The sequence below is a fragment of the Ruegeria sp. CDSB114 genome (assembly GCF_059611025.1).
Map to the genome: position 1 here is coordinate 56,888 of NZ_JBXWOT010000002.1, position 224,614 is coordinate 281,501.

A 224,614-nucleotide genomic window follows, 5' to 3' on the forward strand; every position below is an offset into this window, starting at 1 on the left:
CATTCAGGATCGACTGAGCCCGCGCCTGGCTGAGTTGCTGGTTCATCTCTTCGCGGCCCTGACTATCTGTATGGCCCTGAATTTCAATCCGGATGGGGCCGCATTCGCGCAGAATCTCGGCGATGTGATTGACGGTATCGCGTGAATCCGCGGCAACCGTTGCCGATCCCGGTTCGAATGCGATTTTGCTGCTGGCCTGAACCTCAGCAAGCTGGTCTTCGCACAGCTCTGGGTCGGGCAGGCTGTCTGCGGGTTTCGGCGGGTCCTGATAAGTTATCGAAAGAGTGAAACCTTTGGCATCCCCAAGCTTTTCCGACAGCAATCCGGCGATACGGGCTTTGGCGTCCGGGTCGTAGCTGACCCCGCTGAGAGAAACGTCGTCAGGGGTAACAGTCAGAGCGCCGTTATGCAGCAGAGACAACGCTTCCAGCCCCGCCAGAACACGCACCGGCCAGTCTGCGGGTAAGTCGGAGGCGATGCGGGTGGCGGTATAAACCTGTTCCGATCCAAATGCCGCGCGGGCAAAACTGTCGGCCATGTCGCGCGATGTCTCATTGCTCAGACGACCGCGCATTTGGACCAGCCCTTCGGGGCTGCGCGTGGTCGAGAACTCGGGGGGGCCGGTGGAGTCGTCGGTTTCGGGTTCGGGCAGGACGGCGTGCAAGGCGAAAACCTCGGGCAGCGCATTTTCCAGCTCGCCCACCACACGGTCAAAGACCCCAGCCTCTGTTCCCTGCGCCGCCACCAGCGTGATATCCGCATCCGAAATCGTGACCGAACCCTGACCAATCTTGGACAGGGCACGAATGCTGAGCGTTGCCGCTTCGGGCCAACGGGGTGAGGGCACGCCCAAACCGATTGTACAGTTAAACGGGCCAGCAAGGCCTGCTTCTTTGGCAGCAGCGACGATGGCATCCCGCGCTTTTTCATTCTGGGCCGAGCAGGCATCGAACTGGCCGCCGTTGGCATCAATCAGGTAGCGCAGTGTAAAGGGGGTGATTACGGGGCGCGGAGCCGAGATCGACAACCCGATTCGCAAACTGGGAGGTGCTGCGCGGGTCAGGCTCTGTTCCAGTCGTTCTTTTTCCCGCAGGCTATCTGCAATGGCGGTGATTTTCACCAAACCGGGGCTGGCCGATATTTTGGCGCGCGGCAGGCGGGTCAACGCTTCGAGCGCATAGTTCAACGCGTCGTCCCAGCCTTCGGGTATAGGGTAATCCGCAGTTTCCATCAGATCCGAAACGGTGTCGCCGTCCATCCGGCGCAACCTTTCGATCAGCTCGCTGCGGTCTTGGCTTGCGGGTATCAGACCAATAATCGAAATACCGCTGTCGTTTCGCAAAATTTCAGCGGAAAAGCGCGGTGCTGCCAGTTGCCGGGTGGGGGCGACCTGCATGTCGTCAATAACGCGTGAGGTATCAACCTCGGTCCCGGCTGCGGTCAGCGCATTGAATCGCGTTGCTTCGTCAATGGCTGTGCCGGTCAGGACAACGCGCAGGCCATCGGATTCGACTTCGGCCCAGTCATGCCCTTTTAGGTCAAGCGCACGCCGCACGGCGAGTTCCGACGCTTCTTCGACTTTGGTTACCGCATATCCTGCGGCCACAAGCGAAAGGCTGGCCGAAACGAGGAATATCAGGGAGGCAGCTAGGAAATAGGGCAGGCGCATGTGCGGGCAGACGACTCCTGAAGTTATTGAGCAGGACTCTTACAGAGGCCCGCGCCGAGGTGCAATCAGAGCAGCACAGCAATGCAAAGGAAGATCAGCGGAATAAGGCCGGTGTCACGATTGGCGCGGAAAAGTTGCAGTAATTTGGCGTTGTCTTCAGTGTCCAGCCCACGCAGTTGCCACGTCATGTGCCATCCCATCGCCCAAGGTCCGGCAAGTGCCACGAACATGGCTGTAATCGGCTCCTGCCCTGTCATGGCGTCGATAATGGCCAGCGCCATTAGGGATACAGTGGCGACCAGGAAATACTTTAACCAATGCGCAGTATTTGTCCCGAACAGGCGGGCGGTGGATTTGATACCGATCAGCTCGTCATCCTCGGCGTCCTGATGCGCATAGATCGTGTCGTAGAACAGCGTCCAGGCGATGCCGGCCAGGTACAGAGTGATAGCCGGGCCGCCGACCGTTCCAGTATGCGCGGCCCAGGTCAGCAGGATGCCCCAGTTGAAGGCCAGTCCCAGAAATACCTGTGGCCACCAGGTGAACCTTTTGGCGAAGGGGTAGACAGCGACGGGCAACAGGGACAGCACGCCCATGGCGATGGCGGCCTGGTTGAAGCTCAGCAGAACCAACAGTGCCAGCAGGCATTGCAGCACCATCCAGATCGCGGCCTGCCGAACACTGACCTGCCCAGAAGGGATCGGGCGCGACCGGGTCCGTTCCACTTTTGCATCAAAGTCGCGGTCCGAAATGTCATTCCATGTGCAGCCCGCGCCGCGCATCAAAAAGGCACCGATGGCACAACCGATGGCGATCCAGAGGTCCTCCCACCGCGGGGTGCCGTCGCTGAGGATGGCCAGCGTCAGTCCCCACCAGCAGGGGATCAGCAGCAGCCATGTGCCGATAGGCCGATCAGCCCGGCTCAGCCGCAGGTAAGGGCGCGAGAATTCCGGCGCATAGGTGTCGACCCAGTTGCCGCTGACCGCATCAGCGACCTGACCGTCTGGTGTTGGCGCATTGCCTTGCATATGTAAGGTCTCATGAGTGCAAAGATCAGACTGTATGTAGAGCACCCTTTGGGTCCGGGGCAATCGGTAGAATTGACGCGCGAGCAGGCACATTACCTGTTCGGTGTCATGCGCCTGGCTGTAGGGGGGCAGGTTGCCTTGTTTAACGGACAGGACGGAGAATGGCAGGCCGAAGTGGCCGAAGCGGGAAAGCGTGGCGGTGTACTGACCTGTGTCGAACAGACCAAACCGCTGCAACGGCCACCCGACCTGTGGTTCCTGTTCGCCCCGATCAAAAAGGCACGCACCGATTTCATCGTTGAAAAGGCGGCGGAAATGGGTGCGGCGCGGATCATGCCGGTGCAGACAGAATTCACCAATTCCGAACGTATCCGCCAGGACCGCTTGCAAGCCCACGCGGTCGAGGCCGCCGAGCAATGCGGAGGTACCTTTGTGCCCGAGGTCGCCGATCTGCAGCGGCTGGACCGAGTTCTGGATAGCTGGCCCGAGGGGCGTCAACTGATGTTCTGTAACGAGGCCGAGGTCGGCTCGGCCCTGCGCCTGGCGGCGCATGAAAAGGGGTTGCCATGGGCGATCCTTATCGGACCCGAGGGCGGCTTTTCCCAACGTGAACGCGCCCGGCTGACCGCCTTACCCTATGCCCATGTCGTCAGTCTTGGCCCGCGTATCCTGCGCGCGGATACAGCAGCCGTTGCGGCTCTGACCATGTGGCAGCAGGCGCTGGGGGACTGGTCATGATTTGGCATCTCGCGCAGGAGGCGGATGTACCGAAGATCGACCAGTTTCTAATGCGCCACATTCAGACGTCGATGTTCCCCTTGGCCAATCTGCGTGATTTTGGATTGCGGGGCACGGACCGACGTGCCGTTAATATCTGGGTGTTGGGCGACGATCCCCGTGCGGCGTTCTCCATCACGAATGAGGGCATGGTTTTACCGCAATGTCCCGATTGCACAGATGAAGAACTGGCCGCTGCGATTGATCTGATCCGGGGGCGTGCCTTGTTTGGAATGGCGGCTGAGGCAACACAGGCCCGCCGGATCATGCGTCTTGCGGGGTGGGAGGATCGGCCGGCAACGCTGAACAGCGATGAACCGGGTTTCACGCTGGATTTGGAACAGCTTGCTATTCCGGATGCTACAAGCGCAAAATTGGTGCCTTTGGGTGCGTTTGATCGTGAAATCGTCGAAAGGTGGCGGTCTGACTACCTGATCGAAGCAATGGAATTCAATTCGTCACGAGCGCAAAAACAGGCTGGCTTGGATTGCGACGCCTATACCGCACGTGATTCTCATCGTGTGTTGCTGGTCGACGATTGGCCTGTCGCCATGACTGGTTTTAACGCGCGCTTGCACGAAGTTGTGCAGATTGGTGGGGTCTTTACACCTCGTGAAATGCGCGGCCGTGGATATGCGCGTCTGGCCGTCGCGCTGCATCTGGAGGAGGCGCGCCGTACGGGTGCGAAACGCGCGGTTTTGTTTGCGGCTTCCGATTCCGCTGCGCGTGCTTATATCGGTATCGGTTTTCAATCCGCGGGGCAGTACTCGCTCATCCTGTTCATAAACCCAGAGGATACCGCATGAGTTTCATCCGACCCGAAGCGAAACTGGCCCTGTGGCGCTGGCGCGAAGTGCTGGTTGCCGGTGTCATTCTGTTGGTTGGCCTCAGCTGGATCAGCGGCCCGGGTGGGTTGCTGGGCTGGTTGGGCTGGGTTTTGGTGGCGGTGTCGCTTGCATTGGCCGTTATCGGGGTTCAGCGCGCCAGGTTTCGCACCGGCGTTGGTGGCCCCGGAGTTGTGACCATCGACGAAGGCCAGATATCCTATTTTGGCCCGCTGGACGGTGGCATGGTCGCGACGCGGGAAATCGAACGGTTGGCGTTGGACCCATCCTCGAATCCGGCGCATTGGGTGTTGGAGCAGCCTGGCCAGCCGACACTTCACATTCCTGTGAATGCCGAAGGGGCCGAAGCGCTGTTTGACGTGTTCTCGGCGCTGCCGGGGTTGAAAACAGAACATATGTTGTCGGAATTGAACGGTGGGGCCGTCCATCCCGTAGTAATTTGGGAGCGTCAGCCGATGCGCCCTGCGCATATGCGGTTGCATTGACACCGCCGTCGTTTGCGACCACGACTGACCAACAAGACAGACACATCAGGATCGGAGCACGGTTCATGTCCATCCCCCAGTCCGGCGGCGGACCGATCGAACGCCACGAGCAACTTGCCGAATATCTGGAATCGGGCTGCAAGCCCAAAGCCGATTGGCGCATCGGAACCGAACATGAAAAGTTCGGCTATTGTAAAGACTCACTGAAACCGCTGCCATTCGAAGGCACGCGGTCGATTGTGGCGGTGATTGAAGGGCTGCGCGACCGGCACGGCTGGGCCGAGGTGCGCGAAGCGGGCCACCTGATCGGTCTGGAAAAAGACGGCGCCAATGTCAGCCTTGAACCGGGCGGCGCACTAGAGCTGTCGGGCGCGCCGTTGGAGACGATCCACGAGACCTGCGACGAGGTGAACACCCACCTGCGCGAGGTTAAGGATATCGCGGATGAAATCGGCGTGGGCTTTATCGGTCTGGGCGCGGCTCCGATCTGGACCCATGAGCAGATGCCTCTGATGCCCAAAGGCCGTTATCGGCTGATGAACGATTACATGGAAAAAGTAGGCTCCATGGGCCGCGCCATGATGCGGCGCACTTGCACGGTTCAGGTCAATATCGACTTTGGGTCCGAGGCCGACATGGTGCAGAAACTGCGCGTGGCGCTGGCTTTGCAGCCTGTGGCGACGGCGCTGTTTGCCAATTCACCCTTCTTCGAAGGACAGGTCAACGGCCAGAAAAGCTGGCGCAGCCATATCTGGCGGCATCTGGACGATGCACGCACCGGTATGTTGCCCTTTGTGTTCGAAGAAGGCTTTGGGTTCGAGCGCTACGTGCAATACGCGTTGGATGTGCCGATGTACTTTGTCTATCGCGATGGCCAGTATATCAACGCGCTGGGCATGTCCTTCCGCGATTTCCTGCAGGGCAAACTGCCCGCGCTGCCGGGTGAAACACCTACTCTGTCCGATTGGGCCGATCACCTGACCACCGCCTTCCCCGAGGCGCGGATCAAGAAATTCATGGAGATGCGCGGCGCGGATGGTGGCCCGTGGCGGCGTCTGTGTGCGCTGCCTGCCTTCTGGGTTGGCCTGACCTATGATCAGGGCGCGCTGGATGCGGCCTGGGATCTGGTCAAGGGCTGGGATGCCGAAACGCGCGAGGAACTGCGCGTTCAGGCGGCCGTCAATGGCCTGCAGGCGCAGGTTGGCGACATCAACATGCATGATCTTGCCCGCGAAGTGGTTGCGATCTCGGAAAGTGGTCTCAAGGCCCGGGCCTATCCCGGCGCAGGTGGTCTGGTTCCCGATGAGACACATTTCCTGAACGCGCTGAAGGAGAGTCTCGATACCGGCAAGGTTCCGGCGGATGAGTTGCTGGAACACTACAATGGCGACTGGAACGGCGATCTGACTCGAATTTATCCCGAATACAGCTATTGACCCACCGCGTCCCGCTTGCATTCGCGGGGCGGGGCCGATAGCAGGTTGGCGACCAAATTCAGAGGGCGTCATGGACGATCTTAAGGCAAAATATCTGGGGCAGATCGCCGAGGCGGGCGATGAGAACGCGCTTGAGGCGATCCGCGTCGCCGCCGTGGGCAAAAAGGGCGAGGTCGCGCTGAAGATGCGCGAGCTGGGCAAGATGACCCCCGAGGAACGTCAGGTCGCAGGCCCCGCGCTGAACGCCCTGAAGGATGAGATCAACTCGGCGCTGGCCGCCAAGAAAGCCGGTCTTGCCGATGCCGCGCTGGACGAACGTCTACGGACCGAATGGCTGGACGTTACCCTGCCGACCCGCGCGCGCCGCCAAGGCTCGATCCACCCGGTCAGTCAGGCGACCGAGGAGCTGACCGCGATCTTTGCCGAACTGGGTTTCTCGGTGGCTGAAGGGCCGCGGATCGAGACCGATTGGCACAATTTCGACGCGCTGAACATCCCCGGCCACCACCCCGCGCGGGCCGAGATGGACACGTTTTATATGCACCGTGCCGAGGGCGACGAGCGCCCGCCGCATGTGCTGCGCACCCATACTTCGCCGGTCCAGATCCGCTCGATGGAGCTGCAGGGTGCGCCGATCCGCATCATTTGTCCGGGCGGCGTTTATCGCGCTGATTATGATCAGACCCACACGCCGATGTTCCATCAGGTCGAAGGTCTTGCCATCGACAAGGACATCTCGATGGCGAACCTGAAATGGGTTCTGGAAGAGTTCGTGAAGGCGTTCTTCGAAGTCGACGATGTCGAACTTCGTTTCCGCGCCTCGCACTTCCCCTTTACCGAACCGTCGGCAGAGGTCGATATCCGCTGTTCCTGGGATAACGGCCAGCTGAAGATCGGCGAGGGCGACGACTGGATGGAGATCCTTGGCTCCGGCATGGTTCACCCCAAGGTGATCGCCGCCGGTGGCATTGATCCCGAGGTCTATCAGGGCTTTGCCTTTGGTATCGGCATCGACCGTCTGGCGATGTTGAAATACGGCATTCCGGATTTGCGGGCGTTCTTTGATAGCGATCTTCGGTGGTTGCGGCACTACGGGTTTGCAGCGCTGGATATGCCGAACCTGCATGGTGGTTTGTCTCGGTGATTGAAACAGGCTCGGCAGGTTTTGTCATCGACCAAGCCGTCGCGTTTTTTGGCATAGCTGTTGCCGCGGTTTCCTATCTGCTCAAGCAATGGTGGGAAGAGGCAAAACGTATCTCCTTGCGTAGAGAAGACGTGTATCTTCGCTTTGGTGAAAAAATAGGGCGATTAGAGGCTGCACTCACCCTGGGAGATGACGAGCAAATTCAGGCTTCATTCTCAGATTTATCGTCGATGGTTCTTGAGTTTCAGATATTCGCTTCCGCCATAGTAAACAAAAGTGCAGGCCTCTATATGGGTAACGCGGCGGCTTTGATTGCCGGAGCGGCCAGCGCACCGGACGGTGAGCCGATCTCCATCGCCGCACTTTCCGAAAGCCGGACAAGACTCATAGAAGTCATGCACCATGATGTGACTTGGCTAGGTAAACCGCGACCATTTAAGCGCCGGAAAGTGCGAGAAGACTAAAACGGTCGGGAGATCTCGTTTGAAAATCCGGCGCGGAGCAAAGGCCGATAGGCCGCCGCGCTATCGCCAGACCGCCCACACGGGCTGGCGATTTGTCTCCGTCAGTGCAGCGCTCGAACAGCGCACGGATTTGGCCAGCATAAACTTCCCTCCACAGCCCAAGGATCGCCACCCCGCGGTCTGGCGATAGCGCGGCTTGTTTCAGCCTCCCACGGGGTTGTGACGTGACTTCGTGCACGGGGCGGGTAGGCTCCGAGTTATGTTTCGGATTCTGACCTGCCTGTTTCTTCTTCTCCCGCTCCAAGCTGCAGCAAATGGTTGCCATGGCGACGCGGCCTGCCCGCTCGGTGACCGCTCATACCATGTGCTGGAACCGGACGGCTGGGACGGCGAAAGCCCTCTGCCGGTATTGCTGCACTTCCACGGCTGGGCGCGGCAGGGGGATGTGGTGGTCAACCACGAAAGGATCGCAGGGGCCACCAAACTGCGCGGCGTGCTGCTGGTGGCCCCGAACGGGCGCGGCAAAAGCTGGGATTTCTGGACGTCCGACACTGATGACGTCCCCTTTGCGGATCGGGTGCTAGAGGATGTCGCGGCGCGCTATCCCATCGACCCGGATCGCATCTATGTCTCGGGCTATTCCTATGGCGGCGCGATGGCGTGGCGCTATGTCTGTCAGTCCGGCGATGACGTTGCGGCCCTGCTGGCTGTCGCTGGCAGCATTCGCCAGACCGAGGACTGCCCGCAGGCCCCGCGTCAGGTGCGCCATGTGCATGGGCTGGACGACACGGTGATGGATTTCCCCGTGGGTCCGGGCGGGGACACGACCTATCCGGTGGCGTTGTGGAAAGCGAAGTTCGACTGCAACGGTGCAACCCCGCGTGGCGATTGGAGCGTGAAGCCTTTCCTGACCCTCAGCCGTGTGGAATGGACCGATTGCGCGCAGGGGCAGGTTACGTTGGACACGCATCCGGGCGGGCATTTCATCCCGCATGGCTGGATCGGCTGGCAGTTGGATGAGCTGGCCGGACGAGCGCCGGTCTATCCCTGACCCGTTTGACAGCCCTTTGCATCCTAGGTCATCTGCGCAGGCCATCTGACCAAGGAGCCTTGCCCGATGAAACCCCTGCTGGTGACCGCCGCGATCCTGACCGCAACCTCTGCCCTGGCGCGCGACGCCTATCCGCCTGTTGATGTTTTGGTGCAAACGGACAAGTCCGTGATCGGAGAGCCACTGGAATACCCGGACGGCACACCGCAGATCACCATGGCCATCATTACCATGCAGCCGGGTCAGGTGACCGGTAGTCACCGACATAATGCTCCGCTGGTGGCCTATGTGCTGGAAGGGGAAATCACTGTCGATTACGGCGCGGCGGGGACAAAGACCTACAAAACCGGCGATGCCTTTGTCGAAGCGTTCCGATCCCCACACGTGGGGGCGAATACGGGCGAAGACATCGCGCGGATTTTGGCGGTGTTTGCCGGATCGGATAGCGTCGTCAACACAGTTGCCGAACAGTAGGTGGTCATGTGGCACACGGCCTCTTTCCCCTTGTCTGAATATCCGTTACACGCGGGCTGACCCAAGATTATGCGGAATACGACCGATGAAATTCACCCTTTCCTGGCTCAAGGATCACCTGGACACTGACGCGTCGGTCGATGAGATCGCCGAAACGCTGACCGATCTGGGGCTCGAAGTCGAAGAGATCGTCAATCCGGCGGACCGACTGGCGGGCTTTATGCTGGGAAAAGTGACCCATGCCGAACAGCACCCTGATGCCGACAAGCTGCGGGTCTGTACGGTTGCGACGGATGAGGGTGATCTGCAGATCATCTGCGGCGCGCCCAATGCGCGCGAAGGTATCACTGTCGTGGTCTGCAAACCGGGCATGTATATTCCGGGCCTGGACATCACCATCAGCGTCGGCAAGATCCGCGGTGTCGAAAGCTTTGGCATGATGGCCTCGGAGCGCGAGCTGGAGCTGTCGGAAGAGCATGACGGCATCATCGAGTTGCCCTCGGGTGAGGTCGGCGATCAGTTCGTTGACTGGCTGGCCGAGAATGATCCCGCAAAGGTCGATCCGATGATCGAGATTGCGATCACCCCGAACCGCCCCGATGCGTTGGGCGTCGCCGGGATCGCGCGCGATCTGGCGGCACGCGGGGTCGGCACGCTGAAAGAGCGCGACTATGTGCCGGTGCCGGGCGATTTCGTCAGCCCGATCAAGGTGACGATTGATGATGACACGCTGGACGGAGCACCGCATTTCACCGGGCGTCTGATCAAGGGTGTCAAGAACGGCCCCAGCCCGCAGTGGCTGCAGGATCAGTTGAAGGCGATCGGCCTGCGTCCGATCTCGGCCTTGGTGGATATCACCAACTATATGACCTTCGACCAGAACCGTCCGCTGCATGTCTTTGATGCGGACAAGGTTCAGGGCAACCTGCGCGTACATAGGGCCAAGGGTGGCGAAAAGCTGATGGCGTTGGACGAAAAGGAATACACGCTGCAACCGGGCATGATGGTGATTTCGGACGACAACGGCCCGGAATCCATTGCAGGGATCATGGGCGGCGAAGAAACCGGCTGTACCGAGGATACCGTGAACGTCTTCCTCGAAAGCGCGTTCTGGGATCATGTGCAAATTGCACTGACAGGCCGGGCGTTGAAAATCAACTCGGATGCGCGGTACCGATTCGAGCGCGGCGTCGACCCGGAATACACGCTGGAAGGATTGGAACATGCAACGCAGATGATCCTGGATATCTGCGGTGGCGAGGTCTCTAAAGTGGTTGAGGCAGGCAAAGCACCAAACCATGCGCGGTCCTACAAGTTGGACTCGGCCCGGGTGCAATCGCTGGTCGGGATGGTCATTCCCGAAAGCGAGCAGCGCCAGACCCTGACCCGTCTGGGTTTCCGCCTTGAAGGCGAGATGGCCCATGTCCCCAGCTGGCGCCCCGATGTCATGGGCGAGGCTGATCTGGTGGAAGAGGTCGCACGAATTGCCTCCCTGACCAAGCTTCAGGGCAAGCCGCTGCCGAGGGTCACTGATGGCATTCCGAAACCGGTTATGACAGCCACTCAGCGCCGCCAGTCGATGGCGCGCCGCACCTGTGCCGCATTGGGTTATAACGAATGCGTCAGCTATACATTCATTGATCAGACATCCGCAGCGCTGTTTGGCGGTGGCGACGAAGCGACGCAGTTGGAAAACCCGATTTCGTCCGAGATGAGCCATATGCGCCCCGATCTGCTGCCGGGGCTGTTGCAAGCGGCGGCCCGCAATCAGGCGCGCGGCTATGCGGATGTGGCGCTGTTTGAAGTTGGCCCAGTTTTTCACGACGGCGAGCCAGGCGATCAGAAAATCCAGATTACCGGCCTGCTGGTCGGTCGCGACGGCCCCAAGGATGTGCATAGCGCCACACGCCCGGCGGATGTGTTCGACGCCAAGGCAGATGCCGAGGCCGTTTTGGCCGCCATCGGCGCACCCGCCAAGGTTCAGATCCTACGCGAGGGCGACGCCTGGTGGCATCCGGGTCGGCACGGCAAAATTTGTCTGGGTCCGAAAAAGGTACTGGGCGTTTTCGGCGAGTTGCATCCGCGTGTGTTGCAGGCGATGGACATCAAGGGCCCGGTGGTGGCTTTCACTATCTGGCCGGATGAGGTGCCTCTTCCGCGTAAATCCGGGGCGACCCGCGCGGCGCTGGAGCTGCGCGATCTGCAGGCGGTCGAGCGTGACTTTGCCTTTGTCGTCGATGAAGGCGTCGAGGCACTGACGCTGGTGAATGCCGCTGCCGGTGCCGACAAGGCGCTGATCGAGGATGTGCGCGTCTTTGATGAGTTTATTGGCGGCAGCCTGGGTGAGGGCAAGAAATCTCTGGCCATCACCGTTCGGCTGCAGCCAACAGATGCGACGCTGAAGGAAAAAGATATCGAAGCGGTGGCTGAAAAGATCATCGCCAAGGTTTCCAAGGCAACGGGCGGCGTTCTGCGCGGCTAACGCGACCGTAATCCAAATGCAAAGCGCGCCAATCGGCGCGCTTTTCTCGTTTCTCAGACGCCAGTGTTGCCGTGCTGCAACGTCCCTGCGTCCTGAAAATCCAGGGGTTGAGTGGAATCACCCCCTGGCCGTAAGTCCAGCCCCCTAATGCAATCACAATCCGGAGTCGGCCCAATGCCAGATCCCAGCCTCGCAAAAGCAATGCCCAAACCCTGATTGCCCGCCAACTGACCGGCGGGCCTGTTTCCCGTTGGAGAGTTGTCATGAAACGCCAAGACATCTCGATGATCCGGCAGATTCTGCCGGAAGAGATGCCATTCTACTATTATACCGACCGGCAAAGCCCCTGGTTGCTGTGCCAGTCGATGGAGGCCGAAATGTCGGTTTCGGATCTAAAGCAATCGGGGCTGTCCCGTTTGCTGGCGCGTCCTTTGCTGAAACCCATGATCGCGCGGTGCGGTGGGGTTTTGCGGAGGCACGATGTGCTGGCCGTGGCCCATGCGGATCGCGCCGTGCGTCTGAAGGGGCTAAGCCCTGCGGCGTTCCATGGTTTAGAAGCGGTCTATCAGTCCGAATGGCTGGATTTCTGCCTGAGCTTTGAGCGCTGGTCTGGTGAACAAACCACGCGCAAGGCGCATAACATTGTGGTGCAGTTGGGCTTCCCGACCGAGCACGCCGAGCTGTTGTGGAAATTCGAACAGCGCGCGGCGGTGGGTGCGTTCCAAAGCTGTTGGCACCCGGTACGCACGCATGGCCGTCCGACTCTGGCCTGGTGCCGCTTGGATATAGATTTAACAAGTGGCTATTGTCTGATTGAAGAAATTCAGTCCGACTGGTTGCGCTTTGTCGGCCATGCCCGGCGTCGACTGCAATGCCGGGCGCCCCGGTCGCGTGAGTTGCGTTTGACGCGTGAATACGAGCAGGCGCTGCAGCAGAAATACGCGAAAATATGGGCCGAGGTCATGATGTTGGCAGTGTTGGTGCTGCTGCGCGACGAATTCGCCATTCGCGAAGTCTGGATGCACCAGCCAGAACCGGGCGCGCAGCTGAAAGGGATCTCCTGGGGACGGTTGCCGCCGCGGTCGATCTATACCCGTTTGCCCCGCAGTTTCGGGTTCGAGCCAACATCCGAGATGCCGGGGTTTCTGGGAAGCAAGCAGCGCAGCGCGGCCCGTAGGGCAGTTCCCAACGGGCAGCCGGTGTTTTGGAGGCTGGCTTTCTGAGCCCCCCTTGGGTCAGGTCCATTTTGTCTTTAGGGTCGCCAATAAAATCAAAGGAGAAATCAATGGGCCTGAACGTCTACCTGTCCGGAGAGATACACACCGACTGGCGCGAGCAGATCATTGACGGGGCGAAAGGGTTGGACATTTCGTTCAACAGTCCTGTCACGATTCACGAAGCCAGCGACGATTGCGGCGTTGCAATTTTGGGGTCCGAGCCAAACAAGTATTGGCATGACCACAAGGGTGCGATGGTCAATGCGATCCGAACCCGCAAGGGCATTTCAGACGCGGATGTCGTGGTCGTCCGCTTTGGCGATCAATACAAGCAATGGAACGCAGCCTTTGACGCGGGATATGCGGCGGCTTTGGGCAAGTCGATCATCGTAGTGCACGGGCCAGATCATCAGCACGCGTTGAAAGAGGTTGATGCAGCCGCCCTGGCTGTTGCTGAACATCCCTCGCAGGTGGTGGATGTGCTGCGGTATGTTCTGACGGGTAAGCTTCCAAGCTAAATGGATGGGGTGAGGTATTGCCTCACCCCACACGTGTTAACCTGGGGAAGGAATCTGCAGCCCGCGCTGAACGGCGGGACGCGCAAGAAACCGATCAAGATAAGGTTGGAGATTTGCGTACTCATCCCAGCCAACAATGTCTCGGGCACCATAAAAATCCAACCCGCGCAGCCAGGGGACGATTGCAATGTCGGCGATCGAGTAGTCCCCGGAGATCCATTCCTGACCATCAAGTTGATTGTTCACGACATTCAACAGCCGCTTTGCCTCGTTGAGATAACGCTCACGTGGGCGCGGATCTTCGATCTCTTTCCCGGCGAATTTGTGGAAAAAGCCAAGTTGCCCAAGCATGGGACCAATTCCACCCATCTGGAACATGAGCCATTGGGTAATGCGATGTCTGTCGCTTTGTGTCTGGCCCATGAATTTCCCTGACTTCTCGGCCAGATACAACAGGATCGCACCGCTTTCAAACAGGCCCAGGGGATGTCCATCAGGACCGTTCGGGTCAATGATTGCAGGGATTTTGTTGTTTGGGTTCAGCGACAGGAACTCGGAGCTTTTGACATCCGCATCCGCAAGCGTGACCAGATGCGCCTCGTAGGGCAGGCCGGTTTCCTCAAGCATGATCGAGGCCTTGACGCCATTAGGCGTCGGATAAGAATAGAGCTGAATGACCGAAGGGTTTTTGGCGGGCCATTTGTCTGTAATGGAATAAGACGCAAAATGTGTCATGGGGTCTCCTGAATAAGCCGATTGGGGAAAAATAGTCACGATTTCCCATAAAAACATACATTTTATAGTGCAATTAGCGCACAGTTGCCGTGCGTTTAGGCGCATAAAAATGACAACAGGGAAAGAGGGAAGTTATGTTCCAGGAGTTCAAGACATTCATTGCCAAAGGCAATGTCATGGATATGGCGGTGGGTATCATCATTGGAGCCGCATTTACCGCAATTGTTACGTCGCTTGTTGGCGATCTGATCAATCCATTGATTGGCCTGGTCACGGGTGGGGTTGATTTCACCAACAACTACTCCGTTCTGGCCGGTGATGTCGCCGAAGGGGCGAGCCTGGAAGCGGCGCGGGAAACCGGTGCTTCTGTTTTTGCATATGGTGCGTTCATCATGGCGATCATCAACTTTCTGATCATCGCCTGGGTGGTTTTCATGCTGGTCAAAATGGTGAACCGTGTGAAAGAGGCGGCAGAAGAGGAAGCACCGGCGGAAGAAGAAGCGCCAGCCGGGCCAAGCGAGCTGGACATCCTGATGGAAATCCGCGACGCACTGAAAAAGTGACTCCTGCAGTTACGGCAGAAGAGGACCCCACCAGATAGGTGGGATTCAATTAACGATCTGAAAGCAGAAGGAAACCCGAATTGGAGCAGACGATGGAAATGGCAAATCAAGCCATGGATATGGCAAACGGCTATGTGCCAATCTTGATGAGTGCGGGCAAGGCTCTGATTGTTCTGATATTGGGCTGGATTGCGGCAGGTATGATCGCTGGGGTTGTTCGCCGCCGTATCAACAAAACGCCCCATATTGATCCGACGCTGGGCAATTTTGCCGCCAGCATGATCAAATGGGCCATTCTGGCCATGGTAATTGTGGCTGTTCTGGGCATCTTCGGGATCGAAGCAACCAGTATCGTTGCCATTTTGGGCGCTGCTTCGCTGGCCATAGGCCTGGCGCTGCAGGGTACACTTAGTGATCTGGCGGCAGGCGTGATGTTGGTTGTCTTCCGGCCGTATAAGCTTGGCCAATATGTCGACATCGGCGGAACAGCCGGAACTGTCAAAGATCTGAATCTGTTCACGACCGAACTCGTGACCCCCGACAATGTGCAGATCATTGTACCCAATGGCCAGGCTTGGGGGTCAGTTATCACCAACTACTCGGCACACGAGACGCGTCGTGTAGATTTGGTGTTTGGTATCGACTATGGCGATAGCGCGGATGAGGCGATGAAAATCATTTTGGACCTCGCAATGGCTGACGGGCGCATCCACGGCGATCCCGAGCCCTGGGTGCGGGTCACAAATCTGGGGGACAGCTCGGTCGATCTGACGGCGCGCTTGTGGTGTGCCGCTGTCGATTATTGGGATGTCAAATTTGAAATGACCAAAGCAGTCAAAGAAGCGTTTGATGCAAAAGGCGTTTCGATTCCATACCCGCATTCGGTCGAGATCCAGAAACAGGGATGATGCTCCCGCCCGTCGCTCGGGCATTAAAATACCCTCCTCCGGTTGGGCCCGGCGCCGCGCTAATCGCGCGGCGTCGTTGTTTTTGGTGCCCCGTTCAACGCTGTGAACAGGTTACGCCGCTTCGAAGAGGCGGCGCTATGCCCAACGCTGCAAACGCCCTCGGGAGAGGGCGCTTCAGGGGCTGGAGGGTTTCGTCAGGATTTGATGACAACGTTGGGGGATACCACGTCAATCCCAAGCGCTTTGCCAACCGCATAATAGGTGAGTTGGCCGGCGTGAACGTTCAAGCCAGCCAGCAGGTGCGGATCATCCTGACAGGCCTGTTTCCATCCTTTATCCGCCAGTGCCAGCATGAACGGCATTGTGGCGTTGCCCAGTGCTATTGTTGACGTTCTTGCAACCGCGCCGGGCATGTTGGCCACGCAGTAATGCATGACGCCGTCAACTTCATAGATCGGGTCCGCATGGGTTGTGGCCTTTGAGGTTTCAAAACAGCCGCCCTGGTCGATGGCAACATCCACAAGAACCGCGCCGGGTTTCATGGTGGACAGCTGCGCGCGCGTCACCAGTTTCGGCGCTGCAGCACCCGGAATCAGCACAGCGCCAATCACCATGTCGGCTGTCTGGATCAGCTCCGCGGTCGCACCTGCAGTTGAATACTGGTTCTTGAACTGACCGCCGAACACGTCGTCCAGATAACGCAGCCGGGGCAGGGACCGGTCCAGTACCGTCACATCCGCGCCCATACCTGCGGCGATCTTGGCGGCATGGGTGCCGACGACGCCCCCACCGATAACCACAACTTTTGCTGGACCAACGCCGGGGACGCCACCCATCAGCACTCCGCGGCCGCCATTGGCCTTTTGCAGCGTCCAGGATCCGACCTGCGGTGCCAGACGGCCCGCAACCTCGGACATGGGTGCAAGCAGGGGCAGACCTCCATTTGCATCGGTCACTGTCTCATAGGCGATAGCCGTACAGCCCGATTCCAGCAGGTCATGGGTCTGATCCGGATCCGGGGCCAGATGCAGGTAGGTGAACAAAAGCTGCCCTTCACGCAGCATCTTGCGTTCGCCCGCCTGGGGTTCTTTGACTTTGACAATCATCTCTGCGGTGGCAAAAACTTCTTCTGCACTGTCCACGATGCGGGCACCTGCGGCGACGTAATCATCGTTATCAAACCCGGCGCCAATGCCAGCTCCGTTTTCGATTATCACGTCATGGCCACGAGACACCGCCTCTTGTGCGGCGTTGGGCGTCATGCCGACACGGAATTCCTGCGGCTTGATTTCTTTGGGGCAACCGATTTTCATTAGGTCTCTCCGTTCCTAAACTGCCTAAATACTGGGCGGTTTCGGGTGCAATTTCTGTGAAACTCTGCCCGCATTCCGGCTTTTCTTCGGGAAAATCTTCGCTACAATGGGTAAAACCCGCAAAGGAATTGCGTGGATGAGCCTTGATACGACAGATAGAAAGATTCTGGCTGCCTTGCAGCGGAATGGTCGAATGTCGAATGCCGAATTGTCCGAGCAGGTGAATTTGTCGCCTTCGGCCTGCCACAGGCGGGTACAGAGGCTTGAGGCCGACGGCTATATCCGCAACTACGTTGCCTTGTTGGACGCGCGCAAGATGAATGTGCCAACAACGGTGTTTGTCGAGATCACCTTGCAGGGCCAGGCCGAGGAAGTACTGGAGGCCTTCGAAAAAGCTGTTGCGCGGATCCCGGATGTTTTGGAATGCCACCTGATGGCAGGAACTGCGGACTACATACTGAAGGTCGTTGCCGAAAACACCGAGGATTTCGCCCGCATCCATCGCCAATATCTGTCTCGACTTCCAGGCGTGGCGCAGATGCAAAGCTCATTCGCGCTTCGGACTGTGTTCAAGACGACGGCGTTGCCGGTTTAACCTAGGCTGGGCCGGGATAGGTGAAAATCACCAGATGCGCCGCGTTAAAGGCGAAATGCATCAGAACCGGAACCCAAAGACGTCCTGTCGCGTAATATCCCAGGCCACATGCCGCGCCAAGAAGGGCTGCAAAGAAAACCAATGCAGGTCCACCTGCAAAATGTGCAAGCCCGAAAAGCAGGCTGGCCGCAGCAATCCCTGCAGCAGCCCCCATGCGTTTGGAAAGTGCTGATTGCAGATAGCCACGGAAAAAGGCCTCTTCCGTGAGGCAGGTCAGAAACAGGTTGGAAAGTGCAAAGATCATCCACCAATGGGGAAGGGTGAACTCTGGCCGGATGGCACCAACTGAGAGGCCCAGTAGAAACAGGGCCGGCAATGCGACCAGCCCGACCGCCAGCGGCGATTTGCGTATATACGCCAACCCATCATTCATGCGTGGCCAGGCCAGAAGGACGGCGAACAGGATCAGAGGCTTGTCCAGGTTCAGGTACATCGTGAAATCGGTGCTGCCCGGTCCAGCTTGAACCCGGTCCAGTACCAGAAGGTTATGAAAGCCCGGAACCAGATGTGCACCCATGGCCAAGCACCACAGGATCAAGGCGATATGTCCAACAAAGGAAAACGCACCGTTCAAACCGCGTAGCATCAACGCTCCGGCAAGACCTGCTGACGCAATAGCTGCGGCAAAGGGCGTGACCAGACCCAAGGTCAGAGCAATCAGGCCAAAACAGGTCAGCAGAACGAACCCCAAAGACCATTTCCCCGAAACAGCGCATATCTGTGCGGCGATCAGGATAAACCAGGGCCAAACAACCGGCAGAACAGATATGAAATGCGCCACGGCCCCTCTCTGAAATGACCTGTGCTTTGATGCCCTCAGAACACTCGGGCTGGCAAGTCGTGTTAACAGGCTTCATACAAACTGAAGTAGGGGTGGCTCTGGCGATTGAATGATCCAGCCGAGCGGAAATGCCAAGTTTCCGAATTCCTGGGGCAGTGATCTTGCTGACCCCGGCAGATAAGCTTAGAAAAAGGCTTTCATCTACCTCTGTGATGACATCAGGCGGTTACACGCGCCTGATAGGGTCCTGACCCGTTAATTGATAAGGAGCAGACCTTGACCGACGAATTTAACCATGCACCAAAAGACTGGCTCGAAGCCGAGTTGGAAGACGCGCTGGACGAAGATTTTGAGATCGAATTCAGCGAGCCCATGCTGTCGGTGGAAGTGCGGAAGATCTACAAGGATCAGCATCCCGACATGCTGGATCGCAAGGTCTATTTCCGTAACTTGCTGCGACTTCAGGCTGAACTGATCAAGGTGCAGGACTGGGTGCAACATACCGGTGCCAAGGTCTGTATCCTGTTTGAAGGCCGGGACAGTGCTGGCAAGGGTGGGGTGATTAAGCGGATTACGCAGCGTCTGAATCCGCGTGTTGCCCGGGTGGTTGCTCTGCCGGCGCCCAGCCGTCGTGAGCAGAGCCAGTGGTATTTCCAGCGTTACGTCCCGCATCTGCCCGCCGCCGGTGAGATCGTTCTGTTCGATCGGTCCTGGTATAACCGTGCCGGGGTCGAAAGGGTGATGGGGTTTGCCAGCAAAGATCAGGTTGATCAGTTCTTTCAGGACGTTCCCGAATTCGAACGGATGTTGGTTCGATCCGGGATCATCTTGCTGAAATACTGGTTCTCGATCACGGATGAGGAACAGCAGCTGCGATTCCTTATGCGGATTCACGATCCTATGAAACAGTGGAAACTGTCCCCCATGGATCTGGAATCCCGTATCCGCTGGGAGGCCTATACCAAAGCCAAAGAGGACATGCTGTTCCGTACCAACATCCGCGAGGCGCCCTGGTACATCGTCGAAGGCAACGACAAAAAGCGTGAGCGCCTGAACTGTATTGAGCATCTTCTGACCAAGATCCCCTATACGGATGTACCGCAGGAAAAAGTCGACCTCCCGGATCGCAAGTATAATCCGGAATACGAACGGCGTGTTTTGCTGGACGAGCTGTACGTGCCCAAGATTTACTGATCACGATAAACGCCCCCGGATTCCGGGGGCGTGGCTTTAGTTTTCGCTTGTCCGGCCTTCAGAACACAAAGTCGTCTCTGGCCAGGTCTGATAACAAGGTATCTTCTAGTGTCAGGGTGTGGCCGTTACCGGCATCGATGATGACGTCATTTCCGGATTGCGAAATGTGGTTCTTCATCAGATCGTTATACCCAACGATAGACTTGGCCTGCCGGAGGTTGACGATATCCTCGTCAGTGAAATCCGTTACAGTATCCGCGCCCTTGGTGAAGTAGAATTGATCCACTCCGGTGCCACCGGTCATGACATCTGCGCCATTGCCGCCAATCAGTTTGTCGTTGCCCGCGCCGCCGACAAGAATGTCGTTGCCCCCTCCGCCTTTAAGCACATCTTTTCCGCCGCCACCGTCCAGCTGGTCAATGCCATAGCCGCCTTTCAGAAGGTCTTTGCCATCCCCCCCATTCAGGTCGTCATTATCAGCACCGCCAACCAGAGTGTCATTTCCGCCTTCGCCGTTCAGGGTGTCGTCGCCGGAGCGGCCAAGCAGCTTATCTCGGCCGCCGCCGCCAACCAGGATATCATCACCGCCGCGCCCATCCAAAAGGCCAGCCTGTCCGGATTTCAAAACGAACCAGTCATCCGCAGCAGTGCCGATCTTGCCAGCCCTGACGTCCAACTGCCCCGAGGGCGGTGGAGGTGTGGAACCACCGGAACCGCCCGAACTGCTGGTATCAAGCTGCAAAGGCGCAGAGGTCCGTGCAAAGTTCTGGGTCACCATGATGGCGTTCCAGCCGTCATAGTTTCCGACCTCAATCCCAATTCCGATAACGGTCACGTTGGCGTCCAGAATATTCGCGCGATGGCCGGAACTGTTCATCAGGCTGTTGTGCAGATCCTGAACGTCATCCGACAGCCCCGGCGCACCGCGGACACTCTGCCATGCGATGTTTTCAGTCGCACGCCAGCTTCCGGAGAATTCGAAGCCCGCATCTTCCATTCTGTCCGATGGTCGCGAACCTCCGGCGCCGGTATGGCTGAACTTATCGACGTTCAGCATCCACTCGCTGTGATCTTCCGCCGCTGCGTTCAGCCGAAGCTCAAGCTTGACCGGTTGTAAGCCCGCCTTTGCCCGCTCTGCATTGATCAATGCGAGCATCTGCCGTTCTAGATCGCTGGCCGTTGACATGATTCTGCCTCCAATAGATTGCGTTATTTTGGCGGGACATTAGTGGCGAGAACTTGGCGGCGAGAAGACACAATCGTGCCGCTCGCGGTTGGTGGGCAGATCGCCACCGGAAGTTGAATCTGAGTTCGCGGTTTATCGCGCATTGACGCTGGGTTGCGTCAGCCAGTCGCGAAAAAGCGCGCAACGTCACCCTGAAAACGACAAACCCCCGGGCGATGCCTCGGGGGTCGTCAAATAGTGTCATCCAAAACTGGACGAGGAAGGTGCTTAGAGCAAACCTTCGCGCTGTGCTTTCTTACGTGCCAGTTTACGGGCACGGCGGATCGCTTCAGCTTTCTCGCGCGCTTTTTTCTCGGACGGTTTCTCGAAATGTTGCTTAAGCTTCATTTCGCGGAACACGCCTTCGCGCTGCAGCTTTTTCTTCAGGGCACGAAGCGCCTGATCGACGTTATTGTCGCGAACACTAACCTGCATGTGGTTGTCACCACCTTTCTAGATAGAGTTGCAAGGAAATTGCAGGAATTGGCCGTATAGCAAAGCGCCTCTATCTTGTCTAGTACTGGTCCTGATAACCGGAGAACCGCCATGACAACCACCTATGAAGACGCCAAGCAGCAGCTTTTGGATGCGATGCTGACACATGTTCCCTTCGATGGCTGGTCGGAAACCAGCTTTCGCGCGGCGATTGAAGAATGTGGAATGGATGACGTTCTGGTGCGGGCGATTTGTCCGCGTGGTGCCGTTGACCTGGCGTTGGCATTTCATGCGCGCGGGGACGCTGTGATGGCAGATCGCCTTAAAACTGAGGATTTGGGCGATATCAAATTCCGTGACCGGATCGCCGCTGCCGTCCGGTTCCGGCTGCAGGCCGTGCCGGATAAGGAACTCGTGCGCCGGGGTATGACCATGTTTTCGCTGCCAAGCCACGCGGCTGATGGCGCAAGGGCAGTATGGCAAACCTGTGATCTGATCTGGGACACGTTGGGAGATACGTCGGACGACGTGAACTGGTACACCAAGCGGGCGACATTGTCGGGGGTCTATTCCTCGACCCTGTTGTTCTGGTTGGGGGACGATTCGCCCGGGAACCAGAAAACGTGGGAGTTTCTGGACCGTCGTATCGACAATGTTATGCAGTTCGAAAAGCTTAAGGGGCAGGTGAGGGACAATCCTCTGTTCAGACCGTTTCTTGCTGTTCCGAATTGGCTGGCCGGGCAGGTGAAGGCTCCGACTAAAACCCACGGCACGCTTCCCGGATTCCTGACACCGCGCAAGTAGTCCTCTTGCTACTGGGCCTTGACGTTTCAGCCTGCTAGGCATTGGCCAAAGGAGATCTACCCATGACTCAGATGATGCGCGCCGTTGAAATCACCGAACCCGGCGGTCCGGATGTTCTGCAACTGACAGAACGCCCGATGCCCCAAGCTTTGGCCGGTCAAGTGATCCTCAAAGTCGCCTATGCGGGGGTGAACCGCCCGGATGCTCTGCAGCGCGCCGGTGCCTATAATCCACCTCCGGGTGCCAGTGATCTGCCGGGTCTTGAGGCCGCGGGTGAGGTCGTGGCCGTCGGGGCGGGGGTGGACGACCTATCCGTTGGCGATCAGGTCTGTGCCTTGCTGCCGGGCGGTGGCTATGCCGAATATGTGGCCACACCTGCGGCGCATTGTTTGCCGGTGCCAGCGGGGATGGGCCTGAAAGAAGCCGCCTGCCTGCCCGAGACCTTCTTTACCGTCTGGTCCAACGTCTTTATGCGCGGCAGCCTGAAGGCCGGTGAGCGGTTTCTGGTGCATGGTGGTTCCAGTGGTATCGGCACAACGGCGATTCAGCTGGCGAACGCCTTTGGAGCGCGGGTTTTTACGACTGCAGGCTCGGCTGAAAAATGTGAGGCCTGTGAAAAGCTGGGTGCCGAACAGGCGATCAACTACCGTGACGCGGATTTCGTAGCCGCGATGCGGGCCGAGGGCGGGGCGAACCTGATACTGGACATGGTGGGCGGCGACTATATCCCACGCAACGTTAAGGCGCTGGCCGAGGATGGACGGCTGGTGCAGATAGCCTTCCTTCAGGGGCCCGTGGTCGAGCTGAATTTTGCGCTTATGATGGTCAAACGCCTGACCTTGACTGGCAGTACTCTGCGCCCGCAAAGCGATCTGGCCAAGGCAAAAATCGCTTCGGATCTGCACGAAGCGGTCTGGCCATTGCTCGAGGCGGGAAAAGTTGCCCCTGTTATGGATAGTGAGTTTGATCTGGCTGATGCGGCGGCGGCCCATGCCTGCATGGAAAGCTCTGGCCATATTGGCAAGATTGTTCTGAAAGTTGCGGGATAAAGCTGTGTTTCAGGCCACAGCGCGCCGATAGAGATGCCAGGTGGCGTGGCCCAGTACCGGCATCACGACGATCAGGCCCAGCAACATCGGGATCGCTCCGATGACCAGCAGCGCGGCAACGATGAATCCCCAGCTCAGGATGACGCCCGGATTGTGACGCAACACCCGCACGGATGTCACCACGGCGACCGGAACGCCCACTTTGCGGTCCAGCAGCAGCGGAAAGCTGACGACGCTGATTGCCAGGGCGACGAGGGCACACAGAAACCCAACAGCGTTCCCGAACAAGATCATGGTCCATCCAGCGGCGGTGGTGAACACTTGGGTTAGAAAGGCACCCAGCGACGCGGGCAGGTCAGGGCCGAGTGTCTGAACATAGATGCTCTGCGCGACCATCAGCCAAACCAGAAACAGCATGACCATGTAAAACGCCAAAGCCAGAATTGCACCTAGGGAAGGGGACCGGAACACGCCAAACGCATCCAGCCATCCAGCCTCGCCACCTTGTTCTCGTTTGCGGCTGATTTCGTACAGGCCAAGGGCGGCCACCGGACCCACAAGCGCAAAACCACCAACCAGCGGTGCCAGCAGTGGAACCATGTTTGTGTTCAGCCCAATTCCGAACATCAGAAAACCTGCGATCGGATAGATGAGCACCACGAATATCGCATCGGCCCTTGTATCCAGAAAATCGCTGTATCCTGCCCTCAGGCAGGCCCAAAGATCATCCATCGTCAGCGTACGAACCACTGGCAGGTGTCGTGTATCCGCGCTGCCGATATGGCTGATATTTTCAGCTAGGTGATCCCCGGTTGCACCTATGTTCCGTGCCGCCCAGGTGATCGGATTGCCAATCGTTTTGTCCATTGCCGTCCCCTCCTGCATTGCGATGTTGCGCAGCGGGGTCAATCCGGCGACTTGTTGCTTTTGGCCGGACCAGCCAGCAACGCCTTGGGCATAGTATAGCACAAATTTTCGCGTTTGGGTTGCGCCTCGCGTAATCGTGTCGATTGCCCTGCGTCACAGGCATGTTAGCTTGGCCTGAGGCTAGAGGAGGACAACATGCAGAAAACGGCACGAACCGTCGTCATCCATGAACACGGCGGCCCCGTGGTTCTGAAGATCGAAGATCGCCCACTTGGTGAACCCGGCCCCGGTGAGGTTCGTATTCGTCATCATGCCTGCGGGCTGAATTTCATTGATGTATATCAGCGCACTGGGCTGTATCCGCTGGATATGCCTCAGGCTTTGGGCATGGAGGCCGCTGGCGTGATCGAAGCCGTCGGGGAAGGTGTAACGCATCTGGAACCCGGGCAGCGCGCGGCCTATGCTGCCTCTCCGCCCGGTGCCTATTGCGAGGCACGGGTCATGCCCGCCGCACAGGTGTGCCCGCTTCCGGATGGAATTTCTTTTGATGCGGCGGCGGCGATGATGCTCAAGGGGATGACAGTCGAATATCTGTTTCATCGAACCACACCGCTGAAACGCGGGGATACCGTGTTGTTTCATGCAGCTGCCGGGGGTGTTGGCTTGATTGCCTGTCAATGGGCCAAATCCGAGGGGATCGCGTTGATCGGTACTGCCGGAACCGATGAAAAATGCAGTTTGGCGCAGTTCAATGGTGCCGCGCATTGCATCAATTACCGGACCGAGAACTTTGCCGAGCGCGTCGCGCAGATCACCAAGGGCAAAGGCGTAGACGCGGTGATGGATTCCATCGGGTCGGACACGTTTGACGGATCGCTCGACAGCCTGAAACCGCTTGGCATGATGATCTCGTTCGGCAATGCCTCTGGCCCGGTGCCTCTGATCGACATTGGCATTCTGGCCAAGAAAGGATCGCTCAAGATAACGCGGCCAACGCTCTTCACACATATTTCGGACCACGCGGTCTGTCAGGCCATGGCGCGGCGCCTGTTCAACAAGGTCGAAGGCGGCGAGGTCAAAATCCACATTGATCAGAGGTTCCCGCTGGATCAGGTGGCCGAGGCCCATCGCGCACTTGAGGCGCGCCAAACCACAGGCAGCACAGTTCTTGAACTGTAAATGAAAGGAACCCGGCGTTTGTGCCGGGTTCCGTCACTGTTTCCTTAGAACCGGTAGGTTGCACGGGCCTGGATTGTGGTCGCGTCCACATCAATTCCGGTCGAATCGAAATCGTTGAATTCGTGATACAGGATTTCGCCTCCAACGCTGACATTGGGGGCGACAATCTGTTCATACCCAGCGCCGATGAACCAACCATCGTCACTGCCAAGATTGTCCGTGCTCGCCTCGGCATAGCCCCCGATACCATATAGCAGCCCCACCGGAGTCACTTTGTATCCGGCGCGTGCTTTCAGGCGCCAAACGTCTTCGACCTCGACGCCGGGGGTCAGTTCAATGCTGGTCCAGTCATAGTCAAAGCCGCCACCGACAACCCAATCCCCCAGATCATAATCATATCCCAACACGATACCGCCAATCGCGCCATCACCGTCGACGCCCGAAACATTGGTGTCGATATCGGCATAGCCGACCTGAAGGCCGCCGTAAAAGCCCGTCCAGTTGCCCGAGGATTGCGCCGAGGCGCCTCCGGCCGCAATAGAGGCGATAAAGGCCGCAATAAAAAATCTACCTGTCATTCTGTTAACCTTTCTTTCGAATTGGTCTTCAGCAAACCTGTGCTGCTCATTTGTACGTGGTATTGCCAGGGCCCGGTCTGACGACCGGATCGCTGTTTTTTGGCTGTTTCCGTACCTGATCTCTGTGCCGCCGCTTCGGGGCACTGGCCCACGTTTTTTGGGCTCGTTCCTGCTTGAACAACTAGGGTGAAAAATGGCGGTTTCAAATGGTAATCGGCGGCAGGGTGAACTGCCGCCGATCCGGTGTTTTTCTTGGGCGGATTATTGCGCCTGCAATTCCGAAGGGCTCTTGTCGGCGATATCTTTCCAGTTGGTGTCGGCGCGCTCGTTAAAGCCGGGGATGTCGCCTTCCCAACGTTCCTGAATATCTGCGGACAGATTCAGGTACAGCTTGTTGTCGACGATTCTCCAGTAGTTCGGGTCGCCGTCAAACTTGAAGCCCATCGCGGTGCCGAATGCGCAATAGCCACCATATGCGGGCAGGTAGGCTTCGGGGTTTTCTTCAAACGCGACTTTGTTTTCTTCCGAGGCGAAGCGGTACAAGGCTTCGTTGTGCAGCGCAGTGATGCGGTAATCGCCCTTGGTGGCTTCGCCAGCGGTGAAGTAAGCGACCGGGTCATAGCCCTGCAGCGCCAGACCGGTCGAACTTGCATTCAGTTCGACGCCTGCAGCCAGGGTCGAGCTTGCGATGGCAACAGACAGCGCGACGCCGCCGATAAGGGATTTGATCTTGTTCATTGTTTTCACCTTTCGTGAATCGGACTGCCGGGGGATTCCGTAATTGAGTCTGGGCAACCCTGATTGTTTTGTTCCGTGCGGTCGGTAATTGGCCGCCACGACCCCGAAGTGGGCAGCGTATTGATCACGTTCAAAACAACTAAAGGTGATTGTGTGCTGGCAAACGGATCCTGTGCGTTTCCGCTCAGGATCCTTGGGTGCGCGTATCAGCAAGGATTAGGGTTCAACCCGGAACCGGCGGGGTTCCAGCCAGCCGATGACCGGCTTGCGACTTGCGGCATATCCCGCAACCGAACGTTCCAGCCGATCCGCAAGAACGGGCAACCGGCTGACAGGAACCTTCGGGAACAGATGATGCTCGCGGTGGTAGAACATCAGATAAGCCAGCCGCGCCAGCACCCCGCGCTGACTGCGCGCGGCAACGCCACTGTCATGCGTGCCCTGATGGGTTATCCAGACCGCAAACAGGGCGGCAAGGCATTGGGCTGTGCTCATCGCAGCCACGTGCAGCAGCAAGGTTTGCGATCCGCTCAGCACAGCAGCGGCGATCACGGCAAGCACCAGCCCCCAGTCGATCAGGATGCGGCGACGGGCCTTGACGTTGGCGACCCGCCAGGCCGCACGGTTGATGTCGAAGGGAAACCGGGGTCCGTATACCAAGACCTGCGCCAGGGTCATGTGCCCGCAATTCCCCTCGCAATCGCCCGGACCCATGGCGTGTTTGTGATGCAGCAGGTGGCATTGGCAGAAAGCGTGATTAGAACCCAACATAAGCGCGCTGAGCACATGCATCACCAAGGAATCCTGCCGCCGCGACAGCCCGAGATTGCCATGGATCGCTTCGTGGTTCAGGCGCAGGGCGCACAGAAAGAACAGAAAGCTGGCCATAGCACCAAGTGGCCAGAGGGCAGTGCTGTAGAGCGTCAGAGACAGCAGCAGCCAAGGCAGCGGTAGCATCAGTTCCTTGATCTTGTCCCAGCGGTTCAGGGGAACCAGGTCGGCCCATTGGATGCCTTTCGGGGCGCGTTCGGGCGGGCGTTTGGGCTGGATCATGTCATGCTCCTTCTTACATCATATTCTGAGATTTCTGTATTGAGAGAAATTTGAGGGTAAAATTTTTAGGGCGACTTGTCCCCTTGTCCCTTGGGCAGCAGCCGGGCGATGCGTCCGCCAAGTTTGACGATTGCCAGTTGAACGCGGCGAGGTAGACGGTTCACATCGACATACCAGTCGTCGAACATCTGCATGGTTTCTAGCGTCTCATCAATCCGCTGGCGCACTTTGGGCGAGGTGCCGTCATTCTGAGCCTCTTGGGCAACGATACGCAGCGCGGCCAGAGTGGGCGCATATTCACGTTCGCGGCGGCCTTCAACCACAGCTTTGGTCAGGTCAAACATGTCCCGGATCGAATGAAATTGATCGCGCCGGTCACCCAGGTTTCGGCTGGCTTTGATCAGCTTCCAGCCTTGCAGTTCCTTCAGCCCGGTCGAGACGTTCGAGCGGGCCAGCCCGAGCGTTTCACAGATCTCATCTGCAGTCATCGGTTCGGGCGAGATGTGCAATAGCGCGTGGATTTGCGCGACCGAGCGGTTCACACCCCACTTGGTACCCATTTCCCCCCAATGGAGGATAAAGTCGCGCATGGATTCAGTAAGGTGCATGATTGCATCCAGTAATTTCTGTAATGACAGAAATTACAGATAGAAATGATTCGATCAAGAACCAATTAACTCAGGCGGATATCAGGTCTTGGACCCGATCCTGGGTTCGGTGCCAGCTTTGATGCGCGAGATATTGGCGGCATGGCGCCAGTACACAAGCAATGTCAGGACGATTCCCAGAATAAACGTCGACCCGTCACTCAAAACCATGACCCAGGTTGTAGACAGGGACGCTGCTGCAAGGGCCCCAAGCGACGAAATCCGCCAGATGGCAGCGGCCACCAGCCAAGTTATGCAGCAGGCAATGCCCACGCCCCAGTCAAGCGCTAGCCAGAGGCCCAGAAAGGTCGCGACACCCTTGCCACCTTTGAAGCCCAACCAGACTGGAAAACAGTGGCCCAGAAACGCGGCCAATGCGGCGACCTGTACGGCGTCTTCCCCGGCCATGGCACGGGCGAGCAAGACGGCAGCGGCCCCTTTCCCGGCGTCAAAGATCAGAGTCAGCGCGGCGGCGGCCTTGTTGCCGGTGCGAAGTACATTGGTCGCCCCAATATTGCCCGACCCGATATCGCGCAGATTTCCCAGTCCCATCACCTTGGCGATGATCATGCCAAAGGGGATCGACCCCATCAGGTATCCAATCGCGGCCCAGAGGATCAGCTGGGTCATCGTACTGTCGATCAGGGGCATCAGGGTCTCCGGTATACTTCTTGGCCTGCCACAAAGGTTGCGGTGACCTTACCTTGCATCCTCTGGCCGTCAAATGGCGTATTCTGCGATTTGGATCTAAGCGTGAACCGGTCCAGCACAAAGGGCACATCCGGGTCGAACAGAACCAGGTCGGCCGGCGCGCCCTCAGACAGGCGACCGCTGTCCAGACCCAGTCGTTTAGCTGGGTTCAGAGCCATCGCGCGGAACAGAGTCGGCAAGTCCAGTTGATCAGAATGGTACAGGCGCAAAGCCGCAGGCAGCAACGTCTCCAGCGCCACCGCGCCCGAGGCCGCCTCTTCAAACGGGAGGCGTTTGCTTTCTTCGTCCTGTGGCGTGTGCATGGAACTGATCGTGTCGATCAGACCTGCCCGCACCGCTTCGATGACAGCCCGCCGGTCATCTTCCGACCGCAGCGGAGGTTTGACCTTGAAGAAGGTGCGATAGTCGGCCACGTCCAGCTCGTTCAGCGTCAGATGGTGGATCGAGGTTCCAGCAGTGATGTCCAGCCCGTTCCGCTTGGCCCGTTCCAGCGCGGGCAGGGCGCGGGCGGTGGTAATCTGATCGGCGTGATAGGCCGCACCGGTCATTTCCAGCAACGCAATGTCGCGGTCCAGCCCCATACGCTCGGCCATTGGGGAAACGGCGGGCAATCCGCGCAAGGCGGCGAATTTGCCGCTGGTGGCGGCGGCGCCAGCGCTCAGCCCCGGTTCCTGAGGGTGGGCGATCACCAGCGCACCGCAGGATTTCGCATAGGTCAGCGCGCGCGTGAACACTTTGGTATCTGCAATGACATGATCACAGTCGGTAAAGGCGACGGCACCGGCATCCAGCAGAAATCCGATCTCGGTCATCTCGCGCCCTTCGCGCCCTTTGGTCAGGGCCGCCATGGGCAGCACATTGACCGGGGCATCCGCCTGTGCGCGCCGGGTCGCAAATTCCAGCGTTTCCGGCGTGTCCACGGCAGGTAAGGTATCGGGGCGCGTCACGATCGTGGTCACACCCCCCGCCGCCGCTGCCAGTCCTGCGGATTTATAGCTTTCCTTGTGCCGCTCGCCCGGCTCGCAAACCTTGACGCCGAGATCGACGATGCCCGGTGCCAGGCAATGCCCGCCGCAGTCGATGACCTGCGCGTCAATTGACGGGGCCGCACCTTCGCCGTTGGCCACGATACGGCCATCAGCCACATGCACCCATCCCAGTGCGTCTGCGCCAGTTTCGGGGTCGATCAGGCGGGCGTTGGTGAAGATCAGATTGCTCATGCCATGGCCCTTTCAATAGCGGTTTTGGTAGCGGCAGGATCTGCCTGATACTTGATCAGGTGCTTGTCCCCGCCTTTTGTGACGATTTGAACAAAGCTACCCATGGTTTTGACAGCCTCGATCTGGTTCAGCGCCACTTTGCGCGGGCCAGGACCGGTCAGAGTAGTGTCGGTCATTTCCCATGCGGCCGCCAGCTCTTCTGAGGCCAGATACCACGCACGAATGCCGATTGCAGCAAGGCCCGCTGGCGCGCCGGTCCAGACATAGGGATTACCGATCAGCCAAAGGATGACCATGGCCCCTGCCATAGCCGCGGCTGCCATCCACGTGTTGGTGCGGATATAGGCCCCTTTGTCGGGCGGGAAAGTCACAGGATCAGCCATAGGGCACCTCCGATAACCAGAAGGATCAACAGCGCCAGAACCGCAGAGCCCATGCGACGCGGTTTGTCATTTTGCGGTGCGGATTGCGACGCCGAATACGGTTTCGCGCTTTCCGTCTCAATCCGGCCACCTGCCCAGCTTGTTGCTTCTTCAGTATAGAGCCCGATCAGGCGCAGCCTGCGGTCGGGGCGCAAAGCGGCTGTACGACCGCGAAATGCGGCGCTGCGGACTACCAGAACCCAGCCGTCAATCGCATCCAGCGCTGTGCGGTCCAGCTGATCTGCGGACACGTCGCAGCCCTCGGTCAGATAGCCATAGAGGCCAAGGTCTTCGAGGTCCGAGACCGGAAAGACGTCGACCTGCTCGGGATCCAGCCCCGCTACCCCTAGAATCTGATCGGCGGCTCCGGGTTCGCGCAGAAACTTGGCCTCTTCCGGGCGCATGTCGAGTGCGAACAGGCGGATAACGCCGTGTTCATGGGATGCGACGGCCAGATCGCTCATGCGGCCTCGCGCAGATTGCGGGCCAGCAGTTCCATCGCAGCCATGCGGACGGCGACACCCATCTCAACCTGCTCCTGAATGACCGAGCGGTTGATATCATCGGCTAGCGTTCCGTCAATCTCGACCCCGCGGTTCATTGGGCCGGGATGCATTACAATGGCATTGGGTTTGGCCTGCGCCAGTTTGGCGGCATCCAGCCCGTAGCGATGATAGTATTCACGTTCCGAGGGGATGAACCCGCCATCCATCCGCTCTCTCTGAAGGCGCAGCATCATCACGACATCGACGTCTTGAAGGCCTTCATTCATATCGTCATAGATCTCGGCTCCAAACTCGGCAAATTGGCTGGGGACCAGCGTTGGCGGGCCGATCAGGCGAATGCGGTTTTCCATCTTGCCGAGAAGGATCAAGTTCGACCGCGCCACGCGGGAATGGGCGACGTCGCCGCAGATCGCGATGTTCAACCGGTGCAGGCGACCCTTGGCGCGGCGAATGGTCAACGCATCCAGCAGCGCCTGTGTCGGGTGCTCATGCCGCCCGTCGCCTGCGTTCAGTACGGCGCAATTCACCTTCTGCGCCAACAGATCAACCGCGCCGGAATGCGGGTGCCGCACCACCAGAAGGTCGGGATGCATTGCGTTCAGCGTCATCGCCGTGTCGATCAGCGTCTCACCCTTTTTGATCGAGCTGGCCTGCATTGCCATATTCATCACATCCGCACCCAGCCGCTTGCCGGCCAGTTCGAAACTGGCCTGAGTACGGGTCGAGTTCTCAAAGAACATGTTGATTTGCGTCAGCCCGGCCAGCACATCTGAGTGCTTGTTCGGTTGCCGGTTCATCTCGACATAGGTCTCGGCCAGATCAAGAATGGCGGTAATATCGGATTGGGACAGGTGCTCGATGCCAAGAAGGTGACGATGGGCGAAACGCATGGGCGGACTCCTGTCTGACAATCGGCCCGCTTATAGAAAGCCGCGCCGCGCAAGGCAACCTTGGGATCAAGGCGTTAGGGCAGTTTCTCGCACCCGCCTTCGGGCAAGCACAGTTCGCCGGGTTTGCACCATTTGCCATAGCCGCAGTCGATCGCCTTAACCGGCACACATCCTTGATGGTTCGAACATTTGAATCCGGGGCGGCATTGTGATCCGGTTTTCTCGCACAAGAACCAACCGGGCTGCGCGCATCCTCCGCCTGGCAGGCAGGATGATCCGGCCGCACAGGTCAAGCCGTCGTCACAGGTGATGGGGCTGCCGCTGGTGGCTGAATCCGGGTCGAATTCGGGGGTGTTTCGCTGGCATTCCCCGCGCGCGTTGCAAAAGCTGTCGCCGGGGCAGTCCAGACGCGTGGTGCATGCGTTGGCCCCTTTGGGTGCGCAGCGCAACCCGCCTGCCACGCAGCGCTCGAACGGCCCGCAGCTGCGGCCGCCGCCGCAATAGGTGCCGCCCAGCGGGATGCAATGATTGTCGAAACTGCATCTTTGCCCACCGGAACAGCACCGACTGCCACAGGCGAACTGCCCCGCGCGGCACTGGTCGTTACGGTCAAACAGCTGCGCCGAAACAGGCCCGCTGGCCATGGCCAACAGCGCCCAAATTGAGAGGATTCGAAACAGGATCAGCATGATTGCCCCAATGGTCGGTGCGACCGAGCGCGCAATCAAGGCCAATTCGCTTTCCCTCGGTCAAAAGGAGGTTAGATTGAGGTCTATGGAATCGGCTTTGGATTATCACACAGCGCGGGCTCTGCTGGATTGGCAGATTGAACTCGGCGCGACGGATGCGATCGGGGATGCCCCGGTGGACCGCTATGCGTTGCCCGACACTGCGCCCAAATCCAAAAAGCCCACAGCGGTACAAACGGCGCCGGAAAAGCCCAAGCCGGTCGATGCGTTGGCGATTGCCGATTCAGTCGCCAAGACTGCTGGATCGCTGGACCAGTTGCGCGCTGCGATGGATGCGTTTGATCATTGCGATTTGAAACGTGGTGCGCGCCAGTTGGTGTTTGCCGACGGGACGCCGGGTGCTCGGGTGATGATTATAGGCGAGGCTCCGGGCCGGGATGAAGATCGCGAGGGCAAGCCCTTTGTTGGTCGGGCCGGGCAGTTGCTGGACAGGATGTTGTCCGCGATTGAGCTGAACCGTGCCGAAAACGTCTATATCACCAATGTTCTGCCCTGGCGGCCCCCGCAGAACCGGGATCCCAAGCCCGAAGAGATCGGCATGATGAAGCCGTTTCTGGAGCGCCACGTCGCATTGGCCAAGCCCGAGGTTCTGGTCGTGATGGGCAATATCAGCTGTCAGGCGGTGCTGGGCAAACGCGGTATAACTCGGTTGCGCGGCCAGTGGGATCAGGCTTGGGGGCTGCCGGTCATCCCGATGTTTCACCCTGCTTACTTGCTGCGGCAACCGCCAATGAAACGGCAGGCCTGGGCAGATCTGTTGGAGTTGAAGGCCCGGCTGGAGGGCAAGTGATGCGCATCCTGGCCTTTTCCGACCTGCATATGGCGCGCAGTCGGGCGGTAGAATTGGTTGCCGCCAGCGCCGAGGCGGATCTGGTGATCGGTGCTGGTGATTTCTGCAATATGCGGCAAGGGCTGGATCAGGCGATGGAGATGCTTGCGGGCATTTCGGCCCCTCTGGTCCTAACCCCCGGCAATGCCGAAAGCGTCCAAGAGCTGACAGCGGCTGTGCCCGAAGGTGTCCACGTGCTGCACGGTACCGGGATGACTGTGGACGGGGTGCGCCTGTTTGGTCTGGGATATGGTGTGCCCGTGACGCCTTTTGGCGGTTGGTCCTGCGATCTGACCGAGGCCGAGGCCGCCGAGTTGCTGGATCGGTGCGACGCTGCCGATATTCTGATTACGCATTCTCCGCCCAAAGGGCATGGCGATGTCACGTCGATGGGCGGCGCCGTCGGTTCGGTCGCGGTGCGCGACGCGATCGAGCGGGTGCAGCCGCAGCTTTCTCTGCATGGCCATATCCATGACAGCTGGGGGTATCGCGGGGCAATCGGGCGCACCCAGGTGGCCAATCTGGGGCCCAGACCAAATTGGTTTGAGCTGCATTGATGATCGAAACTGTAACCCTTCTGGCGTTTATCCCGGCTGCGCTCGCTCTGAACCTTACCCCGGGCGCTGATATGATGTTCTGCTTTGGGCAGGGCCTGCGCAAAGGTGCTAGACCCGCGCTTGCAGCCAGCGCGGGTATTTCTGCGGGCTCGATGGTGCATGTGCTGCTGGCAGGGCTTGGGTTTGGCGCGGCGGTATCGACGCTGCCCTGGCTGTTTGATGTGATCCGTTGGTTGGGGGTGGCCTATCTGCTGTATCTGGCCTGGCGTTCGATCAAAAACGGTGCTGCGCCGACCGAGGCACCGGCACATAGCGGGAAACTTGCGTTTCGTGATGGGCTGCTGGTCAATCTCACCAATCCAAAGGTCATCCTGTTCGTGCTGGCCTTCATCCCGCAATTTGTGGACCCGGCCTTGGGGCCAATCTTGCCGCAGTTCCTGACCCTTGGCCTTATCATCGCGCTGGGCGGCTTTGTGGTGAACGGGATGGTCGGCATGTTTGCCGGTGGCACGGGCCGAGTCTTGGTCTCGAACCCGCGTGCGTCGCGTTTCATGGGCTGGGTGACCGGAGGGATTTTTACGGCGCTCGCCATTCGGCTTGCGATTATGGAAAGGGCCTGACGTCATATGTCACGCATCGACGAAAGCAAAGAATTCATTCCAGTTCGGATCGCCGTCCTCACTGTCTCGGATACGCGGACGCTGCCCGAGGACAGATCGGGACAGACTTTGGTGGATCGGATTCAGGCGGCGGGCCATTTGGTCGCGGACCGCAAGATCCTTCCGGATGAGCGCGCCCAGATTGCAGAACAGCTGCGCGTGTGGATCGCAGATCCTGAAATAGATGCCGTCATCTCGACCGGGGGTACCGGCCTGACAGGGCGCGACGTTACAGTCGAGGCGCATCGGGATGTCTACGAGAAGGAAATCGACGCATTCGGCACGGTTTTTACAATCCTGTCGATGCAAAAGATCGGCACCTCTGCCGTCCAGTCGCGCGCCACAGGTGGCGTCGCCGGGGGCACCTATCTGTTTGCATTGCCCGGCAGCCCCGGTGCCTGCAAGGATGCCTGGGATGGAATATTGCTAAAACAGTTCGATTATCGTCACCGGCCCTGCAATTTCGTGGAAATTATGCCCAGATTGGACGAACATCTGCGACGGAAGTAAGCTGGTTACACGTTCAAATGTGTATTACCGCTTTGTGGCTTGGCATTTTTCGGGGCAAAGCTACCTTCTGAAATGCCAGCCTGATGCGAACGGGGTGATAGTAAATGCGCTTTCTGAGGCAGAGCCTTGCCGGAGTTTTCCTGACGTCCTTGACGTTGGCACTCTTGTTTGTGGCGGTTCAGATGATCGCGGGTGCAGTGCAGGATGTTCTGACGCGCGAGGATGCCGCTCCGCAGGCGCGGGAGCGCATTTTTGCGGTTACTGTCCGGAATGCCGAAGTGGAAACCGTAACGCCTTATCTTGAAGCATTTGGCGAGGTGCAAAGCCGCCGCCGCCTGGAACTGCGTGCAGCGCTTGGTGGCCGTGTGATAACCTTGTCCGAAGATTTCGAAGATGGCGGTGCCGTCACTGCAGGAGAGGTTCTGGTCGAGCTTGATCCGGCGGATGCACAATCGGCGCTGGATCGCGCCAAGTCGGACCTGCTGGATGCTCAGTTTGAGGAACGCGATGCCGAACGGTCGCTGCTGCTGGCGCAGGATGAGCTGAACTCGGCCGAGGCGCAGGCCGAATTGCGGGGCCGTGCCCTGCAGCGTCAAAAAGACTTGAAAAGCCGGGGAGTGGGCGCGGCGGCATCCGTGGAAGAGGCGGAACTGGCCGAGGCATCGGCACAGCAATCTGTTTTGGCCCGGAGGATCGCGCTGGCACAGGCGGAATCGCGCGTCGATCAGGCGACGACGTTGCTGTCGCGTGCCCGTATCGCACTGGCCGCCGCCGAACGTGATTTGGAAGACATGACCATCCATGCCCGGTTCGGGGGCACATTGACCGACGTAACTTTGGTCGAGGGTCGCCTGGTCTCGGCCAACGAAAAACTAGCCGAATTGGTTGATCCTAAAGCACTTGAGGTGGCCTTTCGCGTCTCGACCGCGCAATTCGTCCGCCTGCTGGATGCTGAAGGGGATCTGATCAACTCCCCGGTCACTGTATCGCTAGAGGTTACAGGAGCAGATCTTGCGGCGCAGGGCCGCATAAGCCGCGATAGCGGCTCGGCCGGAGAAGGGCAAACCGGTCGCCTGCTTTATGCCTTGCTCGAGGATACTTCGGGATTCAAGCCCGGTGATTTCGTGACAGTCTCGGTTCAGGAACAGCCGCTTGAGAACGTGGTGCGCCTGCCGTCTTCGGTTCTGGATTCAGCAGGGACGGTTCTGATTCTGGGCAAGGATGACCGGCTTGAGGTTCTACCAGTGCAGTTGATCCGCCGTCAGGGTGATGAGGTGCTGCTGCGCGGGCGGGGGTTGGAAAGTCGCGAGGTTGTCATTGGTCGAACGCCTCTGCTTGGGGCCGGTGTCCGGGTCAGGCCGCTGCGGGATGAGGCCAACGCAGGGGGCCAGACGGATATGGTCGAGCTGTCCGAGGAACAGCGTGCCCAGCTGGTGGCGCAGGTCGAAGCCAGTGATGCATTGCCTCAAGATGTCAAAGCCCGCGTGCTGGGCCAACTGGGCGAAGCCAAGGTTCCCGCGTCGTTGGTGCGCAGCATCGAAAACCGAGCCGGAGGTTAGGCGCGATGATGCGCGAAATTCCCGGCGCGGCTGGGGGGATACTCAGCTATTTCACGCGCCACAGGACGGTCGCCAACCTGCTGCTGCTAGTTATGCTGGTGCTGGGCGCGGCGGCCATCCCGAATATGCGGGCGCAGTTCTTTCCCGATGTGATCCTTGAACGGGTGGATGTCAGCGTTAGCTGGGATGGAGCTGGCCCTGAAGATGTTGATAATGGCATCGTTCAGTTGTTGGAGCCGGCCCTTCTGGCCGTTGAAGGCGTGTCCAGCACCTCTTCGACTTCGCGCGAGGGCACAGCCCAGATCCGGATGGAGTTCGAGCCGAACTGGGATATGTCTCGCGCGGTCGAAGAGGTCAGAACAGCGGTCGACAGTGTCACCAACCTGCCAGACGACGCTGATGAGCCGACCATCCGACGCGGCGCCTGGCGCGATCGCGTCACGGATGTTGTCGTCACTGGCCCTGTCGATCCTGAACAGCTGGCCAAGTTCACCGATGAGCTGATCAACCGTTTGTTCGCTGTTGGCGTGACCCGCACCACGATCCGGGGCCTCGCCGCGCCGCGCGTTGTAGTCGAGGTGCCCACAGCACAGCTGATCGCCAACGACATCACCCTATCCGAGATCGCCTTAGCCATCGCTGCCGAGGTCAACGCCAATCCGGCAGGGGATGTAACAGGGGCCAATGCGCGCATTCGCACCGGCACCGAAAAGCGCAGCCCGGAAGAGATCGAAGGGATTACGCTGCGCAATTTCACCGATGGCTCAAAGCTGTTGATAGGTGATGTGGCGCAGATCCGGATCGAGGGGGTTACCCGAAACCGCAGCTATTTTGTTGGCAAGAACCCGGCAATGTCCGTCCGTGTGGACCGGTCAAATCTGGGCGACGCGATAGAAATTCAACACACGGTCGAAGATGTCGTCTCGCAGATGCAAGCCAGCCTGCCCGAGGGCGTAAAGGCCGAGCTGATCCGGACACGGGCGCAAGCGATCACCGACCGGCTGGATATTCTGGTCGATAACGGGCTGGTTGGGCTGGGTCTTGTGGTCTGCCTTCTGTTTCTGTTTCTGAATGCGCGGATTGCCTTTTGGGTTGCCGCGGGTATCCCGGTGGCAATGTCGGCGGCGATTGCGTTCATGTATATTGGTGGCCTGTCGATCAACATGGTGTCGTTGTTCGGCTTGATTATCACTCTGGGTATCGTCGTGGATGACGCCATCGTTGTGGGTGAACATGCCGATTTTCGCGCGCGACGGCTGGGTGAGCCACCAATGGTGGCCGCCGAACGCGCCGCACGTCGCATGGCGATGCCGGTCTTTGCTGCGACGCTGACCACGGTTATTGCCTTTTTTGGCCTGACTGCGATTGGTGGACGTTTCGGAGAGTTAATCCGCGATATCCCCTTCACGGTGATAGCGGTATTGATCGCCTCGCTGATCGAATGCTTTCTGATCCTGCCCAACCATATGGCCCACGCGATTGCGCACTCTGCCAAGGAACATTGGTATGATCTGCCGAACCGTGTGGTTAACAAGGGGTTTCGCTGGGTGCGCGATACGCTGTTCCGACCGCTGATCGCCTGGGTAATCTGGGCACGCTATGTGGTGGTGTCGGCGATGATCGTCATTCTGGCCAGCCAGATTTCCCTGTTCATCCGCGGGGACGTGAACTGGCGGTTCTTCAATGCGCCCGAGCGTGGATCAGTTACAGGCAATTTCATCATGGCCGAGGGCGCAGGCCGCGCGGATACCTTGGCCATGATGCACCAACTACAGGCCTCGGTAGAGGCGCTTGGCCAACGCTATGAAGAGCGGCACGGGCGCAACCCCATTGATTACGTGCTGGCCGAGATTGGGGGATCCGCGGGCCGTGCACTTTCGGCAGCGGATGGCAAGGACACGGATTTGCTGGGCGGGATTTCGATCGAGTTGATAGATGCCGACCTGCGCCCCTATTCGAGCTTCGAGTTTGTCGGAGAGTTGCAGGAAATGGCGCCAAGCCATCCCAAACTTGAGCTGCTCAGCTTCAGGGGCTGGCGGTCTGGTCCGGGAGGAGATGCGATTGACGTGCAGCTCTACGGCGCCGATGTGAACACGCTTAAAACGGCTTCCGAGGACTTGCAGGTCGCGCTTTCGAAATACCCTGAGGTTTCAGCGCTGGAAGACAATCTGGCCTATGACAAGGAAGAATACATTTTGGATCTGACCGCGCAGGGACAGGCGCTGGGCTTTCGGATCGAAACATTGGGCCGGGTGCTGCGTGACCGTCTAAACGGGATCGAGGCCGCGACCTTCCCGGATGGCCCGCGCAGTGCCGAGATCCGGGTTGAATTGCCTGAAGGGGAATTGACCGCCGATTTCCTGGAGCGCACACTGATGCGCACGCCCGATGGGGTCTATGTCCCGTTGGCCGATATCGTTTCGGTTCAGCGCAAATCCGGATTCTCGACCGTGCGGCGGGAAAACGGACTGCGGGTGATTTCGGTCTATGGCGATATCTCCGAGGACGATCCAACGCGCGCGGCCGAGATCGCCCGTGCGATGAGCGAGGAAATTCTGCCCAATATCGCAGCCACACGTCAGGTCGAGTGGACCATGGCAGGTCTGAGCGAGCAGGAAGAAGAGTTTCTGTCCGAAGCCCGTACCGGTCTGATCCTGTGCCTGACAGGCATCTATCTGGTGCTCGCCTGGGTCTTTGCCAGTTGGACCCGACCATTGGTAGTGATGGCGATCATTCCGTTTGGTTTGGTCGGAACCATTTGGGGTCATTATATCTGGGAGGTTCCGCTCAGCATGTTCACGGTTGTTGGCCTGCTGGGGATGACCGGGATCATCATCAACGACTCGATTGTTCTGGTGACGACGATTGACGAGTATCAGCAGACTCGTGGGCTGGTGCCGTCCATCATCGAGGGGACATCGGACAGATTGCGGCCAGTAATGCTGACGACGCTGACCACGGTTCTGGGCCTGACCCCACTGTTGTACGAAGGATCGCAGCAGGCACAGTTCCTCAAACCGACCGTGATCACGCTGGTCTATGGGTTGGCGTTTGGGATGGTGCTGGTATTGCTGCTCGTTCCTGCCCTGCTGGGGATCCTGAACGATCTGTCGCGGCCAATGACGGCCATGCGTCGCGCAATTCGGGCGCCGGATCGTGTGGTGCAGGGGGCGCTTGTTGTCACCGGGTTTGCCTTGATGCTCTGGTTTGCGTTGACGATGATCTGGCCTGCGGTGACCGGGTCTCCACCGGGCCTTGTTTCGGGGCTTTATGCCGGGCCAGAGGGCCCCTCAATCCTGCGGATGGGGTTAGGAGCTTTTACTGCCGGCGCCACGGTGATTCTGGTGGTGAGCATTGTTTTGTCGGGCCTGTTGTACGCCCGTCTCAAAGGACGCACTGCCTAGCCCTGACGCAGGGCGGTTTCCAACAGGTTTGAGACCCGGTCGCTCATGGGCAGTGCGCCTTGCCGGATCAACTCCAGTGGAAACCAGCGCGCATCCATCGCGTCGTCCCCCGCAACCGGCTGCCCGGTCTGATAGCGGCAGGCCACGCCGACCAACAGGTAATGAGACAGAACCGCGCCCTGAGCGTCGCGGCGCAACAGGTCCAGATTGTCCAGATACCGCAATGGCTCGGCAATGACCGAGGTTTCTTCGCGCAGTTCCCGCTGTGCTGCCTGCAGGACGGTTTCACCCCATTCCACATGGCCGCCGGGAAAGCCCCACAGCCCCTTATCGGGTTGTTTGCTGCGCTGAACCAGAAGGACGTGCCCGTCATGAATGACGACCGCAAGCGCACCGATTTTCGGAGTTTGCATCATGGGATCAGCCAGCGCTGCACCCCAGAATGTCCACCGCGTGATTGGCCCCCAGAACAGTGATCCGGATCTTTGAGCGATCCAGCGCAAACGGACCGCCCGAGGCGTTGATCACCTCGGATGTGGCGACCAGAGTACCGCCCTGCCGTTTGGCGTCGGTTTGCGAGGCCCACAGCTCGGGGTTGCCGGGCTCGATCACGGCAACCTCGCGGCCACCGGCGGAAGGCATGGTGACGCGCGCCTCGATCTGCATTCCGTCAGACGTCGGGGTCAGGTGGCACCGCGCGTTGGCGACCCGGGCTTCTTTGGCGGAATAGGGACGCTTGGCCAGTGCCGCCGCGATCGTCGGGTTGCGCTCTGCTTCGGCGTTCAGGGTATGATCGAAGCCCAAACGTTCCGGGATGCAGACGTCTTTGCAGACCCCCAGATCCACCGTGCCTTTCAGCCGCACGGGTTTGGCCGGGTTCTTCGGCAAAATTTCGACAGGGAGGACCATTTGATTTTGGTATCCAATCGACTGCAGGCCATTCTGATCAAAGACATCCGGCGCGGGCCATGTGATCGACACGCTGCCGACATTGGTTGATCTATTCCAGTCGAACTGTGGCGGAATACCTGCATCGCCCGGCGCCCGCCAATAGGTCTTCCAGCCGTCCTGCAGGGTCACCCGCAGCGCCCCAAGATAGGCTCCATTTGCTGTGCGCCCGCCATCCAGGATATCCAATTCGGCGACTGAGCCGACCACTTGTGCAGATGCCGGTCCAATCGCGCCAACGGTCACGGCAAGGGCGGCTGCCAGAAATGTCTTGTGAATGTTCATACCCTATAAATGCGTGGTCTCGAGGCGAATTCCAAGTCACGTTCGGGTCACTCGAATGAAATCTAGCGAAATCGCCGCTCGTCCCTTGCCAATACCGGGACTGCGGGGGCATTGTTGATGGGAGCTCAGCAAGAGATGTCGTCTTATGGATCTGACCGGTAAACTGTTGATTGCGATGCCTGGGATGGGCGATCCGCGTTTCGATCATTCGGTTGTCTATGTTTGCAGCCATGGCGACGATGGCGCGATGGGTTTGATCATCAACAAACCTTCGGATTTACGCATAAAGACGCTGCTGGGTCAGTTGAACATCGCTTGCCGTATCCCGATCGTGGGTGAGCGTCTGGTGCATTTCGGCGGCCCGGTCGAGATGTCGCGCGGATTCGTCCTGCACAGCGCCGATTATGACGCGAACCTCCATTCCCTGCAGATTTCGGACGATTTCAGCATGACAGCAACGTTGGACGTGCTTGAAGACCTGGCCTCGGGGCAAGGGCCGCTGAACTCTATGCTGACGCTAGGGTATTCAGGCTGGGGACCCGGGCAGCTTGAGGATGAGATCGCGATGAACGGATGGCTCACAACCGAGGCGGATTCGAAGCTGGTGTTCGATGTTCCCGATGATCAGAAATGGGAGGCGGCGCTGGCAACGCTGGGCGTCGATCCTCTGACTTTGTCGGCCAGCGCAGGGCGCGCCTAATCAACTGTCACGTGGCGCTGCGGCCCGGCGCAACCGGTCGTTGATAGCGGCACCCAATCCGTGGTCCGGAATAGGGGACACGGCAATCGGGCGTCCGGTGCTGTTGAGCTTGTGCAAAGCCGCAAACAGATTGGCCGCCGCCTCGGTCAGGTTGCCATCAGCGGACAGGTTCAGGTCGCATTCGACCGGCCCAAATCCCAAGAGAATCTCGTCACCATATGTAGTCTGCGCGTGCAACCGGACCGCCACGTCCGGCGCGTAATGCGACAGCATCTGTCCGGGTGCTGTTAGCGTGTCGCCGGATTGGTGTAGATGCAATGCCGAGCCGAGAGCTGCCTCGATCTGGTCCAAAGCCACCCCGCCGGGGCGTAGCAGAGCAGGTTCTCCAGCGAGGCCGACAATGGTGGATTCCAGCCCGACACCACAGGGACCATCATCCAGAATGGCAGCGATGCGCCCGTCCAGACCGGCGCGGACATGCGCGGCTGTTGTCGGGCTGATCTGTCCCGAAGGGTTGGCCGAGGGCGCAGCGACCGGCCCGTCGAACATCTCGAGAATAGCCCGGGCCGAAGGATGCGCAGGCACCCGAACCGCCAATGTATCCAGCCCGGCAGTGACAAGCGACGATACACCGTGCCCTTCCCGCAGCGGCAGAACCAGAGTCAGCGGGCCGGGCCAGAACGCATGTGCCAAAGCCTCGGCCTGATCTGACCATTCAACAAACCTGCGCGCGGACTCTACCGATGCGACATGCGCAATCAGAGGGTTGAAACTGGGCCGGCCCTTGGCGGCATAGATGCTGGCGACAGCCTCTCCGTTGCGAGCATCCCCACCCAGCCCATAGACCGTTTCAGTCGGGAAAGCGACCAGCTGTCCCTGCCTCAAAAGATCCGCAGCCTGAGCAATTCCCGCCTGGTCGGCTGACAGTTCGAGTGTACCGTTAGAGATCATTGTGAGTGACGCCGCGTTTTGATTGCTTGTAGCATAAGGATGGGTACGTAATCGTTCAAACCCAGATGAATAACGGCGAGTCAGCGGATTTCCAACCCCGGCGTCGCGGACCGTTCAAGACAGCCCCGAGGTAATATTATGCCCTATCGCGCACCAGTTGCAGATTACGAATTTCTGTTCCGCCATGCGGTTGATTTTGATCGTATCGCAGCAACCGACAAGTTCGCGGAAGCAAGCGAAGACGTCGTCAGCGCCATCCTGACCGAGGCTGGAAAACTCTGCGAAGAAGTCATGGCGCCGCTTCAGCGGAACGGAGACCTAGAGCCCGCGCGTCTGGAAAACGGCGTGTTGCGTACCTCGCCAGGATTTAGCGACGGTTGGAACGCTATTGCCGAGGGGGGCTGGATCGGCATGAGCGCTGATCCCGAATATGGCGGTATGGGGCTGCCGATGACCTTGACCACTGCCGTCAACGAGATGATGTCTGCGGCCTGCCTGTCACTGCAACTGGCGCCGCTGATGACGCAGGGCCAGATCGAAGCACTGGAGCACCACGCAAGTGATGAGCTGAAGAACCTATACCTGCCCAAAATGATCGCTGGTGAATGGTCGGGCACGATGAACCTGACCGAGCCTCAGGCCGGATCGGATGTGGGTGCGCTGACGTCGAAGGCAGAATCGAATGGAGATGGCACCTATTCGGTGTCTGGTCAGAAGATCTTCATTTCCTGGGGTGACAACGATTTTGCTGAAAACGTGTGCCATCTGGTGTTGGCACGCCTGCCCGATGCTGTTCCCGGAACCAAGGGAATATCGCTGTTTCTGGTGCCCAAATACCTGCCGGACGAGAATGGCAATCCGGGTGTGGCAAATGACCTGAAAGTGGTTTCGCTCGAGCACAAGATGGGTCTGCATGGTTCGCCAACTTGCGTGATGCAGTATGATGGCGCCAAAGGTTGGCTTGTGGGTAAGGAACATGGCGGAATGGCTGCGATGTTCACCATGATGAACAACGCGCGACTGGGCGTCGGCGGACAGGGTATCGGTGCCGCCGAAGGCGCCTATCAGCAGGCCCTAGAATATGCGCTTGAGCGGAAGCAAGGCAAGACACCTTCGGGCACAATCCTCGATCACGCCGATGTACGCCGGATGCTGATGAGTATGCGTGCGGATACTTTTGCTGCGCGTGCGATCATGCTTGCAAACGCAGCCGCGATCGATATGGCCAATGCAACAGGCGACGCGGACTGGGTTTCGCGCGCGGCCTTGTTGACGCCGATAAACAAGGCCTTCGGTACCGAAACCGGTATGCGGGTTTCGGAAGAAGGCGTGCAGGTCCATGGCGGTATGGGCTTTATCGAGGAGACCGGCGCGGCACAGTTCTATCGCGACGTCCGTGTGACCGCGATTTACGAGGGCACCAACGGCATTCAGGCCATGGACCTTGTCGCACGCAAGATGATGGATGGCGGCGAAGCGGCGTCCCGTTTGCTGGACGAAATCGAGGATCACGCCGAACGTGCGCGTGGGTCGATGCCGGAACTGGCGGGTCCTGTCTGGGAGGCCACGGAAAGCCTGCGTGAAACGACCGAGTGGCTGATATCGCAGTCCGACATGAACACGCGATTTGCTGGCGCCGTGCCCTATCTGAAGGCATTCGCCCGCGTTCTGGGCGGTCACTATCACCTCAAGGCGGCCCTGGCCGAGCCAAACGGCACCCGTTTCAAGCTGGCACGCTTTTATATCAATGCGCTGTTACCTGAGTTTTCGGGGCTTTTGGTTCAGGCGCAGAACGGTGCAGATGACGTCTTTGCTCTCAGCGCCGAGGAAATGGTAGCTGCCTGATGGACGGTGATACACATTTGACGATCCGCTATCCTTGGCCCGAGGCTCCGGCCCTGGGCGAGGCCGTTGAAATTGCCGAAGGCGTACTTTGGATGCGGTTGCCGCTGCCTATGGCGCTGGATCACGTCAATATCTATGCGCTGGATGATGGCGACGGATGGACGGTGATCGACACTGGCATGTCCTCGAACAAGACGCGCCGTATTTGGGCGGACCTGATGGCGGGACCGCTGGGAGGCAAACCCGTGACGCGCGTGGTGGTGACCCATCACCATCCCGATCACGTTGGCAATGCTGGTTGGTTTCAATCTGAACACGGGGCCGAGCTGGTCACGTCGCGTACTGCATGGCTGTTTGCACGGATGCTGACGCTGGATGTGCAGGAAAACTGGCCGCAGGAAACGCTGGATTACTACCGAAGCGCCGGGATGGATGCCGATTTCCTTGCCAAAAGGATGACAGAACGGCCCTTCAATTTCTGCGACACGGTCTATCCGATGCCGCTGGGCTTTACCCGGATCAAACAGGGCAGCGTCATTCGTATGGGCGGGCGCGACTGGGATGTTCATATGGGCAATGGCCACGCTCCCGAACATGCAACTTTTTGGAGCCGTGACGATAATCTGGTGATCACGGGCGACCAGGTTCTCAGCTCGATCAGCCCCAATCTGGGCGTCTATGTTACCGAGCCCATGGCGGATCCCGTGGCGGAGTGGATGGAAGCCTGCGAGCGCCTGCAAGACCTGGCGCGCCCGGATCATATGGCGCTGGGCGGGCACAAACTGCCCTTTACCGGCCTGCCGGTCAGGATGAGGCAGTTGATCGACAACCACCACAGCGCGCTGGACCGTCTGCAGAATTATCTGGACCAGCCCAAAACCGCTGCTGAGTGCTTTGTGCCCTTGTTCAAACGCCAGATCGGTGAAGGAGAGTATGGGCTTGCTCTGGTCGAAGCAGTTGCACATCTGAACCATCTCTACCACATTGGTGCTGTTACCCGAACGCGGCGCGCGGACGGGGCGTGGGAGTTTCAGCGCAAAGGGTAGAAGGTATGGACAAGATCGAAACCTCAGCCGAGGCAGCGGAATCAGCAGCATTGCCCCGATGTTACGAGGTGCATGCCAACCCGGATGCGAAATCCGGCACCAAGGACCTGCCCGGCCAGTTGCAAAAGCCCGTAGCCACCAAAAGCTCGGCGCAATGGGCCTATGAACGGTTGATCCTGTATATCCAGAATTTCGAGAATACGCTGGATGCGGATCATGAGGTCGCCATGGGATTTACTGGCGGTGATGCCGGGGTAATGCGGATCGAAGGGATGGGCTATTTCGACCCTGATATCATCACTTTTTACGGTGCAGATGGGTCCGGGGCGCGAACCCAGCTCGTGCAGCATGTCAGCCAGTTGAATGTGATGCTGCGAGCGCTGCCCAAATCGGTCGAGGATAAGCCCGCCAATCGCATCGGATTCCGGCTGGCGGCTGATCTCGAAGAAAACTGATAGCCTGACTTGCAATTCACGTCTGCGCAGCCTTGAATGAATCAATCATTTGGGGGGCGCAACGTGGCCACTTTCTCTGCCGTTACAAAAGCATACAAGGGCGCTTGGGCACGCCGCCGGGTCTTTGTGCCGATCTATGTCGCCGTGCGCCTGTTGCTGATTGCGCTGATTGCGCCGGGCGTGGCGATTGCGGTGAACCTAGCAGTTTCGCTCTCCAGCCAGACCGCCCTGACGGATCAGGATATTGCCGCGTTCATCCTGTCTCCGCTGGGGTTTGCGGTCGCAATCGCAATGCTCAGCCTGTTCCTGCTGGCCGAGGTCTTTGTCTTCTCGGTCATGGCCGGGTCGCTGAGGATGGGCGAAAGCGATCCGTGGCGCGCGGGGAGCGCGGCGATCAAGTTGATCCTGTCGCGCCTGCCTGCGCTGTTTGGATTTGCTGCACGCCTGGTTCTGCGGATCATCCTGTTGATCCTGCCTTTCGCCGCTGTCGCTGCTCTGATCGCCTGGTGGACGCTGACCGAGTATGACATCAACTATTACCTGACCTTCCATCCGCCGTCTTTCTGGATCGCCGTTGCGCTGATCGGAGTTGTGGTGCTGGTCATGGCATGGGTGCTGATCCGCAAGCTGTCCGCATGGGCGCTGGGACTGCATCTGGTTCTGTTCGAAAACCTGCCACCGGCTGGTGCTTTCCAGGTCAGCGCGGATCGGATGGAGGGCAAGCGCGGGCGGCTCAAGATCGCACTGGTGTTTTGGCTGGGGCTGAGGGCAGTTCTTGCCGCGCTGATCGCTTGGGGCGCGGGATCATTATTCGCGTTGGTGCCCCTGCAGGGGGCAGAGCATCTGCGGCTGGCGCTAGTCTACAGCCTTCTGGTCGCCGGGCTCTGGTCGTTGGCTGGGCTGGTTTTGGCAGCCACCGCGCTGGGAGCACTGGCGGTTTTGCTGGACGGTTTTTTCGAGATCCGGACCTCTGAACCACCACATCCCGCGCCAGGCAATTTGCGCATTGGTCTGCTGAGTGCTGTTGGCATTGCGGCGGTGGCGGTATTGGTCGGGCTCTGGTTTGGTCAATCCCTGCTGGAACGCGTTCAGGCCCCTGACAGGGCCGAGGTGATCGGCCACCGTGGTGCCGCTGCTTTGCGGCCGGAAAACACCATGGCCTCGGTTCTGAAGGCGATTGAGGACGGGGCGGACTGGGTTGAAATCGACGTGCAGGAAACGGCGGATGATGAGATAATCGTCGCCCATGATAGCGATTTCATGAAGCTGGCCGGGGTGAACCTGAAGGTCTGGGATGCCACGATGGAAGACGTGGCCGAGATCGATATCGGCAGTTGGTATGGCCCGGAATACGCAGATGAACGCACGCCAACACTGCGCGACGTACTGGCTGCGGCCAAAGACAGGGCCAAGGTGATCATCGAGTTGAAATATTACGGTCATGACGTCGATCTGGAAAACCGCGTGGTAGCCTTGGTCGAGGAATTCGGCATGCAGGATGACATCGCTACCATGTCGCTGAAATACCCCGCCGTGCAAAAGATGAAGGCACTGCGCCCTGAATGGCGCGCGGGGGTTTTGGCGGCAACCGCTGTGGGCGATCTGTCGGGTCTCGAAGGGGATTTTGTGGCTGTCAACGCCGCCATGGCCACGCCGGGGCTGGTACGTTCGGTGCAGGCCGCGGGCAAGGATATCTATGTCTGGACGGTGAATGACCCGTTGCAAATGTCGGCCATGGCCTCGATGGGGGTGGATGGGCTGATCACGGACCGACCGGCAATGGCCAAAGAAGTCTTGCGTATCCGCGCTGAAATGGGGCCGGCTGAACGTCTGATGCTGTGGCTGGCAACGGTGCTCGGCATGGCCGTTGATACCGATGCGATGCGCGATGAAAGCCCGTAATCTGGCCGTTTCTCTGGCGCTGATCGCGGCGCCAGTCGGCGCGCAGGACTTTATGCGCAGTCTTGAGATGCCCGCCCATCGCGCGCTGATCGCACAGCGGAGCGCTGCGGAATTGACACCGTTTGAAACGGATGGCTGCTCGGGCGGGTTGTCAGCCAGCTGGCGCTTTGTGGCCGACACATTTCCCAGCTTTCAAGCCCTGTTCGAGGCGCATCCCCCATGGGAGAGTTGCTGTGTCAGCCATGATCGGGCCTATCACCACGCGGGCGGAGGCCTGCGCCCCGAAGACAGTTATGACGCGCGCCTGTCAGCCGATGACAGCCTGAGAGCCTGCGTGCGGCAACACGGGGATGAGAACGCCGAAATTTACGCCGAACGCTATGACATGACTTCGGATCAGATACGATCCGCCCATGCCATAACCGCCGAGGCCATGTATGGCGCGGTGCGATTGGGCGGGGCGCCCTGTTCGGGCCTGCCCTGGCGGTGGGGGTTCGGATATCGCGGGTGTTCGGTCTTTGATTCCGTGTCACCTGCGCCCGAATGACGTGGTGACAGGCCCGGGATTTTCGATTATCCAACGTATCAAACACGCGAATTAGGATTCTGAAAATCATGGCTGAACATAAGCACGGCGAAATGGACATCACCGTTCAAACCAAAACCTTCAACGGTTTCGTAAAAGCGACCACATGGTGCGTGGTGGCGATTGCTTTCCTTTGCCTGTTTCTGGCGGTTTTCGCCGCTTAATCCCGGGCGAGGCTGACCGCCGTGATCAGATTTGTGATTGCCTGCCTGCTGGCAGCAACAGTGGCTGGCTGTGCCGGTTCGCAGCGTCCGCAGGCCGATCAGACCGAAGTTGTGGCCCGTTCCTATCGTGATCCGGGACCATCAACACTGACGCTCTATACCATGATCAGCACCCGGACCGGTTCGGGGGCGCATACCTCGCTGATGATAAGCGGCAGCGAGAGGGTGATCTTTGACCCCGCCGGATCGTTTCGCGCCGATGTAGTGCCGATCCGAAACGATGTTCTGTATGGCATCACGCCGAATGTCGAACGCGCTTATCGCAGCAGCCACGCGCGCGAAACGCATTATGCGCGTATCCAGACGATTCAGGTGACACCACAGCAGGCCGAAATTGCCCTGCAACTGGCCAAGCAGTTGGGCCCTGTATCCGAAGCGTTTTGCGCCAACTCAACCTCGCAGCTATTGCAGCAGGTGCCGGGTTTCGGGCAGATCAATACGACCTTCTACCCGGTCAAGCTGTCCGATCAGTTCGGTGAACTCCCCGGCGTCGTGACCACCGAATACCGCGAGAATGACGATGCTGACCTGCAGGCCGGTTTGGCCTCGAACAATGCGCGCCTGAACCAGTTGGAAGCGGCTTCAACCCAATAGGTACAGCAAGCCATAGAGCGTGCCCGCCCCGGCAAAGATGGCAATGACCACGTTTTTTGTGATGACACCAACCGCCAAAGCAACCGCTGCGGCGGCCATGCGCGGCACGTCGGGCTGACCATCCGTTGCGGTTGGCCAGACCACCAGCGGCGCAATCAGGGCCGGAACGATGGCTACGGCGGTATAGCGCAGGTGGCGTAACAACCAGGGTGGCATCGGGCGGTCTCCGACGATGCCGATAAAGGTAAAGCGTAGGGCAAAGCTGCCGATCGCCAAGCCAACGATAATGCTCCACATGGTCACCGGATCAATCTGTGTCATGACCTATTCCGCTCTAACATCAATTCGGCCTGCGCCCCTGCGATCATCCCGGCGGTCCCGGCGATCAGCAGGCCCAGGTTGAAAGGCACGCCTACGGTCAACAGAGCAACGGTTATGGCGACTAAGGCGGCGATGACATGGGCAAGCGTCCTCATCATCGGCCCGATCATTGCCAGGAATGTGATCGGAAGTGCAAAATCCAGCGCCCAGCTTTCTGGAATCTGTGCGCCCAAAACTGCGCCCAGATAAGTTGCCAGAATCCAAAGCGGCGTGATCGGCGTGACCGAGCCAAAGAAATAGGCCATGCGCTGCGGCACGGTCATATCGGGCTCTTTTTCGAACTGTACAATGGAGCAGGCATAGGACTGATCGACCGTCAGATAAGCGGCGCAGGCCCGCTGCCACAGGGGGCCCGCCCCAAGATAAGGTGTCAGTGAGGCCGAATACATTGCCACGCGTAGGTTAACCGCCAGGGCCGATGCCAGAACGATCAGGCTGGGTGTGTTATCCTGCAAAAGCTGCAGGGCGGTGAACTGGGCCGCCCCGGCAAAGACCGCCGCCGAAAAGGCGATTGTCTGAACAATATCCAGCCCAGCCTCGGTCGCAAATACGCCGAAAAGGGTGCCGAACGGAATTGCCACAAAGATAAACGGCGCTCCATCACGAAAACCCTTCCAGAAGTATGACTTGGATGTGGTGTAAGCCATGGCAAATTCCTATGGTATCGCCAACAGCAGTAGCGATCTTGGGAAAGGGTTGCAATTGGCCACGAAACCGGATGCCACCGACTACATCATCGCCCCTGATCCTGGCGCGGTCCGCTTGACCCGTGCGGTCGAAGGCATCGACCAGAATGGCGCGGTCAGCCGGATCTCGGTTGTCGAAGAACGCCCCCTGACAATTTTCCTCAACGCGCAGGAAATCGTGACTGCAATGACAATCGGCGATTACCCTGAATATCTGGCGCTGGGGTTCCTGCGCAATCAGGGGATGCTGTTGGCCGATGATGACATTACCGGCGTGGATTACGATGACGATCTGGAAACCGTGGTGGTGCGCACCGCGCGCGAAACCTCATATGAGGATAAGCTGAAGAAAAAGACCCGGACCAGCGGTTGTGCGGTAGGCACTGTGTTTGGTGACATGATGGAGGGGCTGGAGGGCGTGCGCCTGCCGCAGGTTCAGGTCCGCACATCGTGGCTGTATGATCTTGCGGCCAAGATCAACCGAACCCCTTCATTGTATCTTGAGGCTGGTGCAATTCACGGCACGGTCCTGTGTCGGGAAAACCGGCCGTTGGTCTATATGGAGGACGTGGGCCGCCACAACGCGGTCGACAAGATTGCAGGCTGGATGCTGTCCGAAAGTGTAGGGGCCGAAGATAAGATCCTCTACACCACAGGTCGTTTGACCTCGGAAATGGTGATCAAGACCGCGATGATGGGCATCCCGGTGCTGGCGTCACGGTCAGGCTTCACCGCCTGGGGTGTCGAAATCGCGCGTGAGGTTGGCCTGACCCTGATCGGCCGCATGCGGGGGCAGCGGTTCGTGTGTCTTGCGGGCGAGGACCGGTTGGTGCGCGACGTCGACCCGTCGACAGTGGCGGTCGAAGATAAAAAGCATAGACGGAAGAGTGCGGAATGATTTTGGAAGTCTTTGGTTTATCTATTTTATTCGTCGCGACATTGGGCTTGCTGCCAATGATGGTCTATGTGTTCTGGCTCCTTGAGCGGTCGAAACGCGCGATCATTGAGGGTATGGCGCAATTGGACGTCAACCTGCGTAACCGTCTGGGGTGGGCGCCAGAGGAATACATCAGCATTTGGAACATCGCTGCCCCCTTTCGGCTTGGTTGGCAGGCATGGGGGGAGTTGTCTCAAAAACAAGCACTCGTGCTTCAGCGGGTTTTGATGCACGGTCTGCCAGAGTTTGCCGGGATACCAGATGAGGTCAGAAAGGCGGTGCGCACGTATCGGTGCTGTTTTGGTCTTATCTTTGCTGTTGGGGCCGTCTTAGTGTTTTTGCCAGCCCACTATAGCCTGAGTTACAAGGCGGCCGAATTGACGGGGTGGCCTGCAATTATTTGGTTTACAGCATTCGGATTGGCCGTCTGTCCATTGCTTTTCCTGCCCACCCAGAAATTCAGGAAATGGCCCGCGCTTGAGGAGATCAAATGACCCGCCCTCTCGGCATCATCCTCGCAGGAGGCCTTGCCACTCGGATGGGTGGTGGCGACAAAGGCTTGCTGACAGTCGGTGGGCAGAGCCTGCTGTCTCATGTCATTGACCGGTTTGGCCCGCAGGTGGTCGGTCTGGCGCTGAATGCCAATGGTGATCCCGAACGGTTCGCCGAACTGAACCTACCTGTTCTGCCCGACACGATTGAAGGTTTCGCCGGGCCTCTGGCGGGTGTGCTGGCGGGGCTCGATTGGGCAGCAGAACAGGGCGCCGACAGTATCGTCACCGCCGCTGCCGACACGCCGTTTTTTCCGCGCGATCTTGTGGCGCGCCTAACGGATGCTGCTCAAGGGCAAACCCATCCGCTGGTGCTGGCGACTACGCCTCGAACCGGGAATGAAGCACTGAAATCCGGCGGCGGCAAACTGGTCGACCGGCATCCGACATTTGGCCTCTGGCCTGTCGCGTTGCGAGATGATTTGCGAGATGCCTTGAATGACGGGCTGCGCAAGGTTGTGCTGTGGACAGATAAACATGATGGGCGTGAGGCGTTGTTTCCGGCGGAGCCGTTTGATCCCTTCTTCAATGTCAACACGCCCGACGATCTGGCGCGGGCGCAAAAGCTGCTGGAGCAGGCATGAAGGTCTATGGCGTCACCGGCTGGAAAAACGCGGGCAAGACCGGCCTGATGGAGCGTTTGGTGGCCGAGATCACCGCGCGCGGCTTTTCGGTTTCGACCGTCAAACATGCCCATCACGCCGCCGATGTCGACCAGCCCGGCACGGACAGTTTCCGCCATCGAGAAGCCGGTGCGTCCGAGGTGCTGTTGGCGTCCGGCAAGCGCATTGCAATGATGCAGGAACTGCGCGGCGCACCCGAGCCGCCTCTCTCTGATCTGCTGGCACGCTTGGCTCCGGTTGATCTTGTGCTGATCGAGGGGTTCAAACGCGAAGCCCACCCCAAGGTCGAGGCGTATCGGGTGGCCGCTGGAAATCCGTTGATTGCGGCCGAGAACGAAACTGTGCGCGCGGTTGCCAGTGACACAGAGCTGAACTTCGACCGTCCGGTTTTTGATCTGGACGACACCGCAGCCATCGCAGGGTTCATTCTGCAAGAGGTAGGATTATGAGCAAACCGGACATTGCCCCACCGCCCTTGCGCAACGATTGTTTTGCCTTGCCTGCGGGCGTGAGCTGGACGCCGGTTGACGAAGCGTTGGCCCTGCTGCGCGACCGCCTTTCGGTCGTGATGGGGGCTGAAACCGTTCCGTTGGCACAAGCCGCAGGTCGGATTTTGGCCGCCGATGTATATGCCCAACGTTCGAACCCGCCGCAGGCAAATACGGCGGTAGATGGCTATGGCTTTGCCGGTCCGGTTCCGGATGGGCCTCAGGTGATGCCGCTGCAAGACGGGCGTGCTGCGGCTGGTGTTCCCTTTGATGGTCAGCTTGCGCCCGGCCACGCCATACGGATTCTGACTGGTGCGGCCCTGCCCGATGGGGTGGACACCGTTATTCTGGAAGAGGACGTGACAGTTCAGGACGGGCATATCGCCTTTCGCGGCCCCCTGAAACAGGGTGCCAATACCCGCAATGCGGGCGAAGATGTGGTTGGAGGTGATCTGGCTTTGCCCGCTGGACGCCGGTTGACACCTGCCGATCTGGCCCTTCTCTCCGCGACGGGTGCTGGTGATCTGCTGGTTCGCAAAGCTCTGCGGGTGGCCGTCCTGTCAACGGGGGATGAGCTAGTCGAGGCCGGTGAGGTTGCTGAGCCAGGGCAAATCTACGATGCCAATCGCCCAATGTTGCTGGCTCTGATCCAGCGGATGGGATTCCAGCCACTGGATATGGGCCGCGTTGCCGATGATCGTGAAACCCTGCGCGAGCGGCTGAACGAAGCTGCGAAAGAGGCGGATGTTGTTCTGACTAGCGGCGGCGCGTCGGCAGGGGACGAAGACCATGTCTCCGCGCTGTTGCGGCAGGCCGGAGCGATGCAGGAATGGCGTATTGCCCTGAAACCGGGGCGACCTCTGGCTTTGGGGATTTGGGACGGAGTGCCGGTTTTCGGACTGCCCGGCAATCCAGTAGCGGCATTGGTCTGCACCCTAATCTTTGCCCGCCCGGCGCTGGGCCTGATGGCTGGCGAGGGCTGGCGGGACCCGCAGGGGTTCGATCTGCCAGCCGCCTTTGATAAGCGCAAGAAGCCCGGGCGGCGGGAATATCTGCGGGCCCGTATCCGAGACGGAAAAGCCGAAGTTTTCAACTCGGAAGGGTCCGGGCGGATCAGCGGGCTAAGCTGGGCCGAAGGGCTGGTCGAGATCGAAGACGGCGCGCGCCACATCCAACCGGGTGATCTTGTTCGGTTCATCCCCTATGGAAGTTTCGGAATCTAGTCGAAGGTTCCGGCCACGCGCCCCAGCAACATGAAGGCCCGAGCGGTTCTTGTATCCCCCAAAGCGGTCAACTCTGCATCGCTGGCACGGGGTTCAAACTCGATGATCATGTGATCGAACCGGCGCAGAAAGTGATGGGCGGCGTCCCGGAAAATGGGATCCTGCTTCATCCGGGCCGAAGTCAGCGCCAGCGAGGAGCGGTCGCGAATGCCGCCCAAGGCCGCGACAGCCCGTCCGCGCCCACCATGCGCAAATTGCCGCCAGATCTCGGGGCGGGCCATGTCAGGGCGCAGGTCATCCATATAGATGCCCTCTTGGCTAAGCAGAGTCAGCACGTCCTGAGAGGCCTGTACAAGCTTGGCTGTCTTGCGGTCCTTGAGCGCCAGCCGTAGGGCATCAAAGCCTTCGGTATCTTCCTGTGTTTCCGGAAAATTCAGCGCACGGATAAAGATGTCGGTGCCAAGCGGGGGCACGATATCCCCAGCTTGTGTACCCAGTTCCAGCGAAGTCTGATCGCCGTTCCCCACGGCTGTCGGTTGCTGTGCGGGTTCCCTGCGCTTGGTTGAAAACGTGGCCAGCGCGCTTTCGGCTTTCTTGGCCGTTTCCGCGATCTGATCCAGCTTTTTGGATACGGCTGGCTCATAGGTGCTGGAAGATCGCTGTTGCTGAGCGATATATGCGTTTCGGATGGCGTCAATCGAGGTTTGTAGTCGCGCGCTTTCCTCGCGCATGATCCGGCTGGCGCGCATGGCCATTGCCGCGACCCAGATCATCGCCACCGGCATAAAGACCGCCAGCAAGGTCACGACAAAGCCTCCGCCGTCGACCTCGTCGGGCAGCACCAGAAAAACAACCGAGACGATCAGCCAGATCATGCTGAGGGCGACGGCTGCAATTTCGATCTCGGTTATCGAAGGCTTGGTTGGCCTATCATATATGCCCAGTGAGGTTGGCCGATTGGCTTCCTGCTCTGGCGTGGGCTCGGACATTGGGAACGCTCCGGAACTCAGGCGTAGGTGATACTCAGGACTTCATAAGAACGTACGCCGCCAGGTGTGCGTACCTCGACACTGTCGCCTTCGTCCTTTCCAATCAGGGCGCGGGCAATAGGGGATTTGATGTTCAGTAGGCCGGCTTCGATATTGGCCTCATATTCCCCTACAATCTGCCAGGTCTTTTCCTCGTCAGTGTCTTCGTCAACAAGCGTGACCTTGGCGCCAAATTTGATAGCACCGGACAGTTTGGCAGGGTCGATCACATCGGTCAGTGAAAGGATGCCTTCCAACTCTTTGATGCGGCCTTCGATAAAACCCTGCTTTTCCCGGGCCGAATGATATTCGGCGTTTTCTTTCAGGTCACCCAGTTCCCTGGCCGAGGCGATGGCTTCGATAATAGCTGGCCGCTCGACGGATTTTAGGTTCTTGAGTTCGGCCTGAAGCGCAGCATTGCCCGCAGGCGTCATGGGAATTTTTTCCATATTCTTGTCGTCCACGCTGAAATTGTAACGCCCCGCCGCATGGAACCAGCGTCGGGGCGATTTGATGGGTTGGCAAATACCTGACCCAAATGATGCGTGAAATGCAAGAGGTCAAAGAAGACAGCAAGCTGGATTTGCGACTTAACGCCGTTGGATTGGGCGCCGTGGGCACCTGTTACGCTGTCCAAACAGCTGACCGCGCTGCCATTTCCAGGTGGTTGAGGCCATCCAGAGTGTTTCAAGCATATTGCACCACCTCAAACTCGATGCCGTTCTCATCATCGAAATAGAACCGCCTGCCGGGCTCGTAATCTGCATGCGACTTGGGGGTGAAACCTGCTTTGACCACCTTGTCTTCGGTTGCGTCGATGTCTTCGACCAGAACGCCGACATGATTCAACCCCCCGATGATATCATAGCTGCTTTCACCCGAGAGTTTGGGATCGCTGGGTGCATAAAGCGCCAAGTAGGTATGTGCGCTACCGACATGCACGGTATAGCCACCCGCGATTGCAGGGCCTTCCCAGCGGGTTTTCCAACCGAAGACGTCCTGCATCCATTTGGCTGAAGCCTGCGGGTCGCGGACGGTGAAATTGGTGTGTTCAAGTGTCGCCATCATGGGATCTCCTATTCAATTTGAGGCTTGTCCCGACTCACCGTAATTTCTAAACCTAACTTTAGGTCAAGGAACTTTTTGAGGGCGAGATGGCGATTTCAGAGGGGCTGGCAATAGGCGCTTTGGCCCAGCGCACCGGGCTGGCGGTTTCAGCGATCCGATATTACGAGGCGCAGGGTCTGATTGCCCCCTGGCGCAATGCGGGTGGGCAGCGGCGATATCAGCGCGCCGACATAAGACGGTTGAGTTTTGTGATGATAGCGCAGCAATTCGGACTAACCCTGCCCGAAATCCGAGAAGTCCTGTCCGGCTTGCCCGGAAATCGTACACCAACGCCGCAGGATTGGAAAAACATCAGCAAGGATCTGCGGTCGCATCTGGATCAGCGAATCGATACGTTGATGCGCCTGCGTGACAATCTGGACGGATGCATTGGCTGTGGGTGCCTTAGTTTGCCCAAATGTGCTCTTTACAATCCTGATGACCGTGCCAAATCCAAGGGAAGTGGCCCCAGATACCTGATGGGTGACACTCCGGACACGTGATCTGCCGCATAGCGGCATAGTTACGCCGTGTTTCGATTGACCTGTGGCTTTCCCAGCATGTAATCAGCCGTGAAACAAAATTGCGCCGACCGTGCGTTAGATGCGCCAATTCGGAAAGTTAGCGAAGGAGCCCGCAATGGCCGAGATTGAACGCGAAGCGATGGAATATGACGTGGTGATCGTGGGCGCTGGCCCCGCAGGACTGTCGGCGGCCATCCGTCTGAAACAGCTGGATGCCGATCTGAACGTCGTCGTTCTGGAAAAGGGCTCAGAGGTGGGTGCGCATATCTTGTCAGGTGCGGTGCTGGACCCGTGCGGCCTGGATGCGCTGATACCGGACTGGAAGGAAAAAGGTGCGCCGCTGAACACGCCGGTTACCGAAGATAACTTCTATATGCTGGGTGAGGCCGGAAAAATCCGCATTCCGAACTTCCCGATGCCGCCGCTGATGAACAACCACGGCAACTATATCGTGTCGATGGGCAATGTCTGCCGCTGGATGGCTGAACAGGCCGAAGAGCTGGGCGTGGAAATCTTCCCCGGCATGGCCTGTTCCGAGCTGGTCTATGGCGACAATGGCGAAGTCAAAGGCGTTGTTGCCGGTGTCTTCGGCCTTGAGGCCGATGGCTCCTACGGCCCGAACACCGAGCCGGGCATGGAGCTGCACGGCAAATATGTCTTCTTGTCCGAAGGTGTGCGCGGGTCGCTGTCCAAGGAAGTGATCGCGAAATACGATCTGCAAGCCGGAAAAGAAGTCCAGAAATACGGCGTCGGCATGAAAGAGATCTGGGAGATCGACCCGGCCAAGCACAAGGAAGGCACCGTCACCCATACGATGGGCTGGCCCCTGGGCAGCAACGCGGGCGGCGGGTCTTTCATCTATCACCTGGAAAACAATCAGGTCTATGTCGGGTTTGTGGTTCACCTGAATTACAAGAACCCGCATCTGTACCCCTATATGGAATTCCAGCGCTTTAAGCATCATCCGATGGTGGCCGAGCTGCTGAAAGGCGGCAAGCGCGTGGCTTATGGCGCTCGTGCGATTACTGAGGGTGGATATCAATCGATGCCCAAGCTGGTCGCGCCAGGCGTGGCGCTGCTGGGCTGTTCGGCGGGCATGGTCAATGTGCCGCGCATCAAGGGCAACCACAACGCGATGCTGTCCGGCAAAGCTGCGGCCGAGGCGGCATTTGATGCCATCAAAGCCGAGCGTTCGGGCGATGAATTGACTGTCTATGAAGCAGATGTTCGCGAAGGTGCCATCGGAAAAGACCTCAAGAAAGTGCGCAATGTCAAACCGATGTGGTCAAAGTGGGGTCTGATGCCCTCGCTGGCGCTGGGCGGTTTGGACATGTGGACAAACACTCTGGGCTTTTCGCTGTTTGGCACTCTGGGCCACGGCAAGAACGACGCGGAATCGACTGAAGAAGCCAGTAAACATAAACCGATCGACTATCCAAAGCCGGATGGCACGCTGTCCTTCGACCGCCTGACCAACGTCTCGTTCGCGATGACGAACCACGAGGAAAGTCAGCCTTGCCATCTAAAACTCTCGGACCCGGCGATTCCGGTCAGTGTCAATCTGCCCGAATTCGACGAACCGGCGCAGCGCTATTGCCCGGCGGGGGTGTATGAGATGGTTGAGGATGAAAATGGTCCGCGATTCGTGATCAACTTTCAGAACTGCGTTCACTGCAAGACCTGCGACATCAAAGATCCCAGCCAGAATATCACCTGGACCACGCCGCAGGGAGGGGATGGTCCGAACTATCCCAATATGTAAGCGAAAAATGGGCAATGGCGGCGTCGTGAAGGCTCTGCCATTGCCTCTTTCTGGTCAAAGCCCTAGCTTATTGCGCAACCGACAATCGCAAGGCAGGAATTTGGTGACTTTTCTCATTCGTCGCACAGCGCTGGCTGTGCTGTTTACCACGTCATTCGCCATTCCGGCTTATGCCGACACTGGGTTCGGTGCGTATCTTGCCGGGCGTCAGGCGATTTTTCAGGACGACTATACGGCGGCTGAGAAATATTTTGCGCAAGCATTGCGCGCAGATCCTCAAAACGACCGGTTGCTGGAGAATGTCGTCGTTGCGCGCTTGTCGCTGGGTGAGGTTAAGCGCGCTTTGCCGATTGCCCAAACCATCGAAGAGTTAGGCCTGCCCAACCAGCCCGCGAAAATGGCGATTGCCGCTAATCTGGTGGCTGAAGGCAAGCTGGATGAACTGCTTGCCCGCGACCCCGAAACGCAAGGCGTCGGGCCGCTGGTTGACGGGTTAATATTGGGCTGGGCCCATATGGGCCAGGGTGCGATGACCAGCGCGCTGGAGCAGTTTGACCAAGTTGCAGCGCAGGAAGGTCTGCGCGAGTTCGCGCTTTACCACAAAGCTTTGGCACTGGCCTCGGTCGGAGACTTTGAAGGTGCCGAGGCAGTCTTTGCGGCCGATAATGGTGTTGTGGCGCGATTTACCCGCCGCGCAGCGCTGGCACGGACCGAGGTTCTGTCGCAGCTGGACCGCAATGAGGATGCGCTGCAGTTTCTGGATGACGTGTTCGAGTCGGGCTCTGATCCCTCGATTGAAGGGTACGAATCGCGTCTGAGCGCTGGCGAAACGCTGCCCTTTACTCATGTCCGCACATCGCAGGACGGTATCGCAGAAGTGTTCTTTTCCGTGGGAGCCGCGCTCAGCAGTGAGGCGGCTGAGAATTACGTCCTGCTTTATGCGCAGGTCGCAGCCTTTCTGCGCCCGGATCACGTGGACGCAATCTTGTTGAGTGCCGAACTTTTGGACGAGTTGGAGCAATACGATCTTGCCGTCGAAGCCTATCGCAAAGTGCCCGCGAGCAGCAGTGACTATCACGCTGCTGAACTGGGCCGGGCCGAGGTGCTTGTCACGGCAGGCAAAACCGATGCGGCGGAAGAAGTCTTGCAGACCCTTGCGACGCAGAGACCGGATCTGCCAAGTGTTCACGTGGCGCTGGCTGATTTGCAAAGACGTGAAGAAAACTATGCTGCGGCTGTCGAAACCTATAGCACAGCGATTGAATTGATTGATGCTGATGGTGGCGGCAACTGGTTCCTGCACTACGCCCGTGGTATCTCGTACGAGCGACTAAAGCAGTGGGACAATGCTGAGGCCGATTTTCGCCGTGCGCTAGAACTTAACCCCGACCAACCGCAGGTCCTGAATTATCTGGGTTATTCGCTTGTAGAACGGCGCGAAAATCTGGACGAAGCGCTTGGCATGATCGAACGCGCCGTTGCCGCACGCCCTGGTAGCGGCTATATCGTTGACAGCTTGGGATGGGTTCTGTTTCGACTGGGCCGCTATGAAGAGGCGGTCGAGCATATGGAGCGTGCCGTCGAGCTGATGCCGGTAGACCCAGTGGTGAATGATCACCTGGGTGACGTTTACTGGGCTGTGGGCCGCGCACGCGAAGCCGAGTTCCAGTGGAAGCGGGCATTGTCTTTCATTGACCTCGAAGACGCCGATGGTGAGGCCGACCCCGAGCGTATTCGCCGCAAGATCGAGGTCGGGCTAGACGAGGTTCTGATCGAAGAAGGTGCCGCGCCGCTGAAGGTCGCCAATGAAGGCTAAGGCTTTCGCGCCCGCCAAGATCAACCTTACCTTGCACGTCACCGGCCAGCGCGTGGACGGCTATCACCTGTTGGATTCGCTCGTGGTGTTTGCCGATCTGGGCGATACGCTGCATTTCACCGCAGGTGAGGCGCTGTCGATCTCTGTCACCGGCGAACATGCGGCGGGTGTGCCAAGCGATAGTCGCAATCTGGTGTGGAAAGCCGCCGAGGCTGCAGGCTGGACTGGGCATATTGACCTGAACAAAGTGCTGCCGCATGGGGGCGGGATCGGTGGCGGTTCTTCCGATGCCGCCGCAACTTTGCGGATGATAGAAGATGAGGGTGGAGCTATTCCGCCGGGAACTGCGCTGCGCCTAGGGGCGGATGTTCCTGTTTGCACGTCGGCCAGTCCCAACCGTATGCGCGGCATCGGAGAACGTTTGGACCCAGTCACGCTCCCGCATCTACCGGCCTTGTTGGTCAACCCGGGCGTAGAGGTTCCAACGCCTGCGATATTCGCGGCTTTGGAATGCAGGGAAAACCCGCCCATGGCAGAGGATATCCCGGTATTTGAGGGGCCTCAGGATTGTGCCGAATGGCTGGGGAAACAGCGAAACGACCTGGAAGGTCCAACCACATCGCTGGCCCCCGAAGTCGCGCAGGTGCTGGACGCGCTGAGCGATACAAAAGCGGCGCTGTTGGCGCGCATGTCAGGGTCAGGATCGACCTGTTTCGCGCTGTATCCGACCATGAAAGCTGCCCATTTCGCCGCCTATGAGATCGGCGCAGCCCACCCCGACTGGTGGTGCCGTGCGGTTCAGCTTAACTAAGGCGCGCGACAACGAAGTCTGCCAAATCGCTCAGCAGGGTGCGGACCTCATGGTCGGGCAGGATGCCTAGCGACGCCTTAGCCTTGTTGGCCCAGCCAAGCGCATCTTTTCGCGTCGCCGCAAGCGTGCCGTATTTACCCATGAGACCAAGAGCGGTTTCGAGGTCACCGCTCTCTTGACGGCCCCGGCCTATGGTGCGCTGCCAGAAGGCTCGTTCTTCGGGGGTGGCCTGCGCCACCGCCTTGATCACAGGCAGCGTCAGCTTACGCTCGCGGAAGTCGTCGCCGACATTCTTGCCGGTCGCTTTGCTGTCACCCTGATAATCCAGCAGGTCATCAGCGATCTGGAAGGCAATCCCCAGCGCATCGCCATAATCGAAGAGCGCCTTGACCTGGGCCTCTGACGCTTGGGCGATGACCCCGCCCACCTCGGTTGCGGCTGAGAACAAGGCTGCGGTCTTGCCGCGCACAACCTGAAGATAGATGGCCTCATCCGTGCCCAGATCGGTTGCAGCAGTCATCTGTAGCACTTCGCCCTCGGCGATTGTGGCAGACGCATTGGCAAGGATGTCCAGAACCCTAAGAGACCCGGTCTCGACCATTAGCTGGAAGCTGCGTGAGAACAGGTAATCCCCAACCAGAACGCTGGATTTGTTGTCCCAAAGCAGATTCGCTGTTGGCCGTCCGCGCCTTTGTGCGCTTTCGTCGACAACATCGTCATGCAACAGGGTCGCGGTGTGGATGAACTCAACCGTTGCCGCCAGACGCAAATGATGGTCCCCGGCATAGTCGAACAGCCGCGCCGCGGCCAGTGTCAGCATCGGACGCAGGCGCTTGCCACCCGCTTCGACCAAATGTGCGGTGACTTCGGGAATGCGGGGCGCGTGTTCTGAGGCCATGCGCGTGCGTATCAGGTCATTGACCGCGTCCATTTCACCCGAAAGAATCTCGGCCAGCCGCTCATGCGGTTTTGAGACTGTGCTGATGTTCATCACACTCCTGATACAAGGCTCGACTTCCGCCTCACCTTGCCCTTACATCCATCCCCATGAAAGAACTTTTGCGCAGCACTGATCCGACGATCCTGGCCTTTGCATCCGCCCTACTTCAGGGCGAGGATATAGACTGCTTTCAGATGGACGTAAATATGAGCATCCTAGAAGGCGGCATTGGTATTTTCCCCCGGCGCCTTATGGTGCGGACCGATGATTTGACCCGCGCGGAACGGGTGATGCGCGACAATGAGATCCCGCTGGGCCGATGACGCAATTCACTGACCCAGAGCTAAGTTTGAACGACTTTCTGAATGGGCGCGTTCGGCTTTGGCAGCCCTTGTCCGGCTATCGCGCCGGGGTCGATCCTGTGTTGCTGGCGGCAGCGGTACCGGCCAAGGCTGGGCAATCCGTGCTTGAGCTGGGATGCGGCGCTGGTGCCGCCATCTTGTGCCTGATGGCGCGCGTGCCGGGATTGAACGCCACGGGTGTTGAGCTGCAATCGCCCTATGCCGATCTGGCCACCCGCAACGCGGATCAGAATGCGCAGGCGCTGACAGTGGTGCAGGCCGATCTGAGCAAACTGCCCGCTGAACTGAAACAACAGCAGTTCGATCATGTGATTGCGAATCCGCCCTATTACTTGGCCGGTGCCCACAGCCCTGCGGCGGACTCGGGTCGCGGAATTGCCTTGGGCGAGGATACACCGTTGCGCGATTGGTTCGATTGTGCGGCAAAGCGCCTTGCACCGCGGGGCTATCTGCACATGATCCAAAAGGCCGATCGGTTGCCAGACATGCTGTCAGCCTGTGCGGGGCGGCTTGGCTCAGTCGAGGTTCTGCCTCTGGCCGCGCGGGCTGGTCGGAAGGCTGAATTGATGATCCTTAGGGCCAGAAAAGGCGGTCGGGCAGCGTTCCAACTGCATGCCCCGCTGATTTTGCACAAGGGTGTGCGCCACGAAAAAGACGGCGAAAGCTATACCTCTCAGATATCGTCCGTTTTGCGCGACGGTGCTGCGCTGAACGGGTTTTCGGATCAATAGGCGCCAACCAGCCGAATTTGTCAGATTTATTATAGAATCTGTGCGTCTGCAGCGTGACAGGCTGGAAACGATGTGCTCAACTTCCTACGTTATTCAGAGACACCAATGAAGGAGTATCGCCATGAGCGTGAGCGCACATCTGACGGAACTGAAGAAGAAGCACGAAACTCTCGGTCTCGAAGTAGAACAAGCCCAGCGCGCGCCAGGCATCGACGATCTCCATATCGCTCAACTCAAGAAACAGAAGCTAAGGCTTAAGGAAGAGATAGAGCGACTTTCCAGTTAACTTTTAAGGCTGGCGCGCGCGGCTATGGCCGCGCCGCCGGTGACCAGGATGGCTGCGATTGCCAGACCCCAGGATGGGGCTGCGATCCCGGCAACCACCAAAACGACGGTAGACAACAGGGGCGCTGCATAAGAGGCGGTGCCAAGAATCTGAATGTCGCCTTGTTTGACCCCGATATCCCAGACATAGAACGCCAGACCGACAGGCCCCAGCCCAAGTGCCGCGATCGAGGCCCAGCCAAAGGCCGTGTCCGGCCAAACGGTTTCTTCGATGGCTAGATGCAGACCACCCGAGGCGATGGCGGTAAAGATGCAGAACACAGCGACAGAGCTTGTGGGGGTATCCCCAAGACGACGGGACATAACGGAATAGCCCGACCAGGTCAGAGCACACAGCAGCGCCAGCCCGTAACCGGGTAGGTGGCTGGCCTGAAATCCTGCGCCACCACCCCCGGCGATGATCACAGCGGCCCCAGCAAAGCCCAGGCAGGCTCCGATCAGGTGCCCTGCACGCAGATGCTCGCCCGGTAGCAAACCTGAGAACAGCACAATCAACAGGGGCCAGAGATAGGCAATCAGCCCGGCCTCGGCTGCAGGGGCCATGCGCAGGGCCGAGAAGTAGAGTGCGTGATAGCCAAACAACCCGATGGTGCCAAACAGATAGGTGGTCCAACGCACGGACCGCAACTGCCCCAGCCCGCCATTGGCCCAGGCCCAGACCAGCCCCAGCGTACCCCCGATCGAGAAGCAGATCGTATTCAGCAACAGCGCAGGAACCGGTGCTGAACCGACGGTGAACAGGGCTAGAAGGGACCAAAGCAAAACAGCGACAAAACCGATTGCTGTCGCGGTCATTTTACTCATTCAACGGTCACCTCTTTGACAGGGATAATTTTGAACTCACCCCAGATATTTGAGGTTCTTTCGATCTCTGCCAAATACCAGTCCCGAAAGGCAGCAATCTGCGCAAGGTTTTCCCGACCGGGCAGGCAAACAAACGAAAATCGGGCATCGGTTTCGATCGCAATCTTGAACGGGGTTACAAGCCTGCCCTCAAGCACATCTTTGATGAGCAGCGGTCGTCGACCAAGGAGAACACCGATCCCGGCGCAGGCCGCATCGATCGAATGCTCTACATTCGAAAATTGCATGCCATGTGGCTCAAACCCATTGATTCCGACAGCTTTGAACCAAGCGGGCCAATCACAAGGTGGTTGAAGAAAACTGTCATATTCATTGATAACCAGCGGGGCATCGACAAGGCTCTCAGGAGTGGGAAACTGCTCGGCAAGGGCGGGGGTCATTGCAGGGGTCAACCATTCCTTGCGAGCATGAACAGCATAAAGATCACCATATTCCCCATAACCGAAACGGATCGCGACGTCGGCTTCATTACGGTGCAGATCAACCATCTGGAGCGATGTTGAGATGCGCAGATTAATCTCAGGATAAGCCTTGGCGAAATCATAGAGTCTCGGGGCAAGCCATTTCGCTGTCAGGGCCGGCCCCGCCGCAACGGTAAGCGTGGTTTCATCCTGAAGTCTGCGTGTCGCACTCCATGCAGCTAGCAAAGTGCTAAACCCTTCGGCGGCTCCTGGTGCGAGCTTTCGCCCAGCTTCGGTTAGCTCCACCGCTCGATTAAGGCGGTGAAACAGGGGGCGACCCAGATGTTCCTCAAGAGATTTGATCTGAAACGACAGCGCCGCGGGTGTTACATGCAGCTCTGCTGCGGCCTTGGCGAAAGACATGTGCCGGGCGGCTGCATCAAAGGCGCGCAAAGCGGTCAATGGGGGCAGGTAATCGCTCATAGTATAGAAATTCTTAACTGACCCTTCAAAACAGCTCGTTTGTAGCTTTTTCAGGTAGGGATCATATTGGCTGCAAGTCAAGTAAAACTGTTTTGAGTTGAGAGGCTGCCATGATTGAGATGACAACAAATCCAGCTGCACAATCGGCGATTCTGCGCGCGCATGAGGCGCGGGGCAAAGCGGTTCTGAATGTGTTGAAGTGGATTTTCGGTTCCCGCTGATCGCAGCGCGCGCGGTCTTACGGGATAAAAGAAGGGCCGGTTCTGCTTAGAACCGGCCCGCTTGCATTTTGACAGCCAACTTAGGCGAAGAACTGAGCACCATTGGCCGAGATGGTCGATCCGTTGATGAATTGCGAGTCTTCAGAGGCCAAGAAAGCAACGCAGCGTGCGATCTCTTCCGGTTCGCCCAGTCGGCCCGCTGGAATCTGGCTGATGATGGAATCACGAACCTTCTCGGGGACAGCCATGACCATTTCGGTTGCGATATAGCCGGGGCAGATAGCGTTGGCGGTGATGCCCGCGCGCGCGCCTTCCTGCGCCAGCGACTTCACGATTCCCAGGTCACCCGCCTTGGTTGCGGCATAGTTCACCTGAGCGAACTGACCCTTTTGACCGTTGATCGAGCTGATGACGATGACACGGCCAAACTTGCGCTCACGCATGCCGGGCCAAACCGGGTGAACGGTGTTGAATACGCCGGTTAGGTTGGTGTCGATCACCTGATGCCACTGCTCGGGTGTCATTTTGTGGAATGGGGCGTCCTTGGTGATGCCGGCATTGGCAACAACGATGTCGATCGGGCCAATCTCGGCTTCGACCTTTTCGATGCCCGCTTTGGATTCGTCATAATCCGCAACGTTCCATTTGTAGGTGGCGATTCCGGTCTCGTCGGTGAAATTCGCGGCGGCTTCGTCGTTCCCCGCGTAGGTGGCTGCAACATTGTACCCTTCGGCCTTAAGCGCCTTGGAAATTGCTGCGCCAATGCCGCGGGAACCGCCGGTGACGAGTGCTGTTCGTGCCATTTAGGAATCCTCCAATTTAAGTCGTCTTGGTAATGCTGTTACTATTCCGAACCAAACAGCGCAACAATATTGCGCAGGCAAGTTGCCGCAGCGCTGAGGTTTTTGGTTTCGCCTCAGGGTAGTGTGAGGCCACGATCTTTACCCAATGCACGGCAATAGTCGATCCAGTCATTATTTTCGTTCAGCAGAGCCAATTTGCCAAAGCGATCCTGCCATGTCTCGGACAATCGAACCTGCGCGGACTGGATGTGTTTGTAGGGGTTCTTAATGCCTTCCTTTGCGGCCTGATCACGAGCTTCCACAACGAATAACGCCGCGCTGGCAAGCGCGGCGTCTGTGGTTGTTTGGTTGTTGTTCCGGCGTGCTCTCAGCTCGGCCAGCTCTGTAAAGATGACGCTGCACTCCGTCAGGCTGGTCGAAAGCGGTTGACGGTTCTGTGCGTCTGCGGCCCCTGCAAAGCAAATCACAAGGGCCGAAATAAGAGTGGGCCGAGAAGGCATTGTTAGATCAGTCGCGCTCGACACATAGGGCAACGCCCATGCCGCCACCGATGCACAGAGTCGCCAGACCTTTTTTCGCGTCCCGCCGCTTCATTTCGAACAACAGAGTGTTCAGAACGCGGCAGCCCGAAGCGCCGATCGGGTGACCGATGGCAATGGCGCCGCCATTGACGTTCACGATGGACGGGTCCCAGCCCATGTCTTTGTTCACGGCACAAGCTTGTGCGGCAAAGGCTTCGTTGGCTTCGATCAGATCCAGATCGTCAACCGACCAGCCCGCCTTTTCCAGCGCCTTGCGCGAGGCATAGATCGGGCCGACGCCCATAATCGACGGGTCCAGACCAGCGGTAGCATAAGATGCAATCCGCGCCAGAGGTTCAATCCCGCGCTTTTCGGCATTTGCCGCCGACATCAGCAGGGTCGCAGCCGCGCCGTCGTTCAGGCCCGAGGCATTGGCGGCGGTGACCGATCCGTCCTTAGCAAAAGCCGGGCGCAGTTTGGCCATGGCTTCCATGGTTGCGCCGTGGCGGATGTATTCGTCTTTGTCCATCACGATGTCACCCTTGCGGGTCTTGATGGTAAAGGGGGTGATCTCATCGGCGAATTTGCCTGCCTTCTGCGCAGCTTCGGCCTTGTTCTGGCTTGCGACGGCGAATTCATCCTGCATATCGCGGCTGATCTGCCACTTTTCAGCAACGTTTTCGGCGGTTTGACCCATGTGATACCCGTTGAACGCATCCCACAGTCCATCGCGGATCATTGTGTCGATATACTTCATGTCGCCCATCTTTTGGCCGGCGCGCAGAGCGGCGGCATGGGGCGACAGGGTCATGTTCTCTTGCCCGCCAGCAGCGACGATATCAGCATCGCCCAGTTGGATATGCTGTGCGCCCAGTGCCACGGCGCGCAGGCCGGATCCGCAGACCTGGTTGATGCCCCAGGCCGCGCTTTCCTGCGGCAGACCGGCGTTGATATGCGCCTGACGCGCCGGGTTCTGACCCTGGGCTGCGGTCAGAACCTGACCCAAAATTGTCTCGCTGACTTCGCCTTTTTCGATTCCGGCGCGTTCGACTACGGCTTCAAGAACGGCTGTGCCCAAATCATGGGCTGCGGTGTTCGCAAACGAACCACCAAAGCTGCCGACGCCTGTACGTGCGGCGGATGCGATAACTACATTGGTCATTATGATCAGTCCTTTACCGACATGGTCCGGCGGAATGTCTGACGGCGCAGGTCGAGAGGTTCCCCCCGCAACAAGAGCGCCCCGTAATCCCCCGCTCAAGTATCACTGCAATAGCGCAATGCTGCATTTGCAGCAACGGGCAGCTTGTCTCAGGACCCAAGGTCCCTGGTTTTTTGGGGTTAACCCGCCGATTTCTGTTCGTTTTCCGTTTTCCAGGGCGCAGAAACCGTAGGTGCGCCGAACAGAAATCCTTGCAGACAATCGACACCATTGGCCACCAAAAACTCAGCATCCGCTTTGGTTTCGACCGATTCGGCCGTGACCAGAATCTCAAATTCCCTTGCAACTGCGATCAGGGCACGAACCAGCGCCTGATTATCCGGGTTTTCACTGATGCCGCGGATGAACTGGCCATCAATCTTGGCGGCATCAAAAAGAAACTCGCGGAAATGGCGGAAGCAGAAATTGCTGGCACCAAAATCATCCAGCGCAAATGCAACGCCACGTGGTTGCAACCGGTCCATGAAATCGACCACGAGTTCCGGCACGGTCATGGCCGAACTTTCGGATATTTCAAGGATCAGCCTTTCACCGATACTGGCATCTTTTTTCATGAACCGGTCAAGAACACGCGACCAACGTCCATATCCGATCGACCGTGCGGACATATTGATCGACATGCGGATGTCCGGGGTGCGCGCCAATGTGCGCAGGCCCATTTCAAGCGCGATGCAGTCCAATTCGCGGCCAATCGGGGTGTTTTCAAGCTGAGGCATAAATTCGCGTGCCGGGATGACACGACCGGTTTCATCCAGCACCCGGATGAAGCCTTCGTAGAAGGCGATACCATGTGGCGCGTTAGCCTGCATGACCGGTTGAAAGGCCAGTTTGCACTGTTTGTGTTTGACAGCATCCGTAGCCATCTGGATCGTTGAGTTGTCGCGCGACAACACAGCCGCGTTTAACGGGCTGTCTGATCCTTCGGGTAAATCTGCCAGTTTCCTGTCCCGCATGATCGAAATCGCTTCCCTACCGTCGTCGGTCAGGATCCAATTTCAGGGCAAAGATGTGAATCTGCGGTTAATGGAAATGAAAATGTCAGCGGGCTGCGTCCAGAACACGTCCCAGAGATCTAGCGGCACCAATAACTGCGCCCGTAAATCCCAGCACCATCATGGCCAGTCCAAACGCGATCAGCGTTGCGGTCCCGGCGGCCAGCGCTGTCAGCATTGCGAGAAGCAGGCCTATCAGTCCTAAAACTGTGGAAAATGTTGTCCAACGGGTCATGATAATCTCCGGTCACTCGTAATGCACATCGTTTGGATATGTGCAGGCTGAGCTAATTTTCAAGAAAATCAGCACGTGACCGGCGGATTCAAGCTTGTTTTGCTTCGGATTTGTGCGTTTCGGTCTCAAAATGCTCAAATCCGGGCGTCCCTCGATCCCTGGGGTTGCGCGAGATATGCTTGGCTTTGATCTGCTCCGAGCTATCCCGGCTGCCGTCATGGCTGTAACCGGGTGGGGCAAAGCAATAGGCCAACCGCTGGCGCAAAGTTAGCCCCGATTGCGTGGCATCCTGCCAGATTCCGACCCATTCGTGAAAGGCGACGCGCAACGGGTTGAAGGTTCCGATATTGTGAACCAACCCATAGTCGACTTTGTCATCGATCTGCTCTGGCACAAAGGTGCCGAACATCTTGTCCCAGATGATGAACACGCCGGCATAGTTGCAATCCAGATAGCGCGCGTTGCGGCCATGATGGGCGCGGTGGTGGCTGGGGGTGTTCATAACCGCCTCGAACCAGCGGGGCATCTTGCCGATGGCCTCGGTGTGAATCCAGAACTGATAGATCAGGTTCAGACCGCCGACAAACAGAACCATTGCCGGATGAAACCCCAGCAGGATCAGCGGCGCGCGCACGACCATCATGAAGGTGAATGTATAAGTCCAGGTCTGACGCAACGCCGTGGTCAGGTTGTAATGCTGAGAGCTATGATGGTTCACATGGCTGGCCCAGACCCAACGGATGCGATGCCCGAACCGATGCACCCAATAGTAACGCAAATCGTCCAGCAAAAAGCACAGGATAATCACCGGGATCGAGGTGCCCAGGTTCAGCGGAGTAATCTGCCACAACCACATAAAGAACCCGTAGGCGATGAAACCGAGCAGAAACCCCGAGGCAATATTGCCCGCGCCCATGATCAGCGAGGTGACCGCATCCCGCGTTTCATAGCGCCCGCCCCGGCCTTTGAAAGCGATCCAGACGAACTCGGCCAGAATTGCGGCGATAAAGAACGGGACTGCCCATTGCACGGCATCGGGAAAGGAAATCTGGTCGGTCATGCGGGCTCCATCAGGTGTCGCCAGTGGGCGCGTTCGATGTCATCGAGGTGGATGCGGGTTGAGGGGGTTCCGAAATCATGAAACTGAACTTCGAATCCGTCCGGATGCTCGATCCAGTCATAATCCTGCAGGTGGCGGGCCACGGTATCCGCGCCGAACGACCACAAAAGGCCCGAACCGGTTGTGGTTCGGATCAGCGCGGAACGTTGGTCATGCGCTACGGTTACATCTGCGATCACGTCATCTGGGAAATGGCGCGACCATTGCGCGCGCGCCAGATCAGGCGTCAGGGCGAACTGCCGCGAACGGCCCGTCAGATGCAGCAGAATAGTAATTCCGCCGATCCCCCCAACGACCAGAACCAACAATATCTCCAGCGGCATGACATCCTCCTGACCGACAAACTGCAAAGCAGATGCGCGGCTGTCAAAGGTGGCGTCGCGTAAGCTGGAATTGGACCTGTGGCACCGGTTGGGAATCACGGCGCCCTTGTAAAGAGGTCAGTTGGTAATCGTATAGGTCCCCCCGGAATCACCCTTGCCCTTGTTGCGGGTAAAGGTCACCTGGTTCCCTTCTATCGTTACTTTCTGGCAATCCTGCGGGATCTGATTTCCGCCAACAACAAGCGTTCGGCACCAAAAACGTTTGTTCCAGATCCACGCGCCCGAGAATTTGACCTTGTCGCTGGTTTGCCCGGAAATCTTCCCGTCGAGTGAAATAAGCACCCAGGTGCCGCCATCCACCAGTTTCTTACCGGTGACAGCATTCAGAAAATCTTGTTCTTTCTTGATGTCTTTGGCCTCGGCAACCAATGCCGAGCCCAAAACCAGACAGACAGCAATGGCCAGAGTGAATACGTTCTTCATAAAGAAAGCCTCCTCGCTACAACGACGGGGAGGCTATCATAAATTCAGGACTTCAGGAAAACGACCTTAGCTTTCTTCCGCGACCAGTGCCGCAATAATCGCCTTGGCACTGTCTGAATTCCACTCGGCATCCCCGATCAGGCGGGCGACTTCATTGCCATCGGGGTCAAGAATGACCGTGATTGGCAGGGCAATGACACCGAACTCACGTGCCACAGCCGAGCCTGGATCTTGATGGCGCGGCAGGTTCTCGATGTTGTTTTCCTCGAAAAACTTCTTGATCCCCGCGGGTGAGTTGCGCCCGGTGGCCAATGTCAGGACTTCGAATTTGTCACCCCCGAATTCCGCCTGCAACTCGGCGATCTGAGGCATTTCCTTGCGGCACGGTGCGCACCATGTGGCCCAAAAGTTCAGCAGAACGTATTTGCCCTGATAGTCGGCAAGCGTTGCGGTGCCACCGTCATCTTCCAACTGAAATTCGACCAAGGTGTGCGGTTTGGGCTCTTTGTGCAGGATCAACCGCTTCAGGGTGCCTTCGCGCAGCGGACCCAGAGTTTCCGCATCTGTGGCCAAAGCCGCGTTTGCACCTAGCGCAAGGGCCATATAAAGGGGGATCAGACGAAATAGGCGCATATCAACTCCGGGTTTTCTTACATGACCGATCAATCTTCGAACCAGATGTGGGGCGGCCGCTTTGCCGCCGGTCCAGACGCGATCATGGAGGCAATCAATGTCTCGATCGGGTTCGATCAGCGGATGGCAGCCCAGGACATTGCAGGCTCGCGCGCCCATGCCGCCATGTTGGCTGCCACAGGCGTTATAACTGATAGTGATGCTGAAGCTATTCGGGAAGGGCTGCTCACCGTATTGTCAGAAATTCAGAGCGGGGCGTTCCAGTTCTCGACCGCGCTGGAAGACATCCACATGAATGTCGAGGCACGGCTGAAAGAGGTCATTGGCGAACCTGCAGGCCGTTTGCACACAGGCCGGTCGCGCAATGACCAGGTGGCGACCGATTTCAAACTTTGGGTCCGCGATCAGTTTGATGCGGCTGAATCCGGCCTGCTGGCCCTGATCCGCGCGCTTTTGGCGCAGGCTGAGGCTGGCGCTGATTGGGTTATGCCCGGCTTTACGCATCTGCAAACCGCCCAGCCTGTGACCTGGGGTCATCACATGATGGCTTATGTCGAAATGTTCGGGCGTGATCTGTCCCGCGTCCGCGATGCCCGCGCGCGGATGAACGAATCCCCACTGGGGGCTGCCGCGCTGGCTGGAACCTCGTTCCCTATTGATCGGGTCATGACCGCCGAGGCGCTGGGCTTTGACCGTCCCGCTGCCAATTCGCTGGACGCCGTCAGTGACCGCGATTTTGCGCTGGAATTTCTGTCAACTGCTTCGATCTGTGCAATGCACCTGTCGCGCTTTGCCGAAGAACTGGTGATCTGGTCTTCTGCCCAGTTCCGCTTTGTCACCCTGTCTGACCGTTTTTCGACAGGCTCGTCTATCATGCCGCAAAAGAAGAACCCGGATGCGGCAGAACTGATCCGAGCCAAGGTTGGGCGCATCTATGGCGCCAATACCGCGCTGATGATGGTGATGAAGGGTCTGCCACTGGCCTATTCCAAGGACATGCAGGAAGACAAGGAACAGGTCTTTGACGCCGCCGATAACTGGATGCTGGCGCTGGCTGCAATGGAAGGCATGGTCAAGGACATGACCGCCAACCGCGATAGTCTGGCGGCTGCTGCGGGGTCGGGTTTTTCAACCGCGACCGATCTGGCCGACTGGCTGGTGCGCGTTCTGGGCCTGCCGTTCCGCGATGCCCATCACGTCACCGGATCGCTGGTTGCGATGGCCGAGAGCAAGGGCTGCGATCTGCCGGACCTGACGCTTGCGGATATCCAAACAGTGCATGCGGAGATCACCGATGACGTCTTTTCTGTCCTTACGGTGCAAAATTCGGTAAACTCGCGCCAGTCTTACGGCGGCACGGCACCGGATCAGGTGCGGGCTCAGGTCAAGCGATGGAAGGCGTTGGTGTAATGCGAATTCTGACTGCGGCTCTGTTGATGCTGGCAGGGGTAACCTTGGCCGGATGCGGTGCGGATGGCGAACCGATCCAACCAACGATGAGCGCCAATATCGGCGTCGGCACCAGCGGCGCCTATGTCGGGGGCGGCGTTGGCCTGCAACGCGGCCCCCTGAGCGTTTTTCTCGGGCGGTAGTGTTTCCCGAGTTGCAGTTTCAGCACTCAGTTCCCATTTCAGACCGATCAATGGCGCTCGGCCGTAAACCTTGGAAAAAGAAATGAATATGAAGATTTTAGGCCTGTTCTTTGGCCTCGCCATTCTTGCGGCTTGCGACCCATCCTATAAACCGCGACCCGATCCCGAACCCCAATCCGGCGGATCTGGAATTTCGATATCCGGTTATGGGCGGGTCGGCGTTTCGCATATTGAATGACGCGACACCCCTGTTTGCGTAGAATCCATTGATCCGCCGGGGCATTTTGGTCTAAGCGCGTCTTTATGGATCACTTTCTTTACCGCGACGGCGCGCTTTACGCCGAGGATGTCCCGATCTCCGAAATCGCAACTGCGGTTGGGACACCCTTTTACGTCTATTCGACGGCGACGCTGCTGCGTCATTTCCAGCTGTTCGATGAGGCGTTGGACGGGACCGACCACCTCGTATGTTATGCGATGAAGGCCGCCAGCAATCAGGCGATCCTGAAGACGCTGGCCGAGGCAGGCGCGGGGATGGACGTTGTTTCGGGTGGGGAATACTTGCGGGCCAAAGCTGCCGGAGTGCCCGGCGATAAGATCGTGTTTTCGGGCGTTGGCAAAACAGCCGAAGAAATTCGCACCGCTCTGACCGGTGGCATTCGTCAGTTCAACGTGGAATCCGAACCCGAGATGGAGGTGATCAACGCCGTAGCGCTTGATTTGGGCGTCGTTGCTCCGATCACCGTTAGGGTAAATCCGGATGTGGACGCCAAGACCCATGCCAAAATCGCCACCGGAAAATCCGAGAATAAATTCGGCATTCCGATCGCCCGTGCGTCAGAAGTCTATGCCCACGCTGCCAGCCTGCCCGGGCTGGAGGTCATTGGCATCGACGTCCATATCGGCTCGCAACTGACCGAGCTGGAGCCTTTTGCATTGGCCTATCAAAAGGTTGCTGAGCTGACTGAGACGCTGCGCAATGAGGGTCACAATATTCGCCGCCTTGATCTGGGTGGGGGGTTGGGCATTCCTTATGCGCGTTCGAACGACGCGCCGCCGCTGCCTTTGGAATACGGTGCGCTGATCAAAGACACTCTGGGTCATCTGGGATGCGAAATCGAAATAGAGCCGGGCCGCCTGATTGCCGGTAATGCTGGTTTGATGGTCAGCAAAGTGATTTATGTGAAATCCGGCGAGGGCCGGGATTTCCTGATCCTCGACGGTGCCATGAACGACCTGATCCGCCCGGCCATGTACGAAGCCTATCACGATATCGTACCGGTGATCGAACCCGTGCCGGGCACGGAACAGCAACCCTATGATATCGTCGGTCCGGTTTGCGAAAGCGGCGATACATTTGCCAAGCAACGGCAGATGCCGCCACTGGGTGCCGGTGATCTGGTCGCCTTTCGCAGCGCAGGGGCCTATGGCGCGGTCATGTCCAGCGAATACAACACACGGCCCCTGATACCCGAAGTTCTGGTGCACGGAGATCAATTTGCCGTAATTCGTGAACGTCCGAGCTTTGACGAAATCATAAACCGCGATACCATACCCGAGTGGCTCTGACGCAATAGACGCGCGGGCCGGTGAACGGAGGCCCGACTTGACCGCAAGAGAAACCTTGCCGATCCCCAGATTGTCTTTGCTGCTAACGCAGGTGGGGATGCTAAGCGAGCAGGTTTGGCGGTCTTTCTGGCCGTTTTTCTCAATTTCCATGGCGCTGTTGGCTGCGCTGATGCTCGGACTGCAGGACCATGTCGGGGTGGAAACCGTTTGGGTCGCGGGGTCGGCGGCGTTGTTTGGGCTGTTGGTTGCACTGATCCACGGCGCGCGGCGGTTCCGTATCCCGACACGAAACGAAGCGTTGATCCGGATGGATGAGACCCTGCCAGGGCGTCCTATCCAGGCTCTGATGGATGAACAGGCCATCGGCGCGATGGATGCTGATTCTGTGGCCCTGTGGCGGGCTCATCAGGCGCGTATGGCGGAACGTGCCGCACAGGCTGCGCCGGTAAAGCCCGATCTCCGACTGGCCGACCGCGACCCCTATGCTCTGCGGTTCATAGCTTTGCTGGCGCTGGTGATTGCCGTGCTTTTCGGCTCATTTTGGCGCATAGGATCCGTGACAGAGATGACACCGGGTGCAGCTGTTGCCGGGCAGGGACCAAGTTGGGAAGGCTGGGTCGAGCCGCCACGCTATACCGGCTTGCCAACGCTCTATCTGGCGGATCAATCCGACCCGACACTTTCGGTCCCGCAAGGCAGCCGCATCACATTGCGATTCTACGGCGAGGTCGGTGCGCACAGCTTGACCGAAACCTCGACACCGCTGGGCACGGAAGCGGTCACCGACCCTGAACAGGAATTTGTCGTCGAACGTTCGGGCCGAATGACGATAGACGGGCCTTCCGGACGCGATTGGGCGTTGGAAGTGATCGCAGATACGTCTCCACAGATCACCGTGTCGGACGTTGCCAAATCCGAAGCAGGCGGCCAGATGAAACTGCCCTTTGCGGCCAAAGATGATTACGGTGTGATAGCAGGCTCTGCCCTGATCGAACTGGATCTGGATGCAATTGATCGCCGCTATGGTCTGATGGCGATTCCAGAACCGCGTGAGGTGATCGAGGTTGAGTTACCGATGCCCATTACAGGCGACCGGGCCGATTTCACCGAGAATCTGATCGAGGATTTCTCACAACATCCCTGGGCGCATCTGCCAGTAAAGATCACTTTGATGGCGCGTGATGCTGCCGATCAGCAAGGGCAGTCTGAACCCTATACAACAGCACTTCCGGCGCGTCGGTTCTTTGATCCGCTGGCGGCTGCGATCGTTGAACAGCGGCGCGATCTGCTGTGGTCACGGGACAACGCGAAACGGGTATCTCAGATTCTGCGGGCGGTATCGTATCTGCCCGAGGACCTGTTCCGCTCGGATACGGCCTATTTACGCCTGCGGGTGACACTTCGGCGGCTTGAGACATTTACCGAATACGGGTTGAAGCCGACGCAGCAGGAAGAAATCGCGGCCTCACTATGGAAGCTGGCCGTATTGATCGAGGACGGTACGCTTGCCGACGCTCTTGAGCGGATGCGCCGGGCGCAGGAGCGCCTGACGGAGGCGATGCAGAACGGGGCAAGCGACGAAGAGATCGCTGAGCTGATGCAAGAGCTGCGCGAGGCCACCCAGGACTATCTGCAACAGTTACAGCGGTTGGCAGAGCAGAACGGCGAAGAAGGTCAGCAGGGGCAAGACGGTGAATCCTTGCAAATGACGCAGGATGATCTGCAACGGATGATGGATCGAATTCAGGATCTGATGGAGCAGGGCCGTATGGCCGAGGCGCAGCAGGCGCTGGAGGAATTCCAGCAGATGATGGAGAACATGCGCGTCACGCAAGGTCAGGGTCAAGGTCAGCAATCCGAAGGCCAACAGGCGATGGAGGGTTTGGCAGAGACATTGCGCGATCAACAGGGGCTGAGCGATCAGGCTTTCCGCGATCTGCAAGAGCAGTTCAATCCCGGTGCGCAGACTGGTGAAAACCAGGGCAATCAGGGCCGCAATGGCGGTCAGGGCCGTGGTCAGAGCCACGAAGGCCAGGGCGGACAGGGGCAGGGTTCGGACCAGGCTGATGAAGGTCAGCAGGGTCAGGGTTCGCTGGCCGATCGTCAACAGGCCCTGCGCGATGAGCTGGGCCGCCAGCAACAAAACCTGCCCGGTGCCGGTACTCCGGAAGGCGAAGCCGCCCGTGATGCGCTTGGGCGCGCTGGCCGCGCCATGGATGAGGCTGAGCAGGCTCTGCGGAATGACGAGCTGGCCGATGCTATCGACAACCAGTCCGAAGCGATGGATGCGCTGCGGGAAGGGATGCGCTCGTTAGGTGAGGCCTTGGCCCAGAACCAGCAGAATCAACCAGGTCAAGGCAGCCAGGAAGGCGACATGCAGGCCAACAACCGCGATCCACTGGGCCGCAACCCTGGGGCAAACGGGTCGATGTCAACCGATGAGAGCCTGCTGCAGGGTGAGGACGTTTATCGCCGTGCGCGCGAGTTGCTGGACGAAATTCGCCGCCGGACCGGTGAATCCGAACGCCCCGAGATTGAATTGGAATATCTCAAGCGCCTGCTTGAACGGTTCTGATCAGTTCTGAGAAGCGCCAGCCTGGGTATCCAGCCAAAGCCGGGCTTGATCCACCAAAGACACATAAGGTTTGAGAACTGCATCCGCCTGAGGAACAGCCTCACTGATTTGCGGAGCATTGCCGTAGATCAGGAACAGGATCACACCAAGTATCAAGATCAGAGCGAACCCACGCAGAAAGCCGCCGGATTTGGGGGGCGCAGGCGCTGATGCCTCAGGCGCATCTGCAGAGGCGTCGCCGCGGAATCCGGAATTGATCGTTTCGACATCGGGCAGGGCGTCACCTTGCCCGGAATCTTTAGCGGTTTCTGTAGCTGTCAGTTCCTTGACCGCCTGTTCGGGGTCTGGTTCCGGCTCGGAAGGTGGATCAAGGGCAAGATCAGGCTGGCTTTCAAGATTGCTGCCTTCCTGGGCCCGCAATTCGGCTTCGCGTGCGGCTTCTTCCTTCAGAATATCGGCGACCGAAGGATCCACATTGCTGACCGGCGCACCATCCTTTGGTAGGGCTTCGGGCTCGGGCTCGGTCTGGTCGGCGGTTTCTGACTCCGCCGGTGGAACAGCCTTATCCTCGGCAGACGTTTCATCTGAAGGTTGCTCAACGGCTGGATCCGCCGGATGTTTGGCCTGGAACCACGTTTTCTCGCAATTCGAACACTGAACATCGCGGCCTTCCTCTGGAATGACCTCGTCTGGCACCTCGTATTGGGCACTGCAGTTGGGACAAGTAAGACGCATGCTGCCTCCGGGCCGGGGGTTGGCCTGATAATAGTTTTTTTAAGAATGATATTCCGTTAGAACCAAACAGCAAAGCGCGTTTTCGGTTTCGCGGGCCAAGTGTCACCATTTGGACCCGGTACGGGCATTGAAACCTGAACCGCGCTGGGGCAAGAAGAGCGGCACAAAAATTGGGGGCCCCCGTGATCGAGCTGGACCATGTCAGCTACACCTATGGTGGAGGTGAATTGCTGAGCGACGTATCGCTTAAGCTTCAACCGGGGTCGTTTCATTTCCTGACCGGGCCGTCCGGTGCTGGCAAAACAACCCTGTTAAAGCTCTGCTATGGCGCATTGCTGCCCACATCGGGAAGGCTGAGCGTGTTCGATCAGGATATCGCCCGCCTTAACCGCGATCAGATGGCCCTGATGCGCCGCCGGATAGGTGTGGTGCATCAGGATTGCCGGTTTCTGGATCACATGACTTTGGCCGAGAATGTCGCTTTGCCGTTGATGGTATCCGGTAAGGCAGAAATTGCCGAGCAAACAGATCTGTCAGATCTGTTAAACTGGGTCGGGCTGGGTGCGCGTCTTGAGGCGCTGCCACCAGAGCTGTCAGGCGGTGAACGCCAGCGTGCGGCGCTGGCCCGTGCGGTGATGCTGTCGCCGGATGTCGTGCTGGCCGATGAGCCGACGGGCAATGTGGATTGGGAAATGTCTCAGCGCCTTTTGCGCCTGCTGGTCGAGTTGAACAAGATGGGTAAGACAGTCTTGATTGCGACCCATGATCTTAGCCTGATCCGTGCGGCGAAAAGCCAGGTGCAGGCGCGTGTTTTGCGCATCTCGCAGCGCCAAATTCAACTGGCGGGGGCGGATCTATGAACATGGAAACCTTCCGCAACCTGTTGAAGCGCGACGGTCGCGCCGACCGGGTTGTTCCGCCCACTGGCTATACTGCACATCTCACACTGTTCGTGTCCGGTGCGATGGGCTTTCTTGCGGTGTTCGCGCTGGCTCTGTCATTGGCGTCGGGGCGAGTTGCAGACCGCTGGGCAAGCGAACTTGCCGGCGCTGCCACGGTGCGGATCAATGCCCCGGCCGACCAGATGGCCGCCCAGACTGAAACCGCGCTGACGGTGTTGTCGCAAACACCCGGTGTCGCCTCTGCCCGGGCGTTGACCATCGAGGATCAGATTGCGCTGTTGTCGCCCTGGTTTGGCCCGGATTTGCCACTGGACACGCTGCCCGTGCCGCAGCTGATCGAAATTGTCGAAGGTGAGCCAGGTCTGGATGCAGCAGGATTGCGCCTGCGTCTTGGGGCCGAGGTGCCCGGAGCCGTTCTGGACGACCACTCGCGCTGGCGCGAACCTTTGGTTGATGCGGCCCGCTCGCTCCGGAGGCTTGGCTGGGTCTCAATCCTTCTGATTGGTGGGGCGACCGCCGCCATGATCACATTGGCGGCCAATGCGTCGCTGGCAGCCAACGCGCAGATTATCGAGGTGCTGCGTCTTGTCGGGGCCCGGGATCGATTTATTGCCAATGCGTTTGTTCGCCGCTTCACCTACCGCGCATTTTTTGGCGCGATGGTTGGTGTGCTGTTCGGAATGACAGGTGTGTTGTTGCTGCCCGAGGCATCGTCGGACGAGGGCGGCTTTCTGACGGGCCTGGGCTTTCAGGGGGCAGGGTGGCTGTTGCCAGCCCTCATCCCGGTACTGGGTGCTGCGGTGGCCTTTCTAGCCACATGGACTGCGGCAAACCGCAAATTGAAGGAGCTTTCGTAATGGCCACTCCAATTCAATGGATCCGCTCACTGGTCTTCATGATCGTGATCTACATGTGGATGCTGGTCCTTGGCCTCGTGTTTGCTCCTTACGCCATGTTTGCAAAGCGCGGAGCGCTGCATGCATGCAAGACCTATGCGCGCACAACCATGTGGCTGGCGCGTTGGATGGTTGGTATTCGATGCGAAATTCGCGGGACTGTGCCAGTGGACGAGGTGGTCATCGGGGCCAAACACCAGTCTTTCCTCGATATCATCATGATCTTTAGCGCGATTCCTCATGGCAAGTTCATTATGAAGCGCGAATTGCTGTGGACGCCAATCATTGGGCTTTACGCAAGCCGCCTAGGGTGCATCCCGGTCAATCGCGGCAAGAAGGGCGCCGCTGTGGCCAAGATGGTCCAGGATGTGGCGAAGGAATTTACAGAATCTGGCCAGTTGGTGATCTATCCGCAGGGCACCCGTGTCGCGCCAGGCGTTCACAAACCGTATAAGGTTGGAACTGCCGTCCTGTACGAAGGCTTGGGAATCCCTTGCGTACCTGTTGCAACAAATGCCGGAGTGTTCTGGCCCCGCAGCGGCGTGATGCGCAAACCCGGCCTTGCGATCGTCGACTTCCTTGATCCGATAGAACCCGGCGTCGAACGTGCGCGCTTTCTGGACCGATTGGAAGATGTGATCGAGACGCGCTCGAACGCTTTGATGACAGAAGTGGGGTTTGATCCTGATGCAGTTCATTGACGATATCGAAACGCTCGAGGGACATTACGGCGCACCGGGCGCCCCATCATTGCGTAAAGTAGCGCACCGGTTGACGCCTCTGTACCGGCAATGGGTTATGGCTTCGCGGCTATGCGTACTCAGTACGGTTGGGCCCGAAGGGGTCGATGGCAGCCCACGTGGCGATGATGGTTCGGTGGTTCTGGAACTGGATCCAAAGACATTGGCGATGCCCGACTGGCGCGGAAACAACCGGCTGGACAGCTTGCGCAATATCGTGCGCGATCCGCGTGTGTCCTTGATGTTCATGGTCCCAGGGTCGAACAATGTTGTGCGCGTCAACGGGTCGGCCCGACTGACAGCGGACCAAGACCTTCGAACTCGGTTCGAAAAACAAGGCAGGCTTCCGGCCACCGTGATCGTCATCGACATTACCGAGGTCTACACACAGTGCGCCCGTGCGCTGATGCGTGCGCGGACTTGGAGCAGCGGGGACGAAGCCGCCATATTGCCGACAATGGGTGAAATCCTGGCCGAAGCGTCAGACGGCGAGGAAGGTGGCACGCAATATGATGAGGCCTGGGGGCAACGCGCCGCAAAAACGATGTGGTAGCCTATTTACTTATCAAGGTTTGGTCAAAGAATCGTCACACGGGTAGGTAAGTAGAGAACCGTGAGGCAAATACAGGTTACAGGAGCCGTCAATGGAGCAGCTTAGTTCAGTTTGGGATTCTTTCCTGAACCACGCCCGCTATGTGTTTACGTCTCCTTTGGATCCCACGAACCGGATTTTCTATGTCTATGTTGGCAGTTCTCTGCTGATTGCCTTCGCCATCTATGCCGTGAAGCGCAGAAATGCGTCACATGTAGACGGAGAGAGCAGCTTTCTGGGGTTTCTGTTTCCCCGCAAGGTCTGGGACCACCCTTCGGCATGGCTCGATATCCGCTATTTCTTTTTCCACAAACTGATCGGGCATTTCCTGATATTGGGTCTGCTGGCCGGATCAGCCGCCTTGTCCTATCAATGGGCAAGCGGTGGGCTTGACCCCAATAACTCACCCCGGGCAGAGCCCTTGGTTGGCTGGTTGGGGGCTTTGGCTACCTTCACCTACATGCTCATTCTATTCCTGATTATGGATTTCATCGGCTACGCAGCCCATTACCTGCAGCACAAGGTCCCGCTGTTGTGGCAATTTCACAAAGTTCATCACAGCGCCGAGGTGATGCACCCGTTGTCGAATTTTCGCGAACATCCGATAGACAATATCCTCTACAATGCTGCGATTGGGTTTGGTGCCGGCGCAGTAACCGGGTTTGCGTTTCGACTGTTAGGGTACCAGCCGAACATGCCGGCATTGCTGGGCGTGCCGGTGCTGATGTTCTTGTTCAATGTCGGAGGCTATAATCTGCGACATTCCCATATCTGGTTGCGTTGGCCGGGTGTGTGGTCGAAAGTTTTTCCCTCGCCTGCGCATCACCACGTGCATCACAGTTGCCACCCGGACCATCTGGACAAAAACTTCGCCTTCATGTTTCCGTTCTGGGATGTGTTGTTCGGCACCTACATCATGCCCGAGGATAACAGGGACGTGAAATTCGGCGTGACCGAGAAGGACAAGGGTCACGAGATGGACACCTGCATGAAGCTCTATTTCCTGCCGTTCAGAGATGCGTGGCGTATTCTGAACAAGAAACGGCGGCCATCGTCTTACCAAGCGCCCGATGCAAATGCCGCCAGTCGCCATTCGGTCAAATAGCGAGCATCTGAGGTGGTTGCCGGCCTGACGTGATCCGCTGATCGCCTGTGCCCGGCAACGCCTTGGCGGTGGTTTCGGCTGGGCATAGTGACGCAAACGCCCTCAAGCCGCGGCGGCTCCGATCTTGGCGATCTTGCTGACCCAGCGGTCCACGTGGCCCGGTTTGGGATAACTTGCCCCGGCAAAATAGGTGAACCGGGTCGGCTTGAAGCCAACAAATCCCAATATCTGATCGCGTACCTGGCGGATCAGGGCCTGGCGATAGATCAGGCGCATGAACCAACCCGGCGTATCTGATGTCAGAATGACGCGCGCGGTGCGTCCGCTCAGCATCGGGGCGGGCAATCCAATCTTGGTGGTGTTTCGCGTGTCAAAGGTGCGTCCGGGGATGAACATCCGGTCGATCAGACCTTTGAGCTTTGCGGGCAATCCGCCCCACCACATTGGCGTGGTCAAGACCAGGTGCTCGCTCCATTCGAAATCTTGCAATACCTGCTCAAGAACCGGTTCTAGCGGTTTGAAATCGTGATAGTTGCCCTGACCAAAATCAAAGTCGAACTGCATCTCGCTTAGATGGACCAGACGCACGTCATGTCCCTTGCCTCGGGCGGCGTCGGCATAAGTTTCGGCAAAGGTCCGCGACAGGCTGCTATCGGCGGGGTGTCCGTCGAGGACGAGTATTTTCTTCGGTTGCATGGGGCTCTCCTGAAAATGACCGTGGTCACTTATAGAATCGGAAAGTGACCGCGGTCAATAAAAATTTGACCATGGTCAAAAAACATGCGAGCTAACCATATGCAAAAACCACCCCAGAAACGAACTCTCAAAACTCGGGCCCGGCTTTTGGCGGCTGCCGAGGCGCTCATTGAAAACAGCGGATACGAGGCGCTGAGGGTAGAAGAGGTCGTCCAGAGCGCTGGCGTCGCCAAAGGGACGTTCTTCGCGCATTTTCGCGACAAGGATGCCTTGATGGAGCTTCTGATCGCAGATCGGCTGAATGCCTGCCTCGATCAGGCCGAGGCTGGGACCGCGCCCAAATCGGTGAATGATATCATGACCGCCCTGCAGCCGGTTCACAGCTTCATGACATCCGAACGGTATGTCTTTGACTTGTTGATAAGATATTCGGGGGCGACGGCTATCGCCGATATCGGACCGATCGCATTTTGCTTTGAGCGCTACTTTCGTGTGGTGATGATGTGGCTTGACGCTGCGGATGTCCGACAGGACATTCCGACCGAGCTGTTGGCCGAAGGTGTTCAGGCCTTTGCCATTCAGGCCATGTCCCTGAAGTTCTGCGCCTTGCACGCCTCGACCGGTTTTACCGACCGGTTGAGGGTCTATCTGGATGCATGGTTGACCCCGGCGACCTAGTCACCGGGGTCCTTTTGTTAGCTGTGAATTGGCCCGTCACCGCAGGCCAGGGCCGCCTCACGCACCGCTTCGGAATATGTCGGATGCGCGTGACAGGTCAGCGCCAGATCTTCGGCCGAGGCGCCGAATTCCATCGCCACGCAGACCTCGTGAATCAAATCACCCGCAGCCGGGCCAATGATATGCGCGCCCAGAATGCGGTCGGTTTCCTTGTCTGCCAGAATCTTGACGAAACCATCCGAGGCAAAGTTCGCCTTGGCGCGGCCATTGCCCATGAACATGAACTTTCCGACCTTATAGGCACGGCCCTGTTCCATGAGCGTCGCCTCGGTCTCGCCGACATTGGCGACCTCGGGCCAGGTGTAGATCACGCCCGGAATGACGCCATAGTTCACATGCCCATGCTTGCCCGCAACCTGTTCGGCGGCGGCCATGCCCTCGTCTTCGGCCTTATGCGCTAGCATCGGGCCTTCAGTCACGTCGCCGATGGCATAGACGCCCGGCACGTTAGTCTGCCAATCGGCGCCTACCTTGATCTGACCGCGGGGTGTCATTTCAACACCCAAAGCGTCCAGCCCCAAACCATCCGAGAACGGTTTGCGCCCAGTAGCGACAAGGACGGTATCGGCGTCAATCACATGCTCGCTGTCATCCTTCAGCAGCTTATAGGTCACCTTGGCCTTGGTCTTGGTGGCTTCGGTCTTTTGCACCGCAGCACCCATGACAAAACTCAGGCCCTGTTTCTTAAGGATACGCTGGAAGGTTTTCTGAACCTCAGGGTCCATCCCCGGGGTGATTTCCTTGAGGAATTCGATCACCGTGACTTCGGAACCCAGACGGCTGTAGACCGAGCCCAGTTCCAGCCCGATCACGCCTGCGCCGATGACAACCATCTTCTTCGGAATCTTGCCCAGCGCCAGCGCGCCGGTTGAGGTCACGACGACCTTTTCATCCACCTCAACACCAGGCAGCGCGGAAGGCTCGGACCCGGACGCGATGATGATGTTCTTGGCCTCGTGAACCTCATCACCGACCTTGACCTGACCGGCAGCAGGGATCGAGCCCCAGCCTTTCAGCCAATCGATCTTGTTCTTCTTGAACAGAAACTCGATGCCCTTGGTGTTGCCGTCGATGACCTCATCCTTATAGGCCTGCATCTGCTTCCAGTCGACCGACGGGCTTTTGCCCTTGAGGCCCATCTTGGCAAAGTTATGTTCGGCCTCGTGCAGCTGATGGCTGGCATGCAGCAGGGCCTTCGACGGGATGCAGCCCACGTTCAGGCAGGTGCCGCCCAGCGTCTCGCGCCCTTCGACCACGGCGGTTTTCAACCCCAGCTGCGCGCAGCGGATGGCGCAGACATAGCCGCCGGGGCCTGCTCCGATTACGATGACGTCATAGTTTGCCATTTGTCCGGTCCTTGTATTTGGTGGGGTCGGATACGCTTGTCTGCGCAATGCACCCCCATTGAATAATCTATGCGGCAGCTCGAATCAAAACACAGCTGCCAACAGCATTGCAGTGGTCGCCAGCAGCCCGATCATCCAGATCACCGTACGCCATGGTGTCCAGCCAAATGCATAGGCCGGAACATAGGAAGCGCGTGCGATCAGGTAGACCCAACTACAGGCGGCAGTAAAAGCGCTGGATTGCCCCGAGGCCGTAATGACCAAAGATGCGATAGCGAACAAAACCAACCCTTCGGAATGGTTGCTAAGCGCCCGGTGCAGTCGTCCCATTGCAGCAGGTTTGTCAAACGGAGTATCACGTGGCCCCAACGCGTGCAGCACATCGACCTTGCCGTGGCCAGAGATCAAATAGGCGACAAATTGAGCGACCCAAAGAAGGGCTGCCAGCGACAAGACGGTCAATTCCGTGGTCATTCAGCTTGTTTCCTCGCACTAGGAACGGATGCGATAAATCGGTTTAAACTGGCGTCAGAAGCTTCACCTGAATATGCGCGATCCCGCCGCGTTCGTGATGCATGGCCAATTCCTCGGAATCAAAGAAACTCAGGGCCTTTTCAAGATCAACCACCTCAAACATTGCAACCGCATGATCACGCTGATCGGGGTCTTTCCAGATGTGGAGGTCGCGGATACCCGCGGCCTCTCGCATTGGCTTGTCTTCGCGAAACACTTTCAGCCAGACATCAAAATCAGCAACGTCAGCCTGCCAGAGTACATGAGTTGCCATGGTCATAGATCCATCAGCAGGCGGCGTGGGTCTTCCAGTGCCTCTTTCACGCGCACTAGGAAGGTCACAGCACCTTTGCCGTCCACGATCCGGTGGTCATAGGACAGAGCCAGATACATCATCGGGCGGATCTTGACCTCACCGTTGATGGCCATCGGACGGTCCTGAATCTTGTGCATACCAAGAATACCCGACTGCGGCGGGTTCAGAATCGGCGAGGACATCAGCGAGCCATAGACGCCGCCGTTCGAGATGGTGAAGGTGCCGCCCTGCATCTCTTCCATGCTCAGCTTGCCGTCACGGGCGCGCCTGCCCTTTTCGGCGATGGCCTTTTCGATCGCGGCAAATGACATCGAATCTGCATCACGGATGACCGGAACAACAAGACCGGTCGGCGTGCCTGCGGCGACACCCATATGCACAAAGTTCTTATAGACAATGTCGGTGCCATCAATCTCGGCATTCACTTCGGGCACTTCTTTCAGTGCATGACAGCAGGCCTTGGTGAAGAAGGACATAAAGCCCAGACGGACGCCGTGCTTCTTCTCGAACTGGTCTTTGTACTGGTTGCGCAGGGCCATCACCTCGGTCATGTCCACCTCATTATAGGTGGTCAGCATGGCGGCGGTGTTCTGGCTGTCTTTCAGGCGTTTGGCGATGGTCTGGCGCAGGCGTGTCATGCGCACACGTTCCTCGCGGCTGGCATCCTGTGCGGCAACGGGTGCGCGTGGTGCCTGGGTCGCAGGTGCGGGTGCCGCAACAGCGGGCGCTGGGGCCGCGACTGCCTTGGCCACATCTTCCTTCATGATACGTCCGTCGCGTCCGGTTCCCGTGACCTGATCGGCGGACAGGCCAGCCTGGGCCATGGCTTTCTCAGCCGAAGGCGCGTTGGCTATGTCTTTGCCACCACCATCGCTGCTGCCCGCTGCAGGTGCTGCCGCTGCCGGAGTGGCTACTGCCCCTGCTGCTGAACCCGAGATCACCGCCAGCTTGGCTGCGGCATCTACAGTTGCGCCTTCAGGGGCAACGATTTCTGCCAGAACACCCGCCACAGGGGCGGGAACCTCAACCGAGACCTTGTCGGTCTCCAGCTCACACAGCATCTCGTCCTGAGCGACGCTGTCGCCGACCTGTTTGAACCAGGTCGAGACCGTCGCTTCGGTCACGGATTCGCCCAGCGTGGGCACCATCACATCAACGCTGCCGCCCGAGGCTGCCGGAGCGGCAGCAGGCGCAGGTGCGGCGGCTGGGGCCGGGGCGGCACCTTCTCCGGCGACGATTGTTGCCAACAGGGCATTGACGCCTACGGTTTCGCCTTCGGCGGTGACAACCTCACCCATCACACCAGCGGCGGGCGAGGGGACCTCGACCGTGACCTTGTCGGTTTCAAGCTCGCACAGCATTTCATCGACCGCGACTGCATCACCGGGTTTCTTGAACCAGGTGGCGACGGTGGCTTCGGTAACGGATTCGCCCAGCGTGGGAACACGAACTTCAATGGACATCATTACTTTCCTTCAATGCTCAGCGCTTCGTTCACCAGCGCTTCTTGTTGGGCTTTATGTTGGCTGGCCAGACCTGTCGCAGGTGAGGCCGAGGTGGCGCGGCCGACATAGACCGGGCGGGTATGTTTGGCGCCGATCCGGGTCAGGACCCATTCGATATTGGGTTCGATAAAAGACCATGCACCCTGGTTCTTGGGCTCTTCCTGACACCAGATGATTTCGGCTCCCTTGAACCGTTCCAGTTCATTGATCAGCGAATGCGCGGGGAACGGATAGTACTGTTCGATCCGCATCAGATAGACATCGTCGATGCCGCGCGCGTCACGCTCTTCCAGCAGGTCGAAATAGACCTTGCCGGAACACATCACGACCCGCTTGATTTTGTCATCCTCGACCAGGGTTGTGTCCGAGTTACCCTTTTGCGCGTCGTCCCACAGCACCCGGTGGAAGCTGGAGCCGGTGGTGAAATCCTCGGCCGTGCTGATCGCCAGCTTGTGGCGCAGCAGCGATTTCGGTGTCACCAGGATCAGAGGCTTGCGGAAGGTTCTGTGCAGCTGACGGCGCAGGATGTGGAAGTAGTTCGCAGGCGTCGTGCAGTTGGCTACGATCCAGTTGTCCTGACCACACATCTGCAGAAAGCGTTCCAGACGCGAGGACGAGTGTTCAGGCCCTTGCCCTTCGAACCCGTGCGGCAGCAGGGTCACCAGACCGGACATGCGCAGCCATTTGCTTTCGCCCGAGCTGATGAACTGATCGAACATGATCTGCGCACCGTTGGCGAAATCGCCGAATTGCGCCTCCCACAGGGTTAGAGCGTTGGGTTCAGCCAGGGAAAAGCCGTATTCAAAGCCCAGAACCGCGTATTCCGACAGCATCGAGTCGATCACCTCATATTGTGATTGACCAGCCCGGATGTTGTTCAGTGGATAGTACCGCTCTTCAGTTTCCTGATTGATAAAGCCGGAATGGCGCTGGCTGAACGTACCGCGCGTCGCGTCCTGTCCCGACAGGCGAACTGGATAGCCTTCGGTCAGCAATGATCCAAAGGCAAGCGCCTCACCCGTGGCCCAGTCAAAGCCTTTGCCGGTTTCGAACATTTGCTTTTTGTGGTCCAGCAGGCGGCCGACAGTTTTATGGAGTGCAAATCCCTCGGGGGCCCGGGTTAGCGATGCGCCAACCTCGGCCAGGGTTTCTGGTGCAATCGCAGTATCGCCGCGAACATATTCGTCTTTGTTCTTATCCAGATGCGCCCAACGCCCGTCCAGCCAGTCGGCCTTGTTGGGCTTATAGTCTTTGCCGGCTTCGAACTCATCATTCAGATGGGCCTGGAAGGCGGCTTTCATATCTTCGATCTCGCCTTCGGGGATCAACCCGTCCTTGACCAGCCGCTCCGTGTACAGTGACAGCGTGGTCTTATGGGTCTTGATCTTCTTGTACATGATCGGGTTGGTGAACATGGGCTCGTCGCCCTCGTTATGCCCGAACCGGCGATAGCAGAATATATCCAGAACAACGTCCTTGTGGAACTTCTGGCGAAACTCGGTCGCAACCTTGGCTGCGTGTACCACCGCCTCGGGGTCGTCGCCATTCACGTGGAAGATCGGGGCTTCAACCATCAGTGCGATATCCGTGGGATAAGGGCTGGAGCGCGAGAAATGCGGTGCAGTGGTAAAGCCGATCTGGTTGTTCACCACGATATGCATGGTGCCGCCGGTCCTGTGACCGCGCAGGCCGGACAGGCCGAATCCTTCGGCAACGACACCCTGACCGGCAAAGGCCGCATCGCCATGCAGTAGAATGGCCATGACTCTGGTCCGGTCGGTGTCGTTCAACTGATCTTGCTTGGCGCGGACCTTGCCCAGAACAACAGGGTTCACCGCCTCAAGGTGGCTTGGGTTAGCGGTCAATGACAGGTGTACGCTGTTGCCGTCAAATTCGCGGTCGCTTGAGGCGCCCAGGTGGTATTTTACATCGCCCGAGCCATCCACGTCCTCAGGCTTGAAGCTGCCCCCCTGGAATTCGTTAAAGATGGCGCGGTATGGCTTGGCCATTACATTCGCTAGAATGTTCAGACGTCCGCGGTGTGGCATGCCGATGACAATATCGCTTAGGCCTAGGGCCCCGCCGCGTTTGATGATCTGTTCCATCGCGGGGATCAGTGCTTCGCCGCCGTCCAGACCAAAGCGCTTGGTGCCCATGTATTTCACGTGCAGGAACTTTTCGAACCCTTCGGCCTCGACCATCTTGTTCAGGATGGCCTTGCGGCCCTCTTTGGTGAACGCGATTTCCTTGCCATAGCCTTCGATCCGTTCCTTCAGCCAGGCAGCCTCTTCCGGGTTCGAAATATGCATGTATTGCAGCGCGAAGGTGCCGCAATAGGTGCGTTTCACGATCTCGACGATCTGGCGCATACTGGCCATCTGCAGGCCCAGCACGTTGTCGATAAAGATCGGGCGATCCATATCGGCATCGGTAAACCCATAAGTCTTGGGGTCCAATTCCGGATGCGTGCTGGCAGCCCGCATGCCCAAGGGGTCCAGATCGGCGGCCAGATGACCCCGAATACGATAGGCCCGGATCAGCATCAGCGCCCGCAGACTGTCCAGAACTGCGCGCTTAATCTGGTCTTCGCTGACGGCAACACCTTTGTCGGCGGCTTTTTCCTTGATCTTCTTGCCCGCCGCCTTGGCGTCGATCTCGGCCCATTCGCCAGTCAACGCACCGGTCAGATCATCCGTCGGCATCGGCGGCCAGTCGGACCGCGCCCACGAAGGCCCCTCGGCCTCGCGCTGGACATCAGGCGAGGCGTCGCCCATGGCCTTGAAGAACTCGGCCCAGGCGGCATCCACCGCGCCGGGGTTCTTGGAATACTGGGCGTAGAGCTGCTCCAGATATTCGGCATTATGCCCCTGCATAAAGCTTGAGGCGTGGAAGGCAGAGTTGGGCGAATGTTCGGTCATTGTAGGACCTCAAATGCGATTTCGGGTTTGGTATGGTTTAGTCTTGCGGATCTTCGGGGTAGTTTCCGGCCTCGAATACCCAGGTCATTCTTCGTCGAACGATATCTATCGTATCTGCGTCGAAATAATCGGGCACCGGAATGCCTTTTCGTCGTTCGGCCATCGACTTCTCGTGCGGCAATTCAAAGCTGTCTTCCGGCAGCCCAAAGGAGCGATAAATCTCGTTCAGGTCTGACTGAAGACATTCCATACGGACTAACCTGTCCACAATCAGCTTGTTGTCAATCGAGACTATGCCCCAGTCATTGCTCCAGGCCTTTGACTGAATGAACTCTTTGAACTGAGCAATTTCAGTCTGCTGGTCTTCCGAGGGCAATCCTTGCTGATGTTTCCGAAAGTGGTAATCGGATACAGCGCGATCGAAAGGATTTCGTACATTGGCGATTTTCGTATAGGTATCAAAGGTCTTTGCCCCAAGATTGGCCTTAACCTCTTTCGCAGGCATGTGGTTGCGCCATGCGTATTTGCGCCAGAACTGCCATTTTGGTCGGGCCAAATTTGCAGTTTTCCCACGTGCGCCGACAATACCGTATTTCGACACACAGGTTTGTCCACTTTCAAGCCGAGGAAGTCCGGGTTCTTCGCACAAGGGCTGAAGCGCCTTCTCGGTTGATGTTCCCGCTGTCTTTGTCGTCTTGAGGTAGACAAACTTATGCTCATGGCAAACCAAAACCATGTCAGATGGCCCCTCTGGCCGCCGGAACCACTTTTAGAGAGTTTCTGCTCAGCAGGTTCATAGGGTGACCTCTGAAGGGTTAGGGCCGTATTGATTGGTGCCGGGTTGGCTGGGGCGGGCCAGCAACCACAGAACCAGGATGGGCGACACAAACAGAACGATAAATGTCGGAATGACGATCAGCAGCGTGGCGCGGGTGAACAGGATGTCCAGATTGCCGCCATGCTGGAAATGCGAGGCGAGGCCGATGCCAAAGACCAGTACGGCCCCGGCACCAAAGAACAGCAGGATCGGCAGCAGCGCATACAGCCCGCTGCGCCCGGTATCATGCATCCGCCGCCATGCGACGGCCAGATGCGGGAAGAACACGATTAGACCAACAATACCCTGCACAGGCTGCGAAGACGTGACGGACACGGATCTGGACGTCTCGGTTTCAGTCACAGCGACTTGCGTGAAGAACTGCGCGTCGATGATCCCGGCGATGATGCTCCAGATCATGATGAATAGGAAAAAGAACCAGTATTCGGGCCGAGAGGCGCGCCCCGAGAAGGTGAAAAACTTGGAGAAACAGGTGCGGATGGCGTCGGAGAAGGTCATGGCGCGACCTTACTATCTTCGATTTGAGGATCATTCTGGTCGTGTTTTGGTGCTGATTGACGTGCTAGCCGAACAATCACCCAAATAATGCTGATAACACCGACGAGCCATGCAACCAAAAACATCGCTCCACTTTGTGGCATCATCATGGTTTCCGGCATTTCAATTTCTGCGGGAATTGAACTTTGATCAATTGCCACAGGCTCCGATGTCAAGAAGACAAGAAAAAACGAAAGAGTGATTGCGGGAATCGGCAAAAGCACGTGCCACCCAGGGCTACCTATGTCATGCATTCGACGCCAAGCTGCAGAAAACAGCGGTATTGCCGTTACGAGTTGCAAAGCAAGCCCGATCCATCCGCCGTCATAAGAGTGATGGGTCACAAGATTCTGAGTCTGCTCACCGCTAGAGTTTATCGAAACCTGAAAGCTCTGGGTGATTGTTGGTCCGAAAAGTGCGGAGTTCAGAATTGTCGCCACAACCGATGCAAGCAGCAAAAACAACACAAACTTCCAGAATTCGGGTCGAGAGGCTCTTCCTGAGAAGGTAATGTATTTTGAAAAACAGATGCGTGCCGCTTCAATAATCGTCATAGGATTTCCTTGGGCGCGTCTCAAATTTAAGCAGGGCGGACGTTGGCCGTCCACCCTGGAATCTGAGCGCTACTCTCAGAGAATATGCCCGGGGATTGGACACTTACCCAATCGCTTCCAGCACAGCCTCACCCAGCTGCGCCGGGCTTTCGGCCACGACGATACCGGCGGCGCGCATGGCTTCGATCTTGTCCTCAGCACCGCCTTTGCCGCCGGCGACAATCGCGCCCGCGTGGCCCATGCGGCGGCCCGGAGGGGCCGTGCGGCCTGCGATGAAACCCGCCGTGGGCTTCGAGCGGCCCTTCTTGGCCTCATCCGCCAGGAACTGCGCGGCTTCTTCCTCGGCCGAGCCACCGATCTCACCGATCATGATGATCGATTCGGTTTCGTCATCGGCCAGGAACCATTCCAGCACGTCGATATGCTCGGTCCCTTTGATCGGGTCGCCGCCGATGCCCACACAGGTGGACTGGCCCAGGCCTACGTCTGTTGTCTGTTTCACAGCTTCATAAGTAAGCGTACCCGAGCGGGAAACGACACCCACGCTCCCGCGTTTGTGAATGTGGCCGGGCATGATGCCGATCTTGCAGGCGTCGGGCGTGATCACACCGGGGCAGTTCGGACCGATCAGGCGCGAGCTTGAGCCTTCCAGCGCGCGTTTGACCTTCATCATATCCAGAACCGGGATGCCCTCGGTGATGCAGACGATCACCTCCATCTCGGCATCAATCGCTTCGAGGATCGAGTCCGCCGCGAAGGGCGGCGGCACATAGATCACGCTGGCATTGGCCTCTGTCACATGCTTGGCCTCGTGGACCGAGTTGAACACGGGCAGGTCAAGATGGGTCATCCCGCCTTTGCCGGGGGTCACGCCGCCGACCATCTTGGTGCCATAAGCGATGGCCTGTTCAGAGTGGAATGTGCCCTGCGAGCCGGTAAAGCCCTGACAGATCACTTTGGTATTTTCGTCGATGAGGACTGCCATTTGGCGTTCTCCTTATGTATGCGAATGAGATCGCTGAAATCCGTTTCAAAAGGCAAAGACTGCAATGCCTCTTTGTTGGCCCTAGTCGTAGATGTAAGCCGCAACCTCCTCTCGAGGTACGGGTTTGGATATCAGAACGATATGCCGAAACTGGCCACTTTTTTCTTTGGCTTCGTAGACCATCACGCTGCCGTTTTTGAGCTGATAAGCGTAATTAAACCGACCGCTTGGGAAGCGATCTTTTGGGGCTCCACCCGTGCGTCGGCTTGCTGCGTCTAGGAACAATCCGCCGACTTCTTCACTATTATTGGCGCCCAAGAAAGCGACGGCGCATGCCGCTTTGCCGTCCTCTTGGAACACAGTGGCGGTCATGAATTTTTCACCGGGTGCTATGTAAGCAGTATTTTCGCCTCGCTTAACTGAGCCTGTCAAACCACGTTTTTCTACAACCTTTAGGAACCCGTCGAAGTTGGGTAGCGTCTTCAAACAAGCCTCCGAAAACAATTGAACGGGCTGGTTCGTTTCGGCTTCGCTGAATGAGACGGCGGCGATTTTTTCTGCAGAAGGTGCGCCACAAGCTGTCAGAGTCGCGACACACGCCAATAAGGCTGCTTTGTTAGTAATCTTCACAGCTTAACCCTTAACCGCCTTCACGATCTTCTCGGCACCGTCTTTCAGGTTGTCCGCTGCGATCACGTCCAGGCCAGAGGTGTTGATGATCTCTTTGCCTTTCTCGACATTGGTGCCTTCCAGACGCACGACCAGCGGAACTTGCAGGCCGACCTCTTTCACCGCGGCCACAACGCCCTCAGCAATCACGTCACAGCGCATGATGCCGCCGAAGATGTTGACCAGAATGCCTTTGACCTGCGGGTCCGAGGTGATGATCTTGAACGCTTCGGTCACTTTCTCTTTGGTCGCACCGCCGCCCACGTCGAGGAAGTTGGCAGGTTCGGCCCCATACAGCTTGATGATGTCCATCGTCGCCATCGCCAGACCGGCGCCGTTGACCATGCAGCCGATCTCACCATCCAGTGCGATATAGTTCAGGTCGTATTTGCTGGCTTCCAGTTCCTTGGGGTCTTCCTCGGTCGTGTCGCGCAGTTCTGAAACATCCGGGTGGCGATACATCGCGTTGCCGTCAAAACTGACCTTGGCATCCAGCACCTTGAGGTCGCCGCTGTCGGAGACGATCAGCGGGTTGATCTCCAGCATTTCCATGTCCTTCTCGACGAAGGCGGCATAGAGCTGGCTCATCAGTTTGACGCATTGTTTGACCTGTGCGCCCTGCAGGCCCAGCGAGAATGCGATGCGGCGGCCGTGATAGGCCTGATAACCGGTGGCTGGGTCAACCGAGAAGGACAAGATTTTCTCAGGCGTGGCTGCGGCCACCTCTTCGATATCCATGCCGCCTTCGGTCGAGCAGACGAATGAGATGCGGCTGGTCTGGCGGTCTACCAGCAGGGCCAGGTACAGTTCGCGTTCGATGCCGGATCCGGCCTCGATATAGATGCGGTTGACCTGTTTGCCTGCGGGGCCGGTTTGATGGGTGACCAACGTGCGCCCCAGCATCTTCTTGGCTTCCTCGGCGGCCTCTTCAACCGATTTGGTCAGACGGACGCCGCCTTTTTCCCCGGCATCGGATTCCTTGAAAGACCCCTTGCCACGGCCGCCCGCGTGGATCTGCGCTTTGACGACCCAAAGAGGTCCGTCCAACTCACCGGCTGCGGTTTTAGCTTCCTCGGCGCGCAGGACCGCGCGACCGTCGGAAACCGGGGCGCCATAGCTGCGAAGAAGCGCTTTGGCCTGATATTCGTGAATGTTCATCGAAACTGTCCCGTCTGACTACGATTGACCGATATAGGCGTGTCTAAGGGGTAAGTTTAAAGGCTTTTTTGAAGTTGAGTAGGTTTTTCACGAAGATTTTCATTATTTGTGATCACAGCATTTCAGGGTGTGATCACAAAACTTGAGTCGGTATTGAGCGTTGATTCGTCGGGAAATTCACCCAATAGAATATGACGTTTTCAAGCTAGCGCTAACCTATCCGCGTCTGAGGCGGACGATACCCTTTTTCACAGACATCACCAGTTTGCGCAGTTTGCCCAACAAGCCTTTGTCGACCAGTGGTCGGACTTTTTTCGACGCGCCGGGCGTGAGCTGTGCGTCGGCTTCGATAAGGCTGTTGATATGACGTTCGAGATCGGGCCCTACCAAACCGGCGACAGTTCTAGCGCTGTCCAGCCGCTTGTCATGACGGCTGTGAAATTTGTAGTGATGCAGCAGGCGCGGGGCGCTGTGCAGAAAACCGAACATCTCGGCCTGACGATAATCGAGGAAGTTGTACTCGGGTGGCAGAACTGCCAGTCGCAACGCGCTGGCAAACAGCTTTTCGCGGATCAGCGCCTGATCTGAGGTCAGGTTTTCCGAGATGATAGTCTCTTGTACATCTCGCAGGAAATCCAGCACTGCGTCCGAAGTGCGAATGCCAACCAGCCCACCATTGAGATGGGGAAATGCGTTGGGCAGCGGAGTTTTCCAAATACGTTGCGCATGGGCCGAGTTGCGCAAAGGGTCATGGACCATCGCGATATCAAACTGCTCCAGGACGGTGAAGATATCCGACATATCTGCCAGACAGCGCACATCGGCATCCAAATAGACCGTCTTTTCGAACCGGGACCGCACAAGGCTTTCGAACTTGGGTCGGAACCAGCTTTTGTCCAGCATGTGGATTTGGTCAAACACTTCTGTTCCCGGGATGTTTTCGAGGTCGGTGAACAGATCGACCGGTACATCCGGCATGGCGACCTTTAACGACCGAGCCGCTGCCACCGCTGTTTCGATGTAATCCTTACCGCTTGCGGCAATCACAAATCCCTGGGGCGACATGGCAATCTTCCAAAAAATGACCCGGCCCACCAAAGGTGAGCCGGGCACTGTTTAACGGTATTAGGCGGATCAGGCCAGAGAGCTGTCGATGCCTTTACATGCTTCGATCAAACCCTTCACGGCGTTGACCGAGTTGTCGAAACCGGCTTGCTCTTCTTCGTTGAGCTTGATGTTGACGATACGCTCGATACCGCCTGCGCCGATCACGGTGGGTACGCCGACATACATGCCTTCGACACCCAGCTCTCCGTCGCAATAAGCGGCGCAGGGCAGAACACGTTTCTGGTCTTTCAGATAGGCTTCGGCCATTTCGATTGCCGATGTGGCAGGCGCATAGAAAGCCGAACCTGTTTTCAACAGGCCAACGATTTCAGCCCCGCCGTCTCGGGTACGCTGCACGATTTCGTCCAGTTTCTCTTGTGTGGTCCAGCCCATCTCGACCAGATCGGGAAGCGGGATGCCCGCAACGGTAGAATAACGAACCGAAGGAACCATGGTGTCGCCGTGGCCACCCAGAACAAAGGCAGTGACGTCGCGCATGGACACGTTGAATTCTTCCGACAGGAAATGGGCAAAACGGCCCGAGTCCAGAACGCCCGCCATGCCGCAGACCTTGTTGTGCGGCATGCCCGAGAATTCACGTAGAGCCCAGACCATCGCGTCCAGCGGGTTGGTGATGCAGATGACAAAAGCATCGGGCGCGTTGGCGGCGATGCCTTCACCGACCGACTTCATGACTTTCAGGTTGATGCCCAGCAGGTCATCACGGCTCATGCCTGGCTTGCGTGGGACACCTGCGGTGACGATGCAAACGTCGGCGCCTGCGATGTCCTCATAGGACTGGGTGCCTTTCAGCTTGGCGTCGAACCCTTCGGAAGGGCCGGATTCTGCGATATCCAGCGCCTTGCCTTCCGGAGTGCCTTCGGCGATGTCGAACAGCACGACGTCACCGAGTTCCTTCATTGCTGCGAGGTGGGCGAGCGTGCCGCCGATCTGACCTGCGCCGATCAGCGCGATCTTGGGTCTGGCCATTTGGAAAATCTCCGGTCGGTATTGAAATCGCGGTTTTGCTAGTCCTAAAACCGGCGCTGCGCAAGCCTTCTGCGGCGCGGCATGCCACCGCATACCGTTTGCATGTCTCCTACCGATTGCGCTAAACCGCCTGTGACTCATGCATATTTACGGGACACCGCATGTTCGAGATGGACCTGATGTTTTTTGCCGTGGCGATCCCTGCTGTGATCTTCGCCGGCATCTCGAAGGGTGGGTTCGGCTCGGGGGTGGCGTTTGCCGCATCATCGATTCTGGCACTGATCCTGACACCGGGACAGGCGCTTGCACTGATGTTGCCAATTCTGATGGTAATCGACGTCGCTACGCTGGGCCCCTATTGGAAACGCTGGAGCTGGTCGGATTCACGCCTGCTGATCGTGGGGGCAGTGCCGGGTGTGGCAGTGGGCGCCTGGCTGTATCGCGCCACGAATGACGACCTTCTGCGCCTGCTGATCGGAGGAATTTCAGTGGGGTTCGTGATCTGGCATGTGGCCCAGAGAAAGGGCTGGATCCGCGGCTTTGCCAATCGTCTGCCGCCACTTGCGGGAATTTTTGCGGGGTTGGTCGCCGGGTTCACCAGCTTTGTCAGTCATGCGGGCGGCCCACCCGCCGCCGTCTATCTGATCTCGCAGCGTCTGTCGAAAACCGAGTTTCAGGCGAGCACTGTGCTGGTCTTCTGGGTCATCAATGTCGCTAAATTCATTCCGTATGCCTATCTGGGTCTGTTCACATGGCACACTGCGCTGGCCGACTTGTTGCTGGCTCCATTTGCCGTGCTTGGTGCATGGCTGGGTGTGCGCGCGCATTTCATGATATCCGAACGCCTGTTCTTCGGTATTGCCTACGTTTTGCTGATGCTGACCGGAACAAAGCTGATCTGGGAGGCCCTGAGCTAGACATTGGGCGGCAGTGCTTCGGCCATATCTTCGTAGGACTGGCCCGAAGCCACAAGGCAGGTCATTCCATCTGGTAATGTCACCGTAATAGTCCAGCTTCCGCTTTGATCAGAGGCAAAGACTTCCATCACCGCACCTTGTCGGGCGATGCCAATGCTCTTACGCGTTTCGCCATAAGTCTCGGCCAGTCGAGTTAGGACCTCGTCGCGGGGGGCGCAGCTTTGGGCCTGCACCTGCTGGGCGGCCAAAACCATGATACCCAGCCCCATTGTCATCTTGAACAGCGTCTTGCTCATCGGTGAACCCTTTTGATTGCGATCTGCCAAGACGGTGACCGTTGCAGACCGAAATACGGTTAAAGGAACGCACGTTGCGTCGTTAATGCTGCGGTGCGGCAAGTTTGCGCTTGAACTTTCCTGCAGAAAATGCCCCATTCTGCGCAACATTATTTCAAGAGGCCGAAGCCAATGGACTCCCGTCAGCGACCCTACCGTTCTGTATTGTACATTCCCGGTTCCAAGGACCGCGCGTTGGACAAGGCCCGCAACCTGCCTGTTGATGCGGTTATTTTTGACCTCGAAGATGCGGTCGCGGCGGACGAAAAAAACAACGCGCGCGAAACGCTGGGGGCTGCCTTGGCTGCTGGCGGTTATGGGGCGCGGGTCAAGATCGTACGAATCAATGGCCTAGATACCGAATGGGGCCGGGCCGATGCCCAAGCCGTGCGGGACATGGACGTGGATGTGGTTCTGCTGCCCAAAGTGAATTCTGCCGCAGATGTGGATGCATTGGCCGCAATAACCGGTGATCTGCCGATATGGGCCATGATGGAGACGCCGCGCGGGATGCTGAACGCCGCCGAAATTGCCGCGCATCCGCAGATGGCGGGCTTCGTCATGGGCACCAACGATCTGGCCAAGGAATTGCAGACACGGTTCCGCCGAGACCGCCTGCCGTTGCAGGCGTCGCTGGGCCTGTGCCTGTTAGCCGCAAAAGCCGAGGGGCTGATCATCGTCGATGGCGTCTATAACGCCTTCAAGGACAGCGAAGGCCTGGCGGCCGAATGCGCGCAGGGCCGCGATATGGGCTTTGACGGCAAGACCCTGATCCATCCCGCACAGGTCGATGTCACCAACGACGCCTTCGCCCCATCGGATGAGGAAATCGATCTGGCCCGCCGCCAGATCACCGCCTTTGAAGAGACCGAAGCACAAGGGCAGGGCGTCGCGGTCGTCGATGGCAAGATCGTGGAAAACCTGCACGTTGCAACCGCCCGTGAAATTCTGGCAAAAGCAGAGGCGATTTCAGCTTTGCAAGCGGGGTAAGCCAGCATGGGCTTTGTTCTTCTGATTCTTGGTGTGGCGCTCTGGTGGGCCGCACATCTGTTCAAACGCGTGATGCCGGACCAGCGCGCGGCGATGGGCAAAGGCGGTGCGGGCGCGGTGGCGCTGGCACTGCTGGCGTCAATCCTGTTGATGATCTTCGGTTATCGCATGACCGATTTCATCCCAATCTGGTCGCCGCCGACCTTTCTGATCCACGTCAACAACCTGCTGGTGCTGATCGCTATCTATATGATGAGCCCTGCAGGCCAAAAGGGTCGTCTGCTGAACAAGCTGCGTCACCCGATGCTGGGCGGCATGAAGCTCTGGGCCTTTGCGCATTTGCTGGTCAATGGTGATCTGGCCTCAATCGTCCTGTTCGGCGGCTTGCTGGCCTGGGCGGTGGTCGAAGTGATCGTGATCAACAAATCCGAGCCGGACTGGACACCGGGCGAACCGGGCACTTACGGCAAGGATGCGATGTTCTTTGTCGCGTCGATCGTTCTGCTGGGCATTATCGGCTATATTCACGGGTTGGTCGGCCCGTCGCCGTTTGGTTCATAAAGGTTTGACAACATGGCAACACTCTATCGTCTGCTGACCGAGGAAGACACCGCAGCCTTCTGTCACAAAGTGTCGGACGCGCTGGCAAAAGGGTGGGAGCTGTATGGCGACCCGTCCTATGCCTTTGACACTGCAAACAACGTGATGCGTTGTGCGCAGGCCGTGACCAAAGAGGTTGCGACCGACTATTCCCCTGAAATGAAACTGGGACAGCAATAATGGCAAAGACCAATCCGGGCCGTTTCTTCGAGGATTATTCTGTAGGGCAAGTGCTGCACCACGCGGTGCCTCGCACCGTGACCGATGGCGAACGGGCGTTGTATCATGCGCTCTATCCGGCACGTCATGCTCTGTATTCCTCGGATGAGTTCGCCCGGAATTGTGGCCTGCCGCAAAGCCCGATCGATGATCTAGCGGCGTTTCACGTGGTGTTTGGCAAGACTGTCCCTGATGTATCGCTGAATGCTGTGGCTAATCTGGGCTATGCTGAGGGGCGTTGGCTGAAGCCGGTTTATCCCGGCGATACGCTGCGGTCGGAATCCGAAGTGATTGGGGTCAAGCAGAACTCGAACGGAAAAACCGGTGTGGTGTGGGTGCGAACCCGTGGCCTGAACCAGCGCGATGAGGTGGTTATTGAGTATGTCCGCTGGGTGATGGTGCGCAAATCGAACCCTGACGCGCCCGCCCCGGACACGGTGGTGCCCGAGTTGAAACAGGTGCTGGAGCCACAGGATCTGGTAGTGCCACAAGGGCTGAACTTTTCCTCCTATGAATTTGTTCAGGCCGGTGAGGCGCATCGGTGGGGCGATTACGCGATTGGTGAAAAGATTGATCATGTGGACGGCGTCACCGTGGAAGAAGCCGAGCATATGCTGGCCACGCGGCTTTGGCAGAACACCGCCAAGGTTCATTTCGATCTGACCTTCCGCCCCGAAGGCCGTCTGATCTATGGCGGGCACGTGATCTCGATGGCGCGGACCCTGTCGTTCAACGGATTGGCAAATGCGCAGATGATCGTCGGGTTGAACGGTGGCGCCCATGCCAACCCTTGCTTCTCAGGTGATACGATTAAGGCCTGGTCAGAGGTGCTGGACAAAGCCGAAACCGGCATCCCCGGCGTTGGGGTGGTCCGGTTGCGGCTGGTTGCCACGAAGGGCGGAGAGCCATTCGAGTTGAAAAATGACGATGGCCGATATCTGCCCAACGTTCTGTTGGACCTCGACTACTGGGCTTTGATGCCAGTCTGACCCCACATTCATTTGAACGCAGCCTGCAATATTCGTGCTAGGCTGCGACCATGTCTCTGCTTCGCTCTTTCGTCGCCTGTTTCTTTCTGGCCCCGACCGCCGAGGCGTGTGATCTTGCTTTGGCTCTGGCCGTTGATGTCTCGGGATCGGTGGATTCGAACGAATACCGCATACAAATGGACGGCCTGGCCGCTGGATTGCGTGACCCCATCGTCTCCGAGGCGCTCGTGCGCGGGAATGCGCGGTTGATGCTGGTCCAATGGACCGGAGCCTCTCGTCAGAAGGTGACGATCCCCTGGACACATATGGATAGCTTTGAAGCCATAGATAGTTTCGCCAGACAGGTGGCTGCGGATGCTAGAGTCTGGCGCAATTTTTCGACTGCAATCGGTGAGGCGCTTGAGACCACAATGTCCAGTTTCAGCGAGGTAACCGAATGCAAACGGCACCTGATTGATATCTCGGGTGATGGGGTTTCCAACGAAGGGGTTGAACCGTCCGAGATTCACGATGTGTTGCGTGGGAAAGGTGTCACGGTAAATGCCATCGCCATCGAGGAAAGCGAACCCGACTTGACGGCCTATTTCTTTGAGAACGTCATTGTAGGTGAGGGAGCGTTTGTCGTTTCGGCGGCCGGGTTCGAGGATTATCCGGCCCGCATCCGAAAGAAACTGTTGCGGGAAGTGACCCAGCAAACGGCCGGTCTGAAATAAGTGTGGCAGGGATTCGGAGCTGCAGGCGCTAACATCTGTTTCGTCTTATTTGATTTGTGATCACAAGAATATTTTGTGTGATCACTTTATCGCTTAATCTGTCATTTTGCGCGAATTCTGAGCTTTTTTGCAGCTGCAGCACGTGACAGTGTCGCAAAAACCAGTAAAACCTTCGGAAGCCAACCGAAAAGGAGCCGCCATGAGCGATGTAAATCGGGGCAACCGCCCGCTCTCACCGCATATCCGCATCTACCGCCCACAGATGACGTCTCTGTCGTCGATCATGGTTCGGATGACTGGATTGGCCGTGTTCGCAATCGCAGCACTTGTGGTGTGGTGGCTGTTGGCGGCGGCAACCTCTGAGGCGGCCTTTGCAGGCATAGACGGGTTTCTGCGCAGCTGGTTCGGTGATCTTGTCATGACCGGAGCGGCCTGGGGTTTGTGGTACCACACATTGGGCCGGTTGCGTCATGTCTTTTGGGATTTCGGCTACTGTCTGGATGTCGATCTATCTGAAAAGCTGGGATGGGGCATGTTCGTTGGTGCCACGATCCTGACCATCATCACCGTTCTTGTGGTTTAAGGAGACGTTCGATGCGATACCTGACTGACCGTAAACGCGCCGAGGGTCTGGGAGCGGGCAAATCCGGAACCCAAACACATTGGAACACAATGGTCCGGGCCATGATCCTGACTGTTCTGATTCCTCTCTTCATCTTCACATTTGGTGCGGGTCTGGGCGGAACCTACGAAGAGGTTCTGGCTTATTTCAGTCGCCCCTTCCCGGCGATCGTATGCGCGCTGACACTGATCGTTGCCCTGTTGCAGCTGATGTACGAAGCGCAGGAGGCCATCGAAGACTATATCCATGGTGTCGCCGAAAAAGTGACGCTGGTTGCGATGTGGGCGTTTGGCTACACGCTGATGGTTGCAGGGCTGTTCGCCCTGGTGAAACTCGCCCTGTGATGATGCGCGGTAAGGAATAAGAACAATGACAGCAGCATATGAATACGAAACCCACGAATACGACGTCGTTGTCGTAGGCGCAGGTGGTGCAGGTCTTCGCGCAACGCTGGGTATGGCGGAACAGGGTCTGCGTACGGCATGCGTGACCAAGGTGTTCCCGACCCGCTCGCACACGGTTGCCGCACAGGGCGGCATCGCGGCGTCGCTGTCGAATATGGGTCCTGACCACTGGCAGTGGCATATGTACGACACGGTCAAGGGCTCGGACTGGCTGGGCGACACCGACGCGATGGAATACCTCGCACGTGAGGCACCCAAGGCGGTCTATGAGCTAGAGCATTACGGTGTGCCCTTCAGCCGGACCGAGGAAGGCAAGATTTATCAGCGTCCCTTTGGTGGCCACACCACCGAATTTGGCGAAGGCCCCGCCGTGCAGCGGACCTGTGCCGCCGCTGACCGGACCGGCCACGCGATCCTGCACACGCTCTATGGTCAGTCGTTGAAAAACAATGCTGAGTTCTACATCGAATATTTTGCCATCGATCTGATCATGTCCGACGACGGACAGTGTCAGGGCGTTGTCTGCTGGAAGCTGGACGATGGCACCATGCATGTGTTCAACGCCAAGATGGTGGTGCTGGCGACCGGCGGCTATGGCCGGGCGTATTTCAGCGCCACTTCGGCCCATACCTGTACCGGTGACGGTGGCGGTATGGTGGCCCGCGCGGGTCTGGCGCTGCAGGATATGGAGTTCGTTCAATTTCACCCGACCGGCATCTACGGCTCGGGCTGTCTGATCACCGAAGGTGCGCGGGGTGAGGGCGGGTACCTGACCAATTCCGAAGGCGAACGGTTCATGGAGCGCTATGCGCCTCAGTACAAAGACCTGGCACCGCGCGACTATGTCTCGCGCTCGATGACCATGGAAATCCGCGAAGGACGTGGTGTGGGTGCAGAGGGCGACCACATCCACCTGAACCTCAGCCACTTGCCTGCCGAGGCATTGGCCGAACGTCTGCCCGGTATTTCCGAAAGCGCCAAGATCTTTGCCGGTGTGGACGTGACCAAAGAGCCGATCCCGGTTCTGCCGACCGTGCATTACAACATGGGCGGTATCCCGACCAACTATTGGGGTGAAGTTCTGAACCCCACCGCCGATGATCCAACCGCTGTCGTGCCCGGCCTGATGGCTGTGGGTGAGGCGGGTTGTGCCTCGGTCCATGGGGCGAACCGTTTGGGCTCAAACTCGCTGATCGATCTGGTGGTCTTTGGCCGCGCGGCGGCGATCCGGGCCGGCAAGGTTGTGGATGCCGATAGCGCCAACCCGGTTCTGAACCAGGGGTCGGTCGACAAAGCCTTTGATCGCTTTGACACCGTCCGTAACGCCAGCGGAGCGATCCCGACCGCCGATCTGCGGCTTGAGATGCAAAAGACCATGCAGGCTGACGCGGCCGTATTCCGCACCGCCAAAACCATGGCTGAAGGCGTTGAAAAGATGACGGCGATTGCCGCCAAGATGGACGACCTGAAAGTCACCGACCGCTCGCTGGTCTGGAACAGCGATCTGATGGAAACGCTGGAACTGACCAACCTGATGCCAAGTGCGTTGGCCACCATCGTCGGTGCCGAAGCGCGCAAGGAAAGCCGTGGTGCCCATGCGCATGAGGATTTCAGCGAACGCGACGACAAAAACTGGCGCGTTCACACGGTGTCCCGCGTGGACGGCAACAAGGTCGATCTCAGCTATCGCCCGGTGATCGTCGATCCGCTGAGCACCGAAGCAGAAGGCGGAATCAGCCTGAAGAAAATCGCGCCCAAGGCGCGGACTTTCTGATGTGATTGGGCAGTCCGCGACCAACCACCGGACTGCTCAAGTTCTATGGGTAAGTAATATCTGTACTTAGCCAATCGGCTATGGCGAGATGAATGTTTCAATGTACTCATTCACATCGGCTTCAGAGATTTCCTGACGCTGTGCCAATATGTCGAGAATTTTCAGGCTGACATCTGTGAACCCAAAAACACCTTCGGTTAGAATTGCCAGTCGCTTTAGCATCTGGCTATTCAGCTCTGCAGGATCAGACAAGTCCCTGAGATAGATAATGTCCCCGTCCAGCATTTGTGTCGATTCAAAGTCCGAAAGAGCTCCCGACCATTTCGATATGACCAGCCTGTTCTCGATATGCGCAAAACTATGGGGCAAAAACCCCAATTTTCTGAGAAATGTGTCAACCTCGCCAAAACCTGGCTGATTCTCGTACAATGGAAAAAACGATACTTCGGTCTGTATGGCGGCGACATTTTTCAGCGTGTTTTCCGCCGAGGTAAACACCGAAAGTTCGGCGCCCTGAATATCGATTTTCAGAAAATCCACTGGACCCAAACCTGCGATATCATCCAGCCGCTGGGTTTGCATCTCCATACTGCCAATTTGCCTTGCAGCTTTGCGTAGGCCGCGTAGGTAAAGAAGTGTTTTTTCCCTTATTTTCAGCAAGGATGTCAAACCCGAACCCTTGTAGATATTCAACAAGGCCGGTTTGCCGTCTCCGACTGCAAAGTTGAAATACTCTTCATTTGCACCTTTATTGCGGACGACCTCTTTCATCGTATTTTCCTGAGGTTCGAAACCGACGACATTGCAAAATTTGCTCTTTAGTAGTTCACGGTAAGGGGCGTCATGGCGCATTGGATTGGCGCCAATATCGGCAATGCGTACAAAACTGGTCAAATCCAGAAGATCGTACAAAGCAGAAATGCGGGCGCTGAAAAGATTATCCATTTCTTAGAACCGTAAGCGCTTCGGCCAACTTGCGGCTGATCCGCTCTGGCGCGCGTTCCTGAGCGAATTCGAAGCACGCCCTACGTTTTTCAGCGAGTTCTGAATCGGACATTTCCATCACCTTCATCATCATGCGGATCAGTCCTCGAGGGTTTTGTGCCGGATACAGTAGATCATGACAGGATTCCGGGGTCGTCTGGCGGTGGGGTTCAATGTCCGGGGCGACAACTGGCAAGCCGAAGGTCATGGCAAGCATTGCGGTTCCTGAGGTGAAGGTTTGTGTAGATGGCAAAACATAGGCGTGAGCTTGGGAAAAAACACTCGGAATAGCCTCATCTTCTACGCGTTCGCCTATCACGGTTACGTTTGAAATGGCGTCCAGCCGTCGTACCAATCGCCGACTGGGCCGAAAGACTCGGCCTACCACTGACATATGAAAGTCGAAACCCCTGTTGGTTAGCTTCCGGATGGCGAAATGAAGCCGGTCCAACTCGCGGTTTCCGCGCATCGCGCCAAATGTCAAAAAATGGGTCTGATCGCGTGGTTGCATCAGGCGTGCAAGCGTGATTTCGGCGCTTTCATAAACGCCTAGATAGCTTGGGTGAGGGATCAGGCAAATCTTATTCGGTTCCGCGTCATATTGGGCGATCATATGTTGTCGCGCATTTGGGGTATGGACATGGATCATATCGACCAGCTCTGCCAACTTGCGTCGCGCTGCGTGAAATCCATCGTTGCCCTCACGCGCTGAATGCGCGGTGCGATTGTGAATGGTCCAGATGACGCGACCACCGTTTGATTTATACAGCTCAAGTCCCGACACGGCATCTTGAAACAGAGCGTTGTTCGCGGGATCTTCACCATCCTTGATCGGAAACAGCCTGTCATCCCATTGGATATGCAGGATTCCGTGTTCGGTCTGAAATTCTGGTTTCGCAATCTCTGCAAAGTTCAGCTGTTTCATTGCAGCTAGAGAAAACTCTGGCTCGCATGCGCTGTACATCATGTTTTGATAGGGGTTTTTGGTGCCGTAGGGAATATTCAATACTCGTGTCTGCATACGGCACTCAGCTTTTGCTTTCTCGGGTGCAGACTCCATGCACATAAGCTCAATGTAAAGGTGAAATCACCCATCTTTATTGACTGTTTTCAAGGCTAAATGGTTGGCTTTCGCACTTGCAGCGTGTATCTATACACGGGAATTTAACGAGGTCGGAAATGGTACAACTCACCCTGCCAAAAAATTCTCGGATTACCACCGGAAAGACATGGCCCAAGCCAGAGGGCGCGACGAATGTGCGCAAGTTCCAGATCTATCGCTGGAATCCTGACGACGGTCAAAATCCCCGGGTGGATACCTATTTCGTCGATATGGACAGCTGCGGTCCGATGATTTTGGATGCGCTGATCAAGATCAAGAATGAGGTCGACCCAACCTTGACCTTCCGCCGGTCTTGTCGCGAAGGCATTTGTGGGTCCTGTGCGATGAATATCGACGGGATCAACACGCTGGCCTGTATCTATGGCATGGATGAGATCAAGGGCGATGTGAAAATCTATCCTTTGCCCCATATGCCTGTGGTCAAGGACCTGATTCCGGACCTGACCCATTTCTATGCCCAGCACGCCAGCATCATGCCCTGGCTAGAAACCAAGACCAACCGGCCTGCGAAAGAGTGGAAGCAATCCATTGAAGACCGCAAAAAGCTGGATGGTCTTTATGAATGTGTGATGTGCGCCAGCTGCTCGACCTCGTGCCCAAGTTATTGGTGGAATGGCGACCGCTATCTTGGCCCGGCGGCTCTGCTGCATGCATATCGTTGGATCATTGACAGTCGAGATGAGGCAACGGGTGAGCGCCTGGATGAGTTGGAAGATCCGTTCAAGCTATATCGTTGCCACACGATCATGAACTGCGCCAAAACCTGCCCGAAGGGTCTGAACCCTGCAAAGGCAATCGCCGAGATCAAAAAGATGATGGTCGAACGCACGGTGTGAGGCGGACTTGATCCATGTGCCTGCTGTGTTGCGGCAGGTGCAATTCCCATTTGCAAGAATATGTGGTGTGAACGCCTGCAGCCTGTCCTATGTTTGGTTCAGGGAGGAGTGATTATGTCACAATGGGATCACTCCGATGAGAACCAAAACCAACTCCGCTGATGCCGCCGAAGCCCTGGAATTGCTGGAACAGGCATGGGCCTATTATACGCCAGAAACGGTAATCCCCACTTCAGAGCGGATGCCAGAGCTGTTCGAATACGCAAATGCTGCCTGATCTGCGATTGCAGGGCTTGAAAACAACCGACTGATCAGCAAAGCAGGAGAATGCCTGTTTTTCTTCTGCTTCTTGCTGCCGCCGTATTCGCCTATTTTCTGTGGCGCGCCCGTACTTCGTCACTGACGCGTGAATGCCGCTGGCGCCAGCACCGAAAAGAAGGGCAATGGGTCTGTTCGTTTTGCGGTGCTCAGACCGATGGGGCGGAAAGCCCCAAGCAGTGTTTAAAGGGATCGACCGGTAGATAGCCAATGCGGGACAGGGTCGACCCTGCCCCAACCCGTTTGCTAAGCCTTTGGAAACGCCGCCTGAAGTGCGATCTCAACCATGTCGCCAAAGCTGCTTTCACGTTCGGACGATGGCAGAGCTTCTCCTGTCAGCAAGTGGTCGGAAACGGTCAGCACGGCAAGGGCCCGGCACTTGTGGCGCGCGGCCAGGATGTAAAGTTCGGCGGCCTCCATTTCGACGCCCAGAATGCCGTGACGCACCATCTGTTCGTTCAGATCGGGACGTTCATCGTAGAACACATCCGAGGAATAAATCCCGCCAACATGAGTTGGTGTTCCTTTGTTTGCCGCAGCCTGAAAGGCGGCCTGCAACAGGCTCCAATCTGCGCAAGGTGCAAAGTTGAGCTCTTTCATGATCCCCCGAGACGGCGTGCTGAGCGTGGTCGAAGTCATCGCCAAAATGACATCACGAATGTTCACACTGTCCTGCATCCCGCCACATGACCCTATACGGATCAAAGTTCTGGCGCCAAAATCGCGGATCAATTCATTCACGTAAATTGACAGCGAGGGCATTCCCATACCGCTGCCTTGAATCGTGACCGGATTACCTTTCCAGGTTCCGGTGAAGCCCAACATGCCACGCACGTCATTCACCAGTTTGGCGTCATCCAGAAAAGTTTCTGCAGCCCATTTTGCCCGGTAAGGATCACCGGGTAAAAGAACTGTTTCAGCGATTTCGCCTTTTTCGGCGCCTATATGAATCGTCATTTCGTTATCAATTCCATTCAGATTTCCATATCCGAAATATCCGCTCCGGCTTTCAAAGCTTCGTGTACCCAATGCGGCTTGCGACCGCGTCCCGACCAGGTTTGATCGTGGTTGGATGGATTTCGGTATTTTGCTTTTGTTTTCGGTACCTTAAGAGATTTCGAGGACCCATCAGAAAGTTCGGAAAGGGAAAACCCAAATTCCGCTGCGGCTTTCTGAGCGGCTTTCAAAGCCTCTTTCCTATCACGTCTTTCGGCTGCTTTCAGCGCCACATCTACATTGGCACGCAATTCCAACAGTTCATTGCGCGTCATCTTTTCGAGATTCATTCCCATTTACATTCCCCTGATGTTACCGAATTACAATGTCCCCGAAGAGTCACCGTAGTTCTAAAAGCATCCATTATCTATCCCTTTCGCGAAGGCGATAGATACGGGGAAAATGGGTGGCAAATCGGCGGTTATTCAGCGGCCAGGTTTTGCGGATCAACCAAGGAAACTATGTCGCCCATGATTGCATTCAACTCGAAGTTTTTTGGCGTGTAGATTTTGGCCACACCCATCGCTTTGAGTTTTTCAGCATCGTCATCAGGGATAATGCCACCGACAACAACAGGAACATCGTTCAGGCCCGCCTCGCGCAGACGGTTCAGAACGTCCTGAACCAACGGTATGTGACTGCCGGACAGAATCGACAGGCCGATCACATGGGCTTTGTCCTCGATTGCGGCGGCCACAATTTCCTCGGGTGTCAGACGGATGCCGTCATAGCTGATGTCCATGCCGCAATCGCGGGCGCGGAAGGCGATCTGTTCAGCGCCATTTGAATGGCCGTCCAGACCGGGTTTCCCGACCAGGAATTTCAGGCGACGCCCCAGCTTGTCACTGACCGCGTCAACGGCCGAGCGCAAGTCCTCCAGCCCTTCGGTTTTGTTTGAGACCGAGCCGGAAACGCCGGTCGGGCCGCGATATGTGCCATAGACTTTGCGCATCTCTTCGGCCCATTCGCCGGTGGTGACGCCAGCCTTGGCGGCGACGATTGACGGCTCCATTACATTCGCACCGGATTGTGCGGCCTCGCGCAAAGCGGCCAGCGCTGCTGCAACTGCCGCGCCATCCCGTTCGGTGCGCCATTCGTTCAGGCGGTTGATCTGTTCCTGCTCTACTGCCGGATCAACGACCATGATGCCGCCGTCTTCGGTTTCCAGGGGTGAGGGCTCGCCCTCGGTCCATTTGTTCACGCCGACCACAATGGTCTCGTTGCGCTCGATCCGGTTGAGGCGCTCTGCGTTGGAATCGACCAAACGGGACTTCATGTATTCGATCGAAGCGACAGCACCCCCCATCGAATCCAGGTTCGCCAGTTCGGCCCGCGCGCCCTCTTTCAATTCTTCGACTTTGGCGTCTACGGCCGGGTTGCCGTCGAACAGATCGCCATATTCCAGCAGGTCGGTTTCATAGGCCAGAATCTGTTGCATCCGCATCGACCACTGCTGATCCCACGGGCGGGGCAGGCCAAGGGCCTCGTTCCATGCTGGCAGTTGTACCGCGCGGGCACGGGCCTTTTTCGACAAGGTCACCGCCAGCATTTCGATCAGGATACGGTAGACGTTGTTTTCCGGCTGCTGCTCGGTCAGTCCCAGTGAGTTCACCTGCACACCATAGCGGAAGCGGCGGAATTTCGGGTTTTCAACGTCATAACGTTGTTGCAGGATTTCATCCCAAAGATCCACAAAGGCGCGCATTTTGCACATCTCGGTGACAAAGCGGATGCCGGCATTCACAAAGAACGAAATCCGTCCGCACAATGCTGGGAAATCCTCGGCCGGGACGCGCGGGCGCAACTCGTCAAGAACGGCTATGGCGGTGGCCAGCGCATAGGCCAGTTCCTGTTCGGGCGTCGCGCCAGCCTCTTGCAGGTGATAGGAACACACATTCATCGGGTTCCATTTCGGCACATTGGAATAGCAATACTCGGCCACATCCGCGATCATCTTGAGCGACGGTTTCGGCGGACAGACATAAGTGCCGCGGCTCAGGTATTCCTTGATCAGATCGTTCTGAACCGTGCCCTGCAGTTTCGAGACATCGGCGCCCTGTTCCTCGGCAACCGCTATATAGAGCGCCAGCAACCAAGGAGCCGTGGCGTTTATCGTCATCGACGTGTTCATCTGTTCCAACGGGATCTGGTCGAACAAAACCCGCATGTCGCCCAGATGGCTGATCGGTACACCCACTTTACCAACCTCGCCGCGTGCCAGCGTGTGATCGCTGTCATAGCCGGTTTGCGTCGGCAGATCGAAGGCCACTGACAGACCCGTCTGACCCTTGGCCAGATTCCCGCGATACAGCGCGTTGGACGCTTTGGCGGTGGAATGACCGGCATAGGTTCGGATGAGCCAGGGGCGATCTTTCTGCGTCTGCGTCATAACTGGGCCTCGTATTGCGGGTGGGCAAGAAAATTACGTTCATGGGTTCTAAAGCGCAATTTTCGGGACATGTCAATTCGCTGCGTCGCGGCATTTCCGGTTGTGCCGATTGTGGGATGCAGCGATTGGTGGCAGGGTGCATTTATGACACAGACCGTGGAACTTCCGCTTTGGCTGTTTTTGTTGATCCTGGTATTCGCCGCGGTCACACTGGCCTCGCATTTTCTGTTTCCGTCTGTGCGGTGGTTTTTTCGCCGTCGGTTGGAGCGCGCGGTCAAACGCCTGAACACGCGCCTGCAGCGCCCGATACAGCCGTTCAAGCTGGCCCGACGCCACGATATGATTCAACGTCTGATCTATGATCCTCAGGTAGGGCAGGCCGTGCAGCAGCGCGCACGTGAAGAAGGCATCCCCGAAGCGGTCGCCTTTGAACAGGCCCAGCGGTATGCGCGCGAGATCGTGCCTTCTTTTTCCGCCGTTGCCTATTTCAGTATCGCCATCCGGTTGGCGCGGATTCTGAGCAACGCCTTTTATGATGTACGGCTTAGTTATCAGGATGAAGATGCCCTGAAAGATATTGATCCAAATGCGACAGTTGTTTTTGTGATGAACCACCGCAGCAACATGGATTATGTGCTGGTCACCTATCTGGCGGCCCAGCAATCGGCTTTGTCTTATGCTGTTGGCGAATGGGCGCGTGTTTGGCCGCTCAGTCGGTTGATTCGTGCAATGGGGGCCTATTTTATTCGCCGCAAGTCCGGCAGCGAACTCTATCGTCAGGTATTGGCCTGCTATGTCCGGCATGCCACCGATGCCGGTGTCACACAGGCTATGTTCCCCGAAGGCGGGCTGAGCCTGACGGGGGCTATGGCACGCCCCAAGCTGGGGCTTTTGAAATACATAATCGATGGTGCCAGCGCGGATGGGGCGGATGTGGTGTTTGTTCCCGTTGCGCTAAACTATGACCGGGTTCTTGAAGATACGATCCTGACCAAGGCCGCACTTGGCAATCAAAGGCAATTTCGTGCCCGGATCGGGGTCATAACTGGGTGGATATTGAAACAAATAGGTAGGCGCCTAACCGGTCGCTACCAGCGGTTTGGATTTGCTGGGGTGCGATATGGTCACCCTATCTCATTGAAGGAATTTCGCACCGCCCATGACGATGTGATGACTGATCTCGCGCGCGAACTCATGCAACGGATCAAAGAAGCGATTCCGCAGGCGCCTGTTCCTGCAGCGTGCTGGCTGGTTCGCACCAAAGGAGAAATGCCCGAAGACGAGCTTAAAAGCTTGATCACCGGGTTTTTGCAACGTGACGGAACTTTGGGTGATCAGGATGAGTCTGCGGTTTCAGCTGCCTTGGATCAGCTGGTCGAACGCAGAATTCTGAAACGAGAAGGTGGGAAAATATCTCAATCCGGGCAAAGGGTTGATCTGCTCGATTACTATGCAGCCTCAGCCCCGATTGGCGACGGCTGGCCTGATGCTGCGGCAGCGAAAGAAGTTTCTGCAGGCGCTGGGTCATAAAATTACAAAAATGATGCAAAATCTATTGCATTATTTCCTTCAGGCCAATATCTCATCATCCAACGCAAGCGCTTCTGCATCGCGGCAAACAGGAATGAGAAATAAGGAGGCCAACATGGCTCTGGACACCGACAGCGGTATCGCAACTTACGACGCGCCGGAAAAAGACCTCTATGAAATGGGTGAAATCCCTCCGATGGGGTTTGTGCCTAAGAAAATGTATGCATGGGCAATCCGTAAGGAACGCCACGGGGAACCGGATACTGCGATGGTCCAGGAAGTCGTGGACGTACCAGAGCTGGACAGCCACGAGGTGTTGGTTCTGGTGATGGCGGCGGGCGTTAACTATAACGGCGTCTGGGCATCCCTGGGCAAGCCGATCTCGCCCTTTGACGGCCACAAGGCCCCGTATCATATCGCCGGTTCTGACGCTTCGGGGATCGTATGGGCCGTGGGTTCGAAAGTAACGCGCTGGAAAGTGGGCGACGAGGTTGTCATTCACTGCAACCAGGACGATGGCGACGACGAACATTGTAATGGTGGCGATCCGATGTATTCGGACAGCCAGCGGATCTGGGGTTATGAAACGCCGGATGGGTCTTTTGCACAGTTCACCAATGTTCAAGCCCAGCAGTTGATGCCGCGCCCCAAGCACCTGACCTGGGAAGAAAGCGCTTGCTATACTCTGACGCTGGCGACCGCGTATCGGATGCTGTTCGGGCACGAGCCGCATGATCTGAAGCCGGGCCAGAACGTTCTGGTCTGGGGTGCCTCGGGCGGCCTGGGCTCTTATGCGATCCAGCTGATCAATACCGCAGGCGCCAACGCAATCGGCGTGATCTCGGACGAAAGCAAGCGTGACTTTGTTATGGGGCTGGGCGCCAAGGGCGTGCTGAATCGCAAAGACTTTAACTGCTGGGGTCAGTTGCCCACAGTAAACACACCGGAATATGCGGACTGGTTCAAAGAGGCGCGCAAATTCGGCAAGGCGATCTGGGAAATCACCGGGAAAGGCAAAAATGTCGACATGGTGTTTGAACATCCCGGCGAAAGCACATTTCCGGTGTCGACCTTTGTCGTGAAAAAAGGTGGTATGGTTGTGATCTGCGCCGGTACCACCGGCTATAACCTGACTTTCGACGTTCGCTATATGTGGATGCATCAGAAACGCCTGCAAGGTTCGCATTTTGCGCATCTCAAGCAGGCTGCTGCCGCGAACCAACTGATGGTCGAACGCCGCCTGGATCCCTGCATGTCCGAAGTGTTCGCCTGGGGTGAATTGCCCGACGCGCATATGAAGATGATGCGGAATGAGCATAAACCAGGCAACATGTCGGTTCTGGTTCAGGCGCCGCAGACGGGCTTGCGCACGCTTGAAGAGGTTCTAGACGCAAAAGGCTGAGCCCCCAAAAAAAAGAATATTAGCACCCGCGAATCGCATCGAGCGAGCGCGGGTGTATCTATTTCTAGGCGTTAGGCAATAATTACAGTGAGTTGCGAAATCGTGACCCGCTAGTTTTGGGGAGTAGAAACCAGTGAATAGGCTTAAAAGCATCTCACATGTTATGGTTGTGTTAACCCTTCGTTAACCGTTTCGGAGAGACTTTAGATGGCGCATAATGAGTGGATACTGGACGTTTTGTCGGACCTCAACGCCTTCGCTGTTGAAAACGGTTTGACCGCACTTGCCGAGCAGCTTGATGATACCAAGTTGATCGCAGCGGCCGAGATTGCGTCCATGCAGGATAAGGCACAGGCGCCCGCGAATGGGAACACAACTCGACATGAGTCAGGTCCTAGAGGACTTGGAAAGCACCAACACGCTTGACGAGTTGGGCGATGTAGCCGTTCGATTGCGCGACCGGCTGCAGGTTGAACATCTTATCTATCATTGGGTTGATGGTGCCGGGGATCAATACGGCTATACAACTTACCCGGACGCTTGGGCCGAGCGATACCGTGAGCGGAATTATCACCGCATAGATCCGGTGATCCTGGGGTGTTTCCAACGGTTCCACCCGGTTGACTGGAAATTGCTGGACTGGTCTGGAAAAGTGGCGAAAGCCTTTTTGCAAGATGCCCTTGAACATGGAGTTGGCAATCAGGGTTATTCGATCCCCATCCGGGGGCCGAACGGCCAGTTTGCCTTATTCACAGTGAATCACTCATGTGATGATGAGAAATGGAAGTCCTTCATCGAGGCCCATGGCCGCGAGCTGATTTTGATCGCGCATTACTTTAACCGAAAGGCTCTGGAGTTCGAAACCGACAGGCAGCCGGATACGACCCGGGGCCTGTCGCCTCGTGAGACGGATGCCATGACCTTGCTGGCGCTTGGATACAGCCGGGCACAAGTCGCGCACTCACTGTCAATCTCGGAACATACGCTGCGTGTCTATATTGAAAGTGCGCGTGCCAAGCTTGGGGCGCAGAACACAACCCATGCCATCGCAACAGCACTCAGCCGTGGATTAATAGTGGTTTAACAAGCGCGCGCGCGAAAAACGGGAAATTAACCACGACTTTGTACCCCCTTCGTTCCTGCACAGGACGACAAGGGGAAAAGTCATGTTGCGCTATTTGTTTGCCGACGAACTACATAAGTTTCCGAATTTGGCCCAAGGGATGTTCCGGGATCGAGCGGATCAGTTCAAAACACGGCTGGGCTGGGATGTTCACGTGGACGAAAAAGGAGAAGAGCGGGATCAGTATGATGACCTGAATCCGCTCTATGTCATCTGGGAAGAAGAGGATGGCAGCCATGGGGGGTCGATGCGGGTTTTGCCGACGACAGGACCTGTCATGGTGAATGAGGTGTTTGGGCATCTGACAGGAGGTAAGCCTGTCCACAGCCCGCTGATCTGGGAGGTGACGCGGTTCTGCCTGTCACGAACGGCCAGTGCCCATACTGCCGGTGCCATCATGCTGAGTGGCGGCGAAATCATGGAAGGGTTCGGGCTGACCCATATTGCTGGCGTCTTTGATGCGCGCATGATTCGGATCTACCGTCTGATCGGATCGTCTCCAGTCGTTCTGGGGTCGCAAGGGAAAGGGCGTGATCAGATTTCGGTTGGGCTCTGGCCCTATTCGGCCGAGGATTGCAATCGGGTGGCTGAACGGGCGGGCATCCCACGTGAGCTGTCCAGGATGTGGTTCAAAGCCGCGTTTGGCACTGTCCGGCAACACCGGTTTGCCCTGTCCGCCTGACGGGGTCTGAAAGCCAATTCCATATCTGGCGATAGCTGGCGTGGCCCTGTAGGGTCGCGCCATGTCTATACCCACAGTAACCTTTTCTGACGATCAAGCCGCCGCCTATGACAGCATTTCCGAGATGCTGAAATCTGCTGGTGTGGACTTGGATGATGATGCTCTGCTGAAAATGCCCGGCAATGGCGAATCCGGGGTGATGGCCGTGATCGGCAAGGCGGGTTCAGGGAAAACGCTACTGCTGGCAGAGCTTTACAAAGCATTGGCCGACGCGGGTCTTCAGATTGTTTCCGGTGATTTCGAAAGCCGCAAAGCGCGCGAGAAACGCAGCTTGGCCATTCTTGCGCCAACGAACAAGGCCGCCAGTGTTTTGCGCCTGCGGGGTGTGCCTGCGACCACGATCCACCGCATCCTCTATACGCCGGTATATGACCCGGAATATGAACGCATTGCCGAATGGCTGGCGGGCAACGATGAACGCCCCGAGGTTGAAGGGTTGACTGACGAAGCCCTGGACCGGGCGGCCGCTTTTTATCAGAACAACAAGTCGATCCCCGGCGCGCTGGCCGCTGCGGGCCTTCGTGGGTCCGACTTTATCACCGGCTGGAAGCGTCGGGAGGAGCCGCTGGACATAGGTTTTGTAGATGAGGCCTCGATGCTGGATGACCGGCAGTTCGAAGACCTGAAAGAGATCTTTCCGACCCTGTTGCTTTTTGGCGATCCGGCGCAGCTCGCCCCGGTCAATCAGTCCGGCAGCATGGTATTCGAGACGCTGCCCGAGCCGCGAAAGCAGGTATTGCACAGGGTCCACAGGCAGACGGCAGACAACCCGATCCTGGACCTCGCGCATGCGCTGGCCGACCCTCAGATGGGGTTTGAGGATTTTGAACGGCTTGTCGAACAGACCGCCCGACAGGATGACCGTGTTGTTTGGGGGCAGCGTGTTGAAGTTGACCTAATGGCCCGCAGCCCGGTTCTGGTCTGGCGAAATGCCACCCGAATTCGCTTGATTCAGGCCTTCCGCAATGTTCACGCTGCACCCGACACCGAGCTTCTGGCGGGAGAGCCGCTGATTTGCGATGGAATCGAACTGCCGCTGAAGCACCGCAAGAAAAGACTGGATCTTGAGGCGCGCGGGCTAATCAAGGGTGCTCAGGTCATCTATCTGGGGCCAGGACGAAAACCGGGGTTTTCGCGCCTGCATGTGATGGGGGCCGAGGATCCTCAGGTCAGTGCAGCGTCGATTGTCAAAATCGAAATGCCTGATGAGGAAGAACCGTTTATTCCATTTGCAGCGCGTATGGGGGCAACCTTTTTGCATGGCGCAGCAGTGACCATTCACAAGGCGCAGGGGTCGCAGTGGGACACGGTACAGGTGTTTGCGCCGGATATATATGCGGCTGCCCGGATGGGGCGAACCGAGGCTGGGCAACCTTTGTGGAAACGTCTGGCTTATGTTGCGATCACGCGGGCGCAAGAAAGGTTGATTTGGGTGGTGCGCAACAGGCTGGCCAAGCCCACTTATCCGCTGCGCGTGGATGATTTGCGCGCGGCTCCGGCGGCGGCGCTGACCCTAGAGGCCGAAGAGATATGAAATCCATCATAATCACAGGCGCCAGTTCAGGTATCGGACGGGCAACTGCCGAGCTGTTTTTGGCCGAGGGCTGGGCGGTCGGGCTGCTGGCGCGCAGCGCGGATGTGCTGAACGAATTGGCTGAAAGGCACAAGAATGCGATCCCCTTGGTGACCGATGTTACCGACCCCACCGCTGTTTCGGGTGCTTTCGAGACATTCCAGAATGAGGCGGGACGTCTTGACGTATTATTCAATAATGCCGGAATCTTTGCCCCCGGCGGCACGATAGACGAAATCCAGTTGGAGGATTGGTACCAGAGCGTCAGCGTGAACCTGAACGGGATGTTCCTGAGCGCGCGCGAAGCCTTCCGCATCATGCGGCATCAGGCCCCGCAAGGGGGGAGGATCATCAATAACGGTTCGATCGCCGCGCATGTACCGCGTCCGAATTCGGTCCATTACACCGCTACGAAACACGCGATAACAGGCCTGACACGCAGCCTATCACTGGACGGGCGCGCCTTTGGTATCGCATGTGGTCAAATCGATATTGGCAACGCGCGAACACAGATGGTGCAAAACCTGGTTGAAAACGCCATCGCGGGAGGGCAGCAGCCCGACCCGACGATGGCTGTTGATGATGCCGCACGTTCTGTACTGCACATGGCGTCTTTGCCTGCAGAGGCAAACGTCCAGTTCATGACCGTTATGGCCACTACGATGCCCTATATCGGGCGTGGATAGGGCGTTAGTTCTCGCGCAATAGTCGGAAGGCTGTGGACGCTCCCCAACCCGCCGCGATGGCGATGACCAAAGACATCAGGCCATACCAGACCGGCTGCTGACGGGACATGTTGTAGAGGAACCGTTCCAGCCCGACCTTCCGCACGTCGATTGTGGTCTCGAACTGGGAAACAACTTCTCGGCCGCGGGTCAGGTATATGCGCGCGAAATAGGCGCCTTCGGTCAAATCGGCTGGCATGTCGATTGAGGTTCGGAACAATGTCTGCTCGTCCACCGCAACCGTATTTTCGCGGATAGAATACAGGCCCTCATCCTCACGGATGCGAACGACGGCCTCGGCAAAATTCTGCGCGCCCCGGATATTCATCGCGGCACCCACTGACCGAATGGCCCGTTCAATCGAGATCCTGTACCGCAGGTCTTCTGTATCTGACAGGATTTCTGTAAGCGGAGCGCTGGTGGCAACCGCATAAAAACTGGGCGCAAGGTCGACCAGGACGCTGTCGGTGTTGACCCAGATACCCAGCCTGCGTTCTTTTCGCCGGACCGTCACCGGGCTAGAGGGGCCTGCAACGGCCACGATAACTTGAAGCGGTGGGCCGGAAGGGATCGGTGTTTCACGTTTTACGGCACCGAAAATAAGAATTTCCGAGCCATCGAAGTTCGCCGTGATTGCAACCCGGTCCTGACTTAGACCAAGTACAACCTGCTCTTCCTCGGCCATAGCCGGGGTGACACAAAACGCAAGCAGCAGGATCAACCGTCGGAGCATGATCAGTGCCCTCCTGCGACGCCAAGCGAATACAGCTCGGAGGGTTCCAGAAGCAGATCCAGCGCCAGTTTGCCACAAACCACCAAGACCAGTGCAGCCAGCAATACGCGCAGCTGCTCGGCAGGCATTCGTGCGCCGATCACCGTTCCGATCTGCGCCCCGATCACGCCGCCGACCAGCAACAACACAGCCAGAACAATGTCGACTGTGTAGTTGGTTGTCGCGTGCAGCATCGTGGTGAACGCTGTTACGAAAATAATCTGGAACAGGGAGGTGCCGACAACGACTTTGGTGGGCATTCCCAGCAGGTAAATCATGGCAGGAACCATGATAAAGCCGCCTCCGACACCCATGATCGCAGAAAGGATACCTACGCTAAGCCCGACCAGGACGGGGGGGATGACCGAGATATAGAGGCCCGATGTACGGAACCGCATTTTGAACGGCATCGCGTGAATCCAGCCGCGCTGACGACGTGCAACAGGGGCGGCGGTGCCCTTTTTGGATTTACGCAGCGCGTTCAGGCTTTCGATGAACATCAAGCTGCCGACGACGCCCAGAAAGACCACGTAACACAGGGTTACGAGCAAATCGACTTGTCCGAGGCTTTTGAGATAGTTGAAGATCACCACCCCGAACGCAGCACCGATCAGTCCCCCGACCAGCAATACCGTGCCCATCTTCAGGTCGACCGTCTTTCGGCGGAAATGGGCCAGAACCCCAGAAAAGGACGAGGCGACAATCTGGTTCGCTTCGGTGGCTACGGCAACTGCTGGTGGGATGCCAATGAAAAACAACAGCGGGGTCATCAGAAACCCGCCGCCGACCCCGAACATCCCTGACAGGATGCCGACCATGCCGCCCAACCCAAGCAGCAGAAAGGCGTTTACGGAAACTTCAGCGATAGGAAGGTAAATTTGCATGAGGTACTAGTAATTAGGGCCAGCTGCGTCGCGCAATGTGACACATTCGACTTCTGGAATTTGTGAAAGGGTTCGTATCTGACGCGCAGAATCACGCCCTTGGCGAGGCAGGGTAGAGCAGGGCTGGCGGCTTGGACCAGTCTGAAACTGTGCATCCGCAGAAGGCGTTTTGACAGGGAGTATCCCCTTAGACCAAGCGCAAGACCTAGCATCCGGCACCCCGGCGAGAAACTCTCTCAAATCAGCTGTCACTGGAAACACATCCATGCCCCTTTAGAGCCGTTGCGGCATGTAAAATCAACTCTACATGCCGCCATGCAGCGAACAGGACTGACGTGTGTTTCAAACTGGACCTATTACCGCTCTTTTACATAGGGTTCGCCACCGGCTTTCGGTGGAACGGCCTTGCCGACAAAGCCGGCCAAAATGACGACGGTCAGGATATATGGCAGCGCATCCATGACTTGCACAGGAATCACCACGCCACCTAGGTCAATATTCTGGAACCGCAACGCAACGGCTTGCAACAGTCCGAACAGCAGGCAAGCCCACATCGCGTGCCATGGCCGCCATTTTGCAAAGATCAGCGCCGCCAGCGCGATGAACCCGCGACCGGCAGTCATTTCCTTGACGAATCCAGCTTGCAGGGCCGTGGCCAGATAGGCACCCGCAATGCCGCACAGCACGCCACAGATCGCGACAGCCGCAAATCTCAGCCCAACGACAGAAACCCCGGCCGTATCCACAGCGGCTGGGTTTTCACCCACCGCGCGCAGGCGCAGGCCAAAGCGGGTGCGGTACAAAACCCACCAGGTTGTCGGGACCAGGAGGAATGACACATAGACAAGGATTGAATGGCCGGACAGCAGCTCGGAATAGATTGGCCCAAGGAAAGGGACATCGCTCACGGCATCCGCAAAAGGGAAAGTGATCGGTTCAAAGCGCCCTCCGCCAAACAGCGAGGGGGTACGCCCGCCCTGCTTGAACCAGCTTTGCGCGATCAGGACCGTCAGCCCCGAGGCCAGAAAGTTGATGGCGACGCCCGAAATCAGCTGGTTGCCCCGAAAGGTGATCGAGGCCACCCCATGCAATGCGGACAGAACAAGCGAGGCCGCGATTCCGGCCAGCAATCCCAGCCAGACCGATCCGGTCACGGCGGCGACGGCGGCAGAAAAGAACGCCGCGATCAGCATCTTGCCCTCAAGCCCGATGTCGAAAATACCGGCGCGTTCGGAATACAGACCGGCCAGACATGCCAGCAACAGCGGCGTGGCCAAGCGGACGGTCGAATCGAGGACCTGGATGAGGGTAACGAAAGTATCCATCGCTTAGCCCTCCTTCCGCATGGCAAGGAACAGTTTCTCAAGCGGCATGCGGACCATGTTGTCCAAGGCGCCGGTGAACAGGATCACCAGGGCCTGTATGACTACGATCAGCTCTCGGGGGATAGACGTCCATAGCGCCAGCTCGGCCCCGCCCTGATAGAGGAAACCAAACAGCAGCGCCGCAAGGAACACGCCAAACGGATGGGACCGGCCCATCAGCGCCACGGCGATACCGATAAAGCCAGCGCCCTCGGTCGAGTTCAGAACCAGCCGCTCTGCCTCACCCATCACGTTGTTCGTGGCCATCAGACCAGCCAGCGCGCCCGAGATCAGCATGGCGATGATGGTGATCCGAACCGGAGAAATACCGGCATAGACGGCACCGGTTTCCGAATGCCCATAGGCGCGGATCTCATAACCCAGCCGGGTGCGCCAGATCAGCGCCCAAACGATCACACAGGCCAGGACTGCAACAAAGAATGAGATATTGGCAGGTGCGCCACGGAAGACGACGTTTTCAGCGGTCGAGAACATCGACTGGAACGTCGGCAGGTGTACCGCCTCGGGGAAACGCGCAGTCGCCGGGTCTTGCGAGCCCTGCGGGCGCATGACGTTGACCAGCATATAGTTCAGCAAGGCAGCAGCGATGAAGTTGAACATGATCGTGGTGATCACGATATGGCTGCCGCGTTTGGCCTGCAGATAGGCCGGAATGGCCGCCCAAGCGGCCCCGAACACCATCGATGCGGCACAGGCGGCCAGCAAGGCGATGCTCCAATGCGGCCAGTCGATGTAAAGGCACACCACGGCCACGCCAAGCCCGCCCAGCATCGCCTGACCTTCGCCACCGATGTTGAACAGCCGTGCATGAAAGGCGACCGCCACAGCGAGTCCGGTGAACATGAAATTCGTGGCGTAATACAGCGTATAGCCCCAGCCATAGGTCGATCCCAGCGCGCCGGTGACCATCAGGTTCACCGCTTCGATCGGGTTTTCACCAATGGCGAGGATCACCAGCGCCGACAGGATTGCGGCCAGAAGCAGACTGATCACCGGGATCAGAACGACATCGGCCCATTTGGGCATTTTTTCCATGTTACGCTGCCTCTCCCGCAACACCGGCCATCAACAGGCCAAGTTCTTTTTCATCAGTTTCATGGGGCAGGCGTTCGCCCATGATATGTCCGTCAAACATGACCGCGATTCGATCCGACAGCGAGAATATCTCTTCCAGCTCGACCGAGACCAGCAGGATCGCCTTGCCCTGGTCGCGCAGATCGACGATCTGTTTGTGAATGAATTCGATCGCCCCGATATCCACGCCTCGGGTCGGCTGACCGACCAACAGCAGGTCTGGGTTACGTTCGATTTCACGCGCGACGACGATCTTCTGCTGATTGCCGCCCGAAAAGCTTTTAGCCGACAGCCAGGGGTTCGGCGGGCGCACATCGAATTTTTCGATCTTGGCTTCGGTATCGGCGCGCAGGGCGGCGTTATCCATGAAGAGGCCACGCTTATAGACCGGGTCGCGGTGATAGCCGAAGGCCACGTTCTCCCAGGCGTGGAAATCCATGATCAGGCCTTCGCGCTGGCGGTCTTCGGGCACATGCGCAATGTGCTGCGCGCGCCGCGCCTGGCCATCTGACCCCACCCCGCTGAGCGCAAGCGGCGTGCCGTTCAGTTTGATCTGGCCCTGGCCCGGGCGCATCCCGCCCAGAACCTCTAGCAGTTCGGATTGGCCATTGCCGGCGACGCCTGCGATGCCCACGATCTCACCAGCGCGCACGTTCAAGTCGATGCCTTTGACACGCTCGACGCCCGCGCTGTCGAAAACACGCAGGTTTTCAATCTCGAGGATGGGCTTACCGGGCTGCGCCGGAACCTTGTCGACCTGCAGCAGAACCTTGCGGCCCACCATCAGCTCGGCCAGTTCTTCGGGGCTGGTCTCGGCGGTTTTCACGGTGGCCGTCATTTGCCCGCGGCGCATGACCGACACGGTGTCGGTGTTTTCCATGATCTCGCGCAGCTTGTGGGTGATCACGATGATCGTCTTCCCCTCGGCCCGCAGCCGGTCGAGGATGCGGAATAGCTGATCCGCCTCGGAGGGGGTTAGAACACCCGTCGGTTCGTCCAGAATCAGGATCTCGGCCTTGCGATACAGCGCCTTGAGGATCTCGACCCGCTGCTGCATCCCCACACCGATCTCGTCGATCCGTTTGTCGGGATCCACGAACAGCTCGTATTCTTCTTCCAGCTCTTTCAACTCTTTGCGGGCCTTGGTCAGGGACGGGGCCAATAGCCCGCCATCCTCGGCGCCCAGCACGATGTTTTCCAGAACGGTGAAATTCTCGACCAGTTTGAAATGCTGAAACACCATCCCGATGCCCGAGGCGATCGCGGCCTGGCTGTCAGGGATTTCGGTCTTTTGACCGTTGATCCAAATCTCACCTTTGTCGGCTTTGTAAAAGCCGTAGAGAATGCTCATCAGCGTGGATTTGCCCGCACCGTTTTCACCGATGATCCCATGGATCGTACCGGGGGCGACGCTGATGGAAATGTCTTTGTTGGCCTGAACCGGCCCAAAGGATTTGGATATCCCTTTGAGCTCAATGGCGGGGACGGTCATGTCTTGTCCTCAGTTGCCGAAAGGACTGCCCGGTCATCCCGGTGCAGCAAAGTGGAATCGGGCCGGGAGCATCACCCCCGACCCGCGTGATATCAGAACTGCAGTGCGGGGCAGCTGTCGTTCTCGTAATAGCTGACTACCGAAACATTGCCGTCGATGATGTCCTGACGGGCTTTGTCGACTGCTGCTTTCATATCATCCGAAACCAGCGGAGCGTTGTTGTCGTCGATCGCATAGCCAACGCCGTCTTCGGCCAGACCCATGATATATACGCCGGTCTCAACGTTCTCGCCTGCGCTCATCGCCTCATAAACAGCGACGTCCACGCGCTTCAGCATCGAGGTCAGAACTTTGCCCGGGTGCAGGTGGTTCTGGTTGCTGTCGACACCGATTGACAGAATGCCTTCGTCAGCAGCGGTTTGCAGAACACCAACACCGGTGCCGCCAGCGGCGGCATAGACCACGTCGGCACCCTGGCTGATTTGTGCCTTTGTCAGTTCCGAGCCCTTAACCGGGTCGTTCCATGCCGCAGGCGTTGTGCCGGTCATGTTGGCAACCACGTTGATATCGGGGTTCACCGCCTTGGCACCCTGAGCATAGCCGCAGCCAAAGTGACGGATCAGCGGAACATCCATGCCGCCGATGAAGCCAACGGTTCCGGATTCGGACGCCATCGCAGCCATCATACCAACCAGATACGAGCCTTCGTGTTCAGCGAAACCAACCTGACGCAGGTTGGGCGCGTCCAGCCAGGTTACGTCGACAACAACGAATTTCGTGTCCGGATAGTCGGCAACAACCGCGCTGAGCGGGTCAGCCATACCGAAACCCATGGTGATGATCGGGTTCGAGCCTGCTTCGGCAAAGCGGCGCAGGGCCTGTTCGCGTTGCGCTTCGGACTGCATTTCGATCTCGCGGTAGGTGCCGCCCGTTTCTTCCGCCCAGCGTGAGGCGCCGTTATGCGCGGCTTCGTTGAACGATTTGTCGAACTTGCCGCCCAGATCAAAGATCAGTGCCGGTTCGGCCAGTGCGGCACCCGCTGTCAGTGCAACCGCCGCTGCGGCGCCCATCAAGGATTTCATCAGGGTCATTTGTTACTCCCGTTTGTTTTTTTCGGTCGGAGCCAAGATAGCCCCGTTTACCCACTGTTAGCGAGCATAACCGTTGTGATGGCGGGAATTAAGGCCGTTTGCAACCGCCGCGGTCAACAGATTTTTGACCATTTGGTCCAAGAAAATTCGCGGCCTGTCTCAGGTTAAATTGCATTCCATGACGATGGCATCAATTTTCTGATTATTTTCAACCGTATAGTAATTCTTGCGCGTGCCGCACACACGATACCCGCAATGCTTGTAAAGTGTAATCGCGGGCTGGTTGGCGATGGAAACATCCAGAATCGCCCGGATAGCGCCCAGTTTTTTGGCAGCCGTGTGCCATTCGACCATACGTTTCCTAGCCAGTCCCTGACGCTGAACTGTGGGATGGGTGGCAATCGTCAGCAGTTCGGCTTCGTCTGCAATTACCTGGAAAAGGGCAAAGGACTGGGCATCACCTACGATATGGGTAAAGCGATTCTGCAGCAGCTCTGCAAACTCTGTGGCGGTCCAGGGGCGCGATTGTGTGAATGCTGCGGCGTGAGTATTTGCCAGTTCTTCGGGAGTCATCCGTCCAGCAACATCGGCGGTTGGTCCTTGGAGGGCGCCGCATCAGCGGGGCGTATGTAAAGAGGGGCGGGAGCCTCGGCCTTGGTCAGCCTTCTTTGTGCAGCCACTCGGGCAATAGCGCAGACCTGAGCGCTGGGGTTGTCGTTGAACATCAGTGTGCCCAGCGATTTTGCCTGATCAAGCTGGATCAGTGCTGGTTCCATATCAGGCTGCGAAACATAGACCTGATCTCTCGGCGCGCGAATTGCGGGCAACGCCTCGCCGTCCAGGGTGGCAAGCGCGTCAAAGCCCGACACACCGATGGCCGGTATCCCCAGACCTAAGGCCAGACCCCGCGCGGCCGAGACCGAGATGCGGATGCCGGTGAAATTGCCTGGGCCAATTCCAACGCCGATTGCCGACAGGTCGCGCCATGAGCATTGTTCTGATGACAGCACCTCTTCGAGCAGCGGCATCAGACGTTCGGCTTGTCCCCGCGACATGGGCTCGACACAAGACGCCACAATCCGGTCACCGCGCAACAAAGCGGCCGCGCAATGCGCGGCCGATGTGTCAAACGCCAGAATGAGTGGTTCAGACGGCAACAGGGCGCACCTCGGTCACTTCGGGAATGTAGTGACGCAGCAGGTTTTCGATCCCCATCTTCAACGTCAGGGTCGAGGATGGGCAGCCTGCGCAGGCCCCTTGCATGTGCAGGTAGACAACGCCGCGGTCAAAGCCGTGGAACGTGATGTCGCCGCCGTCCTGCGCGACTGCCGGGCGCACACGGCTGTCCAGCAGGTCTTTGATCTGGTTGACCACCTCGGCGTCTTCGCCGCTGTGTTCAGCGTGGCCCGAGGCCGTATTGGCATCCGCTCCCATGATCGGCTGGCCGGATTGATAATGCTCCATCACCGCGCCCAGAATGGCGGGTTTGATGTGGTCCCACTGAACGTCGTCCGCTTTGGTCACGGTCACGAAGTCATTGCCGAAAAATACCCCGGTCACGCCACTCACAGCGAAAATGCGGTTGGCCAGCGGCGACTTTTCCGCAGCCTCAGCCGATGGGAAATCTGCAGTGCCCGCTTCCAGCACGGTCTGGCCGGGCAGGAATTTCAGGGTTGCAGGGTTCGGTGTGGATTCGGTCTGGATGAACATGGCGCGGCTCCGTATCTGTTGTCTCTGATATGCGGGTCCACGAGCTGGAAGTCAAGAATTGGAACGATTCTAAATTTAGGCAGCCAAGCTTATCGCGTCGTCCAACCGATCATCGCCCCAGAACAGCTCATCCCCGCCCAGAAAGCTGGGCGCGCCAAAAATCCCTTTGGCCTGTGCGGTTTTTGTCTGCGCGATAAGCGCTGCTTTGATCGCCGGATTCTGGGTCTGGGAAAGTAAATCAGCGGCAAGCCCGGCTGAGCTGAGGCATCCGGCCAAAACAGCCTCATCCGCGATGTTCTGTCTTTGGGCAAATTCGGCAGAATAGACGGCGCGCACAAAGGCAGCTTTTTGCCCCTGATCTTCAATCGCCAATGTTAACCTAGCCGCTTTCAGGCCGTTCTGCGGAAAAGGATCGGGCCGGACAAATGGCAAGCCGCGCTGGGCGGTCAGGCGTTCCATATCCCGCCACATGTACCGGCCTTTTGCCGGGTACAGATTGAACGGAGAATTATCCCACCCTTGGGCTGCAAAGATCGGCCCCAGCAGAAAAGGCTGCCATTCGACCGACACCCCATGGCGGGCGGCGACCTCTTCGATACGCATCGCGCTGAGATAGGAATAGGTCGAGGCGAATTCGAACCAGAATTGAATGCTGCGCTGCATCGCTCTGGCCTCAGGTGATCGCTTCGAGCTTTTCTTTGCTCAGGTCACCGGGAACAATGGTGATTGGGATTGGCAGGCTGCCTGAGTTCTTGGTCAACTGCGTGACCAATGGGCCAGGCCCCTTCTTGTCAGTGCCCGCGCCCAGAACCAGGACACCGATATCCGTGTCGGATTGCACATGCTCGATGATCTGGGCAACCGGCTCACCCTCGCGGATGGCCAGTTCAGGATCAACGTCCTGCTTGTCGCGCATCCATTTTGCGAAAACCTCAAAATGTGCATGGATACGCTCGCGCGCTTCTTCACGCATGACTGTGGCAACGCCGATCCAATGGTTGAACTCATCCGGAGGGATGACCGACAGGATCGTTACGCCGCCGCCGGTATGGGCCGCGCGCATAGCCGCGAATCGCATCGCATTCAGGCATTCGCGACTGTCATCCAGAACCACTAGGAACTTGCGCATGGGTGTCCTCATTCATTTCCGGGGATCATGCCCGACTAGGTGCGTGCTGGCAACCAGAGCCTAACGCCCACTGGCGGCCCAGTCCCAATACAGGTCGCGTGCACGCCGGGCGATGGGACCGACCTGAAACCGGGTGTCCTCCAGCGCGGTCACCGGGGTGATCTTGCTCATGTTGCCAGTCATGAATACCTCGTCGGCCCCGTAGAAATCCTCGAAACTCAGAACCGCCTCATGCACAGCCACGCCGTCGGCCCGCAGGTTTTTGATATGTCGTGCACGGGTGATGCCAGCAAGGAAGGTGCCGTTGGGGACGGGGGTAAAGACCTCGCCGTCGCGGACCATAAAGATATTGGCGGTTGCGGTTTCGGCTACGTTGCCCAATGCGTCAGCCACCAAAGCATTCGAAAACCCGTTCGCACGTACCTCGTTCAGCATCCGTGCGTTGTTGGGATACAGGCACCCGGCCTTGGCATTCACCACTGCTGATTCCAGTACCGGACGGCGGAATCGGGTCAGTCCCAGCGTGGCCGAGGCGGTCTCAGGCGCCATCGGAATCTCTTCCAGGCAGACAGCAAACCCGGTGCTGTTTTCCTGCGGTACGATCGCTGTCGCATCTCCGTCGATGCCCCAATACATCGGGCGGATATATACGGCCGCGTCGGGCGCATAGGCTTCAAGCCCTTCGCGCACGATCTCAACCATTTGCTCTGTGGTGACGGTGGGGGTCAGCATCAGCGCCTCGGCAGAGCGGTTCACGCGGGCGCAATGGGCGTTCAGGTCCGGGGTCAGCCCGTTGAAGAACCGCGCGCCGTCAAAGACGGATGATCCCAGCCACGCGCCATGATCCGCAGCGCGCATGATCGGTGCATCCCCATCATGCCATTGCCCGTTGAAATAGGTGCGGATGTTCTTGCCGACTGCCATGACGCCCTCCCAAGCTTTGAGGCAAACCTAGGAAGGCGTTAAGGCAACGTCCAGAGGCAATCAGCCCCGTTTCGCACCAACCATGCCGACGATGTCATAGGTCTGCTGCAGGATCGGGGCTGCAATCGCCCGCGCCTTTTCTGCGCCATTGGCCAGAATGCGATCAATCTCGGCCTCTTCACCCATCAGGCGGGCCATTTCGGTCGAGATCGGAGACAGTTTGGCAACCGCCAGATCGGCCAGCATCGGTTTAAACTCGCCAAATTGCTTGCCGCCAACGTCGGCCAGAACCTGATCCGCCGTCTGATCGCTGAGGGCGGCGTAGATATTCACCAGATTGCGGGCCTCGGGGCGGTTGTCCAAGCCATCGACTTCCGAAGGCAGAGCGTCCGGGTCGGTCTTGGCCTTTCGGATTTTCTTGGCGATCGTGTCGGCATCATCGGTCATGTTGATCCGGGTCATGTCGGAGGGGTCGGATTTGGACATCTTTTTTGACCCATCGCGCAAGCTCATGACCCGAGTTGCCGCACCTTTGATGACGGGTTCTGTCAACGGAAAAAAATCGACGCCATAGTCATGATTGAACTTAGTTGCGATGTCTCGGGTTAGTTCCAGGTGTTGCTTTTGATCATCTCCGACGGGAACATGTGTCGCGTGATATACAAGGATATCTGCGGCCATGAGCGCCGGATAGGCGAATAGGCCCAACGATGCATTCTGCGCGTTCTTGCCAGCCTTATCTTTGAACTGTGTCATGCGCTGCATCCAGCCAAGCCGGGCAACGCAGTTAAAAATCCATGCTAGTTGCGCGTGCTCAGGAACCTGGCTTTGGTTAAACAGGATCGATTTTTCGGGATCTAATCCTGATGCGATATACCCCGCGCACAGCTCACGCGTTGCGTGCTGCAACTCTTTGGGGTCCTGCCAAACGGTGATCGCGTGCAAATCGACCATACAGTAGATTGTCTGATAGTCGGACCCTTGCATCCGAACCCAGTTCCGCAATGCGCCCAAATAGTTGCCAAGGTGCAGGTTACCGGATGGCTGTGCACCGGAAAACACGCGCGGCGTGAACTTGGAATCGGTCATCGAAGGGAACTCCCGTCTGGAAAAATCAGCCCCCGTCGCTTACCCATGAGGCAAAGGGACGTCAACAGCCGCGAAAGGCCCGCCCAATGAGCAGTGAGCATTATACACCCGCCGTGAACCCTCTGCCGCCCGTGGTGGTGGCTTTGTGTGTGTTCATCATGGGGGTTGAACTGGCATTTACTCTAGGTACGCGCGGGATCATTGGGGGGCCAACTGCTGTAGGCTGGCGCCTGGACGCTTTGCAGCACTATTCGTTTTCGCCGGATATCTTCGACTGGATGGTGGAAAACGGGCGCTGGCCGTTCGAGCATCTGATCCGCTTTGTCACCTATCCGTTTGTATCCGGTACGTTCACACAGGCCATCTTTGTCTGCGTCTTTGTGCTGGCCATGGGTAAAATGGTGGCCGAGGTTTTTGGCAGCGTTCAGATGCTGGTGATCTTTGTGCTGTCGGGCGTGGGTGGTGCGCTGGCTTATGCACTGTTGCTGGATCCGCGCTTTCCGCTGGTGGGTGGGTTCCCTCCGGTCTATGGGCTGATCGGAGCGTTTACGTGGATATTATGGCGCAAGCTGTTGCTGGTGGGCGCAAACCAATCCCGCGCTTTCAGCCTGATCGCCGTTTTGATGGGCATTCAGTTGTTGTTCGGCCTGCTGTTTGGCGGAACGCTGGACTGGGTGGCTGATCTGGGCGGTTTTGCCACTGGTTTTGCCCTGTCGTTCCTGGTTGCTCCGGGTGGGTGGGCGCGGATCGTCAGGCGTATTCGGCGCGACTGATCAGGATCGACGCAGAGCCTTCCTGAACTCGGAAAGTTTGAATGCACCAATCAGGTGGCCGAGCAGGAAATATGTAACTGCAGCAACGATGATCAAGCCGAGCAGTGCCAGGTAACGCCAGCCTTCCAGGGCAAAGGCCCATCCAAACAGCTCAATAGCGGCATACAGGACAGCTCCCATCCCCAGGGACGCCGCAATGATCCGCCATGCCCGGTTCTTGAACCGGTTGTCAAACTGCGCTTCTTCCCCCATTTTTCGCGCGCCCAAGGCCAGCAGTCCAACCATGGCCCATCCGGCCACCGAGGCGGCAATCGCCGGTGCGAACCATCCCACCAACGGATACAGCCCGAAAGCCAGTGCAGCGTTCACGACCATCGCAAACACTGCATAGTGAAAGGGCGAGCGTGTATCTTCACGCGCGAAATACAAAGGCTGCAACAATTTCTGCAGCATGAACGCGGGCAGGCCGATGCCATAGATCGCCACGGCAAGTGCGGTGGCGGCGGTGTCTTCGGGGGTGAACTGTCCACGCTCGAACAGAACCGAGACCAGCTGGGTAGGGATGAGCACAAAGGCAACGGTCGACGGGATGGTCAACAGCAACGTAAACTCACCTGCGCGAGAAAACGCATCGCGGGCGCCCGACTTGTCCCCAGCGCGCAGGCGGCGAGATAGATCGGGTAACAGGACGATGCCGACGGCGATGCCCACGACGCCCAATGGCAACTGGTACAAGCGATCCGCTGCAAACAACCAGCTGACGGCCTTTTCGGTTTTCGAAGCAACCAGCTGGCCCACCACCAGATTGACCTGTGTAACCCCCATGGCCAAGGCGGCCGGAACCGCAATGCGAACCATGTTGCGCATTTCAGGGCTGAGTTTCGGCAGGCCCGGGCGGATACGGATGCCCGCACGTTCGGTTGCAACCCAGACCAGCGCTAGCTGCGCAACTCCAGCGATGGGGATGACGGCGATCAGCCAACGGATGACCTCTCCGCCTGATATAGCGCCGGCGATCAGTGCTGTGCAGGCAAAGATGTTCAGTAAAATCGGGGCGGCCGCTGCAGCCGCGAAACGGCCGGTTGCGTTCAGCACGCCCGAGAACAGCGCCGCTAGCGACATGAAAAAGATGTAGGGAAAGACCACATATCCATAATCCACGGCAAGGTCGAAGCGGTCGTCACCGTAAAAGCCCTCGGCCGTCAGCCAGACCAGGCCAGGCATGAAAACCATCGCCAGCCCGACCAGCGCCAGCACCGCCACGGCCAGCAGGTTGAACGCGTCCTGTGCAAAGCCTTGCGCGTTTTCCCCGCCTTCGAGCCGTTTGGAAAACATTGGCACAAAGGCTGCGTTAAACGCACCTTCGGCAAAGAAGCGGCGGAACATGTTGGGCAGGCGAAAGGCGGCGACGAATGCATCCATTACTGGCCCGGGCCCGATGTAGGCGGTCAGCAGGATTTCCCGCAGAAAGCCCAGAATACGGCTGGCCAGGGTCCAGAACCCGACAGTGAACAGGCCTGAAAACAGCCGGATCTGTTTCATGAGACCGCGCGCTCGGCGCCTTCGGAGATGGCCTTGCGCAGCTTGGCCTCAAGCCCGCGCTGCTTGCTTTCCGAGTGATATTTCAACCCAAACATATCCTTGACGTAAAAGGTGTCCACCACTTGTTCGCCATAAGTCGCGATCACCGCATTGGCGATATAGACATTGGCGGCAGCAAGCGTTCGTGTCAGATCATAAAGCAGGCCGGGCCTGTCCCGGGTATCGACCTCGATGATCGTGTAGATCTCGGACCCGTCATTGTCGAAGATGATATGGGTCGGCACGTTAAAGGCCCGTTCGCGTTTCTTGATCTTGTCGCGTGATTTAAGGGCATCCCGCGCCACGACCTCGCCTTTAAGGGTCTTGTGGATCATCTGTGTCAGGCGCGGCAAGCGGCTGGCCTCGAACGGGTGGCCATCGGCGTCCTGAATCCAGAACGCATCGGTGACATAGCCGTCTTTGGTGGTGTAACTGCGCGCATCAACCACATTGGCCCCGACCAGCGCCAAAGCGCCTGCGATACGGGCAAAAATGCCGGGGTGATCACCCATGGCAAAGCAGGCCCGCGTCGCATCGCGGTCTTCATCCGGGTGCAGACGGATTTCCATCGCGCCAGCATCACCGCTGCGGTCCAGCTCTTTCAGCATCTCGGCAAATTCTACATGGGTCGAAAGGTTCAGGCCCTGCCAATAGGGGTCATAGTGCCGACCCGTCTCGGTTTTGAGGGCGGCTTTGGTCCATTCCGCCAGCTCGGCCCGCAACGCCTTTTTGGCACCGGCACCGCGATTGGCACGGTTGAGGTCTTCCATCCCGGTCTCAAGCGCGCGCTTGGTTTCTGCATGCAGCGCGCGTAGCAGGGTGGCTTTCCAGTTGTTCCAGGTGTTGGGTCCAACGCCGCGAATGTCGCAGACGGTCAACACGGTCAGTAGGTCCAACCTTTTGACCGTTTTCACGGCCTTGGCGAAGTCGCGCACCGTGCGCGGGTCGGAAATATCGCGTTTCTGCGCCATGTCCGACATCAACAAGTGATACCGCACCAGCCATTCCACGGTTTCTGAATCCGATTTGTTCAGACCCAGCCGAGGTGCAATCTTGCGGGCCATCTGTGCGCCCAAAATCGAATGATCCTCGGGTCGCCCCTTAGCAATGTCATGGATCAGCAGGGCAACATACAGAACCTTGCGATTGACCCCTCCTTCCAGGATTGAAGACGCCAGCGGCAGGGATTCCCCCAACTCTCCGCGTTCAATCTGGGCCAGATTGACGATGCACTGAATGGTGTGCTCATCCACCGTATAGCTGTGGTACATGTTGAACTGCATCATCGCCACGATGTGTTCGAACTCGGGCAGAAAGGCCGACAGCACCCCCAGTTCGTTCATGCGGCGCAGGGCGCGTTCCGGGTTGCCGTGTTTCAGCATCAGGTCGAGAAAGATGCGCCGCGCCTCTTTGTCTTCGCGCATGTCATCGTCGATCAATGTCAGATTGGCGCTGACCAGCCGCATCGCGTCCGGGTGGATCAGCATGCCGGTGCGCAGACCTTCCTCGAACAGGCGCAGAAGGTTCAGCTTGTCCGCCAGAAACTTGTTCGGGTCGGCTACGTCCAGACGTCCATGGACGACTTTGTATCCGGCTTTGATCCTGGGGCGGCGGCGGAAAATACGCTCTAGCAGAGGCGCGCCTTTCATATGCGTCGCCTCGAGTTTGGTCAGGAAGATGCGCGTCAGCTCGCCAACCTTCGTGGCCTCGCGGAAATAGCGCTGCATAAACACTTCGACCGCCCGACGACCGGCCCGGTCTTCGTATCCCATTCGGGAAGCAACCTCGACCTGCATGTCAAAGGTCAGTTGTTCGGTTGCGCGCCCGGTCACCAGATGCAAATGCGAGCGAACGGCCCACAGGAAATCCTCGGCTTCCACAAAAGTGCTGAATTCCTCGGGGGTGAACAGACCCAGCGGTACCAACTCGGCCACGTCCTGAACGCCGTAAATATATTTGGCAATCCAGTAGAGCGATTGCAGGTCGCGCAATCCGCCTTTGCCCTCTTTTACGTTGGGCTCGACCATATACCGCTCGCCCTGTTTCAGATGGCGCGCGTCGCGTTCCTGCAGCTTGGCCTCGATGAACTGGCGCTCAGTGCCATTGAACAGATCGTCTTTCAGGCGCATTTCCAACTCATTTGCCAGATCGGCGTCGCCAGCCAAATAGCGCTGTTCCAACATCGCGGTGCGAATGGTGAAATCCTCGGATCCCAGGCGCAGGCAATCCTTGATGGTGCGCGAAGAATGCCCGACCTTCAGCCGCAGATCCCACAGGATATACAACATGGATTCGATCACACTCTCGGCCCAGGCAGTGATCTTGTAGGGGGTCAGAAACAGCAGATCGACATCCGAGGATGGGGCCATTTCCCCACGCCCATAGCCGCCGACTGCCAGCACGGCCATTTTTTCTCCCTGTGTCGGCGTGGCCAGCGGGTGAAGCTCGCGACTGGCCACTTGCATCGCGGTGCAGACCAGCCCGTCGGTAAGGTAGGTATAGGAATGGGTCAGCCGCCGCGCGTCAAATGGATCGCGGACAAAGGCATCGGCGATTGCCTGACGACCGGATTTCTGGACGTTGCGCAAAATCCGCACGGTTTCGCCGCGCCGTTCGGCGTTATCAGATGTCTTGTCGAAGGCCTCTGACAGCTGTGCCATAACGGATGCGCTGTCAAAGATTTCTTCGGGCTGGCAAATCAGGTCACCCCTTGGGATGAGTGTCAGAGCCAGCCGATCAGAATCCGGCGCCAGAGAAGCTTTGTGGGGCAGGGTCAATCACAACCACCTGTTTGTTCTGGATCGTGGCAATGGCCAGACCACGTTCATTCGTACCGTTGGGTCGCAGACGGAAGATACCGCCAACGCCCTGAAAACCGGCGTTCTGAGTTAGGGCAGATGCGGTCAGAGCGTCGGATTTGCCCTGGCTGACCAAGGCAGCAATCGCGGCTATGCCATCATAGGCTAGGCCACTGATCGGATGTGGTGCCTCGCCATATGTGTTGTTGTACCGCTGACGATAAGCCTGTGCCTTGGATGGGTCCGGCAATGCGAACCAGCCACCCTGAACGCCTGGCAGTTCCAGTGTTTGGGCCGGGATGTCCCAGCGGGTCAGGCCCATATATTGCGTGGTTGCCGGGGAAACGCCTGCTTCTGGTAGAAGCTGGGAATACAGCGGCAACGCCCCTGCTGTGGTCGAAGTCAGAAAGATCGAATCCGCCCCCGAGGACGCTACAGTAGCCTTGATTGTCGGCACCGAGTTGATGACCCCCTGCTGAGAGCGGTCATAGCCGACCGTGCCCGCATTACCCACTCGGCTGTTGCTCAGCGCGGTTGCGATAGCCGATTGTCCAAGCCGCCCTGCGGCATCGTTGCTATGCACGATGACCGTTCCGGTCTTGCCGCGCGAACCGGCATAGTTGATCAACCGGTTGGCGGTGTTTTCAAAAGTGGGGCCAAGCACGAAGACATTGCCGCCTGCGATGCTGGTATTGTTCGAAAACGACAGCAGGTTGACCTTGTTGTTCAGTACCGCAAGACCAGCTGAGTTTGCCGCCTGGGCGTAGACCGGACCGATGATTATCTTTGCGCCGTCTGCCACGGCTTGCTGCGCGACTGTTGCGGCGGTACCCGAATTGCCCCGGGTGTCGTAGACCCGCAAATCAATCTGTACATTCTGCAGATCGGACATCGCCAGGCGGGCTGCGTTTTCAAGGCTGCGCGCCAGTTCAGCGTCCCCGGAATTTCCAGATCCGGCCGGAACCAGCAAAGCAACCGGAACAGGTTGTGAGGTGTTGATCGACGGGCCTCCGCCGATACTGCTGACGTCACACGCCGCCAGAATGGTCGCGGTGGCCAAGACGGCGGCTGCACGCGCCAACTTGCGAACGGGCTTGCAAACGGTAAACATCTAAATGAAAACTCCCTGATCCGGCGGCTTGGGATGCTGCCATTATTTGCGCCGCGATAATAGACGTCACGCTGTGAGGGTCCAGCTTTGAATTTTCAAAAAGTCAAATTGGGCACGGGCCTGTATTTTGTTGCCACTCCGATCGGGGCGGCGCGCGACATTACGCTCAGGGCGCTAGACGTGTTGGCGTCGGCGGACATGATCGCCGCCGAAGACACGCGCAGCCTGCGCCGGTTGATGGAGATTCACGGCGTTCCGCTCGAGGGGCGCCGCATTCTTGCCTATCACGATCACAGCGGTGCAGGCGCCCGCGGCAAAATCCTGGACGCGCTGGCTGAGGGGAAATCGGTGGCCTATGCGTCTGAGGCCGGAATGCCTCTGATTGCGGACCCGGGCTATGATCTGGGGCGGCAAGCGGCCGAGGCGGGGCATATGGTCACCTGCGCGCCGGGGCCCTCCGCCGCGCTGATGGCGCTGACGCTGGCTGGTTTGCCGACGGATGCCTTTTTCTTTGCCGGGTTTTTGCCCAATGCCTCGGGCGCGCGCCGGACGCGGATCGAGACGCTGCGAGATGTGCCTGGGACGTTGGTATTTTATGAATCTCCGAAACGTGTGGCGTCCTGTCTGTCGGATCTGGCCGAGGTTCTAGGGGAAAACAGGCAGGCCGCGATGTGCCGCGAATTAACCAAGAAATTCGAAGAAGTTCGGCGCGGGTCGTTGGCAGAGCTGGCAGAAGAATTGGCGAGTCAGACGGTCAAAGGCGAAATTGTTCTGCTGGTAGACCGTGGGGCTTCGGAAACTGTTAACGATTCAGACATAGAAGAGGCTTTGATACGCGCCCTGGAAACTCATTCAGTACGCGATGCGGCGGATTTGGTGTCGCAGATGTATAAACTGCCGCGTCGACCGATCTATCAGAAGGCGCTGAAACTCGGGAAAGGGTAAGATGACCTCACGCACTGTCCGAAGTTCGGTTTCTTATCATGCGGGTCAGGCGGCGGAACAGCAGGTTGCGGCAGATTACGAGCGGCGGGGATATTCCATAGCACATCGCCGTTGGCGCGGGGCAGGGGGCGAGATTGATCTGATCGTCCGCAACGGTGACGGATTGGTTTTCGTCGAGGTCAAGAAAAGCACAAGCTTTGAGATGGCTGCTGCCCGGATCAAACGGCGCCAGATGGACCGTATCTGTGCCTCGGCCGCCCAATTTCTGGAAGGGGAGCCCAACGGCCAGCTGACAAATGTTCGGTTTGATGCGGCTTTGGTGGATGCATTCGGCGCGGTGCAAATCATCGAAAACGCCTTTGATCAGGTCTGACCCCATTGAACCCCCGGCCTGGCTGGGCCATGTATCTGGCGTGAAACTGAGGGACACGCCATGAAAATTGCCTTTCAGATGGACCCGATCGGGGCCGTGGATATCAATGCCGACAGCTCATTCCGTCTGGCCGAAGAGGCACAGGCGCGCGGGCATACGCTGTTCTTCTACAGCCCTGACAAACTGGCTTATCAGGAGGGCAGGATCACGGCCCGCGGCCACGATATGACGGTGCAGCGCGTGGCTGGAAACCCGGCAGAATTGGGGCCCGAGCGCGAGGTTGATCTGGCCGAGTTCGACGTGGTCTGGCTGCGTCAGGATCCCCCGTTTGACATGCACTATATCACTTCTACCCACCTGCTGGACCGGCTTAAGGGACAGGCGCTGGTGGTAAATGATCCATTCTGGGTTCGGAACTATCCCGAAAAACTCCTGGTGCTGGATTTCCCTGATCTGACGCCACCGACAACCATCGCCCGCGATCTGCAGACGATTAAGGCGTTCAAAGAAAAGCACGGCGATATTATCCTGAAACCGCTTTATGGAAATGGCGGTGCGGGGGTGTTCCGGTTGGATGGCAACGACCGGAACCTGACATCTTTGCACGAGTTGTTCACCGGGTTTTCGCGCGAACCTCTGATCGTTCAGAAATTCCTGCCCGATGTCAGCAATGGCGACAAACGGGTCATTCTGGTGGACGGTCAGGCTGTGGGTGCAATCAACCGTGTTCCCGCCAAAGGTGAAACACGATCCAACATGCATGTGGGGGGACGGCCCGAAAAGGTTGGTCTGACGGATCGCGATCTTGAGATTTGCGCAGCCATTGGACCTTTGTTGAAGGAAAAAGGGCAGGTTTTTGTTGGTATCGATGTAATCGGCGATTACCTGACCGAGATTAACGTGACTTCGCCAACCGGAATTCAGGAATTGGAACGGTTTGATGGCGTGAACATCGCAGAAAAGATTTGGCAGGCCATCGAAGCCAGGCTTTAAGATGCAATATTGGCGCTGATGCGAAAGCTCAGCGCCTCGGCCACATGGGGTCTTCGGACATCTGATGCGCCGTCCAGATCGGCGATGGTGCGCGCGACCCGCAAGATGCGGTGAAAGGCGCGCGCTGACAAACCAAATTTCTCAGCCGCTTTCAACAGCAGCTCTTTTCCTTCGGCATCCGGCGCGGCGATTTCTTCCAGCACATTGCCCTCAACATCCGCATTCTGGCGCGCGGACGTTCCAGTGTATCTTTGCGCTTGAACCGCACGCGCCTGCTCGACACGCGCGGCTACCGTGGCCGAACTGTCCCCGGATGGAGGCAGGTCAAGGTCGGTGAACCCGACCGGAGGCACCTCGATCCTCAGGTCGAACCGATCTATCAGCGGGCCTGAAATGCGCCCCAGATAATCCTCGCCGCAGACCGGCGCACGCGAACAGGCCCGCGCCGGATCTGTCAAGTAGCCGCATTTGCAGGGGTTGGCCGCGGCAACCAGCATAAAGCGGCAGGGATATTTCACATGCGCATTGGCACGCGCAATCATGACCTCTCCGGTTTCGATGGGTTGGCGCAGGGTTTCCAGAACGGTTCGTGGGAATTCGGGAAATTCGTCCATGAACAAAACCCCGTTATGGGCCAATGAGATTTCTCCTGGTTTGGCTCCTTTCCCTCCACCAACAATGGCTGCCATCGATGCCGTATGATGCGGTTCGCGAAACGGTCTGGTGCGGCTGATGCCGCCTTCGTCAAGCAGGCCGCACAGGGATTGGATCATCGAGGTTTCAAGCGCCTCGGCCGGTGTCAGGGGCGGTAAGATCCCCGGCAGGCGCGCGGCCAGCATGGATTTCCCGGACCCCGGCGTGCCGATCATCATCAGGTGGTGCCGCCCTGCGGCGGCAATCTCCAACGCGCGTTTCGCCCGCTCCTGCCCTTTGACATCGCGCAGGTCGCGGGTGCTGGGGGAAAGGTTGACCTCGCCGGGCAGGGCAGCGGGCAAAGGGGCTTGGCCCGAGAAGTGGCGGACAACATCGCCCAAAGATTCAGCGCCGATCACCTGAGTAGCGTCAACCCAAGCCGCCTCGGCGCTGGAGGCCCGAGGGCACAGCAGGGTTCGGTCCTCGGCCGCGGCGGTCATCGCGGCAGGAAGCGCCCCGACAACAGGCACAAGAGACCCGTCCAGTGACAATTCCCCCAGTGAAACGGCCCCTTCAGCCGCGTCCTTGGGAATGATTTCCAGGGCTGACAGCAGAGCCACTGCAATGGGCAGGTCGAAATGGCTGCCTTCTTTGGGCAGGTCAGCGGGGGATAGGTTGATGGTGATACGCTTTGACGGCAGGGCAATGGCCATCGAGCTTAGCGCGCTTCGGACGCGATCGCGGGCCTCTGAAACTGCTTTGTCCGGCAGGCCGACGATGGAAAAGGCAGGCAACCCCGGTGAAACCGCGCATTGCACCTCGACCGGGCGGGCGTCGACACCTTGAAAGGCGACTGTATGAGAACGAGCGACCATGAACGACCTGCTTGGTTAACAGGTCGTTACTGGCACGCCGCCGGTTTAGGAATCGTTAACGGCGCTGACCATCTGAGTGAATTTCGGCCATGCCTCCGGATCGGCGAGGGTTTTGTCGCGGCAGAACCGATTGCAGAATCCCCAGCGCTGACCGTCCAGGTCCAGAAAATCTGTGACGGGCTCTCCGGAATAGGGGCAGGTCTGGTTGACCGAGGGACCGCTCTGGGCGGCCACAGCAGACGATGCCCCGCCGATTGGCCAGGGATCCGATTGAAGGTCCAGCGAATACGGGAAAGGGTCGTACTGGACTGTTAGGCCCATCGCACGCCACTGCCTGACAACCGGATCCGACAGGAGGGTCAGGCAATAGTCCCGGTTGGCGTCCGAAACAGGCAGCCCATAACCGATGATCCGCGCGGCCACGGGCGTGTAAAACACATCCACCAAAGAATATGTACCGAACAAAGGGCCGGTGTTCGTCCCGGACACTTGGCGCGCATGATCCCAAAGGGTTTCGATCCGGCGCAGGTCAGCAAGCGTTTCGGCCGCCGGTTCGAACCCCTTCCAACTATGAAGCAGCTGCATCGCGCATTCCCCGCGCAGGGCTGAAAACCCGGCCACCATCTCGGTGCAAAGCCACCGTGCAGTGGCGCGGGCAGCCGCGTCAGAGGGCCACAATCCGACCTGTGGGTGGCGCTCAGCCAAGGTCTCGGCCATGGCAAGGCTTTCACCAACCACAGTTCCGTCTGGCAGGCGCAAGGCGGGCACCAGACGCGCCGGGAACAGGGGTTTCATATCCTCGGCCATGGTGCCTGAATACAGGCCGATCATGTGGTTTCGATAGGGCAGGTCGAACTTTTCCAGCATCAACCAACCACGCAAGGACCAACTGGAAAACAGGCGGTCTCCGATAAACAAATCATAGGTCATGGGCCTAGGATGGCTCAGGCTATTCAATCCGTAAAACAGAGATTTGTGCGCGGCCTGATCACGGGCAGTGATTGATCCGACCGACCGACCAACGGTCGCCGTGATGAGTAATCTCAGTCACGGAAAGATTGTCGATCCGGTGGCCGAAAGCCTCTTGCGCGTCCACATCCATGGCACGCTGGACCTGTGTCAGGATGACGCCGAAATGGGCAACAATGATCAGGTCCTGGCCGGTGTGATCGCTAATCAACCTGTCAATAACCGCGTTGACGCGGGCTCGGACTTCATTCCAGCTTTCGCCGTTTGGCGGGCGAACTTCACCGGGATTGTCCCAGTAGGCGAAGGTTAGTTCGGGGTCTTCGGCCTCGATTTCCTCGAACCCGCGCAATTCCCAACTGCCAAAATTGATCTCTCGCAGGTCGGGGTGGTGGGGCAGGCGGTGCCGGGTGCCCTGTACCGCCGAAGCCGTGTCAGCGGCACGGCACAGGTCGGATGAGATCAACAACCCGTTGGCCGGCAGGTAGCTTTGTAGCCGACCAATGGCGGCGTGGTCGCTTAGGTCAGCAGGCAGATCGGACCAGCCGACCATGGTTTTGGCATGGGTCGGACCATGCCTGACTAGATGCAGACGCGTCATGGCAGTTGCCCTTTCAACACCACAGGAAGCCCGGCGGTAACCTGAACCACCAGATCAGCCTGCGCGGCGAGCGCGATGTTCAGGCGGCCTTGCGCCTCGCGAAACTGACGAGACAGGGCGTTGCCCGGGACGATCCCGTGGCCGACCTCGTTCGAGACGAAGACGATGGGGGCAGCGCAGTCTTGCAGAGCCGACAGCAGTGCAGCCTGGGCCTGCCGCAGATCATGTTCCGCCAATAGGTGATTGGTCAGCCACATGGTCGCGCAGTCGATCAGACAGACCTGATCCGAGGTCAGCTTGGCCAGGGGCGCGCCAAGGTCCAAGGGGGCCTCGATCGTTTCCCAACCGCTGCCGCGCTGTGAAACATGGCGCTTAACCTTATCGCGCATCTCATCATCAAACACTTGTGATGTGGCCAGATAAACGCGGCTTTTCCCTGATAAAACAACAAGTTGCTCGGCGAATGCCGACTTGCCTGAGGCTGCTCCGCCCAGCACAAAGGTTAAATCCGAACCCACGATCATTACCTTTTAAGTGATCCACCTGGTGTTGTTCTGCGTATCGACCATGGGTCGGCAAGGCAAGCCCGGGCCGCGCCAGCGAAAAAGGGAGATTTCCATGGCACTGGACAGCGCAAACGATTTCTCGATGTCGCGCAGGGCGATGAAGGCCGAGTTACTGGATGCAGAAACCGAGTTGAAGCTGGCCTATGCCTGGCGTGACCAGCGTGATGAAAAGGCGCTGCACCGGTTGATCACGGCCTATATGCGGTTGGCAATTTCGATGGCGGCCAAGTTCAAACGTTATGGCGCGCCGATGAACGATCTGATCCAAGAGGCCGGATTGGGTCTGATGAAGGCCGCTGACAAATTTGACCCGGATCGCGGGGTTCGGTTCTCGACCTATGCCGTCTGGTGGATCAAGGCGAGTATCCAGGACTATGTAATGCGAAACTGGTCAATGGTTCGGACCGGGTCCACCTCTGCCCAGAAATCCCTGTTTTTCAACATGCGTCGCGTCCAGGCCCGGCTTGAACGCGAAGCGGCCACTGATGGAATGGCGCTGGACCGTCACCAGTTGCACCAGATGATAGCAGCCGAGATCGGTGTTCCGTTGCGCGACGTTGAGATGATGCAAGGCCGGCTGGCAGGGTCGGATTTCTCGTTGAACGCTGTGCAATCCACGGATGAAGACGGGCGCGAATGGATCGACGCGTTAGAGGATGACCGGGAACAGGCCGCTGAAACCGTTGAAAACAAGCACGACACCGAACAGTTGCGCGAATGGTTGGTGATGGCGATGCAGGCCCTCAACGACCGAGAGCGCTTCATCGTGCGCGAACGCAAGCTGCGTGAACCGGTGCGCACACTGGAAAGCCTGGGTCAGGAACTGGGCCTGTCGAAAGAGAGGGTGCGTCAGCTTGAAGCCGCGGCTTTTGTAAAAATGCGTAAGAACCTTGAAGCTCAATCGCGCGAGGTGCAACACTTCATCGCATGAAACAGATTGCGATTCTGATGTGTACGCTGATGGTTATGGCTGGGTCCGGTCATGCCGATGACCTGATCCCTGACGATGTTACGGCCGCGATGCGAATGGCAGACGTTGTTTTGTTGGGCGAAACCCATGACAATCCTCGCCATCATCTGGTTCAGGAACAGGCGATTACATTGATCGACCCCTCCGCCGTGGTCTGGGAAATGGTCACCGAGGAAGGCGCACAGCGCCTGGCGCAAAAAGCGGCGTCCGATCCCGAAGAACTGTCACGCATCCTGCGTTGGGCGGAATCCGGCTGGCCCCCTCTCAGCCTGTATTACCCGATCTTTCAGGCCACGGATGCGCCGATCTATGGCGCAATGGTCCCGCGTAAGGCAGCGCGTACAGCGATGGAACGTGGCGCTGCAACTGCGCTGGGCGCTGACGCGGCGCGATTTGGGTTGACCGTTCCTCTGTCAAAGGCGGAACAGGCGGCGCGCGAGGCTGACCAGATGGCGGCGCATTGCGATGCGCTGCCTGAAAGCGCTCTGCCGCAGCTGGTTGCGATCCAAAGGTTGCGCGATGCGGTACTGGCACGGGCCATATTGCGTGCCGTTGACGAAACCGGTGGCCCGGTTGCAGTTATCACCGGAAATGGCCATGCGCGAAAGGACCGCGGTATTCCGACATTCCTGTCGCGTCTGCGTCCGGGTCTTAAAGTGTATGTTCTGGGTCAGTCTGAAGACGGTACGATCCAAGGGGACTATGATGCAGTCATCGACAGCCCGACCGCGGACCGAGAAGACCCCTGCCTGGCCTTTCAACCGCAGAATTAACCGCTGGAACTGTCGGGCGCGCTTGCCTAATGTCGGGGCCGACCGAGACGGGAAGGGCACAACATGCTGGCATCGAAACGGATTCTGCTGATCATTGGTGGCGGTATTGCTGCCTATAAGTCACTGGATCTGATCCGGCGACTGAAGGAACGCGGCGCCGCCGTTACGCCGGTCCTGACCCGCGCAGCAGAAGAATTCGTGACACCTCTGTCTGTTGCCGCGCTGGCCGGCGAGAAGGCCTATCGCGATCTGTTCGATCTGACCGATGAGGCCGAGATGGGGCATATCCAGTTGTCCCGCTCTGCGGATCTTGTCGTGGTCGCTCCGGCGACTGCGGATTTAATGGGCAAAATGGCAGGTGGGTTGGCGAATGATCTGGCCTCGACCCTATTGATGGCGACTGACACACCGGTTCTGTGTGCGCCTGCGATGAATGTCCGTATGTGGGATCACCCGGCGACGCGTCGTAATTTTGAACAGTTGCAGGCGGACGGCATTCGTTTTGTCGGGCCGAACGAAGGCGACATGGCCTGTGGCGAATATGGTCCGGGCCGCATGTCGGAACCGCTTGAGATCGTCGCCGCGATTGAGGCATCGCTGGGCAGCGGACCGCTCAGCGGTAAACGCATTCTTGTGACCTCGGGTCCCACGCACGAGCCGATTGACCCGGTGCGCTATATCGCGAACCGCTCATCCGGGGCGCAGGGCACAGCGATTGCACGTGCTCTGTCTGCGTTGGGTGCAGAGGTTGTGTTTGTGACCGGACCTGCTGAGGTTCCCGCACCCGATGGGGTCGAGGTTGTGCGGGTTGAAACAGCCCAGCAGATGTCAGACGCGGTGGATGCAGCATTGCCTGTCGATGCCGGGGTATTTGCCGCCGCCGTGGCGGATTGGCGGGTGGCCAGCGCGTCGGACCGCAAGCTGAAAAAGACGCGCGACGGTCTTCCGGCGCTGGATTTTGCTGAAAACCCGGACATTCTGAAGCGGGTCGCCAAGCTGGACGATGGACGCCCCGCGCTAGTTGTTGGCTTTGCTGCGGAAACCGACAACGTGATCGAACATGCGACCGCCAAACGCGAGCGCAAAGAGTGCGACTGGATCGTTGCCAATGATGTCAGCCCTGCGACCGGGATCATGGGAGGGGCCGAAAACGCGGTGATCCTGATTTCCGACGATGGGGCCGAGGAATGGCCACGCATGGGCAAAGACGCAGTGGCCGAAAAACTGGCACGCAAGATTTCCGACGCGTTGGCCGGTTAGACAAGAGGATATCCGATGGTAGCAATTCGTGTGATCCGTGAGGACGGGGCCGACCCTTCGGTGCCCTTGCCATCTTATGAAACCACCGGAGCGGCAGGTGCGGATGTGCGTGCAAACTTGCCGGACAAGACGCCGATCACGTTGCTGCCCGGTCAGCGGGCTCTGGTTCCCACCGGACTGCGGATTGAAATCCCAAATGGGTATGAGGTGCAGGTCCGGCCCCGCTCGGGCCTTGCGCTGAAATACGGGATCACGCTGCCCAATACGCCGGGTACGATCGACAGCGACTATCGCGGCCCTCTGGGGGTGATCCTGTTGAACGCTGGGCAGGAGAGCTTTGAAATCACACATGGGGAACGTATCGCCCAACTGGTCGTCGCCCCGGTGGTGCAGGCGTCATTTGAGGCCACGGATACGCTCAGCGATACTGACCGCGGTGCAGGCGGGTTCGGTTCGACCGGGCGCGGCTGATGTTACTTGTCCTGATCATCGCCGCAGCGCTTTGGGGGCTCGGCTATCTGGCTGGCGTGTCACGCAATGCACGGATGATTTCGGTTGGGGTGTTGTTGCTGGGGGTAATCTCGGCACAGCTGGTTTTGCCCCTTGGCAACCCCCTGCGTCAGGCCACGGGTGGTTCTGCTGCGACCTGGTTGATTTTGGTTGGTACGGGGGTTCTGGTTCTGATCTATGGAAGGGGACTGAAAGCGCTGCGAAAACGCGCGGCGCCGGCCTCGAACAAGGAGCCAGCCATGCCCTCAGACAAATTCTCCGAGACCGAGCTTGACCGCTATGCCCGCCATATCGTGTTGCGCGAAATTGGTGGGCCAGGGCAGAAAAAGATGAAGCAGGCCCGCGTGCTTGTGATCGGCGCTGGGGGGCTTGGGGCGCCCGCTTTGCAGTATCTGGCTGCGGCCGGGGTCGGCACGATCGGGGTGATTGATGATGATGAGGTTGAGAACGCCAATCTTCAGCGTCAGGTGATCCACCAGGATGCGGATATCGGTATGCCCAAGGTTTTTTCGGCCCAGCAGGCCATGCTGGCGCAAAACCCGAATGTGGTTGTTCTGCCCTATCACCGCCGACTGACCGAAGAGGTCGCCACCGAGTTATTTTCCGATTTTGACGTCATCCTGGACGGAACTGATAATTTCGACACGCGCTATTTGGCCAATCGCACGGCGGTCGCGTTGGGCAAGCCGCTGATTTCGGGTGCGCTGTCGCAGTGGGAAGGCCAGCTCAGCGTTTTCGACCCGGCCAACGATGCGCCTTGTTATCAGTGCATTTTCCCCGAGGCTCCGGCTCCAGGTCTGGCCCCGTCCTGCGCAGAGGCTGGGGTGATCGGCCCCTTGCCTGGCGTCGTCGGTTCGATGATGGCTGTTGAGGCGATCAAGGTGATCACCGGGGCGGGTCTGGCACTGAGGGGTGAGATGCTGATTTACGACGCTCTCTATGGCGAAAGCCGCAAGATTACACTGCCTCGCCGTGCAGATTGCCCCGTTTGTGGCAAAGGATAACCCCTCTGCTCTGGATCGAACGCGCCGTCGTTCTTAGGTAGGGGACAAAGGAGACTTCAATGACCAACCCGATTCTGTCCGCCTGGACCAGCGCGTTCGAAATTGCACCGTTCGACACGATATCCGACACGGATTTCGCCCCGGCCCTGGACGCGGCCATGCAGGCCCATAACGCTGAGATTGGCGCGATTGCCTCTAACCCGGAGGCCCCGACTTTTGCCAACACGGTCGAAGCGCTGGAAGCTGCAGGGGAGATGATGGACAAGGTTCTGTCGGTATTCTTCACGGTCGCGGGCGCAGACAGCAATCCCTTGCGTGAGGAGTTGCAGCGCGAATTTTCACCCAAGCTGGCCGCGCATTTCTCGGGGATTTCGTCCAACAAGGCGTTGTTTCAGCGGGTTGCCGATCTGTGGGCGCGCAAGGATGAACTGGGCCTGACGGATGAGCAGGCACGCGTTCTGATGCTGTCGCATCGCGGGTTTGTGCGCGCTGGTGCGGCGCTTGAGGGAAACGAAGACACGCGGATGCAAGAGATCAAAGCGCGGCTTGCCTCGCTGGGGACGTCCTTCACCCAGAACCTTCTTGCCGATGAGCGCGATTGGTTCATGGAATTGTCCGAAGATGACCTACAGGGGCTTCCTGGTTTTGTGGTCAATTCTGCCCGGGCAGTGGGTGAGGAAAAGGGTGCAAAAGGACCGGTTGTCACCCTGTCCCGGTCACTGATCGTACCGTTTCTGCAGTTTTCACCGCGCCGGGATTTGCGCCAGAAAGCCTATCGCGCATGGACTGCCCGGGGGGCAAATGGCGGCGAGACTGACAACCGGGAAATTGCCGCCGAAATCCTGCAGTTGCGTCAGGAACGTGCAAAGCTGCTGGGCTATGAAAGTTTTGCCGATTTCAAACTGGAAACCGAAATGGCCCGCACGCCCGACCGCGTCCGTGATCTGCTGATGCAGGTTTGGGAGCCTGCCAAAACGCGTGCCAATGCTGATGCTGAAATCCTGACGCAGATGATGCAGAATGATGGGGTGAATGGGCCTTTGGAGGCGTGGGACTGGCGTTACTACGCCGAGAAACGACGCAAGGCAGAACACGATCTGGATGAGGCTGCGCTGAAACCGTACCTGCAGTTGGATCGCATGATCGAGGCCTCTTTTGCTTGCGCGAACCGTTTGTTCGGGCTGGAATTCAAGCAGTTGGACATACCGCTGTACCATCCGGACTGCCGGGCATGGGAAGTGACACGGAACGGGCAACATATCGCGGTGTTCATTGGGGATTACTTTGCACGCGGCTCCAAACGGTCAGGCGCTTGGTGCAGCGCGATGCGCGGGCAGGCAAAGTTTCCCAAGGTGCAGGCTCCGGTCGTGATCAACGTTTGTAATTTCGCCAAGGGTGATCCGGCGCTGCTGTCTTATGACGACGCTCGGACTTTGTTCCATGAATTCGGCCATGCGTTGCACCAGATGCTGTCGAACGTGACCTATGAAAGCATCTCGGGCACCTCCGTTGCGCGCGACTTTGTCGAGCTGCCCAGCCAGCTATACGAACACTGGCTTGAAGTCCCTGAGGTTCTGGCCGAATTCGCCACCCATGCCGAAACCGGCGCACCGATGCCGCAGGAGATGCTAGAGAAAGTGCTCAAGGCCGCCAATTTCGATCAGGGGTTCCAGACTGTAGAATATGTGGCCTCGGCGCTGGTTGATCTGGCCTTTCATGAGGGCGCTGTGCCCGACGATCCGATGGCGAGACAGGCAGAAGTTCTGGCGGATCTGGGAATGCCCGCGGCAATCGGGATGCGCCATGCCACGCCGCATTTTGCGCATGTGTTTGCCGGTGACGGCTATAGCGCTGGCTATTACAGCTATATGTGGTCCGAGGTCATGGATGCAGACGCCTTTGCCGCGTTCGAAGAGGCGGGGGGCGCCTTTGATTCCGAACGCGCAAAAGCGCTGGAGGAAAATATCCTTTCCACTGGCGGTTCCCGCGAAGCCGAAGACCTGTATCTGGCCTTCCGCGGTCGTTTGCCGGGGGTTGAGGCCCTGCTGAAGGGGCGCGGCCTTATCGCAGCCTAATATCCCAATTCGCGGTCAACGAGGTGCAGGAAAGGCTCGCCCGCCTCACCTCTGCGAATATTTTCACAGATCACCTGCGCCGATGTAACGGGGCGGGTTTCAGAGGCAATGTGAGGCGTCACCGTGACGTTTGGATGCGTCCAATACGGGTGGCTCGCAGGCAGCGGCTCGACCCGGAAAACATCCAGCGTTGCGTGACCGATCTGGCCCGTATCCAGAGCTGCCAGCAAGGCTTGATCGTCGATAAGCGGTCCTCGGCCCGGGTTGATGATATGCGCACCCTTGGGCATCAGGGACAGGGTTTCGGCGTTCAGCGTGTTTTCCGTGGCAGGCGTATCGGGCAGCAATAAAACCGCGATCTCGGCCTGTGTCAGTGCCGCACGCAACCCATCCTCACCGTGAAAGCAGGTGACCCCGGGGATGGCCTTGGCCGAGCGGCTCCAGCCGGTAACGTTGAAATTCAGTGTCGACAGCGCGCGGGCTGCGGCCTCTCCCAATGCGCCAAGGCCCAGGATGCAGACGGTTCTGTCCGAAGCCAGCGGTGGTGGATCTGGGGCCCAAACCCCATCCTGAACCGTGATGTGTCGGTCCATACCCAGATGATAGCGCAGCACGTGACCGACGACCCATTCGGTCATTCCCTGCGTCAACCCGTGGTCCACCATTCGCGCCAGCGGCACGGTCAGAGTGTCATTCTCGACGATGCTTTCGATCCCAGCCCATAGGCTGAGCACGGCCTTGAGGCGGGTGTAAGGTGCAAAATCCCGTAAGCCGCTATTGGGCGCATAGACGACGTAATCCACCTGATCTGGTTCAAACGTGGTGCCTAGCTGAAACGCGACCCCGGCATTAGTCAGGTACTGTGTCATCAAGGGTTGATACACGGGCCATAGTTCGGGGCGTGCCGAGAACAGGATGTTTGCGGTCATAACGGGCCTTTCGGATCAGCGGGGGCGGTGAATATGGGCACTTTGGACGATGCCGAAAGCTGCCATCAAAACCAGCATGGCCGAACCGCCATAGCTGACCATCGGCAGGGGAACTCCTACGACTGGGGCCAAGCCCATGACCATCGACATGTTCACGGCAAAGAATAGGAAGAAGTTCAGTGCGATACCCAGCGTGACCAAAGAGGAAAACCTGTCCTTGGTTGTCAGGGCCGTAACCAGACAAAAGATCAGGATCAGCCCATAGAGAACCAGCAGGGTGATGCCGCCGACAAATCCGAATTCTTCGGCCAGCGTTGTAAAGATGAAATCTGTGTGTTTCTCGGGCAGGAAGTTCAGGCGCGATTGTGTGCCCTGCATGAACCCGCGCCCGTTCCAGCCTCCGGACCCCAGCGCGATCTTGGATTGGGTGATGTGATACCCCGCGCCCAGCGGATCGGTGGAGGGATCAAGGAAGGTGTCGATGCGGCGGAACTGGTAATCCTTGAGCAACTGCCACTCGGTTCCGCGGCTGTTGAAGACCGTGGCGATCAGACCGACACCCGCGGCGATAACCGCAGCGAAATAGGCCCAGTGAACGCCGGCCAGAAACATTAAGCCTCCCCCCGCCGCCAGCAGCAGGATCGAGGTGCCGAGATCCGGCTGGCGCAACACCATGAAGGTGGGGATCAGGATCAGGATGACAGGGATCAGAACCCAAAGGGGGCGTGACGTTTTGTGCGATGGGAGCCAGTCGTAATAGGCCGCAAGCACCATCACCAGTGCTACTTTCATCACCTCTGATGGCTGCAGGCGCATGAACCCCAGGTCGATCCAGCGTTGCGCGCCCATGCCAACTGTTCCGAACAGCTCGACCACCACAAGCAGAGCGATCGAGGCCAGATAAGCCAGAACCGACATGTTTCGCCAGAACCAGATCGGAACCAGTGCCACAATGAACATCGCGGTTAGGCCCAACCCAAAGCGTTCCATCTGGGGTTCGGCCCAAGGGGTCCATGATCCGCCCGCCACCGAGTACAGCATCAGGAACCCTGCGCTGGCCACGCTGATCAGCAGCAGGGTGAGGGGCCAGTTCATATACAGGAACTTGCGGAACCCCGATGGCGTGGATTTGACGGCATATTCAAGATAGCTCATGCGCGGTCCTTCTGGGGCGGACGCGCTTTAGGGCGGCGGTCGCCCTCCAGCTGTTTTTGCTGTTCCTTGATACGCTCACGATCGGCGGCCGGATACGCCTCTAGTGGTGGCGTACCTTTGTACAGCGCCTGCAGCATGATATCCCGTGCAACCGGTGCCGCGGCCTTCGACCCCCCGCCGCCATGTTCCACCACGACGGCTACGGCGTATTTCGGGCTGTCATAGGGGGCAAAGCTGACGAACAGCGCGTGGTCACGGCGTTCCCACGGCAGGTCTTCGTTGCGGATAACGCCAGCCGCACGTTCTGCCTTGGTGATATTGCGGACTTGGCTGGTGCCGGTCTTGCCCGCCATACGGAACTCATCCGAGATGATACGGCTGCGATAAGCCGTGCCGCGCCGGTCGTTCGAGACCGAAAACATTGCCTTGCGGACATATTCCAGATTAGTCCGATTGACCGCGAGCGGTTCCCCCGCGCCCGAGGGTTGTTCAACACCATTGACCGAACGCACAAGGCGTGGCGAGACCGCACGCCCAGTTGCAATCCGGGCTGTCATGACGGCTAGTTGCAGCGGTGAGGCCAGCATAAAGCCCTGACCGATTGAGGCATTGGCAGTGTCACCTACCAGCCATTCTTCGCCGTGGACACGCTCTTTCCAAGCCTGATTGGGGGCAAGCCCTGCAGCCACTGCGGACATCGGGATATCGTGTTTCACGCCCAGCCCAAAGATACGAGCCATGTCGGAGATATTGTCGATACCTGTGCGCAAGGCAACGTCGTAATAATACACATCGCAGCTGCGTTTCAGAGACAGACCAAGATCAACTGTACCATGCCCGCCGCGTTTCCAACAATGGAACCGGCGACTGCCGACCTTCAAGTGGCCGGGGCAGTAAACAGTGTTTCCAGGACCGATGACCCCAGCCTCAAGCGCGGCCATGGCGGTGATCATCTTAAAGGTCGAGCCGGGTGGATAGGTGCCCTGTACTGTCTTGTTGGCCAACGGGCGATAGTTGTCTTGAGTCAGAGCCTGGTAATCGGCAACCGAGATTCCGCGCACAAAAAGGTTGGGATCAAAGCTGGGTGCGGAACTGATGGCGCGGATATCACCGGTCTCACAGTCGATCACCACTGCTGCGGCGCTTTCACCAGCCAAACGGGCCTGAGCGTATTGTTGAAGATCGGCATCGACCGACAGTTGCAAATCGGCCCCGGCCAAACCTTCTTGACGGTCAAGTTCACGCATCACGCGGCCGGTGGCGTTCACTTCGACGCGTTTGGCGCCTGCTTTGCCGCGTAGGCTGATTTCCTGTTTGGCCTCAAGCCCGACCTTGCCGATCTGAAAACGGGGAATGCGCAGAACGGGTTCCGGATCTTCTATCTGACTGAGGTCGTAATCGCTGACTGGTCCGACATAGCCGACGATATGCGCGAAATCCTCATATCTGGGATATTGCCGGGTCATCCCGACCTCGGGTGTGACACCGGGCAGGGCGGGGGCGTTGACGGCAACTTTCGAGATATCTTCCCACGTGACTTGATCGGCCAGAGTGACCGGCAGGAACGGGGCCGATCTGCGCATTTCGGTCATGGCGCGTTCGACCTCATCCTCGGTCAGTGGGATCAGTTCAGAAAGCTTGGAGATGACGGCTTCAACATCGCCCGCATCTTCGCGCACCATGACGATACGGTAGGACGGAGAGTTTTGCCCGATGATCTGCCCGTTGCGATCGTATATTCGACCACGTGTGGGCGGGATCAGGCGGATGTTAATCCGGTTTTCCTCGGCCAACAGGCGGTATTCGTCAGCCTGATCTACCTGCATAAACCGCATCCGGGCGGCCAGACCTCCGATAAAAGCGGCTTGCAGGCCTCCAAGGATCAGCGCACGGCGTGGCAAACGTTTATAGGCGAGGCCCTGTGACTTAGGTTTGCGCTGTTTCATTACCGCCCTCCCGACAGGCCAGGGTCAGAAGGTGCGACACGACGCACACCAAAACCGTTCTGACTGAGCAGAACGATCAATGGGTAGATCCCGATTGTCAGAACCACTTGCACCACGACCATCCCCAATGCCGCTTGTTGCACGGACAGAATAGCAAGAATGACGCGATTCAGGAAAAAAACAGCTGTGATCACGACGGCAACGGTGGTCCATTCGCCCAAAAAGCCCGCGTCGCGCAACCCGGGAGTTGCGGACCGAAGATAGGCAGTACCCAACACAACAAGCGCGGCCAGCAAGCCGGGGGGGCGTTGAAACAGAAGGTCGGCTGCCAGCATGATCAGGGCGACCAGCAGGGTTGGCACATATTCGGGGCGCCGCAGAACCCAGGCAAAGGTCAACGCAATCAGGAAATCCGGAAACGGCCAGCGATCCGGCTGCGTGTCCAGTGGCAGCAGGTGCAGGAACAAGACCAGCAGCGCCAACAGCAGATATAGGCCACGTTTGAGCCACAGATTGGACGCGGCACTATCCATCGCCGGTCTCCGTCGGTGTCAGTGCCGCTTCGGGTTGGCGTGGGCCGACAATTCCTCCGGGGTCCTGAATAAGTGGCGCAGACTGATAGCGTAGCACTCTTAGAAATTTGAGCCGTTCAAAATCTGCAGACAGCCGCACCCGCAGGCGGCCACCCGGATCAGCGGTAATCTGACCGATCAGCAGGCCGCCAGGGAAAACGCCGCCATCCCCCGAGGTCACAACCCTGTCGCCCGGGCGCACCAGTTCGCGGTTCTCCAGAAATTCAACCACAGGCGCGGCGGTGTTGTCCCCGGCAATCAGAGCGGTCTGCCCCGACGGTTGAATCGTGGCAGGTATCGCGCTGGATGCGTCGGTCATCAGGATCACCCGTGCGGTATCTGGACCAACACCCGAGATACGACCGACAACGCCAATCCCGTCCATGGTGGCCCATCCATCCATAATTCCGTCACGTTCGCCCACGTTCAACAGAACCGACTGCCGGAACGGAGAACCGCTATCGGCCATGACGACCCCGGTAATATAGGTCAGGCGCGGATCGAGACGCACATTGTTTAGATCCAGAAGCCGGGCATTTTCCTGCTCAAGTTGCAGTGCGGCCTCTTTCCAGGCGCGCATCAGACGCAACTCGCTGCGCAATTCCTGGTTCTGCTCGCTCAGGCGTTGATAGCTCTGAAAATCCCGTACCAGATTGACCGCAGCGGTAACCGGAACCATCGCCCAATCCATCGAGGGCACCACGTTGTCGACAACCTGCGCCCGAAACCGTTCGACGCGAGGGCTGTCAATGCGCCAGACCAGAAAGATGCCCAGAAGGCACAGAACCACAATCCCCAGCAGCAGACGGCGGAGCGGGGTGGTGTATTCATCGCGCTGTGATCGGTCCTTTGCCACAGGACTCCTTCCCGTGCTGCTCGCGCCCGAATGTACCCTTTAGAGGGTGCGCGCCTTAGCTTTCGTAGTCAATCGCGTGGCGCAGCTGTTTTTCGTATTCCAGTGCCTTGCCGGTGCCCAAAGCCACACAGTTCAGGCTTTCATCAGCAATCGATACGGCCAGACCTGTCTGTTCCCGCAGTGCCAGATCCAAATCGCCCAACAAAGCACCGCCACCGGTCAGCATGACGCCGCGGTCCACGATATCTGCGGCCAGATCAGGCGGCGTAGTTTCAAGTGCGGTCATAACGGCTTCGCAGATTGCCTGAACCGGTTCCGACAGGGCCTCGGCGACCTGCGCTTGGCTGATCTCGATTTCTTTGGGCACGCCATTCAACAGATCGCGGCCACGGATATGCATCGACTGGCCACGTCCGTCATCAGGCATACGGGCGGTTCCGATGGTGGTCTTGATCCGTTCGGCGGTGGATTCACCCACCAACAGGTTCTGCTGGCGGCGCAAGTATGAGATAATCGCCTCATCCATTCGGTCTCCGCCAACGCGGACCGAACGGGCATAGACAATGTCGCCCAGCGACAGAACGGCAACCTCGGTGGTGCCGCCGCCGATATCCACGACCATGTTGCCGGTCGGGTCAGTGATGGGCATTCCTGCACCAATAGCCGCAGCGATGGGTTCGGCGATCAGGCCCGCCCGGCGAGCGCCTGCGGACATAACCGATTGGCGAATGGCCCGTTTTTCAACAGGCGTAGCACCATGGGGGACGCAGACAATGATTTTGGGCTTTGAGAATGTGGAGCGTTTATGCACCTTACGAATAAAGTGCTTGATCATTTCTTCAGCGGTGTCGAAATCCGCAATCACGCCTTCGCGCATGGGGCGGATCGCTTCGATCGAACCAGGGGTTCGGCCCAGCATCAGCTTGGCATCCTCACCGACGGCGAGGACTTTCTTAACCCCATCCTTGACGTGGTAAGCCACAACTGAAGGTTCCGACAGGATCACACCGCGCCCTTTGACATAAACAAGCGTATTTGCTGTTCCAAGGTCGATCGCCATGTCCGCTGAGAACAAGCCGCCCAGATTGCCAAAGATGCCCATGTTGTACTGATCCCGTTCGTCAGAATTTCTACTGCCCGCGACTCGACGGTTCCGGGACGGATGTCTTATAGGGTGCCATCTCGCCCGGTAAAAGGGCTGATTCCGCGTAACTCAGCACCTTTCCGCCTTATTGAGAGGGACTTTAGAAGGCAACATGCTCTCTTATCAACACATTTACCACGCCGGGAATCTGGCTGATGTTCAAAAGCACGCTCTTTTGGCATGGGTACTGGACTATCTGACGCGAAAAGATAAGCCGATAACCTATCTGGAAACCCATTCCGGGCGTGGCCTGTACCAGCTAGACGCAGCAGAAGCCGTGCGCACAGGCGAGGCAGCCGTAGGTATCAAGCGAGCGCAGCGCGAAGGGTGGTTTCCATCTGATCATCCTTTGTCTCTGGCGTTGGCCAAGGTCCATGAACGGCACGGAGAAAACAGCTATGCCGGTTCACCGCTGATCGCGGCCAACCTGCTGAGGGATCAGGACAGTCTGCATTTCGCAGAGCTGCACCCGCAGGAATACGCGGCATTGTCGATGACCATGTCCCCCTTTGGGGCTAAGGAGTACAAACAGGACGGGTATGAGCTGGCGCAGTCTTTGCTGCCACCAACGCCGCGGCGCGGGATGCTGTTGATTGATCCCAGCTATGAGGTGAAGGCGGATTATGACCGGCTACCGGGCGTGATCTCAAAACTGCACCGTAAATGGAATGTGGGCGTCATCGCGCTGTGGTATCCGATCCTGTCCGATCAACGTCAGGCCCCGATGGTTGCCGCGTTGAAGGCGCAGGGTTTTCCCAAGGCGATCCGTCATGAAGTCCGGTTTGCACCTGCGCGGGAAGGTCACCGAATGGTCGGATCAGGGATGTTTCTGCTGAACGCGCCCTTTGGCATCCAAGATGAAATGGACCGTCTGTCAGAGCTGTTCAAAGGGCTGTGACGCCAGTCTGATTTCGGACCACAAGGTTCTCCCGCCTCATCTGCCAGCATCTAAAGATGCCGTCAAACGTGTTGGGCCCGGCAGCGCGCCGCATGCGCGCTGCCGGGCCCAAAGCCGCAAGGGCGTCCGGTGTAGCCGGGCGCCCGCGGGTGCGGGAGCCCTTGGGAGTTTCATCTGGCGGTCAGGTCAGGTCCTTATAGCTGATTTCACGCGTGTCTGCACCTGGCCCGGCCTTTTCACGGCGCATGATCAGGCGGTTCAGTGCGTGGATATAGGCCTTGGCGGATGCCACGACCGTATCGGTATTCGCTGACTGACCGGTGGCGATCATGCCGTCCTCTTCCAGCCGAACCGATACGGTTGCCTGCGCATCAGTACCCTCGGTCACAGCATGGACCTGATACAGTTGCAGGCGGGCGGTGTTGGGATAGATTCGGCGAACGGCTTTGAAGGTGGCATCGACTGGACCGTCGCCATGTTCGGTCGCGACAATGTCCTTGCCATCCACTTCCAGCTCGACCGTCGATTCCGCCTGACCGCCGGTGCCGCAGGTGACTTTCATCGAAACCAACTGCAGGCGATCGTCGGCCTCATCATCCTGGCTCATCAACGCGATCAGGTCGTCGTCAAAAACCTCTTTCTTGCGGTCGGCCAGATCCTTGAACCGCACGAAGATGTCCTTGAGCTGATTGTCACCGACCTCAAAGCCGAGCGTTTCCAGCTTGTCGCGCAATGCAGCCCGGCCCGAGTGTTTGCCAAGCGGCAAAGAGGTGCCCGACAGGCCGATATCTTCAGGGCGCATGATCTCGAAATTCTCTCGGTTCTTCAGCATGCCGTCCTGATGGATTCCGCTTTCATGCGCAAAGGCATTCTTGCCGACGATGGCTTTGTTGAACTGAACTGGGAAGCCCGCAACCGTCGCAACCCGGCGCGAAATATGCATGATCTTGGTGGTATCAATGCCAGTGTGCCACGGCATGATGTCATTGCGGGTGCGCAGCGCCATCACAACTTCTTCCAGCGCAGTATTGCCCGCACGCTCGCCAAGGCCATTGATGGTGCATTCGATTTGACGCGCACCACCAGCGACAGCCGCCAGAGAGTTCGCCGTCGCCATGCCAAGATCGTTGTGGCAATGGGTGGCAAACACCACCTCATCCGCGCCCGGAACCGTTTCGATCAGGCGCTTGATCAGGTCAGCGGATTCGACAGGTGCCGTGTAACCGACAGTGTCGGGGATGTTGATCGTCGTGGCACCGGCCTTGATCGCGATCTCGATCACACGGCACAGATAATCCCACTCGGTCCGGGTCGCATCCATCGGCGACCACTGTACATTTTCGCACAGGTTGCGGGCGTGGCTGACGGTTTCGTGGATCTTGTCAGCCATCTCGTCCATGGTCAGGTTCGGAATGGCACGGTGCAGTGGAGAAGTGCCGATGAAAGTGTGGATGCGGTTCTTGCCAGCGTGTTTGATCGCCTCCCAGCAGCGGTCGATATCAGCGAAATTCGCACGGGCCAACCCACAGATGCGGCTGTTTTGTGATCGCTCGGCAATCTCGCTGACGGCTTTGAAGTCGCCTTCTGATGCGATCGGGAAACCGGCCTCGATGATGTCGACACCCATCTCGTCCAGCAGTTCCGCGATTTCCAGCTTTTCGGCATGGGTCATGGTCGCGCCGGGGCTCTGCTCGCCGTCGCGCAAAGTGGTGTCAAAGATCAAGACGCGGTCTTGGTCGGTCACATTGGTCATGGGATTCTCTTTCTTCTTCTGTCCTAAAGCCTATGGCGCGCGGGCGTCCTCCTCTGAGCGGGCGCGCCGGGTGGCACGCTCAGAGGCGGATTAGGATCAGTAGGCCACGCAGAGACGCACCGCAGGGGGCGGTGTCGGCAACAAGGATATCTGCGCGGTTGATCATGGGGTTGAGCTTATACAGCGCATGCGGGGAATGAAAAGTAGGAATTTCATGCAGACGTCAAAACCTGCACGAACCGTGACGGTTGATTGCCGAATGAAGACCGCTAGTTGATCCGGAATGGAGAAAGCTCTCATCATAGGTGCCTCGGGTGGTATCGGTGCCGCGCTGCAAAGGCAGTTGACCATGCAATCCGTAGACGTAACCACCTTGTCGCGTTCTGCAGATGGTTTCGACCTCACGAATGTCGAAGCCGTCGGCCCGGCTCTGGAAGCATTGCAATGCCCGTTTGACATGATCTTCATTGCGACGGGTGCTTTGGAAATCAATGGTGCACAGCCGGAGAAGTCCATCAGATCAATTTCAGCGCAGGCAATGATGGACCAGTTTGCCCTGAATGCGGTTGGTCCGGCCCTTGTGCTGTCACACGCTGCGCGGCTGCTACCACGGGGTAGGCGATCTGTCGTGGCGGTGTTGTCCGCCCGCGTCGGATCAATCGGAGATAATCAGCTGGGGGGATGGATCAGCTATCGGGCCTCAAAAGCTGCGGCCAATCAGATTGTGCGCACATCCGCGATTGAGCTGGCCCGCACGCACAAACAGGCGATCTGTGTGGCTCTGCATCCGGGTACAGTGCGTACAGAATTCACGCGCAAATATGTTGGGCGACACCCGACCGTTGAATCGGATGAAGCCGCGCGAAACCTGCTGAGCGTCGCCAGGGCGCTTGTGCCCGCAGACACTGGCGGGTTCTTCGACTGGGCTGGAAAACCTGTGCCGTGGTGAGACCCGCTAACCGTCAGAGGCAGGGCTGGTTGCCGTTGTCGCGCTGTCGTCTGCCGGAGCACTCTCCTGCGGCTCGCTGGTGTTTTCACCCGGCAGAACACCGTTTTCCCAGACGCCGGTTTCTTCTTTGCCGTCTGCATAGCGCATCGTGCCGTCACCGTGGCGTTTGTTGCCCAAAAACCCACCTTCGTACACGTCGCCAGTCGCATAGGTAGCGGTTCCGGTGCCGCTGATCTTCCCCTCGACCCAACCGCCCGTATAGGTGAAGCCGCGCGGTGTGGTTATCGATCCTTGCCCGTGGCGCTGCCCATCTTTGAACTCGCCCTTGTAAGTCGTTCCGTCCGGGAAGCTGGCTTTGCCCTCGCCCTGGCGCGCGCCGTCGACCCAATCGCCTTCATATTTGTACCCGTTTGCAAATGTCAGAACACCGGTGCCGTGGTTCAGACCGTTCTTGAACTGCCCATCGTAGATGGCGCCGTTCGGGTAAGTGGCCTTGCCCTGACCCTCGAAGACTCCGGCGATCCAGTCGCCGTCGTAAATCAGGCCATCAGGATAGGTGTGCATTCCTTTGCCATGGGGCAGGTCTGCACTGAAATCACCGACATAGGTCGAACCGTCAGGATAGGTCAACTCTCCGAGGCCCTCAATCTGGCCGTCTTTCCATTCACCAGTATAGTCGAACCCGTCCGTGCCCAGAAAACGGCCTTTGCCGTGGCGGCGATCATCGTGATAGTCACCTTCGTAGATGGCGCCACTGGCATAGGTTGCCTTGCCCTTGCCTTGTCGGCGCCCATCAAAAAAATCGCCTTCATACAAATCGCCATTGGCTTGCAGTAGACGGCCTTTTCCGGTCATGCGATTTTCGGACCAGTCACCCGTATAACTCATACCTTCCGGCCGCGTCAGGCTACCTGTGCCATGACGCTTGCCGTCTTTGATATCGCCCTCATACACGTTGCCTTTGGCTGAGGTTATCTTGCCTTTGCCCTGCTTGACCCCGTCGACCCAGTCGCCCTCGTACACCTCTCCGGTCGGGTCGGTCAGAGTGCCTTTGCCGTGGTGCCGGGCATTCTTGAACCCACCTTCGTATTTCGCTCCGTTGGCATAGACGGCGACTCCTTGGCCGTTGAACGAGCCATCGGCCCATTCCCCTTCATAGCTGCCACCATCAGCATAGATGATCGTTCCGAACCCTTCGGGTTGACCGTTGGCAAAGGCGCCCTGATAGATCGACCCGTTAGCATAGCGCGCAATACCCTGGCCCTGAATTTCGCCTTCGATCCATTCGCCTTCGTATTCGAAACCATCCGGCAACTGGTAGGTGCCGGTTCCGTGCCGCAGGCCATTTAGGAACGTGCCTTCGTATACGCCGCCCACTTCGTCATCGGCCACGACTACCTGATCGTTCTGCGCGAAGGCGGTCAGCGCTGACAGGGTCAATGCAACTGCGGCGATTGAAGTGCGAAAAACGTTCATGTTTGGTCCTGTCTGCGCGAGCATCGTGCTTTTGCGCAAAACTAGGATACCGACGCAGGCAGGGCAACGGCTTTTGCCTTATTGGTCTTTCACTCGCGGTGCGATCTGGTAAATGGCAATAGGACAGACGAGGGCAAGAGGGCAGTATGGCCGACCGTTTCCGTATCACTCTGGCGCAACTCAATCCCATTGTCGGGGATTTGGAAGGCAATGCGGCCAAGGCTTTTTCTGCGTGGGAGCAGGCGCGCGAGGCCGGTGCCCAACTTGTTGCTTTCCCCGAGATGTTCATCACCGGCTATAATACGCAGGACCTTGTGATCAAGCCCGCGTTCCACAAAGCCGCAATGAAAGCTGTTAAGGCGCTTGCGGAACGTTGCGCCGATGGACCTGCGATTGCGATCGGCGGGCCGTGGTTCGAAGATGACCGGCTGTATAACGCCTATCTCATCCTCAAGAACGGCAGGATCAGCAGTAAAGTGCTGAAACATCACCTGCCGAATGAGACAGTCTTTGACGAAGTGCGCCTGTATGATTCCGGCCCGCTGGGCGGTCCCTATTCGGTTGGCAACTCTCGGATCGGCAGCCCAATCTGCGAAGACAGCTGGCATCCGGATGTTGCCGAGACGCTGGAGGAGACAGGAGCCGAATTTCTGTTGATCCCCAACGGCTCGCCTTATTTCCGAAACAAATATGATGTGCGCCTGAACCATATGGTGGCGCGCGTGGTTGAGACCGGATTGCCGCTGATTTACCTGAACATGGTCGGGGGGCAGGACGATCAGGTCTTTGACGGGGCGACCTTCGGGTTGAATCCAGGCGGAGAACTGGCATTCCGTATGCCTGTGTTCGACGAAGCGATAGCGCATGTGGATCTTGAACGCGGCGACGCAGGTTGGCGCATAATTCCGGAAGAGATTGTGCCGCAGCCAGATGCTTGGGAGCAGGACTATCGCGCGATGGTCCAGTCTCTGCGTGATTACATGGCCAAAACCGGGTTCAAAAAGGTTGTTCTGGGTCTGTCTGGCGGCGTTGATTCAGCCCTTGTCGCGGCAATAGCGGTTGATGCGATTGGCGCTGAAAATGTTCGCTGCGTGATGTTGCCGTCGGAATATACCAGCCAGGATTCTTTGGATGATGCCGAAGCGGTGGCTAAGGCGTTGGGTGTTCACTATGATTTCGTCCCTATCGCACAGGGGCGCGCGGCGATCACGGATACGCTTGCCCCATTGTTTGCCGGGCGAGACGAAGATCTGACCGAAGAAAACATCCAGTCCCGCCTGCGGGGGCTGTTGCTGATGGCCCTGTCGAACAAGTTCGGCGAGATGCTGCTGACCACAGGCAACAAATCCGAAGTCGCCGTTGGATATTCCACGATCTATGGGGATATGAACGGTGGTTATAATCCGATCAAAGACCTGTACAAAACCCGCGTGTTCGAGACCTGTCGCTGGCGCAATGCCAATCATCGCGGCTGGATGAAAGGCCCCGAGGGTGAGGTCATCCGACCCTCGGTCATCGACAAACCTCCTAGTGCCGAGTTGCGCGAAGACCAGAAGGACAGTGACAGCCTGCCGGATTATCCGGTTCTGGACGCCATTCTAGATATATTGGTTGATCAGGATGGGTCGATCGCGGATTGCGTGGCCGCCGGGTTCGAAGAAGCCGTTGCGCGCCGGATCGAACATTTGGTCTATATCAGCGAATACAAACGGTTTCAGTCCGCCCCGGGGACACGTTTGACCAAGCGGGCATTCTGGCTGGATCGCAGGTATCCTATCGTGAATCGTTGGCGCGACAGGACCTGACGCCTTACAGGAATCACCATTTTGACGCGAAAACTGTTTCCATTTTATGGGCAATAACCGCTTGCTTCTGGAACTGTTTTTATTTTTGAGTGCAGTGGCTTAGATTCTCTTGGGCGTTTCCGAGCCCCCCTTGATACCCGGTCTTTTTTTTGCCACATTTTAGCTTGATTGTTGCCCCATGTGGGGCGGATGCGACGCATTGTGGGAAATAGGTGTTAATGAGCTTTCCCTTCGGTCTTTAGCGACGCGTCCGAAATTGGATGTCTGAGTTAACGATTTGGTGCCATTATGTACGATGAATACGATAAACCGCTTCATTCACCGCCAAAATGGCGGTCTATGCAATCCGAAGGTCGGTCTCTGGATGAGGCAAAGGTAGATGCTGCCATTGCCAATTTGTTGAATGAAGAGGTGCCCAAAGAGGAATCCACGACGGTAGGCCCCGGCGCGCAGTTTCTGGAAACAGAAGCCGAGGTGCCGGAAGGCGGTATCGCTACCTCTTTGCGTCAGAAACTGGCTGAATTGTGCGGCGCGGCCTGAAGTTTTCAAAATCCTGAATTAGATGCGCTGGCTTGCCACGTTGGCCGAATGGTCACAGGCCTGAGCAATAGTCATTGAAGCGAAGTTTCTTCTGTTGCGTCTGTCCTGATCCCGCGCCTTCATTGCGGTCCGTGCAATGAATTATGAGCGGTTGATGCCTGGCCCCAAGCCTAATGCTGTTGAACCCGATCTAAAGCTGCCAAAAGCCGTTGATGTTGTTGTCATTGGTGGAGGAATTATTGGGGCTTCAACTGCCCTCGAACTGTCAGAGCGGGGAATGTCTGTCCTTCTGTGCGAAAAGGGACAAATTGCCTCCGAGCAGAGTTCACGGAACTGGGGATGGGTGCGTTTGGGTATGCGCGATCCTCGGGAAATCCCGCTGATGCAGGAATCACAGCGTATCTGGGCGCAGCTCGATCAACGCACCGGGCGCAAGACAGGTTTCACACAGGCCGGTATCCTGTTCGGCGCCTCTGGCAAGCGGGAACAGGGCAATCTTGAACGCTGGCTTCGCCATGTGGAGGGGTTGAATACTGGGGCAAGGATGGTGTCCGGGGCTCTGTTGGCGGAACTTATGCCAGACCATCAGACGGGGTTGGATTGCGCATTGTTTATGCCGCAAGACGGTAGGGCGGAACCGCAATGGGCTGCACCCGCAATCGCCGAAGCTGCGCGTGACCGGGGGGCCCTGTTGATGACCAACTGTGCAGTGCGCTGTCTGGATACAGAGGCGGACCGTGTCGTCGGTGTCTTCACAGAACGCGGTCGCGTGGCCTGCGGCAATGTCGTACTGGCGGGCGGTGCGTGGTCGCGCTTGTTTGCAGGGAATGCCGGAGTTGATTTTCCACAACTGAAGGTGCTGAACACCGTATTCCGAACCTCTCCGGTTTCCGGTCCTGAGGCCGCCTTGTGGTCGGACGATTTTGCAATACGCAAGCGGGACGACGGAGGGTATACGATTGCGTCCGGGCACGAAAACACCGTTGATATCGTGCCGGATAGCCTTCGTCTGGCGTGGCAATTTCTTCCTGCGTTTCGTCAGGAGTGGCGGTCGCTGCGGTTTCGGGTGTCGAAGCGGTGGGCCGAAGAGGCGCGACAAGATCGGAGGTGGTTGCCCACGGATGTGACACCGTTCGAACTTTGCCGCACTCTGGATCCCGAACCATCGCGCCGGGCGTTGCGGCGGGCTTGGAAAAGCGCAATCAGTGGTATTCCCGCGCTAAAGCAGGCTGAAATCGTTCAGAGTTGGGCAGGGATGATTGATGTAACGCCGGATGCGATCCCGATCATCTCGCACGTGGACCACAGGCCGGGCCTGTTCATCTCGACGGGGTTTTCGGGGCATGGTTTCGGGATCGGGCCCGGTGCCGGGCGGCTGATGGCTGATCTGGTCTCGGGCAATGCCCCCTGTGTTAATCCGGCCGATTTCCGCCTGTCCCGCTTTACGGACGGGTCGAAAATTCGGCCGGACCCAGGGTTTTAAACGTTAACCCATCATCTGATAGCTGACCGGGACAAACCGGAACCCATCGCCGCGCGTCTCGACGTAACCGGCTGCGGGGAAGGGCATGTGATATCCGATCATCGGGATTTTGTCTGCTGCCAGCATCCCCAACACATTACGACGAGAAGCGGCGGCTGCGGCTTTGTCCATGTCGAATTTCACCTCCCACTCGGGTTGGGCGAAGGACCAGACATAGTGATTGGCCAGATCGGCCGTCAGCACCAGACGTTGACCGTTGCTTTCCAGATGAAAGACCGTGTGTCCGGGGGTATGCCCATGCGCTGAAACGGCGGTTATTCCGGACAGAACCTCGCCGCCATCGCCGACAAAGGTCATCTTTTCGGCCATTGGGGTCACTTTGGCGGCGACCAGATCGCCGACCCGATTGCCGGAATCCTGCGCGGCCCAAAAGTCATACTCGGATGATGCGGTGACATAGCGCGCATTCGGGAAAGTCGGCGCGTCATTTGTGGTCATGCCGCCAATATGGTCAGGGTGCATATGGGTGATGACGACGACGTCGATTTGATCCGGGCTCACGCCTGCATCTGCCAGTGCCGCCTGAATGCCGCCTTGCCCAAGGCCAGTATCAAACAGCACAAGTTCAGACCCGGTATTGACCAGCGTTGGTGTGAAAAAGAACTGGGCTTTATCGGCAGGAATAAAATTCTGGGCCGATACGTTTGCAAATTCCTCATCCGTGGCACCGCCGCCGAAAATCTCTTTGGCGCCATCGCGCGGCAGGCTGCCATCCAGCAGAGTTGTTACGGTGAAATCGCCCAACTGGAACGATTTCGCGATGGTTGAATTCGCTTTGGTATCGCTTGCTGCAGCCAGGATGGGGGTAGCAGCTGATGCAAAAGGCAATGCTGCCGCCGCGCCCAGTGCGGCCCTACGAGTCAGTGTAACGGTCATTTTGAGATCTCCCTGTGTGTGCCAGCACTTTGAAGATAGGGTATCGCCCGAGGATTGCCACCTGACGTTGGCGTGAACCGGTGCGGTGGCTGGACAATTTGCCCATCCTGTGAGAAGAGCCGCGCCAACAGGAGACTCCTATGACAACCACCCGTTTCGCCCCGTCACCCACCGGTTACATCCATGTGGGCAACCTGCGCACAGCGCTGATGAACTACCTGATTGCCCGCAAGGCTGGCGGCACGTTCATCCTGCGTATCGACGACACAGACCCCGAGCGATCGAAGGAAGAATATGTCGATGCCATCAAGCAGGACCTCGAGTGGCTGGGCCTGCATTGGGACCGGGTCGAACGACAGTCCGAGCGTCTGGACCGCTATGCCGAGGCAGCCGACAAGCTGCGCGAGATGGGCCGGTTCTATGAAGCCTTCGAAACCCCGACCGAGCTGGACCTCAAGCGCAAGAAACAACTGAACATGGGCAAGCCGCCGGTTTATGACCGCGCAGCATTGAACCTTAACGACGCCGAGAAAGACGCGCTGCGGGCAGAACGTGGCAACGGTGTCTGGCGCTTTAGGCTGGATCATGAACGGATCGAGTGGACCGACGGTATTCTAGGCGATATCTCGATTGATGCATCCTCGGTGTCGGATCCAGTACTGATCCGGGGCGACGGTCAGGTTCTGTACACGATTGCGTCGGTGGTCGATGATACCGAAATGGGTGTGACCGATGTGGTGCGTGGCTCGGACCATGTGACCAATACCGCGACGCAGATTCAGATCATCCAAGCGCTGGGTGGTACTTGCCCGCGTTTTGCACATCATTCTCTGCTGACCGGCCCCCAGGGCGAGGCGCTGTCTAAGCGACTGGGCACGCTGGCTCTGCGTGATCTGCGCGAGCAGGGCGTACAGCCGTTAGCATTGCTCAGCTTGATGGCGCGTCTGGGCTCATCCGACCCGGTTGAGTTGCGGACAGAGATGGCCGAGCTGATCGATGGATTTGACATTGGTCGTTTTGGTGCCGCACCGACCAAGTTTGACGTTCAGGACCTGTTTCCGCTGACGGCGAAACACCTGCAGTCTTTGCCTTTGTCCGAGGTTGCGGGTGCTGTGGCAGATGCGGGCGTTCCGGCCGATCTGGCGGAACCGTTCTGGGCCATGGCGCGCGAGAACATCACCACTCTGGCAGACCTCAAGGGCTGGTGGGAGCTGTGCCGTAACGGTGCCGAACCTCTTATTGCCGATGAAGACCGAGAGTTCATCACCGAGGCCGTGGCGTTGTTGCCAGAAGGCCCGTTCGACGGCGAGACCTGGGGGCAGTGGACCAGCGCGGTGAAAGACGCGACAGGCCGCAAGGGCAAGAGTCTGTTCATGCCTTTACGCAAGGCACTGACAGGGATGGAGCGCGGCCCTGAGATGGCCACCCTGTTGCCCCTTCTGCAGGTGATCCGCGCGCGCGGCTGATCTTAGTGCCTTAGATTGTGATAAGGCGTGGTCTGCTGGCGGCGCCATTTTTCTATTAGGTCTCTACGATCTGGGCTGCTATTCGCTTCAGCCGATCATCCACAAAACAAGTCTCATCCGGTTTCAATGCCTGGTGGCGCGGATACCGCGGCTCTGCCCGGTCATTCAGGATCGGGGCGTCCCAGCCATCAGTGGTGGCAAAAAAGCGATCGGCGCCCTCGGACCCGAACGCACGCAAATAGCCCTGCACAACCACATCGATATAGCTCATCAGCAGGGGGTGGCGCCGGCTGGCCGCGGATTGACGGTCATCAGGTACGGCATAAACAGCGATCTCAACCTCGTGTGGCAGAGAATGGGTGACGGCCTTAGTCGCTGGAACGCGGTCGTAGGCCCACTCACGTTGATCCAGCGCGTCCCAGTCATTGCCCGGGACATGGGCAATCATGCCGTCGATTTCAGAAGTGGGATCCGGAATGGCGGTCAGGAAAGCGACCGGGCGCAAATCGGTATGCCGCCAGGCCCGCCGCCATCCCTTCAACCGCGCGGGATGCGGGTCGGGGAAATCGTGGGTCGCGAGGTTCACGAGGCTGCCGTAGCCAAAGAAATAGGGGTCTGCCATGCGGGATCACTTCTGACCGGGAATTGATGTATGTCAAACCGCTTTTTTGCCCAACATGCAATAAGGCAGCATGTTGAACTTAGGGAGGCAAACATGCGGATAACCAAGCGGACAAATATTGCTGTGCGCCTACTGATGTATTGTGCAGCAAATCCAGACAGGTTGGTGACCAAATCCGAGATCGCAAAGACCTGCAATATCTCAGAAAACCACTTGGCGCAGGTGATCAACCAACTCAGCCAGTTAGATTATCTGAGCACTCATCGCGGTCGCAATGGTGGTATGGTACTCGCTAGATCTGCTGATCAGATACGGATCGGTTCGGTTTTTCGACATATCGAGGGCGACTTGCCGATTGCTGAGTGCTTTGCGGATGCCGACAATACATGCCCGCTCACCAACGCCTGCCGGCTGCGCCTTGCGCTGCGGGACGCGGCCGAGGTCTTTTATGCCTCGCTAGACGAAATCACGCTGGATTCGCTGGTGTGTGACAATGCAAATCTGCTGACGATTTTGCAGCCTGTCGCCTGCGTCCGATAAACTCAGTCGCTGGCGCGCAAGATGCGCGCCGGGCGAACGGCAAGGGGTTTCAAGGCAAAGATCAACCCCGCGCCCAGCGTGACGATGATCCCGGCCAATACGATGCCGATGGCAGATGGCCAGATGACGTCAAAGCTGGTGTCGAAAATATATGTCGCAACCGCCCAGCCGCCGAGGATGCCCACCATCAGGGCCACAATTCCAGCGGCAGACCCCAGCAGAACAGCCCGAAGGGCAAAGCTGATCAATATGCGCCGACGGTCGGCGCCGATGGTCTTCAGGACTGCGGCCTCGTACCGCCGGGCTGGTTCACCCGCTGCCGCGGCGCCGATCAGGACCAGAAAGCCGGTTAGCAGCGAAACACCAGCCCCATAAGACGTCGCAGCGGCCAACCCGGCCAGCAGACCCGAGACCCGGTCAATCGCATCGCGGACACGGATTGCGGTGATATTGGGGAATTTACCCGCCAGATCACGAAGGATCGCGGCTTCGGCCTGCTCTTCGGCATAGACGGTGGCAATGAAGCTATGCGGGGCGCCGGCCAGGGCCGACGGGTTCATGGACATGATGAAACCCATCCCGGCGGTCGAGAAATCCACCTCGCGCAGAGAGGTGAGCTCTGCGGTGATGTCGCGCCCCAATATGTTGACGGTCAGTTGGTCACCCAGCTTCAGGCCCATCTCTTCGGCCTCTTCAGCGGCGAAGCTGACCTGAGGCGTTCCGGAATAGTCCTCGGACCACCATTCCCCGGCGGTGACCCGTGCGTTCGAGGGCGGGGCGTCGGAATAGGTGACCCCGCGGTCGCCTTCCAGTACCCAGTGGTCCCCGGCGACCTCAATCGCGGGCTGCCCGTTAATCTGCGTGATGATCCCGCGCAGCATGGGCGCGCTTTGGATCCGGCTTACGGCAGGGTCGTTTTCCAGCCGTTCGGTAAAGCCGGGCATCTGCTCTTTCTGGATATCGACGAAGAAATAAGAAGGGGCGACATCGGGCAGGTTTCCTGAAATCGCGTTTCGCAGGGTGCCGTCGATTTGCCCGACTGCGGCCAGTACCGACAGGCCCAACCCCAGCGACAGGACAACCGATGCGGCCCCTTCGCGCGGATCGGAAATGGCCGACAGGGCCCATCGCAGGGGAGGATTCCCTCGGGCGGGTTTTGTGGTCAGGCGCGCCAGTTTGCGGATCGCCATCGCTGCAATCGAAAGCAGAACCAGCGCTCCGGCCAGCCCGCCGCTGGTCCAAAGGGTCAGGCGGGTCGATCCGCTGAAAAAGGCGGCTGCGCTGATCAGCGCCGCAAGCCCGATGCCTGTGGCCAGAACATATTTTGCACGAGGCAAGAAGCGCGCCGAAGACAGCGCATCGCGAAACAGGGTGGCTGCACGGATTTCTTCAGTACGGGCAAGGGGCCAGAGTGTGAATAAAAAGGCGGTGAGCACGCCGTAAAGCGCGGCTTCAGCCAAAGGCTGCGGATAGAACGAGAACACTGCGGGCACAGGCAGGCGAGTTTCGATCAGCGGCGCAAGCAGCAGAGGCACCGATCCACCCAATATGATGCCCAGAAAAATGCCGATGCCAGAGAGAATACCGATTTGGATCAGATAAGTCTGAAACACGGTCGCCCGATCGGCACCCAAAGTACGCAAGGTAGCAATGGTTTCAGTCTTTTGCGCCAGATAGGCGCGCACCGCTGCAGATACGCCGATGCCGCCAACAGCCAGCCCGGATAGTCCAACCAGAACCAGAAAAGCGCTGAGCCGGGCAACAAATTCTGAAATGCCGGGGGCACCGTTCCGTGCATCGGTCCACCGCATTCCGCTGCCTTCAAGGGCTTCGCTTGCCTGCGCCGAAAGAGCTGTAAGATCAGACCCCGGCGGCAGATCCAGACGGTATTTGGTGGAAAACAGAGTACCCGGTGCCAATAATCCGGAATTCAGCAAGTCCTGTGTGCGGATCAGCGTGCGCGGACCCAATCCAAACCCGTCTGCCGCCCCGTCCGGTTCGTGGATCAGGGCTGCCATCAGGACAAATTCCTGAGTTCCAAGTGAAAACCGATCCCCTACGGATAGCTGAAGCCGGTCGATCAGAGCGGCAGCCATTACGGCACCGGGCGCCCCTTGCTGGCCTGTAAAGGCGTCACGCAGGGGCATCTGGGGCTCTAGTATGGGCTTGCCCAACAATGGATAGGAGTCGTCAACGGATTTGACCTGCGTAAGCGCCCGCTGTGGGTCACTATTCTGCTGCGCGACTGCCATTGACCGAAAATCGACGACTTCGGAGATGGCTAAGGCCGCGTCGTTCATCCATGCACGCTCAGCCTCATCCGCAAAGCGATAGGTGAATTCCAGCTGTGCATCCCCGCCCAGCAGAGCCGCGCCTTCTTGCGTCAGTCCGGTTTGGATGGCGTGGCGGACCGAACCCACAGCGGCAATGGCAGCGACCCCAAGTGCAAGACAAGCCAGAAACACCCGAAAACCGCGCAGACCTCCGCGCAGTTCCCGCCGCGCCAGCCGCCCGGCCATCCGCAGGCTCATTCGGCAGCCTCTTGCCTTGTGTCATCGGCAATCCTTCCATCGCGCAGCCGGACAACACGGTCACATCTGCGCGCAAGGCTGTGGCTATGGGTCACCAGAACCAAAGTAGCACCATGCCTGTCGCGCAGGCCAAGCAGCAGGTCAATGATGGCGGCTCCGTTTGTTTCGTCCAGATTGCCGGTAGGCTCATCCGCCAGCAGGATCTGTGGTCGCGGGGCAGAGGCACGGGCTAGCGCGACGCGCTGCTGCTCTCCACCGGAGAGCTGCGCCGAATAATGGTCGCGTCGATGCGTCAGCCCTACGGACTCCAATTCGGCCTCGGCCCGTTGAAAGGCATCTTTGTGACCGGCCAACTCCAGCGGTGTGGCCACGTTCTCAAGGGCAGTCATCGTGGGGATCAGGTGGAAATTCTGAAATACAACGCCCATGCTGTTGCGTCGGAATCGCGCGAGCTCGTCTTCGTTCATGCGGGTCAGATTTTGCCCGAGTGCGGTTACCTGGCCGCCCGTCGCCTGTTCCAGCCCGCCCATCAGCATCAGTAACGACGATTTGCCTGACCCGGACGGCCCAATCAGACCCAGTGTCTCGCCCTTATGTACGGAAAGCGTGATGTCGTGCAGGATATCTACCTGACCGGCATTGCCATCCAGCGATAAAGCGGCATTTTCAAGCGATAGAACAGTTGCGATCATGGGTTGGTCCGAACCGAGGTAATCAAATGGGATATGGAGCAGTTGAGATGGTGCGCAAGGCTTTGATGCCGGTGCTTATCACGTGTTGCGGCTTTACGGCCACAGCAGAAACCGTAGTGATTGCCGCTCTCGGGGATTCTTTGACTCAAGGGTACGGCCTGCCCGAGCAAGACGGATTTGTTCCGCAGCTGGATCGTTGGTTGAAAGATCACGGGGCGGATGTGCGCCTGATCAATGCGGGTGTATCCGGGGACACCACCGCCGGAGGGGCCGCGCGTGTGGACTGGACACTGACGCCCGACGTGGATGGGATGATCGTCGCATTGGGCGGGAACGATCTGTTGCGAGGGCTTGATCCGGCAGTTGCACGCGCAAATCTTGAGACGATCCTGAAAGCAGCAGATGGCGCTGAGGTCGCCGTGTTGTTAGTCGGGATGCAGGCGCCGGGGAATTACGGCCCAGATTACAAAGCCGCATTTGATGCGATCTACCCCGATCTGGCGGATCGATATCAGACTGGATATGCGCCAAGTTTTTTCACAGGTTTGACTGCGGCAGGAAACCCCGAAGAAGTACGGGAACACATGCAGGCAGATGGCATCCATCCCAACGCCAGTGGTGTGGCCCTCATCGTTGACGACCTTGGACCAAAGGTTTTGGAACTTGTGAAATCAGCAGAAGATTGATCAGACGACCGTCACAACTGTTCCAATTGGCACCCGCTGGTACAGGTCGATGACATGCGTGTTCAGCATGCGTATACATCCGTTCGAGGCCGCACGGCCTATGGTCTGCGGCTGAGTGGTCCCGTGAATTCGGAAATAAGTGTCAACGCCGTTCTGGAACAGATAAAGCGCCCGTGCACCTAACGGATTGCCGTCACCGCCAGGCTGCACATAGTCGTTATCCTTGAAACGAGCATATGTAATTGGCTCACGCTCGATCATTTCATTGGTGGGGCGCCAGGTGGGCCACTCCTTTTTGACGTCTATGGTCGCTGTTCCGGTGAACTCCAGCCCGGCTTTGCCCACCCCGCACCCGTAACGGATTGCCTTGCGAGGTTCTGTTACGAAGTACAGATAGAACGAGCGTGGAACCACCAGAAGCTGGCCTGGCAGGAATTGCTTTTTGATTCGAACAAATTGTGGAGTGGGGTCATATTCGACGGCTTTCTTTGCCGACGCGGCGGTCGAAACAAGGCTTGCTGCTACTGTTGCAGTCAGGAATGTACGGCGTGTCAACATATCAGCTCTCTTCAATACAACAGAAAAATCATGACCATAGTGTCCGGATGATATCCGATCCGGTCAATCGTCGGGGAAGAGTAACTGAATTGTGATGTAATCGCCGGGACACACTTTTACAGGTGGTCGCTCAGGCGCAAATAGAAAAGGGCAGAGGAAAACCCTGCCCTTACAACGGCTTACGCCAGCTGGATGTCGTCGGCGCTTTCACGACCGTCACGACCCGAGCGCAGCTCGTACGTGACTTTCTGGTTGTCGGCCAGACCGGTCAGGCCCGAGCGTTCGACGGCCGAGATGTGAACGAAGATGTCTTTGCCGCCATCTTCGGGTGCAATAAAGCCGTAGCCTTTGGTGGTGTTGAACCATTTTACGGTGCCTGAAGGCATATCCGTGTTCTCCTTATCTGGTGCTGCCCACGGAGTTGCGGCAGCCTGGCGTCGTCGTCTGTATCGATAGACTGAACGCCGTAGAAGGAGACAGTGGGTCGAAATAGAAAAACGGTAGCAATTCGCTATATGGCACTGGGCTCGCGGCGTGGCAAGGGGGGAGGAAACGGCCGTATCGTTTTGGTGGAGGATCAGCAGCTTTCTTAAACTATCGCCTGACAACTGCTAATGGGGAGCGACCACCAAAAAGGGAGTTATTTTTCCGGCGGTACAGCTTCAATTTGACATTTGATCTTCGCAAACTCTTCTAGGTCTGGCTTGATCCCAAGGCTTATTTCTTCATGGAACACTGAGTAGCTTCTATGATCGATCGGCGTAACAAGTACGCGGCTTTCGAGAACTGGTTCAAGGAAGGTTAGGAACATCAACAGTGCGGTGACCTCGGAAACGGAGTATTCACTTCCCGCAGCCTTTTTCTTTATTTCTGAGTTGTTTGTGGGGTCTGCCGCCAAGAAAGTATTTCCATTCAACGCGGCGTTTCTGGCTATGCCAATGTCCAGACTGCAACAAAGCGACTCATAATATGTCAATGAATCGCTGTAGTCTTTCTGGTTCTTCCAGGCGCTGTTCCCAAATGGATCTGTAAAAACCTGAGCGCAGTATCTTTCTAAACTGCTGAAAGATGAGCTGATTGAAAAAAGGTTGAAGGAAGGAGGGCAAAAGTGAAAGCTCCGAGCCTTCAGGTCGGTTTCTACACAGTTGGAATAATAACCACGGTAGTTCAGGGAACGAAAAGCTTTTTCTTTTGTTCTGAAGTCCCTAGCTTGCCTTGCATCCAGATGTTTCTTTACTTCGATCACCCCATACACTGTTTCTACGGGAACGTGGCGTCTCAAGTATCGGTAATTGTCTCTCCGGTCATGAATGACGATGTCACATTCATTGCTTTCTCGCCCCTCGCAATCGACGACTATTTGGTTGGTCGAAACAGAATACCTTGATGGGATAGTTTCTCGAAGAAACGTGGCTAGGGCGTCCTCAATGTACGCCCCTTTCAACCCAGCATGCTTCACTAGGCTGGCTGTCTCCAGCTCAAGTTTGAGTTTTTGTGTTAATAAAACAAACTCTTCTTTGAACGGGTTAAGACCAGTAGTCATTTTCTACCGCGCAAACTTCTTATGCTTCAACCGCTTGGGCTCCAGCGCGTCCGGGCCCAGACGGCGCTTTTTGTCCTCTTCGTAATCCTCGAAGTTACCCTCGAACCACTCCACATGGGCATCACCCTCAAATGCCAGGATATGCGTGCAGATCCGGTCGAGGAAGAAACGGTCGTGGCTGATGACCACGGCGCAGCCGGCGAAATCGACCAGCGCGTCTTCCAGCGCGCGCAGGGTTTCGACGTCCAGATCGTTGGTCGGTTCGTCAAGCAGCAGGACGTTGCCGCCCTCTTTCAGCAGGCGGGCCATGTGGACGCGGTTGCGCTCACCGCCTGACAGCAGAGAGACCTTCTTCTGCTGGTCACCGCCCTTGAAGTTGAAGGAGGAGCAATAGGCGCGGGAATTGACCTGCGCGTCGCCCAGCTGGATGATCTCGGCGCCGCCGGTGATCGCCTCCCATACGGTGTCGTTGTCCTTCAGGTCATCGCGGGACTGGTCGACATAGGACAGTTCAACCGTGTCGCCAAGCGTGATGGTGCCTGCGTCGGGCTGCTCTTGACTAGTAAGCATCTTGAACAGGGTCGATTTACCGGCGCCGTTGGGCCCGATGACGCCGACAATTCCGCCGGGGGGCAGGGTAAAGTCGAGGTTCTCGATCAGTTGCTTATCGCCCATGTGTTTGGACAGGCCTTCGACCTCGATCACCTTACCGCCAAGGCGCTGGCCGTTGGGGATGACGATCTGTGCGCGGGTCAGCTTTTCGCGCTCGGACTGTTCCGCCAGATCGTTATAGGCGTTGATCCGGGCTTTGGATTTGGCCTGACGGGCCTTCTGGCCTTGGCGCATCCAGTCCAACTCGCGCTGCAGAGTCTTTTGCTTAGACTTGTCCTCGCGGGCTTCCTGCTCCAGCCGTTTGGCCTTTTGTTCCAGCCAGGCGGAATAGTTGCCCTCATACGGCAGACCACGACCCCGGTCGAGTTCGAGGATCCAGCCGGTGATACTGTCGAGGAAATACCGGTCGTGAGTGACGATCAGGATGGTGCCCTTGTAGTCTATCAGGTGCTGTTGCAGCCAGGCGATTGTTTCGGCATCCAGGTGGTTGGTCGGCTCGTCGAGCAGCAGCATGTCGGGCGCTTCGAGCAGCAATTTGCACAGCGCGACGCGGCGGTTTTCACCGCCTGAGAGGTTGGCGATATTGGCATCATCCGGCGGGCAGCGCAGGGCCTCCATGCTGACGTCGATCTGGCTGTCGAGATCCCAGAGGTTCTGGCTGTCGATCTCGTCCTGCAGCTTGGCCATCTCATCCGCGGTTTCGTCTGAGTAGTTCATCGCCAATTCGTTATAGCGGTCGAGGATCGCCTTTTTCTCGGCTACGCCCAGCATGACGTTTTCGCGCACGCTGAGGGTTTCGTCCAGTTTCGGCTCTTGCGGCAGATAACCGACCTTGGCACCTTCGGCCGCCCAAGCCTCACCCGTGAAGTCTTTGTCGAGACCGGCCATGATCTTCATCAGCGTCGATTTACCAGCACCGTTGACGCCGACGACACCGATTTTCACGCCGGGCAGGAAGCTCAGGTGGATGTTTTCAAAGCACTTCTTGCCACCGGGATAGGTCTTGGAGACACCCTGCATGTGGTAGACATATTGATAGGCGGCCATGGTGTGTCCTCTGGGTCGGGGAAATTGGGTTGGGCGGTGTGATAGCGAAACGTGGGCGCAGGGGCAATCAGGATCGCATCGCGGGTTTGATTTTGATTGCCTGATACGACGCGCTGTTTTCAAAAGGCGTTGCGTTGAGCTGGCTGGGGTACTAAGCGGTCGCGGAAGATAAATATGAATTGGCAAGCCAGAGTGACGACGCTGGATCGACTTAAAACGGGATTGGCGCTGCTCGCAGCGTTGGGCTTTGTCATTTTGGCAAGTCTGCATCTGACCCGTCCCGTATCTGCAGATTCCGAACCGATTCTGCTTGGCTTTGCCCCCGGTGACATTTGTGGAACCGGTCAACCGAACGGCGATCAAAGCAGGTGCCCGGTTTGCACCTTAGCTGAAAGTGGTGTCACCTTATGTGGCCCTCTCGTGCTTGCGTCCTTGTGCCCTGAGGGTGTGCCGCTTCTTATTCCAGTTCGGGTGGAGTTGGTGCCACGTGGCGCAACAACGGCATATTTTGCGCGTGGACCCCCTTGGATGGTGTGAAGCTTCAATCCGGGTTGACCCCGGACGAAACAGAACGTCAAACAAGGAAATACCTTATGAAACTGGTGAAACTTACATCGGCTGCGATGATCGTGGCTGCAATAGGGACGACTGCGCAAGCGCACGCAACTCTGGAGCAGCAGGAAGCTCAGGTGGGCAGCTTCTACAAGGGGGTGATGCGGGTCGGCCATGGCTGCGAGGGCGAGGCAACGCTAAAGCTGCGCATCGCCATCCCCGAAGGTGTGATTTCGGTCAAGCCGATGCCCAAACCCGGCTGGAAGCTCGAAACCGTCGCGGGTGATTATGCCAACAGCTACGACTACTATGGCACGACCCTGACATCGGGTGTGCAAGAGATTATCTGGACCGGCGAATTGTCGAATGATCATTACGATGAGTTTGTATTCCGGGCCAAGCTGGATGGATCGCTTGCGGCAGAGCAGATGCTGTTTTTCCCGACCATTCAGGAATGTGCCAACGGCAGCCACAATTGGGTGGAAATTCCGGCCGAAGGTCAGGATCCGCATGACTTGGATCATCCCGCGCCGGGCTTGTATCTGCAACCGGAGGGTAAGCATTCGCACTGACCCCGGAATGTTGATCTGATCTTAAGAGCGGCAGGCGTTGGTACTGCCGCTCTTGTATGGCGCGATCGGTGCCTGTAGCTCGGACAGGGATAAAGCGGGAGGACTGGCAATGGCGGATTTGAAGGCCTTGATTTCCGACTGGGCGCAGTCGGGTTGTGTCGAATGGATCGGATTGCGGCCTGCACGAAGAGATGAGTTGCAGTTGGTTGAAACTGCGATGATTTCGGCCGACGGTCTCGATGGCGACCGAAGCCGTGCAGGCAAACGGGCCGTGACGCTGATCCAGCAGGAGCATTTAGCGGCGATTGGGTCTTATCTGGGGCAGGGGCCGGTTGCGCCTGAAATACTGCGGCGCAATTTGGTGGTGTCGGGGATCAATCTGGCGGCCCTAAAAGAGCGCGAGGTTCAGGTGGGGGAGGCTGTTTTGCGGTTCACAGTCATCTGCGCCCCTTGCAGCCGGATGGAGGAGGCGCTGGGCAAGGGGGGCTATTCTGCCGTGCGTGGGCATGGCGGGTGGTGTGCCGAGGTTGTTCGGCCCGGGCGGGTGCGGCTTGGTGATGCGGTACAGCCGATTGATTGACAACGCCCTTCAGTTCTGAACATCAGCAAGGGATGCAACGCAGTGACATTCCATATGTGCGGCCCGGGCAGGTCGTGGGGTTGTTCGGGGGGTCGTTTGATCCTCCGCACCAAGGCCATGTGCATGTCACGCGCGAGGCGATGAAGGCCTTTGGGCTGGACCGGGTTTGGTGGCTGGTGTCTCCGGGCAATCCATTGAAAGAGCGCGGGCCTGCGCCTTTGGCGCGGCGGGTGAAGGCAGCGCAAGCTGTGATGCAGCATCCACGTGTCGAGGTGACGGATATCGAGGCCCAGACCGGCACGCGCGCCACGGCAAATACTGTCGCAGCCCTGAAAAAGCTTTATCCGCAGGTCAGGTTTGTCTGGCTGATGGGCGCGGATAACCTGGCGCAATTCCATAAGTGGCAGGATTGGCAGTCGATTATCGAAACCGTACCGGTTGGCGTTGTTGCCCGTCCCGGAGACCGCATCTCTGCACGTATGTCCCCTGCGGCGCGTCGCTATGCCGACTACCGGATTGACGGGCAGGCGCGGCATTTACTCGGCCGGGCACAGGCCCCGGCGTGGTGTTTTGTGAATGTGCCGATGCTGGATGTCAGTTCGACCCAGTTGCGCATTCAGGGGGTTTGGGGCAACAAGGTGTTGCCTGAATAGCCCCTGTGGGCCCATAATTCGGATCTCAGGTTGTTTGCCTGTGATCTCTGGGATTTTAATTGACCCATGAATGATCGTTATTCGCGACGAGGATTTATTGCAGGGCTGGGTGCGGCCCTGATCCCTGTAGCTGTTGTGGCCGAGGCCCCGCTGACGTCACTGCGGCCTCAGCTTCGTAATGAGCCGATCGTAGGTGTTGAGCGCTTGGTCGATGCCGCGAACCTGCGCGGCGAGGTCGCCTTTGCCGTAGCGGACGCCAATACAGGCGTAGTGCTTGAGACCTATGGTGGCGACCGGAGCCTTCCTCCGGCGAGCGTTGGCAAGGCTCTGACCGCGCTCTATGCGCTGAATGTGCTGGGTGCCGATTACAGGTTTGAGACTGCATTGGTCGCCGAGGGGCCAATAGAAAACGGCATATTGAACGGCGATCTTGTTCTTGTTGGCGGTGGTGATCCATTGCTGGATACGGATGCGCTGGCCACGATGGCGGCAAACTTGCGCGAGGCCGGAATCACCGAGGTTCGCGGCGCGTTCAAAGTTTATGATGGCGCGTTGCCTTACGTGTTCAGCATTGATCCGGGGCAGCCAGATCATTTGGGGTACAGCCCTGCGATCAGCGGCATTTCTCTGAATTTCAATCGCGTGCATTTCGAGTGGAAAAAGCAGGGCGCCAGCTATGACGTGACCATGGATGCCCGAAGCACGCGCTATACCCCTGCAGTGGAAGTGGCGTCCATGAAGGTCGAGGGCCGCAACCTGCCGATCTATACCTACGAACCCAGCGCCCGTCAGGACCGGTGGACTGTTGCCAAAGGCGCGTTAGGTAGCGATGGGGCGCGGTGGCTGCCTGTCCGCAAGCCCGCGCTTTATGCAGGTGACGTTTTCAGAACATTGGCCCGATCCAACGGAATTGTGCTGGGGCGGACGCAGGTCACGCGGCAGATGCCGAATGGAACCCCTTTGGTCATTCATCAAAGCGACCCACTCGAGAGCATCTTGCGGGGCATGCTGAAATACTCGACCAATCTTACTGCCGAGATGGTAGGGCTCGCTGCCTCGAGGGTGCGCGGTACGCGACCGCAGACTTTGGCGGAGTCAGCCGCCGAGATGAACAGATGGGCCACAGAGACCTATGGTGTGACCGGGGTTGCGATGGTCGATCATTCAGGGCTTGGGGGCGATTCACGCGTAGCGCCCGAGGATTTGGTGGTCGCGCTGCTGGCGGCGCAGAAAGCCGGAGACCTCCGGCCTTTGCTGAAGAAATTTACCCTTGCCGACAGTCAGGGGCGGCCGGTCAAGGATCATCCGATCAGAGTGAATGCGAAAACCGGAACCCTGAACTTTGTCTCGGGCCTGGGTGGGTTCATAACCTCACCGGATGGGGCAGAGCTGGCCTTTGCAATATTCACGGCCGACATAGAGCATCGCGCAACGATCCCCCGAGCGTATCGTGAACGGCCCGAAGGCGGGCGGAGCTGGAATAACAGGTCGCGCAAATTGCAGCGCGCACTGATCGAAAGGTGGGGGAAGCTGGCCGGCAGCAGCTGACGTCAGGTCGTGTGCCGTGCCCGCGCGCCGCGCTCGATGGCAGCAGCATGCAAACGGTCGATGTCCAACTCGTAACGGATTTCCTCGAGCAGCCGCAATTCGGATTCTGCCAGCGTACCATCTGCAGCCGCAACATCACATGCAAGCGCATAGGAGGTTTCGTTCAGGCGTTCGGGCAGGTTGTCGCGGATCAGTCCAAACAGGGCATCCAGACCATCTTCTTGTTCAAACAGATCGAAGACGATCTGGGAAACGCGATACATCCGGTCGATGTCATATTCTGCAAAGACAGGCAGCATGTTGACCGCGCCCTCGATCTTGACCAGCTCGGCGGTGCGGATGGTCTCATCTGATGCAGAGATCGCAACCATAATCGCCACGAGGCAATCTTGAGGAGACATCGGGTGTGGCACTTGGTTGGTCATAGGGGTGTCCTGATTGAACTGTTCTGATCCCGCACGATAGGTGGGGCAGGGAATAGGTTCAACGGATTTTGGAGCGATAGATCAAAGAATGGGCAAAGGGCCACGTGTTTTCGTCTGCCGCAGTACAAAATTGCTGCGAGTGTCGCGGACTAACCCCGATTTCAACAGCCTTTGCATGATGAACGCCTCAAGATCTTCGGGTGTTTTCGAATAGACTTTCAGAATGAAGTCATGATCCCCGGTGATTGAGGCGCACTCGACAATCTGAGCCTCGGTCTCAACCAGCCGCAAAAACGAAGTGATGCTGTCTTCCTGATGATCGCGCAGCGCAACATGAACATAGGCTATTGCGTTCAGGCCGACGGATTTGGCGGGCACACGAGCGGTATAGCCCGCCACAACCCCGGCAGCTTCGAGATCGCGAACCCGCCGCCAACATTGCGAGGCAGACAGGCCGGTGCGATCCGCGAGCTCTTGCATAGACAGACGGCCATCGGTCTGAAGCTCTTGCAGGATAGCGATATCCGCGTTTTGAAGCGTTTGCGTCATATCTTTTGGGTTCGTGAAATGTTTAGGTCATATTGTTTGATTCTGAAAAACATTCAAATGAAATTTTTCACGATGGCTGGCTATACTCGTTTCAGGAGGAGCCTTCATGCCAAAGTCGACCAAATACGTCGCCAAGGTGGCCAATGCCAATGGTCACATCACATATACCGACGAAGAGGATGCTGTCTGGGCTGATCTTTATGCCGCTCAGCAAGAGAACGTACAGCGCTATATGGCGCGTGATTATCTTGCGGGGCTGGACCGGCTGGAGCTTCCGAAAACCCGTGTTCCATCATGCGCTGATATTTCTGAGAGGCTTCTGGATATGACAGGCTGGAAAGTGCAGCCTGTACCCGCGCTGATCGGGTTCAAGACTTTCTTTGGCATGTTGGCCGACCGGGTTTTCCCGGCGGCCTCGTTCATCCGGTCCCGCGAGGATTTCGATTACATCGAAGAGCCTGACATCTTTCATGAGATTTTCGGCCATACCCCACTGCTGAGCGATACGCGATTTGCCGCCTTCAGCCACGCTATCGGATTGGCGGGGGTGCAGGCCGGTGAAAAAGACTATGCCTGGCTGATCCGGCTGTATTGGTTCTCGATCGAATTTGGCCTGCGGCGTCAGGATGGGGTGATCAAGGCGCTGGGATCGGGGCTTGCCTCATCCCCGACCGAACTTGTCTACGCGGTGGAAAGCGAAATACCCGACCGCGATCCCTTTGACGTTCTGACGATCCTGCGCACGCCCTACCGGATTGATATGCACCAGATGGGCTATTTCGTGCTGGACGACCCCGAGGAACTGTTTGCTGCCGCCGATCGGGATTTGCTGGCGGATGTGCATAAGGCGCAATCACTGGGCCTGTTGCCGAATAAGTTTCCCGAAAAGGCAACAGCGGCGGAGTAAGCTGGACATGACCACATCAGAACAAACCTGCACCCTATCGGATCGGACCTGTGCCCCTTGTTCCGGCGGCATTCCAGCTTTGAACCGTGATGCGGCAAGCGCGCATCTGGCCCAGTTGACCTCCGATTGGTCGCTGGATGCGGATGCAAAAACTCTCAGCCGTCATTTCAAATTCAAAGGCTTTGCCAAGGCGACCTATCTGGCAAACCTTTGCGCCTGGCTGGCCGATCAGCAAGGGCATCATCCCGACATCAGATTTGGATGGGGATATGTGGATGTTCAGCTGACGACCCACGAAATTGACGGCCTTAGTGAGAATGATTTCATCTGGGCGGCCAAGTTGGATCAGTTAGTCGTCTGAGGCCAGTTTCCAGACAGGAAAAACAGCTTGCTTTATTGACTCATGCTGCACCGGCACAATAGGAGGGGTCGGTCGGCGGCAAACGAAAGCCGACGCTGTTTTCCCGATGGAGCTTAAAGAAAATGTCTGAACTGCGTGAAACCGCGATGTCGTCCAAGGCCTGGCCTTTTGAAGAGGCGCGCCGGTTGCTCAAACGCTATCAGAAAGGGGCTCCGGACAAGGGGTATGTGTTGTTCGAGACGGGCTATGGCCCGTCCGGCTTGCCGCATATCGGGACATTTGGCGAGGTGGCGCGGACCACCATGGTCAAGCGTGCGTTTGAGGCGCTGTCGGATATTCCGACCAAGCTGATCTGTTTCTCGGACGATTTGGACGGTATGCGCAAAGTGCCCGGCAACGTGCCGAATCCCGAAGCGCTTGAAGAGCATTTGCAGCGTCCTCTGACTTCGGTCCCTGATCCGTTCGGCGAATACCCAAGCTTTGGCGAATACAACAACGCAATGTTACGCCGGTTCCTCGACACTTTTGGGTTCGAGTATGATTTCTATTCGGCGCGCGACTTCTATCGCTCGGGTCAGTTTGACGAGATTCTGAAGCGGGCGGTCGACAACTATGATGCCGTAATGGCCATCATGTTGAAAAGCCTGCGAGAAGAGCGGCAGCAGACCTATTCGATCTTCCTGCCGATCCACCCCGAAACAGGTCGGGTTCTGTACGTGCCGATGAAAAAGGTCTGCGCCGAGACCTATACCGTCACCTTTGATGACGACGACGGCAAGGAATGGACGCTGCCGGTCACGGGGGGCAACGTAAAGCTGCAGTGGAAGCCGGATTTCGGTGCGCGCTGGGCCGCGCTGGGCGTCGATTTTGAAATGTACGGCAAGGAACATGCCACCAACGAAAAGATCTATGACGCGATCTGCCGGGCGTTGGGTGGCCGTGCGCCAGAGCATTTCAGCTATGAGCTGTTTTTGGATGAGAACGGTCAGAAGATTTCGAAATCTTCGGGCAATGGCGTCTCGATCGACGAATGGCTGACCTATGCACCGACTGAGAGTCTTGCGTATTTTATGTATCAAAAGCCCAAGACCGCCAAGCGCATGCATTTTGATGTGATCCCCAAGGCCTATGATGAATATCATCAGCAACTGCGGGCCTATCCGGGGCAAGAGTTGAAGGCGCAGTTGAACAATCCGGTGTGGCATATCCACGGTGGAGAGGTTCCTGAATCGACGCTGATGGTGCCCTTTGCGATGTTGCTGAATCTTGCTTCGGTTTCCGGGGCCGAGGACAAAGAGGCGCTGTGGGGGTTCATCCGTCGCTATGCGCCTGAGGCCACGGCTGAGACGCATCCTGATCTGGATCAGGCGGCGGGCTTTGCGGTCCGCTACTTTGACGATTTCGTCAAGCCCACCCGCCAGCACCGGGCGCCGACGGATCAAGAGCGCGAAGCGCTGGAGGCGTTGAAAGCAGAGCTGGCGGCATATGACGGACCGATCGAGGATGAGGCGCTGCAATCGGTGGTCTACTCTGTCGGGCGCGAGCGGTTTGACCCTATGCGGGGCTGGTTCACCGCGCTCTACGAGGTGTTGTTGGGCGCATCCCAGGGGCCGCGATTTGGCGGGTTTATTGCGCTTTACGGCGTGCCGGAAACCATTGCGCTGATCGACAAGGCGCTGGCCGGAGAGCTGGTCTGATTTGACCTGATCGCGTGTGGGGCTATCCTTCGATCAGGAGGTGGCCCCATGCGTCGTTTATTGCTTGCTGTATCTTTGAGTGCCGGACTGGCATCCGGAGCCATTGCCCAAAACGCCGAGATCGAGGCGAATATCGCGGGGCAGATACAGGCGTTCAAGGTGGATGATTTCGCAACCGCCTTTACATTTGCCAGCCCCACTATCCAGCGCCTTTTCGGAACGCCTGAGAATTTCGGGGTGATGGTCCGGCGTGGCTATCCGATGGTCTGGCGGCCTGCGGACGTGCGGTTTCTGGAACTTCGCGAAATTTCAGGGGCGTTGTGGCAGAAGGTGATGATCACGGATGGCGACGGGCAGATTCACATTCTGGACTACGAGATGATCCCTCAGGGACAGGGCTGGAAAATCAACGGCGTGCAGCTTTTGGGAAATTCGGATCCGGCGGCGTAGCGCAACACCACCGTCACGGTGATATGAGCGGCGGTTAATTCCTTTTCGATACTCAGGCTTTTGCGTTCGGGGCCGACCCCGAACACTGGGTTTATGCGCGTGGTGATTGGCCGCTGCGCGAATGGGAAAGGGATTTCTATGAACAAGGCAATCACCGACGGCATCGTGTTCATGCCGCCTGCTTTCGCAAACGGTCTGAACGTATGGTCAAGTGGTGACGGAACACCGGGTTCGCCAACCTATCATGGATCGGGGAATGGTGTATTTGTTCCGGCGGACGCGGATTTTGGCGGATGTCTGGAAATTCTGAAGGTGAACGCAACACAACAGCTGCGCTATATGGGTCAGACACCGCTGCTGCCGGGGTGCTACTTACAGATCAAAGCCCGGATAAAAGCGATTAGCGGCCCCTTGCCCGAGGTTCGTATCGCCGCTTGGGCGGGTGGTGCAGGTGATGTTCAGGTGACGGGCGTGGTCGAGCAAGGCCCGGCAACACTGCTATCTGGCTATGGCACAGTGCACGAAATCACAGCGATTGTGGGCGCGGGGCAACGGACGGGTGTGGATATGCCTTGGGGTGTTTCCGCCCTGTACGGGCATTTCGGGCTGGATATTGAAGGCACCAACGGCGCTTTGGTCCGGATCGACGATATCGAGATTACGGATGTCACCAATGTGTTCCTGCGCGACATGATCTCTCTGGTCGATATCCGTGATTTCGGGGCGGTCGGTGATGGTGTAGCGGATGACACAGCAGCGTTTGTCGCCGCTGATCAGGCGGCGAATGGACGACGTGTCTTTGTCTCGGATGGCACCTACCTGTTGACGGAAAACACGACGATCTCGTCTGAGGTGGAATTTGAGGGCATGGTCACAATGCCCGATGACAAGATGCTCTTGCTGACGAAGAACTTTAACCTGCCGGCCTATATCACGGCCTTCGGCGCCGAGGACCTGGCATTCAAAAAGGCCTTTCAGGCTTTGCTGAACAACTCGGATCATGAATCGCTGGATCTGGGCGGGCGCAAGATTTCGGTGAGTGAGCCGATTGACATGGCAGCGGCGGTTCCGAACAAACAAACAGGGTTTTCGACACGGCGGATCATCCGCAATGGCCAGTTCGATGTTCAAAGCAGTTCGGCCTGGGACACCGAGACATTCACATCTCTGGCAAGCTACAGCCCGTCGGACCCAACGCGTTTGACCAATGTTGCGAATGTGGCCAACATTCCTGTCGGCGCGCTGGTGCTGGGCAGCGGTGTTGGCCGCGAGATCTATGTCCGGTCCAAGGATGAGGGGGCGGGAGAGATCACTTTGAACGCGCCGATCTACAACGCATCCGGGACGCAGACATTTACCTTTTTGTCTTTCAAATATCTGCTTGATTTCAGCGGTTTCAGCACGTTGCGCAAGTTCGGAATGGAAGAGATCGAGTTTCAATGCAATGGCCGCTGTAGCGCAATCCGCCTTGCGCCTTCAGGCAGCACATTTGCCATAACGAACTGTTTTATCAGCCGACCTTTGGATCGCGGTATCACCTCGATCGGTACAGGGTGTCAGGGCATGTTGGTCGATAATTGTCAGTTCCTGTCTTCTGAAGAGTCCTTTGACGTCTCGGATCGCAAGTCGATTGCGTTGAATTCAACGGCCAATGACATCAAGTTGCGCCACAATCGCGCGGTTCGTTTCCTGCATTTTGCAGTGCTGGCAGGGACCAACAACATGGTCCTGGGCAACCATTTTTTCCAGGGAGACAGCATCGCTCAGGGGGTGCGCTCGGCCGGATTGGTCATGATCGGAACTTACAACAGCTCGACCATCGCCGAGAACTATGTCGATAACTGTTTTGTCGAATGGACAAATGAGCGGGATTCAGACCCTGTTTACACCGCTGGCTTCTCATTCAGCGCCATGAGCATTACCGACAATATCTTCTACTCGAACGAGGTCGCTCCCTGGTTCAGCAGCATTGTCATTCGTCCCTATGGCGCCGGGCATTTCCTGAACGGCGTTGTCGTGACGGGGAACAAATTCCGGTCCATCAACGGTGGGATCGACCGGGCCGAACGCGTGGACACGACATTCGCTGATCTGAACAACACAGCCCATTTGAACGTGACGTTTGAAAACAATACGTTCCATGGTGTCACTGCTAAAACCGCAAATCCACTGAGGGTACGGCACGCACAGAACACCGCTGCAACGGCGTGGACGGTGTCTTCTGAGGATCGGTTGCCCTTTGGTGGCAAGGCGCGCAGTTGTGACTCGGTTACCGTTCTGGGACCTTTGAAGACAGCGCTTGGGTCAACCAAATATTCGCACCCCTATGTCCTGCTGGAGCACGGGGTGGATGGATCTGATATCCAATTACGCTGGCCTGAGGGTCTGAAGGGCGAGGTTTCAGCAATCCTGAGGATGGAGCGCTGACGGTGCGGGCGTCTGCCTGAATTAATGTAGGAACGGATTGGACTTAGAATTCGTTCCACAAAGCTAGTCTGATGCCCGTGTTTTTGCGGGCATCATTTCTTTCCACCCCCAGAATCCAGGTAGTAGAACTGTCTTTGGTTCGGATCATGACCGAGGGGCGTGCCTTCCAATATATCGAGTGCCCAGACCTGTAGGCCGTTTCGATTTGGATAAGGGGATTGATCAACCTGTCCGATGAAAGCCCTGTTGTCAGGTCGAGCTTTCGATAGATGTCATCATGTGTTCGGTTTTCGATGGCGGCATCAATCGCGATCCAACCGCTTCCCAAGGCGCTCTGGAATCCTTTGCCGTAAGACAGCGTCACTTTGTACTGTGCCCAGGCCCGTTCTTGTTTGTGATATGCACCGGCACCAAATTCAGCAGCGAACCGACCCCATTGGCCCAAATCCGCTACTGGGACACGGGCAAAGATAAGTGCATGGCCATAGAGGTCTTGGTTTTGTTCGAAATCAAAGCCGACCGTCAGGTTCTTGCTGTATCCCCATTCCGCATAGAGAGAGGTTTTATAGTCGTACCCATCCTCAGGGAGCCGAAAAGCTGTCAGTGAGGCGGCTGTGAATGCTGCATCCTTTTCTCGCAGCCATGCACCTGACCAGGCAGGAGAGGCCATCAGCAACAGATGCAATATCAGGGCAATGCGATACATGCTTGCAGCTTCCGTCAGCATGGTTAACGGAGTGTTAGTGTTTTGTTCATTTTTCGAATTGATAAGAGCGGGCCTAGGCCAAAAGGAAACACAAGACCTTTCAGAATCCTGTGTTAGGTTTGAGACAGACAAGGGAGTTTCAAGATGCCAAAGATTTCCAAAAACGCTACTGTGCAGACCGTAATCACAACATTTGAAATGACGCCTGGCACCTGCCAGGATCTGCTCGAGGCGTTGACGGATGCCTATGCCAGCTTCATCTCAAAGCAACCTGGATTTGTTGCAGCGGGATTGCACGTGAATGACGCCCAGACCCGGATTGCCAACTATTCGCAATGGGAGCGTCGCGAGGATTTTCTGGCCATGCTGCGTACGACAGAAATGCGTGATAGAAACCGTAAAATCAACGAGTTGTGCAAGAGTTTTGAACCCGTCATGTACGATGTTGCGGAAACCTTCAACTGATCCTGACCTGGATCAATGTCACGCGCCTGGTAATCGACCAGTATGCTTGAGCAACCAAGGAGGCGCGTGCCATGTATCACAATATTCTTGTACCAATATCATTCGACGACGCGCGTGATATGCCGTCTGCATTGAAACTGGCGCAACTGTTGGCAGCACCCGAGTCACAGGTCACGTTGCTGCACGTGGTCGAACATATACCGGCCTATGCCAGCGCTTATATGCCGGTCGGGTATCTGGACGAGGCGCGCAAGGCTGTTCAGGCCGAGTTGGATGCGCTGGCGGAAAATATTTCGGGCGCCCGCGGAGTCGTTGTCGAGGGGCATTCCGGTCGGACGATCCTTGACTGGGCCGACGTGAATAAGCCGGATCTGATCATTATCGCGTCTCATCGACCAGGTATGCAGGACCTGCTTTTGGGCTCCACCGCTACCCATGTTGTCCGCCACGCTGCATGCTCAGTGCACGTGGTGCGTTAGGTCTCTGCCAGATGACAAGCGAGCAGCCAAGAATTTGGCGGTCTGTCTTGTTTGCTTGGCCCAGGCTCGTAGAGCGTCCTGCATCGTGACAGAGTTTCACAAATATGTTTGTCCCTTAGGTATCGGCATCCCACGGATACTGGTGTATTGATCGGGAATGCAGCCAGAAAAGACCACTCCCAAGGCGCTGTTCACGGATCCGAAATCGGCCAAACGTGTTCAACGCGCCGAAGCTCTGCGCCGGCGCGCATTGTCACCGGTGCGGATTCTCCTGATGGTTCTCATGTTGCCGCTGACGACAGGCATCATTGCCCTGAGCGTCTGGTTGCGCACTTCCGAATTCGAGCGTGATGAGGCGGTTTTACATCTTGTTGCTCTTGCCGGATGTGGTGCTGCGCTCTCGGTTCTTCCTGGTCCGTTTCTGGAGGGCGAGCCGGGCTATCACCTGCAAAACGATCCCGATCAGGATGGTGTGGCCTGTGGAGTGATTGCCCCGAATGCAGAACAAAGCGCTGCCCCTCAAAAACGCGTTGGCAATGCCAAATTCGTGAGGCCCTGACAGGTGGGTAAGGACTTCGGAACAAAGAGGCTGAGCCGATGACGCGAGCAGAGTTCAACAGTTTCTGCGCGGGCCTGAAGGCCAGCTCTCATGTAGTTCAATGGGGCAATGCAGACGTGTGGAAAGTGGGGGGCAAGGTGTTTGCGATCTGCGGCTGGAACGACGGTCAGGACGCCTTCACCTTCAAAGCCACTGAACTGGCCTTTGAGGTGTTGAGCGACGAACCCGGAATTCGCCCTGCGCCATATTTGGCCTCGCGCGGGATGAAATGGCTGCAGGTCTATGAGGACCGCGGGATGAGCGACACGTCGCTGCGCGAGCATATCGTGACGTCCTATGATCTGGTCGTGGCCAAGCTGACCAAGAAGATGCGGGCGGAACTGGGCGTATAGGAATAGGTAATCCCATCCGCCACCCAGCCCATTTCACCTTTACTCACTTGCGCCAATAGTTGTTCGCCGCCGCCACGGTCTGGTAATTTGTCGCCACGACATGCGACACCATAGTCAGGCTGTCCGCATCGTTTTCGTAGATCGGCCTCAGGCGCTGACGAATCTCGTCATTGGGCTGCGTCTTCTTAACCGCCATCCGTGATAGTTTGATTGCCAGGTCAAATCCCTCCTCGGGTGTCTCGGTGATGAGCGTTGGTAGCCAGGACATGTGTTGCCTCATATATCGTGTACAATAATATCGAGCACGATATAAACTACCTTGTGGGTGTGGGTCAATGAATTATATCGTGCACGATATAACCGAGCGAAGGTGCTGCCGTGACAAATTCTCCGACCCAACCGAAGACCGACGAGATGTTTTGCCATGCGGTCTATACGTCATGGCATGTGATCAACCGCGCTTATAAGAGACACCTCGGCCCGCTAGGGCTGACCTATCCGCAATACATCACCCTGACTCTGCTGTGGCAGAGAGACCGGCGAAATGTCAGTGAGTTGGCCAACGCGTTGTCGATGGAAACCAGCACGCTGACCCCGCTTCTGAAACGCCTTGAGGCCGACGGGCTTGTCGACCGAACCCGTAGCAAAGAGGACGAACGCCAGGTTGTTGTTTCTCTGACCGGGGCGGGATCGGCCTTGCGGTCTGTGGCGCATGAGATCACCGCCTGCATGATCGCCGATACCGGGCTGGACGAACCTGACCTAGACCGCCTTTTGAATACGCTGGAGAAGCTGAAAGCCAGCTTGTCTCAGGCCGGCAATTAGCTCAGGCCGCAAACACGGTGAACGGCGCTTTGGTTGTTCGGGTTCGATCTGGCTGCGGCTGTGGAATCACAATATGTGATTCAGATGTCGCGCCTTCCGCGCTGGGCAGCAACTCTGGCGTGTCAGTGGCCCAAATACAGTGAGGCGTATGGTTGAAAATGGCCACAAATCAAGCGTATCAATGTGAGATTTCGGGCTGCCGTGCTAGGTTGTGTGCGGCGGGGTCGTTCCGACCGCGCCACATGGCGATATCGCCGGACGAGGGAGGAAGATCATGTTCGCACGTATTACTCAATTCAAGATGAAGCCCGGCACGCGTGAGATGGCGACGGCGAAAATGAACGCATTGAAATCAGAAATCATGGGCATGCCCGGCATGCACAGCTTTACCAATGTGATGAACGAGGACGGGTCGGGCTATGTGATCTCGGTTGTTGAAAGCGAGGCGACCTCGAACGCAAACGCACCCAAAGTGGCCGAGCTGTGGGGCCATTTCGCCGAGTTCATGGAAAGCCCGCCAACGCCGGTTGGGTATGATGTGATTGCCCATTGGGATAAGGGGTAAAGTATCGAGCGGGATATTCCCGCCCACCTTTTTTGCAAAAGAACCTGTGCCAGATCCTCGGCCAGCACCACACGGGTGCCGCGCACCCGGTGAATGGCGCTTTGGACCTCATGCGTGGAGGGGAGGTTTTTTGTGTTCGTCATGGCAACCGTTTGGAATCACAATTTGTGATTTCCAACGTGGAGGAGAGGGCGCTGGGCTGGAAGGGTGGAGTATGAGGTGGCGAGTAGGATGAGTGATCCCACCCATCGTGGAGCGCAATCGAAAATGGTGGGTGCGAGCATCCATCCTACGCTTGCTGGGGTTTTCCCATCAAACGTTTAGGTCGCCTAGGAGTGATGGTTGGAAACTCATCCTACGCCTGCCGGACTGTATTGCTTAGAAGCAGAAAATTTGGTAATTTTTGGATTTGTGGAGGAAGAGTATTGGAAGGCCTCAAAAACAAAGAAAATAAACCAGACAAACAAACTATTAGCCGATGGCCATTGGCGGGATTACTCGTTGGCTTACCGCTATTTTTTGCTTTGTTTTCGATATTTGGGTTTGCGCCGGTGTATTGGGAAGATTTGGAATTCCCGAGGTCTTTGCTGAGTTCTTTCCTTGGACCGTTATTGGCCGTAATTGCTTTGTTAGTTACTGTAGCGCTTTGGGCCCTTTTGTTCAGTGCTCATCTAAAACTTTCTAATGTCGAAAGAAAGTTACAGGCAATGAAGGAACAGCTTGAAGTACTTGATAAGTTGAATTTTGGTAAAAAATTCAAACAATAGTGTACAAATGTATTCGCACGATTTCAGACATGTGAACGTTGATGACCTCAATGACCTGCTACGCGACAATAGTAGCCAGCTTGTAGAGATTGCTCAGAGAATAGAAGATAACCGAGTTCTCGTAGATCAGGAAAAAGATAGGCTAAGAGAACTTGCGCCACGAGCTTTCATAGAAACATTTGGAAACATTGCTTCTGCTTTTGCGGCCACATTAAACCCTATTGGATTTCTATTTCTCTTAGTTAGTTTGGGATACTCTTTCAAGGACGCATGTAGTGCTGCCGAAATCTATGCTAGAATTTGCTCACTTTCTGAGGAAGTAGATAGGCTGGAGAATGAAGCTCACATTCGTTTGAACGAAAAGCAGCTGATTGAATTGGAACTTTCAAAGAGATAATTGACTGTATCCAGTCGATCAATTATTTCTGCTTCCTCCGCTTCACATTCCCACCCCGTTGTCCCGGCCTGCCAGCGGTTGACCGTCCGCGTGATTTCACCGCGTCCTCGGATGCTTTCTCGACCGCCCATTGGCGCGCCATAGGGTCGTCGGCGATGGCTAGGTCGACCGCTTCTAGGCGTTTGATCTCATCCCGAATGTTGGCGGCCTCTTCGAATTCCAGGTTCTCGGCGGCTTTGCGCATCTTGTCGCGCAGCCCGTCCAGATGCGCCTCAAGGTTCGCGCCGTGCATCGGTTTGTCGATGGTGGCGGTGACGCGGTTCATGTCGACGTCGCCTTTGTAGAGACCGGCCAGAACGTCCTCGACGTTTTTCTTCACCGTTGCTGGGGTGATGCCGTGTTCCTCGTTATAGGCGATTTGCTTGGCGCGGCGGCGATCGGTTTCGTTCAGCGCGCGCTCCATGGAACCGGTGATCTTGTCGGCATACATGATCACTCGCCCGTCGGCGTTCCGCGCGGCGCGGCCAATGGTCTGGACTAGTGAGGTCTCGGATCGCAGGAAGCCTTCTTTGTCGGCGTCCAGAATGGCGACCAGCCCACATTCAGGGATGTCGAGCCCCTCGCGCAGCAGGTTGATACCGATCAGTACGTCAAACGCGCCCAACCGCAGGTCGCGCAGAATCTCGATGCGTTCCAGTGTGTCGATATCCGAGTGCATGTAACGGACCCTAATGCCCTGTTCGTGCATGTATTCAGTCAGGTCCTCGGCCATGCGTTTGGTCAGAGTGGTGACCAGCGTGCGATAACCGTCGGCGGCGACCTTGCGCACCTCGTCCAGCAGATCGTCGACCTGCATGCCGACAGGGCGGATTTCGACCTCGGGATCCAGCAGGCCGGTGGGGCGGATCACCTGTTCGGTGAAGACGCCGCCGGTCTGTTCGATCTCCCACTTCGCAGGCGTGGCCGAGACGAAGACGGATTGCGGGCGCATGGCGTCCCATTCCTCGAACTTGAGGGGTCGGTTGTCCATGCAGGATGGCAGGCGGAACCCGTGTTCGGCCAGGGTGAATTTGCGCCGATAGTCGCCCCGGTACATGCCGCCGATCTGCGGCACGCTGACATGGGATTCGTCAGCAAACACGATGGCATTGTCGGGGATGAACTCGAATAGGGTTGGCGGCGGCTCACCCGGTGCGCGGCCGGTCAAATAGCGTGAGTAGTTTTCGATCCCGTTGCAGACGCCAGTGGCCTCAAGCATTTCCAGATCGAAGTTGGTGCGCTGTTCCAGCCGTTGGGCTTCCAGCAGCTTGCCCTCGCCGACCAGCTGGTCCAGCCGGATACGTAGTTCCTTTTTAATGCCGATGATCGCTTGGTTCATCGTTGGCTTCGGGGTCACATAGTGCGAGTTCGCATAGACCCGCACCTGTTCCATATTCGCGGCGCGTTCGCCGGTCAGCGGGTCAAACTCGGTGATGGTTTCCAGTTCCTCGCCGAAGAACGAGAATTTCCAAGCGCGATCTTCAAGGTGGGCGGGCCAGATTTCAAGGCTGTCACCCCGCACTCGGAACGAGCCCCGTTGGAATGCCTGATCATTTCGGCGGTATTGCTGGGCGACCAGATCGGCCATGATCTGGCGCTGGTTGTATTCACCGCCGACCTTCAGGTCCTGCGTCATCGCCCCATAGGTTTCGACCGAACCGATACCGTAGATGCACGACACTGAGGCGACGATGATCACGTCATCGCGTTCCAGCAGCGCGCGGGTGGCCGAGTGGCGCATCCGGTCGATCTGTTCGTTGATCTGGGATTCTTTCTCTATATAGGTGTCGCTGCGCGCGACATAGGCCTCGGGTTGGTAGTAGTCGTAGTAAGACACGAAATACTCGACCGAGTTTTCCGGGAAGAAACCTTTGAACTCACCATAGAGCTGCGCCGCCAGTGTCTTGTTGGGCGCAAGGATGATGGCGGGTCGCTGGGTTTCCTCGATCACTTTGGCCATTGTGAAGGTCTTGCCCGTCCCGGTCGCGCCCAGCAGTACCTGTTCTCTTTCGCCGTCGAAGATACCGTTGGTCAGCTCTTTGATCGCGGTGGGCTGGTCGCCTGCCGGTGAGAACTCGGTATGCATGACGAATTCTTTACCGCCTTCCAGTTTCAGGCGGGCGCGGACGTCATCAGCAGTCAGCTGAGTCTTGTCGGAATGGGCGTAAGGCATGGGCAGGCTCCGGGTCAGGCCCCTACATTTGTTCTTATTTTGTCCAACTGCAAGACCTGATCCGGTTCAGAAACTCAGTTTCAGTAATAGGCATACTGTGCATCGGGGATTTGAACCGATTGCACCTCGTCGGCCAGCGCTTTCAGGTTGTCACCCAGGACACGCCCCATCATCGCTTTCAGCACAGTCTGCCCGATAAGCCATCCCAATGGACCAAACTTCATTTGATAATCCATGCTCCAGACTACTCTGGATTGGTTGTTGGCAAGGGGTTCAACGGCGATTGCTGCATGTGCTTGGGTCAGAGGCATTGCAGACATCTCAGACAAGCGGACACGGTAGCCCCGGTTGATTTGCCAATCCGTGACTTCTTCGACCAGAGACGTCCCATTTTCAAAATGGCATCGTCGTTTCGATCCCACCCCATCCGCACCTTGTGTTAGCGCATCTACTGAAGTCACCTGCGGGGCGAAATCGTCGATATGCATGAACCGGCTCAGAATGGCCCAGATATCTTCGGGTCGGGTATCAATGTCGAGGCTGCGTTCGTGGTGGATCATCTTGCTGTCCTTGTTGTGTCGTTTGAATGATTATACCATTCCCCTAATGACAGTTTTCGTCATCAGAACATCCTTGTCCTCCGCGACATTTGCCACCTTGTCCCAGGCCTCGCTCTGACGCATAAACAACCTCAGCCAAGTGAGTACGGAGAGGCGACATGCGCGCACGGATCTACCAGCCTTCGCGGAATGCGATGACATCGGGTACGGCCAAGACCCGGCATTGGGTGTTGGAATATGCCCCAGCATCCACGCGCGAGGTTGATCCATTGATGGGCTGGACGTCTTCCAGTGACACCCAGACCCAGGTGCGTCTGAATTTCGACACCAAGGAAGAGGCGCTGGATTACGCCAAGGACAACGGTATCGACGCACAGGTCAGTGAACCGCATAAACGCAAGCCGAACCTGCGCGCGCGCGGTTATGGCGAGAATTTTGCCACCGATCGGCGCGCACCCTGGACGCACTAAATGATCGACATTCGCGAGACTGACCCAACCTCCGACGCATTGCGCCCGGTGGTCGAGGCGCATGTTGCCCATAGCGAAACCGCCGGGCCAGCCAAGAGCAATCACACGATGGATGCCAGTGCCTTGGCCGGGCCCGGAATGCGGTTCTGGGCTTTGTATGAGGGTAACAAGGTGCTGGGCTGCGGCGCGCTCAAGGCGCTGCCGGATGGGACCGCCGAAGTCAAATCCGTGCATATCCTTGCCGCCGCGCGTGGCCGCGGTCTGGCGCGAGTGATGATGACCCATCTTGCTGATCACGCACGGGTCGAAGGAACCTCGGCGCTGGTTCTTGAGACGGGCGCCGATCATCTGTCCTACTATGACGCCGCGCGCAGGCTGTATGAAGCGCTGGGCTATTCCTATTGCGGCCCGATCTACGGCTATGAGGCCGACCCCAACAGTGCCTTCATGCGATTGGATCTAAAGCCCGCAGAATAGGCCGGTTGTTAGGCACTATCTTCGTTCAGCAATGCCACGACCTGTTGCGTTTCGAGTCTTTGTCGCGTTGCGCCAGGTATCTGGACGAACAGAAAGCGGCCCGTTGGGCAGGTGGATTCGCTTGCAGACTTAAGAGCGCCGCTTGCCAGGGCATCCTCAAGCAAACATAGATGCCCCATCAGAATACCCGCACCTGCCTTCGCTTCCTCCACGGCCAGGCTGTACAGAGAAAACTTCGGCCCGGTCTGCGCATCTTGCAGTTCAATTCCCGTGTTCTGTGACCAGATTGTCCAATCGTCGTTCCAGGTCTGGTCATGCAGAAGGACGGTGTCGCCAAAGTGGTTCATACGTTCGATCAGGCTAGGCGCGCCGACTGGAGAGATAAGATCGGGGCAAATGCAAATCTGCTCGGGCTCAGCATTCGGTTCGCCAATGAATATGGCCAGATCGAACAATTCCCGATCAAGACTGGGTGGGTTTTCCATCGCGGTCACCGAAAAATTGATATGCGGAAACTGCGCCCTGACCCGGCTTAGCCGTTTCGGCAGCCAAAGCTGCGCAACAGATGGCAAGGCGGCGATATGAAAATCGGCGTTGGGTTTGAGGTTGCGGAGGGCACGCGTCGCCTCGGCCAACCCGTCGAAGGCCGCAGAGAATTCAGCCACCAGCGAAGCCCCGGCCTTGGTCAGTTCCACCCCCTGCGCGTTGCGCCGAAACAACGCGGTACCTGCCCAGCCTTCCAGTGTCTTGATGTGCTGCGAAATCGCTCCGGGCGTAACGCTCAATTCCTCAGCGGCGGCGACAAAGCTGTCATGACGTGCGGCAGCTTCAAAGGCGCGCATTGCATTCAGCGGGGGCCCTTTCGGGCGTTTGGGCATGACACTCATTTCAAGCCTTAGTTTTTCTACGCCAAGAAATAGCAAATCTGCTTTGCGCTGTCACGGAATGGCTGCCACCATGCTGCAAAACGGAGGACGTCCAATGACGCTTGCACAACGAGATTGGGTGCCGAGCACCAGTGAAACCCTGATTCAAGACATAGCGGCCACGACGGCGTCCGCAACGTCTGCCGATCTGCTGGCCCGTATCGAGCAGCTGGCCGAGCAGAACCGAGTGATCCATGAGGAAGAGTGCTTTAACCTCAACCCTGCGACCAATGTGATGAACCCGAAAGCCGAAGCGCTATTATCCTCTGGCATCGGGTCGCGCCCCTCTTTGGGGTATCCCGGCGACAAATACGAAATGGGACTGGAAGCGATCGAGGAAATCGAAGTGATCGCGGCCCAGCTTTGCGCGGATGTGTTCGATGCCAAATTCACCGAGGTTCGTGTGCCTTCTGGTGCGATTGCCAACCTCTATGGCTTTATGGCCACCTGCAAACCGGGCGACACAATCATTGCGCCGCCCGCATCCCTAGGCGGGCATGTGACGCATCATGTCGATGGCTGCGCCGGCTTATACGGCTTGCGCACCATAGAGGCCCCGGTGAATGCCGATGGCTATACCGTTGATCTGGACCAACTGCGGGCGCTGGCACGGGCCGAGCGGCCCAAGTTGATTACGATTGGTGGCAGCCTGAACCTGTTCGAGCATCCCGTGTCCGAAGTGCGGTCCATCGCCGATGAGGTCGGGGCCAAGGTCATGTTCGATGCGGCCCATCAATGCGGCATTATTGCCGGGCGCGCCTGGTCCAACCCGCTGGCCGAGGGCGCGCATTTCATGACGATGAGCACCTATAAAAGCCTTGGTGGCCCTGCAGGTGGGCTGATCGTTTCGAATGATGCAGAAATCGCCAAAACGCTGGACGCTATCGCCTTTCCCGGCATGACGGCCAATTTTGATGCGGCGAAAACTGCCGCGCTTGCGGTCACGATGCTGGACTGGAAAGACTTTGGCGCGGCCTATGCGAAAGAGATGATCGCCATGGCGCAGGCATTGGCTGCGGCTTTGGATGCACAAAATGTGCCTGTGTTCGCTGGGGCCGAGGGCTTTACCAACTCTCACCAGTTCGCTGTGCTGGCCGAGCCATTCGGGGGCGGGCAAGCGGCCTCAAAAACCTTACGCCAAGCTGGGTTCCTTGCCTGCGGCATCGGTCTGCCCGTGGCGGCGGTTGAGGGTGATATGAACGGTCTGCGGATTGGCACGCCCGAGCTTGTTCGTTGGGGGATGACCGCAGGCGATTCGGATCGTCTGGCGGGGTTGATCAAACAAGGTCTGCAAGGCGCGCCGATTGCCTCCGAGGTTTCAGCCTGGAGACGCGCGTTCAATACGCTGTGCTTTGTCCATTAGATCACCGTTTCCAAAAGCAACCGGTGCGCACGGTGTTTGGTGATCGTTCAATCCCGGCCTTCACAAATGAAGGGCCGGGATCTGTTCCGCTTGATCCAAACTTAGTTTCCCAGAATTCCAGGCAGGCGCAGCCCGTGTTCACGGGCGCAATCCTTGGCCAGGTCATAACCAGCATCGGCGTGACGCCACACGCCCGAGGCAGGGTCGTTCCACAAAACGCGCTCCAGGCGTTTGGCAGCATCATCGGTGCCGTCGGCGCAGATCACCACACCCGCATGCTGGGAAAAGCCCATGCCAACGCCGCCGCCATGGTGCAGAGATACCCATGTCGCGCCCGAGGCAGTGTTGACCAGTGCATTTAGCAGAGGCCAGTCCGAGACCGCGTCAGACCCGTCCTTCATCGCTTCGGTCTCGCGATTGGGCGAGGCGACTGACCCGGAATCCAGATGGTCACGACCAATGACCACCGGCGCGCTTAGCTCGCCCGTTCTGACCATCTCGTTAAACGCCAGACCCAGGCGATGTCGGTCACCCAGACCAACCCAGCAAATACGCGCAGGAAGGCCTTGGAATGCGATCCGTTCGCGCGCCATATCCAGCCAGTTGTGCAGATGCGTGTTATCGGGCAGCAGTTCCTTGACCTTTTGATCGGTCTTGTAGATGTCCTCGGGGTCCCCCGACAAGGCCGCCCAGCGGAACGGGCCAATGCCACGGCAGAATAGCGGACGGATATAGGCAGGCACAAAGCCCGGGAAGGCGAAGGCGTCTTCCAGACCTTCCTCAAGCGCCATTTGCCGGATGTTGTTGCCGTAATCGACGGTTGGAACACCATCATTGTGAAAGGCAACCATCGCCGCGACCTGCACCTTCATCGAGGCGCGGGCTGCCTTTTCCACTTCCTTCGGAGCGGTTTCAGCCTTGGATCGCCACTCGGCTACGGTCCAACCTTGAGGCAGGTACCCATTGATCGGGTCATGCGCGCTGGTCTGATCGGTGACGATGTCGGGCTTGACGCCGCGCTTGTGGATCTCGGGGAAGATATCGGCGGCATTGCCGATCAGCGCCACGGATTTGGCTTCGCCCGCTTTGGTCCAACGCTCGATCATATCCAGCGCCTCGTCCAGGCTGTGGGTTTTCTCGTCGACATAGCGCGTGCGCAGTCGGAAATCGGCGGATTTCTCGTCGCACTCCACGGCCAGACAGCAGGCACCCGCCATCACAGCAGCCAGTGGCTGAGCACCGCCCATACCACCCAGACCCCCGGTCAGGATCCAACGGCCTTTCAGACTGCCACCATAGTGCTGGCGTCCTGCTTCCATGAAGGTCTCATAGGTGCCTTGGACGATGCCCTGCGACCCGATGTAAATCCAGGAACCCGCAGTCATCTGGCCATACATCGCCAGACCTTTCTTATCCAACTCGTTGAAGTGATCCCAATTCGCCCAATGCGGCACCAGGTTCGAGTTGGCAATCAGCACGCGCGGTGCGTCCTTGTGGGTTTTGACGATGGCGACGGGCTTTCCCGACTGCACGACCAGGGTTTCGTCCGCTTCCAGATCTTTCAGGCTGTCGACGATCAGGTCGAAATCCTTCCAGGTTCGCGCGGCCCGGCCTATGCCGCCATATACTACCAGCTCGTGCGGGTTTTCTGCCACGTCGGGATGCAGGTTGTTCATCAGCATCCGCAGTGGTGCTTCGGTCAGCCAGCTTTTGGCATTCAGTTCGGTCCCGGTTGGCGGATAGATGTCCCGGCTGTTCTTACGAGGATCGCTCATCGGTCATTCCCTTCAGATTGGATAGAGCCCGACAGGGCAAGGGCATTGAAGTTTTCAATCATGTGTCTCGGCTGCGGTCGCGCGCCATCATGGCAAAGACCGCCATCAGTTAAGGCCCGGCAAAGAGGCGTTCAGCGCGTTCAGCAACGCGCCCGACGCAACTAATTCCTTTGCCGCTTTCAGATCGGGCGCCATATAGCGATCCTCTTGCAGGCTCGAAACATCCTCGCGCAGCCGTGCGATGGCCTGTTGCAGCAACGGGCTTGTCTGGAGGGGCGCACGGAATTCGATGCCACGCGCGGCGCAGAGCAGCTCGACCCCAAGGATGTGGTTGAGATTTTCGACCATGCGGGCCAGCCGCCGCGCACCATGCGCTGCCATCGAGACGTGATCTTCCTGATTGGCGGAGGTGGGTGTTGAATCGGTGACACAAGGGTTGGCCAGATGCTTGTTCTCGCTCATCAAAGCGGCTGTCGTCACCTCTGCAATCATCAGGCCGGAATTCAATCCGGGTTCAGGTGTCAGGAAGGGCGGAAGATCGAAGCTGAGCGTTGGATCGACCATCAGAGCAATACGCCGTTGACTGATCGCGCCAATCTCGGACAATGCCAGCGCAATCATGTCAGCAGCGAACCCAACGGGTTCCGCGTGAAAATTACCACCGGACACGATCATATCCGCTTCGGTCAGCACTAGTGGGTTGTCTGTTGCAGCATTCGCTTCGATCAAAAGGGTCTGTGCGGCCTGTCGCAGGACATCCATCGCCGCACCAGTCACCTGCGGCTGACAGCGGATGCAATAGGGATCCTGAACACGTGTATCATCATCCCGGTGGCTTTCTCGAATTTCGGATTGCGCCAGTATCTCACGCATCGAACCTGCCGCTTCGATCTGGCCACGATGTCCTCGCAGCGCATGGATTTCGGGCTGCAGCGGAGCGGTTGATCCCATGATGGCATCGGTGGACATGGCCGAGATGACCAGCGCATTGCGCACAGCACGCCAGACTTCGAACAGACCGGCAAGCGCATAGGCCGTTGAAAACTGTGTGCCATTGATAAAGGCCAAACCTTCCTTGGGGCCAAGCTCGATCGGGGACAGGCCAGCCTTTGCAAGCGCCTCGGCGCCCGGAAGAATTTCGCCTTTATATTCCGCCTCTCCCTCACCGATCACTACTGCGGTCATATGTGAAAGAGGTGCCAGATCGCCTGACGCGCCAACCGATCCCTGATTTGGAACAACAGGGGTGACGCCTTTTTCCAGCATGTCTTGCATAAGCTTGATCAGTTGCCAGCGGACGCCAGATGCGCCACGGCCAAAACTCAATAGCTTAAGAGACATCATAAGCCGAACCATCCGGCGGGGCATCGCGTTTCCTACGCCGCAGCAATGGCTGAGGATCAGATTTCGCTGCAAAGTGGCGGTGTCTTCAGATTTGATCTTGAGACTGGCCAATTTGCCAAAACCCGTGTTGACGCCATAAACCGGTACATCACCCGCAGCGGCGATAGCGATCCGTTTTGCGGCCGCCTCGACCGCAGGACGACACGTCGGATCAAGTATGACCGAGGCTTCATCCCAATAGATGGTTTCAAGCTGAGGCAGAGTAGCCTGCCCGGGCGCCAGAGTGAGAGTTGTCACGCTTGACCTCCAAAGATGCGTTTGTGAAGCGGGTTGAACCCGATACGATAAGAAAGCTCGGCCGGACGGCCCACATTCCAGACCGCCAGATCGGCCCGCTGACCCGCGGCGATCATACCGCGATCACTCAAACCAAGGGCACGCGCTGCGTTACAGGTTACGCCCGCAAGTGTTTCCTCTGGCGTCATGCGGAACAGGGTGCAGCCCATATTCATGGTCAGAAGAAGAGATGTCAGGGGGGATGATCCCGGATTGCAATCGGTTGCCAGTGCCATTGGGACATCGTGTTTGCGCAGCAGCTCAATCGGAGGCTGACGCGTTTCACGCAGAGTATAGAACGCACCGGGCAGGATTACGCCCGCTGTTCCCGCCTGGGCCATGGTGATCACGCCGTCTTCGTCAAGATACTCGATATGATCCGCAGACAATGCGCCATAGGAGGCGGCAAGCTGCGCCCCGCCCAGATTAGAAAGCTGCTCGGCATGCAGTTTAACCGGAAGGTCAAGCGCAGCGGCGGCGTCAAAGACACGGGCGATCTGTTTGGGCTGAAAGGCGATCCCTTCGCAGAATCCGTCAACCGCATCGACCAGCCCTTCTATATGGGCGGCCCGCAAGGTCGGAATGACGACCTCGTCGATATAGGCGTCATCGCGCCCCTTGTACTCTGGCGGAGTCGCGTGGGCGCCCAGATATGTGGTTTGAACAGAAACCGGGCGACGTTTTCCAATTTCGCGCGCGGCGCGCAGCATGTTCAGCTCTGTCTGTTGTTCTAGCCCATAGCCGGACTTGATTTCGATAGTGGTCATGCCCTCTTGGATCATCGCGTCGACGCGGGGCAATGCACTTTCTATCAGCTCTTCCAGGCTGGCGGCCCGTGTCGCTTGAACGGTTGCGTTAATACCGCCTCCGGCGCGCGCAACCTGTTCATAGCTTGCACCATTCAGGCGCATTTCAAACTCTTGGGCGCGGTCGCCGCCAAATACAACATGGGTGTGGCAGTCGATCAAACCGGGCGTCACAAGGCGTCCGTTCAGATCCTCGGCCTCAAGCTCGGTATATTCATCGGGCAGATCGCGTCTGGGTCCGACCCATTCGATAAACTCACCTGTTATTACGATGATGCCATCCTCGATTAGCCCATAAGGGCCCTGCTGGCTGGCTTGTGTTGCAATTTTTGCGCCACGAAGGGTTGTTTTACCAGTCATGAGAATCTGATCCCAAGTTGCAATGCTTCTGAAATAGGTATACTGATTACTGCATAATGTGTACACAAAATAATGAAAGGCATCGCGCCGAAGCCGCCTTCTTGGAGTCAAATTAGGTGGAGGACTTAGGTGCGGGGCAGAGTTACATGCTTCATTGCAGATGTCTTATGTGTATGTATAAGCCAATTAAGGCCGGTTTTTGAGTTGGGGAGTTTTATGGCAAGACCTCAGGGGAACATGAGCTTTCGGGACATCAAGCAGGTGGTTTTGGATCGAATCCAAACCGGTATCTGGAGCCCGGATTCCATTTTGCCAAGCGAGATGGATTTGGCCGCTGAATTCTCAAGTACACGAACAACGGTCAACCGGGCGTTGAGAGAGCTTGCCGAAGAAGGATACCTGGAAAGAAAACGCAAGGCCGGCACGCGGGTTCTGAATTCTCCCATCAGAAAGGCGCAATTTGCGATCCCTTTGGTGCGTGACGAGATAACGGCCACCGGTGCGGCCTATCGGTACTCTTTGGTGGACCGAGAGGTGCAACCCGCACCGTCCTGGCTGGCATCACGCCTCGACCTGAAAAAAGAGCAGGACGTCTTGCACCTGCGATGTATGCATTATGCCGACAACGTAGCGTTTCAGCTTGAGGTGCGATGGATAGTTGCCGACGTTGTACCTGAAGTGTTGGAGGAAAGCTTCGAACAATCGGGGCCGAATGACTGGTTGGTTAACAGGGTGCCATTCAGCAATCTGGAGCTTAGTTTCATGGCGACCAAGGCTGATGGTGAAATCTCCAAGTTCCTGGACACGCCACCTGGCGACCCGATCTTTACCGCCGAACGCATTACCTGGCTGCGTCGCGCGCCGGTGACATATGCCAAGCTTTACTTTGCACCGGGTTACCGGATGACGACGCATCTCTGATCTGACCGGAGTCCAGCTTTTGGGGCGATAAAAAATATCGGTCTTCGTCGGTCTGCCGAATTATGGGCTGACAGAACATCAAACAAAGGGAACGCGATGGCTGTTCAGAATCTAATGACGTTTAAGGCGGGTTCAACGCCGATTTTGCTGAATGTCCCACATGCCGGAACCTTGCTGCCTCCGGAGGTTGAACGCCGTTTGCGACCCGCCGCGCTGGAGCTGAAGGATACGGATTGGCACATGGACAAGCTGGCGCTGCCTTGTGCCGAATTGGGTGTGGGTGTCATGGCGGCGCAGTATTCGCGCTATGTGGTGGACCTGAACCGTTCAGCTGATGACGCGCCGCTTTATTCCGGTCCGACAACCGGCCTGATATCGCAAATCGATTTTGACGGTCAGCCGCTTTATCTGGAAGGGCAAGAGCCAGATGGGCAGGAGACACAGACGCGCATCCAATCCTATTGGGCACCGTATCATCAGGCGCTCAAGGCTGAGATTCTGCGGATCAGGGCGCAGTTTGGCACCTGCATACTGTTGGATCTGCATTCCATCCGTTCCGAAGTGCCAAGGCTGTTTGATGGGGTGCTGCCGGATTTGAATCTGGGCACAAATAGCGGGGCCAGCACAGCCGCGCGCTTTGAGGCCTGCGCCGAAAGATCGCTGGGGTCCGGCCAATACAGCTTTGTCAAAAACGGCCGCTTTAAGGGAGGCCATATTACCCGGCACTATGGCCAACCCGACCAGAACATTCATGCGCTGCAACTCGAAATTGCACAGTCCACCTATATGATCGAGCACGCCCCTTGGGATCTTGTGTCCCCTAAGGCAGAGGTGCTTGGCACCGCGATCAAGAACCTTGTTACCGCGTTGTTGGATGAAGTTAACACCACCCGTGGATGACCCAAACAGACTCGCCGATACGGCATCCAAGTAAAGGAAAGTGGATGACAACTGGATTTCATTTCAAACAGGCACTGACGGACCAGGGTTGGCTTAGCAATATCTCCGTAACCGTCACGGAATCAGGTGAGTTCGGAGCACTGGTCGCAGACGACAATCCCAACGCCTATCCGGTGATTGAAAGCCCGGTTGTGCCGGGCATGCCCAACCTGCACAGTCATTCCTTTCAATACGCGATGGCTGGGTTATCAGAAGTGCGCCGGAATCCGGTCGACAGCTTCTGGTCCTGGCGCGAAATGATGTATTATTTCGCTCATAACGTATCGCCCGAGGACCTGCAGGCAATCACTGCCAAGCTGTATATGAAATTGCTCAAAGGCGGCTATACCGAGATTGTCGAGTTTCATTATCTGCACAACAAAGAGGATGGAGCGCACTACGCCCAACCTGAGGAGCTGTCTTCTGCTATTGTCTCTGCTGCAGATCGAATGAGCCTCAGCCTGACGCATCTTCCGGTGTTTTATGCACACGCAAATTTCGGCGGGCTGTCTCCGCAAGATGCTCAGAGGCGATTCACCAATGCACGCGATCAATACGCTTTGCTGATCGAAACCCTGAAGCAGCAGCATGAAAAGCTTAACCTCGGAATCGCGCCGCATTCCCTGCGCGCCGTAACCGAGGATGAAATGTCATGGCTTATGGAGCTTCGGCAAGACCAGTTGCCGGGGTGTCCAGTTCACATCCATGTGGCCGAACAGACCAAAGAGGTGGAAGACAGTATCGCCCATAGTGGCAAACGCTCTGTTTCGGCGCTGATGGACCAGGTCCAGATTGACGCCGCGTGGTGCCTGATCCATGCCACCCATCTGGATGACGCCGAGGTTGCGGCCATTGCCGCTTCGGGCGCGACCGTGGGTCTGTGCCCGCTGACGGAATCAAATCTTGGAGACGGGATTTTCCGGGCGGTCGATTTCGTGGCAGCAAATGGCCATTTTGGTATCGGCTCGGACAGCAACATCTGTACCCAGGCAGTTCAGGAGCTGCGCACACTGGAATATAGTCAGCGCCTGCTGCACCGGCAGCGCAATGTTATGTGCTCCAAGGACATGCCCAATGTCGGTGGTTATCTCTGGCAAGCCGCCGCCCAAGGTGGAGCGCGTGCAGCCGGGCGCAATATCGGCCGTATCGCAGAAGGGTGCCGTGCTGATTTTGTAGAATTGTCTTACGATAGGAATGGTCTGATGGCGGCGGTGTCGCCCGAAGCCGTGCTGGATTTCCACATGTTCTCGGGTCAGCAGGCAGAAATCATTGCCGTCTATGTTGCTGGTCAAAAGGTCATTGAAGATGGTCAGCACCCCGATCACGAGTCCATCGACGCCGGATATATTTCCACCATGCGTCGGTTGGCGCAAAAACTATGATGAAGGGTGAATAGAACCAACGGAACTCATTACTGCGCGAGCTTAAGAACCTTGGGGCACTTGGTGCTGGTCAGGCTGAAAACATTGTCCGAGATCGCCAAGGAATTTTCTGTCACCCAGCCCATTGGATTCGAACATTCCAGTTGGTTCGCGCCTTCCGTACCTTGTCACATCAATTGCGCGCGTGATGCTGGCGGATCTGAGCGAAACGGAACTGGATCACCGTACCCCCCAATGACGGGTCTGGGCATGTGTGCGGTGCTATTAACAATTCCGGCCACCGCAATCAGCTGGGATCTGCGGAAGATCTGATCAAACAGGTCTGCCACTGCGCGGCGCAATATCAAATTGCAGTGATGCAGGTGGCGGCATCCCAGTTTGCCGATGTATTCCGTCATCGTGACAGGCTGCATAAGCGGCCTGAATTAGTCTGGTAAGTTCGACTCGGTTAGGGCCTTTTGAGGCATGGCTTCGAGGTGCAGTTCACCCAGCAATCAAGGTACCTGTATAAGCTTGCTCCGGTCAGAGATAATGCTGAAATCAGAGAGGTTTTTTGCCCCAAAACCTCATCTCTCCATCAAGTTGACAAGGCGAGGGATTTGGCTGATACAGCCAGAATATGAGCGGGCCGTTAGCTCAGCTGGATTAGAGCAGGGAACTTCTAATTCTCAGGTCGGGGGTTCGAGTCCTCCACGGCTCGCCAAATGCACAATTCCTAATTGAGTATTCATCCGCCACCCTCAGATTACGACGTTGGCAAAGCTCTCGACTGTGACGATCGGACGTGGTTGTCCCGCCAGGCTTTCTGCATCGGTCAGACGCTGCGCCAATGGGTCGGCGTCGCTAAGGGGGCCAAAGTTCAGCCCGGTTAATTTTTCCAAATCCCGGACGCGGATCTGGAATGTCTTATAGGCACCAAACTCAAATCCACCGACAGATTCCACGCTCCCCTCGTTCGAGAGCATCTGTTGGATGACCTCAACCTGGCTGAGCACATAGGCGGTGGAATGAAGGCGAAGAATGCCTTCGCTGCCATCCTCTTCGGCCAGCATGGTCACAAGCTTGAAGAACTTCAGGGGTACCGGCGATCCGGTATCTTTCAACATCGGCTCGTCACCGGTCAGGATTGGTCCGGTGAACACGCAGGCCTTGAATCCATGTGTGCGCACATTTGTCATGATAAAGTTCTCAAGACCCAACCATTGCGCGTGGCTCCGGTTAAAGGCCCGGTGCTGCGGGGCAGCAGCGGTATAGTGAAAGCTGTCATCATTGGCCTGTTTGGCCTGTGCATCATCGACACCCCAATTTGTCGCCGCACGGCGAACCAGGTGGCCCCGGTCAATATCCGCGTGATCATAATCCTCTTTGCCGAGTTGGACATTTGCTGGGATGCGCAGGTCAGCGAACCACTTGTCGCTACCTCGTTTTTGCGGTCGGGTCTTGGCACCATCGATATTCAGCGCGGCAATGATCGGTGTTTTGAAAGTCGCAGAATAGAGAATGCCGAAATTCTGATAGCGCAATTCGTTGGGGCGTTCCGGGGTCGCATCCGACGGAGTGGCAAGCCCAAACGCATTCGGTACCACCGGCAGAGGGACCTCTGCCACTTGAAGGAAGTCCGGGTTGTACCCGTCGCGCGGTTCAAAATGGTCTGCGTCATGGTTTCCGTCAGGTCGTTCTGGCCGGACGATTTCAGTTCCGGGGATCGAGGTCGGCACCGCCCCGTCCAACAATGCGTTGACCGTGCTGATCCTGACCGCCGAGTTTCCGACGCCGAAGGTACCTGCATAATGCAGACCAACCGCTTTGCCGCTGTCCAACGAGATCACAGGCGAGCCCGAATTGCCGCCCAAAGTCGTGCAGTCATGGCGCAGGATCGTCACGCCGCCGTCTTCGATGAGAAATCCGGGCGAAAAGCGTTTCACGTCATACAGGCCGTTGAAATAGTTGGACATCTGCGTGGGGTCATTGCGCAGGGAATCCTTGGCGGGATACCCGATCACCGCGACGCATTCGCCGTGCTGGGCATCCGTATCGGCGCGCGGGATCGGCGTAGGCGTGAAATTGGCCGTATCTGCGGGCAGGTCGATCTTTCCAAGCGCGATATCTGCGGCCGCATCTTCGGCGATATAGGTGAACTTGCGAATGTCGAAAAGCCGTTCGGGGTCTTGTGCCGCGCCGACCTCTTCCAGGAAATCTATCCGGGCGCCATAGCGGGCATTGCCGGGGGCAAACATGAAGACACCATCGCCCAGGAAACTGCGCCGCGCGACCAGCTTGGCAACATGGCGATTGGTGATGATCAGCAGATGGTCGTCCTTCTTTTCGATCACCCAGCCAGTGCCACCCCAGCTAAAGTCATGATTGATAAACTCGATCCGCCCGACCGAGGCGATATTGTCTTCGGCCTTGCCAATACGAATGTCGATATCCGGCGGAAAGTCGGATGACAGCGATTGTTTGCCTTCAACCTTGCCGCCGCGCACGATCAGGGGAGGGCGTCCGACCGCGCGCACGATGGCTTCAAGTTGCGAGGGCGTAGAGCCAAAGCTTTCCAGCTTATTCATCTGCGCGCCCATCAATTCACGGGCACGATCCGGTGTCAGGCCCATTTCACCAAGAATGCCCGGACTGGTATCCAGAGCCTCACGCGCCTTGTCGATTGTTCCGGCATTTCCAAGGCCTTCCAGCCGGCTGAATGTTTCCTTTTCGAAATCGCTCATGGCATTGGTTCCTCAGCTAATATGAAGTTTTCAAACTCAGTCGATCTGCCTCTAGGGATCGAGGTATTTTGGCCCCCGCCCTGTTTCGGCAAACATGGTCAGTGCCGGATGAAACACCACGGGCGCCCGGCTTTTGGTAAGCCAACCAAGGATTTCCTCTGTTCCTGAACCATGGGTGAGCCCCCGAGCAACTGGTGCAAGGCGGCGTTGCAGGGTTTGAGTGGACTTACCGCGCCCTTCGTTCAAAGGATCCGCCCAGAAGTTTAGAACTCGGTCTGCCAGACCATGACTGCCGAGTTCCAAAAGGTCGACGGTTCGACTTGATGTCAGGTCGCTCCATTTCCGTGTGGAATTCCATTCTGGTGGCGGTGGTGAGGGGAAGGCCCAATAGCCGCCGATGACTTGCTGCCAACGTCTTGCCGCGCGTGCGAGCGTTGGCAAGTCAGGGATCGGGTGGTAAAAACTGTACCCCTCGGCCCAATCAGCGGTAAGGCCCATCGCGCGCAGCAATGACAGCACGTCGGTGGGCCGGTCGGACATCTGGGCCATTGCGTCATCGATCCCCTGCAGGCCCGGGGCAAAGATGTCAGCCGCCTCATACAGGCCGGTGGCAAGGTTGGACAAATCGCTCAGAACACGACCCCGGCCGCTCACCTGAAACTCTTCGACAAGTGCCAGCATCCGGTCGAAATAGGGGTTCAACGGGGCCAGGGCGAGCCCGTAATCATCCGTCGGTAAGTCTGGGTTGGGCATGTCTGGTTCCGAATACTCCAACCCGAATTCCTGACGGATACCCCCCGCGAAGCGCAGTCTTTCATAGGTCAGTTCACGCGGGCCGTGATCCAGATAGGGGGCGATCAGGCCCAGAACCTCATGATCACCCTCAAAGCTCATACCCGTTGCCAGAAGAGCGAATTCAAGCGCTGCTGACTGCATTCCAATTCGAGACGAGCTGTTCACGACGCGAAGAGCTATGTCGCGAAAGTCCTTATCGCGGAGTCGGTTAACGAGCTCTTCGAATTCAAACTCGGCATAAATCTCTAGGAGCATCCGGCCTTCCAGTTCGGGCCTTTGTTGTGCCTCTCTCAGCAAGGTATCTGCTGGCAACAAATTGAATAGGCTTCGCGCCATGGACCAATGACCGCTCTGCCAGTTGTGACACAGGATCAGGATGCCAACTTCGCTTGCCGGATCATAGGCGCCTTTCAATCCTTCGCGTATGATATGTGTTGCCTCGCGGCGCTGGCCCTGCTCCAACATCGCTCGCAGGTCTTTGACTGCGCGACTATCTGGTGCGGCCACATAACCGCGACCTTTGACGATCCGTGCTCGTGCCGTCGCGGCCTTGGACTCAACCTGTACAAGGTTTTCGGGGGGAAGTTCAGAACCGCTGTCCAGCCCAGTGGCGCCGTATTCCCGTTGTTTGGTTTCTTGCACCGGGGCCGAGCGCTGGCCGCGAGCTTGACGGATCAGGTCCTGCGCGTCGATTGGCAGCTCTTTCAACAGCTGTTCGGGGAAGCGTTCAGCCAGTGAGGGATTGATGCTTGGAGGGGCTTCTCCGACGCGCATAAGCTGAAGCGAATGATAAAGGAACAACAGTGGATCGCGGTCAGCGTAATAGTCACAAGCTGCACGGTTTACCTCTGCGGTTTCGACGGGGCTTTGGTTGTAGGTGGGTTCTAGCAGGTCCCGCCGCATGTCGGCCTTATGGGTCAGTTGACCATCAGTGGCGGCGTCCATCAGCCAGGATTGCAGGCCAAGATCCGCGACGATTGTGCCTGCTTCGCTGCTGAGGTCACCCAGCCCAAGCGCCGGTGCAACGATGCCGTTCAGGTTGTCGGCGTTTATCTCGCTTAGAACCAAGCCGTAATTGGCAATGCCACGCAGGTGCACTGGCAGGCGCGATGTGATGGCCCGGTTCACGATGCCCGCGGCAATCGGGTCATTCTCGTCTTCGGTGACTTCGGCCAATCGGCCCTCGGTCTGCACCTCGTCAATCAGCAGCCGCAATTTCAACGGATTGCCCTGACAGCGCAAAATGATCTGATCGCGGAATTCCTCGGGGATTCCGGCCTCATCCAGCGTTTGATTGACCAACTCGTCTTCGATCTGGTCGAGCTTGATGTATTCGCCCCGTCTTGGGTGATCTTCGCCGAAAATCGGCCCGCGACCGGCTGAGATGATCGATACTTCGATCTGTTCCTTTTCGACAAAGCGATCCAAATCGTTCATGAGGTTGTTCACGAAGGTCGCGCCCTGACCATGCAGTACTTCGAGCGTATCCAGCAGGATAACCAGGCGCAGGCGGGCATCAGCCACCGCGTTGGTCATCGCCAGGATCAACTGACGCGGTGTAAGATCCGAGCTTTCGTATATCTCCCGTGTGATCTGTTCGGAATATCGCAGCCGCAATTTGCGGAGTTCGGGGGCCGCTTGGGGTATTGCGGTACCGATCTGACGCGAGATCTCTTCAAAGATTGGACCGGTCTGCAATGAGGGCTGATCGAAATCCAGCCGGATCAGGATGACGTCTTCGCGTTCGCTTGTAATCTGGATGATGCGTTCCAGCAGGTAGGATTTTCCGATCCCGTACTGACCTTCGATATGCAAGGTTTTCAAAGGGGCCGAGCGCATAGGGTGGTCGATCCAGCGTTGAATCTTGTCGATTTCGCTGACACGCCCCACGAATTTTTCGCCCAAGCGCTCTTTTGATCGGCGCTCGCGTCTGAGCAGGTTCAATCGGCTGCGCAGCCTGAACAGGCGGTCATATCCCGGCGCTTTTTGGCCTGCACGCTCTAACGTGACAAGGTGCTGCGACAGGTTTTGTTCATCTGTTTCCGCCTCGATAAGGTGATCCAGAGCGCCCGGTGCGAACCCCTCTTGGCCCGACAGGGCCTGCACGATCTCGGACTGCGTGGTGGCCGAGTCGAACTCTTCCATCTCAGACAATTCGCGATGTCGGGCGGTCAGGCGGAGAATCCATTTGGTCGAGTCGCCCGACTTATCAACATGGCTCAGCTCACGAAGGGATGACATCAGCCGCGCCCGCAGCACGCGGTTGCGGTATTCATCCTCGCTCAGCACCTCGCGCATAAGCTGCCGTGGTTCAAATGCCCCGCGAAGGGCGGCGGCGCGCAGCAGGCGCGAACGGAGTTCTTCCTGCGCCTCGTTCATCCTTCTATCTCCAGAAAGCGTTTGGCCTCTTGGCGAACACGGGTGACAACGGTTTCCAGATGTTCGCCATCGAATTCACCTGTGTTGTCAGGGCTCAACCCGGCCAGAGCAGAGTCCACCATTGCCCGTCGAGCAGCCGGTGTAAGCTCTTTTGCCGGGTCAAGCGAAGTGATCATGCTGTTAATTGTAGCCTCAACATCGCTACGTGTGAATGGTCCCAGCTCTTCCACCAATAGGCCGCTGCGCTGCGCGCCGTCGACAGCGCCGACATTGGCAAAACGCAGGGGCGACAGGCGATAGGTCTCATAGCCTGCGAGGATCAGGCGCAGGTTCTCGGATGTGGGCAAGCATTTGGCGATGTGCTCGAACTGTACCTGGGCACGTGGTGAGAGCCCTTCGGGCGGGTTGTCGAAATAGATCCACCATGTTTGCCCTGCGGTTTTGGCCGCCTGATCCATGTCAGCAATCAGGGTCTCCGCGCGGCTGCCTTCGAATGCAACATCGGTGGTCTGGGCGGCGGTTGTTCCAGCAGCAGCGTCTGGCGAGGCGACGGTCCCATTGGCCCTCTCGGCCAGATCAGCAAGCAAATCGTCCGTATTCAGGGTCGGCCCCAAACGGATGCAACGATGTTGGGGCGCGGCGTTAGGTGCTTCTTGCATCAGCAGATAGGATTCCAGCATGTCATAGCTGAATCCGAGACCGCGAATAGACGTCGTATCCTCGCGCCTGATCCAGATCCCACGCAGTTTGGATTTGGGATGATCCAGCATATGGGCAAGCCCGGTTACGAATTGGTTGCGGCCGATGATGATGGTTCCGTCAATGTCGCGGCTCAGCGACCACATGTCCCGCTGGTTCGAGTTCTTGTTGATCAGATCTTGGAAGTCGGGGTCATCGTGGAACTGCTCGAAAGGGACAAGCCGTTTGGTCGTCTCCCATTTGCCCTGGTGGATGCCCAGAAACCTGAACTGGCTGTCAAAACCTGGGCCACCCGATGACCCGCCTGATGTGTCGATGTCATGAGGGAACCGCTTGGCGCCAGGTTCTCGGTGCACTTTGCCGGGCATGAACCCCTTGGTGACACCTTCGGGGTAGTGGACCAATGTGAACAGGTCCGCGCCCTCAAAATCGGGGGGATCGCCGGTCACATCGACACTGCCATAGGTATGCCCCAGCGGCAGGAATATCCGCAGCAGCGCGATATCCACCTCATCGCCCGGCGGCAGGTTCCCGGCCTTTTCACTGTCGTGATAGGGCCAGAGCTTTACGCATTTTGCCCGGTACCGCTTTTCGTCCGAGGCAAGTATTTCAAGCCGAGGGTCGACCCCGGCGGGCACGGAGTTTAGCGGGTCCAGAACATGGGCTGCAGTCAGCACCAGATTGGGGGCAACAAACGCGCCGGAGCCTTCGAATGTGTTGTTGATCCAGATCTGACAGCGAAAGCTCTCTGCGCGTGGGGCAAAATCGCCCAATGCAGCAAAGTCGAACGAATTATTCGCCGGTGTGCCGATCAGGGTGCCGTCAAACCGAGCGATGTTTTCGGCAAAAATCAGGTTGCGGTCGCGCGGCACAGGGTCCGCGCCGCGCGCGCGCAGAAAATTGAGGAACTGCTTGACCTTCGCAGCGTCGACCAGAATTTCCAGCAAGACATCGGCAAGCGTTTCGCCGATATCTTCGTCTACACTTTCCTCGACGGCCTCGTAATTCACCGGGTCATCAGGGTCGGGAAACAGCGCAGTCAGAGCATGACGCACAATCGGCTCATGCTTTCGGATTGCAATCCGGATATGCGCTGCATTCACCATCCGTGGCTTATCCCATGCCCAAATAGGCGCTGAGGGCCGGTTTGTCCGACAATGCGGTGTCCAAGCCTGGGGTCGGGGCGTCTTCGCCAACCATGGCCTCGGCCCCACCATAGCTTTCGACGATACGCTTCCGGGCCCCGCGACGATAGCTGAGCCAGATGATCTCATTGGCGTAATCGGCCATGTCTGGGGTAATTTCTCCGGCGGCCTCGCTGTCTGTTCCCGCAAGATGCGAGACCAGAATGTTCAATGTCGGGGTTGCATTCGGGTCGGGTGCTGCCGGACTTTCAGCGCCTGTTGGCAGTGGCGCATTCAGGACCGCCTGGGCATTGATGATGCCCGCGCCAAGATCGGTGGCGCCGTTCCAGACGGCTGGCTTGCTCATCCCGTGTTTGGCACAGTGCAACCACATCGCCTGAACGGTGGTCCCAGCATTCTGGGCCTTTTGCAACAGCGCCGCCCGACCGCCGTGATGTGCGACCCACAGCGCTGCAACGCCTCCAGTCATTGAGGTGGCAAGCGTGGTACCCTGGCTGGCGCGGATACCCGAGTTTGGGTCGGTCGCCTTGTTCTTGGCCGCGCCCCACACGTTTTCGCCATAGGCCGAAAAGCTGACCTCGGGGCCACGCCCAGTTTTGCGCCAGGGGCGTCTGTCGGGCTGCAGTGCAGCGACCGCTGTGCAGATTTCCAGTGATGCATAGGCGGCGGGAAAGACCACGTTCGGATAGCAGTTGCCCGCGGCGCAGACGATGACCAATCCGGCCTGTACCGCATTGCGCAACGCCTGTTCCGTCGAAGAGACCCGTACCGGCCCGCCAAGCGCCATCACGATGACATCGGCGTTTTGGCTGACCGCATGAGAGATTGCCGCAGGAATACGCAGCTGGGTCATGTCGATCACCGATTTGATCGCCCGGATCGGCAGAACCTTGGCCGCAGGGGCCGTACCGGTTATTGCCCCGGGCGACGTGGTGTCGCCATTCATATCGGCCCCGCCCCGCGATCCGACGACCGAGGTGACAAGCGTGCCATGACCGGGATGTTTAAGGACGCCGCCTGAAAACCGGTCACGCGCATCCCCGTTCCCTTCGACAAAATTCCACATGCCGTTGGTTTCGATCACGCCCGCCAGTTCGCTATGGTCGGAATAGCCCGTGTCGATCACCGCGACCTTGCTGCCCTGACCCCGGGTGTGCTGCCAGGCCAGCGGTGTCTTGATCCGTTTGTGGTGCCAGCCATAGGGCCGAGAGTTGTCGCGCTTGGTTTCGCAGAAACTGAGAAAGCTTTCCGTACCCACATGTGCAGCCCCGTACAAGCTGTCTGGCAAGACCGGGTTGGCCTCGGCTACGTCCAGCGCCATACGGAGGGCACGGCCAAATGCAAAAACCTCACGCTCTTGGCCTTTTGGATCGATCTCGGGGAATTCAACAAAGAAAAATCGATCCGCATCTGCGTCGAAGACCGCTTGGGTACTGGTGGCAACATCAGGAAGTGCACTACCCACACGTTCTTGAATAGCCGACAAGGATTGGGGTGTATCCGAGACCACTTCAATGACTAGCGGATCGCCGTCGAGCGAGACATCGGACCTTGTTAGGGCGTCATATTCCTGCATGGCAAATATCCTTATACAAAAGCAAAAGATGGTGGGGCGCATGGGCCAACGCCGTAAGCGCAAGCGCGGTCAGCAACAGGGTGAATGCGCTGGCGCGGGGGTCGGGGCGAAGAACGGCGCGCTCCGACAGGATCATCACAGTCAAAAAGATCATGACGGCAAAGTCGTGGGTCCCTAGCATGACAAGCATCATCGGCAAGCAAGAGGTGATGCAATCGCGCGCATAGGTCAGCCCAAAGATCAGCACATCGCGGTCGGCACTTGGACCAAAGGCGGCCAGGACCGGACGGCTGTGGCATTTCCTTAATGCGCTGCGTTTTTGCGGGCTAAACTGCCATGCTGCGGCGCACAGGCAAGCCAACGGCGCAAACACGGTTTGGTGCAGAACCGGCGCCAGAAGAAACGCAGCAAGCGCGCCTGCGACCAGCCAGGCCAACAGATATGGCAGAACAAACAGAAGTGCCGCGCGTGATCTTCGATCTGCGAAGCTGCGCGCGCGGACATGGGCGATCTGCGGAACAAGCGTTGGAAGCATCATCGCCAGAACCATCGCCGGCCAATGCAATGACGGCGCGGGCACCAAAGCAAGCCAAAGCCATGCAAGCGCGGCCACGCCAAGTGTCGTGCGTATTTCGATATTGGCCCGTCCAAACAGGCGAGGGCGATCTATTCCGGTAGCCGACGCCATGGGCGATCAGTCGAAATAAAGGTTTATGCGGCCGATCTCAATGTCTGGCTGCTGTTCTGTTGGGGCGATCTGTTCCAACCCTGGTACTTGGCCAAAGGCCTCGCTGTCATCAAACATCCGTTGAAACCGGATTTGCAACCTGTTGGCGTCGCCTTGGCTCAGCCCAAGTGCAAAGGCCAGCTTTGTGATCTCGTAAGTCACCGCAAGGCCGTTGCCGCCATGTGGGCCGTCCGGGTTGCTTGCCTGTTCAAGGCCAAACGGCGACAAGGTGCCGATAATCGCTGGCGGCAAAGCGTCATCCGGAAGATCCAGCATGACGCGGTAAGATCCGGGCATGCCACGGCCCTTGATCCCCTCAAGATGCAGGTGAACGCGCCGGGTGGTGCCGGGGGCCTCGGCGCCGGAAATCAGCGCGACCGAAGTGTCGAGCTTTACGCCGGCAGTGGTCATTGCACCACGCAACTTGACCGGAGCTTCGCTTGCGCCGGCAAGCTCGGGTTCCTTGCCTGCCATGACGAACTCCTCTGCTGGAATGGCGGGTTCTACTGCGGGTGGAACGCCGTCATATTGAAACCCGTGCAGGACGCTTGTGCTGTCCAGCATTTCTTCGCTGTTGAAGGTGAATTCCGCGCCATCGCCATCATGCATCGAGAATGTCTGGCCAGTGCGCCATAGTGGCGAGGGTGGGGCGACATGGCTCGGGTCGGCGTTGCGCCAGACTTCCCATAGCCGATCAATGTTGCAATGGTGCAGCCAGAAAATCGGATCAAAGGCCGCAGTGGCCGGATTTGCCATAAAACCGCCAGAGCCCCCAATCCAAACGTGTATGTCGTTATGGGGCGTGCTTTCCAATGCGCCATTGTCCCCACCGCCGGGGTGAAACCCGGTTTGCGGGCCACCAAACCCTGATGAGAAACCGGGCGTATCATTGGTGAAATCTTCATGATCCAACGCATCCAGCGACACCACGTCGTCCGGAAATCCGAAATCTCCATTAACCACTACACGTCGGCGGGAAAACAGGAAGTTGCGCGTGCCGTCTGACTTGGTCGGCTCACGGAACGCCACAGGAAGGCGGCGCGCATTCGGGTTTTCTGACAGGGGTTGGGAATAGTCCCAATAAGGCAGCGCCCAATCCTGCGGCCCGCCCAGATCGGCGACGGCTTTGCCGACGACGGCCTCAAATGCGGTGATATATCCGCGGTGCCAGGGCAGGAAGAACCAGCTTTGGTGCTGGCATTGGTTCCAGAATTGTCCGGAACCGGGAATGTTCGGAAAATTCTGCGGCTGCCCATGAACTGCGCCCATGAAAAACCACGATGTCGGGTCTTCCAGATCTCGGTCCCAGAGAGCTTCGACAGCACGCTCATACCAGATCAGAGTTTCGTCGTTGGCTGGCAGGGTCCAAACGTTTTTGCGGATTCTTGTGGCCATAACAATACCTCAAACTGCAAATAAATCTTGGAATCTAATAATGCGCCGAGTGTAACACTTGCGTGGTTTTATGTTAACCAAAATGAATCCAAGCCATAGCAGGGTAGGCCTAGGCAGGTGTTGACAGTGCCAATGTGCGTTTCCCAGATAAGATGAATTTAAGGTGACGCGCGGCCTTTCGCTTGCGTTCTAAGTCAGAGGCGCCAGTTACTGTATATTTGTGAATTGGACGGCCGCAGCTGCAGTGGGCACACATGCCGAGTACCCGAAAACAAGGGTGAATTCGCGTAACTGTGAAATAATTCTTGCAACCGGTTGCAAAGAGAATCATTGTGGTGTCGAAAAAAGGGATTCGGGGGCGCGGGATGCTAAAAGTAGGATTGCTGGGGGCTGGGCGCATTGGGCGTGTTCACGCGCAGGCTATTGCGGCGCATCCTTACAGTGAACTGAGCGCGGTGTCTGATGCACTGCCCGAAGCTTCGGCGCGTTTGGCTGAGGAATTCGGGGCCAGTGCGCGACAGTCACAAGAGATTATTTCCGATCGTTCGATAAATGCAGTGCTGATCGCCACGCCGACGGATACGCATTCCGACCTGATCGAAGCGGCCACCCAAGCCGGGAAAGCGGTATTGTGCGAGAAGCCGGTTGATTTGAGCCTTGAGAGGGCTGTCGCCTGTCAATCCGTTGCAAAAGCCACCGGCCAGCCCGTCATGGTCGGTTTCAATCGTCGATTCGACCCGAATTTTTCTGCTTTGAAGGCTGCATTTGAGGCTGGTGAGGTCGGCAAGGCCGAGTTGTTGTCCATTACATCTTTCGACCCCGCGCCGCCACCGGTGAGCTATGTCAAAGTATCAGGAGGGCTGTTTCGGGACATGATGATTCATGATTTCGACATGGCGAACTTCCTGATGGGTGACCTGCCGGAAGTAATCTCGGCAGTGGGCACATCGGTTGTTGACCCCGAAATCGGTGCCGTGGGCGATGTGGACACGGCAGTCGTGACAATGACTTATGCAGATGGCCGGATCGCTGTGATCAAAAACTCTCGGCGTGCGGCTTATGGGTATGATCAGAGGGTTGAACTGCTGGGATCAGAAGGGATGCTTCAGGCGCAAAATATCCTTGAAAACTCAGTAGTTAAGTCAACTTCGAATGGCGTGACCGGTGCCAAGCCGACTTACTTTTTCCTTGAACGCTACATGTCTGCCTATCGCGCCGAATGGGATGCATTCGTTAGGTCAGTAAATTCTGGATCAGGGGTGCCTGTAACTCTGGACGACGGTGTCGCCGCGCTTGCTATGGCCGAGGCCGCAACCCGTTCTGCGCAGTCCGGACAGTCGATGGTTTTGGCCAAAGTTTTGAAACCGGTTGCAAAATGATCGGATATGCGGAAACTTGGGGCAGCTTCGCCCCGGATCGGGGCGAAGAAGATTCGGTTTAATCGGAAGATTGGGGCCAAGACCCCAACACACTGTTCAAACGGGAGGAGAAACCATATGAATAATTTCTTTAAAGGCGCACTGGCAGCTGGTGCATTGGCGATGGCCACGCCTGCATTCGCGCAGGAGATCGTCGTTGTGTCTCATGGTCAGGCCAATGACGCCTTCTGGAACGTCGTGAAAAACGGCGTTGAGCAAGCGGGCAAGGATGTCGGCGTGAACGTGGAATACCGCGCACCCGAGACCTTTGACATGGTTGCGATGTCACAGCTGATCGACGCCGCCGTGAACCAGGAACCGGACGGGTTGATTGTCTCGATCCCGGATGCCGATGCGCTTGGCCCGTCAATCGAACGTGCTGTTGCTGCCGGAATTCCGGTGATCTCGATCAACTCCGGTTCGGACGTGTCCAAACAGCTGGGCGCATTGCTGCATGTCGGTCAGGACGAGTTTGATGCGGGCAAGGCCGCAGGCGAAAAGCTGGCTTCGATGGGTGGCGCGAATGCGATCTGTGTGAACCACGAAGTCGGAAACGTGGCGCTTGACTTGCGTTGCGCCGGTTTTGCCGAAGGCTTTGGTGGCAGCGTCGAAGTTCTGCCAACCTCGAACGATCCTTCAGAAATCGAAGCGAAGGTCTCGGCCGCTCTGGCCGCGAATGACGCTGTCGACACAGTCATGGCGCTGGGTGCAAGTTCGGCTGGTGAACCCACGGTAGCGGCTGTGAAAGCATCGGGCCGTGATGTGAACGTGGCCTCGTTCGACCTGTCTGCGAACTTCCTGCAGTCCATCGCCGATGGAGATGCGGCATTTGCCATCGACCAGCAGCAGTATCTGCAGGGCTATCTGTCTGTGAACTTCATGGGCCTGCATGCCAAATACGGCCTGATGCCAGGTGGCAACGTGCCATCGGGTCCGAACCTGATCACACAGGACAAGGCAGCCCAGGTTATCGACCTGTCGGCTCAGGGTATCCGCTGATCCGTTTGGGACAGTGAAAAACAGAAACGGCGCCAGGTGCGCCGTTTCAACCGAATTGGGAGGGAAACATGAGTGAGTCAGCGCCCGTCACTACGGACGAACGCGTAAAGAAAGAACCGTTTCTGACCAAGCTGATGAAACGTCCAGAGCTTGGTGCCATGGCCGGAGTGGTCCTGGTGGTCATTTTCTTCGCGCTCACGGCAGACGATTCCATGTTCACGCTGGCTGGAGTTATGAACTTCATGACGCCCGCGGCACAGCTGGGTATTCTGGCTATCGGAGCGGCGCTGCTGATGATCGGGGGTGAGTTTGACCTGTCCATCGGTTCGATGGTTGCCTTCGCGGGCCTGTTCTTTGGCGTCTGCGTGGTGACCTGGCAACTGCCTTTGATCGTTGCGATCCCGATGACATTTGTTTTTGCGGCCTTTGTTGGGGCGATAAACGGCAATATTGTTATCCGCTCGGGCCTGCCTTCTTTCATTGTGACGCTGGCCTTCCTTTTCATTCTGCGCGGCCTGTCTCTGGTCGGTCTCAAAGCAGCCACTGGGGGATCAACCCAGCTGCGCGGTGTGCGTGATGTGGTCGAAAACGACTGGCTGGCCCCGTTCTTCTCGGGCGAAGCTTTCGCCGGCTTGTTTGCCTGGCTGGCTGCAAACGGATTGATCGACACCTTCAAAAACGGGGCGCCGAAAGTACCGGGCATTCCGGTTGAGATTTTGTGGTTCATCGTTCTGGCCCTTGCGGCGACCTATGTTCTGCTGCGGACCCCTGCCGGAAACTGGATTTTCGCGGCCGGTGGCGACAGCAATGCGGCGTCGAACTCAGGCGTGCCGGTGAGCCGCATCAAAGTGTCCTTGTTTATGCTGACCGCCTGCTGCGCTGCGCTGGTTGCCATCATCACCGTAATCGACGCGGGATCAACCGATGCGCGCCGTGGCTTCCAGAAAGAGTTTGAGGCCATCATTGCGGCGGTGATCGGTGGCTGTTTGCTGACCGGGGGCTATGGCTCGGCCATTGGGGCGTTCTTTGGCGCGATCATCTTTGGCATGGTGGTCATCGGACTGACCTATACGGATTTCGATCAGGATTGGTTCCAGGTGTTCCTGGGCGCGATGCTTTTGATCGCGGTTCTGTTCAACAACGCGATTCGCAAACGCGTAACCGGGGAGCGCTGATATGACTGAAGACAGCAAGTTCCATCACGGAGACGCGGTAGAGGATATCGCGCCAATCGTGCAGATGAAAAACATCGAAAAGCACTTTGGCAACATCATCGCCTTGGCAGGCGTCAGTTTTGACGTCAGGCCCGGCGAATGCCACTGCCTGCTGGGCGACAACGGTGCCGGGAAATCAACCTTCATCAAGACCATGTCCGGCGTCCATAAACCCACCAAGGGCGAGATCTTTTTCGAAGGCAAGCCGTTGCAGTTTGACACGCCCCGCGACGCGATGGAGGCGGGCATCGCGACCGTGTTCCAGGATCTGGCGATGATCCCTTTGATGAGCGTGACCCGCAATTTCTTCATGGGCCGCGAACCGACCAAGGGCAAGGGATTGCTCAAACGGTTCGATATCGACGAGGCCAATGAGGTCTGCATGGCCGAGATGCGCAAGATGGGCATCAACCTGCGCGGGCCGGATCAGGCCGTTGGAACCCTGTCAGGGGGCGAGCGTCAGACGGTTGCCATTGCCCGGGCGGTTTACTTCGGGGCCAAGGTTTTGATCCTTGATGAGCCGACCTCGGCCCTTGGGGTACGTCAGACATCGAATGTTCTGGCGACCATCGACAAGGTGCGCAATCAGGGCGTGGGTGTGGTGTTCATCAGCCATAACGTGCGCCATGCGCTGGCCGTAGGTGATCGCTTTACCGTGCTCAATCGCGGCAAGACTCTGGGCACGGCCACACGAGGCGAGATCACACCCGAACAATTGCAGGACCTGATGGCGGGCGGTCAGGAAATGGCCCAGCTCGAAGGCTCTCTGGGCGGAACGGTTTAACCGTTCCCCCGTCTGGGCCACAGGCCCGCTAATTTCGAAATTGCAGGAATGGCCGAGATGGCCTTGTGTTGAAAGGTATCACTATGGGCAACACAGTCCGACTGACCGCAGCGCAAGCTTTGGTGCGCTATCTGGGCGCGCAGATGAACGAAGCGGGTGAACCCTTTATCGCCGGTGTCTGGGCCATCTTTGGCCATGGTAATGTGGCCGGGATGGGCGAAGCACTGCATGGCGTCAAAGACAGCCTGCCCACCTATCGCGGGCATAATGAACAGACCATGGCGCATTGCGCGATTGCCTATGCCAAGCAGATGCGGCGTCGCCGTGCGATGGCCGTGACATCCTCCATCGGGCCAGGGGCCACCAATATGGTCACCGCTGCGGCCTTGGCGCATGTGAACCGCTTGCCGGTTCTGCTGTTGCCGGGCGATGTCTTTGCAACGCGCGGGCCTGATCCCGTCTTGCAGCAGATTGAGGATTTCGGCGATGGCACTGTCAGTGCCAATGACTGTTTTCGCCCTGTCAGCCGGTATTATGACCGGATTTCCCGCCCCGAGCACCTTTTGACCGCCTTGCCACGCGCCTTTCGTACCATGACCGACCCGGCCGATTGCGGACCGGTGACGCTGGCCTTTTGTCAGGATGTACAGGCCGAAGCCTATGATTATCCCGAAAGTTTCTTTGAACCGAGGGTCTGGTATCAGCGCCGCATCCGCCCGGATGAAGCAGAACTGGCCCGTGCCGTGGCTGCGATCAGGTCGGCCAAACGCCCGGTCATCGTCGCCGGAGGTGGCGTGCATTACTCGGGCGCGACGGATGTGCTGCAGAGCTTTGTGGAATCTCACAATATCCCGATCACCGAGACGCAGGCCGGGAAATCGGCTCTGGCCTGGGATCATCCGCTGAACCTTGGCCCGGTCGGCGTAACCGGTGGTGAGCCTGCAAATGCCACTTGCGCCGAGGCCGATCTGGTGCTGGCTGTCGGGACACGGTTGCAGGACTTTACGACCGGGTCCTGGGGGCTGTTCTCTAACCCGGAACGCGAGATGATCTGCCTGAACACCGCCGCCTATGACGCCGAAAAACACGGCGCTATGCCGCTGCAAAGCGATGCGCGTGTTGGGCTAGAGGAACTTGGCGAAGCCTTGCACGGCTACCGGGCCGACCCGGTGGCCGACACGCTGAAGGCGGATTGGTTTGGCAAGGTCGACGCGCTGACCGACGCGCCCGGCGACGGCAATGCGCTGCCCACGGATATGCAGGTGGTGGGCGCGGTTCAACGCGCCTCGGACAATAACACGGTGGTCATGTGCGCCGCAGGCACCATGCCGGGTGAGTTGCACAAGCTGTGGAAAGCGCCGCGCCCCGGTGCCTATCACATGGAATACGGGTTCAGCTGTATGGGCTATGAAATTGCCGGTGCAATGGGGATCAAGATGGCTCAACCCGATCGCGACGTGATCTGCTTTACCGGTGACGGCACCTATATGATGGCGAATTCCGAAATGGCGACGGCGGCGATGATGGGGATCTCTTTCACCGTGGTGATCACCGACAATCGGGGCTTTGGCTGCATCAACCGTCTGCAAATGGGCACCGGCGGGGCCGAGTTTAACAATCTGCTGGATCACGCGGTGCACGAAACACCCTCGGCCATCGACTTTGCGGCTCATGCGGCGGCAATGGGCGCGACCTCGGTCAAGGTGGGGTCAATCGCTGAGCTGGAACAGGCGCTGGCCAAGCGTGGCGAGGTCACAGGCCCTTATGTGGTGGTGATCGACACCGACCCATACCCGTCGACCGAGCATGGTGGCACCTGGTGGGAAGTGGCCGTGCCCGAGGTCAGCATCCGCCCGGCAGTCAATGAAAAGCGCGCGGCCTATGAGGTTGCAATCAAGGAAAGAAACACGAAATGAGCGTGAAGATCGGCATCTCTCCGATTGCATGGCAGAATGATGATCTGCCGGACCTGACCGCGGCTTACACGATGGAACAGGCCCTGAAAGAGGCGCGCGAGATCGGCTATACCGGCGTCGAACGCGGTCAGCGGATGCCCGGCGATACCGAAGGTCTGCGCGCCTATCTCGACACCAATGATATCGCCCTGTGTGGCGGTTGGTGTTCTGGGGCTTCTCTGGTTAACGATTTTGCCGCCGAGCGCGAGGCCGTGCGCGCGCAGGTCGAACAATTCGTAGCGCTCAACAGCCCGTGCATCGTCTATGCCGAATGTTCGAACACTGTGCAGGGGCAGATCGGGGTCGCGGTTAATGACCGGGTGAAACTGTCCCGGGATGAGGTGTTGGCCTATGCCGCCAAAATCACCGAGCTGGCCAAATGGATGGCTGATCAGGGCATGCCGATGGCCTATCACCACCACATGGGCACAATTATCGAAAGCGAAGATGATGTGAACTGGTTGATGGAAGGGTCGGGCCCCGAGGTTGGCTTGTGCTTTGATACCGGCCACTTGCTGTTTGGTGGCGGCAATGTGATGGCGACCCTCAATCGGTGGGGCGACCGGGTGCATCACGTCCATTTCAAGGATATCCGTCCGG

230 protein-coding genes and 1 tRNA gene (2 of these 231 cut by a window edge) are annotated in these 224,614 nt (G+C 57.8%); 120 read left to right on the forward strand and 111 right to left on the reverse strand.

Annotated elements, in window-relative coordinates; translation table 11 throughout:
• Both AC2FIP_RS07750 and ubiA read right to left on the reverse strand, forming a co-directional pair.
• On the reverse strand, positions 1-1,669 hold the 5' portion of the coding sequence (locus AC2FIP_RS07750) for an OmpA family protein (protein ID WP_496785843.1). The gene continues 230 nt to the left of window position 1, outside the view; 1,669 of the gene's 1,899 nt are visible here — the first part of the coding sequence; it begins with the start codon at positions 1,667-1,669; its stop codon lies beyond the left edge, outside the window.
• 65 nt (positions 1,670-1,734) lie between these two features.
• Positions 1,735-2,697 carry a 4-hydroxybenzoate octaprenyltransferase gene (ubiA, locus tag AC2FIP_RS07755; protein ID WP_496785844.1) on the reverse strand — a complete coding sequence of 321 codons (963 nt, stop codon included), beginning with the start codon at positions 2,695-2,697 and terminating at the stop codon, positions 1,735-1,737.
• 12 nt (positions 2,698-2,709) lie between these two features.
• Here ubiA and AC2FIP_RS07760 point away from each other — a divergent pair, with 12 nt between their 5' ends.
• From AC2FIP_RS07760 to AC2FIP_RS07810, 11 genes are all read left to right on the forward strand, one after another.
• Positions 2,710-3,435 (forward strand): 16S rRNA (uracil(1498)-N(3))-methyltransferase, encoded by a 726-nt coding sequence (locus tag AC2FIP_RS07760; RefSeq protein ID WP_496785845.1) that lies wholly within the window; start codon positions 2,710-2,712, stop codon positions 3,433-3,435.
• On the forward strand, positions 3,432-4,280 hold the full coding sequence (locus AC2FIP_RS07765; protein WP_496691857.1) for a GNAT family N-acetyltransferase: 849 nt from the start codon (positions 3,432-3,434) through the stop codon (positions 4,278-4,280). Before AC2FIP_RS07760 ends, AC2FIP_RS07765 begins: the two co-directional genes overlap by 4 nt.
• Positions 4,277-4,804, forward strand: a complete 528-nt coding sequence (locus tag AC2FIP_RS07770; protein ID WP_142635298.1) for a hypothetical protein — start codon at positions 4,277-4,279, stop codon at positions 4,802-4,804. Before AC2FIP_RS07765 ends, AC2FIP_RS07770 begins: the two co-directional genes overlap by 4 nt.
• Positions 4,805-4,869: 65 nt before the next feature.
• Positions 4,870-6,240: a glutamate--cysteine ligase gene (locus tag AC2FIP_RS07775; protein ID WP_496785847.1), complete on the forward strand. Its 1,371-nt coding sequence runs from the start codon at positions 4,870-4,872 to the stop codon at positions 6,238-6,240.
• 70 nt (positions 6,241-6,310) lie between these two features.
• A complete protein-coding gene (gene pheS, locus AC2FIP_RS07780) occupies positions 6,311-7,384 on the forward strand; it encodes a phenylalanine--tRNA ligase subunit alpha (RefSeq protein ID WP_281972601.1) in 1,074 nt (357 codons plus the stop codon).
• Entirely contained in the window at positions 7,381-7,848 is a 468-nt protein-coding gene (locus AC2FIP_RS07785; RefSeq protein ID WP_496785848.1) for a hypothetical protein, read from the forward strand. The genes pheS and AC2FIP_RS07785 overlap by 4 nt, the downstream gene beginning before the upstream one ends.
• 259 nt (positions 7,849-8,107) lie before the next feature.
• Positions 8,108-8,899, forward strand: coding sequence for a CE1 family esterase (locus AC2FIP_RS07790; RefSeq protein ID WP_496785849.1), 792 nt, complete (start codon positions 8,108-8,110; stop codon positions 8,897-8,899).
• A 66-nt stretch (positions 8,900-8,965) separates the two neighbouring features.
• On the forward strand, positions 8,966-9,373 hold the full coding sequence (locus AC2FIP_RS07795) for a cupin domain-containing protein (RefSeq protein WP_496785850.1): 408 nt from the start codon (positions 8,966-8,968) through the stop codon (positions 9,371-9,373).
• An 85-nt stretch (positions 9,374-9,458) separates the two neighbouring features.
• Positions 9,459-11,855: a phenylalanine--tRNA ligase subunit beta gene (gene pheT / locus AC2FIP_RS07800; protein ID WP_496785851.1), complete on the forward strand. Its 2,397-nt coding sequence runs from the start codon at positions 9,459-9,461 to the stop codon at positions 11,853-11,855.
• Positions 11,856-12,118: 263 nt separating this feature from the next.
• Complete coding sequence (locus AC2FIP_RS07805) at positions 12,119-13,078, forward strand: hypothetical protein (RefSeq protein WP_496785853.1); 960 nt, start codon at positions 12,119-12,121, stop codon at positions 13,076-13,078.
• Positions 13,079-13,140: 62 nt separating this feature from the next.
• A complete protein-coding gene (locus AC2FIP_RS07810; RefSeq protein ID WP_142635314.1) occupies positions 13,141-13,590 on the forward strand; it encodes a YtoQ family protein in 450 nt (149 codons plus the stop codon).
• A gap of 36 nt (positions 13,591-13,626) precedes the next feature.
• Here AC2FIP_RS07810 and AC2FIP_RS07815 read toward each other — a convergent pair whose 3' ends face one another.
• Positions 13,627-14,325 (reverse strand): glutathione S-transferase family protein, encoded by a 699-nt coding sequence (locus AC2FIP_RS07815; protein WP_496785855.1) that lies wholly within the window; start codon positions 14,323-14,325, stop codon positions 13,627-13,629.
• A 134-nt stretch (positions 14,326-14,459) separates the two neighbouring features.
• On the opposite strand from AC2FIP_RS07815, the gene mscL reads away from it, so the two are divergent.
• Positions 14,460-14,888, forward strand: coding sequence for a large conductance mechanosensitive channel protein MscL (gene mscL, locus AC2FIP_RS07820; RefSeq protein ID WP_496785856.1), 429 nt, complete (start codon positions 14,460-14,462; stop codon positions 14,886-14,888).
• Between the two features lie 98 nt (positions 14,889-14,986).
• Positions 14,987-15,796, forward strand: coding sequence for a mechanosensitive ion channel family protein (locus AC2FIP_RS07825; RefSeq protein WP_281995264.1), 810 nt, complete (start codon positions 14,987-14,989; stop codon positions 15,794-15,796).
• A 194-nt stretch (positions 15,797-15,990) separates the two neighbouring features.
• Here the strand turns inward: AC2FIP_RS07825 and ald are convergent, their stop codons facing one another.
• Positions 15,991-17,109 (reverse strand): alanine dehydrogenase, encoded by a 1,119-nt coding sequence (ald, locus tag AC2FIP_RS07830; protein WP_271948547.1) that lies wholly within the window; start codon positions 17,107-17,109, stop codon positions 15,991-15,993.
• Positions 17,110-17,245: 136 nt separating this feature from the next.
• On the opposite strand from ald, the gene AC2FIP_RS07835 reads away from it, so the two are divergent.
• On the forward strand, positions 17,246-17,704 hold the full coding sequence (locus AC2FIP_RS07835; protein WP_142635322.1) for an Lrp/AsnC family transcriptional regulator: 459 nt from the start codon (positions 17,246-17,248) through the stop codon (positions 17,702-17,704).
• A gap of 1 nt (position 17,705) precedes the next feature.
• Here the strand turns inward: AC2FIP_RS07835 and AC2FIP_RS07840 are convergent, their stop codons facing one another.
• The gene (locus AC2FIP_RS07840; protein WP_496785858.1) at positions 17,706-18,545 is read right to left on the reverse strand and encodes a CPBP family intramembrane glutamic endopeptidase; all 840 of its coding nucleotides are present in this window, start codon (positions 18,543-18,545) and stop codon (positions 17,706-17,708) included.
• 276 nt (positions 18,546-18,821) lie between these two features.
• Between AC2FIP_RS07840 and ppk2 the strand changes: the two genes are divergently transcribed.
• Positions 18,822-19,739 (forward strand): polyphosphate kinase 2, encoded by a 918-nt coding sequence (gene ppk2 / locus AC2FIP_RS07845; protein WP_496785859.1) that lies wholly within the window; start codon positions 18,822-18,824, stop codon positions 19,737-19,739.
• 58 nt (positions 19,740-19,797) lie between these two features.
• On the opposite strand, the gene AC2FIP_RS07850 is transcribed toward ppk2, so the two are convergent.
• Both AC2FIP_RS07850 and rpsU read right to left on the reverse strand, forming a co-directional pair.
• Positions 19,798-20,925, reverse strand: a complete 1,128-nt coding sequence (locus tag AC2FIP_RS07850) for a CAP domain-containing protein (RefSeq protein WP_282021660.1) — start codon at positions 20,923-20,925, stop codon at positions 19,798-19,800.
• A 267-nt stretch (positions 20,926-21,192) separates the two neighbouring features.
• On the reverse strand, positions 21,193-21,399 hold the full coding sequence (rpsU, locus tag AC2FIP_RS07855) for a 30S ribosomal protein S21 (RefSeq protein ID WP_005614280.1): 207 nt from the start codon (positions 21,397-21,399) through the stop codon (positions 21,193-21,195).
• A 111-nt stretch (positions 21,400-21,510) separates the two neighbouring features.
• Here rpsU and AC2FIP_RS07860 point away from each other — a divergent pair, with 111 nt between their 5' ends.
• Positions 21,511-22,203: a COQ9 family protein gene (locus AC2FIP_RS07860; RefSeq protein WP_496785860.1), complete on the forward strand. Its 693-nt coding sequence runs from the start codon at positions 21,511-21,513 to the stop codon at positions 22,201-22,203.
• Between the two features lie 62 nt (positions 22,204-22,265).
• A complete protein-coding gene (locus AC2FIP_RS07865) occupies positions 22,266-23,252 on the forward strand; it encodes an NAD(P)H-quinone oxidoreductase (protein ID WP_496785861.1) in 987 nt (328 codons plus the stop codon).
• A gap of 9 nt (positions 23,253-23,261) precedes the next feature.
• Here AC2FIP_RS07865 and AC2FIP_RS07870 read toward each other — a convergent pair whose 3' ends face one another.
• Positions 23,262-24,119 (reverse strand): DUF2189 domain-containing protein, encoded by an 858-nt coding sequence (locus AC2FIP_RS07870; protein ID WP_496785862.1) that lies wholly within the window; start codon positions 24,117-24,119, stop codon positions 23,262-23,264.
• A 195-nt stretch (positions 24,120-24,314) separates the two neighbouring features.
• Between AC2FIP_RS07870 and AC2FIP_RS07875 the strand changes: the two genes are divergently transcribed.
• Positions 24,315-25,298 (forward strand): quinone oxidoreductase family protein, encoded by a 984-nt coding sequence (locus AC2FIP_RS07875; protein WP_496785863.1) that lies wholly within the window; start codon positions 24,315-24,317, stop codon positions 25,296-25,298.
• A 44-nt stretch (positions 25,299-25,342) separates the two neighbouring features.
• Here AC2FIP_RS07875 and AC2FIP_RS07880 read toward each other — a convergent pair whose 3' ends face one another.
• The 10 genes from AC2FIP_RS07880 to AC2FIP_RS07925 form a co-directional block, all read right to left on the reverse strand.
• A complete protein-coding gene (locus AC2FIP_RS07880; protein ID WP_271948532.1) occupies positions 25,343-25,876 on the reverse strand; it encodes an outer membrane protein in 534 nt (177 codons plus the stop codon).
• Between the two features lie 261 nt (positions 25,877-26,137).
• Positions 26,138-26,614, reverse strand: coding sequence for a YHS domain-containing (seleno)protein (locus AC2FIP_RS07885; protein WP_271948672.1), 477 nt, complete (start codon positions 26,612-26,614; stop codon positions 26,138-26,140).
• Positions 26,615-26,830: 216 nt separating this feature from the next.
• The gene (locus AC2FIP_RS07890) at positions 26,831-27,667 is read right to left on the reverse strand and encodes a fatty acid desaturase (RefSeq protein ID WP_496785864.1); all 837 of its coding nucleotides are present in this window, start codon (positions 27,665-27,667) and stop codon (positions 26,831-26,833) included.
• A gap of 65 nt (positions 27,668-27,732) precedes the next feature.
• Entirely contained in the window at positions 27,733-28,275 is a 543-nt protein-coding gene (locus AC2FIP_RS07895; RefSeq protein WP_496785866.1) for a GbsR/MarR family transcriptional regulator, read from the reverse strand.
• 81 nt (positions 28,276-28,356) lie between these two features.
• Positions 28,357-28,965 carry a glycerol-3-phosphate 1-O-acyltransferase PlsY gene (plsY, locus tag AC2FIP_RS07900; protein ID WP_142635346.1) on the reverse strand — a complete coding sequence of 203 codons (609 nt, stop codon included), beginning with the start codon at positions 28,963-28,965 and terminating at the stop codon, positions 28,357-28,359.
• A complete protein-coding gene (gene pyrC, locus AC2FIP_RS07905; protein WP_496785867.1) occupies positions 28,965-30,245 on the reverse strand; it encodes a dihydroorotase in 1,281 nt (426 codons plus the stop codon). Before pyrC ends, plsY begins: the two co-directional genes overlap by 1 nt.
• Positions 30,242-30,628 (reverse strand): hypothetical protein, encoded by a 387-nt coding sequence (locus AC2FIP_RS07910; protein ID WP_496785868.1) that lies wholly within the window; start codon positions 30,626-30,628, stop codon positions 30,242-30,244. The genes pyrC and AC2FIP_RS07910 overlap by 4 nt, the downstream gene beginning before the upstream one ends.
• Positions 30,613-31,131 (reverse strand): hypothetical protein, encoded by a 519-nt coding sequence (locus AC2FIP_RS07915; RefSeq protein ID WP_496785869.1) that lies wholly within the window; start codon positions 31,129-31,131, stop codon positions 30,613-30,615. Before AC2FIP_RS07915 ends, AC2FIP_RS07910 begins: the two co-directional genes overlap by 16 nt.
• Positions 31,128-32,063, reverse strand: a complete 936-nt coding sequence (locus tag AC2FIP_RS07920; RefSeq protein ID WP_496696508.1) for an aspartate carbamoyltransferase catalytic subunit — start codon at positions 32,061-32,063, stop codon at positions 31,128-31,130. The genes AC2FIP_RS07915 and AC2FIP_RS07920 overlap by 4 nt, the downstream gene beginning before the upstream one ends.
• Positions 32,064-32,137: 74 nt before the next feature.
• Positions 32,138-32,797: a scavenger receptor class F, member 2 gene (locus AC2FIP_RS07925; protein ID WP_496785871.1), complete on the reverse strand. Its 660-nt coding sequence runs from the start codon at positions 32,795-32,797 to the stop codon at positions 32,138-32,140.
• 40 nt (positions 32,798-32,837) lie between these two features.
• Between AC2FIP_RS07925 and AC2FIP_RS07930 the strand changes: the two genes are divergently transcribed.
• The 6 genes from AC2FIP_RS07930 to AC2FIP_RS07955 all read left to right on the forward strand — a co-directional run bounded on the left by AC2FIP_RS07930 (position 32,838) and on the right by AC2FIP_RS07955 (position 40,330).
• Positions 32,838-33,602 carry a uracil-DNA glycosylase gene (locus tag AC2FIP_RS07930; protein WP_496693552.1) on the forward strand — a complete coding sequence of 255 codons (765 nt, stop codon included), beginning with the start codon at positions 32,838-32,840 and terminating at the stop codon, positions 33,600-33,602.
• Positions 33,602-34,198 (forward strand): metallophosphoesterase family protein, encoded by a 597-nt coding sequence (locus tag AC2FIP_RS07935; RefSeq protein ID WP_271948518.1) that lies wholly within the window; start codon positions 33,602-33,604, stop codon positions 34,196-34,198. Before AC2FIP_RS07930 ends, AC2FIP_RS07935 begins: the two co-directional genes overlap by 1 nt.
• Positions 34,198-34,818 (forward strand): LysE family translocator, encoded by a 621-nt coding sequence (locus tag AC2FIP_RS07940; RefSeq protein WP_496696504.1) that lies wholly within the window; start codon positions 34,198-34,200, stop codon positions 34,816-34,818. The genes AC2FIP_RS07935 and AC2FIP_RS07940 overlap by 1 nt, the downstream gene beginning before the upstream one ends.
• A gap of 6 nt (positions 34,819-34,824) precedes the next feature.
• Positions 34,825-35,367 carry a molybdenum cofactor biosynthesis protein B gene (gene moaB, locus AC2FIP_RS07945; protein WP_496696503.1) on the forward strand — a complete coding sequence of 181 codons (543 nt, stop codon included), beginning with the start codon at positions 34,825-34,827 and terminating at the stop codon, positions 35,365-35,367.
• A gap of 104 nt (positions 35,368-35,471) precedes the next feature.
• Positions 35,472-36,926, forward strand: coding sequence for an efflux RND transporter periplasmic adaptor subunit (locus tag AC2FIP_RS07950; protein ID WP_496785873.1), 1,455 nt, complete (start codon positions 35,472-35,474; stop codon positions 36,924-36,926).
• 5 nt (positions 36,927-36,931) lie between these two features.
• The gene (locus AC2FIP_RS07955; RefSeq protein ID WP_496785874.1) at positions 36,932-40,330 is read left to right on the forward strand and encodes an efflux RND transporter permease subunit; all 3,399 of its coding nucleotides are present in this window, start codon (positions 36,932-36,934) and stop codon (positions 40,328-40,330) included.
• On the opposite strand, the gene AC2FIP_RS07960 is transcribed toward AC2FIP_RS07955, so the two are convergent.
• Entirely contained in the window at positions 40,327-40,746 is a 420-nt protein-coding gene (locus tag AC2FIP_RS07960; protein ID WP_496785875.1) for an NUDIX hydrolase, read from the reverse strand. The genes AC2FIP_RS07955 and AC2FIP_RS07960 overlap by 4 nt on opposite strands.
• A gap of 4 nt (positions 40,747-40,750) precedes the next feature.
• The gene (locus AC2FIP_RS07965) at positions 40,751-41,563 is read right to left on the reverse strand and encodes a protein-disulfide reductase DsbD domain-containing protein (RefSeq protein WP_496700968.1); all 813 of its coding nucleotides are present in this window, start codon (positions 41,561-41,563) and stop codon (positions 40,751-40,753) included.
• Positions 41,564-41,708: 145 nt separating this feature from the next.
• On the opposite strand from AC2FIP_RS07965, the gene AC2FIP_RS07970 reads away from it, so the two are divergent.
• Entirely contained in the window at positions 41,709-42,263 is a 555-nt protein-coding gene (locus AC2FIP_RS07970) for a YqgE/AlgH family protein (RefSeq protein ID WP_496749987.1), read from the forward strand.
• On the opposite strand, the gene AC2FIP_RS07975 is transcribed toward AC2FIP_RS07970, so the two are convergent.
• Complete coding sequence (locus AC2FIP_RS07975) at positions 42,264-43,214, reverse strand: L-threonylcarbamoyladenylate synthase (RefSeq protein WP_496706173.1); 951 nt, start codon at positions 43,212-43,214, stop codon at positions 42,264-42,266.
• 138 nt (positions 43,215-43,352) lie between these two features.
• Between AC2FIP_RS07975 and AC2FIP_RS07980 the strand changes: the two genes are divergently transcribed.
• From AC2FIP_RS07980 to AC2FIP_RS08010, 7 genes are all read left to right on the forward strand, one after another.
• Positions 43,353-45,059, forward strand: coding sequence for an acyl-CoA dehydrogenase (locus AC2FIP_RS07980; RefSeq protein ID WP_496700962.1), 1,707 nt, complete (start codon positions 43,353-43,355; stop codon positions 45,057-45,059).
• Positions 45,059-46,105, forward strand: coding sequence for an MBL fold metallo-hydrolase (locus AC2FIP_RS07985; RefSeq protein WP_142635372.1), 1,047 nt, complete (start codon positions 45,059-45,061; stop codon positions 46,103-46,105). The genes AC2FIP_RS07980 and AC2FIP_RS07985 overlap by 1 nt, the downstream gene beginning before the upstream one ends.
• Positions 46,106-46,110: 5 nt before the next feature.
• Positions 46,111-46,560 (forward strand): DUF6173 family protein, encoded by a 450-nt coding sequence (locus AC2FIP_RS07990; protein ID WP_496785877.1) that lies wholly within the window; start codon positions 46,111-46,113, stop codon positions 46,558-46,560.
• A 63-nt stretch (positions 46,561-46,623) separates the two neighbouring features.
• Entirely contained in the window at positions 46,624-48,462 is a 1,839-nt protein-coding gene (locus AC2FIP_RS07995; RefSeq protein WP_496785878.1) for a glycerophosphodiester phosphodiesterase family protein, read from the forward strand.
• Positions 48,449-49,009, forward strand: a complete 561-nt coding sequence (locus tag AC2FIP_RS08000; protein WP_496691823.1) for a hypothetical protein — start codon at positions 48,449-48,451, stop codon at positions 49,007-49,009. The genes AC2FIP_RS07995 and AC2FIP_RS08000 overlap by 14 nt, the downstream gene beginning before the upstream one ends.
• Positions 49,010-49,077: 68 nt before the next feature.
• On the forward strand, positions 49,078-49,212 hold the full coding sequence (locus AC2FIP_RS08005; protein ID WP_142635378.1) for an aa3-type cytochrome c oxidase subunit IV: 135 nt from the start codon (positions 49,078-49,080) through the stop codon (positions 49,210-49,212).
• Between the two features lie 21 nt (positions 49,213-49,233).
• Positions 49,234-49,866, forward strand: a complete 633-nt coding sequence (locus tag AC2FIP_RS08010; protein WP_496691822.1) for a hypothetical protein — start codon at positions 49,234-49,236, stop codon at positions 49,864-49,866.
• Here AC2FIP_RS08010 and AC2FIP_RS08015 read toward each other — a convergent pair.
• Positions 49,855-50,187, reverse strand: a complete 333-nt coding sequence (locus AC2FIP_RS08015) for an AzlD domain-containing protein (RefSeq protein WP_142635382.1) — start codon at positions 50,185-50,187, stop codon at positions 49,855-49,857. The genes AC2FIP_RS08010 and AC2FIP_RS08015 overlap by 12 nt on opposite strands.
• Complete coding sequence (locus AC2FIP_RS08020) at positions 50,184-50,894, reverse strand: AzlC family ABC transporter permease (protein ID WP_496785879.1); 711 nt, start codon at positions 50,892-50,894, stop codon at positions 50,184-50,186. The genes AC2FIP_RS08015 and AC2FIP_RS08020 overlap by 4 nt, the downstream gene beginning before the upstream one ends.
• A gap of 49 nt (positions 50,895-50,943) precedes the next feature.
• Between AC2FIP_RS08020 and AC2FIP_RS08025 the strand changes: the two genes are divergently transcribed.
• The 5 genes from AC2FIP_RS08025 to AC2FIP_RS08045 are packed head-to-tail and all read left to right on the forward strand — an operon-like array spanning position 50,944 to position 54,755.
• Positions 50,944-51,831, forward strand: a complete 888-nt coding sequence (locus AC2FIP_RS08025) for a formate dehydrogenase accessory sulfurtransferase FdhD (RefSeq protein WP_496786138.1) — start codon at positions 50,944-50,946, stop codon at positions 51,829-51,831.
• Positions 51,828-52,364: a hypothetical protein gene (locus AC2FIP_RS08030; protein ID WP_281972574.1), complete on the forward strand. Its 537-nt coding sequence runs from the start codon at positions 51,828-51,830 to the stop codon at positions 52,362-52,364. Before AC2FIP_RS08025 ends, AC2FIP_RS08030 begins: the two co-directional genes overlap by 4 nt.
• Positions 52,361-53,005: a molybdenum cofactor guanylyltransferase MobA gene (gene mobA / locus AC2FIP_RS08035; RefSeq protein WP_496785880.1), complete on the forward strand. Its 645-nt coding sequence runs from the start codon at positions 52,361-52,363 to the stop codon at positions 53,003-53,005. Before AC2FIP_RS08030 ends, mobA begins: the two co-directional genes overlap by 4 nt.
• On the forward strand, positions 53,002-53,493 hold the full coding sequence (gene mobB / locus AC2FIP_RS08040) for a molybdopterin-guanine dinucleotide biosynthesis protein B (protein WP_142635390.1): 492 nt from the start codon (positions 53,002-53,004) through the stop codon (positions 53,491-53,493). Before mobA ends, mobB begins: the two co-directional genes overlap by 4 nt.
• A complete protein-coding gene (locus AC2FIP_RS08045; RefSeq protein ID WP_496785881.1) occupies positions 53,490-54,755 on the forward strand; it encodes a molybdenum cofactor synthesis domain-containing protein in 1,266 nt (421 codons plus the stop codon). The genes mobB and AC2FIP_RS08045 overlap by 4 nt, the downstream gene beginning before the upstream one ends.
• Here the strand turns inward: AC2FIP_RS08045 and AC2FIP_RS08050 are convergent.
• The 3 genes from AC2FIP_RS08050 to AC2FIP_RS08060 all read right to left on the reverse strand — a co-directional run bounded on the left by AC2FIP_RS08050 (position 54,752) and on the right by AC2FIP_RS08060 (position 56,851).
• Positions 54,752-55,744, reverse strand: a complete 993-nt coding sequence (locus tag AC2FIP_RS08050) for a hypothetical protein (RefSeq protein WP_496785882.1) — start codon at positions 55,742-55,744, stop codon at positions 54,752-54,754. The two genes, AC2FIP_RS08045 and AC2FIP_RS08050, sit on opposite strands and share 4 nt — an antisense overlap.
• Positions 55,745-55,761: 17 nt before the next feature.
• A complete protein-coding gene (gene greA, locus AC2FIP_RS08055) occupies positions 55,762-56,232 on the reverse strand; it encodes a transcription elongation factor GreA (protein ID WP_142635396.1) in 471 nt (156 codons plus the stop codon).
• Positions 56,233-56,470: 238 nt separating this feature from the next.
• The gene (locus tag AC2FIP_RS08060) at positions 56,471-56,851 is read right to left on the reverse strand and encodes a VOC family protein (RefSeq protein ID WP_496785884.1); all 381 of its coding nucleotides are present in this window, start codon (positions 56,849-56,851) and stop codon (positions 56,471-56,473) included.
• A gap of 86 nt (positions 56,852-56,937) precedes the next feature.
• Here AC2FIP_RS08060 and soxR point away from each other — a divergent pair, with 86 nt between their 5' ends.
• The 4 genes from soxR to AC2FIP_RS08080 all read left to right on the forward strand — a co-directional run bounded on the left by soxR (position 56,938) and on the right by AC2FIP_RS08080 (position 61,803).
• Positions 56,938-57,393, forward strand: coding sequence for a redox-sensitive transcriptional activator SoxR (gene soxR / locus AC2FIP_RS08065; RefSeq protein WP_142635400.1), 456 nt, complete (start codon positions 56,938-56,940; stop codon positions 57,391-57,393).
• 136 nt (positions 57,394-57,529) lie between these two features.
• Complete coding sequence (locus tag AC2FIP_RS08070) at positions 57,530-59,176, forward strand: electron transfer flavoprotein-ubiquinone oxidoreductase (protein ID WP_271948491.1); 1,647 nt, start codon at positions 57,530-57,532, stop codon at positions 59,174-59,176.
• A gap of 7 nt (positions 59,177-59,183) precedes the next feature.
• On the forward strand, positions 59,184-60,992 hold the full coding sequence (locus AC2FIP_RS08075; protein ID WP_496696595.1) for a tetratricopeptide repeat protein: 1,809 nt from the start codon (positions 59,184-59,186) through the stop codon (positions 60,990-60,992).
• Positions 60,982-61,803: a 4-(cytidine 5'-diphospho)-2-C-methyl-D-erythritol kinase gene (locus AC2FIP_RS08080; protein ID WP_496785885.1), complete on the forward strand. Its 822-nt coding sequence runs from the start codon at positions 60,982-60,984 to the stop codon at positions 61,801-61,803. Before AC2FIP_RS08075 ends, AC2FIP_RS08080 begins: the two co-directional genes overlap by 11 nt.
• On the opposite strand, the gene AC2FIP_RS08085 is transcribed toward AC2FIP_RS08080, so the two are convergent.
• The gene (locus AC2FIP_RS08085; RefSeq protein WP_496785887.1) at positions 61,796-62,794 is read right to left on the reverse strand and encodes a polyprenyl synthetase family protein; all 999 of its coding nucleotides are present in this window, start codon (positions 62,792-62,794) and stop codon (positions 61,796-61,798) included. The two genes, AC2FIP_RS08080 and AC2FIP_RS08085, sit on opposite strands and share 8 nt — an antisense overlap.
• A gap of 56 nt (positions 62,795-62,850) precedes the next feature.
• Between AC2FIP_RS08085 and AC2FIP_RS08090 the strand changes: the two genes are divergently transcribed.
• From AC2FIP_RS08090 to AC2FIP_RS08100, 3 genes are all read left to right on the forward strand, one after another.
• On the forward strand, positions 62,851-63,066 hold the full coding sequence (locus AC2FIP_RS08090) for a putative signal transducing protein (RefSeq protein WP_142635410.1): 216 nt from the start codon (positions 62,851-62,853) through the stop codon (positions 63,064-63,066).
• On the forward strand, positions 63,063-63,836 hold the full coding sequence (locus AC2FIP_RS08095) for a tRNA1(Val) (adenine(37)-N6)-methyltransferase (protein ID WP_496785889.1): 774 nt from the start codon (positions 63,063-63,065) through the stop codon (positions 63,834-63,836). The genes AC2FIP_RS08090 and AC2FIP_RS08095 overlap by 4 nt, the downstream gene beginning before the upstream one ends.
• Before the next feature lie 121 nt (positions 63,837-63,957).
• Complete coding sequence (locus AC2FIP_RS08100; RefSeq protein WP_142635414.1) at positions 63,958-64,122, forward strand: YdcH family protein; 165 nt, start codon at positions 63,958-63,960, stop codon at positions 64,120-64,122.
• Here AC2FIP_RS08100 and yddG read toward each other — a convergent pair.
• The 11 genes from yddG to AC2FIP_RS08155 all read right to left on the reverse strand — a co-directional run bounded on the left by yddG (position 64,119) and on the right by AC2FIP_RS08155 (position 72,482).
• Positions 64,119-64,985, reverse strand: a complete 867-nt coding sequence (yddG, locus tag AC2FIP_RS08105; protein ID WP_496785891.1) for an aromatic amino acid exporter YddG — start codon at positions 64,983-64,985, stop codon at positions 64,119-64,121. The two genes, AC2FIP_RS08100 and yddG, sit on opposite strands and share 4 nt — an antisense overlap.
• Positions 64,982-65,929, reverse strand: a complete 948-nt coding sequence (locus AC2FIP_RS08110) for a transcriptional regulator GcvA (RefSeq protein ID WP_496696594.1) — start codon at positions 65,927-65,929, stop codon at positions 64,982-64,984. Before AC2FIP_RS08110 ends, yddG begins: the two co-directional genes overlap by 4 nt.
• A 301-nt stretch (positions 65,930-66,230) precedes the next feature.
• Positions 66,231-66,953: an acetoacetyl-CoA reductase gene (phbB, locus tag AC2FIP_RS08115; RefSeq protein WP_271948478.1), complete on the reverse strand. Its 723-nt coding sequence runs from the start codon at positions 66,951-66,953 to the stop codon at positions 66,231-66,233.
• Positions 66,954-67,066: 113 nt separating this feature from the next.
• On the reverse strand, positions 67,067-67,453 hold the full coding sequence (locus AC2FIP_RS08120; RefSeq protein ID WP_496785892.1) for a hypothetical protein: 387 nt from the start codon (positions 67,451-67,453) through the stop codon (positions 67,067-67,069).
• 7 nt (positions 67,454-67,460) lie between these two features.
• Complete coding sequence (locus tag AC2FIP_RS08125; protein ID WP_142635424.1) at positions 67,461-68,636, reverse strand: acetyl-CoA C-acetyltransferase; 1,176 nt, start codon at positions 68,634-68,636, stop codon at positions 67,461-67,463.
• A 179-nt stretch (positions 68,637-68,815) separates the two neighbouring features.
• The gene (locus AC2FIP_RS08130) at positions 68,816-69,649 is read right to left on the reverse strand and encodes an EAL domain-containing protein (RefSeq protein WP_271948473.1); all 834 of its coding nucleotides are present in this window, start codon (positions 69,647-69,649) and stop codon (positions 68,816-68,818) included.
• A gap of 85 nt (positions 69,650-69,734) precedes the next feature.
• The gene (locus tag AC2FIP_RS08135) at positions 69,735-69,923 is read right to left on the reverse strand and encodes a hypothetical protein (RefSeq protein ID WP_496691815.1); all 189 of its coding nucleotides are present in this window, start codon (positions 69,921-69,923) and stop codon (positions 69,735-69,737) included.
• An 88-nt stretch (positions 69,924-70,011) separates the two neighbouring features.
• Complete coding sequence (locus AC2FIP_RS08140) at positions 70,012-70,983, reverse strand: sterol desaturase family protein (protein WP_271948469.1); 972 nt, start codon at positions 70,981-70,983, stop codon at positions 70,012-70,014.
• Positions 70,980-71,366, reverse strand: coding sequence for a hypothetical protein (locus AC2FIP_RS08145; protein ID WP_271948467.1), 387 nt, complete (start codon positions 71,364-71,366; stop codon positions 70,980-70,982). Before AC2FIP_RS08145 ends, AC2FIP_RS08140 begins: the two co-directional genes overlap by 4 nt.
• A gap of 117 nt (positions 71,367-71,483) precedes the next feature.
• Positions 71,484-71,849: a hypothetical protein gene (locus AC2FIP_RS08150; protein WP_496785893.1), complete on the reverse strand. Its 366-nt coding sequence runs from the start codon at positions 71,847-71,849 to the stop codon at positions 71,484-71,486.
• Between the two features lie 66 nt (positions 71,850-71,915).
• Complete coding sequence (locus AC2FIP_RS08155; RefSeq protein WP_271948463.1) at positions 71,916-72,482, reverse strand: TlpA disulfide reductase family protein; 567 nt, start codon at positions 72,480-72,482, stop codon at positions 71,916-71,918.
• Positions 72,483-72,503: 21 nt separating this feature from the next.
• Here AC2FIP_RS08155 and argH point away from each other — a divergent pair, with 21 nt between their 5' ends.
• The 5 genes from argH to AC2FIP_RS08180 all read left to right on the forward strand — a co-directional run bounded on the left by argH (position 72,504) and on the right by AC2FIP_RS08180 (position 78,218).
• Positions 72,504-73,892 (forward strand): argininosuccinate lyase, encoded by a 1,389-nt coding sequence (gene argH / locus AC2FIP_RS08160; RefSeq protein ID WP_496785895.1) that lies wholly within the window; start codon positions 72,504-72,506, stop codon positions 73,890-73,892.
• Entirely contained in the window at positions 73,892-74,074 is a 183-nt protein-coding gene (locus AC2FIP_RS08165; RefSeq protein WP_142635440.1) for an argininosuccinate lyase, read from the forward strand. Before argH ends, AC2FIP_RS08165 begins: the two co-directional genes overlap by 1 nt.
• Positions 74,075-74,156: 82 nt before the next feature.
• Complete coding sequence (locus tag AC2FIP_RS08170; RefSeq protein ID WP_185956656.1) at positions 74,157-74,312, forward strand: hypothetical protein; 156 nt, start codon at positions 74,157-74,159, stop codon at positions 74,310-74,312.
• Between the two features lie 65 nt (positions 74,313-74,377).
• A complete protein-coding gene (gene lysA / locus AC2FIP_RS08175; RefSeq protein ID WP_496785896.1) occupies positions 74,378-75,643 on the forward strand; it encodes a diaminopimelate decarboxylase in 1,266 nt (421 codons plus the stop codon).
• 37 nt (positions 75,644-75,680) lie between these two features.
• Complete coding sequence (locus tag AC2FIP_RS08180) at positions 75,681-78,218, forward strand: TIGR02302 family protein (RefSeq protein ID WP_496785897.1); 2,538 nt, start codon at positions 75,681-75,683, stop codon at positions 78,216-78,218.
• Here the strand turns inward: AC2FIP_RS08180 and AC2FIP_RS08185 are convergent, their stop codons facing one another.
• Positions 78,219-78,953, reverse strand: coding sequence for a zinc-ribbon domain-containing protein (locus AC2FIP_RS08185; protein WP_496785898.1), 735 nt, complete (start codon positions 78,951-78,953; stop codon positions 78,219-78,221).
• 182 nt (positions 78,954-79,135) lie between these two features.
• Between AC2FIP_RS08185 and AC2FIP_RS08190 the strand changes: the two genes are divergently transcribed.
• From AC2FIP_RS08190 to AC2FIP_RS08210, 5 genes are all read left to right on the forward strand, one after another.
• Positions 79,136-79,813 carry a cell division ATP-binding protein FtsE gene (locus AC2FIP_RS08190; RefSeq protein ID WP_496785900.1) on the forward strand — a complete coding sequence of 226 codons (678 nt, stop codon included), beginning with the start codon at positions 79,136-79,138 and terminating at the stop codon, positions 79,811-79,813.
• Positions 79,810-80,712, forward strand: coding sequence for a cell division protein FtsX (locus AC2FIP_RS08195; RefSeq protein WP_496785901.1), 903 nt, complete (start codon positions 79,810-79,812; stop codon positions 80,710-80,712). The genes AC2FIP_RS08190 and AC2FIP_RS08195 overlap by 4 nt, the downstream gene beginning before the upstream one ends.
• Positions 80,712-81,452 (forward strand): lysophospholipid acyltransferase family protein, encoded by a 741-nt coding sequence (locus AC2FIP_RS08200; protein WP_496785903.1) that lies wholly within the window; start codon positions 80,712-80,714, stop codon positions 81,450-81,452. The genes AC2FIP_RS08195 and AC2FIP_RS08200 overlap by 1 nt, the downstream gene beginning before the upstream one ends.
• Positions 81,439-82,044 (forward strand): pyridoxamine 5'-phosphate oxidase family protein, encoded by a 606-nt coding sequence (locus AC2FIP_RS08205; protein ID WP_496700916.1) that lies wholly within the window; start codon positions 81,439-81,441, stop codon positions 82,042-82,044. The genes AC2FIP_RS08200 and AC2FIP_RS08205 overlap by 14 nt, the downstream gene beginning before the upstream one ends.
• A 91-nt stretch (positions 82,045-82,135) precedes the next feature.
• The gene (locus tag AC2FIP_RS08210; protein ID WP_496785904.1) at positions 82,136-83,188 is read left to right on the forward strand and encodes a sterol desaturase family protein; all 1,053 of its coding nucleotides are present in this window, start codon (positions 82,136-82,138) and stop codon (positions 83,186-83,188) included.
• A 102-nt stretch (positions 83,189-83,290) separates the two neighbouring features.
• Here the strand turns inward: AC2FIP_RS08210 and AC2FIP_RS08215 are convergent, their stop codons facing one another.
• Positions 83,291-83,884 carry an NAD(P)H-dependent oxidoreductase gene (locus tag AC2FIP_RS08215; protein ID WP_142635456.1) on the reverse strand — a complete coding sequence of 198 codons (594 nt, stop codon included), beginning with the start codon at positions 83,882-83,884 and terminating at the stop codon, positions 83,291-83,293.
• 99 nt (positions 83,885-83,983) lie between these two features.
• Between AC2FIP_RS08215 and AC2FIP_RS08220 the strand changes: the two genes are divergently transcribed.
• Positions 83,984-84,562, forward strand: coding sequence for a TetR/AcrR family transcriptional regulator (locus AC2FIP_RS08220; RefSeq protein WP_496785905.1), 579 nt, complete (start codon positions 83,984-83,986; stop codon positions 84,560-84,562).
• A 17-nt stretch (positions 84,563-84,579) separates the two neighbouring features.
• Here AC2FIP_RS08220 and lpdA read toward each other — a convergent pair whose 3' ends face one another.
• From lpdA to mdh, 13 genes are all read right to left on the reverse strand, one after another.
• Positions 84,580-85,968, reverse strand: a complete 1,389-nt coding sequence (gene lpdA, locus AC2FIP_RS08225; protein WP_496785907.1) for a dihydrolipoyl dehydrogenase — start codon at positions 85,966-85,968, stop codon at positions 84,580-84,582.
• An 84-nt stretch (positions 85,969-86,052) separates the two neighbouring features.
• Positions 86,053-86,442, reverse strand: coding sequence for an MAPEG family protein (locus AC2FIP_RS08230; protein ID WP_496700912.1), 390 nt, complete (start codon positions 86,440-86,442; stop codon positions 86,053-86,055).
• A 43-nt stretch (positions 86,443-86,485) separates the two neighbouring features.
• Positions 86,486-86,755, reverse strand: a complete 270-nt coding sequence (locus AC2FIP_RS08235) for a hypothetical protein (RefSeq protein ID WP_142635953.1) — start codon at positions 86,753-86,755, stop codon at positions 86,486-86,488.
• Positions 86,756-86,757: 2 nt separating this feature from the next.
• Positions 86,758-88,260, reverse strand: a complete 1,503-nt coding sequence (gene odhB / locus AC2FIP_RS08240) for a 2-oxoglutarate dehydrogenase complex dihydrolipoyllysine-residue succinyltransferase (RefSeq protein WP_496785909.1) — start codon at positions 88,258-88,260, stop codon at positions 86,758-86,760.
• 2 nt (positions 88,261-88,262) lie between these two features.
• Positions 88,263-91,220: a 2-oxoglutarate dehydrogenase E1 component gene (locus AC2FIP_RS08245; RefSeq protein ID WP_496785911.1), complete on the reverse strand. Its 2,958-nt coding sequence runs from the start codon at positions 91,218-91,220 to the stop codon at positions 88,263-88,265.
• A gap of 37 nt (positions 91,221-91,257) precedes the next feature.
• Positions 91,258-91,956 carry a sulfotransferase family 2 domain-containing protein gene (locus AC2FIP_RS08250; RefSeq protein ID WP_496785912.1) on the reverse strand — a complete coding sequence of 233 codons (699 nt, stop codon included), beginning with the start codon at positions 91,954-91,956 and terminating at the stop codon, positions 91,258-91,260.
• Between the two features lie 57 nt (positions 91,957-92,013).
• Positions 92,014-92,556 (reverse strand): DUF805 domain-containing protein, encoded by a 543-nt coding sequence (locus tag AC2FIP_RS08255; RefSeq protein WP_496785914.1) that lies wholly within the window; start codon positions 92,554-92,556, stop codon positions 92,014-92,016.
• Positions 92,553-93,149 carry a DUF805 domain-containing protein gene (locus AC2FIP_RS08260; RefSeq protein WP_496785915.1) on the reverse strand — a complete coding sequence of 199 codons (597 nt, stop codon included), beginning with the start codon at positions 93,147-93,149 and terminating at the stop codon, positions 92,553-92,555. The genes AC2FIP_RS08255 and AC2FIP_RS08260 overlap by 4 nt, the downstream gene beginning before the upstream one ends.
• A 103-nt stretch (positions 93,150-93,252) precedes the next feature.
• Entirely contained in the window at positions 93,253-94,134 is an 882-nt protein-coding gene (gene sucD / locus AC2FIP_RS08265; protein ID WP_496785916.1) for a succinate--CoA ligase subunit alpha, read from the reverse strand.
• A gap of 81 nt (positions 94,135-94,215) precedes the next feature.
• Entirely contained in the window at positions 94,216-94,764 is a 549-nt protein-coding gene (locus tag AC2FIP_RS08270; RefSeq protein WP_271948433.1) for a hypothetical protein, read from the reverse strand.
• A 3-nt stretch (positions 94,765-94,767) separates the two neighbouring features.
• On the reverse strand, positions 94,768-95,961 hold the full coding sequence (sucC, locus tag AC2FIP_RS08275; protein WP_496785918.1) for an ADP-forming succinate--CoA ligase subunit beta: 1,194 nt from the start codon (positions 95,959-95,961) through the stop codon (positions 94,768-94,770).
• 216 nt (positions 95,962-96,177) lie between these two features.
• Complete coding sequence (locus tag AC2FIP_RS08280; RefSeq protein WP_496691796.1) at positions 96,178-97,026, reverse strand: putative nucleotide-diphospho-sugar transferase; 849 nt, start codon at positions 97,024-97,026, stop codon at positions 96,178-96,180.
• 69 nt (positions 97,027-97,095) lie between these two features.
• On the reverse strand, positions 97,096-98,058 hold the full coding sequence (gene mdh, locus AC2FIP_RS08285; RefSeq protein WP_496785919.1) for a malate dehydrogenase: 963 nt from the start codon (positions 98,056-98,058) through the stop codon (positions 97,096-97,098).
• A gap of 161 nt (positions 98,059-98,219) precedes the next feature.
• Here mdh and AC2FIP_RS08290 point away from each other — a divergent pair, with 161 nt between their 5' ends.
• The gene (locus tag AC2FIP_RS08290) at positions 98,220-98,975 is read left to right on the forward strand and encodes a sulfite exporter TauE/SafE family protein (protein ID WP_496785921.1); all 756 of its coding nucleotides are present in this window, start codon (positions 98,220-98,222) and stop codon (positions 98,973-98,975) included.
• On the opposite strand, the gene AC2FIP_RS08295 is transcribed toward AC2FIP_RS08290, so the two are convergent.
• The gene (locus AC2FIP_RS08295) at positions 98,972-99,271 is read right to left on the reverse strand and encodes a hypothetical protein (protein ID WP_496700900.1); all 300 of its coding nucleotides are present in this window, start codon (positions 99,269-99,271) and stop codon (positions 98,972-98,974) included. The genes AC2FIP_RS08290 and AC2FIP_RS08295 overlap by 4 nt on opposite strands.
• A 171-nt stretch (positions 99,272-99,442) precedes the next feature.
• On the opposite strand from AC2FIP_RS08295, the gene AC2FIP_RS08300 reads away from it, so the two are divergent.
• The 8 genes from AC2FIP_RS08300 to sdhA all read left to right on the forward strand — a co-directional run bounded on the left by AC2FIP_RS08300 (position 99,443) and on the right by sdhA (position 105,621).
• Positions 99,443-100,300 carry an HpcH/HpaI aldolase/citrate lyase family protein gene (locus AC2FIP_RS08300; protein WP_496785923.1) on the forward strand — a complete coding sequence of 286 codons (858 nt, stop codon included), beginning with the start codon at positions 99,443-99,445 and terminating at the stop codon, positions 100,298-100,300.
• Between the two features lie 6 nt (positions 100,301-100,306).
• Positions 100,307-100,861, forward strand: coding sequence for an NnrU family protein (locus AC2FIP_RS08305; RefSeq protein ID WP_496688977.1), 555 nt, complete (start codon positions 100,307-100,309; stop codon positions 100,859-100,861).
• A gap of 12 nt (positions 100,862-100,873) precedes the next feature.
• Positions 100,874-101,080 carry a DUF1737 domain-containing protein gene (locus tag AC2FIP_RS08310; RefSeq protein ID WP_142635490.1) on the forward strand — a complete coding sequence of 69 codons (207 nt, stop codon included), beginning with the start codon at positions 100,874-100,876 and terminating at the stop codon, positions 101,078-101,080.
• Complete coding sequence (locus AC2FIP_RS08315; RefSeq protein ID WP_496750013.1) at positions 101,080-102,108, forward strand: MaoC family dehydratase; 1,029 nt, start codon at positions 101,080-101,082, stop codon at positions 102,106-102,108. Before AC2FIP_RS08310 ends, AC2FIP_RS08315 begins: the two co-directional genes overlap by 1 nt.
• A 50-nt stretch (positions 102,109-102,158) precedes the next feature.
• Positions 102,159-102,821: a DUF1194 domain-containing protein gene (locus tag AC2FIP_RS08320; RefSeq protein ID WP_142635494.1), complete on the forward strand. Its 663-nt coding sequence runs from the start codon at positions 102,159-102,161 to the stop codon at positions 102,819-102,821.
• Positions 102,822-103,020: 199 nt separating this feature from the next.
• Positions 103,021-103,404: a succinate dehydrogenase, cytochrome b556 subunit gene (sdhC, locus tag AC2FIP_RS08325; protein WP_142635496.1), complete on the forward strand. Its 384-nt coding sequence runs from the start codon at positions 103,021-103,023 to the stop codon at positions 103,402-103,404.
• A gap of 11 nt (positions 103,405-103,415) precedes the next feature.
• Positions 103,416-103,787 (forward strand): succinate dehydrogenase, hydrophobic membrane anchor protein, encoded by a 372-nt coding sequence (locus AC2FIP_RS08330; RefSeq protein ID WP_142635498.1) that lies wholly within the window; start codon positions 103,416-103,418, stop codon positions 103,785-103,787.
• Positions 103,788-103,812: 25 nt separating this feature from the next.
• Complete coding sequence (sdhA, locus tag AC2FIP_RS08335) at positions 103,813-105,621, forward strand: succinate dehydrogenase flavoprotein subunit (RefSeq protein ID WP_496700892.1); 1,809 nt, start codon at positions 103,813-103,815, stop codon at positions 105,619-105,621.
• 78 nt (positions 105,622-105,699) lie between these two features.
• Here the strand turns inward: sdhA and AC2FIP_RS08340 are convergent, their stop codons facing one another.
• Both AC2FIP_RS08340 and AC2FIP_RS08345 read right to left on the reverse strand, forming a co-directional pair.
• The gene (locus AC2FIP_RS08340; RefSeq protein WP_496785925.1) at positions 105,700-106,566 is read right to left on the reverse strand and encodes an FkbM family methyltransferase; all 867 of its coding nucleotides are present in this window, start codon (positions 106,564-106,566) and stop codon (positions 105,700-105,702) included.
• On the reverse strand, positions 106,559-107,626 hold the full coding sequence (locus AC2FIP_RS08345; RefSeq protein ID WP_496785927.1) for a glycosyltransferase family 4 protein: 1,068 nt from the start codon (positions 107,624-107,626) through the stop codon (positions 106,559-106,561). Before AC2FIP_RS08345 ends, AC2FIP_RS08340 begins: the two co-directional genes overlap by 8 nt.
• Positions 107,627-107,784: 158 nt before the next feature.
• Here AC2FIP_RS08345 and AC2FIP_RS08350 point away from each other — a divergent pair, with 158 nt between their 5' ends.
• Positions 107,785-108,564, forward strand: coding sequence for a succinate dehydrogenase iron-sulfur subunit (locus AC2FIP_RS08350; protein ID WP_496785929.1), 780 nt, complete (start codon positions 107,785-107,787; stop codon positions 108,562-108,564).
• Positions 108,565-108,700: 136 nt separating this feature from the next.
• The gene (locus AC2FIP_RS08355) at positions 108,701-108,841 is read left to right on the forward strand and encodes a hypothetical protein (RefSeq protein ID WP_185956642.1); all 141 of its coding nucleotides are present in this window, start codon (positions 108,701-108,703) and stop codon (positions 108,839-108,841) included.
• A 287-nt stretch (positions 108,842-109,128) separates the two neighbouring features.
• On the opposite strand, the gene deoD is transcribed toward AC2FIP_RS08355, so the two are convergent.
• The 3 genes from deoD to AC2FIP_RS08370 form a co-directional block, all read right to left on the reverse strand.
• Positions 109,129-109,839 carry a purine-nucleoside phosphorylase gene (deoD, locus tag AC2FIP_RS08360; protein WP_496750017.1) on the reverse strand — a complete coding sequence of 237 codons (711 nt, stop codon included), beginning with the start codon at positions 109,837-109,839 and terminating at the stop codon, positions 109,129-109,131.
• Positions 109,840-109,856: 17 nt separating this feature from the next.
• Positions 109,857-110,174: an H-NS histone family protein gene (locus AC2FIP_RS08365; RefSeq protein WP_496785931.1), complete on the reverse strand. Its 318-nt coding sequence runs from the start codon at positions 110,172-110,174 to the stop codon at positions 109,857-109,859.
• Between the two features lie 125 nt (positions 110,175-110,299).
• The gene (locus AC2FIP_RS08370) at positions 110,300-112,282 is read right to left on the reverse strand and encodes a protein meaA (RefSeq protein WP_496786139.1); all 1,983 of its coding nucleotides are present in this window, start codon (positions 112,280-112,282) and stop codon (positions 110,300-110,302) included.
• A gap of 129 nt (positions 112,283-112,411) precedes the next feature.
• Here AC2FIP_RS08370 and AC2FIP_RS08375 point away from each other — a divergent pair, with 129 nt between their 5' ends.
• The 6 genes from AC2FIP_RS08375 (at position 112,412) to AC2FIP_RS08400 (ending at position 119,323) form a co-directional block, all read left to right on the forward strand.
• Positions 112,412-113,797 carry a 1-acyl-sn-glycerol-3-phosphate acyltransferase gene (locus tag AC2FIP_RS08375; protein WP_496785934.1) on the forward strand — a complete coding sequence of 462 codons (1,386 nt, stop codon included), beginning with the start codon at positions 112,412-112,414 and terminating at the stop codon, positions 113,795-113,797.
• Positions 113,798-113,912: 115 nt separating this feature from the next.
• Positions 113,913-115,199 (forward strand): crotonyl-CoA carboxylase/reductase, encoded by a 1,287-nt coding sequence (ccrA, locus tag AC2FIP_RS08380; protein ID WP_142635517.1) that lies wholly within the window; start codon positions 113,913-113,915, stop codon positions 115,197-115,199.
• Between the two features lie 364 nt (positions 115,200-115,563).
• Positions 115,564-116,283, forward strand: a complete 720-nt coding sequence (locus AC2FIP_RS08385; RefSeq protein WP_496691781.1) for a helix-turn-helix transcriptional regulator — start codon at positions 115,564-115,566, stop codon at positions 116,281-116,283.
• An 82-nt stretch (positions 116,284-116,365) separates the two neighbouring features.
• Entirely contained in the window at positions 116,366-117,004 is a 639-nt protein-coding gene (locus tag AC2FIP_RS08390; RefSeq protein ID WP_282021634.1) for an acyl-homoserine-lactone synthase, read from the forward strand.
• Between the two features lie 61 nt (positions 117,005-117,065).
• On the forward strand, positions 117,066-118,598 hold the full coding sequence (locus tag AC2FIP_RS08395; protein WP_496785936.1) for an ATP-dependent DNA helicase: 1,533 nt from the start codon (positions 117,066-117,068) through the stop codon (positions 118,596-118,598).
• Positions 118,595-119,323 carry an SDR family oxidoreductase gene (locus tag AC2FIP_RS08400; RefSeq protein ID WP_282021633.1) on the forward strand — a complete coding sequence of 243 codons (729 nt, stop codon included), beginning with the start codon at positions 118,595-118,597 and terminating at the stop codon, positions 119,321-119,323. Before AC2FIP_RS08395 ends, AC2FIP_RS08400 begins: the two co-directional genes overlap by 4 nt.
• 4 nt (positions 119,324-119,327) lie before the next feature.
• Here the strand turns inward: AC2FIP_RS08400 and AC2FIP_RS08405 are convergent, their stop codons facing one another.
• The 13 genes from AC2FIP_RS08405 to trpS all read right to left on the reverse strand — a co-directional run bounded on the left by AC2FIP_RS08405 (position 119,328) and on the right by trpS (position 130,912).
• Entirely contained in the window at positions 119,328-120,095 is a 768-nt protein-coding gene (locus AC2FIP_RS08405) for a TIGR02186 family protein (RefSeq protein WP_282021632.1), read from the reverse strand.
• Positions 120,096-120,097: 2 nt separating this feature from the next.
• Positions 120,098-121,018, reverse strand: coding sequence for a sulfite exporter TauE/SafE family protein (locus tag AC2FIP_RS08410; RefSeq protein WP_142635531.1), 921 nt, complete (start codon positions 121,016-121,018; stop codon positions 120,098-120,100).
• Positions 121,019-121,374: 356 nt separating this feature from the next.
• Positions 121,375-122,343 (reverse strand): ABC transporter permease, encoded by a 969-nt coding sequence (locus tag AC2FIP_RS08415; protein WP_142635533.1) that lies wholly within the window; start codon positions 122,341-122,343, stop codon positions 121,375-121,377.
• Between the two features lie 3 nt (positions 122,344-122,346).
• Positions 122,347-123,438, reverse strand: coding sequence for an ABC transporter permease (locus AC2FIP_RS08420; RefSeq protein ID WP_142635535.1), 1,092 nt, complete (start codon positions 123,436-123,438; stop codon positions 122,347-122,349).
• A gap of 1 nt (position 123,439) precedes the next feature.
• Positions 123,440-124,969: an ABC transporter ATP-binding protein gene (locus tag AC2FIP_RS08425; protein ID WP_496785937.1), complete on the reverse strand. Its 1,530-nt coding sequence runs from the start codon at positions 124,967-124,969 to the stop codon at positions 123,440-123,442.
• Between the two features lie 92 nt (positions 124,970-125,061).
• On the reverse strand, positions 125,062-126,060 hold the full coding sequence (locus AC2FIP_RS08430) for a BMP family lipoprotein (RefSeq protein ID WP_142635539.1): 999 nt from the start codon (positions 126,058-126,060) through the stop codon (positions 125,062-125,064).
• A 159-nt stretch (positions 126,061-126,219) separates the two neighbouring features.
• Positions 126,220-126,633, reverse strand: coding sequence for a GNAT family N-acetyltransferase (locus tag AC2FIP_RS08435; RefSeq protein ID WP_496785938.1), 414 nt, complete (start codon positions 126,631-126,633; stop codon positions 126,220-126,222).
• Entirely contained in the window at positions 126,630-127,217 is a 588-nt protein-coding gene (gene tsaB, locus AC2FIP_RS08440) for a tRNA (adenosine(37)-N6)-threonylcarbamoyltransferase complex dimerization subunit type 1 TsaB (RefSeq protein WP_496785940.1), read from the reverse strand. Before tsaB ends, AC2FIP_RS08435 begins: the two co-directional genes overlap by 4 nt.
• Positions 127,207-127,770 (reverse strand): NifU family protein, encoded by a 564-nt coding sequence (locus AC2FIP_RS08445; RefSeq protein ID WP_142635545.1) that lies wholly within the window; start codon positions 127,768-127,770, stop codon positions 127,207-127,209. The genes tsaB and AC2FIP_RS08445 overlap by 11 nt, the downstream gene beginning before the upstream one ends.
• A 75-nt stretch (positions 127,771-127,845) precedes the next feature.
• Complete coding sequence (locus tag AC2FIP_RS08450; RefSeq protein WP_496785941.1) at positions 127,846-128,433, reverse strand: 2-hydroxychromene-2-carboxylate isomerase; 588 nt, start codon at positions 128,431-128,433, stop codon at positions 127,846-127,848.
• Positions 128,434-128,443: 10 nt separating this feature from the next.
• Positions 128,444-128,899, reverse strand: coding sequence for a universal stress protein (locus AC2FIP_RS08455; protein WP_496785943.1), 456 nt, complete (start codon positions 128,897-128,899; stop codon positions 128,444-128,446).
• A 60-nt stretch (positions 128,900-128,959) separates the two neighbouring features.
• Positions 128,960-129,823 carry a branched-chain amino acid aminotransferase gene (locus AC2FIP_RS08460; RefSeq protein ID WP_496785945.1) on the reverse strand — a complete coding sequence of 288 codons (864 nt, stop codon included), beginning with the start codon at positions 129,821-129,823 and terminating at the stop codon, positions 128,960-128,962.
• Between the two features lie 60 nt (positions 129,824-129,883).
• Positions 129,884-130,912 carry a tryptophan--tRNA ligase gene (gene trpS / locus AC2FIP_RS08465; protein WP_142635552.1) on the reverse strand — a complete coding sequence of 343 codons (1,029 nt, stop codon included), beginning with the start codon at positions 130,910-130,912 and terminating at the stop codon, positions 129,884-129,886.
• An 86-nt stretch (positions 130,913-130,998) separates the two neighbouring features.
• Between trpS and AC2FIP_RS08470 the strand changes: the two genes are divergently transcribed.
• Positions 130,999-131,685, forward strand: coding sequence for a rhomboid family intramembrane serine protease (locus AC2FIP_RS08470; RefSeq protein ID WP_496785946.1), 687 nt, complete (start codon positions 130,999-131,001; stop codon positions 131,683-131,685).
• Here AC2FIP_RS08470 and murJ read toward each other — a convergent pair whose 3' ends face one another.
• The 3 genes from murJ to AC2FIP_RS08485 are packed head-to-tail and all read right to left on the reverse strand — an operon-like array spanning position 131,686 to position 137,175.
• Positions 131,686-133,227, reverse strand: coding sequence for a murein biosynthesis integral membrane protein MurJ (gene murJ, locus AC2FIP_RS08475; RefSeq protein ID WP_281995205.1), 1,542 nt, complete (start codon positions 133,225-133,227; stop codon positions 131,686-131,688).
• A complete protein-coding gene (locus AC2FIP_RS08480; protein WP_496785947.1) occupies positions 133,224-136,043 on the reverse strand; it encodes a [protein-PII] uridylyltransferase in 2,820 nt (939 codons plus the stop codon). The genes murJ and AC2FIP_RS08480 overlap by 4 nt, the downstream gene beginning before the upstream one ends.
• Positions 136,003-137,175 (reverse strand): penicillin-binding protein activator, encoded by a 1,173-nt coding sequence (locus AC2FIP_RS08485; protein WP_496785948.1) that lies wholly within the window; start codon positions 137,173-137,175, stop codon positions 136,003-136,005. The genes AC2FIP_RS08480 and AC2FIP_RS08485 overlap by 41 nt, the downstream gene beginning before the upstream one ends.
• 87 nt (positions 137,176-137,262) lie before the next feature.
• Between AC2FIP_RS08485 and rsmI the strand changes: the two genes are divergently transcribed.
• Genes rsmI through gshB form a run of 3 tightly spaced genes read left to right on the forward strand, consistent with a single transcriptional unit; the run spans position 137,263 to position 139,486 of the window.
• Positions 137,263-138,120, forward strand: coding sequence for a 16S rRNA (cytidine(1402)-2'-O)-methyltransferase (gene rsmI / locus AC2FIP_RS08490; protein WP_496785949.1), 858 nt, complete (start codon positions 137,263-137,265; stop codon positions 138,118-138,120).
• A gap of 1 nt (position 138,121) precedes the next feature.
• Entirely contained in the window at positions 138,122-138,493 is a 372-nt protein-coding gene (locus AC2FIP_RS08495; RefSeq protein WP_281995202.1) for a YraN family protein, read from the forward strand.
• Positions 138,494-138,553: 60 nt separating this feature from the next.
• Entirely contained in the window at positions 138,554-139,486 is a 933-nt protein-coding gene (gene gshB / locus AC2FIP_RS08500; protein ID WP_281995201.1) for a glutathione synthase, read from the forward strand.
• Here the strand turns inward: gshB and AC2FIP_RS08505 are convergent.
• Genes AC2FIP_RS08505 through cobU form a run of 4 tightly spaced genes read right to left on the reverse strand, consistent with a single transcriptional unit; the run spans position 139,483 to position 143,079 of the window.
• Entirely contained in the window at positions 139,483-140,994 is a 1,512-nt protein-coding gene (locus tag AC2FIP_RS08505; RefSeq protein WP_496691773.1) for a YifB family Mg chelatase-like AAA ATPase, read from the reverse strand. The two genes, gshB and AC2FIP_RS08505, sit on opposite strands and share 4 nt — an antisense overlap.
• Before the next feature lie 45 nt (positions 140,995-141,039).
• Entirely contained in the window at positions 141,040-141,924 is an 885-nt protein-coding gene (locus AC2FIP_RS08510; RefSeq protein ID WP_496706238.1) for a glutathione S-transferase N-terminal domain-containing protein, read from the reverse strand.
• Positions 141,925-141,982: 58 nt separating this feature from the next.
• Positions 141,983-142,561, reverse strand: a complete 579-nt coding sequence (locus tag AC2FIP_RS08515) for a histidine phosphatase family protein (RefSeq protein ID WP_496785950.1) — start codon at positions 142,559-142,561, stop codon at positions 141,983-141,985.
• Positions 142,558-143,079: a bifunctional adenosylcobinamide kinase/adenosylcobinamide-phosphate guanylyltransferase gene (gene cobU / locus AC2FIP_RS08520; RefSeq protein ID WP_496785952.1), complete on the reverse strand. Its 522-nt coding sequence runs from the start codon at positions 143,077-143,079 to the stop codon at positions 142,558-142,560. The genes AC2FIP_RS08515 and cobU overlap by 4 nt, the downstream gene beginning before the upstream one ends.
• 100 nt (positions 143,080-143,179) lie before the next feature.
• On the opposite strand from cobU, the gene AC2FIP_RS08525 reads away from it, so the two are divergent.
• From AC2FIP_RS08525 to AC2FIP_RS08550, 6 genes are all read left to right on the forward strand, one after another.
• On the forward strand, positions 143,180-144,058 hold the full coding sequence (locus tag AC2FIP_RS08525; protein WP_142635576.1) for an RNA polymerase factor sigma-32: 879 nt from the start codon (positions 143,180-143,182) through the stop codon (positions 144,056-144,058).
• Entirely contained in the window at positions 144,055-144,870 is an 816-nt protein-coding gene (locus AC2FIP_RS08530) for a ChaN family lipoprotein (RefSeq protein ID WP_496785953.1), read from the forward strand. Before AC2FIP_RS08525 ends, AC2FIP_RS08530 begins: the two co-directional genes overlap by 4 nt.
• Positions 144,871-144,933: 63 nt before the next feature.
• On the forward strand, positions 144,934-146,130 hold the full coding sequence (coaBC, locus tag AC2FIP_RS08535) for a bifunctional phosphopantothenoylcysteine decarboxylase/phosphopantothenate--cysteine ligase CoaBC (protein WP_496785954.1): 1,197 nt from the start codon (positions 144,934-144,936) through the stop codon (positions 146,128-146,130).
• Positions 146,131-146,145: 15 nt separating this feature from the next.
• Positions 146,146-146,601, forward strand: a complete 456-nt coding sequence (dut, locus tag AC2FIP_RS08540) for a dUTP diphosphatase (protein ID WP_496785955.1) — start codon at positions 146,146-146,148, stop codon at positions 146,599-146,601.
• Positions 146,601-147,644, forward strand: a complete 1,044-nt coding sequence (locus AC2FIP_RS08545; protein ID WP_496701720.1) for a HesA/MoeB/ThiF family protein — start codon at positions 146,601-146,603, stop codon at positions 147,642-147,644. The genes dut and AC2FIP_RS08545 overlap by 1 nt, the downstream gene beginning before the upstream one ends.
• 59 nt (positions 147,645-147,703) lie before the next feature.
• Positions 147,704-149,719 carry a M3 family metallopeptidase gene (locus AC2FIP_RS08550; RefSeq protein WP_496785957.1) on the forward strand — a complete coding sequence of 672 codons (2,016 nt, stop codon included), beginning with the start codon at positions 147,704-147,706 and terminating at the stop codon, positions 149,717-149,719.
• On the opposite strand, the gene AC2FIP_RS08555 is transcribed toward AC2FIP_RS08550, so the two are convergent.
• Genes AC2FIP_RS08555 through AC2FIP_RS08580 form a run of 6 tightly spaced genes read right to left on the reverse strand, consistent with a single transcriptional unit; the run spans position 149,716 to position 156,279 of the window.
• Positions 149,716-150,648 carry a 2-hydroxyacid dehydrogenase gene (locus tag AC2FIP_RS08555; RefSeq protein ID WP_496785960.1) on the reverse strand — a complete coding sequence of 311 codons (933 nt, stop codon included), beginning with the start codon at positions 150,646-150,648 and terminating at the stop codon, positions 149,716-149,718. The two genes, AC2FIP_RS08550 and AC2FIP_RS08555, sit on opposite strands and share 4 nt — an antisense overlap.
• Positions 150,649-150,663: 15 nt before the next feature.
• The gene (rodA, locus tag AC2FIP_RS08560; protein ID WP_281995378.1) at positions 150,664-151,803 is read right to left on the reverse strand and encodes a rod shape-determining protein RodA; all 1,140 of its coding nucleotides are present in this window, start codon (positions 151,801-151,803) and stop codon (positions 150,664-150,666) included.
• Entirely contained in the window at positions 151,800-153,749 is a 1,950-nt protein-coding gene (mrdA, locus tag AC2FIP_RS08565) for a penicillin-binding protein 2 (protein ID WP_496785961.1), read from the reverse strand. Before mrdA ends, rodA begins: the two co-directional genes overlap by 4 nt.
• Positions 153,749-154,282, reverse strand: a complete 534-nt coding sequence (locus tag AC2FIP_RS08570) for a rod shape-determining protein MreD (protein WP_142635595.1) — start codon at positions 154,280-154,282, stop codon at positions 153,749-153,751. Before AC2FIP_RS08570 ends, mrdA begins: the two co-directional genes overlap by 1 nt.
• A complete protein-coding gene (gene mreC, locus AC2FIP_RS08575; protein WP_496785963.1) occupies positions 154,275-155,177 on the reverse strand; it encodes a rod shape-determining protein MreC in 903 nt (300 codons plus the stop codon). Before mreC ends, AC2FIP_RS08570 begins: the two co-directional genes overlap by 8 nt.
• Before the next feature lie 55 nt (positions 155,178-155,232).
• Entirely contained in the window at positions 155,233-156,279 is a 1,047-nt protein-coding gene (locus AC2FIP_RS08580) for a rod shape-determining protein (RefSeq protein WP_142635599.1), read from the reverse strand.
• Between the two features lie 154 nt (positions 156,280-156,433).
• On the opposite strand from AC2FIP_RS08580, the gene rlmJ reads away from it, so the two are divergent.
• The gene (gene rlmJ / locus AC2FIP_RS08585; protein WP_496700847.1) at positions 156,434-157,219 is read left to right on the forward strand and encodes a 23S rRNA (adenine(2030)-N(6))-methyltransferase RlmJ; all 786 of its coding nucleotides are present in this window, start codon (positions 156,434-156,436) and stop codon (positions 157,217-157,219) included.
• A 181-nt stretch (positions 157,220-157,400) separates the two neighbouring features.
• Here rlmJ and AC2FIP_RS08590 read toward each other — a convergent pair whose 3' ends face one another.
• Positions 157,401-158,972, reverse strand: a complete 1,572-nt coding sequence (locus AC2FIP_RS08590) for a 2-isopropylmalate synthase (RefSeq protein ID WP_142635603.1) — start codon at positions 158,970-158,972, stop codon at positions 157,401-157,403.
• A 283-nt stretch (positions 158,973-159,255) separates the two neighbouring features.
• On the opposite strand from AC2FIP_RS08590, the gene AC2FIP_RS08595 reads away from it, so the two are divergent.
• On the forward strand, positions 159,256-159,921 hold the full coding sequence (locus tag AC2FIP_RS08595; RefSeq protein WP_496785965.1) for an SDR family NAD(P)-dependent oxidoreductase: 666 nt from the start codon (positions 159,256-159,258) through the stop codon (positions 159,919-159,921).
• Between the two features lie 6 nt (positions 159,922-159,927).
• Here AC2FIP_RS08595 and AC2FIP_RS08600 read toward each other — a convergent pair whose 3' ends face one another.
• Positions 159,928-161,397: an MORN repeat-containing protein gene (locus AC2FIP_RS08600; RefSeq protein ID WP_496785966.1), complete on the reverse strand. Its 1,470-nt coding sequence runs from the start codon at positions 161,395-161,397 to the stop codon at positions 159,928-159,930.
• A 146-nt stretch (positions 161,398-161,543) separates the two neighbouring features.
• Here AC2FIP_RS08600 and AC2FIP_RS08605 point away from each other — a divergent pair, with 146 nt between their 5' ends.
• The 3 genes from AC2FIP_RS08605 to AC2FIP_RS08615 all read left to right on the forward strand — a co-directional run bounded on the left by AC2FIP_RS08605 (position 161,544) and on the right by AC2FIP_RS08615 (position 165,225).
• Complete coding sequence (locus AC2FIP_RS08605; protein ID WP_496785968.1) at positions 161,544-163,202, forward strand: NAD+ synthase; 1,659 nt, start codon at positions 161,544-161,546, stop codon at positions 163,200-163,202.
• 288 nt (positions 163,203-163,490) lie between these two features.
• Positions 163,491-163,742, forward strand: a complete 252-nt coding sequence (locus AC2FIP_RS08610; protein WP_496691760.1) for a hypothetical protein — start codon at positions 163,491-163,493, stop codon at positions 163,740-163,742.
• 154 nt (positions 163,743-163,896) lie between these two features.
• Entirely contained in the window at positions 163,897-165,225 is a 1,329-nt protein-coding gene (locus AC2FIP_RS08615) for an NAD(P)/FAD-dependent oxidoreductase (RefSeq protein ID WP_496785969.1), read from the forward strand.
• Between the two features lie 3 nt (positions 165,226-165,228).
• Here the strand turns inward: AC2FIP_RS08615 and AC2FIP_RS08620 are convergent, their stop codons facing one another.
• A complete protein-coding gene (locus AC2FIP_RS08620) occupies positions 165,229-166,161 on the reverse strand; it encodes an MBL fold metallo-hydrolase (protein WP_496750040.1) in 933 nt (310 codons plus the stop codon).
• A 140-nt stretch (positions 166,162-166,301) separates the two neighbouring features.
• Here AC2FIP_RS08620 and gltX point away from each other — a divergent pair, with 140 nt between their 5' ends.
• Positions 166,302-167,627: a glutamate--tRNA ligase gene (gene gltX, locus AC2FIP_RS08625; protein ID WP_496785970.1), complete on the forward strand. Its 1,326-nt coding sequence runs from the start codon at positions 166,302-166,304 to the stop codon at positions 167,625-167,627.
• Between the two features lie 55 nt (positions 167,628-167,682).
• Here the strand turns inward: gltX and AC2FIP_RS08630 are convergent, their stop codons facing one another.
• Positions 167,683-168,249 (reverse strand): gamma-glutamylcyclotransferase family protein, encoded by a 567-nt coding sequence (locus AC2FIP_RS08630; protein ID WP_496785972.1) that lies wholly within the window; start codon positions 168,247-168,249, stop codon positions 167,683-167,685.
• Positions 168,250-168,342: 93 nt separating this feature from the next.
• Between AC2FIP_RS08630 and AC2FIP_RS08635 the strand changes: the two genes are divergently transcribed.
• On the forward strand, positions 168,343-168,789 hold the full coding sequence (locus AC2FIP_RS08635) for an RrF2 family transcriptional regulator (protein WP_496691756.1): 447 nt from the start codon (positions 168,343-168,345) through the stop codon (positions 168,787-168,789).
• A 2-nt stretch (positions 168,790-168,791) separates the two neighbouring features.
• Here AC2FIP_RS08635 and AC2FIP_RS08640 read toward each other — a convergent pair whose 3' ends face one another.
• On the reverse strand, positions 168,792-171,320 hold the full coding sequence (locus AC2FIP_RS08640) for an ABC transporter permease (RefSeq protein WP_496785973.1): 2,529 nt from the start codon (positions 171,318-171,320) through the stop codon (positions 168,792-168,794).
• On the reverse strand, positions 171,317-172,012 hold the full coding sequence (locus AC2FIP_RS08645) for an ABC transporter ATP-binding protein (protein ID WP_496785975.1): 696 nt from the start codon (positions 172,010-172,012) through the stop codon (positions 171,317-171,319). The genes AC2FIP_RS08640 and AC2FIP_RS08645 overlap by 4 nt, the downstream gene beginning before the upstream one ends.
• A 26-nt stretch (positions 172,013-172,038) precedes the next feature.
• Between AC2FIP_RS08645 and AC2FIP_RS08650 the strand changes: the two genes are divergently transcribed.
• Positions 172,039-172,698, forward strand: a complete 660-nt coding sequence (locus AC2FIP_RS08650; protein WP_496785977.1) for an arylesterase — start codon at positions 172,039-172,041, stop codon at positions 172,696-172,698.
• Here the strand turns inward: AC2FIP_RS08650 and AC2FIP_RS08655 are convergent, their stop codons facing one another.
• The 4 genes from AC2FIP_RS08655 to ettA all read right to left on the reverse strand — a co-directional run bounded on the left by AC2FIP_RS08655 (position 172,699) and on the right by ettA (position 176,458).
• Positions 172,699-173,256: a L,D-transpeptidase gene (locus AC2FIP_RS08655; RefSeq protein ID WP_496785978.1), complete on the reverse strand. Its 558-nt coding sequence runs from the start codon at positions 173,254-173,256 to the stop codon at positions 172,699-172,701. It abuts the gene before it with no gap.
• A gap of 179 nt (positions 173,257-173,435) precedes the next feature.
• Positions 173,436-173,642 carry a cold-shock protein gene (locus AC2FIP_RS08660; protein WP_142635630.1) on the reverse strand — a complete coding sequence of 69 codons (207 nt, stop codon included), beginning with the start codon at positions 173,640-173,642 and terminating at the stop codon, positions 173,436-173,438.
• A gap of 254 nt (positions 173,643-173,896) precedes the next feature.
• Positions 173,897-174,799: a DUF6602 domain-containing protein gene (locus AC2FIP_RS08665; RefSeq protein ID WP_496785980.1), complete on the reverse strand. Its 903-nt coding sequence runs from the start codon at positions 174,797-174,799 to the stop codon at positions 173,897-173,899.
• Positions 174,800-174,802: 3 nt separating this feature from the next.
• Complete coding sequence (ettA, locus tag AC2FIP_RS08670) at positions 174,803-176,458, reverse strand: energy-dependent translational throttle protein EttA (protein ID WP_496785983.1); 1,656 nt, start codon at positions 176,456-176,458, stop codon at positions 174,803-174,805.
• A gap of 593 nt (positions 176,459-177,051) precedes the next feature.
• On the opposite strand from ettA, the gene AC2FIP_RS08675 reads away from it, so the two are divergent.
• The 4 genes from AC2FIP_RS08675 to dacB all read left to right on the forward strand — a co-directional run bounded on the left by AC2FIP_RS08675 (position 177,052) and on the right by dacB (position 180,363).
• Positions 177,052-177,582: a YcnI family copper-binding membrane protein gene (locus AC2FIP_RS08675; protein WP_496700828.1), complete on the forward strand. Its 531-nt coding sequence runs from the start codon at positions 177,052-177,054 to the stop codon at positions 177,580-177,582.
• A gap of 109 nt (positions 177,583-177,691) precedes the next feature.
• Positions 177,692-178,162, forward strand: a complete 471-nt coding sequence (locus tag AC2FIP_RS08680; protein WP_496706263.1) for an MOSC domain-containing protein — start codon at positions 177,692-177,694, stop codon at positions 178,160-178,162.
• A 32-nt stretch (positions 178,163-178,194) separates the two neighbouring features.
• Entirely contained in the window at positions 178,195-178,815 is a 621-nt protein-coding gene (locus AC2FIP_RS08685; RefSeq protein ID WP_496706265.1) for a nicotinate-nucleotide adenylyltransferase, read from the forward strand.
• 66 nt (positions 178,816-178,881) lie between these two features.
• A complete protein-coding gene (dacB, locus tag AC2FIP_RS08690; protein ID WP_496785984.1) occupies positions 178,882-180,363 on the forward strand; it encodes a D-alanyl-D-alanine carboxypeptidase/D-alanyl-D-alanine endopeptidase in 1,482 nt (493 codons plus the stop codon).
• A 2-nt stretch (positions 180,364-180,365) separates the two neighbouring features.
• Here dacB and AC2FIP_RS08695 read toward each other — a convergent pair whose 3' ends face one another.
• Positions 180,366-180,788, reverse strand: coding sequence for a tellurite resistance TerB family protein (locus AC2FIP_RS08695; RefSeq protein WP_142635642.1), 423 nt, complete (start codon positions 180,786-180,788; stop codon positions 180,366-180,368).
• 81 nt (positions 180,789-180,869) lie between these two features.
• Entirely contained in the window at positions 180,870-181,337 is a 468-nt protein-coding gene (locus AC2FIP_RS08700) for an Lrp/AsnC family transcriptional regulator (RefSeq protein ID WP_496785987.1), read from the reverse strand.
• Positions 181,338-181,443: 106 nt separating this feature from the next.
• Between AC2FIP_RS08700 and AC2FIP_RS08705 the strand changes: the two genes are divergently transcribed.
• The 5 genes from AC2FIP_RS08705 (at position 181,444) to AC2FIP_RS08725 (ending at position 187,179) form a co-directional block, all read left to right on the forward strand.
• Complete coding sequence (locus tag AC2FIP_RS08705; RefSeq protein WP_496785988.1) at positions 181,444-182,244, forward strand: phenylalanine 4-monooxygenase; 801 nt, start codon at positions 181,444-181,446, stop codon at positions 182,242-182,244.
• A gap of 7 nt (positions 182,245-182,251) precedes the next feature.
• Complete coding sequence (locus AC2FIP_RS08710) at positions 182,252-182,605, forward strand: 4a-hydroxytetrahydrobiopterin dehydratase (RefSeq protein ID WP_142635646.1); 354 nt, start codon at positions 182,252-182,254, stop codon at positions 182,603-182,605.
• Between the two features lie 122 nt (positions 182,606-182,727).
• Complete coding sequence (locus AC2FIP_RS08715) at positions 182,728-184,302, forward strand: lysine--tRNA ligase (protein ID WP_496785989.1); 1,575 nt, start codon at positions 182,728-182,730, stop codon at positions 184,300-184,302.
• Positions 184,303-184,350: 48 nt separating this feature from the next.
• Positions 184,351-184,752 (forward strand): DUF4864 domain-containing protein, encoded by a 402-nt coding sequence (locus AC2FIP_RS08720; protein WP_496785990.1) that lies wholly within the window; start codon positions 184,351-184,353, stop codon positions 184,750-184,752.
• Between the two features lie 138 nt (positions 184,753-184,890).
• Positions 184,891-187,179, forward strand: a complete 2,289-nt coding sequence (locus tag AC2FIP_RS08725; RefSeq protein WP_496785992.1) for a glycosyl hydrolase family 28-related protein — start codon at positions 184,891-184,893, stop codon at positions 187,177-187,179.
• Positions 187,180-187,222: 43 nt separating this feature from the next.
• On the opposite strand, the gene AC2FIP_RS08730 is transcribed toward AC2FIP_RS08725, so the two are convergent.
• Complete coding sequence (locus tag AC2FIP_RS08730; RefSeq protein ID WP_496785994.1) at positions 187,223-187,885, reverse strand: hypothetical protein; 663 nt, start codon at positions 187,883-187,885, stop codon at positions 187,223-187,225.
• A 144-nt stretch (positions 187,886-188,029) separates the two neighbouring features.
• On the opposite strand from AC2FIP_RS08730, the gene AC2FIP_RS08735 reads away from it, so the two are divergent.
• The 4 genes from AC2FIP_RS08735 to AC2FIP_RS08750 all read left to right on the forward strand — a co-directional run bounded on the left by AC2FIP_RS08735 (position 188,030) and on the right by AC2FIP_RS08750 (position 189,780).
• Entirely contained in the window at positions 188,030-188,350 is a 321-nt protein-coding gene (locus AC2FIP_RS08735; protein WP_496785995.1) for an antibiotic biosynthesis monooxygenase family protein, read from the forward strand.
• Between the two features lie 71 nt (positions 188,351-188,421).
• Entirely contained in the window at positions 188,422-188,829 is a 408-nt protein-coding gene (locus tag AC2FIP_RS08740; protein ID WP_496688893.1) for a universal stress protein, read from the forward strand.
• A 157-nt stretch (positions 188,830-188,986) separates the two neighbouring features.
• Complete coding sequence (locus tag AC2FIP_RS08745; RefSeq protein WP_246097187.1) at positions 188,987-189,388, forward strand: excalibur calcium-binding domain-containing protein; 402 nt, start codon at positions 188,987-188,989, stop codon at positions 189,386-189,388.
• Between the two features lie 38 nt (positions 189,389-189,426).
• Positions 189,427-189,780, forward strand: coding sequence for an MmcQ/YjbR family DNA-binding protein (locus tag AC2FIP_RS08750; protein ID WP_142635658.1), 354 nt, complete (start codon positions 189,427-189,429; stop codon positions 189,778-189,780).
• Between the two features lie 43 nt (positions 189,781-189,823).
• Here AC2FIP_RS08750 and AC2FIP_RS08755 read toward each other — a convergent pair whose 3' ends face one another.
• The gene (locus AC2FIP_RS08755; RefSeq protein WP_142635660.1) at positions 189,824-190,048 is read right to left on the reverse strand and encodes a hexameric tyrosine-coordinated heme protein; all 225 of its coding nucleotides are present in this window, start codon (positions 190,046-190,048) and stop codon (positions 189,824-189,826) included.
• Positions 190,049-190,158: 110 nt separating this feature from the next.
• On the opposite strand from AC2FIP_RS08755, the gene AC2FIP_RS08760 reads away from it, so the two are divergent.
• From AC2FIP_RS08760 to AC2FIP_RS08775, 4 genes are all read left to right on the forward strand, one after another.
• Positions 190,159-190,605 carry a MarR family winged helix-turn-helix transcriptional regulator gene (locus AC2FIP_RS08760; RefSeq protein ID WP_496785996.1) on the forward strand — a complete coding sequence of 149 codons (447 nt, stop codon included), beginning with the start codon at positions 190,159-190,161 and terminating at the stop codon, positions 190,603-190,605.
• A gap of 274 nt (positions 190,606-190,879) precedes the next feature.
• Positions 190,880-191,170 carry a hypothetical protein gene (locus tag AC2FIP_RS08765; protein WP_496709164.1) on the forward strand — a complete coding sequence of 97 codons (291 nt, stop codon included), beginning with the start codon at positions 190,880-190,882 and terminating at the stop codon, positions 191,168-191,170.
• A gap of 338 nt (positions 191,171-191,508) precedes the next feature.
• A complete protein-coding gene (locus AC2FIP_RS08770) occupies positions 191,509-191,937 on the forward strand; it encodes a hypothetical protein (RefSeq protein WP_496785998.1) in 429 nt (142 codons plus the stop codon).
• Positions 191,938-191,968: 31 nt separating this feature from the next.
• Positions 191,969-192,334 carry a hypothetical protein gene (locus AC2FIP_RS08775; RefSeq protein ID WP_496785999.1) on the forward strand — a complete coding sequence of 122 codons (366 nt, stop codon included), beginning with the start codon at positions 191,969-191,971 and terminating at the stop codon, positions 192,332-192,334.
• 22 nt (positions 192,335-192,356) lie between these two features.
• Here AC2FIP_RS08775 and uvrB read toward each other — a convergent pair whose 3' ends face one another.
• Both uvrB and AC2FIP_RS08785 read right to left on the reverse strand, forming a co-directional pair.
• Positions 192,357-194,546, reverse strand: coding sequence for an excinuclease ABC subunit UvrB (uvrB, locus tag AC2FIP_RS08780; RefSeq protein ID WP_496693620.1), 2,190 nt, complete (start codon positions 194,544-194,546; stop codon positions 192,357-192,359).
• 80 nt (positions 194,547-194,626) lie between these two features.
• Positions 194,627-195,106, reverse strand: a complete 480-nt coding sequence (locus AC2FIP_RS08785) for an SRPBCC family protein (RefSeq protein WP_496786000.1) — start codon at positions 195,104-195,106, stop codon at positions 194,627-194,629.
• A 158-nt stretch (positions 195,107-195,264) separates the two neighbouring features.
• On the opposite strand from AC2FIP_RS08785, the gene AC2FIP_RS08790 reads away from it, so the two are divergent.
• Both AC2FIP_RS08790 and AC2FIP_RS08795 read left to right on the forward strand, forming a co-directional pair.
• Positions 195,265-195,576 carry an ETC complex I subunit gene (locus tag AC2FIP_RS08790; protein ID WP_142635668.1) on the forward strand — a complete coding sequence of 104 codons (312 nt, stop codon included), beginning with the start codon at positions 195,265-195,267 and terminating at the stop codon, positions 195,574-195,576.
• Positions 195,577-196,053 carry a GNAT family N-acetyltransferase gene (locus AC2FIP_RS08795; RefSeq protein WP_496786001.1) on the forward strand — a complete coding sequence of 159 codons (477 nt, stop codon included), beginning with the start codon at positions 195,577-195,579 and terminating at the stop codon, positions 196,051-196,053. It abuts the gene before it with no gap.
• An 8-nt stretch (positions 196,054-196,061) separates the two neighbouring features.
• On the opposite strand, the gene AC2FIP_RS08800 is transcribed toward AC2FIP_RS08795, so the two are convergent.
• Entirely contained in the window at positions 196,062-196,931 is an 870-nt protein-coding gene (locus AC2FIP_RS08800; RefSeq protein WP_496691739.1) for a LysR family transcriptional regulator, read from the reverse strand.
• Positions 196,932-197,034: 103 nt separating this feature from the next.
• Between AC2FIP_RS08800 and glyA the strand changes: the two genes are divergently transcribed.
• A complete protein-coding gene (glyA, locus tag AC2FIP_RS08805) occupies positions 197,035-198,342 on the forward strand; it encodes a serine hydroxymethyltransferase (protein ID WP_496786002.1) in 1,308 nt (435 codons plus the stop codon).
• A gap of 101 nt (positions 198,343-198,443) precedes the next feature.
• Here glyA and hutU read toward each other — a convergent pair whose 3' ends face one another.
• From hutU to hutI, 3 genes are all read right to left on the reverse strand, one after another.
• Positions 198,444-200,117: a urocanate hydratase gene (gene hutU / locus AC2FIP_RS08810; RefSeq protein WP_496786004.1), complete on the reverse strand. Its 1,674-nt coding sequence runs from the start codon at positions 200,115-200,117 to the stop codon at positions 198,444-198,446.
• 105 nt (positions 200,118-200,222) lie between these two features.
• Positions 200,223-201,758 carry a histidine ammonia-lyase gene (gene hutH, locus AC2FIP_RS08815; RefSeq protein ID WP_496701674.1) on the reverse strand — a complete coding sequence of 512 codons (1,536 nt, stop codon included), beginning with the start codon at positions 201,756-201,758 and terminating at the stop codon, positions 200,223-200,225.
• Positions 201,755-202,963 carry an imidazolonepropionase gene (gene hutI / locus AC2FIP_RS08820; protein ID WP_496786005.1) on the reverse strand — a complete coding sequence of 403 codons (1,209 nt, stop codon included), beginning with the start codon at positions 202,961-202,963 and terminating at the stop codon, positions 201,755-201,757. The genes hutH and hutI overlap by 4 nt, the downstream gene beginning before the upstream one ends.
• 216 nt (positions 202,964-203,179) lie before the next feature.
• On the opposite strand from hutI, the gene hutC reads away from it, so the two are divergent.
• From hutC to AC2FIP_RS08840, 4 genes are all read left to right on the forward strand, one after another.
• A complete protein-coding gene (gene hutC / locus AC2FIP_RS08825) occupies positions 203,180-203,884 on the forward strand; it encodes a histidine utilization transcriptional repressor HutC (protein WP_246097191.1) in 705 nt (234 codons plus the stop codon).
• A gap of 96 nt (positions 203,885-203,980) precedes the next feature.
• Positions 203,981-204,784 (forward strand): N-formylglutamate deformylase, encoded by an 804-nt coding sequence (hutG, locus tag AC2FIP_RS08830; RefSeq protein ID WP_496786007.1) that lies wholly within the window; start codon positions 203,981-203,983, stop codon positions 204,782-204,784.
• Between the two features lie 44 nt (positions 204,785-204,828).
• Positions 204,829-206,205 carry a formimidoylglutamate deiminase gene (locus AC2FIP_RS08835; protein WP_496786008.1) on the forward strand — a complete coding sequence of 459 codons (1,377 nt, stop codon included), beginning with the start codon at positions 204,829-204,831 and terminating at the stop codon, positions 206,203-206,205.
• 625 nt (positions 206,206-206,830) lie between these two features.
• Positions 206,831-206,908, forward strand: a tRNA-Arg gene (locus AC2FIP_RS08840).
• A 37-nt stretch (positions 206,909-206,945) separates the two neighbouring features.
• On the opposite strand, the gene AC2FIP_RS08845 is transcribed toward AC2FIP_RS08840, so the two are convergent.
• The 6 genes from AC2FIP_RS08845 to AC2FIP_RS08870 are packed head-to-tail and all read right to left on the reverse strand — an operon-like array spanning position 206,946 to position 217,644.
• Positions 206,946-208,928: a DNA/RNA non-specific endonuclease gene (locus tag AC2FIP_RS08845; protein ID WP_496786009.1), complete on the reverse strand. Its 1,983-nt coding sequence runs from the start codon at positions 208,926-208,928 to the stop codon at positions 206,946-206,948.
• Between the two features lie 51 nt (positions 208,929-208,979).
• Positions 208,980-212,102, reverse strand: coding sequence for an ATP-binding protein (locus tag AC2FIP_RS08850; RefSeq protein WP_496786011.1), 3,123 nt, complete (start codon positions 212,100-212,102; stop codon positions 208,980-208,982).
• Complete coding sequence (locus AC2FIP_RS08855) at positions 212,099-213,907, reverse strand: S1 family peptidase (protein ID WP_496786013.1); 1,809 nt, start codon at positions 213,905-213,907, stop codon at positions 212,099-212,101. Before AC2FIP_RS08855 ends, AC2FIP_RS08850 begins: the two co-directional genes overlap by 4 nt.
• A 7-nt stretch (positions 213,908-213,914) precedes the next feature.
• A complete protein-coding gene (locus tag AC2FIP_RS08860) occupies positions 213,915-215,522 on the reverse strand; it encodes a S8 family peptidase (protein ID WP_496786014.1) in 1,608 nt (535 codons plus the stop codon).
• Positions 215,509-216,210, reverse strand: a complete 702-nt coding sequence (locus AC2FIP_RS08865) for a copper chaperone (RefSeq protein ID WP_496786016.1) — start codon at positions 216,208-216,210, stop codon at positions 215,509-215,511. The genes AC2FIP_RS08860 and AC2FIP_RS08865 overlap by 14 nt, the downstream gene beginning before the upstream one ends.
• 6 nt (positions 216,211-216,216) lie before the next feature.
• Positions 216,217-217,644, reverse strand: a complete 1,428-nt coding sequence (locus AC2FIP_RS08870; RefSeq protein WP_496786017.1) for a tyrosinase family protein — start codon at positions 217,642-217,644, stop codon at positions 216,217-216,219.
• A 365-nt stretch (positions 217,645-218,009) separates the two neighbouring features.
• On the opposite strand from AC2FIP_RS08870, the gene iolG reads away from it, so the two are divergent.
• The 6 genes from iolG to iolE all read left to right on the forward strand — a co-directional run.
• On the forward strand, positions 218,010-219,023 hold the full coding sequence (gene iolG / locus AC2FIP_RS08875) for an inositol 2-dehydrogenase (RefSeq protein ID WP_496786018.1): 1,014 nt from the start codon (positions 218,010-218,012) through the stop codon (positions 219,021-219,023).
• 117 nt (positions 219,024-219,140) lie between these two features.
• On the forward strand, positions 219,141-220,061 hold the full coding sequence (locus tag AC2FIP_RS08880; RefSeq protein ID WP_142635704.1) for a sugar ABC transporter substrate-binding protein: 921 nt from the start codon (positions 219,141-219,143) through the stop codon (positions 220,059-220,061).
• Between the two features lie 68 nt (positions 220,062-220,129).
• The gene (locus tag AC2FIP_RS08885; RefSeq protein WP_496786019.1) at positions 220,130-221,236 is read left to right on the forward strand and encodes an ABC transporter permease; all 1,107 of its coding nucleotides are present in this window, start codon (positions 220,130-220,132) and stop codon (positions 221,234-221,236) included.
• A 1-nt stretch (position 221,237) separates the two neighbouring features.
• Positions 221,238-222,059, forward strand: a complete 822-nt coding sequence (locus tag AC2FIP_RS08890; RefSeq protein ID WP_496786021.1) for an ATP-binding cassette domain-containing protein — start codon at positions 221,238-221,240, stop codon at positions 222,057-222,059.
• A gap of 83 nt (positions 222,060-222,142) precedes the next feature.
• Entirely contained in the window at positions 222,143-223,975 is a 1,833-nt protein-coding gene (gene iolD, locus AC2FIP_RS08895) for a 3D-(3,5/4)-trihydroxycyclohexane-1,2-dione acylhydrolase (decyclizing) (protein WP_496786023.1), read from the forward strand.
• Positions 223,972-224,614, forward strand: partial view of a myo-inosose-2 dehydratase gene (iolE, locus tag AC2FIP_RS08900; RefSeq protein ID WP_496786025.1) — the 5' portion only. 257 nt of this gene lie beyond the right edge of the window; the window shows 643 of its 900 coding nt (coding positions 1-643); the start codon lies at positions 223,972-223,974; the stop codon falls past the right edge of the window. Before iolD ends, iolE begins: the two co-directional genes overlap by 4 nt.

Coding starts and splice junctions, on each gene's coding strand:
- ubiA (WP_496785844.1), bottom strand. CDS start 2,697: ATGCAAGGCAATGCGCCAACACCAGACGGTCAGGTCGCTGATGCGGTC.
- AC2FIP_RS07760 (WP_496785845.1), top strand. CDS start 2,710: ATGAGTGCAAAGATCAGACTGTATGTAGAGCACCCTTTGGGTCCGGGG.
- AC2FIP_RS07765 (WP_496691857.1), top strand. CDS start 3,432: ATGATTTGGCATCTCGCGCAGGAGGCGGATGTACCGAAGATCGACCAG.
- AC2FIP_RS07770 (WP_142635298.1), top strand. CDS start 4,277: ATGAGTTTCATCCGACCCGAAGCGAAACTGGCCCTGTGGCGCTGGCGC.
- AC2FIP_RS07775 (WP_496785847.1), top strand. CDS start 4,870: ATGTCCATCCCCCAGTCCGGCGGCGGACCGATCGAACGCCACGAGCAA.
- pheS (WP_281972601.1), top strand. CDS start 6,311: ATGGACGATCTTAAGGCAAAATATCTGGGGCAGATCGCCGAGGCGGGC.
- AC2FIP_RS07790 (WP_496785849.1), top strand. CDS start 8,108: ATGTTTCGGATTCTGACCTGCCTGTTTCTTCTTCTCCCGCTCCAAGCT.
- AC2FIP_RS07795 (WP_496785850.1), top strand. CDS start 8,966: ATGAAACCCCTGCTGGTGACCGCCGCGATCCTGACCGCAACCTCTGCC.
- pheT (WP_496785851.1), top strand. CDS start 9,459: ATGAAATTCACCCTTTCCTGGCTCAAGGATCACCTGGACACTGACGCG.
- AC2FIP_RS07805 (WP_496785853.1), top strand. CDS start 12,119: ATGAAACGCCAAGACATCTCGATGATCCGGCAGATTCTGCCGGAAGAG.
- AC2FIP_RS07810 (WP_142635314.1), top strand. CDS start 13,141: ATGGGCCTGAACGTCTACCTGTCCGGAGAGATACACACCGACTGGCGC.
- AC2FIP_RS07815 (WP_496785855.1), bottom strand. CDS start 14,325: ATGACACATTTTGCGTCTTATTCCATTACAGACAAATGGCCCGCCAAA.
- mscL (WP_496785856.1), top strand. CDS start 14,460: ATGTTCCAGGAGTTCAAGACATTCATTGCCAAAGGCAATGTCATGGAT.
- AC2FIP_RS07825 (WP_281995264.1), top strand. CDS start 14,987: ATGGCAAATCAAGCCATGGATATGGCAAACGGCTATGTGCCAATCTTG.
- ald (WP_271948547.1), bottom strand. CDS start 17,109: ATGAAAATCGGTTGCCCCAAAGAAATCAAGCCGCAGGAATTCCGTGTC.
- AC2FIP_RS07835 (WP_142635322.1), top strand. CDS start 17,246: ATGAGCCTTGATACGACAGATAGAAAGATTCTGGCTGCCTTGCAGCGG.
- AC2FIP_RS07850 (WP_282021660.1), bottom strand. CDS start 20,925: ATGTCAACGGCCAGCGATCTAGAACGGCAGATGCTCGCATTGATCAAT.
- rpsU (WP_005614280.1), bottom strand. CDS start 21,399: ATGCAGGTTAGTGTTCGCGACAATAACGTCGATCAGGCGCTTCGTGCC.
- AC2FIP_RS07860 (WP_496785860.1), top strand. CDS start 21,511: ATGACAACCACCTATGAAGACGCCAAGCAGCAGCTTTTGGATGCGATG.
- AC2FIP_RS07865 (WP_496785861.1), top strand. CDS start 22,266: ATGACTCAGATGATGCGCGCCGTTGAAATCACCGAACCCGGCGGTCCG.
- AC2FIP_RS07870 (WP_496785862.1), bottom strand. CDS start 24,119: ATGGACAAAACGATTGGCAATCCGATCACCTGGGCGGCACGGAACATA.
- AC2FIP_RS07875 (WP_496785863.1), top strand. CDS start 24,315: ATGCAGAAAACGGCACGAACCGTCGTCATCCATGAACACGGCGGCCCC.
- AC2FIP_RS07880 (WP_271948532.1), bottom strand. CDS start 25,876: ATGACAGGTAGATTTTTTATTGCGGCCTTTATCGCCTCTATTGCGGCC.
- AC2FIP_RS07885 (WP_271948672.1), bottom strand. CDS start 26,614: ATGAACAAGATCAAATCCCTTATCGGCGGCGTCGCGCTGTCTGTTGCC.
- AC2FIP_RS07890 (WP_496785864.1), bottom strand. CDS start 27,667: ATGATCCAGCCCAAACGCCCGCCCGAACGCGCCCCGAAAGGCATCCAA.
- AC2FIP_RS07895 (WP_496785866.1), bottom strand. CDS start 28,275: ATGCACCTTACTGAATCCATGCGCGACTTTATCCTCCATTGGGGGGAA.
- plsY (WP_142635346.1), bottom strand. CDS start 28,965: ATGCCCCTGATCGACAGTACGATGACCCAGCTGATCCTCTGGGCCGCG.
- pyrC (WP_496785867.1), bottom strand. CDS start 30,245: ATGAGCAATCTGATCTTCACCAACGCCCGCCTGATCGACCCCGAAACT.
- AC2FIP_RS07910 (WP_496785868.1), bottom strand. CDS start 30,628: ATGGCTGATCCTGTGACTTTCCCGCCCGACAAAGGGGCCTATATCCGC.
- AC2FIP_RS07915 (WP_496785869.1), bottom strand. CDS start 31,131: ATGAGCGATCTGGCCGTCGCATCCCATGAACACGGCGTTATCCGCCTG.
- AC2FIP_RS07920 (WP_496696508.1), bottom strand. CDS start 32,063: ATGCGTTTCGCCCATCGTCACCTTCTTGGCATCGAGCACCTGTCCCAA.
- AC2FIP_RS07930 (WP_496693552.1), top strand. CDS start 32,838: ATGGAATCGGCTTTGGATTATCACACAGCGCGGGCTCTGCTGGATTGG.
- AC2FIP_RS07935 (WP_271948518.1), top strand. CDS start 33,602: ATGCGCATCCTGGCCTTTTCCGACCTGCATATGGCGCGCAGTCGGGCG.
- AC2FIP_RS07940 (WP_496696504.1), top strand. CDS start 34,198: ATGATCGAAACTGTAACCCTTCTGGCGTTTATCCCGGCTGCGCTCGCT.
- moaB (WP_496696503.1), top strand. CDS start 34,825: ATGTCACGCATCGACGAAAGCAAAGAATTCATTCCAGTTCGGATCGCC.
- AC2FIP_RS07950 (WP_496785873.1), top strand. CDS start 35,472: ATGCGCTTTCTGAGGCAGAGCCTTGCCGGAGTTTTCCTGACGTCCTTG.
- AC2FIP_RS07955 (WP_496785874.1), top strand. CDS start 36,932: ATGATGCGCGAAATTCCCGGCGCGGCTGGGGGGATACTCAGCTATTTC.
- AC2FIP_RS07960 (WP_496785875.1), bottom strand. CDS start 40,746: ATGATGCAAACTCCGAAAATCGGTGCGCTTGCGGTCGTCATTCATGAC.
- AC2FIP_RS07965 (WP_496700968.1), bottom strand. CDS start 41,563: ATGAACATTCACAAGACATTTCTGGCAGCCGCCCTTGCCGTGACCGTT.
- AC2FIP_RS07970 (WP_496749987.1), top strand. CDS start 41,709: ATGGATCTGACCGGTAAACTGTTGATTGCGATGCCTGGGATGGGCGAT.
- AC2FIP_RS07975 (WP_496706173.1), bottom strand. CDS start 43,214: ATGATCTCTAACGGTACACTCGAACTGTCAGCCGACCAGGCGGGAATT.
- AC2FIP_RS07980 (WP_496700962.1), top strand. CDS start 43,353: ATGCCCTATCGCGCACCAGTTGCAGATTACGAATTTCTGTTCCGCCAT.
- AC2FIP_RS07985 (WP_142635372.1), top strand. CDS start 45,059: ATGGACGGTGATACACATTTGACGATCCGCTATCCTTGGCCCGAGGCT.
- AC2FIP_RS07990 (WP_496785877.1), top strand. CDS start 46,111: ATGGACAAGATCGAAACCTCAGCCGAGGCAGCGGAATCAGCAGCATTG.
- AC2FIP_RS08000 (WP_496691823.1), top strand. CDS start 48,449: ATGAAAGCCCGTAATCTGGCCGTTTCTCTGGCGCTGATCGCGGCGCCA.
- AC2FIP_RS08005 (WP_142635378.1), top strand. CDS start 49,078: ATGGCTGAACATAAGCACGGCGAAATGGACATCACCGTTCAAACCAAA.
- AC2FIP_RS08015 (WP_142635382.1), bottom strand. CDS start 50,187: ATGACACAGATTGATCCGGTGACCATGTGGAGCATTATCGTTGGCTTG.
- AC2FIP_RS08020 (WP_496785879.1), bottom strand. CDS start 50,894: ATGGCTTACACCACATCCAAGTCATACTTCTGGAAGGGTTTTCGTGAT.
- AC2FIP_RS08030 (WP_281972574.1), top strand. CDS start 51,828: ATGATTTTGGAAGTCTTTGGTTTATCTATTTTATTCGTCGCGACATTG.
- mobA (WP_496785880.1), top strand. CDS start 52,361: ATGACCCGCCCTCTCGGCATCATCCTCGCAGGAGGCCTTGCCACTCGG.
- mobB (WP_142635390.1), top strand. CDS start 53,002: ATGAAGGTCTATGGCGTCACCGGCTGGAAAAACGCGGGCAAGACCGGC.
- AC2FIP_RS08045 (WP_496785881.1), top strand. CDS start 53,490: ATGAGCAAACCGGACATTGCCCCACCGCCCTTGCGCAACGATTGTTTT.
- AC2FIP_RS08050 (WP_496785882.1), bottom strand. CDS start 55,744: ATGTCCGAGCCCACGCCAGAGCAGGAAGCCAATCGGCCAACCTCACTG.
- greA (WP_142635396.1), bottom strand. CDS start 56,232: ATGGAAAAAATTCCCATGACGCCTGCGGGCAATGCTGCGCTTCAGGCC.
- AC2FIP_RS08060 (WP_496785884.1), bottom strand. CDS start 56,851: ATGATGGCGACACTTGAACACACCAATTTCACCGTCCGCGACCCGCAG.
- soxR (WP_142635400.1), top strand. CDS start 56,938: ATGGCGATTTCAGAGGGGCTGGCAATAGGCGCTTTGGCCCAGCGCACC.
- AC2FIP_RS08070 (WP_271948491.1), top strand. CDS start 57,530: ATGGCCGAGATTGAACGCGAAGCGATGGAATATGACGTGGTGATCGTG.
- AC2FIP_RS08075 (WP_496696595.1), top strand. CDS start 59,184: ATGGGCAATGGCGGCGTCGTGAAGGCTCTGCCATTGCCTCTTTCTGGT.
- AC2FIP_RS08080 (WP_496785885.1), top strand. CDS start 60,982: ATGAAGGCTAAGGCTTTCGCGCCCGCCAAGATCAACCTTACCTTGCAC.
- AC2FIP_RS08085 (WP_496785887.1), bottom strand. CDS start 62,794: ATGAACATCAGCACAGTCTCAAAACCGCATGAGCGGCTGGCCGAGATT.
- AC2FIP_RS08090 (WP_142635410.1), top strand. CDS start 62,851: ATGAAAGAACTTTTGCGCAGCACTGATCCGACGATCCTGGCCTTTGCA.
- AC2FIP_RS08095 (WP_496785889.1), top strand. CDS start 63,063: ATGACGCAATTCACTGACCCAGAGCTAAGTTTGAACGACTTTCTGAAT.
- AC2FIP_RS08100 (WP_142635414.1), top strand. CDS start 63,958: ATGAGCGTGAGCGCACATCTGACGGAACTGAAGAAGAAGCACGAAACT.
- yddG (WP_496785891.1), bottom strand. CDS start 64,985: ATGAGTAAAATGACCGCGACAGCAATCGGTTTTGTCGCTGTTTTGCTT.
- AC2FIP_RS08110 (WP_496696594.1), bottom strand. CDS start 65,929: ATGAGCGATTACCTGCCCCCATTGACCGCTTTGCGCGCCTTTGATGCA.
- phbB (WP_271948478.1), bottom strand. CDS start 66,953: ATGGCACGAACAGCACTCGTCACCGGCGGTTCCCGCGGCATTGGCGCA.
- AC2FIP_RS08120 (WP_496785892.1), bottom strand. CDS start 67,453: ATGCCTTCTCGGCCCACTCTTATTTCGGCCCTTGTGATTTGCTTTGCA.
- AC2FIP_RS08125 (WP_142635424.1), bottom strand. CDS start 68,636: ATGACCAATGTAGTTATCGCATCCGCCGCACGTACAGGCGTCGGCAGC.
- AC2FIP_RS08130 (WP_271948473.1), bottom strand. CDS start 69,649: ATGCGGGACAGGAAACTGGCAGATTTACCCGAAGGATCAGACAGCCCG.
- AC2FIP_RS08135 (WP_496691815.1), bottom strand. CDS start 69,923: ATGACCCGTTGGACAACATTTTCCACAGTTTTAGGACTGATAGGCCTG.
- AC2FIP_RS08140 (WP_271948469.1), bottom strand. CDS start 70,983: ATGACCGACCAGATTTCCTTTCCCGATGCCGTGCAATGGGCAGTCCCG.
- AC2FIP_RS08145 (WP_271948467.1), bottom strand. CDS start 71,366: ATGCCGCTGGAGATATTGTTGGTTCTGGTCGTTGGGGGGATCGGCGGA.
- AC2FIP_RS08150 (WP_496785893.1), bottom strand. CDS start 71,849: ATGAAGAACGTATTCACTCTGGCCATTGCTGTCTGTCTGGTTTTGGGC.
- AC2FIP_RS08155 (WP_271948463.1), bottom strand. CDS start 72,482: ATGCGCCTATTTCGTCTGATCCCCCTTTATATGGCCCTTGCGCTAGGT.
- argH (WP_496785895.1), top strand. CDS start 72,504: ATGACCGATCAATCTTCGAACCAGATGTGGGGCGGCCGCTTTGCCGCC.
- AC2FIP_RS08165 (WP_142635440.1), top strand. CDS start 73,892: ATGCGAATTCTGACTGCGGCTCTGTTGATGCTGGCAGGGGTAACCTTG.
- AC2FIP_RS08170 (WP_185956656.1), top strand. CDS start 74,157: ATGAATATGAAGATTTTAGGCCTGTTCTTTGGCCTCGCCATTCTTGCG.
- lysA (WP_496785896.1), top strand. CDS start 74,378: ATGGATCACTTTCTTTACCGCGACGGCGCGCTTTACGCCGAGGATGTC.
- AC2FIP_RS08185 (WP_496785898.1), bottom strand. CDS start 78,953: ATGCGTCTTACTTGTCCCAACTGCAGTGCCCAATACGAGGTGCCAGAC.
- AC2FIP_RS08195 (WP_496785901.1), top strand. CDS start 79,810: ATGAACATGGAAACCTTCCGCAACCTGTTGAAGCGCGACGGTCGCGCC.
- AC2FIP_RS08200 (WP_496785903.1), top strand. CDS start 80,712: ATGGCCACTCCAATTCAATGGATCCGCTCACTGGTCTTCATGATCGTG.
- AC2FIP_RS08205 (WP_496700916.1), top strand. CDS start 81,439: ATGCAGTTCATTGACGATATCGAAACGCTCGAGGGACATTACGGCGCA.
- AC2FIP_RS08210 (WP_496785904.1), top strand. CDS start 82,136: ATGGAGCAGCTTAGTTCAGTTTGGGATTCTTTCCTGAACCACGCCCGC.
- AC2FIP_RS08215 (WP_142635456.1), bottom strand. CDS start 83,884: ATGCAACCGAAGAAAATACTCGTCCTCGACGGACACCCCGCCGATAGC.
- AC2FIP_RS08220 (WP_496785905.1), top strand. CDS start 83,984: ATGCAAAAACCACCCCAGAAACGAACTCTCAAAACTCGGGCCCGGCTT.
- lpdA (WP_496785907.1), bottom strand. CDS start 85,968: ATGGCAAACTATGACGTCATCGTAATCGGAGCAGGCCCCGGCGGCTAT.
- AC2FIP_RS08230 (WP_496700912.1), bottom strand. CDS start 86,442: ATGACCACGGAATTGACCGTCTTGTCGCTGGCAGCCCTTCTTTGGGTC.
- AC2FIP_RS08235 (WP_142635953.1), bottom strand. CDS start 86,755: ATGGCAACTCATGTACTCTGGCAGGCTGACGTTGCTGATTTTGATGTC.
- odhB (WP_496785909.1), bottom strand. CDS start 88,260: ATGTCCATTGAAGTTCGTGTTCCCACGCTGGGCGAATCCGTTACCGAA.
- AC2FIP_RS08245 (WP_496785911.1), bottom strand. CDS start 91,220: ATGACCGAACATTCGCCCAACTCTGCCTTCCACGCCTCAAGCTTTATG.
- AC2FIP_RS08250 (WP_496785912.1), bottom strand. CDS start 91,956: ATGGTTTTGGTTTGCCATGAGCATAAGTTTGTCTACCTCAAGACGACA.
- AC2FIP_RS08255 (WP_496785914.1), bottom strand. CDS start 92,556: ATGACCTTCTCCGACGCCATCCGCACCTGTTTCTCCAAGTTTTTCACC.
- AC2FIP_RS08260 (WP_496785915.1), bottom strand. CDS start 93,149: ATGACGATTATTGAAGCGGCACGCATCTGTTTTTCAAAATACATTACC.
- sucD (WP_496785916.1), bottom strand. CDS start 94,134: ATGGCAGTCCTCATCGACGAAAATACCAAAGTGATCTGTCAGGGCTTT.
- sucC (WP_496785918.1), bottom strand. CDS start 95,961: ATGAACATTCACGAATATCAGGCCAAAGCGCTTCTTCGCAGCTATGGC.
- AC2FIP_RS08280 (WP_496691796.1), bottom strand. CDS start 97,026: ATGTCGCCCCAGGGATTTGTGATTGCCGCAAGCGGTAAGGATTACATC.
- mdh (WP_496785919.1), bottom strand. CDS start 98,058: ATGGCCAGACCCAAGATCGCGCTGATCGGCGCAGGTCAGATCGGCGGC.
- AC2FIP_RS08290 (WP_496785921.1), top strand. CDS start 98,220: ATGTTCGAGATGGACCTGATGTTTTTTGCCGTGGCGATCCCTGCTGTG.
- AC2FIP_RS08295 (WP_496700900.1), bottom strand. CDS start 99,271: ATGAGCAAGACGCTGTTCAAGATGACAATGGGGCTGGGTATCATGGTT.
- AC2FIP_RS08300 (WP_496785923.1), top strand. CDS start 99,443: ATGGACTCCCGTCAGCGACCCTACCGTTCTGTATTGTACATTCCCGGT.
- AC2FIP_RS08305 (WP_496688977.1), top strand. CDS start 100,307: ATGGGCTTTGTTCTTCTGATTCTTGGTGTGGCGCTCTGGTGGGCCGCA.
- AC2FIP_RS08310 (WP_142635490.1), top strand. CDS start 100,874: ATGGCAACACTCTATCGTCTGCTGACCGAGGAAGACACCGCAGCCTTC.
- AC2FIP_RS08315 (WP_496750013.1), top strand. CDS start 101,080: ATGGCAAAGACCAATCCGGGCCGTTTCTTCGAGGATTATTCTGTAGGG.
- AC2FIP_RS08320 (WP_142635494.1), top strand. CDS start 102,159: ATGTCTCTGCTTCGCTCTTTCGTCGCCTGTTTCTTTCTGGCCCCGACC.
- sdhC (WP_142635496.1), top strand. CDS start 103,021: ATGAGCGATGTAAATCGGGGCAACCGCCCGCTCTCACCGCATATCCGC.
- AC2FIP_RS08330 (WP_142635498.1), top strand. CDS start 103,416: ATGCGATACCTGACTGACCGTAAACGCGCCGAGGGTCTGGGAGCGGGC.
- sdhA (WP_496700892.1), top strand. CDS start 103,813: ATGACAGCAGCATATGAATACGAAACCCACGAATACGACGTCGTTGTC.
- AC2FIP_RS08340 (WP_496785925.1), bottom strand. CDS start 106,566: ATGGATAATCTTTTCAGCGCCCGCATTTCTGCTTTGTACGATCTTCTG.
- AC2FIP_RS08345 (WP_496785927.1), bottom strand. CDS start 107,626: ATGCAGACACGAGTATTGAATATTCCCTACGGCACCAAAAACCCCTAT.
- AC2FIP_RS08350 (WP_496785929.1), top strand. CDS start 107,785: ATGGTACAACTCACCCTGCCAAAAAATTCTCGGATTACCACCGGAAAG.
- AC2FIP_RS08355 (WP_185956642.1), top strand. CDS start 108,701: ATGAGAACCAAAACCAACTCCGCTGATGCCGCCGAAGCCCTGGAATTG.
- deoD (WP_496750017.1), bottom strand. CDS start 109,839: ATGACGATTCATATAGGCGCCGAAAAAGGCGAAATCGCTGAAACAGTT.
- AC2FIP_RS08365 (WP_496785931.1), bottom strand. CDS start 110,174: ATGGGAATGAATCTCGAAAAGATGACGCGCAATGAACTGTTGGAATTG.
- AC2FIP_RS08375 (WP_496785934.1), top strand. CDS start 112,412: ATGACACAGACCGTGGAACTTCCGCTTTGGCTGTTTTTGTTGATCCTG.
- ccrA (WP_142635517.1), top strand. CDS start 113,913: ATGGCTCTGGACACCGACAGCGGTATCGCAACTTACGACGCGCCGGAA.
- AC2FIP_RS08385 (WP_496691781.1), top strand. CDS start 115,564: ATGGGAACACAACTCGACATGAGTCAGGTCCTAGAGGACTTGGAAAGC.
- AC2FIP_RS08390 (WP_282021634.1), top strand. CDS start 116,366: ATGTTGCGCTATTTGTTTGCCGACGAACTACATAAGTTTCCGAATTTG.
- AC2FIP_RS08395 (WP_496785936.1), top strand. CDS start 117,066: ATGTCTATACCCACAGTAACCTTTTCTGACGATCAAGCCGCCGCCTAT.
- AC2FIP_RS08400 (WP_282021633.1), top strand. CDS start 118,595: ATGAAATCCATCATAATCACAGGCGCCAGTTCAGGTATCGGACGGGCA.
- AC2FIP_RS08405 (WP_282021632.1), bottom strand. CDS start 120,095: ATGCTCCGACGGTTGATCCTGCTGCTTGCGTTTTGTGTCACCCCGGCT.
- AC2FIP_RS08410 (WP_142635531.1), bottom strand. CDS start 121,018: ATGCAAATTTACCTTCCTATCGCTGAAGTTTCCGTAAACGCCTTTCTG.
- AC2FIP_RS08415 (WP_142635533.1), bottom strand. CDS start 122,343: ATGGATACTTTCGTTACCCTCATCCAGGTCCTCGATTCGACCGTCCGC.
- AC2FIP_RS08420 (WP_142635535.1), bottom strand. CDS start 123,438: ATGGAAAAAATGCCCAAATGGGCCGATGTCGTTCTGATCCCGGTGATC.
- AC2FIP_RS08425 (WP_496785937.1), bottom strand. CDS start 124,969: ATGACCGTCCCCGCCATTGAGCTCAAAGGGATATCCAAATCCTTTGGG.
- AC2FIP_RS08430 (WP_142635539.1), bottom strand. CDS start 126,060: ATGACCCTGATGAAATCCTTGATGGGCGCCGCAGCGGCGGTTGCACTG.
- AC2FIP_RS08435 (WP_496785938.1), bottom strand. CDS start 126,633: ATGACTCCCGAAGAACTGGCAAATACTCACGCCGCAGCATTCACACAA.
- AC2FIP_RS08445 (WP_142635545.1), bottom strand. CDS start 127,770: ATGTTCATCCAGACCGAATCCACACCGAACCCTGCAACCCTGAAATTC.
- AC2FIP_RS08450 (WP_496785941.1), bottom strand. CDS start 128,433: ATGCAGCGCAGCATTCAATTCTGGTTCGAATTCGCCTCGACCTATTCC.
- AC2FIP_RS08455 (WP_496785943.1), bottom strand. CDS start 128,899: ATGCGCAAGTTCCTAGTGGTTCTGGATGACAGTCGCGAATGCCTGAAT.
- AC2FIP_RS08460 (WP_496785945.1), bottom strand. CDS start 129,823: ATGGCAGTCGGCAAGAACATCCGCACCTATTTCAACGGGCAATGGCAT.
- trpS (WP_142635552.1), bottom strand. CDS start 130,912: ATGACCGATTCCAAGTTCACGCCGCGCGTGTTTTCCGGTGCACAGCCA.
- AC2FIP_RS08470 (WP_496785946.1), top strand. CDS start 130,999: ATGAGCAGTGAGCATTATACACCCGCCGTGAACCCTCTGCCGCCCGTG.
- murJ (WP_281995205.1), bottom strand. CDS start 133,227: ATGAAACAGATCCGGCTGTTTTCAGGCCTGTTCACTGTCGGGTTCTGG.
- AC2FIP_RS08485 (WP_496785948.1), bottom strand. CDS start 137,175: ATGTTTACCGTTTGCAAGCCCGTTCGCAAGTTGGCGCGTGCAGCCGCC.
- AC2FIP_RS08495 (WP_281995202.1), top strand. CDS start 138,122: ATGACCTCACGCACTGTCCGAAGTTCGGTTTCTTATCATGCGGGTCAG.
- gshB (WP_281995201.1), top strand. CDS start 138,554: ATGAAAATTGCCTTTCAGATGGACCCGATCGGGGCCGTGGATATCAAT.
- AC2FIP_RS08505 (WP_496691773.1), bottom strand. CDS start 140,994: ATGGTCGCTCGTTCTCATACAGTCGCCTTTCAAGGTGTCGACGCCCGC.
- AC2FIP_RS08510 (WP_496706238.1), bottom strand. CDS start 141,924: ATGACCTATGATTTGTTTATCGGAGACCGCCTGTTTTCCAGTTGGTCC.
- AC2FIP_RS08515 (WP_496785950.1), bottom strand. CDS start 142,561: ATGACGCGTCTGCATCTAGTCAGGCATGGTCCGACCCATGCCAAAACC.
- AC2FIP_RS08525 (WP_142635576.1), top strand. CDS start 143,180: ATGGCACTGGACAGCGCAAACGATTTCTCGATGTCGCGCAGGGCGATG.
- AC2FIP_RS08530 (WP_496785953.1), top strand. CDS start 144,055: ATGAAACAGATTGCGATTCTGATGTGTACGCTGATGGTTATGGCTGGG.
- coaBC (WP_496785954.1), top strand. CDS start 144,934: ATGCTGGCATCGAAACGGATTCTGCTGATCATTGGTGGCGGTATTGCT.
- dut (WP_496785955.1), top strand. CDS start 146,146: ATGGTAGCAATTCGTGTGATCCGTGAGGACGGGGCCGACCCTTCGGTG.
- AC2FIP_RS08545 (WP_496701720.1), top strand. CDS start 146,601: ATGTTACTTGTCCTGATCATCGCCGCAGCGCTTTGGGGGCTCGGCTAT.
- AC2FIP_RS08550 (WP_496785957.1), top strand. CDS start 147,704: ATGACCAACCCGATTCTGTCCGCCTGGACCAGCGCGTTCGAAATTGCA.
- AC2FIP_RS08555 (WP_496785960.1), bottom strand. CDS start 150,648: ATGACCGCAAACATCCTGTTCTCGGCACGCCCCGAACTATGGCCCGTG.
- rodA (WP_281995378.1), bottom strand. CDS start 151,803: ATGAGCTATCTTGAATATGCCGTCAAATCCACGCCATCGGGGTTCCGC.
- mrdA (WP_496785961.1), bottom strand. CDS start 153,749: ATGAAACAGCGCAAACCTAAGTCACAGGGCCTCGCCTATAAACGTTTG.
- AC2FIP_RS08570 (WP_142635595.1), bottom strand. CDS start 154,282: ATGGATAGTGCCGCGTCCAATCTGTGGCTCAAACGTGGCCTATATCTG.
- AC2FIP_RS08580 (WP_142635599.1), bottom strand. CDS start 156,279: ATGGGCATCTTTGGCAATCTGGGCGGCTTGTTCTCAGCGGACATGGCG.
- rlmJ (WP_496700847.1), top strand. CDS start 156,434: ATGCTCTCTTATCAACACATTTACCACGCCGGGAATCTGGCTGATGTT.
- AC2FIP_RS08590 (WP_142635603.1), bottom strand. CDS start 158,972: ATGACCAATGTGACCGACCAAGACCGCGTCTTGATCTTTGACACCACT.
- AC2FIP_RS08595 (WP_496785965.1), top strand. CDS start 159,256: ATGGAGAAAGCTCTCATCATAGGTGCCTCGGGTGGTATCGGTGCCGCG.
- AC2FIP_RS08600 (WP_496785966.1), bottom strand. CDS start 161,397: ATGAACGTTTTTCGCACTTCAATCGCCGCAGTTGCATTGACCCTGTCA.
- AC2FIP_RS08605 (WP_496785968.1), top strand. CDS start 161,544: ATGGCCGACCGTTTCCGTATCACTCTGGCGCAACTCAATCCCATTGTC.
- AC2FIP_RS08610 (WP_496691760.1), top strand. CDS start 163,491: ATGTACGATGAATACGATAAACCGCTTCATTCACCGCCAAAATGGCGG.
- AC2FIP_RS08615 (WP_496785969.1), top strand. CDS start 163,897: ATGCCTGGCCCCAAGCCTAATGCTGTTGAACCCGATCTAAAGCTGCCA.
- AC2FIP_RS08620 (WP_496750040.1), bottom strand. CDS start 166,161: ATGACCGTTACACTGACTCGTAGGGCCGCACTGGGCGCGGCGGCAGCA.
- gltX (WP_496785970.1), top strand. CDS start 166,302: ATGACAACCACCCGTTTCGCCCCGTCACCCACCGGTTACATCCATGTG.
- AC2FIP_RS08630 (WP_496785972.1), bottom strand. CDS start 168,249: ATGGCAGACCCCTATTTCTTTGGCTACGGCAGCCTCGTGAACCTCGCG.
- AC2FIP_RS08635 (WP_496691756.1), top strand. CDS start 168,343: ATGCGGATAACCAAGCGGACAAATATTGCTGTGCGCCTACTGATGTAT.
- AC2FIP_RS08640 (WP_496785973.1), bottom strand. CDS start 171,320: ATGAGCCTGCGGATGGCCGGGCGGCTGGCGCGGCGGGAACTGCGCGGA.
- AC2FIP_RS08645 (WP_496785975.1), bottom strand. CDS start 172,012: ATGATCGCAACTGTTCTATCGCTTGAAAATGCCGCTTTATCGCTGGAT.
- AC2FIP_RS08650 (WP_496785977.1), top strand. CDS start 172,039: ATGGGATATGGAGCAGTTGAGATGGTGCGCAAGGCTTTGATGCCGGTG.
- AC2FIP_RS08655 (WP_496785978.1), bottom strand. CDS start 173,256: ATGTTGACACGCCGTACATTCCTGACTGCAACAGTAGCAGCAAGCCTT.
- AC2FIP_RS08660 (WP_142635630.1), bottom strand. CDS start 173,642: ATGCCTTCAGGCACCGTAAAATGGTTCAACACCACCAAAGGCTACGGC.
- AC2FIP_RS08665 (WP_496785980.1), bottom strand. CDS start 174,799: ATGACTACTGGTCTTAACCCGTTCAAAGAAGAGTTTGTTTTATTAACA.
- ettA (WP_496785983.1), bottom strand. CDS start 176,458: ATGGCCGCCTATCAATATGTCTACCACATGCAGGGTGTCTCCAAGACC.
- AC2FIP_RS08675 (WP_496700828.1), top strand. CDS start 177,052: ATGAAACTGGTGAAACTTACATCGGCTGCGATGATCGTGGCTGCAATA.
- AC2FIP_RS08680 (WP_496706263.1), top strand. CDS start 177,692: ATGGCGGATTTGAAGGCCTTGATTTCCGACTGGGCGCAGTCGGGTTGT.
- AC2FIP_RS08685 (WP_496706265.1), top strand. CDS start 178,195: ATGCAACGCAGTGACATTCCATATGTGCGGCCCGGGCAGGTCGTGGGG.
- dacB (WP_496785984.1), top strand. CDS start 178,882: ATGAATGATCGTTATTCGCGACGAGGATTTATTGCAGGGCTGGGTGCG.
- AC2FIP_RS08695 (WP_142635642.1), bottom strand. CDS start 180,788: ATGACCAACCAAGTGCCACACCCGATGTCTCCTCAAGATTGCCTCGTG.
- AC2FIP_RS08700 (WP_496785987.1), bottom strand. CDS start 181,337: ATGACGCAAACGCTTCAAAACGCGGATATCGCTATCCTGCAAGAGCTT.
- AC2FIP_RS08705 (WP_496785988.1), top strand. CDS start 181,444: ATGCCAAAGTCGACCAAATACGTCGCCAAGGTGGCCAATGCCAATGGT.
- AC2FIP_RS08710 (WP_142635646.1), top strand. CDS start 182,252: ATGACCACATCAGAACAAACCTGCACCCTATCGGATCGGACCTGTGCC.
- AC2FIP_RS08715 (WP_496785989.1), top strand. CDS start 182,728: ATGTCTGAACTGCGTGAAACCGCGATGTCGTCCAAGGCCTGGCCTTTT.
- AC2FIP_RS08720 (WP_496785990.1), top strand. CDS start 184,351: ATGCGTCGTTTATTGCTTGCTGTATCTTTGAGTGCCGGACTGGCATCC.
- AC2FIP_RS08725 (WP_496785992.1), top strand. CDS start 184,891: ATGAACAAGGCAATCACCGACGGCATCGTGTTCATGCCGCCTGCTTTC.
- AC2FIP_RS08730 (WP_496785994.1), bottom strand. CDS start 187,885: ATGTATCGCATTGCCCTGATATTGCATCTGTTGCTGATGGCCTCTCCT.
- AC2FIP_RS08735 (WP_496785995.1), top strand. CDS start 188,030: ATGCCAAAGATTTCCAAAAACGCTACTGTGCAGACCGTAATCACAACA.
- AC2FIP_RS08740 (WP_496688893.1), top strand. CDS start 188,422: ATGTATCACAATATTCTTGTACCAATATCATTCGACGACGCGCGTGAT.
- AC2FIP_RS08745 (WP_246097187.1), top strand. CDS start 188,987: ATGCAGCCAGAAAAGACCACTCCCAAGGCGCTGTTCACGGATCCGAAA.
- AC2FIP_RS08750 (WP_142635658.1), top strand. CDS start 189,427: ATGACGCGAGCAGAGTTCAACAGTTTCTGCGCGGGCCTGAAGGCCAGC.
- AC2FIP_RS08755 (WP_142635660.1), bottom strand. CDS start 190,048: ATGTCCTGGCTACCAACGCTCATCACCGAGACACCCGAGGAGGGATTT.
- AC2FIP_RS08765 (WP_496709164.1), top strand. CDS start 190,880: ATGTTCGCACGTATTACTCAATTCAAGATGAAGCCCGGCACGCGTGAG.
- AC2FIP_RS08770 (WP_496785998.1), top strand. CDS start 191,509: ATGGTTGGAAACTCATCCTACGCCTGCCGGACTGTATTGCTTAGAAGC.
- uvrB (WP_496693620.1), bottom strand. CDS start 194,546: ATGCCTTACGCCCATTCCGACAAGACTCAGCTGACTGCTGATGACGTC.
- AC2FIP_RS08785 (WP_496786000.1), bottom strand. CDS start 195,106: ATGATCCACCACGAACGCAGCCTCGACATTGATACCCGACCCGAAGAT.
- AC2FIP_RS08790 (WP_142635668.1), top strand. CDS start 195,265: ATGCGCGCACGGATCTACCAGCCTTCGCGGAATGCGATGACATCGGGT.
- AC2FIP_RS08795 (WP_496786001.1), top strand. CDS start 195,577: ATGATCGACATTCGCGAGACTGACCCAACCTCCGACGCATTGCGCCCG.
- AC2FIP_RS08800 (WP_496691739.1), bottom strand. CDS start 196,931: ATGCCCAAACGCCCGAAAGGGCCCCCGCTGAATGCAATGCGCGCCTTT.
- glyA (WP_496786002.1), top strand. CDS start 197,035: ATGACGCTTGCACAACGAGATTGGGTGCCGAGCACCAGTGAAACCCTG.
- hutU (WP_496786004.1), bottom strand. CDS start 200,117: ATGAGCGATCCTCGTAAGAACAGCCGGGACATCTATCCGCCAACCGGG.
- hutI (WP_496786005.1), bottom strand. CDS start 202,963: ATGACTGGTAAAACAACCCTTCGTGGCGCAAAAATTGCAACACAAGCC.
- hutC (WP_246097191.1), top strand. CDS start 203,180: ATGGCAAGACCTCAGGGGAACATGAGCTTTCGGGACATCAAGCAGGTG.
- hutG (WP_496786007.1), top strand. CDS start 203,981: ATGGCTGTTCAGAATCTAATGACGTTTAAGGCGGGTTCAACGCCGATT.
- AC2FIP_RS08835 (WP_496786008.1), top strand. CDS start 204,829: ATGACAACTGGATTTCATTTCAAACAGGCACTGACGGACCAGGGTTGG.
- AC2FIP_RS08845 (WP_496786009.1), bottom strand. CDS start 208,928: ATGAGCGATTTCGAAAAGGAAACATTCAGCCGGCTGGAAGGCCTTGGA.
- AC2FIP_RS08850 (WP_496786011.1), bottom strand. CDS start 212,102: ATGAACGAGGCGCAGGAAGAACTCCGTTCGCGCCTGCTGCGCGCCGCC.
- AC2FIP_RS08855 (WP_496786013.1), bottom strand. CDS start 213,907: ATGGTGAATGCAGCGCATATCCGGATTGCAATCCGAAAGCATGAGCCG.
- AC2FIP_RS08860 (WP_496786014.1), bottom strand. CDS start 215,522: ATGCAGGAATATGACGCCCTAACAAGGTCCGATGTCTCGCTCGACGGC.
- AC2FIP_RS08865 (WP_496786016.1), bottom strand. CDS start 216,210: ATGGCGTCGGCTACCGGAATAGATCGCCCTCGCCTGTTTGGACGGGCC.
- AC2FIP_RS08870 (WP_496786017.1), bottom strand. CDS start 217,644: ATGGCCACAAGAATCCGCAAAAACGTTTGGACCCTGCCAGCCAACGAC.
- iolG (WP_496786018.1), top strand. CDS start 218,010: ATGCTAAAAGTAGGATTGCTGGGGGCTGGGCGCATTGGGCGTGTTCAC.
- AC2FIP_RS08880 (WP_142635704.1), top strand. CDS start 219,141: ATGAATAATTTCTTTAAAGGCGCACTGGCAGCTGGTGCATTGGCGATG.
- AC2FIP_RS08885 (WP_496786019.1), top strand. CDS start 220,130: ATGAGTGAGTCAGCGCCCGTCACTACGGACGAACGCGTAAAGAAAGAA.
- AC2FIP_RS08890 (WP_496786021.1), top strand. CDS start 221,238: ATGACTGAAGACAGCAAGTTCCATCACGGAGACGCGGTAGAGGATATC.
- iolD (WP_496786023.1), top strand. CDS start 222,143: ATGGGCAACACAGTCCGACTGACCGCAGCGCAAGCTTTGGTGCGCTAT.